Below are 230686 nucleotides of genomic sequence, written 5' to 3' on the forward strand. Positions count from 1 at the left end.
CAACCACGAAAGTACGATTATATTCTTGATAATTTTTTTCCTGGTCAAAGTGTTTTTGCAATTGATCCGAGAACAAATGAAGCAGATCCAAAACTGGAGTATGTTATATTAGATAGAATAGACCTAGAATATAAGAAAGATAGCAAAGAATTATTCGCCCCTTTTTATATCGTTTTTACGATTAAACCTAGAGAGGAATATAATAACTATTCAACCAGTATAGTCCATAATGCTCCTGTTCAAAATAACTATGCTGGTAATAACTATCAAGATAACAGATATAGCAATTACTATAATGAAATTATTTCAGTGTTGAATGAATACAAAACAGAATTGATTCGACATGGTATTAATGATAGCGAAATTGATAGTATCATTACTTCTCCGCAAGATAAACAAAAATTGGAATATTTCGTAGAAAAGTATGAACCAATTTTAAGAACTATTGAAGTTGCAAGTGCGGCTGCTACTCTTTTTGATTTATTGCTGAAATTTTTATAGATAGTAGGATATAGGAGTATTTTATGATTAAAATCTATGACACCATGTCTCGTGATTTGCGAGAATTTGTCCCAATCGAGGACGGTAAGGTTAAGATGTATGTCTGTGGGCCAACCGTCTACAACTATATCCACGTGGGGAATGCCCGATCGACGGTAGCCTTTGATACCATTCGTCGCTACTTTGAATACCGTGGGTATGAGGTTACCTATATTTCAAATTTCACGGATGTGGATGATAAGATTATCAATCGCGCCAAGGAAGAAGGCATCACGCCTCAGGAGGTTGCGGACAAGTACATTGCGGCCTTTCGTGAGGATGTGACGGACTTGGGCGTGAAACCTGCGACTTGCCATCCACGTGTAGTAGAGTTTATGGAGGACATCATTCGTTTTGTCGCTGACTTGATTGAAAAAGGCTTTGCTTACGAGAGCCAAGGGGATGTCTATTTCCGTGTGGAAAAATCTCACAACTATGCTAAGTTAGCCAATAAAACCTTGGAAGATTTGGAGCTGGGTGCTTCAGGTCGAACAGATGAAGAAACGGCTCGTAAGGAAAATCCTGTGGACTTTGCCCTCTGGAAAGCTGCCAAGCCAGGTGAGATTTCTTGGGACAGTCCTTGGGGACCTGGTCGTCCGGGCTGGCATATCGAGTGTTCGGTTATGTCAACAGAGATTTTGGGCGATACCATCGATATTCACGGTGGTGGAGCTGACCTAGAGTTTCCTCATCATACCAACGAAATAGCCCAATCAGAAGCTAAAACAGGTAAGACTTTTGCCAACTACTGGATGCACAATGGCTTTGTCAATATCGACAATGTCAAGATGTCTAAGTCTTTGGGGAACTTTATCACTGTTCATGATGCCCTCAAAACCATCGATGGTCAAGTCCTTCGTTTCTTCTTTGCGACTCAACATTACCGCAAGCCTATCAACTTTACGGAAAAAGCAGTTCGGGATGCCGAGACCAACCTTAAGTATCTGAAGAATACTTATGAGCAACCATTTACTGGAAATGTAGATGCTCAAGAATTGCAAGCATTTAAAGATAAGTTTGTGGCGGCTATGGATGAGGACTTTAACTCTGCTAACGGTATCACAGTTGTCTTTGAAATGGCCAAGTGGATTAACTCGGGTAACTATGATGCAGCTGTCAAGGAAGCTCTTGCGGCTATGTTAGAAGTCTTCGGAATTGTCTTTGTTGAGGAAGTTTTGGATGCAGATATCGAAGCCTTGATTCAAAAACGCCAAGAAGCGCGTGTCAATCGTGACTTTGCGACAGCAGACCAAATCCGTGATCAACTAGCTGCTCAAGGGATTAAGCTACTTGATACCAAGGATGGAGTGAGGTGGACACGTGATTGATGTCAATCTCATTAACGGGATTGCGCTAGCTTTTGAAGGGGATGCGGTTTATTCCATGTATATTCGCCGTCACCTCATCCTCAAAGGCATGACCAAGCCCAATAAACTCCACCAAGAAGCGACCAAGTATGTCTCGGCCAAGGCTCAGGCTCGCCTGATTTCCCTGATGTTGGAGGAGCAAGTCCTTACGGAAAAAGAAGAAGAAATCTATAAACGTGGTCGCAATACCAATAGTCACACAAAGGCTAAAAATGCTGATGTCGTGACTTATCGTATGTCTACTGGATTTGAAGCAGTCATGGGCTATCTCCATTTGACAGAAAATGTGGAGCGCTTAGAAACCTTAATCTCTTGGTGCATCCAAAAAGTGGAGGAGTAGAAATGCTTGCAAAAGAATTACTAGACTGGTTTCCTGAGGCTCAGATTTCAGATCAGCCGATAGAGAAGCCAGGATATCTTACTCTTCCTCTGTCTTCACAGCAGTGGATTTTACTGGAAGAGAATAATCTCACTGAGCGTGAAAAGCAGTTAATTTCCCTTTTGACCCAGCAGGAGCAGGCTCGTTCGCTCAATCCTTGGTATTCCTATCTGATTGAGGGGAAGGGGCAGGCGCCTCAAACTTTTAAAAAGCTTCAGCTGGTTTATTGCCATCTATCCTATTACCAACAGGAAAATCTAGCCTCTTGGCTGGATATGATGCAGACTCTCTTTCCTAACTGCCAGACAGTGTTGCAGGTCGGAGTTCAGGACTATGTTTTTGTTCTCCAGCAAGATAAATACAGCCCAGTTCGCTCAATCTTGTCCGATACGATTGAGGCAGTGGAGTACGACTTTGGTCTTCGTCTATCTATCATGTTGGGGCAGGTCTGGTCACAGACTGGATATCAGGCTCTGTCAGATTTAATCCAAGCAGAGCGGGACTTGTTTAAGACTTGGTGGCGTCAAGGACATCAAGGTGTTCATACTTTTTCCCAGCTCTATCTTTGGAGTATGGGAGAAAGACTTGTGGACCTGAGAGTCATTAAAGAATACCTACACCAGATGATTTTGGATCAGGATCAGATTCAGGAAATTATCCTTTCTCTCTGGGAAAATAGTGCTGTCCTAACTAAAACAGCCCAGCAACTCTATCTGCACCGCAATTCTCTCCAATACAAGATTGATAAATGGGAAGAATTGACTGGACTGCAGTTAAAAGAATTGACAGATTTGACCTTATGTTATCAATTGATTTTACCGGATATTCTCTAAAGTTTTGTGCAAGTTGCACAGAACTTTTTTATTTTTTTGGTCACCTTGCCATAGAAATGTAAAGCGTTTTCATTTATAATAAAACTATCAAAAAATAAAAGGAGTTCACCTTCCATGGTAGAATTAAATCTTAAAAACATTTACAAAAAATATCCAAACAGCGAACACTACTCTGTTGAAGACTTCAACTTGGACATCAAAGATAAAGAATTTATCGTTTTCGTAGGTCCTTCAGGATGTGGTAAATCAACAACTCTTCGTATGATCGCTGGTCTTGAAGACATTACAGAAGGTACTGCATCTATCGATGGCGTGGTTGTCAACGACGTAGCTCCAAAAGACCGTGACATTGCCATGGTATTCCAAAACTACGCTCTTTACCCACACATGACTGTTTATGACAACATGGCTTTCGGTTTAAAATTGCGTAAGTACAGCAAAGAAGACATCGACAAACGTGTACAAGAAGCTGCTGGGATTCTTGGCTTGAAAGAATTCTTGGATCGTAAACCAGCTGACCTCTCCGGTGGTCAACGTCAACGTGTTGCCATGGGTCGTGCCATCGTCCGTGATGCAAAGGTGTTCTTGATGGACGAACCTTTGTCAAACTTGGATGCCAAACTTCGTGTATCTATGCGTGCTGAAATTGCGAAAATCCACCGTCGTATCGGAGCTACAACTATCTACGTAACCCACGACCAAACAGAAGCGATGACACTTGCAGACCGTATCGTTATCATGTCAGCAACTAAGAACCCAGCTGGCACAGGTACTATCGGACGTGTGGAACAAATCGGTACTCCTCAAGAAGTTTACAAAAACCCAGTTAACAAGTTCGTTGCAGGATTCATCGGAAGCCCAGCTATGAACTTCATCAACGTGAAATTGGTTGGTAGCGAAATTGTTTCTGATGGTTTCCGCTTGAAAGTTCCAGAAGGTGCTTTGAAAGTGCTTCGTGACAAAGGCTACGAAGGAAAAGACTTGATCTTCGGTATTCGTCCAGAAGATGTGAATGCAGAACCTGCTTTCCTTGAAACATTCCCAGAATCAGTGGTTAAAGCAACCATCTCTGTATCAGAATTGCTTGGTTCAGAATCTCACCTTTACTGCCAAGTTGGTAAAGATGAGTTTGTTGCCAAAGTGGATGCTCGTGACTACTTGCAAACAGGTGCAACAGTTGAACTTGGATTTGACTTGAACAAAGCACACTTCTTTGATGTAGAAACTGAAAAAACAGTCTACTAAGATAAATAGAATAGCAAAGCACTGCAGAGTTTCTCTTGCAGTGTTTTTTCTTTTAAATGCACAGGCTCGGCATGAAAACAGGCTTTTCTAGTTTTAATATTCTTAAAAAAGTGATAAAATGGTAGGAAGAATTGGAGAGTATAGATGCCGAAAGAAGTGAATTTGACGGGCGATCAGGTAGTCGCTTTAACGAGAGAATATTTAACAAAGGAAGACGTTGCTTTTGTACAAAAAGCATTGATTTACGCAGTTGATTGTCATAGTGGTCAATACCGAAAATCAGGTGAGCCCTATATTATCCATCCTATCCAAGTGGCAGGAATTCTGGCTAAGCTCAAACTGGATGCCGTAACTGTTGCCTGTGGTTTTTTGCATGATGTAGTTGAGGACACAGATGCGACACTGGATGATTTGGAGCGTGAGTTTGGTCATGATGTTCGGATTATCGTTGATGGAGTGACCAAGCTTGGTAAGGTTGAGTACAAATCACTCGAGGAACAATTGGCTGAAAATCACCGCAAGATGCTCATGGCCATGTCTGAAGATATCCGTGTTATTTTGGTCAAACTATCGGACCGTTTGCACAATATGCGGACTCTCAAACACCTGCGAAAGGACAAGCAAGAACGTATCTCCAGAGAAACCATGGAAATTTACGCACCACTAGCTCATCGTCTAGGGATTTCCAGTGTCAAGTGGGAGTTGGAAGATTTATCTTTCCGTTACCTCAATCCAACTGAGTTTTACAAGATTACTCACATGATGAAGGAGAAACGCAGAGAACGTGAGGCTTTGGTCGATGAAGTCGTAACCAAGTTGGAGGACTATGCTACCGAACGCAATCTCAAAGGGAAAATCTATGGTCGTCCTAAGCATATCTATTCTATCTATCGCAAGATGCAGGATAAGAAGAAACGCTTTGAGGAGATTTATGACCTGATTGCCATTCGCTGTATCTTAGATACCCAGAGTGATGTCTATGCCATGCTGGGTTATGTGCATGAACTTTGGAAACCCATGCCAGGCCGCTTCAAAGACTATATCGCTAATCGTAAGGCCAATGGATACCAGTCTATCCATACGACCGTTTATGGACCAAAAGGGCCGATTGAATTCCAGATTCGGACCAAGGAAATGCACGAAGTGGCTGAGTACGGGGTAGCAGCTCACTGGGCCTATAAGAAAGGCATTAAAGGGCAGGTCAACAGCAAGGAATCTGCTATTGGGATGAACTGGATCAAGGAGATGATGGAGCTCCAAGACCAGGCTGATGATGCCAAGGAATTTGTGGACTCTGTTAAAGAAAACTATCTGGCGGAGGAGATTTACGTTTTTACCCCAGATGGTGCGGTCCGCTCCCTTCCAAAAGATTCAGGACCGATTGACTTTGCCTATGAAATTCATACCAAAGTCGGTGAAAAAGCGACCGGTGCTAAGGTCAATGGCCGTATGGTTCCACTAACAACCAAGCTCAAGACAGGGGATCAGGTTGAAATTATAACCAACCCCAACTCCTTTGGACCGAGTCGTGACTGGCTCAACATGGTCAAGACCAGCAAGGCGCGCAACAAGATTCGCCAGTTCTTTAAAAATCAAGACAAGGAATTATCTGTTAACAAGGGCCGTGAGATGCTGATGGCCCAGTTCCAAGAAAACGGTTATGTGGCCAATAAATTCATGGACAAGCGTCACATGGACGAGGTCCTTCAAAAGACCAGCTACAAGACAGAGGAGGCCCTCTATGCAGCTATTGGTTTTGGAGAAATTGGCGCTATTACCGTCTTTAACCGTTTGACCGAAAAGGAACGCCGTGAGGAAGAACGTGCCAAGGCCAAGGCGGAAGCAGAAGAGCTTGTCAAAGGTGGCGAAGTTAAGGTTGAGAATAAGGAGAAGCTCAAGGTTAAGCATGAGGGCGGTGTCATTATTGAGGGAGCCTCAGGTCTCTTGGTTCGGATTGCTAAGTGTTGTAATCCCGTGCCTGGTGACGATATTGTCGGCTACATTACCAAGGGGCGTGGTGTGGCCATTCACCGCGTGGACTGTATGAACCTTCGCGCCCAAGAAAACTACGAGCAACGTCTCCTTGATGTGGAATGGGAAGACCAATACTCAAGCAAGGAATATATTGCTCACATCGATATCTACGGCCTCAACCGTACAGGTCTCTTAAATGATGTTCTGCAAGTTCTTTCCAACACAACTAAGAATATCTCAACCGTTAACGCTCAACCAACTAAGGATATGAAATTTGCCAATATCCATGTGTCCTTTGGCATCTCAAATCTCTCAACTCTAACGACAGTAGTTGATAAGATTAAAAGTGTGCCAGAGGTCTACTCTGTCAAACGGACCAATGGCTAATACTCCCCTCAGTTGCTAGAAAGGCTATTATGAAAATCATCATTCAACGAGTTAAGAAAGCCCAAGTGAGTATCGAAGGTCAGGTTCAAGGAAAAGTCAATCAGGGACTCTTATTGCTGGTTGGAGTTGGACCAGAGGACCAAGAGGAAGATCTGGACTATGCTGTCCGAAAGCTTGTCAACATGCGGATTTTTTCAGATGCAGAAGGCAAGATGAATCTGTCTGTCAAGGATATTGGGGGGGAAATCCTTTCGATTTCTCAGTTTACCCTCTTTGCGGATACCAAGAAAGGCAATCGTCCAGCTTTTACAGGCGCAGCTAAGCCTGATATGGCAGCTGCCTTCTATGATGCTTTCAATCAAAAATTAGCTCAAGAAGTGCCCGTTCAGACAGGTATCTTTGGAGCGGATATGCAGGTGGAGCTGGTCAATGACGGACCAGTCACCATTATCCTTGATACAAAAAATAGATAGGAAAACCAAGCCCAGTCGGCTTGGTTTTTGTTTAGAGACAATCCCATGAAGAAATGTGTTTATCGTAAAAGTCTAGATAGTTTTCTCTTAGGTAGTTAGCTGTCATATAATAAAAAGTAGAATGGCAAGAAGTGACGATTGGCATAAGAGAGGAAAATCGCTGAAAACTAGAGAAGGTTAAAAGGACAAATAATAGAAAATCAATGGTGAAAACCCCTAAATAGTAGAAGCGAATCTTTTTGTTAATCTGAGGATAAATCTCAGCGAAGTGATGTTTGAGTCGGAAGACCAAGCGAGACAACAGTAGTCCCTGAGCGAGGAGGAAAATAAAACCAGAGAGCAGGAGCCAGTCCAAAGATGCCTTGGGTCTAGTGGTAAAAAATGTAAATAGCAGCAAATCGGAGACTGCAATGGCTGCGAAGTGTAGTCTAAAGAGCTTTTTCATAGGATGACCTCCCTCTTTTATCTACCTTCATTCTACACCAAACGAATGGGACTTACAACTAAAATAATAAAAAATCCCTGAAAGGAATTTCTTTCAGGAATCAGGGGCTAATTGATTTTTTCGACATAGAGTTGTTTGGCGATATCGATGCTAACTTGGAAATCTTCACCTTTGTTGACCAGTGTAAAGCTATTGGAAAAGCTATCAAACTGCTTAACTTGGAGTTGGTCACCGATATGAATTGCGTGCTTTTCTAAATATTTGAGTAGTTCAAAGCTATCATGAACGCGAGTCAGGAGATAGGTTCCAGCTTCCTGGACGGCTGCTAGTGGCAGATTATTGATTTCAACCAAAAGTTCTCCCTCAGCTGGTATGGTTCCACCGTGGGGGCAGGTTTTAGGGAATCTCAGTAGTTTATCCAGTCTCTCTACGAAGAGATCGGATACAGTGTGCTCTAGGACCTCAGCTTCTTCGTGGATCTGGTCACTGGTATAGTCGAGATGGTGAACTAGAAAGACTTCAATCAACCGGTGTTTGCGATAGAGTTCTGAGACCAGTTTGAGGCCAATATCTGTCAATAGATAGCCGTTCTCCTTATCCTTGAGGATGAGATTTTCACTTTTCATGCGTTTGATCATCTCTGTTACGGCAGGTGGAGAGACTTGCATACGGGCAGCAATTTCTTTATTGGTAATTTTTTGCATCTCCGTACCGATTTCATAAATACATTTTAGATAATCTTCTTTGTTTGGCGTCATTCGTTTCCTCTTGTCTTTTCTCTCCATCTAGTATATCAAAAAAAGCTAGATTTCTCTAGCCTTCTGCCCTAATGGATTTGATTTTAGTCCAGTTCTTTCACTGCAGCAATAGCAGCTTCAAAGTCTGGTTCCGTGTTGATGTTATCAACGTATTCTACGTAACGGATGACATTATCAGTGTCGAGAACAAAGACAGCACGTGCAAGGAGATGCCATTCGTTGATCAAGAGGGCATAATCGCGCCCGAAAGAATGGTCAAAGTAGTCTGAAAGCATGATGGCATTGTCAAGGCCTTCAGCCCCGCACCAGCGTCCTTGGGCAAATGGTAGGTCCATAGAAACAGTAAGAACGACGGTATCATCAAGGTTGGCAAGTTCTTGGTTGAATCGACGTGTTTGCGTTGAGCAGATACCAGTATCGATAGAAGGGACAACACTCAAAACTTTTTTCTTTCCATCAAAGTCAGATAGTGTTTTTTTAGAGAGATCGGTTGTAGTGAGGGAAAAGTCGAGCGCCTTGTCTCCGACTTGTAGTTGTTTACCTGTAAAGGTTACAGGATTTCCTAGAAAAGTGGTCATGAAACTACTCCATTCTTTTTTCTTTCATTTTACCTAGAATTGTCAGATTTTTCCAATGATTTGACCGGAAAGTGTAAAAAAACGCCAATTCCGTGAGAACGACGTTTTTTAATGGATTACTTAGACAAACCTTCAGCAATCTTGTCAAGGTTGTATTTCATCATGTTGTAGTAGCTGTCACCTTCTTTACCTTCTTCAGCGATTGAGTCAGTAAAGATTTGTGCGTAAATTGGGATATTTGTATCTTGTGAAACAGTCTTCATTGGACGGTCATCGACACTTGATTCAACAAAGAGTGATGGAACTTTTGTTTGGCGAAGTTTTTCAACCAAGGTCTTGATTTGTTCAGGTGTTCCTTCTTCTTCTGTGTTGATTTCCCAGATGTAGGCACTTGGGACTCCGTAAGCTTTAGAGAAGTATTTGAAGCATCCTTCGCTGGTTACGATGAGTTTCTTCTCAGCAGGGATATTGTTAAATTTCTCTTTGGCTTCTTTGTCCAGTTTGTCTAGTTTTTCAGTATAGTCTTTGAGATTTTTTTCGTAGAATTCCTTGTTGCTAGGGTCTTTTGCAATGAGCTGTTTAGCGATGTTTTTTGCATAAATCATCCCATTTTCAAGGTTGAGCCAAGCGTGTGGATCTTCTTTGCCTTTCTCGTTTTGGCCCTCAAGGTAGATAACATCAACGCCTTCGCTAACTGCAAAGTAGTCTTTGTTTTCAGTTTTCTTGGCATTTTCTACTAATTTGGTAAACCAAGCATTGCCACCTGTTTCAAGGTTGATACCGTTATAGAAAATCAAATCAGCTTGAGAAGTTTTCTTAACGTCTTCAGGAAGTGGTTCGTATTCGTGTGGGTCTTGACCAACAGGAACGATACTGTGAAGATCAATCTTGTCACCAGCGATATTCTTTGTAATATCAGCGATGATTGAGTTTGTAGCAACAACTTTTAGTTTTTGACCAGAAGCTGCATCTTTTTTCCCACTAGCACATGCTACAAGTGCAATGACGGAAAGAAAGAGTACAAGCAATGTACCTAATTTTTTCATTAGATTCCTCCAATTTATTGGGACTTTGCCCCTTATTTTAACAAATGTTTATTTTTTAGTTTCAAATATCGTTGTTTTGGAGCGATAAAGAAGCTAATGAGAAAGAAACTAGCAGCTGTGAGCACGATGCTGGATCCTGCTGCAAGATTTAAGCTATAGCCGATAAAGAGTCCCACAACAGAAGCAAGGGCTCCGAGACTTGATGAAAGGAAAATCATGCTCTTTAGGCTATTAGCATAGAGATAAGCCGTCGCAGCTGGGGTGATCAGCATGGCTACGATAAGAATAGTTCCAACACTTTGCATGGCGGTGACGGACACAAGAGTCAAGAGCACCATGAGCAGATAGTGGTAGAAATTGACGGGCATTCCCATGGCTTTAGCCAAAAGCTCGTCAAAGGATGTAATCAATAGTTGTTTAAAGAAAATCCCGATAATCAAAAGAATCAACGCCCCCATACCAATGGTAATCCACATGTCTGTATCTTGGACAGCGAGGATATTCCCAAAAAGGATATGGAAGAGGTCTGTCGAACTCTTGGCAACACTAATCAAGATGACACCTAAGGCTAAGAAAGATGAAAAGGTAATACCAATGGCAGTGTCACTCTTGATGATAGAGTTTCCCTTGATGTAGGTAATGATGATGGAAGCCATCAAACCAAAGATGATCGCTCCAATAAAGAAATCAATTCCCAGAATAAAGGAAAGGGCTACGCCAGGCAAAACTGCGTGAGAGATGGCATCTCCCATGAGAGACATTCCACGCAGGATGATAAAACATCCCACAGCTCCAGCAACGACTCCGATGACAATAGCTGTGATCAAGGCGTTTTGTAGGAAATGGAAATTTTGTAATCCATTGATAAATTCTGCTATCATAGGTCACCTCCATTGAAAAAGAGTTTGCTACCATAAGCCTTTTTGAGATTGGCCTCGGTAAAGGTTTCTTCGGTCGGACCAAGGTCTATTAATTCTCGATTGAGAAGCAAAACTTGGTCGAAATAATGGGGGACTTTACTGAGGTCATGATGGACGATGAGAACTGTTTTACCAGCTTTTTTAAGGTCTCTCAGCGTATTCATGATAATCTCTTCACTGATCGAGTCAATCCCGGCAAAAGGCTCATCTAAAAAGATGTAGTCAGCTTCCTGCACTAAGCAACGGGCAATCAAAACACGTTGGAATTGTCCTCCTGAGAGCTGGCTGATTTGGCGATTAGCATAGTCTGAGAGTCCAACGATTTCAAGTGCATCTGCCACTTTTTTCCAGTGGCTGGCTTTTAAGGTGTGAAAGAGCGGTATGGATGGATAGAGTCCTAGAGAGACACATTCCTTGACCTTGATAGGGAAATTGTAGTCGATATGGATTTTTTGCTCGACATAGGCAACTCGATGTAAAGATTTCTTGACTTCTTTGTCGTCGAGAAAGGCCTGACCTTCATGTGGGATAATTCCCAACATACCTTTTAATAAAGTTGATTTTCCAGCACCGTTTGGACCAATAATTCCGGTAATAGTTGGTCCGTGGAGCACTAGTGAAATATCCTTTAGTGCCAGCGTTTCTTTGTAGGAGACGCTGAGGTGTTCAATACGTATCATAACAAATTCCTCCCTCCCGTATTTAATATACATTAAAAAAAAAATTAAGTCAAGTTAATTTTTAAAAAATTTAATAAAATAACAATAAAATGAAACCGACAAGAAGTTCATTTTTGATTGCATTCCCTAGATTTTTTTGCTAAGCTAGGAATAAGTGAAAAATGAAAGCGAGAACAAGATGACACGTTATCAAGACGATTTTTATGATGCAATCAATGGCGAATGGGAAAAAACAGCTGTCATTCCAGCTGATAAATCTCGAACAGGTGGTTTTATCGACCTTGATGAGGAAATTGAAGAGTTGATGCTAGCAACTACGGACAAGTGGTTGGAAGGCGAAGATGTTCCAGAGGATGCTATCCTTGCAAACTTTGTTAAGTATCATCGAATGGTACGTGATTTTGATAAGAGGGAAGCAGAGGGGATCAAACCTGTCCTTCCTCTACTCAAGGAATACCAAGACTTAGAAAGTTTTGCAGATTTTACCAGCAAACTAGCAGAGTTTGAACTAGCTGGTAAACCAAACTTCCTTCCATTTGGTGTTTCACCAGACTTTATGGATGCCAGAATCAATGTTCTCTGGGCCAGTGCACCAGGGACGATTTTGCCAGATACAACCTACTATGCTGAAGACCATCCTCAACGTGAGGAGCTCTTGACTCTTTGGAAGGAAAGTAGCGCAAATCTTCTCAAAGCCTATGATTTTTCAGATGAGGAAATCGAAGACTTACTAGGGAAGAGATTAGAATTGGACAGTCGAGTTGCAGCTGTGGTGCTTTCAAACGAAGAAAGTTCGGAATATGCCAAACTCTATCATCCATACGCTTATGAAGATTTCAAGAAATTTGCCCCTGCCCTACCTCTGGATGATTTCTTCCAAGCAGTGATTGGACAAACTCCAGATAAGGTTATCGTAGACGAGGAACGTTTCTGGCAAGCAGCAGACCAATTCTATAGCGAAGAAGCGTGGCCTCTACTTAAAGCAACCTTGATTTTGGGCGTTGTCAATCTCTCAACAAGCTATCTCACAGACGAGATTCGTGTCTTGTCAGGTGCTTATGGTCGTGCTCTTTCAGGTGTTCCAGAAGCTCAGGACAAGGTCAAGGCAGCTTATCACTTGGCTCAAGGTCCTTTCAAGCAAGCCCTTGGTCTCTGGTACGCGCATGAAAAATTCTCTCCAGAAGCTAAGGCAGACGTAGAGAAAAAAGTAGCGACTATGATTGATGTTTATAAGGAACGCTTGGCTAAGAACGACTGGCTCACACCTGAAACGCGTGACAAGGCCATTGTCAAACTCAATGTCATCAAGCCTTATATCGGTTATCCAGAGGAATTGCCAGAACGCTACAAGGATAAGGTAGTGGACGAAACTGCCAGTCTCTTTGAGAATGCCTTAGCCTTTGCGCGTGTGGAAATCAAGCACAGCTGGAGCAAGTGGAACCAGCCGGTTGATTACAAGGAGTGGGGAATGCCAGCTCACATGGTCAATGCCTACTACAATCCTCAGAAGAACTTGATTGTCTTCCCAGCTGCTATTTTACAGGCTCCATTCTATGACTTGCATCAGTCGTCTTCAGCCAACTATGGTGGTATTGGTGCTGTTATTGCCCATGAGATTTCTCATGCCTTTGATACAAATGGTGCTTCCTTTGATGAAAATGGTAGCCTCAAGGATTGGTGGACTGAGAATGACTATGCTGCCTTCAAGGAAAAGACTCAGAAAGTTATCGACCAGTTTGATGGTCAAGAATCTTACGGAGCAAGAATCAACGGAAAACTAACCGTATCAGAAAATGTTGCCGACTTAGGAGGGATCGCTGCAGCCCTTGAAGCTGCCAAGAGAGAACCAGACTTCTCTGCTGAAGAATTCTTCCACAACTTTGCTCGTATCTGGCGTATGAAAGGCCGTCCGGAGTTGATGAAACTCATGGCCAGTGTCGATGTACACGCGCCAGCTAAGCTCCGTGTCAATGTCCAAGTGCCAAACTTTGATGACTTCTTTACAACCTATGATGTCAAAGAAGGCGATGGTATGTGGCGTTCACCAGAGGACCGTGTGATTATTTGGTAAAACAAAAACCAAGGATGCTATCCTTGGTTTTTTGCTTGCTAGAAAAAGGGATTAAAAGTCTTTTCGTGAGCGATAGTCGTAGCTGGACCATGCCCGGGATAGACATCGTAGTTAGGAAGAGTGAAGAGTTGCGTCTGAATGCTATGGAGAAGTTGTTCCGTACTACCTGTAGGAAGGTCTGTCCGTCCGATGGTTTCTCGGAATAGAGCATCTCCGGTCAAGACTAGATGAGCATCAGGAAAGACGATAGAAACGCCGCCGATAGAGTGCCCTGGGGTTGGTAGAACTGTAAAACGAAATTCCTTAAGCTGGTATTCTTCATGAAAGGCAAAGGTGTGTTCTGCTGGTTTTGCGACCACATCTGCCATATCGTCGTGACGAGGGAGACCAGAGAGATTATCTACAGGTGTATAAAGCCAGCTAGCTTCACTCTCTGCTACATAAACTGGAGGATTTCCAAAAGTCTCGCGAACTAAGTCCAGACTCATAATATGGTCGTAGTGGGTATGGGTCAGGAGAATCGCGCAGACTGGTTTGTTGATTTTCTCAATAGTCTTGCGAATAGATTCCCAATGACTACCTGGGTCAACCACAATTAGGTGTTGATCCCCTTCCAGGTAATAAGTGTTTTCATAGGCAACGGGATTCACAGTTTTATGGATTTTCATACTGGCTCCAATCTCAAAGAATGTACTAAACTAAGTATAGCATAGAAGAGGATACTTAGGGTATCAAAAAGTCTTTTTCGTGCTTTGACGATTTTTCCAAGCTTGATAGCGGGTGTCAATCAAGAGTTGGGTTAAGCGCCCCATGGTTTCTCTTTCTTCGGGAGTGAGGGATTGAGCTTGTACAAAGAGTTGATGAATGTGTTCAATGGCATTGAAGGAAGAAAGATCGTTGATAGAGGAGATGCCCGCATCGAGAATGATTCCAAAAAAGAGGTCAAAGTAGAGCTGCAGTTCTTCGTCAGGAACTGTTTCAACCCATTCCTTGAAGGTTGTATCGACTTGCTGACTATCACTATTGGTCTCGTCTAGTTGGACAAAGTGTTTGTCTTCAATCTGCCAACTAAAGGTGTCGTGCTGGGCAAGGCCACCTAAGGCGGTGCTTCGAACGACGATTTTTTTATCCGGAATTTCCAGCATCATCCCGATGATAGACCCTTGTGGGACAAATACTTTCGTTCGTTTCATCATATTTTGATAGCCAGGTGTTTCGGTTAGTTCCTTGTGAAGTCCAGGGGCATCAAAAGTGTAGACAGCGATAATGTTTTTCTGCAAGTTTGGATCGAGTTGACTGGCACCATAGACAGCTAGATTTCCCCCTTTTGAGTGTCCTGCTAGAATAACCTTTTGCTTAGGATGTTGAGCAAAAAAGTCCTCTAAATACTGAAGAGCATGTTTTTGAGCTGGGATTTCCTTCATATAGGTCATATGGAAATCTTCTTTCCAACCGATGATACTGTCATCAGTTCCGCGAAAAACAAGCAAATAGGTATCGAGACTGATACGATAAGTCATGGCTGCAAACTGTTTTTGCAATTCAGGATCGATATCGTTGATAAAGTTTGAGAGCTTGCAATTTTTAAAGCGTTTGTGTTGAGTGAGCTGATCCAACAACTGGAGGCGGTTTTTATTGGTCAGCATTGTCATGTCTCTAGGGATTTGAGGTGCTAGATCTATGAGACGCTTTGGTTCTTGAGTGACTACATCATCGAAAGCAAGATAGGTCAACTCAGTCAAGGCAAGAACATCTAACTCATTCACGGGGAGGTCATAAAAGGAATCGTATGCTACATCATTGAGGTAGTCAAAAATATTGGCCATAAAAGCTCCTTTCTCTATGTTTATCCTATCACATTTACCAAGAATTAGCTAGTGGGCTTACTAGATTTTGCTATACTGCTAGCGAGCTGGTTTAAATACAGGTTTGCATTTTATCCATGGGGAAAATCTGTTATAATAAGAGCAAAGGAGGAGCGCATGCACAAGATTTTACTAGTAGAAGATGACCAAGTTATTCGGCAACAAGTGGGAAAACTGCTCTCTGAGTGGGGCTTTGAGGTCATTTTGGTGGAGGACTTTATGGAAGTATTGAGCCTTTTTGTTCAGTCAGAGCCTCATTTGGTCCTCATGGATATTGGCCTGCCACTCTTTAATGGTTACCACTGGTGCCAGGAGATTCGTAAGATTTCTCAGGTACCTATCATGTTTCTGTCTTCGAGAGATCAGGCGATGGATATTGTCATGGCGATCAATATGGGTGCGGATGATTTTATAACCAAACCTTTTGACCAGCAGGTGCTCCTTGCCAAGGTTCAGGGATTGTTGCGCCGTTCCTATGAGTTTGGACGGGATGAAAGTCTGCTGGAGTATGCGGGTGTGATCCTCAATACCAAGTCTATGGACCTGCACTATCAGGGGGAAGTCCTGAGTTTGACCAAGAATGAATTTCAGATTTTGCGGATTTTGTTTGAACATGCGGGTAATATCGTGGCGCGTGATGACCTGATGCGGGAACTCTGGAACAGCGACTTTTTCATCGATGACAATACCTTGTCTGTCAACGTTGCTCGCTTGCGCAAAAAGTTGGAGGAGCAAGGCTTGGCAGGATTTATCGAAACCAAGAAGGGAATAGGGTACGGACTGAAACATGCTTGATTGGAAATTATTTTTTCTGGCCTATCTGCGTTCTCGCAGTCGTCTTTTTGTCTATATTTTTTCATTGGGTTTTCTTGTTTTTCTCTTTCAGTTTTTATTCGCTAGTATAGGATTTTATTTCTTCTATTTTTTCCTCCTCAGTAGCTTTTTAACCCTTTTATTTTTGGTTTGGGATATTTTTGCAGAAGCTCAGATTTACCGGCAGGAAGTACTGTATGCTGAAAGAGACCCAAAGTCTCCTTTGGAATGTGTGCTAGCGGAAAAACTCGAAGAGCGTGAGTCTGAATTGTATCAAAAGAAGTCAGAAGCCCAAAGTAAACTGACGGATTTGCTTGACTACTACACCTTGTGGGTTCATCAGATAAAGACTCCTATTGCAGCGAGCCGTCTCTTGGTAGCAGAGGTCTCTGATCGTGAGGTTAAGCAGCAACTGGAACAGGAAATCTTTAAGATTGACTCCTATACCAATCTGGTGTTGCAGTACCTGCGTTTGGAGAGTTTCCATGATGACTTGGTATTTGAAAAGGTTCAAGTGGAGGAACTGGTGAAGGAAGTTGTTCGTAAGTATGCTCTTTTCTTTATCCAAAAGGGACTGACGGTCAATCTACATGACCTTGACAAAATCATCGTGACCGATAAGAAGTGGCTGTTGGTCGTCATTGAACAAATCCTCTCAAACAGCCTCAAATACACCAAGAAAGGTGGACTCGAGATTTATATGGAGGGTCAGGAGCTCTGTATCAAGGATACGGGAATCGGGATAAAAAACAGTGATGTGCTCCGAGTCTTTGAACGTGGCTTTTCAGGATATAATGGTCGCCTAACCCAGCAGTCATCTGGACTTGGACTTTACCTATCTAAGAAAATTTCTGAAGAACTGGGTCACCAGATTCGTATCGAGTCTGAGGTCGGAAAAGGAACGATAGTGCGGATTCAGTTTGCTCAAGTGAACTTAGTCCTTGAGTGAGAAGAGTAGATAAGAGCCCAAGATAAGACAACTGGGCTTTTCTATCTTTAACTGTGTATCCTAGTAAATTATTTTATCTACTATAAACAAATCTCTGAGGGATATGAAGACCACGAACGAAAAGGTAGGTCTAGATCAAAAGCAGATTAAGCAAACCATTAACAAGCAAATCTTGACAGTTTTCTTCCTTCCTGTAATTTTTGCATTTCTCCATTGGCCTTTGCTTATCATATGCTTAGTTTAGTTCTCGAGATCATTGAAGTAGTCGATGATACCATGAGGTTGACGATAACTTTCTCTATCTGTTCAATTGATAGATTTCTTCAGATAAAGACTGTAAAATTTTTGATATAACGTTAAGGATGGACTGACGGATATTTAAAGGATAATTTTCAAAAAAATAACAGGTGAGAATTAAAAATATGTAAGATTGAACAGAAGTCTCTCTACCATCATCCAAGCAGAAACAAGATTATATGAAATAAAAGGAGTAACCAATGACCGGAAACTATTCAACACGTGAATACCGTGAGAAATTATATGATGATCTTCATGTTCGATTAAGAGATACAGTGATTTTGATGTGTGCGATTTTTATTGCCTCTATCGGACTAAATATGAATTCAACAGCTGTCATTATTGGAGCCATGCTGATTTCTCCCCTTATGACACCGATTGTTGGACTGGGATTCGGTTTAGCTATTTTTGATACGCGTTTAATCAAGCAATCTCTAGAGGTTTTATTTACTCAAGTATTGGTCAGCTTGCTTGTCTCGACTCTGTATTTCTGGATTTCTCCCTTATCTTATGCAAGTAGCGAATTGATTGCACGAACCTCTCCAACCATTTGGGATGTTCTCATTGCTATTGCTGGTGGGATAGCAGGTGTAATTGGGTCAAGGAAAAAAGAAGCAAACAATATCGTGCCAGGAGTAGCCATTGCAACAGCTCTGATGCCACCTATCTGTACTGCAGGCTATGGTTTAGCTAATGGAAATGTACGATTTTTATTTGGGGCTCTCTATCTTTTCTTGATCAACTGTGTCTTTATCATGCTAACCAACATTGTTGGAACAAGAATTTTGATGAGAAAATCTCCCTTAAGTTCATTTAAAGAGCTAAACATTAAAATGAAAATTGGGTTGATATCCTTGATTGTATTATTGATTCTTCCGGCCAGCTATTCAGCAGTTACTCTGACGATGGATCAAGCGCGAAAAGAAGGAATCAAACAGTTTGTAGGAAAAGAGTTCGCCAATTATACGGTCATTAATCAGGTCTACAAGTCAAGGAACAATGAATTGGTCTTGACGGTTGTTGGAGATCCGATTTCAGAAGAAGAATTAGAAACGATTCATCAAAAACAATCCTCTTACGGTATTCAATCTGTTCAATTGAAAGTCAATCAAGTCCATAATTCGACAAAATTAGACAGTGAGACGACCAAGGAATTTTATGAAAACATTAACAAGTATATCGATCAAAAACTCTCTGAAAAAGATTCACAAAAAGATCTTGTAAAAGAAAATGAAGCAGATAAGGATTGAGGATATTGACCTTATCTAACTCATGAAAGCAAATCTTGTGTGGTGGTTTGACCAATCACTACTAGCTCAGATTAAATAAAATATAAAAAGCAACAGCTGAAATAGTTGTTGCTTTTTCTGGCTCTGAAAAATGTTTCTCAGACTGTGATTGTTTTATTTCTCAACGCGTGATTTGTTGGCGATATCAGTTAGGATAGCTTGAACAAAGTCATCAACTGGGACAGTTTGTGTTTCTTTTTGTCCGTAGCGACGGACGTTGACAGTTCCGTCTTCCATTTCCTTGTCCCCAACGATCAATTGGTAAGGAATCTTGCTTGTTTGTGAAGCACGGATCTTGAACTGCATTTTTTCATTGCGCTCATCTACATCTGCACGGACACCACGGTCACGGAGTTTCTTGGCTACTTCCCAAGCGTAGTCCACATGTTTTTCGTTAGATACTGGGATAAGGGTCACTTGATGTGGTGCAAGCCATGTTGGGAAGGCACCCTTGTAATTCTCAATCAAGATAGCTGTGAAGCGTTCCATGGTTGAGATAACCCCACGATGAATCATGACTGGACGGTGTTCCTCACCATCTGCTCCAATATATTTGAGGTCGAAGCGTTCTGGAAGCAAGAAGTCAAGCTGGATAGTAGAAAGGGTTTCTTCTTTACCGAGGGCAGTTTTAACCTGGATATCCAATTTTGGTCCATAAAAGGCTGCTTCACCTTCAGCTTCGTAGTATTCAACACCCATGTCATCAACAGCTGCTTTCAACATGCGTTGTGCATTTTCCCACATCTCATCGTTGTCAAAGTATTTGTGTTTATCTTCTGGGTCACGATAAGACAAGCGGAAACGGTAATCTGTCAAATTAAAGTCTTCATACACGTCGATAATCAATTGAAGAATTTTCTTGAATTCTTCCTCAATTTGTTCTGGAGCTACAAAAGTATGACCATCATTGAGGGACATTTCACGTACACGTTGAAGACCTGTAAGGGCGCCAGATTTTTCATATCGGTGCATCATGCCAATCTCAGCGATACGGATTGGTAATTCACGGTATGAGTGTACATGGTGTTTATAAACTTCGATATGGTGAGGACAGTTCATTGGGCGGAGGACAAACTCTTCACCGTCTCCCATGTCCATAGTTGGGAACATATCTTCACGGTAGTGATCCCAGTGACCAGAAGTTTTATAGAGTTCCACTGAGGCAATTGGTGGAGTGTAAACATGTTGGTAGCCTGCAGCGATTTCCTTGTCGACAATGTAGCGTTCCAATTCACGACGGATAGTGGCTCCGTTTGGTAACCAGAATGGTAAACCTTGTCCGACTTCTTGTGAAATCATGAAGAGGTCAAGTTCTTTACCGAGTTTACGGTGGTCACGTTCCTTGGCTTCTTCACGCATTTGAAGGTAGTTCTTCAAGTCTTTCTTATCAAACCAAGCTGTACCGTAGATACGTTGCATCATCGCGTTGTCGCTATTTCCACGCCAGTAAGCACCAGCTACATGGAGAAGGTGGAAGATTTGGATGCGGCCTGTTGAAGGGACGTGTGGGCCACGGCAGAGGTCCACGTATTCACCCTGACGGTAGATAGTCAAACCACCTTCATCTTCAGAGTGTTCTTCGATCAATTCCAATTTATAAGGGTCGTTTTTGAAGATTTCACGCGCTTCATCTTTCGATACTTCTTCACGAATAGATGGGAAGTTTTCTTTAACGATTTTTTGCATTTCTTCTTCGATACGAGGTAGGTCTTCGTTAGAGATTTGACCAGCCGTATTGTCGGTATCGTAGTAGAAGCCATCTTCAATAGCAGGACCAACTCCCAAGTGAATGTCTGGGAAGAGGCGACGAGCTGCTTGGGCAAACAAGTGAGCAGCTGAGTGACGCAAGATTGGCAGAGCATCTTCGTGATCAGGTGTCACGATTTCGATGGTTCCATCTTCAGTGATAGCACGAGTCGTGTCGATGAGTTTACCGTTGAATTTACCAGCGAGAGCTTTTTTAGCTAGAGAATTGCTGATAGATTGGGCAATTTCAAAAGTAGTAACGCCAGATTCGAATTCACGAACAGCGCCATCTGGGAAAGTAATCTTAATCATGGTTTTCTCCTTAAATATTTATTCTATTTTTGTTGGACAATTTTAAGAGCCGAGCAACTTCTTCCGCAGTCTGATTCTCTGATTGACTACCATCTGTTACGAGACTAGAATAACCTAATCTCACCGCTTCCTTACAAACCATTTGAGCAAAAAGAATGTTTCGTTGCATCCAGTTTTCAAAAGCTTGTTCAGGGTTGGTTGTACTCTCTAAGACATAAGGAACCCATTCTCTCTGTATATAATGCTTTTTTTGAAAATCAGCTGTCGGAGTCAAGCATAGATAGGATGATGCTTGACATTCAAGCTCCTTTACCAAGTGAGGCAAAAGTCCTGCTCCCTCCACCAAGAGAGGCCTGTTTTGATTTTTTATCAAGTAAGATTTCACATAAGGAAAAATCTCTTCATAAAAGCGCCATTCTTCATCTGCCATCTCTTCTGGATTTCTCATCCAGATTTGTTCCGGATTTCTGTTCTGTCTCAGAAGGCAAATTGGCTGTGAGTCTGCACTTGCTTGACTCATCATCTCGTCTATCAAATCATCCAGCTTGATATGAAGCAGCTGATACTGTCTAGCAAGAAGTGAAGCAATTGTTGACTTTCCACTACAAGGCGATCCGCCAATCATATAAAGCATCATTCTTCCTCCTTCTGACAAAATAAAAACGACATCCTCGAAAGGACGTCGCAACGTGGTTCCACCTTCATTTATGTTCCTCAAAAAGAGGGACACCTCAGATTGGCTTTAACGTGGCCACCGTTTTATGTTTTCATAAAAGTAAGCAGAGTAGTATCAGTTTAGGCTCTCTATGCGTTTCCAGCAACCACGCACTCTCTAGTAGAAAGGGACTAAGTGACTTGTCTCTATGCATTATTATAGCATGATTGCGAGAATTTTCAAGGTTTTTGTATAATTTTTTTGTTTTTCTCTCTTTGGAAGACATGCTTGATACCCATGCCAGCAGCCAAGCCAAGTAGGGCAAAGAGTTCATAAGCTAGGAAATAAACGAGAATGAATTCATTAAAAGTGATGATGGTAAAGCAATAGAGCAATCCGACACCAAGCAGCCACCACAGTGAGAATTGGAAACGGTAGCTATAAAGAAGGGACACGATGAAGGTTGCCAAAGGTGAAAAGACGAGAATGTTGTAAATGTACAGTCCCTTCAGTGTATATGGGTCAGTGATGAGTAGTGAGAATAGCTCATAGAGGGGCCAGTAAAAGAAGAAAATGACAAGGTAGTATGGGAGATACTTAAGATAGTTACGCATGGCAATAGTCCTCCAATCTACAAAAATTGAGAGAGGTTGAATACCACATAATCCTAAATGAAGGGGAGCTCTCTACCTATATTATAGCACATCTTGGAAGCCTTTACAAGTTGATCAGGTAAGTAGTGATAGTGATTTTTTGCAGTATTTTCTGCTATAATACTAACAGAAGAAGTAAGAGGAAATGAGGAGAAAGGATGACGAAAATAGCAGTTCTTTCAGACATACATGGGAATACGACAGCCTTGGAAGCTGTACTGGCTGATGCTAAAAAGTCAAAGGTAGATGAGTACTGGCTTTTGGGGGATATTCTTATGCCGGGAACGGGACGTAGAAGGATATTGAATCTTTTAGCGGCTTTGCCTATTACTGTAAGAGTTCTTGGTAATTGGGAGAATAGTCTCTGGCGAGGTTTGCATCGTAAGCTAGATTTGACAAAAGCTAGTCATCGCTACCTCCTACGTCAATGCCAGTATATATTAGAAGAAATCAGCCCTGAAGAAATCGAAGACCTTCACAATCAACCCATGCAAGTTCATCGTCAGTTTGGTGATTTGATGGTGGGAATCACTCACCATCTCCCTGATAAAAACTGGGGTAGGGAGTTGATTCATACGGGAAAACAAGAAGATTTTGATAGATTAGTGACGGAACCGCATGCCTCCATCGCAGTATATGGCCATATCCACCAACAGTTGCTTCGTTATGGAAGTGATGGACAGTTGATTCTTAATCCAGGGTCCATTGGACAACCCTTCTTTTTAGATGCGGGATTACGTAAGGACCTACGGGCCCAGTATATGATTTTAGAGTTTGATGAAGCAGGTTTGTCTGATGTTGATTTTCGTCGAGTGGATTATGATGTAGAAGCCGAATTACAGCTGGCTAAGGATTTAAAGCTCCCCTATTTCCAGATTTACTATGAAAGCTTGGTAAATGGAATTCACCACACTCATAACCATGAATTGTTGGTGCAGATTAGCGAGCAAGAAGGTTATGATCAGGATGTTGAACTCTGGATGGAAAGAGAAAAGAAAGATTGGTTTTAAAAGGAGTTTTGACTAGAAATAGGATAGTCTAGTGACTGCTGTTTCGCGATAAGTCGAACTGGATATGAATTGACTACTTATAAAATTTATGCTAGAATATGGAAAAATATATAATTTGAACACCATACTAATTGATGTTCAAAATAATAGGGAGATAATTTATGAAGCCAGAAGAATTACAGGCAATTGCGTCGGGATTAGGCCTACAGTTTGATGAGGAGTCTGGAAGCATTTATGGCGTACAATCAGGCTACTTGCTATTGCTACATGAAACAGATGTAAAAAATCAGTTTCGACTTAGTGTCAGTGTGAGCTTGAATGGCAATCCTGCGGATTCAGAAGAAAACGAGTTGGTGTGGGATGACTTTAAGAGCGAATCACTTCCAAACTTGTCAACCTTATCTATTAATCAGTACACTGTATCTATTGTTGTCAAGGGTGCGATGCGCAAATCAAAGACAATTGAAAAGTTACAGACACTTATAAGAGACTTTGTAGATTTCCTTGAATCCCATCACTTCGTTCAGGTTTGTGACTACAGTGGTCAAGAGGGGCCAGTTAGTCTTTATCAATTAGGAGAGTCGGTTTTCATTATCAATGAAGAAAGCTATCAATTTTTGAAGAGCAATCTCCAAATTGAAATGGATTCTTATCATAGTCAGAAGGAAAATGTTCTTCTTGGAACCATTGGAGCCTTACTTGGAGCCTTGATTGGTGGGGCGGTTGCTCTTTTCATCGCACGTCTTGGTTATGTAGCTGTCGCAGCGGGGCTTGTTCTTGGAATTTGTACCATTAAAGGATATGAAATGTTTGCAAGAAAGTTATCACGAAAAGGGATTCTGATTTCTGTTGTTTTGATGGTAGTTACAGTCTTTTTAGTAAATCAAATCGATTTGGCAATGGAAGTCGTAGCTCAACTAGGGGTTGAGTTTGCCTATGCTTTCCGAGTGGTCAATGAACTAATTGCAAGCGGAGAATATCCAGATAATTATTTCTTTAATCTAGGGATGTTAGCTGTTTTTACCTTGGTCGGTGCGGGGATTTCTATCAGTTCAGTCTGGTCAAGTCACAAAACAAAGGGAACTGCTCGTAAAATTGGATAAAGGATAAGCTTTTGTATTCTCTATGTCATTGGACTTATTAGGGAATACAAGGCTTTTTTAGAGGACACTCTTTGTAGTAATAATTGACATTACAACATAAAAGGGTATAATGGGTATCAGATAGGATGTAAAAGGAGAAGAAGATGCAAATTTCAAGTCGATTTACGATTGCGACTCATATGTTAATCATTATTGCCATTAAGAGTCAAGAGAGTAAGGTAACTAGTGATTTTCTCGCAGCCAGTGTTGGAGTCAATCCAGTTATTATTCGCAAAACCTTGTCCCAACTCAAAAAAGCTGAACTGATATCAGTTGCGCGTGGGACGGGCGGTACCGAAATTATAAAGGACCTACGAGATATCAACCTTTTTGATGTGTATCAGGCTGTCGAATGTTTGGGAAAATCTGGTAAACTCTTTAGTTTCCATGATAATCCCAACCCCAACTGTCCAGTAGGGGCCAATATCCATAAAGTCTTGGATCAAAAATTGCTGGATATCCAACTAGCGATGGAAAACCAGCTTCGTCAGACGAGTCTGGCTCAGGTTGTGGCTGATACTCAGAATAAAATGACAAAGTAAGAGGGCTAGAGTCCTCTTTTTCTATTGCCATAATTATGGTACAATGTAGTCATCAAAGGAGAAGACTATGTACTTTATTACAGGATTTTTTGTCCTATTTTTTCTGATTTCATTTTTTAGGGACAATCGCAGTCTCTGGAATCCTGCTCTTTTGCTTTTGTCTCTGCTCTTTTCTTATATGTCCATTGCCAATCTTTTTTACGAAGCTGGACAGAAAGAAGTGCACATGGTTTTCTTTGCAGGGATTTTTCTCCTGCTGCCTCTTTTAGTTTTTCTAAGTGGTTTTTTCCTTATTTATAATGGATTTGTGTTATTGAAAAAAGAAGGAAAATCCAAGGCAAATTATTTGTCTCTAGGATTAGGTTGTGTGATTCTATTCTTTTTTGTGATCATGGCGATTCGAGTGAGCGATACCAAGGGCTTGTTTTACACCAATCATCTAGTGAATATTATCTTTTTCTTTTTGATTTATTCGTATTTGATTTTTGGTTTTGCCTTTGCAGGATTTCTGCTTTATTCTATCCTGTATCTTTTTATTCCTAAGAAAAAATATTATGATTTTATTATCATTCACGGAGCAGGCTTGTTGAATGGAGAAAAAGTGACTCCCTTACTGAAGAGTCGCATTGATAAGGCAGTAGAAGCTTATCACCAGTCTCTCAATCCCAATGTTAAAATCATCGCAAGTGGTGGTCGAGGTGGGGATGAGAAGATTTCCGAAGCTCAGGCAATTTGTAATTATTTGCTGGAAGAGACGGATGTTCCGAGAGAAGCAATTTTCCTAGAGGACGACTCAACGACAACCTATGAGAATCTTCTCTTCTCAAAAGAAATAGGAGAGAGGCTGGTGACCAGTCCACGTTTTCTCTTTGTGACCAATGATTACCATGTTTTTCGTACCAGTACCTATGCTCGCCGTATTGGGATGAAGGGAGATGGCCTTGGTTGCCGTACAGCTGCCTACTATATTCCATCGGCCTTTATTAGAGAATATATTGCTCTATGTGTGAAGATGAGATGGCTTTTTATCGCTTTCTATGTTTTGTTGATTTTAGCTCTGATTTTCTCTTATAGAGGTATTCTATGGTAATATGTAAAATTCATATTGTAATTCTTGTTAGAATCTCTAAAAAATCCTGTAGTAATCCTAAGGGAAAAAGTGTCACTAGTAATGAAAGAGCAGGGTAAGTGATTGTGAGTGCGGTTTTTGGAACGGCTTCATGATTGCTCGTCAATCAATTGAACAATTTCTAACCTAGTTACAGATTTTCAGAGAGAGCCAAAAATAGGCAACTGAATATGAGTAGACTAGAATTTTACAGTCAACGACAAATAAAAATGTGAACAACAACAGAGGTTCACATTTTCTTTTTGGTCTATGGCAAAATGGCTTTTAGTTCCTTCAGGATAGTTTGCAAGGTTACGATCGCTTGTTCTCCTTGTTGTGGTTGATAGAGTAGTTGGAAATACTTGCGAATAGTTTCTTCAAATTGTTTAGGGAGGAGGGTACAATTGGTCTTTGCGTACTCCAACATTCGTTTTTCACCAGGATGGGTTTGCTCATTGAGCGCAAATAACAAGTCAAAGTAGGAAGCAAAAAACTCACTCGTACGATGATTCATACTGAGAAGATCTTGGCGTTTGATAGCTTTTTCTATTTGGTGAGAGAAGGCAGGCATGGCTTGTTCTAGCAAAAGGAGTTGCCTTTCGATGATATGCTTTTTGAGTTCCTGTGGATAGGGAATCTGGTAAGTCTTTTGGAGAGAAGCATAGTGTCCATTTGGATCGTATAGAATCTTGCTTTGGAGTAGATTATGCCACATGCAAGTTGTATAAGCATTTTGAGCTTTGTGTTGAAAAACGGTTGAGTTCAATTCCTGTTCAAACGACTCCATCGAACGATAAATCAACTCGATTTCGATACTGTTGTTTAGTACACAGTCGTCCTCTAACTCCCAAAACTGGTTTCCAATTTCCATATAGGAGCAATAGTTGCTAAGAATGATTTGACGAGTTTTCTCGTCAATAGGTGAGTTAAGATAGACATAGACATCATAGTCAGAATTTTGATCGTAGTCTTGTCCTGCACGTGAACCACCAAGAGCGATAGCTTCTACTTGTTCCAGTTGAGAGAATTCTTTGTAAAGGTCTTGAATCATTGTTTTTCTCCTTGCGTTATGGTTTTAAAGTCATTTTACCAAAAAGTAAAACGTTTGCATAGCATTGAGTTGCCCTTTTTCATTTATAGCAAAAAATATGAACCCTTGTTTTGAGTTCACATTTTTTTTTATTCTGCGGCTTGTTGCCAACGTTTGGCTAGCATATGAGACAGGCTAGAAATGGCAAAGTTAAAGATAAAGTAAATCAAGGCAATCAGGATATAAAGACTGAAGACCTGCTCTGGTTCGAAATAACGTCCCATGAGAATTTGACTGGCGCCAAAGAGTTCTTGTAGAGCGATAACAGAGTAGAGCAGACTGGTATCCTTAATCACGGTCACAAACTGAGAAATGATGGCTGGCAGCATTTTACGGATCGCTTGTGGGAGAATGATGTAGTAGAGGATTTGGGCTGAAGTGAATCCTTGTGACATTCCTGCTTCGTACTGCCCCTTGTCCACAGCATTAAGACCACCTCGGATAATCTCAGCTAGGGCTGCTGAGGTAAAAAGGGTAAAGGCAGTGATTCCTGCTGGTGTGGACTTCATCTTAAACACCAAAAAGATGGTGAAAATCCAGAGAAGGTTGGGAACGTTACGTACAAACTCAATATAAATGCTAGAGATGATCCGCAAGACAGGATTTTTCCCATTTCTCATGACGGCTAGAACTGTACCGATGATGGTAGAGAGGACAATGGCAATCAGAGAAATATAGAGGGTCAAGCCAAATCCTTTAAAGATAAAGGCTAGGTTATCTGGGGTCAAAACTTCTAAAATAGATTCCATAGTAACCTCCTAAAGTGAATAGGCTTTTTTATTGGCTTGCTCCATCTTGCGACCAAACTGGGCAACAGGGAAGCATAGGGCAAAGTAGAGAAGAGCAGCACCTAAAAAGGCTGGGATATAATTTCCGTTGAGAGCTGACCAAGACTTGGTCACAAACATCAAGTCCACACCAGAGATGATGGCAACTGTAGAGGTGTTCTTGATGAGGTTAACGATTTGGTTGGTCAAAGGAGGGAGAATGATACGGAAGGCCTGAGGCAAGATAATCAAGCGCATGGCACTGATATAGGTGAAACCTTGCGACAAGGCGGCCTCCATCTGACCACTAGGAATAGACTGAATCCCTGAACGAATAACCTCAGCAATATAAGCTCCGTGATAAAGTCCGACGCAGAGAACAGCTGTCCAATAAATCGGAATCATGATGGTGTGTTCACTGATAAGAGGCAAACCATAAAAAACAATAACAAACTGTACCAAGAGGGGAGTATTTTGGTAAAATTCGACAAAGATACGAGCCAAAATTCTTAAAATTTGATGTTTGCTAGTTGATAGGACTCCAAAGATGATTCCTAAGACCATAGCTAGGATAAAGGATCCGATAGCTAGGGCAAGGGTGAAGAGGAAACCATTGAAAAATTGTCCAAAATCCTGAAAATAGGCTGTCCAAGATGATAAATCTGTCATGGGATGTCCTCCTTAATCTGCAGTATGGCTAGATGGTTTGAGCTTGTAACGGTCATAAAGCTTCTGCAAACTACCATCCTTGCTCCATTTAGTGACCAAGGTATCAAGATAGTCGTTTAGCTCGGTATTTGATTTCTTGGTGACGATACCGTAGTCAGATGGCTTGAAACTATCATCTAGTAGTTCTGTGCGTTTGCTGGTGTAGCCAGATAGGATAGAGCGGTCTACAGAAAAGGCATCAATACGGTGAGCGTGAAGGGAAGTAATCAATTCTGGGTAGGAACCAAGTTCGACGAATTTAAAGGTTAGACCTTTCTTTTTACCCAGTTCAGTAATCAGGCGTTGGGTGATGGAGCCTTGGGCAACCCCAATGGTTTTTCCGTTTAGGTCCTCAATGCTTTTGATGTTGGCAGATTTGTTGACCAAAAAACCAGAAGCATCTGTATAGTAGGGACTGGTGAAGTTGTATAATTTTTTACGTTCATCTGTGATGGTGAAGGTTGCGATATCCATGTCGACCTGTTCATTGTCTAGTAGTGGTCCGCGGGTTTGAGCGGTAACTGGAACGTAGCGAACCTTGACCTTGAGTTCATCTGCAATCATCTTGGCCAAATCCGTTTCGATACCAGAATAAGTACCGGTCTTGGGGTCCTTGTAGCCAAAATTGGGAACGTCTTGTTTGACACCGACAACTAGTTCGCCTCTTTTTTGAATGTCTGCCACACTGGTATCGGCTTGGACTGGTTTGGCAGCAGCAAGGCTGAAAAGACTGATCAATAATGCTGATAAAAAGAATTTCTTTTTCATAGGCGCCTCCTTATTTGACTTTGTCACTTTCGTGGTTGATAATTTTGCTGAGGAATTGTTTGGCACGAGGTTCGCTTGGATTGTCGAAAAAGTCATCGACATCTGTCGTATCCACCAAAACTTCTCCGTCAGCCATAAAGATGATGCGGTCAGCAACTTCACGGGCAAAGCCCATTTCGTGGGTAACGATGATCATGTTCATCCCATCATGCGCCAGTTTTTGCATAACTGCTAGAACATCTCCGATGGTTTCAGGGTCAAGAGCAGATGTTGGCTCATCAAAGAGGAGGAGCTCCGGATGCATGGCGAGGCCGCGCGCGATGGCGATCCGCTGTTTTTGTCCACCAGATAGCATAGCTGGATAGGAATCTTTCTTGTCCCACATATTTACAAATTCCAGATATTTTTGGGCGGTTTTTTCAGCTTCTTTTTTATCAATTCCTAGAACTTTAATGGGTGCAAGTGTTACGTTTTCTAACACTGTTTTGTGTGGATAAAGGTTAAAATGCTGGAAAACCATGCCGACTTCCTTACGAAGAGGCACCAAATCTTTCTGGCTAGCATTTGCTACTTGGTGTCCATTGACGAGGAGACTTCCTTTATCAATAGCCTCTAAACCATTAATCGTACGGATAAGAGTGGATTTTCCAGAACCAGAAGGTCCAAGCAGGACAACAACTTGTCCTTTTTCAAAACGGAGATTGATGTCGCGGAGTGCGTGATAGTCTCCGTAATATTTTTCGACGTTTTTAAATTCTACTAAAGCCATGAGAGATCTCCTTTGTGTTAGATTTTATAACATGATTCTACAACAAAAGAATGTTCTTGTCAAATCATATCTGAAAAAAATTCACTAAAATGTTATAAAAAAGCAATCTGGATAGAGAAAAAGCCTAAATCATGTTATAATGAAACGATAGAATTCTTAGAAAGAGTGGATGTTTTTTTGATAACTCCTACTTATGAATGGCAGTTTGCCCCGCAGGTTGAAGATGCGGATTTTACAAAGATAGCCAAGAAGGCAGGGCTGGGTCCTGAGGTGGCTCGCTTATTATTTGAGAGAGGGATTCAGGATGAAGAAAGTCTAAAGAAGTTTTTAGAACCTTCTTTAGAGGACTTACATGATCCCTATCTGCTCCATGATATGGATAAGGCAGTAGAACGGATTCGTCAGGCCATTGAAGAAGGGGAAAATATTCTCATCTATGGAGACTACGATGCGGATGGTATGACTTCAGCTTCTATTGTTAAGGAAAGTTTGGAACAGCTTGGCGCCGAGTGCCGTGTTTATTTGCCAAATCGCTTTACCGATGGCTATGGTCCCAATGCAAGTGTCTATAAATACTTTATCGAGCAAGAGGGAATTTCCTTGATTGTGACAGTGGATAATGGAGTTGCTGGTCACGAGGCCATTAAACTGGCCCAGTCTATGGGAGTGGATGTCATTGTGACTGACCACCATTCCATGCCGGAAACCCTTCCTGATGCCTATGCCATTGTCCACCCTGAGCATCCAGACGCGGACTATCCTTTCAAATATCTAGCTGGATGTGGAGTGGCTTTCAAGCTAGCTTGTGCCCTTTTAGAAGAAGTGCAAGTGGAACTACTGGATTTGGTTGCTATCGGAACTATTGCCGATATGGTGAGTCTGACGGATGAAAACCGTATCATGGTTCAATATGGTCTGGAAATGTTGGAGCATACTCAGCGCATCGGTCTGCAAGAAATGCTGGACATGGCTGGGATTGCTGCTAATGAAGTAACAGAAGAAACGGTTGGCTTTCAGATTGCCCCTCGTTTAAATGCCTTGGGGCGCTTGGATGATCCGAATCCAGCCATTGATTTGTTGACTGGATTTGACGATGAGGAAGCGCATGAGATTGCCCTCATGATTCACCAGAAAAACGAAGAACGTAAGGAAATCGTCCAATCTATCTATGAAGAAGCTAAGACCATGGTGGATCCTGAAAAGAAGGTCCAAGTTTTGGCCAAGGAAGGCTGGAATCCTGGCGTTCTGGGTATCGTTGCTGGTCGTTTGTTGGAAGAACTAGGGCAGACAGTCATCGTTCTTAATATAGAGGACGGTCGTGCCAAGGGCAGTGCTCGTAGCGTGGAAGCTGTCGATATTTTTGAGGCTCTGGATCCCCATCGAGACCTCTTTATCGCCTTTGGTGGCCATGCTGGTGCAGCAGGAATGACGCTGGAAGTTGAGAAACTCTCAGATTTATCTCAGGTTTTGGAAGACTATGTCTGTGAAAAAGGCGCAGATGCTAGCGGCAAGAATAAGTTAAATCTAGATGGAGAGCTAGACTTGGAGACGCTTAGCTTGGAAACGGTCAAAAGTTTTGAACGCTTGGCACCTTTTGGAATGGACAATCAGAAACCTGTCTTTTATATCAAGGATTTTCAGGTCGAAAGTGTTCGTACAATGGGAGCAGGCAATGCCTATCTCAAACTAAAGATCTCCAAGGGTGAGGCGAGTTTTGAAGTGGTAGCCTTCGGACAAGGTAGATGGGCGACAGAGTTTGCTCAAACAAAAAAACTTGAATTGGCAGTCACCTTGTCTGTCAATCAATGGAATGGTCAAACTGCCCTCCAGTTGATGATGGTAGATGCGCGTGTGGAAGGCGTTCAACTCTTTAACATTCGAGGGAAGAATGCTGTTTTGCCAGAAGGGGTTCCAGTCTTGGACTTCGCTGGAGAAGTGCCAAATTTGGCGAATAGTGAGGCGGTTGTCGTGAAGAATATTCCTGAGGATATTACCTTGCTGAAGACCATTTTTCAGGAGCAACATTTCTCTGCCGTCTATTTCAAAAATGACATTGACAAAGCCTATTATCTGACAGGTTATGGGACCAGAGAGCAGTTTGCCAAATTGTATAGGACCATTTACCAGTTCCCAGAGTTTGATATTCGCTACAAGTTGAAAGATTTGGCGGCTTATCTCAATATCCAACAAATCTTGCTGGTCAAGATGATCCAGGTCTTTGAAGAGCTAGGTTTTGTGACGATCAAAGATGGGGTCATGACAGTCAATAAAGAAGCGCCGAAAAGGGAGATTGCTGAAAGTCAGATTTACCAAAATCTCAAACAAACTGTCAAAGACCAAGAAATGCTGGCGCTGGGGACAGTGCAAGAAATGTATAACTTTTTGATGAGAAAAGAGTAGAAGTTAGGAAAGAGTTGGGCAACCAGCTCTTTTTTGAAAACAAATCTTCATTTTGAAAATCATCAAAAAAATGGTATAATGGTAGGAAAAGATTCGGCTGAGAGTTTGAGAACTTTTAGAATAAGAGGGTGAACCTACCCTATAATCAAGATAAACTAAGGTTTCGGAGGAAAAATGAGTAATATCAGTTTAACAACACTTGGTGGTGTACGAGAAAATGGGAAAAATATGTACATTGCTGAAATCGATGAATCTATCTTTGTTTTGGATGCAGGGCTTAAATACCCTGAAAATGAACAACTAGGGGTTGATGTCGTCATTCCAAACATGGACTACCTTTTTGAAAATAGCGACCGTATCGCAGGGGTCTTCTTGACTCACGGGCATGCGGATGCCATTGGTGCCCTGCCTTATCTCTTGGCAGAGGCTAAGGTGCCTGTGTTTGGTTCTGAGTTGACCATCGAGTTGGCAAAACTCTTTGTTAAAGGCAATGATGCTGTTAAGAAATTCAATGACTTCCATGTGATTGATGAGGATACGGAGATTGACTTTGGGGGAACGGTGGTTTCCTTCTTCCGTACGACTCACTCTATCCCAGAAAGTCTGGGAGTTGTGTTAAAAACACCAAAAGGGAACATTGTTTACACAGGCGACTTCAAATTTGACCAGACGGCTAGTGAATCCTATGCGACGGATTTTGCACGTTTAGCTGAAATCGGCCGTGACGGTGTCTTGGCACTTCTCAGTGATTCTGCGAATGCAGACAGCAATATTCAGGTGGCGAGCGAGAGTGAAGTTGGGGATGAAATTACCCAAACCATCGCTGACTGGGACGGTCGGATCATCGTTGCAGCAGTTGCCAGCAACCTTTCTCGTATCCAGCAGGTTTTTGATGCAGCTGCGGAGACTGGTCGCCGAGTCGTTTTGACTGGATTTGATGTTGAAAATATCGTCCGCACTGCGATTAGACTTAAAAAATTGTCTCTAGCTAATGAAAGCCTTTTGATTAAACCGAAAGAAATGTCTCGTTTTGAAGACCATGAGTTGATTATCCTAGAGACAGGTCGTATGGGTGAACCCATCAATGGACTTCGCAAGATGTCCGTTGGGCGCCACCGTTATGTAGAAATCAAGGATGGGGACTTGGTTTATATTGTAACAACTCCATCTACCGCCAAAGAAGCAGTTGTAGCTCGTGTTGAAAATATGATCTACCAAGCTGGTGGTGTGGTAAAACTCATTACCCAGAGTTTGCGAGTATCCGGACACGGAAATGCGCGTGATTTGCAGTTGATGATCAATCTTTTGCAACCGAAATATCTTTTCCCTGTCCAAGGGGAGTACCGTGAGTTGGATGCGCATGCCAAGGCTGCCATGGCAGTTGGAATGTTGCCAGAGCGCATTTTCATCCCTAAAAAGGGAACGACCATGTCCTATGAACATGGAGACTTCGTCCCAGCTGGAGCAGTTTCTGCAGGAGATGTCATGATTGATGGAAATGCCATTGGTGATGTTGGGAATGTCGTTCTTCGCGACCGTAAGGTCTTGTCAGAGGATGGAATCTTTATCGTGGCCATCACTGTTAACCGTCGTGAGAAGAAGATTGTGGCTAAGGCTCGTGTTCACACGCGTGGATTTATCTACCTTAAGAAGAGTCGCGACATTCTCCGTGAAAGTTCCGAATTGATTAACCAAACGGTAGAAGAGTATCTTCAAGGTGATGACTTTGATTGGGCAGATCTCAAAGGCAAGGTTCGTGACAATCTGACCAAGTACCTCTTTGATCAAACCAAGCGTCGCCCAGCAATCTTGCCAGTCGTGATGGAAGCAAAATAATAAGCAGAATACCTACAGAAAAAGTCGAAATTCGGCTTTTTCTTATAGAATAGTAAAAGGAGAAATTCATGGCAGTTATGAATATTGAGTATTACTCTGAAGTTTTGGATATGGAGTGGGGTGTTACTGTACTCTATCCAGATGCTAGTCGGGTGACTGAACCAGATTGCACAGATATTCCTGTTCTTTACCTTTTGCACGGAATGTCAGGAAATCAAAATAGCTGGCTCAAACGTACCAATGTCGAACGCTTGTTGCGCGGGACCAATCTCATTGTTATCATGCCCAATACAAATAATGGCTGGTACACAGATACTCAGTATGGCTATAACTACTATACAGCTTTAGCAGAAGAACTCCCCCAAGTCATGAAACGTTTCTTCCCCAATATGACCAGCAAGCGAGAAAAGACCTTCATAGCAGGTCTCTCCATGGGTGGCTACGGCTCCTTCAAACTCGCTTTATCGACAAATCGTTTTTCTCATGCGGCTAGTTTTTCTGGTGCGCTCAGTTTTCAAGAGTTTTCTCCTGAAAGTCAAGACCTGGGATCGCTTGCCTACTGGCGAGGAGTTTTTGGAGAAATCAAAGACTGGACAGCTAGTCCTCATTCGCTTGAAAGCATGGCTGCAAAGTCCGATCAAAAGACCAAACTATGGGCTTGGTGTGGGGAGCAAGACTATCTTTACTCTGCCAATAACCTCGCAGAGAAAAACCTCAAAAAACTAGGTTTTGAGGTGACCTATAGTCATAGTCCAGGTAAGCACGAGTGGTACTACTGGGAAAAACAATTGGAACGTTTTTTAGCTACACTACCAATTGACTTTGTCTTGGAAGAGCGCTTATCTTAGTTTTAGGTTTCTTTCAGCTTTCTTCAGTAAAATAGAGAATCTACCTTGATTAAGGAGAATGCGATTTCAAGATAGGTTCTTATTTTTATGAAAGGTGGAGCGTCATGTTCTGGATTATTCGATTATTGTTCCGATTTCTGTTGGGAATTTGGCGTCTCTTCTGGCGTCTGGTTTGGACTGTGGTCATTCTACTTCTCATTGCCTTTGGAGTGGTTTGGTATCTGTCTGGTGATTTTCATTCTGCGGTCAATCAGGTTGAAAAAATGAGCCAGATTGGTCAAGGTGGCTGGAATCAATGGCAGGAAACGGGGACTTTGGAAGTCTTGTCTCAGACAGACAGTCACCAACATGCAGAAGGCAAGTGGGCTCAGGCCTCAGCTCGCATCTATATTGAGCCTCAGATGGATGAGACCTTCCAAGCTGCCTATGCAGAAGCTATAAAGAACTGGAATCAAACGGGAGTTTTTACCTTTGAGGTGGTTGCGGATCCTAGCCAGGCAGATATTGTGGCAAGTGAGATGAATGATGGATCGACCGCTGTAGCTGGTCAAGCCGAGAGTCAAACCAATCTATTGACCAAACAATTTATATCTGTAACGGTTCGCCTGAATCACTATTATCTATCCAATCCAAACTATGGTTATTCTTATGAACGGATCGTGCACACGGCGGAGCACGAGCTGGGGCATGCTATCGGATTGGATCATACCAACGAAACTTCTGTCATGCAGCCGGCAGGTTCCTACTATGGAATTCAGCCTCGGGATGTGAAAGCTGTTCAAGAACTCTATACCAGTAGCGACTAGATGAAGTTGGTACAATCTAAAATAAAATCAAAATTCCTCCAACAAGTGATTGGTGGGGCTTTTTGTTCGTCCTGTCACAGGCTTTTTGCTATAATGGAACTATGAACAACTTGATCAAATCAAAACTAGAGCTCTTACCAACCAGCCCTGGTTGCTACATTCACAAGGATAAAAATGGTACTATTATCTATGTAGGAAAGGCTAAAAATCTGCGCAATCGCGTGCGGTCCTATTTCCGTGGCAGTCATGATACCAAGACGGAAGCTCTGGTATCTGAGATTGTGGATTTTGAATTTATCGTCACTGAGTCTAATATTGAGGCGCTTCTCCTAGAAATCAACCTGATCAAGGAGAATAAGCCTAAATACAATATCATGCTCAAGGATGACAAGTCCTATCCTTTCATCAAAATCACAAATGAGCGCTATCCTCGTTTGATTATCACCCGTCAGGTCAAGAAGGACGGCGGTCTTTACTTTGGTCCCTATCCAGATGTAGGGGCAGCCAATGAAATCAAGCGACTGCTGGATCGGATTTTTCCTTTTCGTAAGTGTACCAATCCGCCGTCTAAGGTCTGTTTTTATTACCATATCGGCCAATGTATGGCCCACACCATCTGTAAGAAAGATGAGGCCTATTTCCAGTCCATGGCTCAGGAGGTTTCTGATTTCCTAAAAGGACAGGATGACAAAATTATCGATGACCTCAAGGGGAAGATGGCAAAGGCAGCTCAAAGTATGGAGTTTGAACGTGCGGCGGAATATCGCGATTTGATTCAGGCCATTGGAACACTTCGGACCAAGCAAAGGGTCATGGCGAAAGATTTGCAAAATCGCGATGTCTTTGGTTACTATGTGGATAAGGGATGGATGTGTGTTCAGGTTTTCTTTGTCCGTCAAGGCAAGCTCATTGAGCGGGACGTCAATCTTTTCCCCTACTACAATGATCCGGATGAGGACTTCTTGACCTATGTGGGACAATTCTATCAAGAAAAATCCCACCTGGTTCCCAATGAGGTGCTGATTCCGCAGGATATCGATGAAGAAGCTGTCAAAGCCTTGGTGGATACCAAGATTCTCAAACCCCAGCGTGGAGAGAAAAAACAACTGGTTAATCTAGCCGTAAAAAATGCTCGTGTTAGTCTGGAGCAGAAGTTCAATCTGCTAGAAAAATCTGTTGAAAAGACCCAAGGAGCTATTGAAAATCTGGGACGCTTGCTTCAAATTCCGACTCCGGTTCGCATCGAGTCCTTCGATAACTCTAATATCATGGGAACCAGTCCTGTTTCAGCTATGGTGGTTTTTGTCAATGGCAAACCAAGTAAAAAAGACTACCGAAAGTACAAGATAAAAACGGTTGTCGGTCCAGATGACTATGCTAGTATGCGTGAGGTTATTCGCAGACGTTATGGTCGAGTACAACGTGAGGCTTTGACTCCACCAGATTTGATTGTCATCGATGGGGGACAAGGTCAGGTCAATATCGCCAAGCAAGTCATCCAAGAAGAGCTAGGTTTGGATATCCCAATTGCAGGTCTGCAAAAGAATGACAAGCACCAAACCCATGAGCTACTCTTTGGGGATCCGCTTGAGGTGGTGGAGTTATCACGAAATTCTCAGGAATTTTTCCTCCTCCAACGCATCCAAGATGAGGTGCACCGCTTTGCTATCACTTTCCACCGGCAACTGCGCTCCAAAAATTCCTTTTCATCACAACTGGATGGGATTGAAGGATTGGGATCTAAACGCAAGCAAAATCTCATGAAACATTTTAAGTCTCTCACTAAAATCAAGGAAGCCAGTTTGGATGAGATTGTCGAAGTTGGTGTGCCAAGGGTAGTCGCAGAAGCTGTTCAGAGAAAGTTGAACCCTCAGGAAGAAGTGGAATTGGCTCAAGTGGCGGAACCATTAAAAGAATTAGAATAAGTATCTGGATAGAAAGTAGAAGAAATGAATAGTATTGAGATTGACAGAGATATACTCCTTTTTTTACGATTTGCTTACTTTGGGAATTCAAAAGATTTATTTTTAGCTGCAACTACTCGAGCCTATCTTGATTTTAATCGAACCTTGCGATTTCATGGCATGCCAGATGAACAGCGCTTGGAGATGAGAAATCAAGCTTCTAAGTGTATCAAAGAAGCGATTTTAAATCTCTTGAATCGGGACAAGCTGTGTCAAACTGATTTTGATAGTTGGCATCATAGGACTTGTGATGTTTTGATAGATTGCTATCGCTCAAATGGGATTCGATTCACTTACGGTCATGCTCAAAAGTGGATTAATATGACTTTCAAGTATCTGTATATGCTTGAAGCTGTAACCCTAGACTTCGTTTTTCCTTTTTTACACGTACCGATAGATAACATCGTGTTAGAGAGGGCGAACAAACAGTTGTGTATCCCAAGACCTTCTCAAGTGTGGAGTAGTTGGGGAGATTACGCTTTCTATCTTCAATATCAAGGTTATTTGAGACAAAGAATAGGCAAGGAAAATCCTCTTCGTTGGGAGTTTCACAATTGGCTAGATGAAATAGAAAAAGGAAAACCATCATGAACCATAAAATCGCAATTTTATCAGATATTCATGGCAATGTGACAGCGCTAGAAGCGGTGATTGCAGATGCTAAAACTCAAGGAGCCAGTGAATATTGGCTTATGGGAGATATTTTTCTTCCTGGTCCAGGTGCAAATGACTTGGTCGCTCTGCTAAAGGACTTTCCTATCACAGCAAGTGTTCGAGGCAATTGGGATGATTGTGTCCTTGAGGCTTTAGATGGGCAATATGGCTTAGAAGACCCACAGGAAGTCCAGCTCATGCGATTGACCCAGTTTTTGATGGAGCGAATGGATTCTGAAACGATTGTCTGGCTACGAAGCTTGCCTTTGCTGGAAAAGAAAGAAATTGACGGATTGCGCTTTTCTATCTCTCATAATTTGCCAAATAAGAACTATGGTGGTGACTTGCTAGTTGAGAATGATACAGAGAAATTTGACCAACTCCTAGATGAGGAAACGGACGTGGCGGTCTATGGTCATGTTCACAAGCAGTTGCTTCGTTATGGTAGTCGAGGGCAACAAATCATCAATCCAGGTTCGATTGGCATGCCCTATTTTAACTGGGAGGCGTTAAAAAATCACCGTGCCCAGTATGCCGTGATAGAAGTGGAAGATGGGGAATTGGTCAATATACTATTTCGTAAAGTCGCTTATGACTATGAAGCGGAGTTAGAATTGGCCAAGTCCAAGGGCCTTCCCTTTATCGAAATGTATGAAGAACTACGTCGTGAAGATAACTATCAGGGGCACAATTTGGAACTTTTGGCTAGTTTAATCGAAAAGCACGGGTATGTAGAGGATGTAAAAGATTATTTTGATTTTCTGCAAAGTTAGAAATAAAGCGGGTAGCCCATATTTTGAAGTGAGGTTTGTAGTCGAATCGCTTAGAAAAGAGTCAGACGATGAGGAAGAAAAGATGCCTTAGCTAAAGTTTGACATTGAAATTATTTTGTTATACAATGAACTCAATTCTTAATAAAAAGGAGAACATTATGAAGAAAATTATTACAGCCAGTATGGCTCTTTTATCTGTTGTTGTTTTAGCAGCATGTTCAGGGAAAACAACGTCTGATTCTTCGACTAAGGCTTCAAGCTCTGTAGAACAAACTTCTTCTTCAGAGACTTCATCAACAACGTCTAGTTCTAAGACAGAAAATAATGAGGTTGTTTTGATCACCGATGAAGAAATTGACAATGCTAAAACTGTTGGAGATGTGAAGAAAGTCTTTGGCAAATTAGTCGACAATTATAAAAAGCATGCAGTTGAAATTGGGGAAAAAATTCCAGAGAGTGGAAAAGAAGCATATAACGCCCAAGTTGAACCAGCGCTTAAGTCTATGGAGACTGTAAGAGAGTCATTTAACGAAAGCCTTTCAAGTATTGGTTCTGATGATACAGTAGTGCCAGAACAAACGCGTACTCTATTTGTTCAACAGTTGAAAACTGGACGTGACACAATGAAGAAAGCACTGGAGTCAGCGTATAAAGCAATTGCTCCATACACATCTGGTCAATAATATAAGAAAGTAGGTGTTCGATCACCTGCTTTTTGATTGCTTCAAATCTAAAGCGATACCTACTTAAAGAGCTCCAAATTAATAGCAGAGAGTTTGAAAGAAGTACTAACTCTATGAAAAATCTCTGCAAGCTCTTTCAAAATATGGTAAAATGGAAGCAGTAGAATTAGAAAAGGAAATCGATCATGAAATTTCTTGAATTAAATAAAAAACGTCATGCAACCAAACATTTCACTGATAAGCCGGTGGATCCCAAAGATGTACGTACGGCTATTGAAATCGCAACCTTAGCTCCAAGTGCCCATAACAGCCAGCCATGGAAGTTTGTAGTCGTTCGTGAGAAAAATGCTGAATTGGCAAAATTGGCATACGGTTCGAACTTTGAGCAGGTGTCATCAGCACCTGTAACCATTGCCTTGTTTACAGATACGGACCTTGCTAAACGTGCTCGCAAGATTGCCCGTGTTGGTGGTGCAAAGAATTTCTCAGAAGAGCAACTTCAATACTTTATGAAAAATTTGCCTGCTGAATTTGCACGTTACAGTGAACAACAGGTCAGCGACTACCTAGCACTCAATGCAGGTTTGGTTGCCATGAATTTGGTTTTGGCTCTTACAGACCAAGGAATCGGTTCTAACATTATCCTTGGTTTTGATAAATCAAAAGCCAATGAGGTTTTGAACATCGAAGACCGTTTCCGCCCAGAACTCTTGATTACAGTGGGTTACACAGACGAAAAATTGGAACCAAGCTACCGCTTGCCAGTAGATGAAATCATCGAGAAAAGATAGAAGGAAGAAAAAAATGACAGCAATTGATTTTACAGCAGAAGTAGAAAAACGCAAAGAAGACCTCTTGGCTGACTTGTTTAGCCTTTTGGAAATTAACTCAGAACGTGATGACAGCAAGGCGGATGCTGATCATCCATTTGGACCTGGTCCAGTAAAAGCCTTGGAAAAATTCCTTGAAATTGCAGACCGCGATGGCTATCCGACTAAAAATGTTGATAACTATGCAGGACATTTTGAGTTTGGTGATGGAGAAGAAGTTCTTGGAATTTTTGCCCACATGGACGTGGTGCCTGCTGGCAGCGGTTGGGACACGGACCCTTATACACCAACTATCAAAGACGGTCGCCTTTATGCGCGTGGTGCTTCCGATGACAAGGGACCTACAACTGCTTGTTACTATGGTTTGAAAATCATTAAAGAACTTGGCCTTCCAACTTCTAAAAAGGTTCGCTTTATTGTCGGAACTGATGAAGAATCAGGCTGGGCTGACATGGACTACTATTTTGACCATGTAGGACTAGCAAAACCAGACTTTGGTTTCTCTCCAGATGCTGAATTCCCAATCATCAACGGTGAAAAAGGAAATATCACAGAATACCTCCACTTTGCAGGTGAAAATACAGGCGCTGCCCGTCTTCACAGCTTCACGGGTGGTTTGCGTGAAAACATGGTACCTGAATCAGCAACAGCAGTCGTTTCAGGAGACTTGGCTGACTTGCAAGCTAAATTAGATGCCTTTGTTGCAGAACACAGACTCAGAGGAGAAATCAAAGAAGAAGCTGGCAAATACAAGGTGACCATCATTGGTAAATCAGCTCATGGTGCTATGCCTGCATCAGGTGTCAATGGAGCTACTTACCTAGCACTCTTCCTCAGTCAATTTGACTTTGCTGGACCAGCCAAAGACTACCTCGACATCGCTGGTAAGATTCTCTTGAATGACCATGAGGGTGAAAATCTCGAGGTTGCTCATGTTGATGAAAAGATGGGTGCCCTTTCTATGAATGCGGGTGTTTTCCGCTTTGACGAAGCAAGTACTGATAATACCATTGCCCTCAACTTCCGTTATCCAAAAGGAACAAGTCCAGAGCAAATCAAATCAGTTCTTGAAAACTTGCCAGTTGCTTCTGTTAGTCTTTCTGAACACGGTCACACCCCTCACTATGTGCCAATGGAAGATCCACTCGTTCAAACCTTGTTGAATGTCTATGAAAAACAAACTGGTCTTAAAGGTCACGAGCAAGTCATTGGTGGTGGAACCTTCGGCCGTTTGCTAGAACGTGGTGTTGCCTACGGCGCTATGTTCCCAGATTCTATTGATACCATGCACCAAGCCAATGAATTCATCGCCTTGGATGATCTCTTCCGAGCAGCAGCAATCTATGCAGAAGCTATCTATGAATTAATCAAATAAAACGATAGAAGTCTAAGATTTTATGCTTAGACTTCTTTTTGGAGGGAAAACAGATGTCTCAAATCGAAAGAATCAAGCAAGCCATTATGGCGGATCCACAGAATACCAGCTACACAGAACGCGGAATCGAACCTCTCTTTGCAGCGCCAACAACTGCTCGTATCAATATTGTCGGTCAAGCTCCGGGCTTTAAAACGCAAGAAGCTGGAATTTATTGGAAGGATAAGAGCGGTGATCGTCTGCGTGAGTGGCTAGGTGTTGATGAAGACACCTTTTACAATTCGGGGTTGTTTGCAGTTATTCCCATGGACTTTTATTTCCCAGGACATGGAAAATCAGGCGACCTTCCACCCCGTAAAGGCTTTGCCGAAAAATGGCACCCACAACTCCTAAAGGAATGTCCAAATATTGAATTGACCCTTTTGATTGGACAATATGCTCAGGCCTATTATCTTCATGAGAAGGTTAGTGGCAAGGTAACAGAGCGGGTAAAACATTACCAGAACTACTTGCCTGAGTATTTCCCCCTAGTTCACCCTTCTCCTCGTAATCAAATCTGGATGGCTAAGAATCCTTGGTTTGAGTCAGAAGTGGTGCCAGAGTTGCAAAGAAGAATTAAAACGATTTTAGGAGAAAAAGAATGAAAGAAATTTCCTTCGATGAATTTTATCAGCTTTACCAAAATGGTCAGCTTTCTCTAGTGGACGTGAGAGAAATAGAAGAGTTCAAGATGCTTCATTTAGAAGGTGCACACAACTTACCGCTTAGTCAACTGGCTGATACTTATGAGCAGTTGGACAAGGAGCAGTTACATTATGTTATTTGTAAATCTGGGATGAGATCAGCTCGTGCTTGCCAGTTTTTAGAGGAGCATGGATATAAGGTCATCAATGTTCAAGGTGGTATGACGGCCTTTGAAAATCTTTAAAATTTTGCATTTCTCCTACTTGGTGTGTACTAGGTAGGAGGATTTTGTTTTTAGATAATTCTTATTTTTAAAAATATTGAAAACATTCAATATTTACTTCGTGATGCTTTTTTCATACTCTTATTCGTGATATACTAGGTCAGTATTTTAGAAATATGAAGGAGATTCTTTATGGCTAAAAAAGGTGCCCTAACAGGTTTGCTCCTGTTTGGAATATTTTTTGGTGCGGGGAACTTGATTTTTCCGCCTTCTCTAGGTGCCCTATCTGGAGAACATTTTCTTCCTGCCATTGCAGGTTTTGTCTTTTCAGGCGTCGGTATCGCCGTTTTGACTCTCATTATTGGAACTCTCAATCCTAAGGGATACATTTATGAGATTTCTAAGAAAATCTCACCTTGGTTTGCGACGCTTTATCTCGCAGTCCTCTATTTATCGATTGGTCCCTTCTTTGCCATTCCACGTACAGCCACAACAGCTTACGAAGTCGGGATTAGCCCCCTTTTATCAGATGCGAATAAAGGACTTGGATTGATTGTCTTTACCGTACTATATTTTGCAGCGGCTTATTTGATTTCACTCAATCCATCAAAGATTTTGGATCGGATCGGACGTATCTTGACACCAGTCTTTGCTTTGTTGATCGTTATCTTGGTTGTACTAGGTGCCTTCAAGTATGGTGGAACAAGTCCTCAAGCGGCCTCAGAAGCCTATCAATCCTCTGCTTTTGGGACAGGTTTCCTAGAAGGGTATAATACCTTGGATGCTCTTGCCTCAGTGGCTTTCAGTGTCATTGCTGTTCAAACCTTGAAACAACTTGGATTCTCAAGTAAGAAAGAGTACATTTCAACTATTTGGGTGGTTGGTATCGTTGTAGCTCTTGCCTTTAGCTCTCTTTACATCGGTTTAGGATTCCTTGGAAATCACTTCCCGGTACCAGCAGAAGCAATGAAGGGTGGAACACCAGGTGTTTATATCTTGTCGCAAGCTACTCAGGAAATCTTTGGTTCAACAGCTCAACTCTTCCTTGCTGTTATGGTAACTGTAACCTGCTTCACAACGACAGTTGGCTTGATTGTGTCGACAGCAGAGTTCTTTAATGGACGTTTCCCACAAATCAGCTACAAGGTCTATGCAACTGCCTTTACCTTGATTGGATTTGCTATTGCAAATCTTGGTCTTGATGCAATCATTAAGTATTCAGTTCCAGTACTGGTAATCTTGTACCCAATCACCATCGCCATTGTGATGATTGTGATTGTTAATAAGTTTGTCGCCCTATCAAAACCAGGTATGCAGTTAACTATTGGGCTTGTTACAGCGATTGCTCTTGCAAGCGTCCTTGGAAGTTCTTTTAAGATTGAGTTTCTAGCAAATCTCGTCAATGCTCTTCCATTTGCAGCTGCCTCTCTACCATGGCTAGTGCCAGCTATTATCGGAATCTTGCTTTCACTGGTTCTACCAAACAAGCAAGAGAGTGATGTTTTTGAGATGGAATAAAAAAATAGAAATCACTTTTGTAAGTCAACTTTACAGGAGTGATTTTTCTTTTTTCCTCTCTACTGAAATATGCTATAATAGGTAGCAAAAGAGGTGAAGAAATGAATCAGACTATAAACTATATCAAAGAACTAACCGCTATTACATCTCCGACGGGCTTTACTCGTGAGATTTCAGAATACCTAGTCCATACTTTAGAAGAGCTTGGTTACCAGCCGGTTCGTACAGCCAAGGGCGGTGTCAATGTGGCCATTAAAGGTCAAAATGATGAACAACATCGCTATGTGACTGCCCATGTGGATACACTCGGAGCTATTGTCCGTGCTGTCAAACCAGACGGTCGTCTCAAAATGGACCGTGTCGGTGGTTTCCCTTGGAACATGATTGAAGGGGAGAACTGTACGGTTCATGTGGCTAGCACAGGTAAAAAGGTATCTGGAACCATCCTCATCCACCAGACTTCTTGCCATGTCTACAAGGATGCAGGAACTGCAGAACGCACACAGGACAATATGGAAGTGCGTTTGGATGCAAAAGTGACCAATGAAAAAGAAACTCGTGCTCTTGGAATTGAGGTCGGTGATTTTATCAGCTTTGACCCGCGAACTGTCGTGACAGAGACTGGTTTTATCAAGTCCCGTCACTTGGATGATAAAGTCAGCGCAGCGATTTTGCTCAATCTTCTTCGTGTTTATAAGGAAGAGGGGATTGCATTGCCAGTAACAACTCATTTTGCTTTTTCAGTCTTTGAAGAGGTGGGCCACGGTGCCAACTCCAATATTCCAGCTCAGGTAGTAGAATATCTGGCTGTCGATATGGGAGCTATGGGCGATGACCAGCAGACGGATGAGTATACAGTGTCTATCTGTGTCAAGGATGCTTCGGGTCCCTATCACTACGACTTCCGTCAACATTTAGTGGCTTTGGCAAAGGAGCAAGATATTCCATTTAAGCTCGATATTTATCCATTTTACGGTTCGGATGCTTCCGCAGCTATGTCAGCAGGAGCAGAGGTCAAGCATGCCCTCCTTGGAGCTGGTATTGAGTCCAGTCACTCTTACGAACGAACACACATTGATTCGGTCGTGGCGACTGAGCGTATGGTAGACGCCTATCTCAAGAGTGCATTGGTAGACTAATATGTGCTTGATTTGTCAAAGAATTGAATGGATAAAGGTAGGGAAGAATCCCTACTTTGTAAAAGAACTAGAAACAGGCTATGTTGTTATTGGAGACCACCAATACTTTAGGGGTTATACCTTATTTCTAGCAAAGGAGCATGTCACAGAACTCTATCAGATGGAGAGTTCTGTGAAACTTCGTTTTCTAGAGGAAATGAGTTTGGTCCAAGAAGCTGTTGCCAAAGCGTTTAAAGCTGAAAAGATGAACATCGAACTTCTAGGAAATGGAGATGCCCACGCTCACTGGCACCTCTTTCCAAGACGATCAGGTGATATGAATGGTCATGGTCTTAATGGTCGTGGTCCAGTCTGGTGGGTGCCCTGGGAAGAAATGGCGGCAGAAGATTGCCAAGTGCAATCCCGTGAGTTGGAACAAATGATTAAAACCTTATCCGATGAATTAGAGAAGCATGTGATTTAAGAGAGGAAGAAAAAAATGAAAAAAAGATACATCGTTTTATCCGGTTTGCTAGCAGTAACCCTAGCAGCATGTTCTCAAGAAACACCTAAAAATGAAGAAAATACTCAAAAAACGGAACAAACTAGTCAACCTGAGGGTACTGTAGGGAGCAAATCTCAAGCTTCTAGTCAGAAGAAGGCAGAAGTTGTCAATAAGGGAGATCACTATAGTATACAAGGGAAATACGATGAAATCGTCGTAGCTAATAAGCACTATCCTTTGTCAAAAGACTACAATCCAGGAGAAAATCCAACAGCCAAGGCGGAGTTGCTGAAACTCATTGCAGCAATGCAAGCAGCTGGCTACCCAATCAGCGATCACTACAGTGGTTTTAGAAGTTATGAAACTCAAACCAAACTTTATCAAGACTATGTGAATCAAGATGGTAAGGAAGAGGCAGATCGCTACTCAGCCCGCCCTGGATACAGTGAACACCAAACAGGTCTTGCTTTTGATTTGATTGGGACTAATGGAGAATTGGTTACAGAGGAGAAGGCGGCCCAGTGGCTCTTAGATCATGCAGCTGACTATGGTTTTGTAGTTCGCTATCTCAAAGGCAAGGAAAAAGAGACTGGCTACATGGCGGAAGAATGGCATCTTCGCTACGTCGGAAAAGAAGCCAAAGAAATTGCTGCAAGTGGTCTCAGTTTGGAAGAGTACTATGGCTTTGAAGGCGGAGATTACGTCGATTAAAAAAGAAATTTTTCTCTTGCATTTTTAGATAAATAGTGTATAATGGATGGGTATGTGTAAAGCATACTTGTGGGAGGTAAAAATCTTACATTACCGCCAAAACCACAAAGGAGGATTTAAAAATGGCTAAAAAAGTCGAAAAACTTGTAAAATTGCAAATCCCTGCTGGTAAAGCTACACCAGCTCCACCGGTTGGACCTGCTCTTGGTCAAGCTGGTATCAACATCATGGGATTCACAAAAGAGTTCAACGCTCGTACAGCTGACCAAGCTGGTATGATCATTCCAGTTGTTATCTCAGTATACGAAGACAAATCATTTACTTTCGTTACAAAAACACCACCAGCTGCTGTTCTTTTGAAAAAAGCTGCAGGTGTTGAAAAAGGATCAGGTACACCTAACAAAACTAAAGTTGCTACAGTTACTCGTGCACAAGTACAAGAAATTGCAGAAACTAAGATGCCAGATTTGAACGCGGCAAACATTGAGTCTGCAATGCGTATGATCGAAGGTACTGCTCGTTCTATGGGATTCACTGTTGTTGACTAATCAATAACACAGTAGAAAATCTCACAGCAGTCTATTAGTTGCTTTTCATACTGGGCCAGTGGCTGATGCTTGTACTTGAGTACAGCAAAGGAACTGAACGAAGTAAAAAAAGGAAAATAATAGACTGAAAACCCGCAAGACTTCATCATTTCGAGAAGTGACGTGGGAGATGAAAATCGATTGAACCACTTACAAGGAGAATAGAAAATGGCTAAAAAAAGCAAACAACTTCGTGCTGCTCTTGAGAAAATCGACAGCACAAAAGCATACAGTGTAGAAGAAGCTGTAGCACTTGCAAAAGAAACTAACTTTGCAAAATTTGACGCAACTGTAGAAGTTGCTTACAACTTGAACATTGACGTTAAAAAAGCTGACCAACAAATCCGTGGCGCAATGGTATTGCCAAACGGTACTGGTAAAACTTCACGCGTTCTTGTTTTCGCACGTGGTGCAAAAGCTGAAGAAGCAAAAGCTGCTGGTGCAGACTTTGTTGGTGAAGATGACCTTGTTGCGAAAATCAACGACGGTTGGTTGGACTTCGACGTAGTTATCGCTACACCTGATATGATGGCTCTTGTTGGACGTCTTGGACGTGTCCTTGGACCACGTAACTTGATGCCAAACCCTAAAACTGGTACTGTAACAATGGATGTTGCTAAAGCAGTTGAAGAGTCTAAAGGTGGTAAAATCACATACCGTGCTGACCGTGCAGGTAACGTTCAAGCAATCATCGGTAAAGTATCATTTGAAGCTGAAAAATTGGTTGAAAACTTCAAAGCTTTCAACGAAACAATCCAAAAATCAAAACCAGCTACAGCTAAAGGAACTTACGTAACAAACTTGACAATCACAACTACTCAAGGTGTTGGTATCAAAGTTGACGTAAACTCACTTTAATCAGTAGTTTATAAAAGAGAAGACGAGTACGAAAGTGCTCGTTTTTTTTTGATGAGCATTACCTTTTAGAAAATCAGTTCATTGATCAGCTTTGTAGCAATAGTGCGTTTCCTCTTCTTCTTTCACAGAAAATATGGTATAATAGAGAGTAAAAAACTTTGAAAGAAAGAAAAAGATGAATTTAAAAGATTATATCGCAACGATTGAAAATTATCCTAAGGAAGGCATTACCTTCCGTGATATCAGCCCTTTGATGGCAGATGGAAATGCTTATAGCTACGCTGTTCGTGAAATTGTTCAGTATGCAACGGACAAGAAGATCGACATGATCGTGGGTCCAGAGGCTCGTGGATTTATTGTCGGATGCCCAGTTGCTTTTGAATTGGGAATTGGCTTTGCACCTGTTCGTAAACCAGGAAAATTGCCACGTGAAGTGATTTCTGCTGACTATGAGAAAGAGTACGGTATTGATACCTTGACTATGCATGCTGATGCAATCAAGCCAGGCCAACGCGTTCTCATCGTAGATGATCTCTTGGCAACAGGTGGAACTGTCAAGGCAACAATTGAGATGATTGAAAGACTTGGTGGAATTGTAGCAGGCTGTGCTTTCTTGATTGAACTGGATGAGCTTAAAGGCCGTGAAAAAATCGGAGATTACGATTACAAGGTACTTGTGCACTATTAATGAAAAACAGTCCTTGGGCTGTTTTCTCTTCATCCGCTATATAAATTAACTATAGCTAGTTAGAGAAAAACTATAATTGAAAACTATATCTTCATACAGTATAATATAGGGAAGAAGTATTTGGAGGTTTTTACTTTCAAACAGAACAACATCATTCCCGAAATAGAGAACTGTTAGGAGGGTATTATGCCGATTCGACTTGATAAAAAATTACCAGCTGTTGAGATTTTAAGGACAGAAAATATCTTTGTGATGGACGACCAACGGGCCGCTCATCAGGATATTCGCCCCTTGAGGATTTTGATTTTAAATCTCATGCCCCAAAAGATGGTAACAGAAACGCAACTTTTGCGGCATTTGGCTAATACACCGTTGCAATTAGATATTGATTTCTTATATATGGAAACGCATCATTCAAAGACAACCCGTGCCGAACATATGGAAACTTTCTATAAGACTTTTCCAGAGGTCAAGGATGACTTCTTTGATGGAATGATTATCACGGGAGCACCAGTGGAGCATTTGCCTTTTGAGGAGGTGGATTACTGGGAAGAATTCAAGCAGGTTATCGAATGGTCCAAGACGCATGTTTTTTCAACCCTGCATATCTGTTGGGGTGCACAAGCAGGTCTTTATGTTCGCTATGGCGTTGAAAAGCACCAGATGGATCGGAAACTATCAGGTATTTACCCACAGGATACTTTAAAAGAGGGGCACCTTCTTTTTAGAGGTTTTGATGATCGCTATGTAGCTCCTCATTCTCGTCATACTGAGATTTTAAAAGAAGAGATCTTAAACAAGACCAATCTTGAGATTCTATCAGAAGGTCCTGAGGTTGGAGTTTCTATCTTAGCTAGTCGAGATTTGCGTGAGATTTATAGTTTTGGTCATTTGGAGTATGATCGTGACACTTTGGCAAGAGAGTATTTTCGTGATTATGAGGCGGGACTCGATCCTCATATCCCAGAGAACTACTTTAAAAATGATGATGTAAATGAGACGCCCTGTCTTTGTTGGTCTTCATCAGCTGCCCTCTTTTTCAGCAATTGGGTAAACTATGCAGTTTATCAAGAAACCCCTTTTGACTGGAGAAAGGTAGAGGATGATGCGGCTGCATTTGGATATTTATAAGAGGAATTATGACATATTTTGACGCTTTCAAATCAGGGAACTTGGTTTTGCCAAGTGCCCTGCTCTTGCATTTTAAGGAACTCTTTCCTTCCAGCGAAGATTTTCTCGTCTGGCAATTTTTCTATCTACAAAACACCACAGCCTTAGGAGATGTTTCGCCTAGCCAGATTGCTGAAATTATTGGCAAAGAGGTAGCAGATGTCAACCAGTCTATTTCAAACTTAACTGAAAATGGGCTACTACAATATCGAACCATTGAACTAAATGGGGAGATTGAGCTTATTTTTGATGCTAGTTTAGCTTTTGAACGCTTGGATAGCTTGTTGGACAGCCAAACTCCAGTTGCAACTGCCCCAAATCCGCAAAATCAATTGAAGGATCTGGTTGAGACTTTTCAGCAGGAATTGGGGCGCTTGTTAACACCATTTGAAATCGAAGATCTTTCCAAGACTGTCAAAGAAGATGGAATCAGGGCGGATTTGATCAAGGAAGCTCTCCGAGAGGCGGTTTTTAATGGCAAACCAAACTGGAAGTACATTCAGGCAATCCTTCGTAACTGGCGCCATGAAGGTATCCAGTCTGTGGCTCAGGTGGAGGCTAAACGAGCAGAACGAGAAGTTAACAATCCCAAACAAGTTCAGGCTTCAGCTGATTTCCTCAATGCCATGAATTTGTGGCACGATTAGTCGCTTGAAAAATCTTGAAAATTAGAGTAAGGTTTGCAAGCTCCTTATAAATATGATAGAATAATAGTGAATAAAATGAAAAAGAGGTATGTGAAATGTCACGTAAACCATTTATCGCTGGTAACTGGAAAATGAACAAAAATCCAGAAGAAGCAAAAGCATTCGTTGAAGCCGTTGCATCAAAACTTCCTTCATCAGACCTTGTTGAAGCAGGTATCGCAGCTCCTGCAGTTGATTTGACAGCTGTTCTTGCTGCTGCTAAAGGTTCAAACCTTAAAGTTGCTGCTCAAAACTGCTACTTTGAAAATGCAGGTGCGTTCACTGGTGAAACTAGCCCACAAGTTTTGAAAGAAATCGGTACAGACTACGTTGTGATCGGTCACTCAGAACGTCGTGACTACTTCCATGAAACTGACGAAGATATCAACAAAAAAGCAAAAGCAATCTTTGCAAATGGTATGCTTCCAATCATTTGTTGTGGTGAGTCACTTGAAACTTACGAAGCTGGTAAAGCTGCTGAATTCGTAGGTGCTCAAGTATCTGCTGCATTGGCTGGCTTGACAGCTGAACAAGTTGCTTCAACAGTTATCGCTTACGAGCCAATCTGGGCTATTGGTACTGGTAAATCAGCTTCACAAGACGACGCACAAAAAATGTGTAAAGTTGTTCGTGACGTTGTAGCTGCTGACTTTGGTCAAGAAGTTGCTGACAAAGTTCGTGTTCAATACGGTGGTTCAGTTAAACCTGAAAACGTTGCTTCATACATGGCTTGCCCAGATGTTGACGGTGCCCTTGTTGGTGGTGCATCACTTGAAGCTGAAAGCTTCTTGGCATTGCTTGATTTTGTAAAATAATCTAGCTTATTCTAGACAGACAGTTAAAAGTACTAAGTGACTTTGACTGCCTGTCTTATTTTTACTTGGGGCATTCTTGTGAAAGAGGGATTTTTCTAGACTAGGAAAGTTCCTTAGGGAAGGAAAGGCGTGCGGATGCGCGCTCTTTTCTGTATAAAAGAGTTATGAAAGGAGGAGTTATGCTCTATATTTGGTCTTATTTGAAAAAATATCCCAAGTGGTTATTCTTGGATTTCTTTGGAGCGGTTTTCTTTGTTGTCGTCAATCTTGGACTGCCAACTGTTCTGGCTCGGATGATTGATGAAGGTGTGAATAAAGGGAATGAACAGCAATTGTATGTTTGGGCTGCAATTATGCTGGTGATTATCCTATGTGGAACCTTGGGGCGTATAGTCTTGGCCTATGCTGCTAGTAAGCTGACGACCAATATGGTCAAGGATATGAGGGATGATCTCTATGCCAAATTACAAGAGTATTCTCATCATGAATATGAAAAGATTGGAGTGTCTTCACTGGTTACTCGTATTACCAGTGATGCCTTTGTTCTCATGCAGTTTGCAGAACAGATCTTAAAACTGGGTGTCATCACTCCTATGATGATGCTGTCTAGTATCTTAATGATTTTCCTGACCAGTCCGTCATTAGCCTGGATAGTGGCCTTTGCAGTACCTTTCTTAGCCGTGGTGGTCATTTATGTAGCGGTCAAGACTCGACCATTATCAGAGAAACAGCAGGCCACCTTAGACAAAATCAATCAATACGCTAGAGAAAATCTGATGGGACTCCGTGTTATTCGTGCCTTTGCTCGTGAGGAGTTTCAAGAGGAACGTTTTGCAGGACAAAATGCAGTCTATGCAGCCAATTCCAATCGTCTGTTTAAACTAACCGGTTTGACGGAACCTTTGTTTGTTCAGATTATCATTGCCATGATTGTAGCTATTGTCTGGTTTGCTCTGGACCCTATCAAACAAGGAAGCTTGCAAATTGGGGATCTAGTAGCCTTTATCGAATATAGTTTTCACGCTCTCTTGTCCTTCCTTTTCCTATCCAATCTATTCACCATGTACCCCCGTACAGCTGTTTCGAGTGAACGCTTGAAAGAAGTCATGGAGATGCCGATTTCTATTGATCCAAATGAAGGAGGTATCAGAGAAACTGAAACTCACGGCTATTTGGAATTTGAAAATGTCACCTTTGCTTATCCAGGTGAGACGGAAAATCCTGTTTTGCACAATATTTCGTTCTGTGCCAAACCAGGCGAAACCATTGCTTTTATCGGTTCGACCGGATCGGGTAAGTCTTCTCTTGTGCAATTGATTCCTCGTTTTTACGATGTTACACTCGGGAAAATCAAGGTTGATGGTGTTGATGTGAGGGATTACCGCCTCAAGTCTCTCCGTCAAAAGATTGGTTTTATCCCGCAGAAGGCCTTGCTCTTTACAGGAACTATCGCTGAAAATATCCGCTATGGGAAGGAAGATGCTAGTCACAAAGACCTACATCAGGCAGCGGATGTGGCGCAAGCCAAAGATTTTATCGAAAGCCGAGACGAAGGATTTGCGACCCATCTAGCTGAAGGCGGAAGCAATCTTTCTGGTGGACAGAAACAGCGTCTTTCAATTGCCAGAGCTGTTATAAAGAATCCTGATATCTATATTTTTGACGATTCCTTTTCAGCCTTGGATTATCGCACAGATGCCATTCTACGCCGTCGTCTCAAGGAAGTCACTCAAAATGCTACAGTCTTAATCGTTGCCCAACGTGTTGGGACTATTATGGATGCGAACCAAATTATCGTTCTTGATAAGGGAGAAATCGTGGGTCGTGGTCGACATGAGGAATTGATGGAGACCAATGACATCTATCGTGAAATTGCTGAGTCGCAGTTGAAAAATGCATCTCTAACAGAAGAATAGGAGGAAATATGAAAACACAATCTAGTTTGGCTCGTTTGTGGAGCTATTTAAAAGCCTACCGTTTTTCTGTCTTCTTTGCAGTCTTTCTAAAAGTTTTGAGTGTGGTCATGAGTGTCTTAGAACCTTTTGTCTTGGGGCTAGCCATTACGGAGTTGACAAAGAATCTCTTAGATATGGCTAATGGACTGGCGGGTGCTGGTATCAATACTGGCTACATCGGAACTGTTTTAATCATTTACCTCTTTAGAGGTCTCTTGTATGAACTTGGTTCTTATTATTCCAACTATTTCATGACTAATGCGGTCCAGTCCATGACACAGGATCTGCGAAATGAAATGACTGAAAAGATCAATCGTATCCCTGTATCTTTCTTTGACAAACACCAGTTTGGTGATTTATTGGGACGCTTTACCAGTGATGTTGAGACGGTTTCCAATGCCCTTCAGCAGTCTTTTCTTCAAATTGTTAATGCCTTTTTGACGATTGTCCTCGTCATGGGAATGGTATTATACTTGAACTTTCAGCTGGCTATAGTGGTGATTCTATCCATTCCAGTGACCTATTTTGGTGCTAGAAGCATCCTGAAACGTTCTCAGCCTTATTTTAAAGAGCAGGCGGCTATTTTAGGAAGGATGAATGGTTATGTGCAGGAAAATCTCACAGGTTTTAATGTTTTGAAACTCTATGGTCGTGAGGAAACTTCGCATAAAGAATTTTCTGAGATTACGGACGACCTCCAACGTGTTGGCTTTAAAGCCAGCTTTATCTCTGGACTCATGATGCCAGCTCTTCATGCCGTATCAGACTTGACCTATCTGATCGTTGCAGTTCTTGGTGGTTTGCAGGTTATTGCAGGCCGTTTGACAGTGGGGAATATGCAGGCTTTTGTTCAGTATGTTTGGCAGGTTAGCCAGCCTATCCAAAACATCACACAACTTGCGGGTCAAATGCAAAGTGCCAAGTCTTCGCTCGATCGTATCTTCGAGATCTTGGATGAGACAGAGGAAGTCGAAGGAGAAGAACTCGAAATCCTTGAACCCTTAACAGGTCAGGTGAGCTTCCAACATGTTGACTTCCAGTATGTTGAAAACAAACCATTGATTCGAGACTTTAATCTGGAAGTTCAACCGGGAGAGATGGTGGCGATTGTTGGTCCTACTGGAGCTGGTAAGACGACCTTAATCAATCTGCTTATGCGCTTTTACGATGTCACAGCAGGCGCAATCTTGGTTGACGGGCAGAATATTCGCCAGTTGTCACGTCAAGACTATCGCAGTCAGTTTGGGATGGTCTTGCAGGATGCTTGGTTATATGAAGGTACGATCAAAGAAAACCTACGTTTTGGAAATCTTGACGCCAGTGACGAGGAAATAATAGAAGCTGCCAAAGCAGCAAATGTAGACCACTTTATCCGAACTCTTCCTGGTGGTTATAACATGGAGATGAACCAAGAGTCGAGCAATATTTCCCTAGGGCAAAAACAACTTTTGACCATCGCGCGTGCCCTCCTAGCCAATCCTAAAATTCTCATTCTGGATGAAGCAACTTCCTCTGTTGACACCCGTTTGGAACTCTTGATTCAAAAAGCCATGAAACGCTTGATGAAGGGAAGAACCAGCTTTGTTATCGCTCACCGTCTCTCTACCATTCAAGAAGCAGACAAGATTCTCGTTCTTAAGGATGGACAGATTATTGAGCAGGGAAATCATGAAAGCTTGCTCCAAGCAAAAGGTTTTTATTATGACCTGTATCAAAGCCAATTTTCAAGTAAATCCGAGCAAGTCGGCTAATTAAAACTGCCCAGACTATTCTTAAATTATCAGTCTATTGCAACTTTTCTCAGATAGTACATTTTCCTTGATATCATTTTCTGGTAGTAGTATACTTGTATTATAGCTACTGTGAAGTGGTTATAAAAAAATGAAAAGAGGTAAGAAATATGGTTGAATTGAAAAAAGAAGCAGTAAAAGACGTTACAACATTATCTAAAACAGCGCCAGTAGCATTGGCAAAAACAAAGGAAGTATTGAACCAAGCAGTAGCGGACTTGTATGTGGCTCACATTGCCCTTCACCAAGTTCACTGGTATATGCGTGGTCGTGGTTTCCTCGTATGGCATCCAAAAATGGATGAATACATGGATAGCCTTGATGGCTATCTTGACGAAATCAGTGAACGTTTGATCACCCTTGGTGGAAAACCTTATTCAACTTTGACAGAATTCCTTCAACACAGTGAAATCGAAGAAGAAGAAGGAGAATTCCGTAACGTTGAAGAAAGCTTGGAACGTGTTCTAGCGATTTATCGCTACCTCATCGCTCTTTTCCAAAATGCTTTGGATGTGACTGATGAAGAAGGCGATGATGTTACAAACGATATCTTTGTTGGTGCTAAGGCTGAACTTGAAAAAACAGTTTGGATGATTGCAGCAGAACTTGGACAAGCTCCTGGTTTGTAAGATATAGTTGCTACCCCTTTTATCATGAGGTGCTTGATAAGTGCCTATGATCAATCATCTTTTAAAAGTCATGTAACTGTAAAAAGTTGCATGATTTTTTGTCTGCTGGACTTAGGACACATTGTCAAAAGTAGGATTTTACGGTATAATAGTTGCTGTTCAATAACATATGAATTTTAAAGAATAATTGTTAGTTTAAGGAGGACTTATGAACAACTTACCAAATTGCCCAAAATGTAATTCAGAATATGTCTACGAAGACGGAAGCCTCTTGGTCTGCCCAGAGTGTGCCTATGAGTGGAATCCTGCAGAAGTTGCAGAAGTAGAAGAAGGTGTTGTTGCTATCGATGCCAATGGAAATAAATTGGCTGACGGCGATACTGTAACCCTTATCAAGGACTTGAAAGTAAAAGGTGCGCCAAAGGATTTGAAACAAGGAACTCGCGTTAAAAATATCCGTATCGTAGAAGGTGACCACAACATCGACTGTAAGATTGATGGTTTTGGAGCTATGAAACTTAAGTCAGAGTTTGTTAAGAAAATCTAGCCATGAAACTGAACTACAAATTTATCTTTTATAGCCGTGTACTTTTGTTCTTAGCGGCATTTACAGGAGTTTATTTAGAAATTACCAAGCACGGTGGTTTTGGTATGCTCCTTTACTACACGGTGCTGTCTAATCTCTTGGTAATGATTTTCACCGGCTATCTGCTCCGTGTGATGAGCCGTTCAGGTGAAAATTGGCAAAGTCCGACCTTGCTTCGTCTCAAGGGTGGTGTTACCATGAGTATCATGATTACCTGTGTGATTTACCATTTTATGCTTGCTCCGATTGCGACAGACTTTTACCGTGTGGAAAATTTCCTTTGCCACTATATCGTTCCACTCTGGTTTTTAGCCGACACCCTCTTCTTTGATAAACGGGGCCAATACAAAATCTGGGATCCAGTTTTGTGGACCATCTTGCCCTTGGTTTATATGATTTTTGCCTTGTTTAACGGACTGGTCTTAAAACTCAATATTCCGAATTCCAAGGACAATCCCTTCCCATATTTCTTTTTAAATGTGAACAAGGGTTGGGACGTGGTTATCAAATGGTGTTTGATCATTTTTGCGGCGTATATGGTTGCAGGCTTCATCTTCTATATGATCAAGCAAATCAAGCGAAAATAGTCTTCCTATGAGGAAAGTTAGGACGGAGTCTCTAGTTCAATTGGGCTCCTTCTTTTCTTGCCATCTTCCTTTTAAAAGGATCAACAGTGAGAAATATAGAAATATATAGAAAGAAAATCCATGAAACAATATCTAGAACGGGCTAGTATTTTGGCCCTCTCCCTCGTTTTGATTACCTCCTTTTCCATCTCAAGTGCTCTGCCAGCCATGTTTGACTACTATCAAGGCTACCCCAAAGAACAAATTGAGCTTCTCGTTAGCCTTCCTTCTTTTGGGATTATGATTATGCTGGTCTTAAATGGGGTTTTGGAGCGTTTGCTGCCTGAACGTCTTCAGATTAGTCTAGGGCTTCTCATCCTCTCTATCGGTGGAACAGCTCCCTTCTGGTATCAGGATTATAACTTTGTCTTTGCGATGCGGATTTTATTTGGCTTGGGTGTGGGGATGATAAATGCCAAGGCCATTTCCATCATCAGCGAACGCTATCATGGGAAGACACGGATTCAGATGCTGGGTCTCCGCGGATCAGCAGAAGTTGTCGGGGCGTCGATTTTGACTCTAGTGGTTGGTCAACTCTTATCCTTGGGATGGACAGTGACTTTCTTGGCTTATAGCGCTGGATTTTTAGTATTGCTCCTTTATTTGCTCTTTGTCCCTTATGGGAAGGAAAAGAGGGAAACAAGGAAAAAAGAGGCCGAAACGACTCGTTTGACAGGACAGATGAAAAGCTTAATTTTTCTATTGGCTGTCGAAGCAGCAGTTGTTGTCTGCACTAATACAGCTATCACCATTCGTATTCCTAGTCTGATGGTGGAAAGAGGTCTAGGGGACGCCCAGTTATCGAGTTTGGTTTTAAGTATCATGCAGTTGATTGGTATCTTGGCAGGTGTTAGTTTTTCTTTCTTTATCTCTCTGTTTAAAGAAAGGTTGCTCCTTTGGTCAGGTATCACCTTTGGATTGGGGCAGATTGTGATTGCCTTGTCTCCGTCATTGGGTGTGATGGTAGTTGGAAGTATTGTGGCAGGTTTTTCCTACAGTGTGACCTTGACCACTGTCTTTCAGCTTCTTTCCGAAAGAATCCCAGCGAAACTCCTTAACCAGGCAACGTCTTTTGCAGTGCTAGGATGCAGCTTTGGAGCCTTTACGACACCTTTCATTCTTGGGGCGATTGGCTTGGTGACTCAAAACGGTATGTTGGTCTTCACCATTCTAGGATGCTGGTTGATTGTCACTTCTATCTTTGTTATGTACGCACTTCAAAAGAGAGCTTAGGATTGGTTTCCTAAGTTTTTCTTTTCGGGAATTTTGTACCCAGACAATTTATATTCTTTGAACTTGTTTGCAGGATTATTTCTTGATAAAATAGAAGTTATGACAAGATATAAAGCAATCATTTCCTATGACGGGTATGCATTTGCTGGTTTTCAGCGCCAGCCTCATGCGCGGAGCGTTCAAGAGGAAATCGAAAAAACCTTAACGAGACTCAATAAGGGGCATGCCATCACTGTTCACGGTGCTGGTCGGACGGATAGTGGGGTTCATGCTCTGGGACAGGTTATTCATTTTGACCTGCTCTATCAGATGGATGAGGAAAAACTCCGTTTTGCTCTGGATACCCAGTCTCCTGAAGATATCGATGTGATTTCAATGGAGCTTGTGGCGGATGATTTTCATTGCCGTTATGCAAAACATAGCAAGACCTATGAGTTTATCGTGGATAGAGGGCGCCCCAAAAATCCTATGCGCCGTCACTATGCTACTCACTTTCCCTATCCGCTTGATGTGGAGCGGATGCAGATGGCAATCAAAAAGCTAGAGGGAACCCATGATTTCACTGGTTTTACAGCATCTGGAACCAGTGTAGAGGACAAGGTTCGGACCATTACAGAAGCTAACCTTACAGTTGATGAGACAGGGCAGTTTTTGACCTTTACCTTTTCAGGAAATGGTTTCTTGTATAAACAGATTCGCAATATGGTGGGGACGCTGCTCAAAATTGGAAATAATCGAATGCCAGTTGAGCAGATTGACCTAATTTTGGAGAAGAAGGACAGGCAACTTGCAGGTCCCACGGCGGCACCAAATGGCTTGTATTTAAAGGAGATTCGTTATGAAGAATAATCGTATTTTGGCACTTTCTGGGAATGATATTTTTAGTGGTGGAGGTTTGTCAGCTGATCTTGCCACCTATACCTTGAATGGCTTGCATGGTTTCGTAGCAGTGACTTGTTTGACGACCTTGACAGAAAAGGGGTTTGAAGTCTTTCCTACGGATGATACTATTTTCCAACATGAGTTGGATAGCTTGCGTGACGTGGACTTTGCAGGGATCAAGATTGGTCTTCTCCCTACTGTCAGTGTGGCTGAGAAGGCACTGGACTTTATCAAGCAACGTCCGGGGGTGCCTGTGGTATTGGACCCCGTCTTGGTCTGCAAGGAAACGCATGATGTGGCAGTCAGCCAACTCTGCCAAGAGTTGATTCGCTTTTTCCCTTATGTGAGTGTGATCACTCCTAATCTCCCAGAAGCAGAATTGCTAGCTGATCAAGAGATTAAAAACTTGGAAGACATGAAAACAGTAGCGCAGAAATTGCATGACTTGGGAGCGCCAGCAGTCATTATCAAGGGAGGCAATCGCCTTAGTCAGGACAAGGCTGTAGATGTCTTTTATGATGGGCAAAATTTTACAGTTCTAGAAAATCCGGTCATTCAAGGCCAAAATGCTGGTGCAGGTTGTACCTTTGCCTCAAGCATCGCCAGTCACTTAGTTAAAGGTGATGAACTTTTACCAGCAGTAGAAAGTTCTAAAGCTTTCGTTTACCGTGCTATTGCACAAGCAGATCAATATGGAGTAAGACAATATGAAGCAAACCAAAACAACTAAAATCGCTCTTGTATCTCTATTAACCGCCCTTTCTGTGGTTCTAGGTTATTTCTTAAAGATTCCAACACCAACAGGTATTCTAACTCTCTTAGATGCGGGTATCTTCTTTGCAGCCTTCTACTTTGGTAGTCGTGAAGGGGCTGTAGTCGGAGGTCTAGCAGGTTTCTTGATTGACCTCTTATCAGGCTATCCACAGTGGATGTTCTTTAGCCTGATCAACCATGGCTTGCAGGGATTTTTCGCAGGATTTAAAGGAAAATGGCAATGGCTAGGCCTTATCTTAGCAACGATTGTTATGGTGGGGGGTTACGCCTTGGGTTCAACTTTGATGAATGGCTGGGCAGCAGCCCTACCAGAAATCCTACCAAACTTCCTGCAAAATATCGTGGGAATGGTTGTAGGGTTTGTGCTTAGTCAAAGTATTAAGAAAATTAAGTAAAGCGGCTGGAGAAAAGTTCTAAAAATCAGAAAAACGCATAATATCAAGTGTTGAAAAACCTTGATACTATGCGTTTTATTGTGGGAAGATTTTATACTCTTCGAAAATCAAATTCAAACCGCGTCAACGTCGCCTTGCCGTACTCAAGTACAGCCTGCGGCTAGTTTCCTAGTTTGTTCTTTGATTTTCATTGAGTATTAGATGAATATTAATCAAAATAAAGCAAGTCTTTGCTGGTGCTTGTAAAGAGGTCAAAGCCATCCTTGGTAACAACACCACAGTCTTCGATACGAACGCCGACTTTACCAGGGATATAGATACCTGGTTCAACAGAGAAGCACATGCCTTCTTCGATGACCATGTCATTTCCTTCCATGATAGATGGGAATTCGTGGACATCCATACCGATACCGTGACCGAGACGGTGGTTAAAGTACTCACCGTAACCAGCTTTTTCGATGACTTCACGGGCAGCGCGGTCTACTTCATGAGCAGTCACACCAGGTTTGATAAAGTCAAGAGCAGCTTGTTGGGCTTCAAGGGTCAAGTTGTAAATATCTTTCTTGAATTGGTCTGGTTTGCCGACAGCGACTGTACGAGTCATATCTGATGCGTAGCCATTGACCATAACACCCAGGTCAAAGAGGAGAAGGGCGTCTTTTTCAACCTTGTTTGCACCAGGAATTCCGTGTGGATTTGCAGCATTGTCACCAGTCAAGACCATGGTATCAAAACTCATTTCATAGCCTTCACGTTTTAAGGCAAAGTCGATTTGGGCGATGATATCTGTCTCTGTTTTATCAAGAGAGATATTGTCAAAACCAACTTTTACAGCTTTATCAGCATAGAGACCTGCAACCATCATTTTTTGCACTTCGTCAGCTGATTTGATGAGGCGCATGCGTTGGATGAGAGGAGTGAGATTTTCAAACTCAGCAGTTTCAAAAACTGTTTTCAAGCCATGGTATTTGGTTAAGATGAGATTGTCAAACTCAACAGCAACACGTTTGAAGTCGTGCTGAGGCAAAGCGTTTTTGATTTTTTGCCATGGATTTTCAGAATCCACATAGCCCACTACTGGGAAGGAAACAGTGCTGGTTGCACGCTCCACTTCAAGGGCTGGGACAAAGAGGAGGGGTTCTTGATCCGCTAGGACAAAGAGGAACATTTGGCGTTCATGGGGATCACTGTAAAAGCCAGTGAGGTAATTGATAGTGACGGGGTCAGATACGACAGCGACGTCTAGTTTTTCTGATTCAAGATATGTTACGATTTGTTGTAATTTAGACATATGCTACCTTCTTTCTACCCCTCTATTTTGGCAAAAAAAGAGAGAAAATGCAAGAGAGAAGGGTAAAAGAACAGGCAAAAAGAACTCCGACAAGATAGTGGAGTTCTTTTATCTAATTTTCCTTAGTTTAAGAAAAGTCAGCCTTGCTTTTGACGTCGCTGTATTCTTCAGCGATTTCTTGACTGAGGATGTCCTCATAGGCAGGGAGTTGGATATCCTGACCGTATTTCTTTTTGAGGGCAGTAGTAACCAGGCGATAAGCTAGATTGGCATTGCGAGAGAGGATAGGTCCGTGGAAGTAGGAACCAAAGACATTCTTATAATGAACCCCTTCGCCGACCTTTTCCTCGTTGTTTCCATTTCCATAGATAACCTGTCCCAGAGGTTTTTGGTCATCTGAGAGGAAGGTACGGCCTTGGTGATTTTCAAATCCATAGTAGGTTTCGTCGAAGTCTTCATTGTGAATCTTGATGTCACCGATAAAACGGTTATTGGTCTGGTTGAGGGTGTAGTGGCCCATGACCCCTAGCCCTTCGATACGTTTACCGGAAGCTTCAACATAATATTGGCCCAATAGTTGGAAACCACCGCAGATGGCTAGGACCACACCGTCGTTTTGGATGTAGTTGTCAATGCTCTCTTTTTTAGCAGGAAGGTCGCTAGCGATAATACTTTGTTCAAAGTCTTGACCGCCGCCGAAAAAGGCGATATCATAGTGGTTTTCATCAAAATCATCATGAAGAGAAACGATGTCAACTGTCACATGTGCCCCCAGTTTTTCAGCCACATACTTGAGCATGAGGATGTTTCCATTGTCCCCGTAGGTATTCATGAGGTTTCCATAGAGGTGGGCGATGTTGAGCTGATAAGGGTAGTTGCCAGCTTTTGAGGAAAGTGAAGTATAAACCATTAGTTCATCTCCTTTCTAACAATCTGACGACTAGCCAGCAGTTCGCGGAATTCCAGCATAGCAGTATAGGTAGCCAGGATATAGGCATGTTTGCAGTCTTGGTTCTCAATGGTCTTGATAACTTGCTCCAGATTGCTTGTTTCAGTGATTTTCTCAGCTGGATAGCCAGTCACCCGAAGGCGACGTGCGATTTCAGAATGACGAACACCGCCAGCGTTGATTTCAGGAATGTCCATGTCAGTGATTTGTTCAAAGTCAGCATCCCAGATCCAGCTAGTATCTATTCCGTCAGCATAGTTGGCATTGAGAAGGACAGATAGGCTAAATGGATAAGGCGCTAGTTTGATCATCTCGATAGCTTGAGTTGCACCGACTGGATTTTTAATCAAGACAAGGGTGCATTCCTTATCACCGATTTGGAAGGTTTCTTGGCGTCCAAAGACAGCGCGACTCTTGTCAAATCCTTGTTTGATCCGTTGTGAATCTGCACCGAGGAATCGAGCAATGGCAACCGCAGCTAGCGCATTGTAGATGTTGTAAAGTCCACCGATTTGAATACTGTATTCTTGGCCGTCGATGACAAAGCGAGAGCGATTGTTGGTCAACTCAACCAAGTCTGTCAGACGGTAGTCCAAGTCAGGACGTTTGCAACCACAATTTTCACAGATATAGGCCCCCAAGTTGGCATAGGTATTGTGTTCATATTTGAGGATGCCTTGACAGTCGGGGCAGAGAATACCTTCGGTATTGTAGTGAGCCAGTTGGGCTGGACCTTTTTCCAAGTCAAAACCAAAATACTGTACAGGATTTGGAATAGCTGGCTTGTAGAAAAGCGGACTATCACCATTGAGGAGAACAGTAGCTGTAGGCACCTTACGGATGGCATCCAAAATCATGTTATAAGTTGTGTAAATCTCACCGTAGCGATCCATCTGGTCACGGAAAATATTAGTGATGACAAAAAGGCTAGGATGGATGTAGTCACAGATACGAGAAAGACTGGCTTCGTCGATTTCGAGGACGGCAATGTTTTTTCCAGTTTTAGAAGATTTGGCGGTCAAGAAGGTTGTCGTAATCCCAGTAATCATGTTGGCACCACTAGGATTGGTCAGAACCTGACCAAAGACCTCTTTTAAAATGCCGACAGTGAGGGCAGTTGTCAGGGTTTTTCCGTTGGTTCCAGTGACTACGACAATCTCGTAGTTCTTAGCTAGATTTTGTAAAATATCTTTATCAAATTGAAGGGCAAGTTTTCCTGGGAGCGTACTTCCACGACCAAGACGGCTCAAGATGAAGTGAGATGAACGCCCAGCTAGGAGACCCAAAGTAGTTTTTAATTTCATGTTTCTATTATATCATAAAAGAGGGAAAAGACAGATTTGAGATTTCGCAGAAACAAAAACAGCCCGATGAGGGCTGTGAGTGATTAGTTCTGAAACCAAGTTGCGATTGGGAAGTCGTTTTGTTTCAGTTCCAGTTTTGTTTTGGTTAGAAGTTGGCCATTTTCTAAAGAATACAATAACAAATGTTGATTGGTTACGACCAATACCTTGTTTGTCAAACTTGTATTGATGTGTATTATCTCTTCTGTTGAGTCAGGTAAATCTTTTCTAACATTGATTAGATAGCTAGATTCATCAGAGAGATTGACAATAGATAAGGAACAGCGATCATTTCCATCCGCCTCATGTTTAACAATCAATCGATCCTCTTTTGGAGTTTTATAGAGAAGATTGGGATTGTCCTCTGGTAGCGTGATGAAGTGCTTTTCCTTACTAGACAAGTTCATGACAAGTATGCGATTGTCTGGATCCTTGGAGAAAGTTTCTGTATTTCGAGTATAGGCAACGCTACTGTAATAATTGTCACCGATTAATTCAGAAGAAGTCAGCATTTCAACAATCTTGCATTCGCTTGTCAGAGGCGTACGAGACAATTCTTTTAGTTGATCATTTTCGTCTAATTCTACTAAATATCCATCAAACACTAAAGCGGGTCGTTGACGGGACTCATCATGAAACCCCAGACCGAGGTAGAGGCGATTCCCTCTTCCATGAAACTGGATCGGAAAGGAAGTGGATTCGGAGAATGTTTTCTGAGTAATCAGCTTTCCTGAGATGTCAAACATACTGAGCACACCATCCTCAGTTGTAGTTTGTCCTGTGTAGAAGAATTTGTCTGATACTCCAGCTCCCGAATAAGCATAGAAGGGAGTTGAAGTTTTCCGGATGTCCCCTGTCTGAAAGTCAAGGGATACAATGTTTTGAGTGGATGCTTTCCCTCTGGTATTTCCAGATGAGAAGACGAGATAGCGATTGTCAAACCGTCCCTGAGGAAACCAGAAATTGACATCTTCTGCAATGGAGACGTCCTCAGTCTTCGTGAGCTGAAACTGATCGTTTTGCAACTGATAACTTTGGATTGATTTCGAATTAACAAGGTAAAAATCAACAGTCTGATTGACTTTGAATTGCTGTTTTTGAGGTGAAATCAAGCGAAAAAGCATCCAACAAAGTAGGAGAAAAATGAAGACTGTACTAACACAGAAAACCAGTGTTTTCACAGCCGTACTTTTTTCTTTGGATAGGAAGGAAAAAGGAGTGTGTTTTTGTGATTTAACTTGCTTTCCCATTTGATTAGCCTCCTCTTTGAACAGAAAATGAAGACAACATCTTACACCTATATTATAAGCTTTTACAGCTAAAAGCACAAATAATCTTGTAAGGAAACTATGGACTGGATAGAAAAAGACAAGCACCAAAATGGATACTTGTCTTGTGTAGAATATTTGAAATCTTAAATCGCAAACAAGTCATTCAAGTTCTCAGCCAAGGTTGGGTGAGTGAAGATTTGTTTTGTGAAGTAAGTGTAAGGGATCTTGTTGTCCATCGCAACAGTGATGATGTTGATGATTTCTTGAGAACCTTCCGAGAAGATGCTTGCTCCAAGAATTTCTTTTGTTTCAGTATTGACAACAGCTTTGAAGGCTCCACGAAGGTCTCCATTTACGTGACCACGAGGCATGGCAGCAACAGGGATTTCTTTCACGGCGTATGGAAGTTTTAATTCAGCAGCTTGGCTTTCCGTCAAGCCAACTTGAGAAAGAGCTGGTGTGATGAACATGGTGTTTGGTACATTGAGACGGTCTTCGAGTGTGTAGCTGCCATCTCCAGCAAGGTAACTATAGACAACACGGAAGTCATCAAGTGAAATGTAGGTAAATTGAAGTCCACCGTTGACGTCCCCAACTGCAAAGACACCAGGAACGTTTGTTTGACAATGTTTGTCGACCTTGATAGCACCACGCTCTGTTAGTTCAATATCAGTATTCTCAAGTTGAAGTGGTTCTACGTTTGGCTTACGTCCAGTCGCGTAGAGAAGGGCATCGAAACGGTACGTTTCGTTTTCAGTTACAACAAGCACTTGGTCACCGTCGTTTTTGATTTCAGTAGTACGGATGTTTTGAAGCAATTCAATGCCGTCTTCTTCCATGTATTGTTTAGCAAGAGCTGCGATGGAAGGTTCTGCTCGAGGTAGGAAAGTATCCAAGGCATCTAGGACTGTGACTTTGCTTCCAAGTTTGTTGTAAAGGCCAGCAAATTCAAGACCGATATTTCCACCACCAAGGACACCAAGTTTTTCAGGCAATTTGTCCAAGTTTTGAATACCAGTCGAGTCAAAGACATTCTTACTTGTAGCAAGTCCAGGGATTGGCAAGACGTTTGAAACAGCACCAGTGTTGATAACGATAGTTTCAGCAGTCAGTTCTTGTTTTTCATCACCAGCTTGGATTTCGATGACTTTGTTTGAAAGGAAGTGAGCTTCCGCATCAAAGATATCCACACCTGTACCAGCAACAGTAGCATAGTTTTTACCGTTGAGGCGACTAGTGATAGTATTTTTGGTAGCAATGACTTCTTCAAAAGACAAGTCTTTCTCAGCAGCAACTAACAAGGTCTTAGTTGGGATACATCCGATGTTGATACAAGTGCCACCATACATAGCTTTACTACGTTCAATAAGAGCCACTTTCTTTCCAGCTGACGCTAATTTACCAGCTAGTGTTTTCCCAGCTTTACCAAATCCAATAACGATTAAATCATATGTTAACATTTATAGTCCTCCTATTCGATTTTCATTCTAGCACAAGAAAACACTTTTTGCACAAATCTGCTACGGGAAATGAAGTACGTTTGAAATGGTCCCTTCAAATCCTTTGATAAACAAGTTTCAGGCTACTTTACAGCTAGAAAATCGTTTACATAGTTTTCCTAAAGGATTCTACTATCTTTTGCTTTGGTCTTGTGTTATACTAGATAGGTTGCAAAGAAACCAGTACATTTCTTTCGTGGAAAAGAAGCAACACGGTATCTCGTTTTTGTAGAAGATACGTCATGAAAAGAAAAGTATGAACTAAAGCCCTATAGGATGGCTTCGCACCATCTTTAGAAAGAAGAAAAACGTGAAATTTAATGAATTTAACTTGTCTGCTGATTTGCTAGCAGAGATTGAAAAAGCTGGATTTGTAGAAGCAAGTCCTATTCAAGAACAGACCATTCCCTTGGCTCTTGAGGGGAAAGACGTTATCGGTCAAGCCCAGACTGGTACAGGGAAAACTGCAGCCTTTGGCTTGCCAACCCTTGAAAAAATCCGTATAGAAGAAGCGACCATCCAAGCCTTGGTCATCGCTCCAACTCGTGAACTCGCTGTTCAAAGCCAAGAAGAACTCTTCCGCTTTGGCCGTAGCAAGGGAGTGAAAGTTCGCTCAGTTTACGGTGGTTCAAGCATTGAAAAACAAATCAAAGCCCTTAAATCGGGTGCCCATATCGTTGTAGGAACACCAGGCCGTCTCTTGGACTTGATCAAACGTAAAGCCTTGAAATTGCACGATATTGAAACCCTCATCCTTGATGAAGCGGACGAAATGCTCAACATGGGCTTTCTTGAAGATATCGAAGCTATTATCTCTCGTGTTCCTGAAAGTCGTCAAACCTTACTCTTTTCAGCAACCATGCCAGATGCTATCAAACGTATCGGTGTTCAGTTTATGAAAGAACCTGAGCATGTGAAGATTGCTGCTAAGGAATTGACAACAGAACTGGTGGACCAATACTATATCCGTGTCAAAGAACAAGAAAAATTCGACACCATGACCCGTCTCATGGATGTGGAACAACCAGAACTCGCTATCGTGTTTGGTCGCACCAAACGCCGTGTGGATGAATTGACTCGTGGACTTAAAATCCGTGGCTTCCGTGCAGAAGGTATTCATGGTGATTTGGACCAAAACAAGCGTCTTCGTGTCCTACGTGATTTTAAAAATGGGAATCTCGATGTTTTGGTTGCGACAGACGTAGCAGCGCGTGGCTTGGATATTTCAGGTGTGACTCATGTCTATAACTACGATATTCCACAAGATCCTGAAAGCTATGTTCACCGTATCGGTCGTACAGGTCGTGCTGGTAAGTCAGGTCAGTCCATTACCTTTGTTTCTCCAAATGAAATGGGTTATCTCCAAATCATCGAAAACTTGACCAAGAAACGTATGAAAGGCTTGAAACCAGCGACAGCAGAAGAAGCCTTCCAAGCAAAAAAACACGTAGCTCTCAAGAAAATCGAACGTGATTTTGCGGATGAAACTATTCGTGAGAACTTTGAGAAATTTACTAAAGATGCTCGTAAGTTAGCTGCAGAATTTAGTCCAGAAGAATTGGCTATGTATATCTTGAGTCTGACAGTCCAAGATCCAGACAGCCTTCCTGAAGTGGAGATTGCGCGTGAAAAACCACTGCCATTTAAACCATCAGGTAATGGCTTTGGTGGCAAAGGTAAGGGAGGTCGAGGAGGTCGTCGTGGAGACGACCGTCGAGATCGTGATCGCCGTGGCAATGGTCGCCGTGATGACTTCAAGAAAGGCAACCGTGGAAACGATCGTTTTGATAAAGACAGACGTTACCGTAATAAAGACAATAAAAAACCTCGCAACACTTCAAGCGAAAAGAAAACCGGCTTTGTTATTCGTAACAAAGGAGACAAATAGAAAAAAGCGATTCACACTGTGAATCGCTTTTATATATAAGGAGACCGATAGTAAAAGAAGATGGTGATAGTAAAGGATAGGTGAAACGGAAAGGGATTTATCATGTCATCTTCTTATAATATTATAATATCAAAAATAAAATAGGATGTCAATAAAAAATCGCTTTTTTCTAAAATATTTTTGCTGTTCAAAATTGCAATTAAATAAGCAATTTTCAGATAATAATTGAAAATTCACGCTCTTTATGTTATAATGGTAGCGATTAAATGCGAGGTAAAAAATGGCACACTTATTAGAAAAAACAAGAAAAATTACTTCTATTTTGAAACGCTCAGAGGAGCAACTTCAAGATGAACTTCCTTACAATGCGATTACACGCCAGTTGGCAGATATTATTGATTGTAACGCTTGTATTGTGAATAGCAAGGGACGCCTTTTAGGCTACTTCATGCGTTATAAAACGAATACAGATCGTGTAGAGCAGTTTTTTCAAACTAAGATTTTTCCAGATGATTATATTCAAGGTGCAAACATGATCTATGATACGGAAGCCAACCTTCCTGTTGAACATGATTTGACCATTTTCCCTGTAGAGAGCCGTGCGGATTTTCCAGATGGTTTGACGACCATTGCTCCGATTCATGTGTCAGGGATTCGCCTAGGTTCGTTGATCATTTGGCGCAATGATAAGAAATTTGAAGATGAGGATTTGATTCTTGTTGAGATTGCGAGCACAGTGGTAGGGATTCAACTCTTGAACTTCCAACGTGAAGAAGATGAGAAAAATATCCGCCGCCGTACTGCTGTTACTATGGCGGTCAATACCCTTTCTTACTCAGAACTTCGTGCTGTTTCAGCTATTTTAGCTGAATTGGATGGAAATGAAGGACAGTTGACTGCATCTGTTATTGCAGACCGTATTGGAATCACGCGTTCTGTAATTGTCAATGCGCTTCGTAAACTGGAGTCAGCAGGAATTATTGAGAGCCGTTCACTCGGAATGAAGGGGACTTATCTCAAAGTTCTAATTGGTGATATTTTTGAGGAAGTGAAAAAGAGGGACTACTAATGACAAAGGCTTTAATCTCAATTGACTATACAGAGGATTTTGTAGCAGATCAGGGGAAATTGACAGCAGGTGCTCCTGCTCAAGCTATTTCTGAGGCGATTGCTCAGGTGACTAGACTGGCTTTTGAGCGTGGAGACTATATTTTCTTCACCATTGATGCTCATGAAGAGAAGGATACATTCCACCCAGAAAGCAAGCTCTTTCCACCGCACAACATCATCGGGACTAGTGGCCGTAACCTCTATGGTCCCCTAGCTGACTTTTATGCTGAACATGAGGGGGATAGCCGTGTCTTTTGGATGGACAAGCGTCACTATTCAGCATTTTCAGGAACGGACCTAGATATCCGTTTGCGGGAACGTCGTGTAGATACAGTCATCCTAACTGGAGTCCTGACTGATATTTGTGTTCTTCATACGGCTATTGATGCCTATAATTTAGGTTATCAAATCGAGATTGTCAAGCCTGCGGTTGCCTCTATTTGGTCAGAAAATCATCAGTTTGCTCTTGGTCATTTTAAGAACACTTTGGGAGCCAAGTTGCTGGATGAAAATCTGGCTGAAATCCAAGAATAATTCCCTTGGAAAAATGAAAAAAATCTGAAAAAAGTGTTGACAAAGATTTTGAAAGTTGATATACTAGTAAAGTAATCGACGCGGGGATGGCGGAATTGGCAGACGCGCAGGACTAAGGATCCTGTGACCGCTTTAGGTCGTGAGGGTTCAAGTCCCTCTCTCCGCATAGGGTAAGAGTTAGCTTTGGCTAGCTCTTTTTGTTATTCCAAAGAAGATTAGGGGCTGATTTTGAATGTCGAAAGATCGGTATCAAAAGCTGTTATTTTATCAGAATAGTTGAATCGAGTTTCTCCATTTTCCTTATCAAGAATTTCCTCAAACACAAGTCAGGAAATTAAAAGTCGAAGAAATTAAGCAATACTTAGCTGAAAGATGATACCCATCATTTATAGAATGGTGTGGATTTTAGATTAGTAAATTGTTTGTTTATATAGGAAGAAAAGTTAGCGTTTGCTAGCTTTTTGTTTTTTAAAAAAAAGATAAATCAAAAATTTTTTTCGATTTCATAAACATTTCATATTTGGATTTTATAATAGTCTTACAAATATGGAGGTGACAAATGAATCCAATCCAAAGAGCTTGGGCTTATGTCAGCAGAAAACGACTGAGAAGTTTTATTTTATTTCTGATTTTATTTATTCTTTTAGCAGGAATTTCAGCCTGTTTGACGCTGATGAAGTCCAACAAAACAGTAGAAACAAATCTTTACAAATCACTCAATACCTCTTTTTCTATTAAGAAGATAGAAAATGGACAGACCTTCAAGTTATCAGACCTAGCATCCGTGAGCAAGATTAAGGGGCTGGAAAATGTCTCTCCTGAACTCGAGACGGTCGCAAAACTAAAAGACAAGGAAGCGGTCAGTGGTGAGCAGAGCGTCGAACGTGATGATGTGTCAGCTGCGGACAAGAATTTAGTTAGCTTAACGGCTCTTGAGGATTCATCCAAGGATGTTACCTTTACTAGTTCGGCTTTCAACCTAAAAGAAGGCCGACACCTTCAAAAAGGGGATTCCAAGAAAATCCTGATCCACGAAGAGTTGGCTAAGAAGAACGGTCTTTCGCTTCATGACAAGATTCGCTTGGATGCTGGACAGTCAGAATCTGGAAAAGGACAAACAGTTGAGTTTGAGATTGTCGGAATCTTTTCTGGTAAAAAACAAGAAAAATTCACAGGCTTGTCTTCTGACTTCAGTGAAAACCAAGTCTTTACAGACTATGAAAGTAGCCAAAGCCTTCTGGGAAATAGTGAACCTCAAGTCAGTGCAGCGCGCTTCTATGTGGAAAATCCTAAGGAAATGGATGGACTCATGAAGCAGGTCGAAAACTTGGCTTTAGAAAGTCAAGGCTACCAAGTCGAGAAGGAAAACAAGGCCTTTGAACAAATCAAAGACTCAGTTGCAACCTTCCAAACCTTCCTCACCATCTTCCTTTATGGGATGTTGATAGCAGGAGCAGGAGCATTAATCTTGGTCTTGTCTCTCTGGTTGAGAGAAAGGGTCTACGAAGTGGGAATTCTTTTGGCACTTGGAAAAAGCAAGATTTCGATCTTCCTACAATTCTGTTTAGAGGTAGTGTTGGTATCTCTTGGAGCTTTGCTTCCATCCTTTATCGCTGGAAAGGCTATTACATCCTATCTGCTACAAACTGTTCTAGCAAGTGGAGATCAGGCAACCTTACAGGACACGCTGGCCAAAGCAAGTGGTCTATCAACCAGTCTCCTATCCTTTGCAGAATCCTATGTCTTTCTGCTCCTGATTGGTTGCTTAGCAGTAGCCCTTTGTTTCGTATTTCTATTTAGAAAATCGCCGAAAGAAATTTTATCATCTATTAGTTAAGAAGGAGAAATCATGACTTTATTACAATTGCAAGATGTTACCTACCGTTATAAGAACACTGCTGAGGCAGTTTTATATCAGATCAAGTATAATTTTGAACCCGGAAAATTTTATAGTATCATTGGTGAGTCAGGAGCAGGGAAATCCACTCTCTTGTCCCTACTGGCTGGTCTAGATAGCCCTGTTGAAGGTTCTATCCTTTTCCAAGGAGAGGACATTCGGAACAAGGGATACTCTTACCATCGTATGCACCATATTTCCCTGGTCTTTCAAAATTATAACTTGATAGATTATCTTTCTCCGCTGGAAAATATCCGCTTGGTCAACAAAAAGGCAAGCAAGGATACGCTTCTTGAGCTTGGTTTGGATGAAAGTCAGATCAAGCGGAATGTTCTCCAGTTATCAGGTGGTCAACAACAACGTGTGGCTATCGCTCGTAGTCTGGTATCAGAAGCTCCAGTTATTCTAGCTGATGAGCCAACAGGAAATCTGGACCCTAAAACTGCTGGAGATATTATCGAACTGCTCAAATCACTTGCCGAGAAAACAGGTAAATGTGTGATCGTCGTTACCCACAGTAAAGAAGTGGCGCAAGCGTCCGATATTACACTTGAGTTGAAGAACAAGAAACTGACTGAAACTCGCAATACTACTAAATAATATGAGCTTGTTTTGATAGAATTATAAAATCAAATCTAGAAAGGGAACCTATGTTACACAACGCATTTGCCTATGTTACAAGGAAGTTTTTCAAATCGATTGTTATCTTCCTGATCATTCTCCTCATGGCGAGCTTGAGTTTGGTCGGCTTGTCGATCAAGGGAGCTACTGCCAAGGCTTCTCAGGAGACCTTTAAAAATATCACCAATAGCTTCTCCATGCAAATCAATCGTCGCGTCAATCAAGGAACGCCACGTGGTGCTGGGAATATCAAGGGTGAGGATATCAAAAAAATCACCGAAAACAAGGCCATCGAGTCTTATGTTAAACGTATCAACGCTATCGGAGATTTAACTGGATATGACCTGATTGAAACGCCAGAAACCAAGAAAAATCTCACTGCAGATCGTGCCAAACGGTTTGGAAGCAGCTTGATGATTACAGGTGTCAATGACTCCTCTAAAGAAGATAAGTTTGTCTCTGGCTCATATAAGCTGGTTGAAGGTGAGCACCTAACCAACGACGACAAAGACAAGATCCTCATGCACAAGGACTTGGCAGCTAAACACGGCTGGAAAGTAGGTGATAAGGTCAAATTGGACTCCAATATCTACGATGCAGACAATGAAAAAGGTGCCAAGGAAACAGTCGAAGTGACAATCAAGGGACTCTTTGATGGTCACAATAAGTCGGCAGTAACCTACTCACAAGAGCTCTACGAAAACACAGCTATCACAGACATTCACACTGCTGCAAAACTTTATGGATACACAGAAGACACAGCTATTTATGGGGACGCAACCTTCTTTGTAACAGCAGACAAGAACTTGGATGACGTCATGAAAGAGTTGAATGGTATAAGTGGTATCAACTGGAAGAGCTACACACTTGTGAAGAGCTCCTCTAACTACCCAGCTCTAGAGCAATCCATCTCTGGTATGTACAAGATGGCCAATCTCCTCTTCTGGGGTAGCTTGAGCTTCTCAGTCCTTCTCCTTGCACTCTTGCTTAGTCTTTGGATCAACGCCCGTCGCAAGGAAGTGGGAATTCTCCTCTCTATCGGTCTCAAGCAGGCAAGTATCTTGGGACAATTCATCACCGAATCTATCCTGATTGCCATCCCTGCTCTTGTTTCTGCTTACTTCCTAGCCAACTATACAGCCCGTGCAATCGGAAATACTGTTCTTGCCAATGTCACTTCAGGTGTTGCCAAGCAAGCCAGCAAGGCTGCTCAAGCCTCTAATCTTGGTGGTGGTGCAGAAGTAGATGGCTTTAGCAAGACCTTGTCGAATCTAGACATTTCCATTCAGACATCAGACTTTATCATCGTCTTTGTCCTTGCCTTGGTTCTAGTCGTTCTTGTTATGGCGCTTGCTTCAAGCAATCTCCTTAGAAAACAACCAAAAGAGCTCTTGCTCGATAGTGAATAAAAAACTTGCTACCTATTCTCCCCTAAATGGGGTATAATATAGGTAGCATTTTTATCTATTTTGCCTTGATAGGAAGAGGTCTTATCAAGGCAAAATAGAAAGATTAACAAGAAATTTAAAGGAATGTGAAACGTTTTTTTCTATGAAAATTTTAATTGTAGAAGATGAGGAGATGATCCGTGAGGGGATCAGTGACTATTTGACGGATTGTGGTTATGAAACCATTGAAGCAGCAGATGGTCAGGAAGCTCTGGAAAAATTTTCCAGCTATGAGGTTGCTCTAGTACTGCTGGATATCCAGATGCCCAAGCTCAATGGCCTCGAAGTCCTAGCTGAGATTCGTAAAACCAGTCAGGTCCCTGTCCTGATGTTGACCGCCTTTCAGGATGAAGAATACAAGATGAGTGCTTTTGCTTCGCTAGCAGACGGCTATCTGGAAAAACCCTTCTCCCTCTCCCTTTTAAAAGTGAGAGTAGATGCGATTTTCAAGCGCTACTACGATACGGGACGAATCTTCTCCTATAAGGATACCAAGGTGGATTTTGAGAGCTACAGTGCAAGCCTAGCAGGTCAAGAAGTAGCCATTAATGCCAAGGAGTTGGAAATTCTGGACTATCTGGTAAAAAATGAAGGCCGGGCCTTGACTCGTTCTCAGATAATTGATGCCGTCTGGAAGGTGACAGATGAGGTTCCCTTTGACCGTGTCATTGATGTCTATATCAAGGAATTACGGAAAAAGCTAGACTTGGATTGTATCCTCACTGTGCGCAATGTTGGTTATAAATTGGAGCGAAAATGAAACGAACAGGTCTATTTACTAAAATATTTATCTATACCTTCTCGATTTTTAGTGTTCTGGTTATTTGTCTTCATTTAGCCATTTATTTTCTCTTTCCATCAACTTATCTAAGTCATCGTCAGGAAACCATTGGCCAGAAAGCGACATACATTGCCCAGTCCCTTGACGGAAAGGATAGGCAGAGTATCGAGCAAGTGTTAGACTTGTATTCCCAGACCAGTGATATCAAAGGGTCCGTTAAGGGTGAGATGACTGAGGATAAGTTAGAGGTTAAGGATAATTTTCCACTAGATACAGCTCGCCAGACAACTTCCCTCTTTATTGAAGAACGCGAGGTAAAAACGCAGGATGGTGGAACTATGACTCTTCAGTTTCTAGCTTCTATGGATTTGCAAAAAGAAGCAGAGCAGATTAGTCTTCAGTTTCTCCCCTATACCTTGTTGGCATCCTTTCTGATTTCCCTCTTGGTAGCCTATATCTATGCTAGGACCATTGTTGCCCCGATTTTGGAAATCAAGCGGGTGACCCGTCGGATGATGGATCTGGATGATCAAGTACGTTTGCGCGTGGATTCTAAGGATGAGATAGGTGATCTCAAGGAACAAATCAATAGCCTTTACCAGCATCTTTTGACTGTTATTGCGGACTTGCATGAGAAAAATGAAGCTATTCTCCAGCTGGAGAAGATGAAGGTCGAATTTCTACGAGGGGCTTCTCATGAATTGAAAACACCTCTGGCTAGTCTCAAAATCCTAATCGAAAATATGAAAGAAAATATCGGTCGTTATAAGGATAGAGACCACTATCTTGGAGTTGCCTTGGGGATTGTGGATGACCTCAGTCACCACGTTCTCCAGATATTGTCTCTTTCTTCTGTGCAGGAATTGCGAGACGAGAAAGAAGAGGTTGAGCTCCTTCAGATGACGCAAAGTCTGGTCACAGATTATGCTTTGCTCGCCAAGGAGAGAGAACTTCATGTAGACATTAGCCTAACTCATCAGCAGGCTTATATAAACCCATCTGTCATGAAATTAATCCTATCGAATCTCATCAGCAATGCTATCAAGCACTCTACTCCAGGTGGCCTGGTTCGTATCGGCGAGAGAGAAGGGGAACTCTTTATCGAGAATAGCTGTAGTCCTGAAGAACAAGAAAAACTGGCCCAGTCTTTTTCTGGCAATGCTAGTCGCAAGGCCAAGGGTTCAGGAATGGGACTCTTTGTGGTCAAAAGTTTATTAGAACACGAGAAATTATCTTATCATTTTGAGATGCAAGATGATCGTTTGACCTTCTTCATGTCTTATCCTAAAATAGCCCAAGATTAAGAGAAGAAAGGGTTTGCATATATTGAGCTATAAGAAATTCAATCTAAAGTATGGGAAAAACTAGCTTTTTTTGTCAAAAAGTGATAAAATGAACAATGTAAATGGGATGTCCCAAAAAATATATAGGAGGCCTGACAAATGGCAATCGTTTCAGCAGAAAAATTTGTCCAAGCAGCTCGTGACAACGGTTATGCAGTTGGTGGATTTAACACAAACAACCTTGAGTGGACTCAAGCTATCTTGCGTGCAGCAGAAGCTAAAAAAGCTCCAGTTTTGATCCAAACTTCTATGGGTGCTGCGAAATACATGGGCGGTTACAAAGTATGTAAACTTCTCATCGAAAACCTTGTAGAATCAATGGGAATTACTGTACCAGTTGCTATTCACCTTGACCATGGTCATTATGAAGATGCACTTGAATGTATTCGAGTTGGTTATACTTCAGTTATGTTTGACGGTTCACACCTTCCAGTTGAAGAAAACCTTGAAAAAGCTCGTAAAGTTGTAGAATTTGCTCATGCAAACGGCGTATCAGTAGAAGCTGAAGTTGGTACTATCGGTGGTGAAGAAGACGGAATCATTGGTGATGGCGAATTGGCTCCAATTGAAGATGCGAAAGCAATGGTTGCAACTGGTATTGACTTCTTGGCAGCTGGTATCGGTAATATCCACGGTCCTTACCCAGCAAACTGGAAAGGTCTTCACCTTGATCACTTGCAAAAATTGACAGAAGCAGTTCCAGGCTTCCCAATTGTATTGCATGGTGGTTCAGGTATTCCTGATGACCAAATCCAAGCAGCTATCAAACTTGGTGTTGCGAAAGTTAACGTTAATACTGAATGCCAAATCGCATTTGCTAACGCAACTCGTAAATTTGTTGCTGAATACGAAGCAAACGAAGCAGAATACGATAAGAAGAAACTCTTTGACCCACGTAAATTCTTGAAACCAGGTTTCGAAGCAATTACAGAAGCTGTTGAAGAACGTATCGACGTATTTGGTTCAGAAGGTAAAGCATAATCTAGCTGAACAATACAGAAAGAACCTGCCCATTAGGGTGGGTTTTTTTATGGTGGAAATAAATAATTTTTTACTTTAAGTGGTGGAATTTAATTTGATTCTAAGAAATTGTTTAATCTATGATAAAATAATAGTATGAGTATTATTAATTGAATTCAAGTTTTTATTTAGTTAGAATATAAAAATATTCTGGTATCATTGATTTTAATTACATAGTATAGAATATTCTATAATTCATTATTTTGAAAACTTTGTTTTATTCCAGTATAGTATGTAGGTGATATAAAATGAATAAATTGGCAAATAATATTAAAAGTTTAAGATTAAGCATGGGTGAAACACAAGAAAATTTAGCTTATGCACTAGATTTAAATAGTAAGAGTGCTGTTGCAAATTGGGAAAATGGTGATAATGTCCCTTCATCAGAAAATTTACATAGAATTTCGAATAGATATGGAGTTACAATTGATCAATTAATGAATGATGATTTAACCTCCGAGTTTTCTTTTATAAAATATTTTTGTAATGATGATAGTGACGATGAATTAACAAAATTATTTATGAATTTATTTCCTGTTATACTTTTAGAGTCTGAGAAATCAAATTTAAAGTTAGTTGAGGCAATTGAGTGTCAAAAAAATTTAAAAATCTGTATGATTAGAGGAGATAATCAAGAGGAACTTGATTTCTATTATGATAAAGCAAGTTATACTTATATGGAACTAATTGACAAGGAGGAATGGGTTTCAGCTAAAGCTAACCTTGTGAGTATGTTTCTTTTAAGTGCTTCTTACAATAGAATTGGAAAGGAATGGGATGGTATTCAAGATTGTTTTGAATTTACTAATAAAAGTTTAAGAAAAAAAGAATTAAAACGTTTTATTTCGGAAATATATTTAAGTAGAAATTTAAATAAACTCGATAATGATCAGTCAGAGTATCATCTTTTAAATGAAACTATTTTGGAATTAATAAAGGAACTAAAGTATCAAAAAGAATTAATTCAATTAAGTGATTATTTTATGTGTTTACGTTACTTTTTAGGTGTAGTCGATAATAATCTTAATAATGCTATTAATCAACAAATAGGGTTTGCTATCTTAAGTGATTTATCTTTAATGAAAAATAAATATGTGGGGCGTATATATAATTATTTAAATAAACTGAAGAAAGTTCAGTAAAAGTGAACGACAAATTTTGTTTGATACGATATAATTAAAAAATAAGAATTAAGGAGCTCAATAATGAATTTTATAATTATTTGTAATATGATATTGGTTTGTTTATTGTTAGTATCGATTCTAAAACTAGAATATCTTAAAAGACAGTTAGCTAGATATATTGTAGATAATAGAAGTAGTGAATTATCCTTTATAGCATCTGGTGACTTAAGTGTTTTAGAATGTGCAAAAATATTGAATAAAAAATATAAAATTGGATTAATTAATTCATATATTGTGGTTAATTCAATAAAAGTCAGATAAAATTAAAATAAAAAAGGGGAAAGGAATGAAAATTAATATGCAAAGAATCAAAGATCAAGCAAATAGTGCATTAAACATTACCATGAAAATATCAAAATCTGTTGGCAAAAGTATGTCAAAAGGTGGGAGTCAGTGTCTAAATTTTGTTGTAAACAATCCTGAATTTATATTAATTATTTTAAGTTTGATAACTAATAAGAATAGCCTTAATCAAAGACGGACTAATGAATTGGAAGATACAGAGCAAGACAGATTACTAGATGATTCAACCTTTTCTGAACTGCTACAAGAAGAACAAGCTATTAATCATATTTATCCTGATGAAAGAAAATCTCCTTGTGTACATTTATATCATTTAGGCGAAAATACTTTTGTAAGAGGAGGAACAGAACTAGAAAAAGAGGAATTCCGTAAAGAGAATAACTTGTAGTTTTACACTCTATATTTGATTGAAACATAATTTAAAAAGGACAAAGAGAGGTAATTATATGTCAAAATTATATACATGTGAAGAATGTGGTGGAGAGTTCACTAAGAGAGAGCTTAATTGGGATGGTAGCGATCATATTGATGGAGTTTACTATTGCAAAGACTGCTTTCGTTTTTTAGAACAATGTGGAATTGATGCGATGGATCCTGATGGATTTGGATATGATGAGTATGGCAATTGGGATCAAGAACGTTTAGGTTTTTAGATTTTTGTGAGTTTTACTTTACTGTATTAGATATATTTTTAATTAATTTAATCAACCAACCTGCCCCTAAGGGCAGGTTTTATGGTGTTTTAAGGAAACTACTAAACCAGAATCTTTGATTAAAAATATCATCTTAAGAGAGAAATCTCTAATTTCATAATCCATAGGCAAACGCTTGCATTCTATTTTTTATTGGACTATAATAGGTTGGTATAAAGCCTTCTGTAATAATAAAATGTAGAGGGTTTAGAAAGTAAGGATTTAGAATATTTGTAGTTAAAAATACAATGTTGCTATTCCTTGCGACAGGGAGATAGATATGGCAATGATAGAAGTGGAACATCTTCAGAAAAATTTTGTGAAGACTGTTAAGGAGCCAGGATTGAAGGGGGCTTTGCGCTCCTTTATTCATCCTGAAAAGCAGACCTTTGAAGCGGTCAAGGATTTGACCTTTGAGGTTCCCAAGGGGCAGATTCTAGGCTTTATCGGGGCCAATGGAGCTGGGAAGTCGACAACCATCAAAATGCTGACAGGGATTTTGAAACCGACATCTGGTTTTTGTCGGATTAACGGCAAGATTCCGCAAGATAATCGTCAAGATTATGTCAAGGATATTGGGGTTGTTTTTGGACAACGTACTCAGCTATGGTGGGACTTGGCTCTGCAAGAGACCTACACGGTCTTGAAGGAGATTTACGATGTGCCAGACTCGCTCTTCCATAAGCGCATGGACTTTTTGAATGAAGTCTTGGATTTGAAGGACTTTATCAAGGACCCCGTGCGGACTCTTTCACTGGGTCAACGGATGCGTGCGGATATTGCAGCTTCCTTGCTCCACAATCCCAAGGTTCTCTTTTTAGATGAGCCGACCATTGGTCTGGATGTTTCGGTTAAGGATAACATTCGTCGGGCCATCACCCAGATCAATCAAGAGGAAGAAACAACCATTCTCTTGACGACTCACGACCTTAGTGATATTGAGCAACTCTGTGATCGGATTTTTATGATTGACAAGGGGCAGGAGATTTTTGATGGAACGGTTAGCCAGCTCAAGGAAACCTTTGGTAAGATGAAGACACTCTCCTTTGAACTGGTGCCAGGTCAAAGTCATCTCCTTTCTCACCATGAAGGCCTGCCTGATATGACCATTGATAGACAAGGAAATAGCCTTAATATTGAATTCGATAGTTCCCGCTACCAGTCAGCTGATATTATCAAGCAAACCTTGTCTGATTTTGAGATCCGCGATTTGAAGATGGTGGATACGGATATTGAGGATATTATCCGTCGCTTCTACCGAAAGGAGCTCTAAGATGGTCAAATTGTGGAGACGTTATAAACCCTTTATCAATGCAGGGATTCAGGAGTTGATTACCTATCGAGTCAACTTTATTCTCTATCGGATTGGTGATGTCATGGGGGCTTTTGTGGCCTTTTATCTCTGGAAGGCTGTCTTTGATTCCTCGCAGGAGTCCTTGATTCAGGGCTTCAGTATGGCGGATATTACCCTCTACATCATCATGAGTTTTGTGACCAATCTCTTGACTAGGTCGGATAGCTCCTTTATGATTGGGGAGGAGGTCAAGGATGGTTCCATTATCATGCGCTTGCTGCGACCAGTGCATTTTGCGGCCTCTTACCTCTTCACCGAGCTTGGCTCCAAGTGGTTGATTTTTATCTCTGTTGGACTGCCATTTTTAAGTGTCATTGTCTTGATGAAAGTCTTATCGGGGCAAGGGATTGTAGAAGTGCTGGGCCTAACTGTCCTTTATCTTTTTAGCTTGACGCTGGCCTATCTGATTAACTTTTTCTTTAATATCTGCTTTGGATTTTCAGCCTTTGTGTTTAAAAATCTATGGGGGTCCAATCTACTTAAGACTTCCATAGTGGCCTTTATGTCTGGAAGTCTGATTCCCTTAGCTTTCTTTCCAAAGCTTGTTTCAGATATTCTCTCCTTCTTGCCTTTCTCATCCTTGATCTATACTCCGGTCATGATTATCGTTGGGAAATACGATGTTAGTCAGATTCTTCAGGCCATCTTGCTACAGTTTTTCTGGCTCTTAGTGATGGTGGGCTTGTCTCAGTTGATTTGGAAACGAGTCCAGTCCTTTATCACTATTCAGGGAGGTTAGTATGAAAAAATATCAACGTATGCATCTGATTTTTATCAGACAATACATCAAACAAATCATGGAATACAAGGTGGATTTTGTGGTTGGTGTGCTAGGAGTTTTTCTGACCCAAGGCTTGAATCTCTTGTTTCTCAATGTCATCTTTCAACACATTCCCTCGCTAGAAGGCTGGACTTTTCAAGAAATTGCCTTTATCTATGGTTTTTCTTTGATTCCAAAAGGACTGGACCATCTCTTTTTTGATAATCTTTGGGCACTGGGGCAGCGCTTGGTGCGAAAGGGAGAGTTTGACAAGTATCTGACTCGTCCTATCAATCCTCTCTTTCACATCCTCGTCGAGACCTTTCAGATTGATGCCTTGGGCGAACTATTGGTCGGTGGAATTTTACTAGCGACAACAGTATCAAGCATTGCTTGGACTCTTCCTAAATTCCTGCTTTTCCTAGTCTGTATTCCTTTTGCAACCTTGATTTATACCTCCTTGAAAATCGCGACAGCCAGTATCGCTTTTTGGACCAAGCAGTCAGGTGCTATGATTTACATTTTTTATATGTTTAATGACTTTGCTAAGTATCCGATTTCTATTTACAATTCGCTTCTTCGTTGGCTGATTAGCTTTATCATCCCTTTCGCCTTTACAGCCTACTATCCTGCCAGCTATTTCTTGCAGGACAAGGATGTCTTCTTTAATATCGGTGGTTTGATTCTGATTTCCCTTGTCTTCTTTATCATTTCTTTGAAACTGTGGGACAGGGGTTTGGACGCCTATGAAAGTGCGGGTTCGTAAAAGGAAGAATCTCAAAGCCTTGTCTCAGGACAGGCTTTTTCTAATGAAGATGAAAATTTCTTGACATCTATTCTCAGAGTGCTATACTAAAAGGGTAATCGCCGATTTAGCTCAGTTGGTAGAGCAACGCACTCGTAACGCGTAGGTCACAGGTTCAAGCCCTGCAATCGGCAAAATCAAGAAGTCCATTAGGGCTTCTTTTTCTTTTATTACGAATTTTCAACCACTTAGACCGAGATACAGACCAGATAGGCAAAGGGACTTGTTCTTGAAAAATTCCCCTGCTATAATGGTTCATGTAAGGGGCGTGAGGGGTCAGTATCAGACAACTCAAGAACCAAAAAAAGAAAATGGAGATAAAAAAATGAAAAAATTATTGGGACTTGTATTTTTAGTAGCAGCAGCGGTAGTATTGTATTTCGGTTCTGTTGGTTGGCCAAGTTTGGATGTCAACCTCTGGTCACTCATTCCAGTGGGATTGTTCCTCTATTTCACTCTAGAAAATCTTTTGAAAAAAGACTATAAGGCTAGTCTGATGTGCTTGATCATTGCCTTTATCATTGCAAATGCTATTTTGGACCTTTTGCCAATTTCGAGTGGTTTGGTGATTGGAGCCGGTGTGCTAGCTTGTGTAGGACTTGGCTACCTCTTTCCTGATAAAGATAAAAAAGAAGGCAAATAAAAAGTCTCGAGATTTCTCGAGACTTTGTTTTTATTTACCAGCGTAATATTTTTGGATGCCTTTCACAATGCCTGCGACTAGTCTATCTTGGTATCGATCATCACGAATCCGTTGATTCTCAGTGAAATTATCCATATAACCGAGTTCAAGGAGGACGGCTGGTTTGGCAGTTTCGCGTAGTACGGCAAAGCTACTTTCCAATAAGCCAGCATCCTTGGCTCCTGTTTCTGCTAGGAGAGAGGAGTGGATAGCAGCAGCGAGGCGTTTGCTTTCACTCATACGATCAGGGTGGTTGTGCCAGTATTGATTAATCTTACTTGGATAATCAGGTTCATCGCTATAGGAGTAGGTTTGAATACCGCTTGCTTTTGAGTGAATGTTTCCAGTAGCATTGAAATGGATACTGATAAAGATATCAGAGTTGGTTTTATTTACCATTCTTGAACGCTCAGTCTTAAAATCAACATCAATATCACTGTCACGTGATGTGAGGACAGTATAACCTAATTCTTCCAATTTCTTACGCAGTTTGCGATAGATTTGCATGTTGAGATCTTTTTCAGCTACATTGTAGTAAGAGGCACCTGAATCTCGACCACCATGCCCAGGATCTAGGAAAATGGTATTGCTGTATTGACCTTTTGTAAATCCACCTTCAGTTGAAACTTCAGAAATCCATTGGCCGTATTTTTGGAACAAGTGTTCCTTGCCGTCTATCTTGTAAGTTCCTGAAACATAATGTCCACTATCGTCCAGATAGTAACGAGCCTTGTAATAGTTGTCGTAAATCCACTCATTCTTGGCCATATAGCCACCAGACTTGAGATAGTAGGCTCCAATCCATTCACGAGCCGCATAGGTTCCATTCGCTTTTAGATAGAACCAACTGTTGTAGGCCTTGTCAAAGATCCACTCTTTTTCAGCCATGGCTCCACTAGATTTGAGGTAGTAGCTTCCTTTCCATTTATTGGAAAGCATAACTCCATTTTGTTCAAAGGCGTACCAAGTTCCTTTTATTTTCTCCCATTTATCTTGGCTGTATTTCCCATATTCATTAGCGTAATACCAATTTTGATCAATCTTCACCCAGGAGTTTTCCGCCATAGCCCCGCTACTGCCGAGCAGGTAAGCACCAACGGTCGTTTTGCTGAGCATCACGCCGCTTTTGTCAAAATAATACCAAGAACCGTTGATTTTCTCCCATTTGTCTTGCGAGATTCTGCCAGATGGTGTGACATAATACCAATTTTGGTCAAACTTCACCCAGCCATTCTCAGCCATGGCCCCGCTTTTGGTAAGGAGATAACCATCAACGATTGTCTGACTGAGCATGACACCATCTTTGTCAAAGTAGTACCAAATTCCTCCGATTTTTTTCCATGTTTGTTGGATGATTTTTCCAGATTCACTGGCGTAGTACCATTTACCCTCAAGAGCTACCCAGCCATTTTCTACCATGACCCCGTCTTTATTGAGAACATAGCCATCAAAGATGGTATCACTGAGTCGGTTTCCATCGTTGTCAAAATAGTACCACTTATCTTGAATTTTTTTCCATTTGAGGACAGGTTGATTGTTTTCATAGAAACGCCAGTGTTTGTTTTCCTCCTGCCATCCTTCTTTTTTAGGTGCTCCTTCTTTTGCCTTTTCTTTTGGAAGTGTTGCAACCTCCTCTTCAGTTTTAGTTGAAAGATCTTTCTTATCTTCCTTAGAGTTGCTTTGTTCGGTGGTAGCAGGAGGATTGGCATTACTTTCCTCTGCGTAGATAGGTGCTTGGGCAAATCCTGCGATTGAAAGGATTAAAGCACTAGTCAGTAGTATCTTTTTCACTTTCTATTTCCTAACTTTTTCTTTTTCCTATTAATTATCGAATTGAACTTCTTCTACTAAGTATTCGATAAAGCGTTCGCCCATCTTAGACAGGCTGGTTTTTTCATGCTGGATGTAGACTAGCTCGATAGGATCGTCTATGTCCAGTGGAATGGAAACGATATTGTCTCCGTTGAGGTTGCTGTTCAAAATCCCTGTTGCAATCGTGTATCCGTCCAAACCAATTAAGAGATTAAAGAGGGTGGCACGGTCGCTGACCACGATAGATTTTTTGTGGTATTCCTGCGAGAGAATCTCTTCAGAGAAGTAGAAGGAGTTGTGAGTCCCTTGGTCATAGCTGAGGTAAGGGAAGTTCTCCAAGTCTTCTAGTTTAACCTTATCTTTCTTTGCTAGAGGGTTGGTTTTGCTGACGAAGATATGGGGCTGGGCTGTAAAGAGATGGTGGGCCAAGAGGTGGTTGTCATCCAGCATTTTTGTTAAAACATCACGGTTGTAGCTGTTTAAGAAGAGGACACCGACTTCACTACGGAAGTTCTTGACATCGTCGATAATCTCCCAAGTCCGAGTTTCACGAAGAAAAAGCTCGTATTTTTCCATATCACTTTTCTTGAGCAGGGATACAAAGGCATTGACTACAAAGGCATAGTGCTGAGAGGAAACACTAAAGAGTTCGCGGTGGGCGACAGGATTTTTATAACGTTCCTCCAGAAGCTGAGTTTGCTCGACAACTTGACGAGCGTAGGAGAGAAACTCCATCCCATCACGGGTTAAGGTAATGCCCTTGGGATTGCGGATAAAGATTTCAATGCCCATTTCATTTTCCAAGTCTCGAACGGCATTTGAAAGACTGGGTTGGGTGATAAAGAGTTGCTTGGCTGCTTCATTCATAGAGCCAGTTTCGACGATTTTGATAATATAGTGTAGTTGTTGAATTCTCATGTTTTTATTGTACCACACTTGCGGAAGAATGGACAATGAAGACGAAGAAAATAGGGGGAAAGAGCCGGTCCAGTATTGAAAAAAAGTCTAAAATCTGTTAGAATGGAAGCTATGAAAACATTCTATGATGTGCAACAATTTCTCAAACAGTTTGGCATTATTGTTTACATGGGGAAGCGCTTGTATGATATTGAACTGATGAAGCTTGAACTCTCTCGGATCTATGATGCCGGTCTGATGGACAAGCTAGATTACCTAGAAGCGGAAGCTGTTCTCCGCAGGGAGCACAAGATAGAATTAGACTACATAGAGAAAAATGGAGATAAGAACTTATGACAATTTGGTTTTTGTGGGGAATCGTATTAGCGATGGCGGCATGGATGGGGTATAACTACCTTCGTATTCGTCGTGCGGCTAAGATTGTGGATAATGCAGAATTTGAAGCCTTGATTCGAAAAGGGCAGTTGATTGATGTCCGTGAACCAGCAGAATTTCACAGAAAACACATTCTTGGTGCGCGCAATATTCCTTCAAATCAGTTGAAGTCAAGCCTTGCAGCCCTTCGTAAGGATAAACCTATCCTTCTCTACGAAAACCAACGCGGACAACGAGTGACCAATGCAGCACTTTATCTGAAAAAACAAGGTTTTTCTGAGATTTATATCCTTTCTTATGGGTTGGATTCTTGGAAAGGGAAAGTCAAGACTAGCTAAGATTCTTTAAAAAACTGTCGAATGATAGATAAAGCTAGTATCTTAAGGTATCATCATTTATAATAAATTTAAGGAGATTTTATAATATGAATTCACAACAAAAGAAAAAACCTTCACTTATTTTAGGTATCTTATCTATCGTCCTTGGTTTGCTATTTCCAATAGTAGGTCTGATTTTGGGGATCATAGGATTGGTCTTGGCTTTTTCATACCAAAAAGAATCTGGACTAGACTATAAAACAGAAAAAATTCTCAACATCGTAGGACTTGTGGTTTCTGTACTTAACTGGATTGTAACTGTCGCAGTATTTTTTAGAATTGTAGCTGTCGCAGTATTTTTTAGATAAGCAATAAACAAAAAAGCTTTAAATTTAAAGCTTTTTTATTTTATCGACTCATCTCTAAGTAGTTTTTTATGATTTCCAATTCCTCTGGATTTAAGGGACGGTATTGCCCTTCTGATAGCTCTGAATTTAATGTAAAATCGCCGAACTGGACTCTTTTTAAGGCAGTCACCTTGACACCAACTGAGAGGAACATTTTTTTAACCTGATGAAATTTTCCTTCTGAGATGGTAATAGAGGCATGGCTCTCTGTTGGGCTTGCGGATAGAATTTCTAGTTTGGCTGGTTTGCAGAGTGTTCCATCTAAAAAGACGATTCCATCTTTGAACTTTTGGATATGGTCTGGGGTGATCAGTCCATTAACCTTGACTTGGTAAGTTTTATCCACATGATATTGAGGATGGAGGAGTTGAAAACCAAGAGGTCCATTGTCTGTCAAAAGGAGCAGTCCTGTCGTATCGCGGTCTAATCTGCCGACAGCATAGAGCTGGTCAGACTGGATGTCAGGTGGAAGGAGGTCCATGACGGTTGGAAGTTTCTTATCTTTGCTAGCTGTAACGACTCCGTTTGGCTTATGAAGCATGAGGTAGGTGTGCTCGTATCCTTGAATCTGCCGTCCTTGAAAGACTAATTTCTGTAATCTAGTGTCGACATTTTGAGCGAGGGAGCTGGCTGGACAATCGTCCACTAGGATTTCTTTTTTCAAAAGTGCCTGTTTCATAGCCTTGCGACTGACCTTTTCTTGGGCTAATAATCTATCTAAACGCATACCAGCTTATCTGATCATAAGTCTCTGACTTTGAAAAGAGTTGCCTTGACTAGAAAAGCGAAGTGAAAACATTTACACTTAGCTGAACTGTGATTTTTGAATGAGACTGTGGTATAATTGTTCAGTTAGAAATAAAAATTTAAATATTATAGAGGAAATCATGACAAAATTAAGAGAAGATATCCGTAACGTAGCCATTATTGCCCACGTTGACCACGGGAAAACAACCCTCGTTGATGAATTATTGAAACAATCAGAAACGCTTGATGCACGTACTGAATTGGCAGAGCGTGCTATGGACTCAAACGATATCGAAAAAGAGCGTGGAATTACCATCCTTGCTAAAAATACAGCCGTTGCCTACAACGGAACTCGTATCAATATCATGGACACACCAGGACACGCGGACTTCGGTGGAGAAGTTGAGCGTATCATGAAAATGGTTGACGGTGTTGTCTTGGTCGTAGATGCCTACGAAGGAACCATGCCACAGACTCGTTTCGTATTGAAAAAAGCCTTGGAACAAGACCTTGTCCCAATCGTGGTTGTCAACAAAATCGATAAACCATCAGCTCGTCCAGCAGAAGTAGTGGACGAAGTCTTGGAACTCTTCATCGAGCTTGGCGCAGATGATGACCAGCTTGATTTCCCAGTTGTTTATGCTTCAGCTATCAACGGAACATCCTCCTTGTCAGATGATCCAGCTGATCAAGAAAAAACAATGGCGCCAATCTTTGACACCATCATCGACCATATCCCGGCTCCAGTGGATAACTCAGATGAGCCTTTGCAGTTCCAAGTGTCACTTTTGGACTACAACGACTTCGTAGGTCGTATCGGTATCGGTCGTGTCTTCCGTGGTAGTGTGAAGGTTGGGGACCAAGTTACCCTTTCTAAGCTAGATGGTACAACGAAGAACTTCCGTGTAACAAAACTCTTCGGTTTCTTTGGTTTGGAACGTCGTGAAATCCAAGAAGCCAAAGCAGGTGACTTGATTGCCGTATCCGGTATGGAAGATATCTTTGTTGGTGAAACTATTACTCCGACGGATGCCATTGAACCTCTTCCAATCCTACATATCGATGAACCAACCCTTCAAATGACCTTCTTGGTAAATAATTCACCATTTGCAGGTCGTGAAGGGAAATGGGTGACTTCTCGTAAGGTAGAAGAACGCTTGCAAGCAGAATTGCAAACAGACGTTTCCCTTCGTGTTGACCCAACGGACTCACCAGATAAATGGACTGTTTCAGGACGTGGAGAATTGCACTTGTCAATCCTGATTGAAACCATGCGCCGTGAGGGTTATGAACTTCAAGTATCTCGTCCAGAAGTTATCGTAAAAGAAATTGACGGTGTTAAATGTGAACCATTTGAACGTGTTCAAATCGATACTCCAGAAGAATACCAAGGATCTGTTATCCAAAGCCTTTCTGAACGTAAGGGTGAAATGTTGGATATGATTTCAACTGGTAATGGTCAAACTCGCTTGGTCTTCCTTGTTCCAGCGCGTGGTTTGATCGGATACTCAACTGAGTTCTTGTCAATGACTCGTGGTTACGGTATCATGAACCATACCTTCGACCAATACTTGCCATTGATTCCGGGTGAAATTGGTGGACGTCACCGTGGTGCCCTCGTTTCCATCGATGCTGGTAAGGCAACGACTTACTCAATCATGTCTATCGAAGAACGTGGAACCATCTTTGTCAACCCAGGTACTGAGGTTTACGAAGGAATGATCATTGGTGAAAACTCTCGTGAAAACGACTTGACAGTTAACATCACTAAGGCCAAACAAATGACCAACGTCCGTTCAGCTACTAAGGACCAAACAGCGGTTATCAAGACACCTCGTATCTTGACCCTTGAAGAGTCTCTTGAATTCTTGAATGACGATGAGTACATGGAAGTAACGCCTGAGTCAATCCGTTTGCGTAAGCAAATCCTCAACAAGGCAGAGCGCGAGAAAGCCAACAAAAAGAAAAAATCAGCTGAATAAGAGCTAGAAAGAGATAAAGATGGTCTATTTAATCATAGGGATACTCTTATTACTACTCTATGTATTTGCGACACCTCAAAGTATCAAAGGAACAGTCAACATCGTTATCTTGGTCTTTGTAGTTGTTGCACTCTTGATTTTGCTGATGTTGTCCATCTTGCAAATCTTCCAATTACCGACAGAATTCTTTGTCACAATCGCCATGCTGGTCCTAGCCTACTTTAGCTTGAGAGACATTACGCTCATGTCTGAAAAAAAGAGCAAAAGAAGATAAATAGAAAGAGAGCTTCGGCTCTCTTTTTTAGACTTAGACAGATAAAATTGTTAAAATATTTTTGTAAAATTTATTGACAAACTATGATAAAAATGATACCATAAACACAAAAGAAAACGTTTTCAAAATTCAGATAGGAGGAGATTTTAAATTATCGTCTTGTCACTCTGGGTGTGCTTGAATCGAGAGGAAATAAAAATTAGAAACGAAAAAACACAAATTACTTACTCTCATTCTTGTTTCAAGTTTTGCACTGATGGGGGCTGTATCTGCCGCAGTGCAGTATCCTGATGGTGGTGTTTGGACCTATGGTGAGGGTTCTGGAGGAGGATGGGCTTTTTCAAATTACTACCATGGTAAAAAATACCATTATTCATCCATCGTGAGCAGATGGGATAGTCATTCTGATAAAGGAGAAGCTCCTGCTGGAAAAACCTCCTACGCATGGATCTGGACCGAATGGGGAGAACAAGTAGCATTTTACTATGATTATAAGTAATCGTTCATTGATTTAAATCGTTCCCCTTGTAGCTCGTACAAGGGGAATCATTTTTTTATAAGGAGTCTACTATGAAGAAACTATTTATTTGCTTGTCTACTATTTTTCTCAGTTGCTTCTTCATTTGGATTATTATCTTACGTGCCCCTCAGTATCTCTATACTAGTTATGACTCCGTTACCTTGCTACGTGTTAAAAATGAGGCACAAGAGCCGACTCGTGAGGAGTTTGAGCGAGAGTTGGAGAAGTTTGCAAGCTCGGAGCAAAGTTTGATTGCCAGACGGATAGTAGAGCCGAGTAAGGATGGAAGGACCAACTTCACCTATGCGACTTATGGTCAGGGAGGCTTGCCAAAAGAGTTTCAAGCGGCTAGCCAAGAAAGCCGAGAACGGAGCGATCCTCTCAATAGTTACCTTCTCTTGTCTGGTTCATTGACCAAGGAAAAATTAGCTGCAAAATTAGATGATTTAGGTTATAAAGCGATTGCAGACTGCAAAACTCCTCCGTATCTTTTAGCTTTTTGGATTGCTTTAAATCCGTTGTTATTGATTAGTTTAGCTATATTTGGATTAGCTTTCTTTGCTATGGTGATTATCACCCGAATTAAGGAGATGCGGGCTGCAGGGATTCAGCTCTTTTCAGGACAGACCCTCTTGTCCATCATAGGAAGCGCCTTATACGATGACGTCAAGTGGCTTTGCTTAGCTGGGGGGGATCCCTTATAGTGGGAGGTGCTGTCCTCCTCGGCCAAGGGCTCTTTTATCCCGTTCTTTTAGCAGCCTTTAGTATCGGAGTGGGGCTTTATCTTCTCTTTTTATTGGGAATTTCGCTAGTACTGAGCCTGCTCTACTTGATGAGCTTGAGCTACAAGGCTTTGGTTCCTGTGTTAAAAGGACGTTTGCCCCTCAAACGTTTGATGACCTTGACCTTACTATGTCAGTTGGTTGCTGTCTTTACAGTAGGTTATGCAGTCAAGACTGGCTTGACTTCTTACCAGCGTTTACAGGAACTCCAACTATCCAAGCAAGCTTGGGAAGACCGAGCAGATTATTACCAGATTTCCTTTGGGCTCGGTGATAGAGTAAAAAATGCGGAAAATCAGAGCAATTGGTATGCCTTTGCCAAGGAAGCAATCGAAGAAGAACAAGCCCTTTATGTAAAGGATAATCTGTTCCATTTTGCCAATCCACAAGGAAAAAATGAACAGGGAGAGACACTGGATACCTATAGTCCAGATGCTAATACGCTCTATGTTAGTCCTAGTTATTTGGAGAAGGAAAAGGTCGTGGTAGATGCTGAGACCAAACAGAAGTTAGCCCATCTCCAAAAAGGTGAGTTTGTCCTCTTGCTCCCAGAACATTTGCGCTCTCAAGAAGAAGAACTAAAAAAAATCTTTGAAGAAAGATTGAGTTATTATGGAAAATCTGGTGAGGAGGCAAGTGCTCCTTTGGATTATGAGATGAAAGCGCACGTTAGTTATCTTTCAATGGGAGAAAAGCGATTTGTTTATAATAACGGTGAGAACCCCGTATCCACTCAGTATTTGACGGATCCGATTTTAGTGGTATTCACGCCGACTTCTACAGGTGATAGTTTTACATCCTTATCTAGTTGGTCTATCAATGCTGGTAAGAATATCTTTGTCAAAGGATATGAAGATGGGATTAAACTCTTGAAAAATGCAGGAATTTATGATCAAGTATCCTACCTCAAGGAGGGACGAAGTGTTTACCTCGCACGTTACTATGAGGTTCAAACACAAACTCTAACCCTTATTTTAGGAGCTATTATTGGAATCGCGAGTTCTTTGCTTCTCTTTTATTCTGTGAATCTTCTTTATTTTGAACAATTCCGTCGTGAGATTTTGATTAAACGAATTTCTGGTTTGCGATTTTTTGAAACGCACGCTCAGTATATGATTAGTCAATTTGCTAGTTTTGTATTCGGTGCGAGTCTCTTTATTTGGCGTAGTCGGGATGTGGTGATTGGATTGGTAACTTTATCGATCTTCCTCGTTAGTGCTATACTGACTCTCTACCGTCAAGCACAGAAAGAATCTCGTGTTTCTATGACCATTATGAAAGGAAAATAGGATGATTGAACTAAAGAATATATCTAAAAAATTTGGAAGCCGTCAGCTATTTTCAGATACTAATCTTCAATTTGAAGGTGGGAAAATTTATGCCTTAATCGGTACAAGTGGCTGTGGTAAGACAACCCTCTTGAATATGATTGGACGATTAGAGCCATATGACAATGGAGAAATTATCTATGATGGCACTTCTCTTAAGGACATCAAGCCTTCTGTTTTCTTTAGAGATTACTTAGGATACTTATTTCAAGATTTTGGCTTAATTGAAAGTCAAACCGTCAAAGAGAATCTCAATCTAGGTTTAGTTGGTAATAAGTTGAAAGAAAAAGAGAAAATCTCTTTGATGAAACAAGCTCTAAACCGTGTTAACCTCTCTTATTTAGATTTAAAGCAACCTATCTTTGAATTATCAGGAGGAGAAGCACAACGTGTTGCACTAGCGAAGATAATTTTAAAGGATCCACCTTTGATTCTCGCAGATGAACCAACCGCTTCCTTAGACCCCAAAAACTCTGAAGAATTACTTTCTATTCTAGAATCTTTAAAAAATCCGAATCGAACTATTATTATTGCGACCCACAATCCTCTGATTTGGGAACAAGTGGACCAAGTTATTCGAGTTACCGATTTATCACATAGATGATAAGAGAACATTAAGTTAGAAGAAAGAGTCACAAATACACTTTGTGGCTTTTTTATTTCCATAAAAATGGTAAAATAGTAGGAGTAGAAATGGAGTTTGAGACATGAAAGTAATCGATCAATTTAAAAATAAGAAAGTACTTGTTTTAGGTTTGGCTAAGTCTGGTGAGTCTGCAGCCCGTTTATTGGACAAGCTAGGTGCCATTGTGACAGTAAATGACAGCAAACCTTTTGAGGAAAATCCTGCTGCTCAAAGCTTGCTAGAAGAGGGAATCAAGGTTGTCACTGGTGGGCATCCTTTGGAATTGTTGGATGAAGATTTCGCTCTGATGGTGAAAAATCCAGGTATTCCGTATAGCAATCCCATGATTGAAAAGGCATTGGCAAAGGGAATTCCAGTCTTGACTGAGGTGGAGTTGGCTTACTTGATCTCGGAAGCGTCAATTATCGGTATTACAGGCTCAAATGGGAAAACAACCACAACGACTATGATTGGGGAAGTTTTGACTGCTGCCGGTCAACATGGTCTCTTGTCAGGGAACATCGGCTATCCTGCCAGTCAAGTGGCTCAAACTGCAACAGCCAAGGACACACTTGTCATGGAACTTTCTTCTTTCCAACTGATGGGTGTTCAAGAATTTCATCCTGAGATTGCGGTTATTACCAACCTCATGCCCACTCATATCGACTACCATGGTTCTTTTGAGGCCTATGTGGCAGCTAAGTGGAATATCCAAAATAATATGACAGCAGCTGATTTCCTTGTCTTGAACTTTAACCAAGACTTGGCAAAAGAATTGGCTACCAAAACACAGGCTACTGTTGTACCATTTTCAACAAAGGAAAAGGTTGATGGGGCCTATTTGGAAAATGGTCAACTCTACTTCCGTGGGGAAGTGGTCATGACAGCTAGTGAAATCGGTGTTCCAGGTAGCCACAATGTGGAAAATGCCCTTGCGACCATTGCAGTAGCCAAGCTACGTGGTGTAGATAACCAAATCATCAAGGAAACTCTTTCAGCCTTTGGTGGTGTCAAGCACCGTCTCCAGTTTGTGGATGAAATCAAGGGGGTCAAATTCTATAACGATAGCAAGTCAACCAATATCTTGGCTACTCAAAAAGCCTTGTCAGGATTTGACAATAGTAAGGTCATCTTAATTGCAGGTGGTTTGGACCGTGGGAATGAGTTTGACGAATTGGTTCCAGATATTACTGGGCTCAAGAAGATGGTCATCCTCGGTCAGTCTGCAGAACGTATCAAACGGGCAGCAGAGAAGGCTGGTGTGGCTTATGTGGATGCGATAGATATTGCTGATGCGACCCGTAAGGCTTATGAGCTCGCGACAGAAGGAGATGTGGTTCTCCTAAGTCCTGCCAATGCTAGCTGGGATATGTATGCTAACTTTGAAGTACGTGGCGACCTCTTTATCGACACAGTAGCGGAGTTAAAGGAATAATATGAAAAAAATTGTCTTTACAGGTGGGGGGACGGTTGGACATGTCACCCTCAATCTTTTGTTAATGCCTAAGTTCATCGAAGACGGCTGGGAAGTTCACTATATTGGTGATAAACACGGAATAGAACACCAAGAAATCCTCAAGTCAGGTTTGGATGTTACCTTCCACTCCATTGCGACTGGGAAGTTGCGCCGCTATTTTTCTTGGCAAAATATGCTGGACGTGTTTAAAGTTGGTTGGGGAATTGTCCAATCGCTCTTTATCATGTTACGACTTCGTCCACAGGCTCTTTTTTCTAAGGGAGGATTTGTGTCTGTGCCACCGGTTATCGCAGCACGTGTGTCAGGAGTACCTGTTTTTATTCACGAATCGGACCTGTCTATGGGCTTGGCCAATAAAATTGCCTATAAATTTGCGACTAAGATGTATTCAACCTTTGAGCAGGCTGCTAGTCTTTCAAAAGTTGAGCATGTGGGAGCAGTAACAAAGGTTTCAGATCAAAAAACTTCAGAACCAGATGAATTGGTGGATATCCAAACCCACTTTGATCCTAAATTGCCAACTGTATTGTTTGTGGGTGGTTCTGCAGGAGCTCGTGTATTTAACCAATTAGTGACAGACCATAAAAAAGAGTTGACAGAGCGCTACAATATTATCAATTTAACTGGAGATTCAAGCCTCAATGAGTTGAGTCAAAATCTCTTTCGTGTTGATTATGTGACAGATCTCTATCAACCCTTGATGGAGATGGCAGATGTGGTGGTAACGCGTGGCGGTGCCAATACGATTTTTGAGCTCTTGGCCATGGCGAAACTCCATCTCATCGTACCATTGGGTCGTGAAGCAAGTCGAGGAGACCAGATTGAAAATGCAGCCTACTTTGTTAAGAAAGGCTATGCAGAAGAACTTCAAGAAAGTGACTTGACCTTGGAAAGCTTGGAGGAAAAACTCAGTCACTTGCTTAGTCACAAGTATCAGTACCAAGCTAGCATGAAGGCATCAACTGAATTGAAATCTCTTGCGGATTTTTACGATCTACTAAGAAAAGACCTAGCATAAGGAATATCAATGTCAAAGGATAAGAACAAAGAATCAAACCAGAAGCAAGAATTGTCTGAATGGCAGAAACGAAACCAGGAATACCTGAAAAAAAAGGCTGAGGAAGAAGCTGCCCTAGCTGAGGAGAAGGAAAAGGAAAAACAAGCTCGAATGGGGAAAAACTCTAAGTCGTTAGAGGAAAGTAAGAAGTCATCAAGTGATTCCGACCAGAACAAAACTGTTCCAGACGAAGAACCATCCGAAAAAGAAGAAAAATCTCAAAAGGATGCCCCTAAAGTCAAAGAGGAAAAAGAGAAGAAGAAAAAAGAAAAACCAGAGAAACCAGAAAAACCTGCCAAGCCTAAAATTGCGCCTGTTCATATTTGGCGAGCTGTGAGTATCTTGGTACCCAGTGTCCTGGTCCTCCTTCTTTCAGTCTATCTGTTGACTCCACTTTCGACCATCAAAAATATCGAGGTTAAGGGAAATAGTAACACGCAGGCGTATGACATCAAACAGGCTTCTGGAATTCAAGACAGCGACTATACCTTAGCTCTATTGTTGGATAAGGAAACATACGCTGAGCGAATCAAGTCGAATCATTGGATAGAATCGGCGAAGATTAACTATCAATTTCCGACTAACTTTACGATTGAGGTTAAGGAGTTTGATATTGTCGGTTATTATGTGTCTGGTGAAGAGTATTATCCAATTCTTTCTAGTGGTGCGGTTGAGTCAACTCCTGTAAATCGCTTAAACTTGCCTGAGACTTATCTGACAGTTACCTTTAATGATGAGCAGCAGGTGAAAGAGCTGATCACAGGATTATCTACTATCAGTGAGGATATCAAGAGTCAAATCCAGAAAATCGAATTAGCTCCGAGCAAGGCAACAGCAGATCTTTTAAAAATTACTATGCTGGACACAGATGAGATTTTGGTTCCCTTGTCAGAATTGAGTAAGAAATTGCCTTATTACAGCAAAATCAAGCCACAATTGACAGAACCGAGTGTAGTCGATATGGAGGCTGGAGCGTACAGCTATACCATAGCGGATAAATTGATAGAAGAGGCTGAGGAAAAAGCCAAACAAGAGGCCAAGGAAGCTGAGAAGAAAAAACAGGAAGAAGAAAAGAAAAAACAAGAAGAACAGGGAAGTCAAACGAGCCAGCAATCACAGAGTCGTTAGACTAACTTTTCCTCTTGATTTTGAATGGTATAGAAGTCCAGTTTCGAGTTTTTGCTTGACAAGTCCTACTATAAATAATAGAATAGAAAAAAACCTTTAAAGCAGTCCAGAGAGGCAGCTAAGGTTAGACGGTGAAAGGGTGGAGACTACCCATTTTTCGTGGAACCTTGCTGTTGGCAGGTTCCTTTTTTCGTGGTTTGTTTTTAACCATACTCTCTTGCTCGTAAAGGTAAAAGGAGAAAGGTATGCGTGAACATCGTCCAGTTATTGCTCTTGATTTTCCTAGTTTTGAGGCAGTCAAGGAATTTTTATCTCTTTTCCCAGTAGAAGAAAGTCTTTATCTAAAAGTGGGAATGGAGCTTTATTATGCGGAGGGTCCAGAAGTTGTCCGCTATTTGAAATCATTGGGACATAGTGTCTTTCTGGATCTCAAGCTACATGACATTCCAAATACAGTAAAATCTGCCATGAAGGTCTTATCTCAGCTTGGTGTAGACATGACCAATGTTCATGCTGCTGGTGGTGTAGAGATGATGAAGGCTGCGCGTGAAGGTCTGGGGACACAAGCCAAATTGATCGCTGTGACCCAGCTTACATCAACGTCGGAAAGCCAGATGCAGGATTTTCAAAATATTCAAACCAGTCTGCAAGAGTCTGTGATTCACTATGCCAAGAAGACAGCTGGAGCAGGCTTGGATGGTGTCGTTTGCTCGGCCCAGGAAGTGCAACTCATCAAGCAGGCCACCAATCCAGATTTTATCTGTCTGACACCTGGTATTCGTCCAGCGGGAGCTGCGGCTGGAGACCAAAAACGCGTCATGACACCTGCTGACGCCTATCAAATCGGTAGTGACTATATCGTAGTGGGACGTCCCATTATCCAAGCTGAGGATCCTGTTGTAGCTTATCATGCTATCAAGGATGAATGGAACCAAGACAGAAATTAAAGAAATAGATTATAAAAACAAAAGGAGAATACTATGACACTTGCTAAAGATATCGCTAGCCACCTCTTGAAAATCCAAGCCGTTTACCTCAAACCAGAGGAGCCTTTCACTTGGGCATCTGGTATCAAGTCACCGATTTATACTGACAACCGTGTGACGCTTGCCTATCCAGAAACTCGTAGCTTGATTGAAAATGGTTTTGTGGAAGCTATTAAAGCAGAATTTCCAGAAGTAGAAGTGATTGCAGGAACTGCGACAGCAGGAATTCCACACGGAGCTATCATCGCTGACAAGATGAACTTGCCTTTTGCCTACATCCGCAGCAAACCAAAAGACCACGGAGCTGGTAACCAAATCGAAGGCCGTGTAGCTCAGGGGCAAAAGATGATTGTTGTTGAAGACCTCATTTCAACGGGTGGTTCAGTTCTTGAAGCCGTAGCAGCCGCTAAACGTGAAGGAGCCGATGTTCTTGGTGTCGTAGCGATTTTCAGCTATCAATTGCCAAAAGCAGATAAGAATTTTGCGGAAGCTGGTGTGAAATTGGTGACACTTTCAAACTACAGTGAGCTGATCCACCTAGCCCAAGAAGAAGGTTATATCACGCCAGAAGGACTCGCTCTCCTAAAACGCTTTAAAGAAGACCAAGAAAATTGGCAAAACGCTTAAAAGTAGAAAATCAGGTAGTCACCAGGCTTATCTGATTTTTTGCATATAGGCAATAAAACTATGATTCCTAAAGGTAAAGATGAATATAGGATAATGGTAGAATGAGAGTCCTCTCTTTTTTGAGGGCATATTCAGATAATCAGTTTGAAATTTCCAGACAAATTTTTTGAAAGGAACCTGAAAAAGAGTTAAGATAGTTTATGTAAGAAAAAGTAAACGCTTACTTAACAAGGAGGACACTTTATGTCATACAAAACAAGCAATGCAGAAGGACCTGTAGATTTTATTAATACTTATGATTTGGAGCCAATGGCGCAGCAAGTTATTCCTAAAGCAGCATTTGGCTATATCGCTAGTGGGGCGGAAGATACTTTCACTTTACGTGAGAATATTCGTGCCTTTAACCACAAACTCATCGTTCCGCATACTCTTTGTGATGTTGAAAATCCAAGTACAGAGATTGAATTTGCAGGTGAAAAATTATCTTCACCCATCATTATGGCGCCTGTTGCGGCTCATAAATTAGCAAATGAACAGGGTGAAGTGGCGACTGCGCGTGGTGTGCATGAGTTTGGTTCTCTTTACACAACTAGCTCTTACTCTACTGTAGATCTTCCAGAAATTACAGAAGCCCTTCAAGGGACACCTCACTGGTTCCAATTTTATTTTAGTAAGGATGACGGGATCAACCGCCATATCATGGACCGTGTGAAGGCTGAAGGCTACAAAGCGATTGTCTTGACGGCGGATGCAACTGTAGGGGGCAATCGTGAGGTCGACAAGCGCAATGGTTTTGTCTTCCCCGTTGGTATGCCAATTGTTGAGGAATACCTGCCAGAAGGTGCTGGTAAATCAATGGACTTTGTTTACAAATCAGCCAAACAACGCTTGTCTCCACGCGATGTAGAATTTATCGCTGCATACTCAGGACTTCCTGTGTATGTCAAGGGGCCACAATGCCGTGAGGACGTTGAACGCTCTCTTGCCGCAGGTGCTTCTGGTATCTGGGTAACCAACCACGGTGGCCGCCAAATCGACGGTGGGCCAGCGGCCTTTGACTCACTTCAAGAAGTCGCTGAAGCAGTTGATAAACGAGTACCAATTGTCTTTGACTCTGGTGTTCGTCGCGGTCAGCACGTCTTTAAAGCTTTGGCTTCAGGTGCAGACCTAGTGGCTATTGGGCGCCCTGTTATCTATGGCTTGGCCCTTGGTGGTAGTGTTGGTGTGCGTCAAGTCTTTGAACACTTGAATGCAGAATTGAAGACAGTCATGCAGTTATCTGGAACTCAGACTATTGAAGATGTCAAACACTTCAAACTTCGTCACAACCCATACAACCCAACCTTCCCAGTTGACCCACGTGACTTGAAATTGTATTGATAAGTAAGACGGCCTCCACCTGATGTGGGGGTTTTTCTTCGTGTATAGAAAGATTAAATCGTTATCAGAAACTATATAAATATATTTTCCAGTCAAATATCTTGCTAGGGCTTTCAAATTCTGTTATACTGGTCCAGTAATAAAATAATAAAGACATTTGGGGTGCTTTAGGCTGAGATGATACCCATTGAACCTGATACAGTTAAGACTGGCGAAGGGAAATGTGAAAAGGTTTTTTTCGTATGTTGAAGGAAACTGTCTAATCTTGTAAGGTAAACTCTAATTCTTAATTGTAATTGGGGTTTTTTTGTCTATATAAACTGGATAGGCTTGTTTAGGTAGCTCTCTGTAAATGCCCTCAATTTTCTTTAAAAGGATCAAGTGAAACTAGGATTTTGCTTGGTATCTCTTGGTGTTTTATTAATTACTAAGGAGTAAAGATAGGAGAAGTAAATATGGAAACACAAGACTATGCATTTCAGCCAGGTTTGATTGTTGGAGAATTATTAAAAAGCAGTCAGAAGGATTGGCAGGCTGCAATCAATCATCGTTTTGTCAAGGAACTTTTTGCAGGAACAATTGAGAATAATGTCTTAAAAGAATACCTAATTCAAGATTATCACTTCTTTGATGCCTTCTTATCCATGCTGGGTGCCTGCGTAGCCCACGCAGACCAGCTTGAATCCAAGCTTCGTTTTGCCAAGCAACTAGGTTTTCTTGAAGCAGATGAAGACGGCTATTTCCAAAAGGCTTTCAAAGAGTTAAAAGTAGCAGAGAATGAATATATAGAAGTGACTTTGCACCCTATAACAAAAGCCTTTCAGGAGCTAATGTATTCTGCTGTGTCTTCATCAGACTATGCCCATCTTTTGGTCATGCTGGTCATTGCAGAAGGTCTCTATTTAGACTGGGGTTCTAAAGATTTGGCACTACCTGAAGCCTATATTCATTTGGAATGGATCAATCTCCACAGAGGTCCTTTCTTTACAGAGTGGGTTCAATTTCTGGTTGACGAACTCAATCGTGTCGGGAAAGGTAGAGAAGATTTGACAGAATTTCAGCAACGCTGGAATCAAGCAGTTGCTTTAGAATTAGCCTTTTTTGATATTGGTTATGAATTATAGGACAGATTCAATACTTTTATGTAGATTAAAAGAATTAACAAACAAACTATATAAATATATTTTCCGGTCAAATATCTTGCTAGGGCTTTCAAATTCTGTTATACTGGTCCAGTAATAAAATAATAAAGACATTTGGGGTGCTTTAGGCTGAGATGATACCCATTGAACCTGATACAGTTAATACTGGCGAAGGGAAATGTGAAAAGGTTTTTTCGTATGTCGAAAAGAACTGTCTAATCTTGTAAGGTAAACTCTAATTCTCGTTTGTAATTGGAGTTTTTTTGTTTATCAAAAGAGGATAGGCTTGACGGCAAGCCTTTTGGTAGCTCTACTTGAATGCCCCACTTTTCTTTTAAAAAGGAGTTTTTTATGTTGAAAAAATGGCAGTTAAAAGATGTTATCTTGCTTGCTTTCTTATCTATCTTTTTTGGTGGCGTTTTTGTGGGTTCAGGTTATCTGTTTGATATTCTCACACTAATCTTAGCCCCTCTTGGTTTGCAGGCCTTTGCCAATGAAATCCTCTTTGGTCTCTGGTGTATGGCTGCGCCCATTGCGGCCATCTTTGTTCCAAGAGTCGGAAGTGCGACGATTGGAGAAGTGCTTGCTGCGCTTGCTGAAGTCCTTTATGGTAGCCAATTCGGTCTAGGCGCTCTGTTGTCTGGCTTGGTTCAAGGTTTGGGAAGTGAATTTGGCTTTCTTGTGACCAAGAATCGTTATGAAAGTTGGCTCTCTCTAACTGCTAATAGTATTGGGATTACCCTTTTTAGCTTTGTCTATGAATACTTTAAATTAGGTTACTATGCCTTCTCCCTTCCTTTTGTCCTTTCCTTGCTGGTGGTGCGTTTTATTTCCGTCTTTTTCTTCTGTACCATCTTGGTTCGTGCCATTGTCAAACTCTACCATCAGTTTGCAGCTGGAGGAAAGGCATAGATGGGCCTGGAATTAAGAGGGATTCAATCCCCAATCTTTTCGGAACCGATTGATTTTACTTTTCATGAGCAAGCCTTTACCTTGTTAGTTGGGAGCAGTGGTTCAGGAAAATCCAGCCTCTTTCAAGTCATTGCCCAAGTCAGTTCTCTTCCCTATAGTGGTCAAGTCCTGATAGATGGGACCCAGGTCAGTCAGCTTTCTATCGTCAAACGTGTCCAGACGGTTGGCATTCTCTTTCAAAATCCCAATCATCAATTTACCATGGAGAACTTGTTTGAGGAGCTGATTTTTACCCTGGAGAATATCGGCCATCCCGTTCAGGAAATTGATTCTAAAATAGCAGAGGTTGTCCAGCAATGTCGCTGCAAGGCGATTTTGCACCGTCCAATTCATCACTTATCAGGTGGGGAAAAGCAAAAGGCTGCTTTGGCTGTTCTCTTTGCTATGAATCCTAGGGTCTATCTCTTGGATGAGCCCTTCGCTTCCATTGACCGCAAGAGTAGGATAGAGATATTGGAGATTCTAAAAGAGTTGGTCTCTGATGGGAAGACAGTTATCCTGTGCGACCATGATTTAACGGACTATGAAGTCTATATCGACCATATGGTGGAGCTAAGAGATGGCCAACTAAGGGAAGTGTTTCAAATCCCTACCTCTGAGATGACAAAGGTTGCTTCAAAGGAAGTTGCTTCTAGTCCAGAACTATTCCATATGGATAGAACGACTTGTGAGCTGGATAAGCGCTCCCTCTTTTCAATTGCGGATTTTACATTCTACCAAGGAATTTCCTGTATCTTGGGTGACAATGGTGTCGGGAAATCAACCCTCTTTCGCTCTATTCTTCAATTTCAAAAGTATAAAGGGTGCATTACTTGGAAGGGGAAAGTCCTGAAAAAGAAAAAAAGTCTGTATCGTGATCTGACAGGTGTTGTTCAGGAAGCTGAGAAGCAGTTTATCCGAGTTAGTCTGAGAGAGGAACTGCAATTAGATAGTCCAGACTCTGAAAGAAATCAACGGATTCTCCAAGCTTTACGATATTTTAATCTGGAGCAGGCGCTTGATAGGAGTCCCTATCAATTAAGTGGTGGCCAGCAAAAGATTCTTCAGCTGCTGACCATCTTGACTAGTAAGGCCTCTGTGATCTTGCTAGATGAACCTTTTGCAGGTTTGGATGATAGAGCTTGCCATTATTTTTGTCAGTGGATTGTGGAGGAGAGAAATCAAGGAAGAAGTTTTCTGATCATTAGCCATCGTTTAGATCCCTTGATCTCTGTGGTTGATTATTGGATTGAGATGACTAGTCAGGGTCTCAGTCATGTGAAAGAAGTGACAATTACCAAACCACTCACATCTCAGAGTAGCAATATTCAAGGGGAGGTGAGATAGTATGATCAAAGTAGCAACCCAGACACCGATTATCAGTCTCTTCTTGCTGATTTTATCCTTGGAAACATCTTTCATTCCTTCGATTGCTCTGAATCTTTCGGTAGTCGCATTTTGTATTCTCTTTATGCTCTATTACCGTCGATTTAAAATGCTGGCTTGGATGCTTGTGCTCGCCCTTTTACCATCTTTTGCCAACTATTGGGCAATTCAGTTACATGGGGATGCTTCGCAGGCAGTGATGCTTGGAACGAGGGCCTTTGTGACCGTTTGTATTGGTCTTGTCTTTGTTTCCTCTATTTCCCTAAAAGAGCTTCTTTTGTACTTAGCTCAAAAGGGGTTATCACGGTCTTGGGCTTATGCCTTGATTGTGGTATTTAATTCCTTTCCCCTTATTCAGAAAGAAATCAAGTCCCTCAAAGAAGCTTGCCTATTACGTGGTCAAAAACTGCATGTTTGGTCGCCCTTGATTTACAGCAAGGTTCTGATGACGGTCTTTAGATGGCGCCATCTTTACCTGAGAGCTCTATCGGCGCATGGATATGACGAACATGCACAGGTGGAGAATAGTTATCGGACTTTTTATATTTCTAAAAAAACAAAATTAATCTACCTACTTTTCTTTTTATTGATTCAAACCGGTTTATTTTTATAAAGGAGTTATTATGGAATTTACAGATATTGCGATGGAATTATCCAGGGAAGTTTGGCAGGCTTCCTTTCATCACCCATTTGTATTACAGTTACAAGAGGGAACGTTAGAACCTTCTATTTTCCGCTATTACCTGATTCAGGATGCCTACTATCTGAAGTCTTTTTCAGAAGCCTATCACCTCTTGGCTGATAAGACTTCAAACGAGGAAATGAAAAAACTCTTGAAACAAAATGCCCAGAGTCTAGTGGATGGTGAGTTGTTTATCCGCCAACAATTTTTCAAGGAATTAGGAATCAGCGACCAGGAAATGGACGAGCAACCGATCGCTCCAACCTGTTATCATTACATTTCGCATATTTATCGACAGTTTGCAGAGTCAAACTTGGGCATTGCTTTTGCTAGTTTGCTTCCATGTCCTTGGTTATACCATGATTTGGGCAAGGCACTTAATCGCAAACCATCCCCAAATCCTCTTTATCAACAGTGGATTGAAACCTATATCACCGATGAGTTAGAACAACAGATTAAAGAGGAAGAAGAGCTGGTTAATCAACTCTATCGAGAAAGCAATGAGACGGACAAACAAAAAATGCTAGAGGCCTTCCATCGAAGTGTCCATATGGAAGCCAAGTTTTGGGAGATGGCTTACCAACATCAAACCTGGACAAGTGATTTGCAGTCCTTAGAAAAAGAGAAGAAATAGAAAATGAGAAACCACCAACTACAAGTTCACAAATTAACCATTTTATCCATGATGATTGCTCTTGACGTAGTTCTTACACCCATCTTTCGAATTGAAGGGATGGCACCGATGTCCAGTGTAGTCAACATTCTTGCAGGAATTTTGATGGGACCTGTTTATGCCTTGGTCATGGCTACAGTCACAGCCTTTATCCGTATGTCTACTCAAGGCATTCCGCCTTTGGCCCTAACAGGAGCTACCTTTGGAGCCCTCCTTGCAGGTCTCTTTTATAAGTACGGTAGAAAATTTTACTTTTCTGCCCTAGGAGAAATCTTGGGAACGGGGATAATCGGTTCCATTGTTTCCTATCCTGTCATGGTTCTCTTTACCGGATCTGCGGCCAAGCTCAGCTGGTTTATCTACACCCCTCGATTTTTCGGAGCAACCTTGATCGGTACAGCCATAGCTTTCCTCGCCTTTCGATTTTTGATCAAGCAGGAATTCTTTAAAAAAGTGCAGGGATATTTCTTTGGAGAAAGGATAGAATGATGCAGAAATTGACAAATCCTTTCCCTCTGGCAACCAGTTCCTTGATTCACTGTATTACCAATGAGATTTCTTGTGAGATGCTGGCCAACGGCATTTTGGCTCTGGGATCTAAACCAGTCATGGCAGATGACCCTCGTGAGGTTCTTGATTTTACTAAGCAAAGTCAGGCTCTCTTCATCAATTTGGGGCATTTGTCAGCTGAGAAGGAAAAAGCAATCCGTATGGCAGCTACTTATGCAAACCAAGCTTCTCTCCCAATGGTAGTAGATGCGGTTGGCGTTGCGGCTTCCCCCATTCGTAAGGGACTAGTCAGAGATCTTTTTGAATACAAGCCCACGGTCCTTAAAGGAAATATGTCAGAAATCCGAAGCCTTGTTGGTTTAAAGCACCACGGAGTTGGGGTTGATGCTAGTGCTAAAGATCAAGAAACTGAGGATCTGCTTCAAGTCTTGAAAGACTGGTGTCAGACCTATCCTGGTATGTCGTTCCTAGTCACTGGCCCCAAGGATCTCATCGTTTCGGAGAACCAGGTTGCTGTATTGAGGAATGGCTGTGCAGAATTGGACTGGATAACAGGGACAGGAGACCTGGTCGGAGCCTTGACAGCCGTTTTTCTCAGCCAAGGAAAGACTGCTTTTGAAGCTTCTTGCCTAGCAGTTTCTTATCTCAATATCGCTGCTGAGAGAATAGTTGTTCAAGGAATGGGATTGGAAGATTTTCGATATCAAGTTCTCAATCAACTCTCTCTCCTAAAAAGAGACGAAAATTGGCTAGAAGCCATCAAAGGAGACTTTTATGAATAGAGAAGCACTTAGACTGTATCTAGTAACCAATCGCTACCAAGATTCCTTGGAAAGCTTTCTTGAAAAAGTCGAGACGGCCTGCCGTTCAGGTGTTACCATCATCCAATTACGAGAAAAAAATCTCACCACCAATCAATACTATCAACTGGCAAAACAAGTCAAGGAAATAACAGATGCCTACCAAGTACCCTTAATTATCGATGATCGGTTGGATATCTGTCTTGCAGTCGATGCTGCAGGTTTGCATATTGGCGACGATGAACTACCAGTTTCGGTTGCCCGCAAAGTCTTGGGTCCTGAAAAAATCCTCGGTGTCACTGCTAAAACGGTTAAAAGAGCTCTCGAAGCAGAAACATCGGGTGCGGATTACTTGGGAACAGGAGCCATTTTCCCGACTACGACCAAGGAAAATGCGCCTATCACCCTGATTTCAACCTTGAAAACAATTTGCCAAACGGTCGCCATTCCAGTAGTTGCTATCGGAGGCCTGACGTCAGAGAATATTGACCAACTTATCGGCACGGGTATAGCTGGAGTAGCTGTCGTACGTGATTTGATGCAGGCAGAAGATATTGAGGCGAAAACACAAGCCTTTTTAACAAAGCTAGATGACATTGTTTCCTAATCAAAAACTCTCTAATTCCCTTAAAGTAGGAGCTAGAGAGTTTTTTTCTTAATCTTTAAAAGTTGTATGATTGACTGGTCCAGAACCATGTCCGAGTTGAGGAGCGTCTTGGATGGCTTTTGTGATAAAGGCCTTGGCCTTATCAACTGCCTGGTAAAGACTTCTGCCCTTGGCTAGTTCAGCTGTAATCACTGCAGCAAAGGTACATCCAGTACCATGGGTGTGACAGGTTTGAATTCTTGGGCTTTCCCAGACAAATTGCTCCTCCTTGGTAAAGAGGAAATCCTTTGCACCACCTTCAAGATGGCCACCTTTGATAACAACAGACTGAGGACCAAATTCTTTTAAAATCAGGCGACCAGCACGCTGCATGTCTTCTGGATCATGAATCGAAAAACCAACAATCTCTTCTGCCTCAGGAAGATTGGGAGTGATAATGGTTGCAAGGGGAAGCAGGTTTGTTTTTAGGAAGCTTCTCGCACTGGTATCAATCAGGGTATCACCGCTTGTTGCGACCATAACAGGGTCAAGGACATAGGGGCAGTCCATTTTTTTAAGGTAGGGTTGGATGATCTCCATGATCTCAGTAGTTGCCAACATACCAGTTTTTACAGCCTGAGGTTTGATATCCGAAAAGACACTCTCCAATTGAGCTTCCAGCATTTGGTTGGAGACGTGCTCGATTAGCTGAACGCCTCTGGTATTTTGAGCGACAAGGCTGGTGACAACGGCCATTCCATAGACATCTCTAGCTTGGAATGACTTTAAATCAGCCATAATGCCAGCACCGCCACTAGGGTCAGTCCCTGCAATGGTTAGAGCAACGGGTAAATAAGTCATCTAAAACCTCCCAACCAACTGAAGTTTGTATTCTTAAGAACAAGCTAGTCTGTTTGAGGAAAGTAATAGAAGACCAGCTAGTCCTCATCATCATTTCCACTTCCATCAGCTAGCATTACCTAGATTGAGTCAAAGGGATCTAACAGTTGTTAATCTCAGCTTTACGCACCCCTAGTGGTTGTTTTCTTTTTTCTACAGTATAGCATATTTTTATAGTTTATATAGTGAAATTTGACTGCAAATCTCTCATCAAATGCTTAAAATTCTATTTTTCAAAGAAAAGATTAATTTTATAATTGACAAATGTAGATTTTCGGAGTATACTAATAACTGTAATCGACAAATGTAGATTTAGGAGGTGTGATTATGCAGATTTCAGATGCAGAATGGCAGGTTATGAAGATTGTTTGGATGCAGGGAGAACAGACCAGCACGGATTTGATCAGGGTTCTGGCAGAGCGGTTTGACTGGTCCAAGTCTACAGTTCAAACCCTTTTGGCTCGCCTGGTTGAGAAAGAGTGCTTGACCAGGAAAAAAGAGGGCAAGTCCTTTATTTATTCAGCCCTTTTAACTCTGGATCAAAGTCGAGACTTGCTTGTCCAAGATATCAAAGACAAGGTTTGTTCTCGTAGGATGAAACAGTTAGTGGCTGATTTGATTATGGAATGTGATTTTACTCAGGCTGATTTGGCAGACTTGGAAACTGTGATTTCTGAGAAAAAAGCCAGCGCAGTTGCTGAAGTCAAATGTAATTGTATGTAAAGGAGATGTCATGTTAAATAGTATTGTAACCATTATTTGTATTGCCCTTATCGCGTTTATCTTGTTTTGGTTTTTCAAAAAGCCTGAAAAATCTGAACAAAAGGCCCAGCAAAAAAAGGGTTACCAAGAGATTCGAGTGGAGGTCAAAGGGGGCTATACGCCTGAGTTGATTATTCTCAAGAAATCAGTGCCAGCACGCATTATCTTTGACCGTAAGGACCCTTCACCCTGTCTGGATCAGATTGTTTTTCCGGACTTTGGTGTACATGCGGACCTGCCTATGGGTGAAGAGTATGTAGTGGAAATCACACCTGAAGAATCAGGAGAGTATGGTTTCTCTTGTGGTATGAATATGATGCACGGTAAGATGATTGTAGAATAGGAGAATGAGATGACTGAAATTGTAAAAGCAAGTCTTGAAAATGGTGTTCAAAAAATCCGTATCACGGCAGACAAAGGCTACCATCCAGCCCATATTCAGCTTCAAAAAGGAATTCCCGCTGAAATTACCTTTCATCGTACAACTCCTTCAAACTGTTATAAGGAAATTCTGTTTGAAGAAGAAGGCATCTTGGAACCAATCGGCGTAGATGAAGAGAAGACAATTCGTTTTACACCTCAAGAATTGGGTGAGCATGAATTCTCATGTGGTATGAAGATGCAAAAGGGAAGTTATACAGTCGTTGAGAAGACTCGAAAATCTTTGTCACTTTTGCAACGTTTTTGGATTACTAGCATCTTTACCCTGCCTCTTGTTTTCCTCATGATTGGGATGTTGACAGGGACTATCAGTCATCCAGTTATGCATTGGGGCACCTTTTTAGCCACAACACCTATCATGCTAGTGGCTGGTGGTCCTTATATTCAGAGTGCTTGGGCCAGCTTTAAAAAGCACAATGCAAATATGGATACCTTGGTGGCACTTGGAACTCTAGTAGCCTATCTCTATAGCCTAGTTGCTCTCTTTGCTGGTCTCCCTGTTTACTTTGAAAGTGCTGGATTTATCCTCTTCTTCGTTCTTTTGGGAGCCGTTTTTGAGGAAAAAATGCGGAAAAATACTTCCCAAGCTGTAGAGAAACTACTGGACTTGCAAGCTAAAACAGCAGAAGTCTTGCGTGATGACCGCTATGTTCAAGTCCCCTTGGAGCAAGTCAAGGTAGGTGATCTGATTCGAGTGCGTCCCGGTGAAAAGATTGCGGTTGATGGTGTTGTAGTCGAAGGTGTGTCCAGTATTGACGAATCCATGGTGACAGGTGAAAGCCTGCCGGTAGACAAAACAGTTGGAGATACCGTCATTGGCTCCACCATCAATAATAGTGGAACACTGGTTTTCAAAGCAGAAAAAGTTGGTTCAGAGACTGTTTTGGCACAGATTGTAGACTTTGTGAAGAAAGCCCAGACCAGCCGCGCACCGATTCAGGACTTGACGGATAAGATTTCAGGGATTTTTGTCCCAGCAGTTGTCATTTTAGCGATTTTAACTTTTTGGATTTGGTTTGTCTGGCTTGGGGCTAGCTTTGTGGCCTCTCTTCTTTATGGGGTAGCAGTTCTGATTATCGCCTGCCCTTGTGCCTTGGGACTTGCAACACCAACAGCCCTCATGGTGGGGACTGGTCGTAGTGCCAAAATGGGTGTTCTCCTCAAGAATGGAACCGTCTTACAGGAAATCCAGAAAGTCCAAACTCTCGTCTTTGATAAGACAGGAACTTTGACGGAAGGAAAACCAGTAGTCACTGATATCATTGGCGACGAGACAGAAGTACTTGGCTTAGCTGCCTCTTTAGAAGAAGCCTCTCAACACCCATTGGCTCAAGCTATTGTCAAGCGAGCGAGTGAAGCAGAACTTGAGCTTCATACTGTAGAAAATTTCCAAGCCTTGCACGGGAAAGGTGTTTCAGGGCAAATCAATGGGAAACAAGTCTTGCTTGGAAATGCTAAAATGCTAAATGGTATGGATATTTCGACCACTTATCAGGAGAAACTAGAAGAGCTGGAAAAAGAAGCTAAGACAGTTGTGTACTTGGCTGTTGACAATGAAATCAAAGGCTTGCTTGCCTTGCAAGATATTCCCAAGGAAAATGCCAAACTCGCCATCAATCAGCTGAAAAAACGTGGTCTCCGAACAGTTATGCTGACAGGAGATAATGCAGGTGTGGCGCGTGCCATTGCAGATCAGATCGGCATTGAAGAGGTCATTGCTGGTGTCTTGCCAGAAGAAAAAGCGCATGAAATCCATCAACTGCAAGAGGCTGGTAAAGTGGCCTTTATCGGAGATGGCATCAATGATGCGCCAGCCCTCAGTGTGGCGGATGTGGGGATTGCCATGGGTGCAGGAACCGATATTGCCATTGAGTCGGCAGGGATTGTTCTTACTCACAATGATTTGACAGGAGTTGTTCGTGCCTTTGATATGAGTAAGAAAACCTTTAATCGAATTCTGCTCAACCTCTTCTGGGCCTTTATCTACAATGTTATCGGAATTCCGATTGCAGCAGGAGTCTTTTCAGGAATTGGTCTCGTTCTCAATCCAGAACTGGCTGGTCTAGCCATGGCCTTTAGTTCTGTATCTGTATTAACCAGTTCACTCATGCTAAACTTTAGTAAAATAGACTAAAAGCGAGCTTGCTCGCTTTTTATACTCTTCGAAAATCTCTTCAAACCACGTCAGCTTTATCCACAACCTCAAAATAGTGTTTTGAGCAACCTGCGGCTAGCTTCCTAGTTTGCTCTTTGATTTTCATTGAGTATTATTATAAAACAGATATTAAAAACGTTTTCAAACTGTACTGTAATAGAGAATAAAAACTTCTGAGCACATTCTTAGGAGACCCAAAACAAATGTGGTAAAGTAGTAGAGTAAAAATTTGCTGAAACGTTTCCAATTAGTATATGAAAACGGATGAATCAAGTTTTAAAAATATTTGAAGGAGAGTTATCATTATGACTCAAGGGAAAATTACTGCATCTGCAGCAATGCTCAACGTATTGAAAACATGGGGCGTAGACACAATCTACGGTATCCCATCAGGAACACTCAGCTCACTCATGGACGCTTTGGCTGAAGACAAAGATATCCGCTTCTTGCAAGTTCGCCACGAAGAAACAGGTGCTCTTGCAGCGGTCATGCAAGCTAAATTCGGTGGCTCAATCGGGGTTGCAGTAGGTTCAGGTGGTCCAGGTGCGACTCACTTGATTAACGGTGTTTACGATGCAGCTATGGATAACACTCCATTCCTTGCTATCCTTGGATCACGTCCAGTTAACGAACTCAACATGGATGCCTTCCAAGAATTGAACCAAAACCCAATGTACAACGGTATCGCTGTCTACAACAAACGTGTAGCTTACGCTGAGCAATTGCCAAAAGTAATCGACGAAGCTTGCCGCGCTGCAGTTTCTAAAAAAGGTCCAGCTGTTGTTGAAATCCCAGTAAACTTCGGTTTCCAAGAAATCGACGAAAACTCTTACTACGGTTCAGGTTCATACGAACGTTCATTCATCGCTCCTGCTTTGAACGAAGTTGAAATCGACAAAGCTGTTGAAATCTTGAACAATGCTGAACGTCCAGTTATCTACGCTGGTTACGGTGGTGTCAAAGCTGGTGAAGTGATTACTGAATTGTCACGTAAAATCAAAGCACCAATCATCACAACTGGTAAAAACTTTGAAGCTTTTGAATGGAACTATGAAGGGTTGACAGGTTCTGCTTACCGTGTTGGTTGGAAACCAGCCAACGAAGTGGTCTTTGAAGCAGACACAGTTCTTTTCCTTGGTTCAAACTTCCCATTTGCTGAAGTTTACGAAGCCTTCAAGAACACTGAAAAATTCATCCAAGTTGACATCGATCCATACAAACTTGGTAAACGTCATGCCCTTGATGCTTCTATCCTTGGTGATGCAGGTCAAGCAGCGAAAGCAATCCTTGACAAAGTGAACCCAGTTGAATCTACTCCATGGTGGCGTGCAAACGTGAAGAACAACCAAAACTGGCGTGATTACATGAACAAACTCGAAGGTAAAACTGAGGGTGAGTTGCAATTGTACCAAGTTTACAATGCTATCAATAAACATGCTGATCAAGATGCTATCTACTCAATCGACGTAGGTGACACTACTCAAACATCTACTCGTCACCTTCATATGACACCTAAGAACATGTGGCGTACATCTCCACTCTTTGCGACAATGGGTATTGCCCTTCCTGGTGGTATCGCTGCTAAGAAAGACAATCCAGATCGCCAAGTATGGAACATCATGGGTGATGGTGCATTCAACATGTGCTACCCAGACGTTATCACAAACGTTCAATACGACCTTCCAGTTATCAACGTTGTCTTCTCAAATGGTAAATATGCCTTCATCAAGGACAAATACGAAGACACAAACAAACACTTGTTTGGTTGTGACTTCCCTAATGCTGACTATGCAAAAATCGCTGAAGCTCAAGGAGCTGTTGGATTTACAGTTGACCGTATCGAAGACATCGATGCAGTTGTTGCAGAAGCTGTTAAATTGAACAAAGAAGGTAAAACTGTTGTGATCGATGCTCACATCACTCAACACCGTCCACTTCCAGTAGAAGTACTTGAATTGGATCCAAAACTTCACTCAGAAGAAGCAATCAAAGCCTTCAAGGAAAAATACGAAGCAGAAGAACTCGTACCATTCCGTCTCTTCTTGGAAGAAGAAGGTTTGCAATCACGCGCAATTAAATAATTTCTCTCGTCGAAAATCAAATGTAAACTGTGTTATCTTCACCTTGCCGTACTTCAGTACTGCCTGCGGTTCGATGCCTTGTTTATTCTTTGATTTTCATAGAGTGGAACTTGAAAAGATCGGAGCAATCCGGTCTTTTTCTGGAGGATAATCAATGAATTTAAATCAATTAGATATTATCGTTTCAAATGTTCCCCAAGTCTGTGCTGACTTGGAGCGTCTTTTGGATAAAAAGGCTGATTATGCTGATGATGCTTTTGCTCAGTTTACGATTGGCAGTCATTGTCTCATGTTATCACAAAATCACCTGATTCCTTTGGACAATTTTCAGTCAGGAATCATTCTTCACATCGAGGTTGAGGATGTAGACCAGAACTATCAACGGTTGAAAGATCTTGGTATCACAGTTTTAAACGGCCCAGCTGTAACCGATTGGGGGACAGAATCCTTGCTTGTAAAAGGCCCTGCTGGCCTAGTGATTGATTTTTATCGTATGAAATAGGGCGCTTAATCATTTGAAGCTAACCATAATTATTCTTAATACAGAATGTGAGAATAGGAACTATTGAAAGATCGGAGCAATCCGGTCTTTTTCTGTTTCCTCTTTCTTATCACAAGATTGTGATAGTTTACATCTTCATAACAAAAGCTTCAAAGTCTTGATTGTTTTGAAGAAAGATTATAAAATATGATTCATAAAAATGAAAGAGGTTTTGAAAATGTCTGAAAAACAAATGAAAATTTTGGGCTGGGTAGCGACCTTCATGTCCGTTATGATGTATGTGTCTTACTTCCCACAAATCATGAACAACCTGGCTGGTCAAAAAGGAAACTTCATCCAACCCTTGGTCGCAGCCATCAACTGTAGCCTATGGGTTTACTACGGTCTTTTCAAGAAAGAAAGAGATATTCCCCTTGCGGCTGCTAATGCACCGGGTATCGTTTTTGGCCTAGTAACGGCTATCACGGCATTGATTTAAAAATAAGACTGGTCTCAGTCTTTTTTTGTACATAAAAATAGATTCTCAAGTAAAGGAAGTCTAATGAGAGTTGAGGAAAAAAGCCGTTGACAGCGAGCTTTCTGAGTGCTGCTTTAGAGGTTCCTCCATAAAGTAAAAGATTATTTCGTTACTATTTTTATAAAATCTTCTCCCTACTTTATAAGATGTGAAAAAGAGTTCAATTAGCGCTAGCTTTTTGCTATAATGAAGTGAGAAAAACAGACAGGAGAATAAGATGTCAGAACCATTATTTTTACAATCAGTTATGCAAGAAAAAATCTGGGGTGGAACCAAGCTACGTGATGAGTTTGGTTACGACATTCCAAGTGAAAAAATCGGAGAATACTGGGCTATCTCAGCCCACCCAAATGGTGTTTCTAAAGTTGCCAATGGTCGTTTTGAGGGAACAGACCTAGCTACTTTATATGCGGAACACCGTGAGTTGTTTGGCAATCGTCCAGAACCTGTATTTCCACTGTTGACTAAGATTCTAGATGCCAACGACTGGCTCAGTGTTCAAGTTCACCCAGACGATGCCTATGGACTAGAGCATGAAGGCGAGCTCGGAAAAACAGAGTGCTGGTACATCATCGCTGCGGATGAAGGTTCAGAGATTATCTACGGTCACAATGCCAAATCAAAAGAAGAACTCCGCCAGCAAATCGAGGACAAAAACTGGGATGCGCTGTTGACAAAAGTACCAGTTAAAGCTGGAGATTTCTTCTATGTACCAAGTGGTACCATGCACGCTATCGGGGCGGGTATCTTGATTCTTGAAACCCAGCAGTCTAGTGACACTACCTACCGTGTCTATGACTTTGACCGCAAGGACGACAAGGGCAACTTGCGTGAACTTCACCTTGAAAAATCCATTGATGTTCTAAATATTGGGGAGCCTGCTAATAGCCGACCTGTGACTGTCAAAGCTGATGACCTGCGTTCTACACTCCTCGTTTCCAGCGAGTTCTTCGCAGTTTACAAGTGGGAAATCACTGGCAAAGTTGACTTTGAAAAGACAGCTGACTACAGCCTGTTCAGTGTCTTAGCTGGTCAAGGCCAACTAACTGTTGACGGGAAAAACTATCCAATCCAAAAAGGCAGCCACTTTATCCTACCAAGTGATGTCGAAGCTTGGACCTTGGAAGGTCAAGGTTTGGAATTGATTGTTAGTCATCCATAAAAAAGAAAGGGCCTGAGTTTACTACTCAAGTCCTTTTTAATTACATAAATTGGGCGATGAAAACCACAATGATGATGATTGGAATGATGAAACGAAGAAGGAAGAGCCAGACTTGGAAAAGTCCCTGTTTCCATGCTCTTTCATCGAGATGGAGTTCCTCCATAGCAAGAGCCTTTTTAAAGATATAGCCAGTAAAAAGTGACAGACAGAGGGCTCCAAATGGCATGAGGAGATTGGAAACCAAGAAGTCCATAGCGTCAAAGAAGGTCTTCCCAAAGATGTGGACATCCGCCATAACACCGTAAGAAAGGGCTGAAGGAATACCAAAGATAAAGGTCAAGATCCCTAAAATAGCACTCCATTTAGCGCGCTTACTGTTGTCCTGATTGGTGATATTGCCCACATTGATTTCCAGCATCACGACAGAAGAAGTAACCGTCGCAAAGAGGAAGAGCAAGAGGAAGAGGATGTAGAAAATGGTTCCCAAAGGCATCTTGTCAAAGAGTTGAGGCAAGACGATGAAAAGGAGGCTTGGTCCCCCTTCAGACTGGATATTGAAGGCTGACATGGCTGGGAAAATGGCTAGTCCAGCCATGATGGATACTGAGATATTCATGGCTACGATGGAAATCCCTGACTGGACCAGATTGGTTTTCTTGTCCAAGTAGGAAGCATAGGTCAGCATGGCTGTAACCCCTAGTGAGAGGGCAAAGAAAGATTGTCCCAGAGCATAAAGGAGACCAGCGCTAGTTAGTTTTGAAAAGTCTGGTTTGAGGAAGTAGAGAACCCCTTCCATGGCGTTTGGCAAGCTGAGAGAGCGCCCGATGATGATAACAAAGATGATAAAGAGTAGCGGCATCATGACTTTTGAGGCTCTTTCAATCCCTTTTTGAACCCCACGTGATACAATAAAGATATTCAACAAGATAAAGGCAGCTTGTGCGCCAAGGGCAATGGCTGGATTTGAAATGATTGAAGTAAACAACTGAGCATAATCACTCGTCCCAGCAAGCTGGAACAATTTTCCAAACTCAATACCTAGATAGACTAAAATCCATCCTCCGATAACACTGTAAAAGGAGAGGAGGATAAAGAGGGCAAAGGCACCAATCCAACCGATAAAGTTGTACTTGTTATTGTTGCCTAGTTTTCCAAAGGTTTTGATAGCGGAAACGCCAGCACTACGACCTAGGGCAAATTCAGCCAGCAGGAGCGGGAAACCGATTAAAATAGTGGAAATGAGAAAGACTAGTAAAAAGCCTCCCCCACCATTAGCAGCAGTCATGTAGGGAAATTTCCAAACGGCTCCAAGTCCGATAGCTGAACCAGCAGATGCTAGGATAAAGCCTAGTTTCGAGCCCCATTGCGATTTTTCTGACATAGTTGAAACTCCAATCTCTTTTTTAAAATAAGAAAAGGCTACTTGAGTTGTCAAATAGCCCTCTCTCAATGGCTCTCTATGAGCCTTCTGTTTGATTGATAGACTTGACTATCCTATCATGTTTTCTAAGGTCTGTCAAGAAAACCATTTTCAAGTTTTCACACCTTTCTCAAAAAGTTAAAAATTTTTCTCAAAAACACTTGACTCTGACCTAAGGGGAGGAGTTATACTATTTCTTGTAAGGAGGAAATCATGTACCATATAAAAGAAGCTGCGCAGCTTTCAGGTGTCTCTGTCAAGACCCTGCACCACTACGATAAGATAGGACTTCTGGTTCCCTTAAAGTCGGAAAATGGCTATCGAACCTACAATCAAGAGGATTTGGAACGACTTCAGGTCATTCTGTACTACAAATATCTAGGTTTTTCTTTAGAAAAAATAGCAGAGCTGTTAAAGGAAGAAAGGACAGATTTATTGCCCCATTTGACCAGACAGTTGGACTATTTGACCCAAGAAAGGCAACATCTGGATACCTTGATTTCCACCTTGCAAAAAACCATTCAAGAACAAAAAGGAGAAAGAAAAATGACGATTGAGGAAAAATTCACTGGATTCAGCTATCAAGACAATCAAAAATACCACCAAGAGGCGGTAGAGAAATATGGTCAAGAAGTCATGGATCAGGCCCTCGAGCGCCAAAAAGGCCGTGAAGACGAGGCTACGGCTGCCTTTAACCAAGTCTTTCAAGCCTTGGCTCAAAATCTTCAAGCTGGTCTGCCTGCAACAGCAGCTGAAAACCAAGAGCAAGCAGCTAAGCTCTTGCAAGCCCTTCGTACTTATGGATTTGACTGCTCTATTGAGGTATTCGGTCATATCGGTAAAGGCTACGTCTACAACCCAGAGTTTAAGGAAAACATTGACAAATTTGGTTCTGGAACAGCTCAATACACATCAGATGTTATTGCAACTTACGTTCAGACAAATGCAGAATAAATAGGCTAGGAATTTCCTAGCCTATTTTTTACTTCAAATCATAAAGCCAGTCGTCACCGTCTTTGTAGTAAAAGAATTCACTGAGATTCTCTTCTAAAAAAACACGAAGCATATCAGACATATCCTCAGTAGCTAGTTTAAGATGAGATAGATTTTCAAAATCCTCCCACCAAACTTTCCCTTCGTCTGAAGACTGGAGTTCACCAGTAAAGTGTTCCGTCTTGTAAAAAAGGACGACATAACGATAATCCTTGTCATCGTACCAGTTTTTGATACCACAGAGTTGGGGTTTGGAAATGGTCAGACCAGTTTCTTCTTTCACTTCACGAATGACAGCATCGACAAAGGATTCGCCACGTTCAACATGACCACCAGGAAAAGTAATACCAGGCCAGTCAGGGCTAACTCTGTCTTGGACCAGAACCTTGTCTCCGTTTTGAATCATGCACATGTTGACAAATTCAACTGATTCTCTTCTATTCATTTTTTACAACCTTTGATATTTAATCATAATGCAGACTTCCTGCTACCCAGCCAGTACAGAGGGCAGAAGTGATGTTAAAGCCACCCGTGTGGGCATTGATATCCAGTACCTCACCAGCAAAGTGGAGCCCAGGAACGAGTTTACTTTCCAGAGTTTTGGGATTGATTTCCTTGAGACTGACACCGCCTTTAGTTACAAAGGATTTGGCAAGAGACATTTTGCCAGTCACAGGAATTTTGAGAGCCTTGATAGATTGGACAAGTTGCTCGCGTTCTTTTTCAGTTAGCTGTTTAACTTTGTCAGGATAGCCTTGCACAAAGAACTCTGCTAAACGTTCTGGAAGCAAAGTTTTCAAAGCATTTTTCAAGGATTTTTCCCGATTTTCCTCTAGAAATGCTACCAAGTCGCTCTCAGAAAGTTGAGGCAAAACATCCAGTGAAAGAACTTCTCCACCCTTGACAAAGCTGGACATACGCAGAGCAGCAGGGCCCGACAAACCAAAGTGGGTAAAGAGCAGATCGTGAGTGATGACATGCTTACCATAGCTTAAGGTCACATCGTCTAGTGAAATCCCCTGAAGCGCTTTGTGTGGAAAATCAGTCAACAAAGGACTCTCAGCAGCCTCAAGCTCAGTAATGGTATGCTTAAAATGACGGGCAATCTCATGTCCAAAACCAGTCGAACCAGTGGAAGGATAGGATTTTCCGCCAGTTGTGACAATGAGTTTATCACAAGTGAAGGTTTGGTCTGCGGACTTAAGGACAAACTGGTCGTCTATCTTTTTAACCGAAACAATTTCTGTTTGAGTAGCAACTTGACCACCGAGTTCAGTGATTTTCTTTTCTAGTGTCTCGATAATAGTCCGAGACTTATCACTAGCAGGAAAGACGCGTCCGTGGTCCTCGACCTTAAGTTTAACACCATTCTCCGTAAAAAAGTTGATGATATCGTGGTTATCAAACTGGGAAAAGACACTGTACAGAAAGCGTCCATTTCCAGGAATTCCAGCCAGAAGGTCATCTAAGCTTCCGTTGTTAGTCACATTACAACGACCACCACCCGTTCCAGCTAATTTTTTTCCGAGTTTGCGATTTTTTTCGATGAGAAGAGTTTTCTGACCATAAAAACTACTGGAAATCGTAGCCATCATGCCTGCAGGTCCACCACCGATAACAATAGTATCAAAATGTTTCATAGCTCTATTGTACCACAAAAAACAAGAGATGCTTGGCATCTCTTGTTGCTCATAATCTTAGTTGATTTCATATCCCATCAACAAACCGCCATCTTCTGCATAGAAACTGCAGAGACCAGACGTCGGGATGATTTTGATATTGGCTTGTGGGAAGGTTTCCAGCAAGCGTTCCGACAATTGCTGACAGAATTTTTCATTGCTGCGATGAGCCATGACAATTCGACCACCAGCATAGCCAGCCTTGATGAGCTCTTCATAGGCTGCTTGAAGGGATTTTTTTGGTCCACGTGCTTTCTGGAGCAGTTCTAAGGTTCCAGTTTCACTTGCTTCCCCAACCATACGAATGTTGAGAAGGCCAACGACTGTACCAATCAGCTTACTCAAACGGCCATTTTTTACCAAGTTATCGACCTTAGCGAGGACAAAGAGCAACTTTGTTTTTTCTTGGTAGGCCGTAATAGCTTCAACAATTTCTTCAAAAGAAAGTCCTTGATCAATCAATTCATTGATTTTTTCAACAATCAAGTCAACCTCACCACCTGCAGACAATGTATCGATCACATGAATCTGAGTGTCAGGATGTTCTTCAAGATAGATATTCTTAGCGAGCTGTGCACTATTATGGCTACCTGAAAGAGTACCAGTGATAGTAACGACAAAGATATGCTTAGCACCTTCAAATGCTCGCAAGTAATCATCAGGGCTAGGACAAGCTGATTTTGAAGCCTCAGAAGTCGCATACATGGTTTCCATCATGTGGTCAATGTTAAGATTGGCATCATCGATAAAGACCTGATCAGCTACTTGAATGGTTAAAGGAACACTAACAAATTCAGTATCAATAGCAGGAGTTGCCAGTTGACGATAATCACAACCAGAGTCAGCCACAATCTTCCAAGTCATAGAAATTCTCCATCTTTGTCACTTATACATTGACAAAGGTTCTGTCTTTTTTTACAATTATATCATGAAAGCCCTTGAAACAAAAGTACCACCTCTCTGTTGTCACAAGTAGAAAGAAATTGTTATGTCTGAACGTAGAATATCTGAAAAATCTCTTGAAAATCTCAGAAAATCAAATCAAGAATCCAATTTTTTAACCAGAGAAGCAATCGAGACGGCTCTTTTGCAACTTCTAGAGAAAAAGGACTTGGCAAAGATCAGTATTTCAGAATTAGTCAAGCGGGCGGGCGTTTCTCGTGCTGCCTTCTATCGTAACTATGACTCCAAAGAAGAGATTTTGGAAAGCGTCTTTAAACGCAGTGTCCATAACATTATGGAACAGTTGAGCCATTACGATGTTAAAACAGACCTTTATCTAGTCTGGGTACACCTTTTCCGCGCAGCCAAGAAAGAAGCCAAGGTTATCCAACTTGCTCTGGACTACCACTTAGAAAAGATTTTTGTCCAAGCCATGCAGGAATTTCTGGAAAAATACCACGGAAAGTCAAAAGACGTTAGCAGCTACCTTCATTCCTTTTGGAGTTCTGCCATCGTATCAGTCCTGCTCAAATGGATCAAGGATGGCATGAAGGTTCCAGCTGAAAAGATTGCCGATTTACGCTTGCCATTTTTCAAAAAATAGAGGAAAAGGAGAAGATTTATGACAGAAAAAAGACTGGCTTGGGATGAGTACTTTGCAGCCCAGGCTTTACTGATTGCCAATCGTTCGACCTGTAAACGTGCCAAGGTGGGAGCTGTCCTAGTCAAGGACAATAAAGTCATTTCAACTGGCTATAATGGTTCCGTATCGGGAACGGAGCACTGTATTGACCACGAATGTTTAGTCATTGAAGGTCACTGTGTCCGAACCCTTCACGCCGAGGTTAATGCCATCTTGCAAGGAGCCGAACGAGGGGTTCCCAGAGGTTTTACAGCCTATGTGACCCATTTCCCTTGTCTGAACTGCACCAAACAACTGCTACAGGTTGGTTGTAAGCGCGTGGTTTATATCAACCAGTACCGAATGGATGACTATGCCCAGTACCTTTATCATGAAAAAGGCACCGAGTTAACCCATTTACCATTAGAGACTGTTCAGACAGCTCTTCAAGAGGCAGATTTGATTTAAAAATTAATTAAAATAAATGGTTTAGAAAGCTTTTTAAACCGTTTTTTGATATAATAAGAAGAATAAATTGAAAGAAGGAACTCAGAAAATGGGAAAAATTGAAGTCATTAATCATCCACTTATTCAACACAAATTGTCAATCTTGCGTCGTACAGATACTTCCACAAAGGCTTTTCGTGAACTAGTAGACGAGATTGCAATGTTGATGGGATATGAAGTACTTCGTGATCTTCCACTTGAAGACGTGGAAATCGAAACACCTATCACAAAGACCGTTCAAAAACAATTGGCTGGTAAAAAATTGGCGATTGTCCCAATCTTGCGTGCAGGTATCGGGATGGTAGATGGGCTCTTGAATCTGGTTCCAGCAGCAAAAGTTGGACACATCGGTATGTACCGTGATGAAGAAACCCTTCAACCAGTTGAATACTTGGTGAAATTGCCTGAAGATATTGACCAACGTCAAATCTTTGTTGTTGACCCAATGCTTGCAACAGGTGGCTCAGCAATCTTGGCAGTAGATTCACTTAAAAAACGTGGCGCATCCAATATCAAGTTTGTCTGCCTGGTATCTGCTCCAGAAGGTGTAAAAGCCCTTCAAGAAGCACACCCAGATGTAGAAATCTTTACTGCGGCTTTGGATGAACGCTTGAACGAACACGGTTATATCGTTCCAGGTCTTGGAGATGCTGGAGACCGCTTGTTCGGTACTAAATAAAATCCCAAAGTAAATATTGAAACTAGAAGTTCGTTTTTAACTTGAAAGGAGGTTGAGTTTTTGTTTCTGTTTAGAGAATAGAGCAAAAATTTGACCTTTTTTGACCAAAAAGATATAATAGTTCTGTATTGAGTCGTAAGACTAAGAAAATTCAACATTAAAAGGAGAAATGAATGATTCCTGTAGTTATTGAACAAACAAGCCGTGGAGAACGTTCCTATGATATTTACTCACGTCTACTAAAAGATCGTATCATCATGTTGACTGGACCAGTTGAAGACAACATGGCCAACTCCGTTATTGCCCAATTGCTCTTCTTGGATGCCCAAGACAGTACAAAAGATATTTACCTTTATGTAAATACTCCGGGTGGTTCTGTTTCAGCTGGTTTGGCAATCGTTGATACCATGAACTTTATCAAGGCAGATGTCCAAACCATCGTTATGGGGATGGCAGCCTCAATGGGGACTATCATTGCATCAAGTGGAGCAAAAGGCAAACGTTTCATGCTTCCAAATGCAGAGTACATGATTCACCAACCAATGGGTGGTACAGGTGGTGGTACCCAACAAACCGATATGGCAATCGCTGCAGAGCACTTGCTTAAAACTCGTAAGACTTTGGAGCAAATTCTTGCAGATAACTCTGGTAAAACAGTCGAGCAAATTCATGTAGACGCAGAACGTGATTACTGGATGAGCGCCCAAGAAACACTTGAGTATGGTTTTATTGATGAAATCATGGCCAACAATTCTTTGAGCTAACCAAGCTAAAAAGCAAACTCGACGGGGTTTGCTTTTTTTGATATAATAGGAGAAGATTTCTTAGAAAGAGGATTTATCATGTTTGAAAAGGTCAATCGATCAGGATTAATCATCTATCTTTACTATAATCGGGATGCAAAGAAACTTCAGGAATACGGTGACATCTGTTACCATTCTAAGAAGCATCGCTACTTGCAGCTCTATGTTCCAACTGAGGAGCTAGATGACTTAGTTGAGAGGTTAGGTAAGGAAAGATTTATCAAGAAAATTAGGCGGTGTCACATTCAAGAGTTAGAAACTCCCTTTGTTGGGAATCTCTATCGAAATGAAGAAAACGTTATCATTTAAAAAAGTGAATAAAAAGGTTGACAATTTTCTGATAATTCGGTATATTCTTAACATACTATTTTTGAAACAACTATAAGGAGATTAAAAATGAAGAAAAAATTTGCCCTATCTTTTGTGGCCCTTGCTAGCGTAGCCCTTCTCGCTGCTTGTGGAGAAGTCAAATCAGGAGCCTCAAACGCTGCTGGTAACTCAGTCGATGAAAAGACAATTAAAATCGGATTTAACTTTGAAGAAACAGGTGCCGTAGCAGCCTACGGAACATCTGAACAAAAAGGAGCTCAACTTGCCGTTGATGAAATCAATGCAGCAGGTGGTATCGATGGAAAACAAATCGAAGTTGTAGACAAAGACAACAAGTCAGAGACTGCCGAAGCAGCTTCTGTTACAACGAACCTTGTTACCCAATCAAAAGTAGCAGCTATTGTAGGGCCTGCGACATCTGGTGCAACTGCTGCAGCGGTAGCTAACGCTACCAAAGCTGGAGTGCCATTGATTTCACCAAGTGCTACTCAAGACGGTTTGACTAAAGGTCAAGATTACCTATTTATCGGAACATTCCAAGATAGCTTCCAAGGGAAGATTATTTCAAACTATGTGACAAACAAATTGAATGCTAAGAAGGTTGTTCTTTATACTGACAATGCTAGTGACTATGCTAAAGGTATTGCTAAATCTTTCCGTGAAACCTACAAGGGTGAGATTGTAGCAGATGAAACGTTTGTAGCAGGTGATACAGACTTCCAAGCAGCCCTTACTAAAATGAAAGGGAAAGAGTTTGACGCTATCGTTGTCCCAGGCTACTACACAGAAGCAGGTAAAATCGTAAACCAAGCGCGTGGTATGGGAATTGATAAACCAATCGTTGGTGGTGATGGATTTAACGGTGAAGAATTTGTTCAACAAGCAACAGCTGAAAAAGCATCAAACATTTACTTCATCTCAGGATTCTCAACTACAGTTGATGTTTCTGAAAAAGCTAAAGCCTTCCTTGAAGCATACCGTGCTAAATACAATGAAGAGCCTTCAACCTTCTCAGCCTTGGCCTATGACTCAGTTTACCTAGTAGCAAATGCTGCAAAAGGTGCTAAAAACTCAGGTGAAATCAAGGACAACCTTGCTAAAACCAAAGATTTTGATGGTGTAACTGGTCAAACAAGCTTTGATGCTGACCACAATACAGTGAAAACTGCTTACATGATGACTATGAACAATGGTAAAGTAGAAGCAGCAGAAGTTGTAAAACCATAACATTAGAATAGTAGTTGAAATAGGGAATGAGCCTTTGACTCACTCCCTGTTTCGGTGTTTATGAACTTGTGAAAATGATGAAAATTTTCTAAAAAATAACGATAGAAAAGAGTGAATGCTATGCTCCAACAACTTGTGAATGGTTTAATTCTGGGTAGTGTTTATGCACTTTTGGCCTTGGGTTATACCATGGTTTATGGAATTATCAAACTCATCAACTTCGCCCACGGTGATATTTATATGATAGGTGCCTTTATTGGTTACTTTTTGATTAATTCCTTCCAAATGGATTTCTTTTTAGCTTTGATTATTTCAATGGCAGGAACTGCACTACTTGGTGTTGTGATTGAATTTCTTGCCTACCGTCCTTTGCGACACTCTACACGCATTGCTGTATTGATTACTGCCATCGGGGTGTCTTTCCTACTGGAATACGGAATGGTTTATCTCGTGGGCGCCAATACTCGTGCCTTCCCTCAAGCAATTGAAACCGTCCGTTTTGATTTCGGGCCAATTAGCTTGACAAATGTTCAATTGATGATTTTAGCAGTTTCTGTACTCTTGATGGTTTTATTGCAATTGATCGTTCAAAAAACAAAAATGGGGAAAGCCATGCGTGCGGTATCAGTTGATAGTGATGCTGCTCAATTGATGGGAATTAATGTAAATCGTACAATCAGCTTTACCTTTGCTTTGGGTTCAGCCCTTGCTGGTGCAGCAGGTGTCCTCATTGCCCTTTACTACAACTCTCTTGAACCTTTGATGGGCGTGACTCCAGGTCTGAAATCATTCGTTGCGGCCGTACTGGGTGGTATCGGGATTATTCCTGGTGCAGCTCTAGGGGGATTTGTGATTGGCTTGTTGGAAACATTTGCTACTGCCTTTGGTATGTCTGATTTCCGTGATGCTATCGTATATGGAATCTTGCTTTTGATTCTGATTGTTCGACCTGCAGGTATCCTTGGTAAGAATGTGAAAGAGAAGGTGTAAATAATGAAGACAAATCTTAAAGTAAATATTCTCTGGTTATTCCTTCTGTTAGCGGGTTATGGATTGATTAGTGTACTGGTTTCTGCTGGTGTTCTCAATCTATTCCATGTACAAATTTTAGAACAAATTGGGATTAATATCATCCTTGCAGTAGGTTTGAACTTAATCGTTGGTTTTTCAGGACAATTCTCACTTGGTCATGCAGGTTTTATGGCAATTGGGGCTTATGCAGCAGCGATTATTGGCTCAAAATCACCAACCTATGGCGCCTTCTTTGGAGCAATGGTCTTGGGCGCCTTGATTTCTGGTGCAGTTGCTTTGCTCGTTGGGATTCCAACACTCCGTTTGAAGGGTGACTACCTGGCTGTTGCGACACTAGGTGTTTCAGAAATCATTCGTATCTTTATCATTAATGGTGGAAGTTTGACCAACGGTGCTGCTGGTATCTTGGGTATTCCAAACTTTACCAATTGGCAAATGGTTTATCTTTTTGTGGTGGTCACAACTATTGCAACTCTCAACTTCCTACGTAGTCCAATCGGACGCTCTACTCTATCTGTTCGTGAGGATGAGATTGCTGCAGAATCCGTTGGGGTAAACACTACAAAGATCAAGATTATCGCTTTTGTCTTTGGTGCCATTACAGCAAGTATTGCTGGTTCACTTCAGGCTGGTTTTATCGGATCTGTTGTGCCAAAAGATTACACCTTTATTAATTCCATCAACGTGTTGATTATCGTTGTATTTGGTGGACTTGGATCTATTACTGGTACCATCGTTTCAGCGATTGTTTTAGGAATTTTAAATATGCTCCTTCAGGATGTTGCTAGCGTACGTATGATCATCTACGCCTTGGCTCTTGTATTGGTGATGATTTTCAGACCAGGTGGACTTCTTGGGACATGGGAATTAAGTCTATCACGTTTCTTTAAAAAATCTAAGAAGGAGGGACAAAACTAATGGCACTACTTGAAGTTAAACAATTAACCAAACATTTTGGCGGTCTAACAGCTGTTGGAGATGTCACTCTTGAATTGAACGAGGGAGAATTGGTTGGTCTGATTGGACCGAACGGGGCTGGTAAAACAACCCTTTTCAATCTCTTGACTGGTGTTTATGAACCAAGCGAAGGTACTGTGACATTAGATGGTCACCTCCTCAATGGGAAAACTCCCTATAAGATTGCTTCACTTGGACTCAGCCGTACTTTCCAAAATATTCGTTTGTTCAAGGACTTGACAGTTTTGGAAAATGTTTTGATTGCATTTAGTAATCATCATAAACAACATGTCCTTGCGAGCTTTCTACGTCTACCAGCTTTTTATAAGAATGAGGAAGAATTAAAAAGCAAAGCTTTGGACTTGCTGAAGATTTTTGATTTGGATAGTGACGCAGATACTCTTGCTAAGAATCTGGCCTATGGTCAACAACGCCGATTAGAAATCGTTCGTGCTCTGGCAACTGAACCTAAGATCCTCTTTTTGGATGAACCTGCAGCTGGGATGAATCCTCAAGAAACAGCTGAATTGACAGAATTGATTCGCCGCATCAAAGATGAATTTAAAATTACCATCATGCTTATCGAACATGACATGAATTTGGTTATGGAAGTCACTGAGCGTATCTATGTTCTTGAATATGGTCGCTTGATTGCTCAGGGAACTCCTGACGAAATTAAGACGAATAAACGTGTTATCGAAGCTTATCTAGGAGGTGAAGCCTAATGTCTATGTTAAAAGTTGAAAACCTCTCTGTGCATTACGGTATGATCCAAGCAGTTCGTGATGTAAGTTTCGAGGTTAATGAAGGTGAAGTTGTTTCCTTGATTGGTGCCAATGGTGCTGGTAAAACAACCATTCTTCGTACCCTTTCAGGTTTGGTTCGTCCAAGTGCTGGTAAAATTCAGTTTTTAGGAAAAGAAATTCAAAAGTTACCAGCTCAAAAAATCGTGGCAGGTGGCCTTTCACAAGTTCCTGAGGGACGCCATGTTTTCCCAGGCTTGACTGTTATGGAAAATCTAGAAATGGGAGCCTTTCTAAAGAAAAATCGTGAAGAAAATCAAGCTAACTTGAAAAAAGTTTTCTCACGCTTCCCTCGTCTGGAAGAACGTAAAAACCAAGATGCAGCAACTCTTTCAGGCGGTGAACAGCAGATGCTGGCTATGGGACGCGCTCTCATGTCTACACCTAAGCTCCTCCTCTTGGATGAGCCGTCAATGGGACTTGCCCCTATCTTTATACAAGAAATTTTTGATATCATTCAAGATATTCAGAAGCAAGGAACAACAGTTCTTCTAATTGAACAGAACGCTAACAAGGCCCTCGCTATCTCTGACCGTGGTTATGTCCTTGAAACAGGAAAGATTGTCCTATCAGGAACGGGAAAAGAACTCGCCTCATCAGAAGAAGTCAGAAAAGCATATCTAGGTGGCTAAAACAATCCAGTGGATTGTTTTAGTCGGCAGATAAGGATTGCGTAAGCAATTCTCCTCTAGTCTGGGAGACTAGTTTAGGTTGCGGATGGAGATTGCATAAGCAATTTCCCTATAGTCCGGGGGCGTTTCAATCGTTAGATGAAGATGGTCAAACAATCATCATATAACAGGGACTTACTTTCCTAATCATCAGATGATAAAATGTTCTGGAGCTCCAACTTAGGAGCTTTTTCGTTTATATTTGGATTTTGGAAATAAATGAAATGGTGTCTTAATTTTAACTAGATGATTTCGTGTTTGAATTGACAGTCCTTTTTGTTCATATTATAATATGGGTAAGTGGAAATTGAACAGGAGAACTGAGAAATGGTAACAGAAAAACAATTTAAACTTTTGCGTTTTATGTTGACACATAAAGAAAAGACCTTTACTCAGAGACAGTTAGCTGAAGAGCTAGATTTATCTTTAGGGACAGTTAACACATTGTTGAAAAAACTGAAAGAAGAGAAGTGGGTTGATGAGGAGCTTCACTTAACAGAACTAGGCCAGAAAGTTTTAGAGCCCTATCGAGTAGAAAATGCTATTATAATGGCTGCTGGAATGAGTAGTCGTTTTGCTCCTTTGTCTTATGAGATTCCTAAAGGATTGCTTCAAGTTAAGGGGGAACGCTTGATAGAGAGGGAAATCAGACAACTGCAAGAAGCAGGAATAGAAGATATAACCGTTATCGTAGGCTATCTTCAAGAAAAAATGTTCTATCTTGCTGAGAAATTTGGTGTAAAAATTGTAGTGAATAATGACTACTACAAATACAATAACTGTTCATCTCTCATGTTGGTTAAAAATCAACTTTCCAACACTTATATTTGTTCATCGGATAATTATTTTGTGGAAAATCCGTTTGAGCAATATATTTATAGAGGTTATTACTCGACCATATTTGCAGAAGGTCAAACGGACGAATATTGTGCTATAGAGGATTCGAATCACACGATCATTGATATCCAGATTGGTGGAGAAAATACTTGGGCCATGGTGGGGCACGTTTATTTCGACCGTGCATTTAGCGAGAAATTCAAGGAAGTTTTAGAAACCGAGTTTAAGCACGAACCTTATCGGGAACAGCTTTGGGAGGATTATTATAGTCGGCATGTCAAGGAACTCCTTTTAGAAGCTCGTCACTATTCAGCGGATATTGTTAAAGAATTTGATTCACTAGATGAACTTCGTCAATTTGATGAACGTTATTTGGTAAATGCAGATTCGGCCATTATTGATAATATCTGCAAGACATTAAAGTGTGTGGCTTCAGATATTGTCAATATTAAACCCCTAAAAGACGGTTTGACCAACACTTCGTTTTCATTTGACTGTCTAGGGAAAAAATATGTTTACCGACATCCGGGCAGGGGAACTGAAAATTATATCGATCGAGCTAGTGAAGCAGCTTCTATGGAAATTGCCGCAAAATTAAAGATTGACCGTACCTTTGTAGCTATGAACAAGGATGAGGGCTGGAAAATTTCAGAATTTATTCCCAATGCTAAGCAACTTGACTATGAAAATTGGGATGATGTGACAAAAGCAATGGACCTCTTGAGACGGTTGCACCAATCTGGAGAAAAAACGGGACATTCCTTTGACCAATTTGAGGGAATTGATGATTTTAGAGAAAAATTGAAGGCTAGAAATCGATTTGAGTTTGATGGTCTCGAGGAATTGGATGAAACTGTTTCAATTCTCAAAAACTATTTACAGAATGATCCGAAACAGGTTGTCCTTTGTCATGGAGATTCCTATAGTCCTAATTTTTTGTTAAATGAAGCAGGTGAAATGAGCTTGATTGATTGGGAATATTCTGGAATGGGAGAGCCAGCAGGAGATTTAGGAACCTTTATCGCTTGTTCCAATTATTCCGTAGAGGATGCTGAAAAAGTACTGGAATTGTATCTACAAGAAGTACCAGATAGGAAAACCAAACGTCACTACTTGGCTTATGTAGCAGTGACCTCATATTATTGGTTCTTGTGGGCTTTGTTCCAGGAGAGTGTCGGAAAACCAGTCGGTGAGTTTCTCTACATCTGGTATCGCTATACCAAACAATATGGACAACTGGCCCTTGACTTGTATTTGGAGGAAAACTAAGATGAAAACGACATCCGAAATTGAAGAATTAGTAGCAGCTGAAACAAAGAGAAGATTGGAAGAAATGGAGTCACCAAACTACGAGTTTGTTCAACCCTTCCTAAAAAGTGATTTCATTTTAATCATCTCCATAGTCCTAATCAACCTTGTTTTGATTATCTTAGCAATGACGGGAGGAATTCAATAACATGTCTAAAATGAATGACTATATCCAACAAGAAACCATAACAGGAATTGTCCCCATGACCAATAAGGATCGTCAGTATTCTTTTTGGGATCTATTTCTATCGACAAGTGGTTTTGCCATTGCTACTTGGTGTTACACCCAAGGGGCTTATGTAGCTCAATATTTGACCTTTAATCAAATGTTGATAAATATTTTTAGCTTTAACATTATCTGGGTCTTTATTGAATGTCTTCCTATTTTGTTTGCAGTTAAATATGGAATTGATTTGTGGATTTGGTTAAGAGCTGTTCTAGGAAAAAGAGGTGTAGCCCTGTTATCAACCATTATTAGCTTGGCTAACTTTGGATGGTATGCTGTTGCGGCCAATCTTTTTGCCAGTTCCATGATCCATTTGGCAAACAATTTTGGCCTTGGTTTGGACAAGGGAGTATGGGCACCTATTCTTGGTACCCTCTGTGTTCTGCTTGGAACGCTCATTGCTCTTGGAGGCCCGGAAGTGATTAAATGGACCAATCGCTTCTTGGTTATCGCCTTGTTGATTGTCGGTCTGATCATCGTTGGAATCTGCTTTGTCGCCGTTCCTATAACTGATATTATGAATATCCAACCAGCCACTCAAGGAGATTTGACGCCATTAGAACGCTTCATGCTCTCCGGAGAAGGAAATGTTGCCTTCGCTTTTTCTTGGTCTACACAGGCATTGGTTTTACCGCGTTTGGCAAAATCAGAACGCAGTGGTTATTGGGCTACAGCCTTATCATACGGAGTTGTGGCTCCATTCTTCGTTGCGACAGGTGGAGTCATGGCTCTAGCCATGTTTGTCAAAACAGGTGTTTATGAAAGTGATCCAACAACCATGCTATCAACTCTAAGCACCCCGGCCTTTGCTCTCTTAAGTCTACTACTAGTAGCCTTTGCCAATATTGGAACCCAGGGGACAGGATCGTATGTGAACTGTATGATTGTCAAAAGCGGGATGCCTAAAGTAAGTTATAAGCTAATGGTTTGGATTGCCATGGTTTACGTGAGTCTACTCACCATCTGGGGAGGAGTGGAAGAGTATTTCGGATCCTTCATCTCCCTAGCCGCTTATATTCAGGGACCAATTATTGGTATGATTGTTGTCGATTACTTTATCTTAAGAAAACGAAAACTCGACTTGCGTTCAGCCTATTTCCTTGAAGGTCATGACGCCTACGAGTTTACTAAAGGATTTAACGTGGTTGGCTTGTCTTGTGTATTTATCTCCTTATTGGTAGCAGTACTATTTGTTTACAACCCTGTAACAGCACAAATTCAAAGTCCAATCTTTTTAGTCACAACGGGTAGTGGTTTTACTGCGCTATTCGGTGGCCTACTATACTGGCTAGCTAGTCTTAGCCCATTGAAACGTTATATGATAAAAGATCGAGACACAATTACGATTTAAGAAGAGAGGGGACTAAGGTTCCCTCTTATTTTATACTGGCATTTTATGCAAACTTATCAGATTATTCAAAATCTTGAAAAAGAGATGAAAGCGTTTGATAGATTTTCTAAGAAAGTGTATAATAAAAGTAGCAATATAGAAGGAGAAGTGTCCCATGGCAGTTAAAGATTTCATGACCCGTAAGGTAGTTTATATCAGTCCAGATACGACTGTAGCACACGCAGCAGATTTGATGCGCGAGCAAGGTTTGCACCGTTTACCTGTTATCGAAAACGATCAATTAGTCGGATTGGTAACAGAAGGAACCATCGCGGAAGCCAGCCCATCTAAAGCAACCAGTCTCTCTATCTATGAGATGAATTATCTTTTGAATAAAACCAAAGTAAAAGATGTGATGATTCGAGATGTCGTGACTGTTTCTGGATATGCTAGTCTAGAAGATGCGACCTATCTGATGCTGAAAAATAAAATTGGGATATTACCAGTCGTAGATAACCATCAAGTTTATGGAGTAATTACAGATCGCGATGTCTTTCGGGCATTCTTGGAAATTGCCGGATACGGAGAAGAGGGAATTCGTGTTCGTTTTATTACAGAAAATGAAGTCGGTGTACTGGGGAAAATTGTAGCTCTAATCGTAGAAGAAAATCTAAATATCTCGCACACAGTTAACATTCCACGTAAGGATGGGAAGGTCGTCATCGAAGTTCAAATTGATGGAAAAATCGATTTGACTTCATTAAAGGATAAGTTTGAAAAAGAAGGAATTCAAGTGGAGGAAATCACTCAGACCTCTGCCAAAGTCCTTTAAACCAGAGGCTTTCGGGCCTCTTTTCTTCTGCCACAAAAGCGATGAAAAGCAAAATATGGAAAGAAATAAGAGATTATGGTATAATAAAACGATATGAAAAGGAGTATCTATGGACATTTCAGAAATTCGTCAAAAAATTGACGCAAATCGTGAAAAATTAGCTTCTTTCAGGGGGTCTCTTTGACCTCGAAGGCTTAGAGGAAGAGATTGCCATCTTGGAGAACAAGATGACAGAACCTGATTTTTGGAACGATAATATCGCGGCCCAAAAAACGTCGCAAGAATTAAATGAATTAAAAAACACCTACAACACCTTCCGTAAAATGGAAGAGTTGCAGGATGAAGTTGAGATTTTATTGGACTTTTTAGCAGAAGACGAGTCAGTCCATGATGAACTGGTCGAGCAGCTAACCGAGTTGGATAAGATGATGACCAACTACGAGATGACCCTTCTCTTGTCAGAACCTTATGACCATAATAATGCCATCTTGGAAATTCATCCAGGATCTGGTGGTACTGAGGCTCAGGACTGGGGTGATATGTTGCTTCGCATGTACACTCGTTATGGAAATGCAAAAGGCTTTAAAGTAGAAGTCTTGGATTACCAGGCAGGTGATGAAGCAGGTATCAAGTCTGTGACCTTGTCTTTTGAAGGTCCCAATGCATACGGACTACTTAAATCAGAAATGGGTGTTCACCGTTTGGTCCGTATTTCACCATTTGACTCTGCCAAACGTCGCCATACTTCATTTACATCCGTAGAGGTTATGCCTGAGCTGGATGATACCATCGAAGTGGAAATTCGTGAAGATGATATCAAAATGGATACCTTCCGTTCAGGTGGTGCTGGTGGACAAAACGTCAATAAAGTTTCAACAGGTGTGCGTTTGACACATATTCCTACAGGAACTGTCGTCCAATCAACGGTCGATCGTACCCAGTATGGAAATAGAGATCGTGCCATGAAGATGTTGCAGGCTAAGCTCTATCAGATGGAGCAAGAAAAGAAAGCTGCGGAAGTTGATTCCCTCAAAGGTGAGAAAAAAGAAATCACATGGGGAAGCCAAATCCGTTCATATGTTTTCACACCTTATACTATGGTAAAAGATCACCGTACAAGCTTTGAAGTTTCCCAAGTAGATAAGGTCATGGATGGAGACCTTGATGGTTTCATCGATGCCTACCTCAAGTGGCGAATTAGCTAAGAAAGAAAGGAACTCATATGTCAATCATTGAAATGAGAGATGTTGTCAAAAAGTATGACAATGGAACGACTGCCCTGCGAGGTGTCTCTGTCACCATTGAACCAGGAGAGTTTGCCTATATCGTAGGACCTTCTGGGGCAGGTAAGTCAACCTTTATTCGAGCTTTATACCGAGAAGTAAAGATCGAAAAAGGAAGCCTAACAGTTGCAGGCTTTAATTTAGTCAAAATTAAGAAGAAAGATATCCCGCTTCTACGTCGTAGTGTTGGGGTGGTCTTTCAAGATTACAAACTCTTGCCAAAGAAAACGGTTTATGAGAATATTGCCTACGCAATGGAGGTTATCGGAGAGAATCGCCGTAACATCAAAAAACGTGTTATGGAAGTGTTGGATCTAGTAGGTTTAAAACACAAGGTTCGTTCTTTCCCGAATGAACTCTCAGGTGGAGAACAGCAACGGATTGCGATTGCCCGTGCGATTGTCAACAATCCTAAAGTATTGATTGCGGATGAACCAACAGGAAACTTGGACCCAGATAATTCGTGGGAAATTATGAATCTGTTGGAACGCATCAATCTTCAAGGTACAACTGTTTTGATGGCGACCCACAACAGCCAAATCGTAAATACCTTGCGCCACCGTGTCATTGCCATTGAAAACGGCCGTGTCGTTCGTGACGAAGCTAAAGGAGAATATGGATACGATGATTAGTAGATTTTTTCGCCATTTATTTGAATCATTAAAGAGTTTAAAACGAAATGGCTGGATGACAGTAGCAGCAGTAAGTTCGGTTATGATTACCTTGACGCTCGTTGCCTTATTTGCATCCGTAATTTTTAATACAGCAAAACTGGCTACCGATATTGAAAACAACGTTCGTGTTATGGTCTACATTCGTAAGGATGTAGCGGATAACAGTGAGACGATTGAAAAAGAAGGTCAGACAGTTACCAATAATGACTACCACAAGGTATATGATGCTTTGAAAGCTATGCCTGCTGTTAAGAGTGTTACCTTCTCAAGTAAAGAAGAGCAGTACGAAAAATTGACGGAAACAATGGGTGACGATTGGAAGGTCTTTGAAGGAGATGCAAATCCTCTCTATGACGCCTATATCGTTGATACAAATTCTCCGAGTGATGTTAAAACGGTAGCTGAAGAAGCGAAGAAAATTGAGGGAGTATCAGAAGTTCAAGATGGTGGAGCCAACACTCAACGACTTTTTGAACTAGCTTCCTTTATCCGTGTTTGGGGATTGGTTATTGCAGGGCTCTTGATTTTTATCGCAGTCTTCCTCATCTCCAATACCATTCGTATCACTATTATTTCACGTAGTCGTGAGATTCAGATCATGCGTCTTGTAGGAGCGAGAAATGGCTATATCCGTGGCCCATTCTTGCTAGAAGGTGCTTTTATTGGCTTGCTTGGCGCAGCAATTCCTTCAGTTCTTGTATTCTTTGTTTACAATATCGTTTATCAATCGGTCAATAAATCCTTGGTAGGTCAAAACTTATCGATGATTACACCAGATGTGTTTGTCCCTTTGATGACAGTTCTACTATTTGTAATCGGAATTTTCATTGGTTCAATTGGTTCAGGAATTTCGATGCGTCGATTCTTGAAAATCTAATTGGATATAAATGCAAATTGAGATAAAAACAGAAAAATGATACATTTTTAAAAGAGAAGTTTTCGTAAACTTCTCTTTTTTCTTCTAAAAATTAAAAAAAGTAGACAATTTTTTTATAAAAGCCTTTACAAAAAAAAATAAAGTGGTATAATTGAATTATAAATAAGTGCAAACGTTTTCGTAAAACGTTTGCCTAAAAAATATAAAGGAGATTTGAATGATGAAAGATACATTCAAAAATGTCTTGTCTTTCGAATTTTGGCAAAAATTCGGTAAGGCATTGATGGTGGTTATCGCTGTTATGCCAGCGGCTGGATTGATGATTTCAATCGGTAAGTCGCTTGCATTGATTGACCCAAATCTTGCCCCACTTGTTATTACAGGTGGAATTCTTGAGCAAATCGGTTGGGGAGTTATCGGTAACCTTCATATTTTGTTTGCTCTTGCTATCGGTGGTAGCTGGGCTAAAGAACGTGCAGGCGGTGCATTTGCAGCAGGACTTGCCTTTATCTTAATCAACCGTATCACTGGTACTATCTTTGGAGTTACAAGTGATATGCTGAAAAACCCTGAGGCTATGGTCACTACCCTCTTTGGAGGCTCAATCAAAGTTTCTGATTACTTCATCAGTGTTCTTGAAGCACCAGCATTGAACATGGGTGTTTTTGTAGGGATTATCTCTGGTTTTGTAGGGGCAACTGCCTTTAACAAATACTACAACTACCGTAAACTTCCTGATGCGCTTTCATTCTTCAATGGGAAACGCTTCGTACCATTCGTTGTCATCCTTCGTTCAGCTATTGCAGCAATTGTACTTGCAGCTTTCTGGCCAGTTGTTCAAACAGGTATCAACAACTTTGGTATCTGGATTGCCAATTCACAAGAAACAGCACCTGTTCTTGCACCATTCTTGTATGGTACTTTGGAACGTTTGCTCTTGCCATTTGGTCTTCACCACATGTTGACTATCCCAATGAACTATACAGCTCTTGGTGGTACTTATGACATTTTAACTGGTGCAGCTAAAGGTACTCAAGTATTCGGTCAAGACCCACTATGGCTTGCATGGGTAACAGACCTTGTAAACCTTAAAGGTACTGATGCTAGTCAATACCAACACTTGTTAGATACTGTTCACCCAGCTCGTTTCAAAGTTGGTCAAATGATCGGTTCATTCGGTATCTTGATGGGTGTCATCGTTGCTATCTACCGCAATGTTGAAGCAGACAAGAAACACCAATACAAAGGAATGATGATTGCAACAGCTCTTGCAACTTTCTTGACAGGGGTTACTGAACCAATCGAATACATGTTCATGTTTGTTGCAACACCTCTTTATCTTGTATATTCTGTTGTTCAAGGTGCTGCCTTCGCTATGGCTGATATTGTTCACCTTCGTGTGCACTCATTCGGTTCAATTGAATTCTTGACTCGTACTCCGCTAGCTATCAACGCTGGTCTTGGTATGGATATCATTAACTTTATCTGGGTAACTGTCCTCTTTGCAGTCATCATGTACTTCATTGCCAACTTCATGATTAAGAAATTCAACTATGCAACTCCAGGACGTAACGGAAACTATGAAACTGCTGAAGGAGCATCAGAAGATGCAACTCCAGGAGAAACAAAAGTTGCAGCAGCTTCTCAAGCTGTAAATATCATTAACCTTCTTGGTGGTCGTGCAAACATCGTAGATGTAGATGCATGTATGACTCGTCTTCGTGTAACTGTTAAGGATGCAGATCGTGTTGGTACTGAGGAACAATGGAAAGCAGAAGGCGCTATGGGTCTTGTCATGAAAGGACAAGGTGTCCAAGCTATCTACGGACCAAAAGCTGACGTATTGAAATCTGATATCCAAGACATCCTTGACTCAGGTGAAGTAATTCCTGAAACTCTTCCAAGCCAAATGACAGAAGCTCAAAAAAATACTGTACATTTTAAAGGTGTAACTGAGGAAGTTTACTCAGTAGCTGACGGTCAAGTTATTGCCTTGGAACAAGTGAAAGATCCAGTCTTTGCTCAAAAAATGATGGGTGATGGTTTTGCAGTAGAACCAGCAAATGGAAACATTGTATCTCCAGTTACAGGTACTGTATCAAGTATCTTCCCAACAAAACATGCACTTGGACTTGTTACTGAATCAGGTCTTGAAGTACTTGTTCATATTGGTTTGGATACTGTAAGCCTTGAAGGAAAACCATTTACTGTTCACGTTTCTGAAGGACAAAAGGTTGCAGCAGGTGATCTTCTTGTTACAGCTGACTTGGATGCTATCCGTGCAGCAGGTCGTGAAACATCAACAGTGGTTGTCTTTACAAATGGTGATGCTATCAAATCAGTTAAATTAGAACAAACAGGTTCTCTTGCAGCTAAAACAGCAGTTGCTAAAGTAGAATTGTAATATACTCGAGGTTGGAAGCTGTTTTCCAACCTCTTGTTTTAGGAGAAAAGCATGAAATTTTTAACACTCAATACTCATAGTTGGATGGAAAAAGAAGCAGAGGAAAAATTCCAGCTCTTGCTCCAAGATATTCTTGACAAAGATTATGATTTGATCTGTTTTCAAGAAATTAATCAAGAAATGACTTCGCCGGAGGTAGAGGTTAACAATCACTATCAAGCTTTGCCATCAGCAGAACCTATTCATCAGGATCACTATGTACGACTTCTGGTTGAAAAATTGGCTGAGAAAGGGAAAAACTACTACTGGACTTGGGCTTATAATCATATTGGCTATGACCGCTACCATGAAGGTGTAGCTATCTTATCCAAAACACCTATTAAGGCGCGTGAGATTTTAGTATCAGATGTAGATGATCCAACGGACTACCATACTCGCCGTGTTGTCTTAACTGAGACAGAGGTTGAAGGCAAGGAACTTGCTCTTGCAAGTGTCCATCTCTCTTGGTGGGATAAAGGTTTCCAAGAAGAATGGGCACGATTTGAGGCTGTATTAAAAGAGTTGAACAAACCTCTGATTTTAGCTGGAGATTTCAACAACCCAGCTGGTCAGGAAGGCTATCAAGCGATTTTAGCTAGCCCATTAGGATTACAAGACGCGTTTGAAGTTGCGAAAGAAAGAAGTGGTAGCTATACCGTTCCACCAGAAATTGATGGCTGGAAAGGCAATACCGAATCACTACGAATCGACTATGTCTTTACGACAAAAGACTTAGAAGTGGAAAGTTTGCATGTAGTTTTTGATGGCCAAAATGGTCCACAAGTCAGTGACCACTATGGTTTGAATGCTGTATTGACCTGGAAATAATGAAAGAGGTTGGAATCAGAGGTTCCAACCTTTTAAGCTACTTGAATCTTTAATACAGGACTGAGATTCAAATGAAGCTACTGAAATAGGACAAAATATGGTATAATTGAAAGGATAGAATCGAGGATAGTATGTCATTTAAGAAATTTCAATTTAAAAATTATATAGCAGAAGCCTTGGAGGAGTTGAAGTTTACGACTCCTACCGAAGTTCAGGAAAAGTTGATTCCTATTGTCTTGGCAGGTCGTGACTTGGTGGGCGAGTCAAAAACAGGTTCAGGAAAGACCCACACTTTCTTACTACCCATTTTTCAGCAATTAGATGAAACTAGCGATAGTGTGCAGGCGGTCATTACTGCACCAAGTCGTGAGTTGGCTACTCAAATTTACCAAGCAGCTCGTCAGATTGCAGCTCACTCAGATGTCGAAGTTCGTGTGGTTAATTATGTGGGTGGTACGGATAAGGCGCGTCAGATTGAAAAACTGGCCAGCAACCAACCACATATCGTTATCGGAACGCCAGGTCGCATCTATGACTTGGTCAAATCTGGTGATTTGGCTATTCACAAGGCTAAGACATTTGTAGTTGATGAAGCCGATATGACCTTGGATATGGGATTCTTGGAGACAGTCGATAAGATTGCAGGGAGCCTTCCAAAAGACTTGCAATTCATGGTCTTTTCAGCGACCATTCCACAAAAATTGCAACCGTTCTTGAAAAAATACTTGTCAAATCCTGTCATGGAAAAAATCAAGACCAAGACAGTCATCTCAGATACGATTGATAACTGGTTGATTTCGACCAAGGGTCGCGACAAGAATGCTCAAATTTATCAGTTGACTCAGTTGATGCAACCGTATTTGGCAATGATTTTTGTTAACACTAAAACGCGTGCTGATGAATTGCATGCATATTTGACTGCTCAAGGATTGAAGGTAGCAAAGATTCATGGAGATATTGCCCCTCGTGAACGCAAGCGGATTATGAATCAGGTGAAAAATCTAGATTTTGAGTATATTGTCGCAACGGACTTGGCAGCGCGTGGAATTGACATTGAAGGTGTCAGCCATGTTATCAATGACGCCATTCCGCAAGACTTGTCCTTCTTTGTTCACCGTGTTGGACGAACTGGGCGCAACGGACTGTCTGGTACGGCTATTACCCTTTACCAGCCTAGTGATGACTCGGATATCCGTGAGTTGGAAAAATTAGGTATCAAGTTTACTCCTAAGATGGTCAAAGACGGAGAGTTTCAAGATACCTATGACCGTGATCGTCGTGCCAATCGTGAAAAGAAGCAGGATAAGCTTGATATCGAAATGATTGGCTTGGTCAAGAAGAAAAAGAAAAAAGTCAAACCAGGCTACAAGAAGAAGATTCAATGGGCGGTGGATGAAAAACGTCGCAAAACCAAGCGTGCTGAAAATCGTGCTCGTGGCCGTGCCGAGCGTAAAGCCAAACGCCAAACATTTTAAGGACAAAATTGGAGCTGCATAGCTCCTTTTTTAACTTCTTTTAATGAATTTTCAAAAACACTGCAAAAAAAAGTAAAAAGTGGTATAATGATAAGGTTATATAGTCCCGATAAGATGGTAGAAATATCTATCAGTACTTTGTAACTCGCAAAGAATGATGGCTCCAAAGTCGCTCGTCATTCTACGGTTGCCGCTATCATGCGGTCACCCTATGCGCCTTACTAGCTTCAGAAATAAAAAAGTATCGTTTTTATTTCTTTCGCGTCGTAACTCTTAGACAATAGAAAATTTCTATCAGTACTTTGTAACTCTATAACAATATTTTTTAAGGGGGGACATTTTTATGTCAGAACGTAAATTATTCACGTCTGAATCTGTATCTGAGGGGCATCCGGATAAGATTGCAGACCAAATTTCAGATGCGATTTTGGATGCTATTTTAGCAAAGGATCCAGAGGCGCACGTTGCTGCTGAGACAGCTGTATACACTGGTTCTGTCCATGTTTTTGGTGAAATTTCTACAAATGCTTATGTGGATATCAACCGTGTGGTTCGTGATACCATTGCAGAGATTGGTTATACGAATGCAGAATATGGTTTTTCTGCGGAAACAGTTGGAGTTCATCCATCGCTTGTTGAGCAGTCGCCGGATATCGCCCAAGGTGTTAACGAAGCCTTGGAAGTCCGTGGAAGTGCAGATCAAGATCCGCTTGACTTGATTGGTGCTGGTGACCAAGGTCTCATGTTTGGATTTGCAGTGGATGAGACAGAAGAACTCATGCCATTGCCAATCTCACTCAGCCACAAGTTGGTTCGTCGTTTGGCAGAACTTCGTAAGTCTGGTGAAATCAGTTATCTTCGTCCAGATGCCAAATCACAAGTTACAGTTGAGTACGATGAAAATGATCGTCCAGTACGTGTGGACACAGTCGTTATTTCAACTCAGCACGATCCAGAAGCTACTAATGAACAAATCCATCAAGATGTGATTAACAAGGTTATCAAAGAAGTTATTCCAGCTTCTTACTTGGATGAGCAAACAAAATTCTTCATCAATCCGACTGGCCGCTTTGTAATCGGTGGACCTCAAGGAGACTCAGGTTTGACTGGTCGTAAGATCATCGTGGATACCTATGGTGGCTATTCTCGTCATGGTGGCGGTGCCTTCTCTGGTAAGGATGCGACTAAGGTGGATCGTTCTGCGTCATATGCAGCTCGCTACATTGCCAAGAATATCGTGGCAGCAGGTCTTGCTAAGAAAGTAGAAGTGCAATTGGCCTATGCCATCGGTGTGGCACAGCCTGTTTCTGTTCGTATCGATACTTTCGGTACAGGAACAGTAGCTGAAAGCAAACTTGAAAAAGCAGCGCGTCAAACCTTTGATCTTCGCCCTGCAGGAATTATCCAAATGCTGGATCTTAAACGTCCAATTTACCGTCAAACAGCGGCTTATGGACACATGGGACGTACAGATATTGACCTTCCATGGGAACGTTTGGACAAGGTAGAGGCTTTGAAAGAAGCTGTGAAATAAAATAAAAAAGATTGGTAGTACACAACTACCAATCTTTTTTGCAAGTGAAAACCAGCTTAAAAGCTGGTCTTCTTATTTTATAGGGATTGAGATCTCAATCAATTTATCCGAATAGAGGGTTTTGATATTTGCTTCATCGATACTTTCTTTGTCGATTTTACGTTTCAAGAAGAAGTCTTGGATGGTTTCAATTTCGGGTTCACGAATAGCACGGTGTTTGTTCGAAATGAGGATTTCATAGTGAAGCGGGGCTTGTGTGAAAACCACATCTGTATTTCCGGCCGAATAGACCTCAACAAGAGTTGCGTCAGTACTTTCTAATTGGCTTTTAACAAGTTGCGAGTGTGAATTAGTCGTGTTGATAAGCTTCATAACAGTTCCTCCGATTTTCTAACTCTATTATAGCACTTTTTGGATAAAATCGTGCAATTTAGTCAATTCCATGTTGGATTTTCCAAGCTTCAATTCCCCATTTATGGCTACCACGTTTGAGTTTTTCAATTGCTTCATCAATAGGAAACCAAGCAATATGATTAAAATCTTCCAATGGTTTTTGTACTTCTTGGAAAGAAGTAGCTTCATAGAGATAAGCTGGGTTGTAGTAGTAGGTATCACGGTGGCGAGAGTAGAAATACTCATCAGCTTGCCCATAATAGGTTCCAATCTCAGCTGTAAAGCCTAGTTCTTCGATTAGTTCTCTCTTCAGTGCTTCTTGATGATCTTCGCCTGCTTCAATTTCTCCACCTGGCAAGAACCAAGCACCATTGGGAGCTTGAACTAGGACAATTTGTTTTTTTTCTGCATCCGGAATAACTGCGTACACACCATAGCGGGGCTGGTAGGTTACATTCTCTTTTTTTTCACCAAAAGTGGGGTTTTCCATTGCTTTTTCCTCATTCTCTAGTGTCTTTATTATTATCATAATGGACGAGGGGCTAGCTGTCAAGAATTTACAGTTATTTTAGTAAAAAAAGGTGCAGAAAATGATAGACTTCCTGCACCTGTTAGGTCGTTTTATTCTTCTTTTTCAGAAGTAACCTCTTCTGTTTTTTCAGTTTTTTTGGCAGATTTGATTTGAATCTTACCATTGCTTGTCATGACTGCCTTGAGGTCTTTTTCGCTTGGATTTTCAAGGTAGTAGTCTGTAATAGCATCCTCGATATGGTCTTGAATGGTACGACGGAGTGGGCGTGCTCCCATTTTGGGATCATAACCTAGGTCAACCAACTTTTCCTTGACCTTGTCTGTCACATCGAGGTGGATGTTGTTGCTAGAGAGGCGTTTGTTGACATCCGCTAGCATGAGTTCGACGATTTGGAGAAGGTTGTCCTTGCTGAGAGGTTTAAATTCGATGATGCCGTCAAAACGGTTCATAAACTCAGGACTAAAGAAGTTGCCGAGTTCACCGAGAACAGAGTTGGTTCGACCTTCACGAGCAGCTCCAAAACCAACACTGGCTTCGGCCTTACCGGTACCGGCATTTGAGGTCATGATAATGATAGCATCCTTAAAGCTAACTGTTCGTCCTTGTCCGTCTGTCAAACGGCCATCGTCTAAGACTTGAAGGAACATGTGCATCACATCTGGATGGGCTTTTTCGACTTCATCGAGAAGGATGAGTGAGTAAGGATTACGACGAACTTTTTCCGTTAACTGACCCGCTTCATCGTAGCCAACATAACCTGGAGGGGCTCCGACCAATTTAGCCACACTGTGTTTTTCCATGTATTCACTCATATCAAAGCGAATCATGCTGTCAGCAGAACCAAAGAGTTCAATGGCTAGTTGTTTAGAGAGTTCTGTCTTACCGACACCAGTTGGTCCGACAAAGAGGAAGCTTCCGATTGGGCGGTTAGGAGTTCCAAGTCCAACACGATTACGACGGATGGCTTTGGCAATCTTATCGACAGCTTCATCTTGCCCAATGACATGAGCTTTGAGGTCGTCTGCTAGATGGATAAGCTGAGACTGTTCTTTTTCTTTGAGTTCCCCAACAGGAATATTGGTTTTCTGCTCAATGATATGTTCGATGGTTTTCTCGCTGATGATTGGAGTATCCTGATCGGTCACCTTGTTCTTTTGCATTTCCTTGTACTTGGCAATCTGATCGCGGAAATAAGCAGCCTTTTCAAAATCTTCCTCTCGTGTAGCTTGAGCCTTGAGATTTTCAGCCTCAATCAAGCGCTGATCAATCACTTTAGGGTCAACAAAGTTCAGTGTCAGATTCATCTTAGAACCAGCTTCGTCCAACAGGTCAATAGCCTTGTCTGGCAAGAAGCGGTCTTGGATATAGCGGTTGGAAAGATTTGCAGCAGCTTCGATAGCAGCATCGGTATACTTGACGTGATGGTAGTCTTCGTATTTCTTTTGAACCCCTTTAAGGATGATAATGGTTTCTTCGACAGTTGGTTCATCTACCTTGACAGGTTGCATACGGCGCTCTAGGGCAGCATCTTTTTCAATGATGCGGTATTCATTGAGAGTAGTGGCTCCGACCAATTGCAATTCACCACGGGCAAGGGCTGGTTTCAGGATATTGCCTGCATCCATATTGCCATCACCTGCTGACCCTGCACCAACAATTTCATGGATTTCGTCGATAAAGAGGATGATGTCCTCGCGTTTGCGAATTTCTTCCATGAGCTTTTGCATGCGTTCTTCAAATTGGCCTCGAATCCCTGTTCCTTGAACTAGACTGACCACATCCAGACGGATGACCTGCTTGCCTTGGAGTTTATGGGGAACATCGCCATCGACGATCTTCTGAGCTAAACCTTCGACAACAGCTGTTTTACCAACACCTGGTTCTCCGATAAGGACAGGATTGTTTTTGGTTCGACGGTTGAGAATTTCGATAACGCGGATAATCTCCTCGTCTCGGCCGATAACAGGGTCAATATCTCCTTGACGAGCTATTTCAGTCACGTTGATACCATATTCCTCTAGGAGCCCTCTTTCTTGGCTAGGAGGAGGTGTTTGAACAGGTCCGCGGTTTTGAGGTCCGTATCCCCCATTGCCTCCGTATCCCCCACCGGATTGAGTTGGAGGGACGTTATTTGAAGAAGCCCTGAAATTGTTCAAATCATTGAAAAAGTCTCCGAAAGGATCAAAGTCATGATTGTTTAAATCAGTCATTCCTTTAAAGAGGGTATTATTTGGATCTGTTTTGATAATTTTATAGCAATTTTGACAGAGATCAATTTGTTTTTGCTGTCCATTGATATTGGTATACAGATGAATTGTTGAGTCGTTAATTTTACAGTTTTGACAGAGCATACATCTACCTCATTTCATTCGTATTCTTGGCCTAAGAAAAAGGTCAAGAATAGTCAAATTTTTATACTCTCATTATAGCATGATTAAGGTGTAAAGCAAGTAAAAAGATTGGGAAGTGGTCGTTTTTAAAAGAAGGATTTATGGAGAATCCAGCGACATTGAAGGTAAGAAAAAATCCCATTTGTGGTGACAAAAAGGATTCTCATTCATCGGGCCTTACTGCCCGTTGTTTTTATATTAGTAAAGGAGTTCGTAGATCTCCATTGCAATCAAATCAATGCTATCAAAAGTATAAGTTTCACGAGCCTCTACATCGCGAAGGGTGAAGAGTGATCCGTTTTCTTCGTCGTGGCTGTATGCAACTTCTGCGACAACAACACCTTCACGTTCAAAATTACGTTTTAGATTTCCACCATCTTTTGTCATTGCTTCTAGGCGGTTAATGATTCTAACCAAATGTGATTCCATTTTGATTCTCCTCCATTTCTTATCGTTTCTATTTTACCATAAACAAGAGGTAGTTGACTAGAAAAAAACTGTGATTTCTCTCTATTTCTCCATTCTATCAAGTTAATTGTTAAAATTAGAGAAAAAGGATTGAATTTTAATTCAATTCATGTTATAATCATACAATCTAATACATAGAAAGTTGATTGAATATGAATTTTTCTTTTTTACCAAAGTATTTACCTTATTTTAATTATGGTGCTCTGATTACCGTGTTAATTTCCATCTTTGTTGTCTGCTTAGGAACTATTATAGGTGTATTATTGGCCTTTGCTCAGCGATCACGCTTTAAACCGCTCGTTTGGTTTGCAAATGTGTATGTTTGGATCTTCCGTGGAACTCCGATGATGGTTCAGATTATGATTGCCTTTGCTCTTATGCATATCAATGCTCCGACTATTCAAGTGGGAATTTTAGGAGTTGATCTTTCTCGTCTGATTCCTGGTATTCTGATTATTTCTATGAATAGTGGAGCTTACGTTTCAGAAACTGTTCGTGCGGGGATCAATGCGGTTCCTAAAGGGCAGTTAGAGGCCGCTTACTCTCTTGGTATTCGTCCGAAAAATGCCATGCGTTATGTCATTTTGCCACAAGCTATCAAGAATATTCTTCCAGCGCTGGGAAATGAGTTCATTACCATTATCAAGGATAGTTCCCTCTTGTCGGCAATTGGAGTGATGGAGTTGTGGAATGGTGCAACGACAGTAGCAACAACAACTTATTTACCGTTGACTCCCCTTTTATTTGCAGCCTTTTACTATTTGATTATGACCTCTGTTTTGACAGTAGCGTTGAAAGCATTTGAAAAACATATTGGACAAGGAGACAAAAAATAATGACAGAAACCTTGATTAAAATTGAAGAATTACATAAGTCTTTTGGGAAAAATGAAGTTTTAAAAGGCATCAATCTTGAGATTAAACGAGGAGAAGTTGTGGTCATTATCGGTCCGTCAGGGAGCGGGAAATCAACTCTCCTTCGTTCGATGAATCTCCTTGAAGAAGCAAGTAAAGGTAAGGTTATCTTTGAAGGAGTTGATATCACTGATAAGAAAAATGACCTTTTTGCTATGCGTGAAAAGATGGGCATGGTATTCCAACAATTCAACCTCTTTCCCAATATGACAGTGATGGAAAATATCACTTTGTCACCAATTAAAACCAAAGGTGAAAGCAACGAAGTTGCGGAGAAAAGAGCACAGGAACTGTTAGAAAAAGTTGGTTTGCCAGATAAGGCAACGGCCTATCCTCAGAGTTTGTCTGGTGGTCAGCAACAACGGATTGCCATTGCACGTGGACTTGCTATGGAGCCAGACGTTTTGCTCTTTGATGAGCCGACTTCAGCCCTAGACCCTGAGATGGTTGGGGAAGTTCTAGCTGTGATGCAAGACCTTGCCAAGTCGGGGATGACTATGGTGATTGTAACGCATGAAATGGGCTTTGCGCGTGAGGTGGCAGACCGTGTTATCTTTATGGCTGATGGAGTTGTTGTCGAAGATGGAACTCCAGAAGAGGTTTTCAATCAAACAAAAGAACAACGGACCAAGGAATTTTTGAGTAAGGTTTTGTAATACCTCATTTTTAGAAGAAATGGAGTAGGCATCATGGCTTCCAGTAAAGAATATTTAGATTTTATTCTCGAACAGCTATCAGAGCTAGAGGAGATGAGTTATCGTCCAATGATGGGAGAGTACATCCTTTATTATCGTGGGAAGATTATTGGGGGAATCTATGATAATCGTTTGTTACTGAAGCCTGTGAAGGTGGTCATGGATCAACTGAGACAGACTAGGCTTGAACGTCCTTATGAAGGAGCTAAGGAGATGATTTTGATAGAAGACATTGAAGATAAGTCATTTCTAACGAGATTAATTAAGGATATGTATGAAGTCTTACCGGCTCCAAAAGTTAAAAAGAAAGCATGACAGATTTACCCAGTATAAATAGGCATAAAAGCTCGATAAGGGCTTTTTCTTATAGTTTTTGACTATAAGGTCCATTAGTCAAGAAATGTTAGAATGACAAGGTATTTTTTGTTATAATAGAAGATATCTGATAGAAAAGGGAAGAGATATGGCACAGATTATTGATGGGAAGGCTCTTGCGGCTAAGTTACAAGGGCAGTTGACTGAAAAGACGGCCAAACTAAAAGAAGAAACAGGTTTAGTTCCAGGCTTGGTGGTGATTTTGGTTGGAGATAATCCAGCCAGCCAAGTCTACGTTCGCAACAAGGAACGCTCAGCTCTCGCTGCTGGCTTCCGTAGTGAAGTAGTGCGAGTTCCAGAGACCATTACCCAAGCGGAATTGTTAGACTTGATTACCAAATACAATCAAGATCCAGCTTGGCATGGGATTTTGGTCCAGTTACCTTTACCAAAACATATTGATGAAGAGGCAGTTTTATTAGCCATTGACCCCGAAAAAGACGTGGATGGTTTCCATCCGCTAAACATGGGACGCTTATGGTCTGGGCATCCAGTTATGATTCCTTCGACACCTGCAGGAATTATGGAAATGTTTCATGAGTATGGGATTGATCTAGAAGGTAAAAATGCGGTTGTTATCGGTCGTTCCAATATTGTCGGAAAGCCAATGGCTCAGCTTCTTTTGGCTAAGAATGCAACAGTGACCTTGACCCACTCACGTACCCATCATCTTGCCAAGGTGGCTGCTAAGGCAGATATTCTGGTGGTTGCAATCGGTCGCGCTAAGTTTGTGACTGCTGACTTTGTCAAACCAGGAGCGGTTGTCATTGACGTTGGGATGAACCGAGATGAAAACGGCAAGCTTTGTGGAGATGTTGATTATGATGCCGTTGCACCACTTGCTAGTCACATCACACCTGTACCGGGTGGAGTTGGTCCTATGACCATTACCATGCTGATGGAGCAAACCTATCAGGCAGCGCTTCGAACACTAAACAAGGACTAGGAAGATGAAATTCGTATTTGACCTGGATGGAACGCTATCTTTTGACTACATGACCATAGATGAGGAGATTAAGCAGGTTCTTTTAAAGGCTGAAGATTATGGGCATGAGCTTGTATTTGCCTCAGCTCGCTCTTATCGGGATTGTTTGGGTTTATTAGGTTCTGAACTCAGTCAGCGCTTGGTCATAGGTTTGAATGGTGGTGTAGCCTATCATTTGGGGAAGGCTGTTTTCGAAAGGAATCTCGATGCTAGAGTTTATCAGGCGCTAGTGGATTATTGCCAGACCTATAATCTCCCTTTCTTTGTAGATGATTGCTTTGACTATAGTGGTCAGATTGTGGAGAAGATTCCATTTATTTCCAGTGTGGATCCCCTAAAGGTGGCTCGTTATCAGAAACTCGAGGACTTAGGGACTCCGATTAAGGTAGTCGTTTATATGGGAGACCATGAGGATTTGATTGATGACCTGCTTGGTCAGTTAGAAAGACTAGGGCAGGCTCATCTGTCCTATCATGCCCATGAAAAGTGCCTTTATGTTAATCCCTTGGATACTCATAAGGCGACAACTGTTGAAAAGTTATGTGGGGAGAACTTCATTGCTTTTGGAAATGACCAAAACGATATTGAACTGTTTAAAACGTCTCTCTATTCAGTTCAGATAGGCGATTTTGCTGGCCTTAGTCCATATACAGATGAAACGTTAGAGCTAAAAGGAGAACCTTCTCCAGCAGTGGCAGCTAAAATCTTACAGACTTTTGCGGAATTTAAGGGAAAATAGATTGAAGGAGGTTTGCCCCTCCTTTTGTAGTATAATGAAGTGAGAGGGAAAAAACGATGAAAGTGATTGATCAAGCTTTATTAGAAAAAGTCATTATTGAACGTTCTCGTCACAGTCATAAGGGAGATTACGGTCGTCTGCTCTTGCTGGGAGGGACCTATCCTTATGGAGGAGCTATCATCATGTCAGCCATTGCAGCTGTCAAAAGTGGGGCAGGGTTGGTGACTGTTGGCACGGATAAGGAGAACATTCCGGCTCTGCACAGTCATTTACCTGAGGCCATGGCATTTTCTCTTCAAGACCAGCAATTGTTAAAAGAACAGTTAGAAAAGGCAGAGGTTGTCTTGTTAGGTCCGGGTTTGCGAGAGGATGCATTCGGAGAAGAACTCGTAAAATGGGTTTTTAACAACCTCAGAAGTGACCAGATTTTGATTGTAGATGGTGGTGCTTTGGGCATCTTAGCAAAAGGCCAGTTACCACTTCCTTCCAGTCAGCTCATCCTAACTCCCCACCAAAAGGAATGGGAAAGACTGTCTGGTATAGTTCTTGACCATCAAAATACAGAGGCGACTGCCAGAGCTCTTTCTGCTTTTCCTCAAGGAACGATTCTTGTCGAGAAAGGTCCAGCGACTCGTATCTGGCAAGCTGGTCAGTCTGAATATTATCAGTTACAGGTTGGAGGACCCTATCAAGCAACTGGTGGGATGGGAGATACTCTGGCTGGGATGATTGCAGGTTTTGCAGGTCAGTTTGACCAAGTCAGTCTCTATGAGAGAGTGGTGGTAGCGGCTCACCTTCATTCAGCTATCGCGCAAGAACTAGCTCAAGAAAATTACCTTGTCTTGCCTACCGAAATTAGTAAAGCTCTTCCGAAAACAATGAAAAAAATATCTCAAAAAGGTAGTTAATACCTTGGTTGTCTTTTTATGTTGATGTAGGTTTGTTGATAAGGTTTTCAAATACCTCAGAACCAGCAATCAACTGCTGAACTTACGAGGAATTCTCACTTTTAAGGTCTTGATTTTTACTCAAACTCAAAAGAAAAGCGAGGTTGTTATCAAAGTTGAGGGGTGTCAAATCATGCTTTTTTTGATATAATTTTTAATGATGAATGCAAGAAATGATCGGTATGTGGTCGTTGATTTAGAGGCGACCAGCACCGGAAGCAAGGCAAAAATTATTCAAGTAGGCATTGTGGTGATTGAGAATGGTGAAATCATCAATCAGTATGCGACTGATGTCAATCCCCACGAACCCTTGGATTCTCATATCAAAGAATTAACGGGTCTGACCGATCGGCGTTTGGCTGCGGCACCAGAGTTTTCTCAGGTGGCCGGAAAAATTTTTGAATTGGTTAAGGACGGTATTTTTGTTGCGCACAATGTACAGTTTGATGCCAACCTTCTTGCGGAATTCCTCTTTTTTGAAGGATATGAATTGCGCACACCGCGGGTGGATACAGTTGAGCTTGCTCAAGTTCTGTATCCTCAGTTTGAAAAGTATAACTTAGGTATCCTTTGTCAAGAGTTGGGCATTGAGCTGGAACATGCCCATACTGCCCTGTCAGATGCTCAGGCAACAGCTGAACTCTTGCTTTACATGCGTCAAAAACTATTTGAGTTACCAAAAGGGCTCTTAGAAAGCTTGTTAAACCTTGCAGACAACCTTCTCTATGAAAGTTATTTGGTGATTGAGGAGGTCTATCAGCAACAATCGCTCTTATCTTCGCCAGACTTGATGGAGCTTCATGGGCTTTTTCTCAGAAAGGAAAGCAAAGCCTTAGTCCCACGAAAGTTATCCAAAGATTTTGCTAAAAATATTTCTTTATTGGGGCTGGAGGAGCGTCCGCAACAGTTGGAATTTGCGGAGAAGGTTGAGCAATTATTGGAAGAACACCAGACTTCCTTTATCCAAGCTCAAACGGGACTCGGCAAGACATACGGCTATATCCTCCCAGCTTTGAACTCGGAGAGTCAAGCAGGGATTCTAGTGAGTGTTCCGACCAAAATTCTTCAAAATCAAATCATGCAAGAAGAAGGTCAGCGCTTAAAAGAGGTCTTCCATCTGGAAATTCATAGTCTCAAGGGGCCTCAAAATTATTTAAAACTGGATGCCTTTCACCGAGTTCTCCATCGACCGGAGTCCAATCGCCTTTTCACACGCTTTAAAATGCAACTGCTCATCTGGCTAACAGAGACAGAGACTGGTGATTTGGATGAAATTGGGCAACTTTACCGCTACCAGCATTTTCTGCCAGAACTAGTCCACGATGGCAAGCTTTCAAAGAAAAGTTTATTTGCTACAGAGGATTTTTGGAAACGAGGGCAGGAAAAGGCCAAGACCAGTCGTGTTCTTCTGACCAATCATGCCTATCTGGTCACTCGTTTGGAAGACAATCCAGAGTTTGTCGACAACCGTTTGGTGATCTTGGATGAGGCTCAAAAAATGCTGCTAGCTCTCGAAAATCTAGCCCAGCAGGCTTATCACCTTGAGGAACTTGTAACCCAGTTTGATAGGTCCTTGGAGATAGAGGAAGATTTGGTTCAGAAGCGTTTGCTTGAGAGTATTGGCTTTGAATGTCGTTACTTGATGGAGCACTATCAGTCGGGCCTTAGGAATGGAAAGTGGTTGGATTCTCTTGAACAGTTGCGCCAGCATTTTTCGGAGCTAGCTCTCCCAGAGTATAGAGAGCTTGCAAACTTTTTCACCTCGGACCGTGAATTTTGGCTTGCTACAGCAGAGAAATCTAGCAAGGATGTCTTGATTTGTTCAAGCAAAAAAGGTCGCTTTATACTAGCAGACTTATTGCCAGAAGATTGTAGGCTCCTAGGAGTATCAGCTACTCTTGAAATCAGCAATCGAGTTTCCCTAGCAGATTTATTGGGCTTTCCAGATGCTCCGCTTGTTAGGCTTGATGTAGCAAAACAGGAGCAACAAGAAGTCTTTCTAATTGATGACTTTCCTCTTGTGACGGAAGTTTCACCTTTTGACTATGCTAGTGAAGTGGCTTCTGTTATCCGAGGTTTACAAGCCTTCCAAGAACCTTTATTGGTTTTGTTTACCTCAAAAGAAATGTTGCTGGCAGTTTCGGACCTGCTCGACCAACCGCATCTAGCTCAGTATAAAAATGGGGAACCAAGTCAACTGAAAAAACGTTTTGAAAAGGGTGAACGCCAGATCTTGCTTGGAACAGGCAGTTTCTGGGAAGGAGTTGATTTTTCAACCCATCCTTGCGTGATTCAAGTGATTCCGAGATTGCCTTTCCAAAATCCCCAAGAGCCGTTAACCAAAAAGTTAAACCAAGAACTGCGTCAAGAAGGGAAAAATCCTTTCTATGATTATCAGTTACCGATGGCGATCATTCGGCTAAAACAAGCCCTTGGTCGTACTGTTAGACGGCCCAACCAAGGTTCGGTTGCTGTAATCTTAGACAGTCGTGTTGTCAGCAAGCGTTATGGTAAACAAATCGCCCAGACCTTGTCAAAAGAAAGGGCTGTTCAAGTTCTTTCTAGAGAACAGCTAGAGCCTGCTGTAGCTGATTTTCTCCAATCTCGTCGCAATAGAATGAAAGAAAAATCCAAGAAAGAGAAAAGGTAAAAAATATGAAACGTTCCTTCGACTCTCGAGTCGATTATAGCCTCCTTCTACCAGTGTTTTGTTTACTGGTGATTGGAATAGTGGCCATTTATATAGCAGTTAGTCATGACTATCCAAATAATGTGTTACCAATACTAGGCCAGCAAATCGCTTGGATTTCCTTGGGCCTTGTCATTGGTTTTGTGGTCATGTTCTTCAATACTGAGTTTTTATGGAAGGTGACTCCTTATCTCTATGGTTTAGGCCTAGCCTTGATGGTCCTCCCTCTTGTTTTCTACAATCCAAATCTTGTAGCGTCAACAGGTGCCAAGAACTGGGTATCGATTGGTGGAACGACACTCTTTCAGCCATCTGAGTTCATGAAGATTTCCTATATCTTGATGCTAGCTCGAGTCATCGTACAATTCACTCAAAAACACAAGGAATGGCGACGGACTATTCCTTTGGATTTCCTATTGATTGGTTGGATGATTGCCTTTACAATCCCAGTTTTGCTCCTTCTAGCCCTACAAAGTGACTTAGGAACTGCCTTGGTCTTTGTAGCTATTTTTGCAGGTATGGTTCTCCTTTCAGGTGTTTCGTGGAAGATTATCATTCCTGTTTTTGCGACAGGAGTGACTGCTGTTGCAGGCTTCATGGCCATCTTTATAAGCAAGGATGGACGTGCCTTCTTGCATCAGATCGGGATGCCAACCTACCAGATCAACCGTATTTTGGCTTGGCTCAATCCCTTTGACTTTGCGCAAACAACGACTTACCAACAGGCGCAGGGGCAAATTGCGATTGGAAGTGGTGGCTTGTTTGGACAGGGTTTCAATGTGTCCAATCTCCTCATTCCAGTACGTGAAAGTGATATGATTTTCACCGTAATTGCTGAAGACTTTGGCTTCATTGGTTCAGTCTTTGTGGTTGCCCTGTACTTGCTTCTTATTTACCGGATGTTGAAGATTACGATCAGGTCAAATAACCAGTTCTACACCTACATTTCGACTGGGTTTATCATGATGTTGCTCTTCCATATCTTTGAAAATATCGGTGCCGTGACAGGCTTACTTCCTTTGACAGGGATTCCTCTGCCTTTCATTTCTCAAGGGGGCTCCGCAATTATTAGTAACCTCATCGGTGTCGGTCTCCTCTTATCTATGAGTTACCAGACCAACCTAGCGGAGGAGAAAAGTGGAAAAGTTCCATTTAAACGAAAGAAAGTCGTCCTAAAACAAATCAAATAAGGAGGCCACTATGGCAAAAGTAGCAGTTATCTTAGCCCAGGGTTTTGAAGAAATTGAAGCCTTGACAGTAGTTGATGTCTTGCGTCGAGCAAACATTTCATGCGATATGGTAGGATTTGAAGAGCAGGTGACAGGATCACATGGCATTCAGGTAAAAGCCGACCGTATCTTTGATGGCGATTTGTCCGACTATGACTTGGTAGTTCTTCCAGGTGGTATGCCAGGCTCAGCTCACCTACGGGATAATCAAGCCCTCATTTCACAGATTAAAGCCTTTGACCAAGCTGGAAAGAAAATTGCTGCCATCTGTGCAGCCCCAATCGCCCTCCATCAAGCAGGTGTCCTGAAAGACAAGCACTTTACCTGTTATGACGGTGTTCAGGAAAACATCAGTGACGGAATTTACCGAAAGGAAACAGTAGTTGTGGATGGCAATCTAATAACTAGCCGAGGACCGTCAACTGCCCTTGCCTTTGCCTATGAGCTGGTAGAGCAGTTGGAAGGAGATGCAGAAAGTTTACGAGTCGGCATGCTCTATCAAGATGTTTTTGGAAATTAACAGTAAGACGAGAGTTCGGCTCTCGTTTTTGCTTGGAAAAATCTAGGAAATCATCGCTTTTTTCGTAAAAAAATGGTATAATAAAGGGTATGAAATATCGTGACTATATATGGGATTTAGGTGGTACCCTATTGGATAATTATGAGACTTCTACAGCGGCCTTTGTAGAGACCTTAGCCCAATACGGAATAGAGCAAGAACACGACCGTGTTTACGAAGCCTTGAAGGTTTCGACAGCTTTTGCCATTGAGAAGTTTGCCCCAGCCATCGAGAATTTTTTAGAAAACTACAAAGAGAATGAAGCGCGTGAGCTAGAGTACCCAGTTTTGTTTGAGGGAATTCCAGAGTTACTAAAAGACATCTCTGACAAGGGTGGCCGTCATTTCTTAGTCTCTCATCGAAATGACCAAGTGCTAGAACTTCTTGCAAAGACTCAGATAGCTGACTATTTCACAGAAGTCGTTACTGCCAGTTCTGGTTTCAAACGGAAACCAGATCCAGAGTCTATGATTTATTTACGTGATAAATATCATATCTCATCCGGTTTGGTCATTGGAGACAGAAATATTGATGTAGAAGCAGGTAAAGCTGCCGGCTTAGATGCCTATCTTTTTAAAAACGTTGCGACACTGAGACAAGCAATAGACATGTAAGAAAAGGGAAAAAATGACAGAAGAAATCAAAAATCAACAGGCACAGGATTATGATGCCAGTCAAATTCAAGTTTTGGAGGGGCTGGAAGCTGTTCGTATGCGTCCAGGTATGTATATTGGATCGACCTCAAAAGAAGGCCTTCACCATCTAGTATGGGAAATCGTTGATAATTCAATTGATGAAGCCTTAGCAGGATTTGCCAGTCATATCCAAGTCCTTATTGAGCCAGATAATTCCATCACCGTTGTGGATGATGGACGTGGTATCCCTGTTGACATTCAGGAAAAGACAGGACGTCCTGCTGTTGAGACCGTCTTTACTGTTCTTCACGCTGGAGGAAAGTTCGGCGGTGGCGGATATAAGGTATCAGGTGGATTGCACGGTGTGGGTTCATCAGTAGTAAATGCCCTCTCAACTCAACTAGATGTTCGGGTTCATAAAAACGGAAAAATTTATTATCAAGAATACCACCGTGGGAATGTCGTTGCTGATCTTGAAGTGGTTGGAGATACGGATAGAACCGGAACAACAGTTCACTTCACACCGGATCCAGAGATTTTTACAGAAACAACGACCTTTGATTTTGACAAATTGAATAAACGTATTCAAGAACTAGCCTTTTTGAACCGAGGTCTTCGAATCTCCATCACAGATAAGCGTGAAGGTCTCGAACAGACTAAACATTACCATTATGAGGGCGGGATTGCTAGCTATGTTGAATACATCAACGAGAACAAGGATGTTATCTTTGACACACCAATCTACACAGACGGTGAGATGGATGATATTACTGTTGAAGTAGCCATGCAGTACACAACCGGTTACCACGAAAATGTCATGAGTTTCGCCAATAACATTCACACCCATGAAGGTGGAACGCATGAGCAAGGTTTCCGTACAGCACTGACGCGTGTTATCAACGATTATGCTCGTAAAAATAAATTACTAAAAGACAATGAAGACAATCTAACAGGGGAAGATGTCCGTGAAGGTTTGACTGCTGTGATCTCTGTCAAGCATCCAAATCCGCAGTTTGAAGGGCAAACCAAGACAAAGCTGGGCAATAGTGAAGTAGTTAAGATTACCAATCGTCTCTTCAGCGATGCCTTCTCTGATTTTCTCATGGAAAATCCACAGATTGCCAAGCGTATCGTGGAAAAAGGAATTTTGGCTGCCAAGGCTCGTGTGGCTGCCAAGCGTGCGCGTGAAGTCACTCGCAAGAAATCTGGTTTGGAAATTTCCAATCTTCCAGGAAAACTAGCAGACTGTTCTTCAAATAATCCTGCTGAAACCGAACTCTTCATCGTCGAAGGAGACTCGGCTGGTGGATCAGCTAAATCTGGTCGTAACCGTGAGTTCCAAGCTATCTTACCAATTCGTGGTAAAATCTTGAACGTTGAAAAGGCTAGCATGGATAAAATTCTTGCTAACGAAGAAATTCGGAGTCTCTTCACAGCCATGGGGACAGGATTTGGCGCAGAATTTGATGTTACTAAGGCTCGTTACCAAAAACTCGTTTTGATGACCGATGCCGATGTCGATGGTGCCCACATTCGAACTCTCTTGCTAACCTTGATTTACCGCTACATGAAACCAATCCTAGAAGCTGGTTATGTTTATATTGCCCAACCACCGATTTATGGGGTCAAAGTTGGAAGTGAGATCAAAGAATACATTCAGCCAGGTACAGATCAAGAAATTAAACTCCAAGAAGCCTTAGCACGTCATAGTGAAGGGCGCTCAAAGCCCACCATCCAACGTTATAAAGGTCTGGGAGAAATGGATGATCACCAATTGTGGGAAACAACCATGGATCCAGAACATCGCTTGATGGCACGTGTTTCAGTAGATGATGCTGCTGAAGCAGATAGAATCTTTGATATGTTAATGGGCGATCGGGTAGAGCCTCGTCGCGAATTTATCGAAGAAAACGCTGTTTACAGTACACTTGACGTTTAAAAAATGTGGGAAATAGTTCCCTTGGTTTAAAAAATATGATATAATCATTACGATTGTTTCTAGTATAAAAGGAGTTTGATATGTCTAATGGACAACTAATTTATCTAATGGTTGCGATTGCGATCATTTTGATTTTAGCTTATGTAACAGCCATTTTTCTACGTAAGCGTAATGTAAGCAGATTAACGGCGCTTGAAGAAAGAAAAGAAGAACTCTACAATCTTCCTGTAAATGATGAGGTTGAAGCCGTTAAAAATATGCACTTGATTGGTCAAAGTCAGGTAACCTTTCGTGAATGGAATCAAAAATGGGTTGATTTATCTCTGAACTCATTTGCAGACATCGAAAATCACCTCTTTGAAGCTGAAAACTACAATAATTCTTTCCGTTTCTTTAAAGCAGCTCACAAGATTGATCAAATTGAAAGCCAGATTAGTTTGATTGAGGAGGATATTGCAGCTATTCGCAATGCCCTTTCTGAACTCGAAAAGCAAGAGTCTAAGAACAGTGGTCGCGTCCTACATGCTTTGGACTTGTTTGAAACCCTTCAACATACGGTTGCAGAGGACTCAGAGAAATATGGGAAAGCTCTTCCTGAGATTGAGAAACAATTGGAAAATATCCAATCGGAATTCTCTCAATTCGTTACCCTTAACTCATCAGGTGACCCAGTTGAAGCTGCAGCAATCTTAGATGATACTGAAAATCATATTCTTGCTCTAACGCATATTGTTGATCGTATTCCAGCTCTTGTTGAAACCTTGACAAAGGAATTACCAGACCAATTAGCAGATTTGGAAGAGGGCTATCGTAAGCTGTTGGATGCCAAATACCACTTTATTGAAACAGATATTGAGTCACGTTTCCAACTCTTGCATGAATCTTTGAAGAATAATCAAGAAAACATTCGTCAGTTGGAGTTGGACAATGCAGAGTATGAAAATAATCGCATTCAAGAAGAAATCAATGCACTTTATGATATTTTCACTCATGAAATTGAGGCTCAAAAAGTCGTTGAGAATCTCCTCTCAACACTTCCAACCTATCTCAACCACTTGAAGGAAAATAACCAGGTGCTTGTTCAGGATCTTGAACGCCTAAATAAAACTTATCTTCTTCCAGAAAGTGATGGGAATCATGTCCGCCGTCTTCAAAAAGAATTAGCTGCACTTGATACCGCTATTTTAGAAGTAACAGAGGACCAAAGAGAATCTGCTCAAGCCTATTCTGTTCTTGAAGAACAGTTGGAAATGCTTCAAAGCAATCTCAAAGATATTGAAGATGAGCAAATTTCTGTGAGCGAACGACTTGCGCAAATTGAAAAAGATGACCTCAATGCTCGCCAAAAAGCAAATGTCTATGTGAATCGTTTGCACACTATCAAACGTTACATGGAGAAGCGAAACTTACCAGGAATCCCTCAAAGTTTCTTGAAACTCTTCTTTACTGCAAGTCATAACACTGAAGATTTGATGGCGGAGCTAGAACAACCGCAGGTTAATATTGAATCTGTTAAGCGAATTCTTGAAATTGCAACGAATGATATGGCAGTACTTGAGACAGAAACATATGACATTGTTCAGTATGCAACTTTGACAGAGCAACTTCTCCAATACTCAAATCGCTACCGTTCATTTGATGAACGTATCCAAGAGGCTTTCAACGAAGCACTTGAAATTTTTGAGAAAGAGTTTGACTATCGGGCATCATTTGAGAAGATTTCTCAAGCCTTGGAAGTTGCAGAACCAGGAGTTACAAATCGTTTTGTGACTTCATATGAAAAAACACGTGAAGCAATTCGCTTTTAAATTAAAATAGAAGCTTAGAGAATTCTAAGCTTTTTCTTTATTTTTTGAAATGGAGCTAGATTATCTGTTTATCATTGAAATAATAGCTTTGATTTGATATGATGGAAATATGAAGAAAAATATGAACCGTGTTTCTCACGATAAAAAGAGAAGTATATTGCTTTCCTTTGTTGGAATCTTAGGAATCGCTATGATTCTTTTGGGAAGTGCCATTGGCTACAAGGTTCTACAAAAGCAATCTTATGAACAAAAAATTGAAGCGTTAAAAAGCGAAAAGGACCAGCAATTCAACTCAGGTAGTCAGAAGGACCATTTCCGAAAAGGGCAAGCTGAGGTGATTGCCTACTACCCTTTGAAAGGAGAGGAGGTCATTGCGTCTATTAGAGAAAAAATCAACCAAGATATCAAAGAAAATCTAGAAGATAAAGAGGATCTGGTCTTTTATTATACAGAGCAGCTGGATCCTGTCCTTGAGGGAGTTGTTGCTCGTAATATCAGTAGGCAAGTCTATGATTTGTCTGCAGCAAAGGTTGAAGAAAAAGAAAAGACTTCCTTAGGGAAAATTTTCTTGACTGAAGATGGGAAAGCTTTTGACCTCAGTAAACTCTTCAAAGATGCAAGCAAGGCTAAGGAACTCTTACTGAGTCAAATCAAATCAACTCTAGAAGATAAGAAACTTGACCAGGCAAAAATTGATCAAGTTATAAAGAGCTTCACAGATCAGGATTTGGCATCTTGGAGTTTTGATTATAAAGATAGTCAAATCATCCTTTATCCTGCTAATTCTGGAGAGGCTGTTGAGGAAATTGCTTTACCAATATCCAGTTTCTTTGATGTCATTGAGTCCTCTTATCTGTTAGAAAAGGATGCGGAACTCTACCAATCTTACTTTGCTAAGAAAAATAAAAAGGTTGTAGCCTTGACCTTTGATGATGGTCCAAATCCGACTACAACTCCACAAGCTTTGGATACCTTGGCTAAGTACGGTGTAAAGGCAACCTTCTTTGTACTTGGAAAAAACATAGCAGGAAATGAAGATCTTCTGAAACGAATGAAATCGGAAGGTCATGTTGTGGGAAATCATAGCTGGGATCATCCTGTCCTTTCTAAATTATCTCTCGAAGATGCTAAAAAGCAAATCACTGATACAGAAGATTTGTTAACTCAAGTTTTAGGATCAAGCTCTAAACTGATGCGCCCACCTTATGGTGCCATCACTGATGATATTCGAAATAGTCTTGACTTGAGTTTTATCATGTGGGATGTGGATAGTTTAGACTGGAAGAGTAAGAATGAAGCTGCTATTTTGACAGAAATTCAACACCAAGTTCGTAATGGTTCTATCATTCTCATGCATGATATCCATGGTCCTTCTGTCAATTCTCTACCAAGTGTCATTGAGTATCTAAAGGGTGAAGGGTATACATTTGTGACCGTTCCTGAATTGCTCAATTCTCGTTTGAAAGCTCACGAGATCTATTACGATCGTGATCAATAATTGTTAAAATCTAAAGGAGCAAGCGTACTGGTAATCAGGATTTTGTTTCTTTAGATTTTCTTCACATAGAAAGGAAAAACGATGAAATCTTACACCCTTAATAATGGAGTTTCAATTCCTGTTCTAGGATTTGGAACATGGAAAGCTGAAAATGGAGAGGTGGCCTACCAAGCTGTTTTAGAAGCTTTAAAGGCTGGTTATCGTCATATCGATACTGCAGCTATCTATAAAAATGAGGAAAGTGTTGGTCGTGCTATACGAGATAGCGGTATTCCACGACAAGAAATCTTTGTAACGACTAAACTTTGGAATACCATTCACAGCTATGATGAAACTCGCCATGCATTTGAAGAATCAATGGAAAAACTGGGATTGGATTATCTAGATTTGTACCTTATTCATTGGCCAAATCCAAAACCACTAAGAGAAAATGACGAATGGAAAACTCGCAATGCTGAAGTCTGGCGAGCGATGGAGGATCTTTACAAAGAAGGCAAAATCCGTGCTATCGGCGTTAGTAATTTCCTTCCCCATCATTTGGATGCTTTGCTTGAGACAGTAAGAGTCATTCCGGCGGTCAATCAGGTACGCTTGGCACCAGGAGTTTATCAAGAGGAAGTGGTTGACTACTGTAGAGAGAAAGGAATTCTCCTAGAGGCTTGGGGGCCTTTTGGGCAAGGGGAGTTGTTTGAACAGAAAGAAGTCCAAGAAATTGCTGCTAAGTATGGGAAATCAGTGGCTCAAATTGCCTTGGCTTGGAGTTTGGCAGAAGGTTTTTTACCTCTACCTAAGTCAGTAACAGCCTCTCGTATCCAGAGCAATCTTGATTGTTTTGGAATTGAACTCAGCAAAGACGAGCGAGAAGTCTTAAAGACAATTTCAGTGACTTCTGGTGCACCACGTGTGGATGAGATGGATTTTTAGTTTGTGAAATCTATTTATATCGAAATGATGAAGACTAGGAATTTTTAATCCTAGTCTTTTTGTGTATAAAAGTCTAGATTGTTTGTATAATAAAATAGTTTTATAAATTGAAATAAATGAATAAATCTAAAAGATGTTGCTTTGATAGAGCAAATAACACGAACAATAAAACTAAATAAGAACATTACATACGCAAATATTACATTTTTGTGACAATTCAGATTTTTATGAAAATTTTTGATTATTTGCGTTATAATGGGTATACTTTAAAGAAAAAGGAGATTATTTATGGATAGACGACAACGTTTTTCATTACGGAAATACAAATTTGGTCTTGCTTCAGTTTTGCTGGGGACTGCTTTGGTTTTTGGAGCAAGTCAAGTTAATGCCAATGAGCAGAGTACAGGTGAAAATCAAGCTCAAACTCAGGAAATCAAGACAGAGTTAAAAGATGATAAACACTCAAACTCTGCGACTGACTTAACTACCGCTAATGGGATAGCTCCAGTAGTTGGAGAGAAACAAGAAGCTGAAACTTCTAAAGAGGATGCTAGTAAACAAGATGCTAAGGTAGAAGCTCCAGTTGATAAAACTGCTGAAGCCCAGGAATCAGGAAAAGATAGCGCAGTTGCAAAAGAAGAAAATCAAGGTATCGTTCAGAAAGAAACAACAGTAGATACCAGTCCAGCGCCTGCTACTGAGAAGGCTTCTGACTTGGAGGAAAAAGAGGCTCAAGTAACGACAGCTCCGAAAACTACTGGCGAGACAGCAACTACTGAAAAGGAAAAACAAAATGCTGAATCTGCAAAACCCAATAGTCTTTCAAGCAATGATATCATCACGGTACCAAAAACTTGGAAGGCTGGTTACAAGGGGACAGGGACCGTTGTTGCCATAATTGACTCTGGGCTTGATTTGAATCATGAGGTTCTTCGAATTTCGGATCCGTCAAAAGCAAAATTTAAAAACAAGGAAGCCATCGAAGCAGCTAAAAAGGCTGCTGGAATCGACTACGGTAAATGGTATAGTGATAAGGTTGTCTATGCCTATGACTACTTTGACGGAACAGATAAGATCAAAGAAGCAGAAAGAACTTCTCATGGGATGCACGTAACAGGGATTGCAGCTGGAAACCCTGATAAAGAAGCACCGAATGGTGAAAAGGTCTATGGTGTAGCACCAGAAGCCCAAGTCATGTTTATGCGTGTCTTTTCAGATCGTCAAAAAACGACCAGTTCTGCCCTTTATGTAAAGGCGATTGATGATGCAGTCGCCTTGGGAGCAGATGCTATTAATATGAGTTTGGGATCTAGCACTGGTTCTATGGTGGATGCTGGTTCTGATATCGTGGATGCTATCAAACGTGCCCGTGCCAAGGGAGTTTCTGTTCTTATCTCAGCAGGAAATAGCAATACATTCGGAAATGGTTATTCAAAACCACTAGCTGAAAACCCAGACTATGGCTTGGTTGGAAATCCATCCACTGTTGAGGATTCGATTTCAGTTGCTTCTGTCAACAATAAAACATTGACGACAGCGGTTTTTGAAGTCAAAGGTCTAGAGGGAAATGCCAGTCTTCATAACGGAAAATTTGATTATAGTCAACCTGAAGCAGATAAGGACTTTGAAAAAGGAAAAGAGTACGAATACGTCGAAGCAGGGTTAGGTCGTGAAGAAGACTTTGCGAAGTTGGATTTAACTGGAAAACTTGCCCTCATTCAGCGTGGAGCTATGAACTTTTCAGAGAAAATCAAAAATGCACGAAAACATGGTGCAGTTGGTGCCTTGATCTACAATAATGTAGAAGGAGCGAACATCAATATGGCTATTGATGATGAAGCAAAGAAAATTCCTTCTGTATTTATTTCTAAACAGTATGGTGAAGCCTTAAAATCAGGAAAATACAAGATTGTTTTTAATGACAAGATGGATAATCGCCCTTCTGATGTAGCCAATCAGTTATCTGACTTTTCAAGTTGGGGAGTGACTACTGATGGACAATTGAAACCAGACGTGACAGCTCCTGGCGGCAATATCTACTCATCCTTTAATGACAATACCTACGGTAGTATCAGCGGAACCAGTATGGCGGCTCCTCACGTTACGGGTGTTGCAGTTCTGGTTAAGGAATACCTTCAAAAACACCATCCAGAATTGACTCCTGAGCAAGTATCAGAGACTGTCAAGGCCTTGATCATGTCAACTGCAAAACCACACGTTAATAAGGATACAGGCACTTATACCTCTCCTCGTCAGCAAGGTTCTGGTATTGTGGATACAGCTGCTGCAGTGTCAACAGATCTCTATGTAACGGGTGAAAATGGTTATCCAAGTGTGACATTAGGAAATGTTGGAGATCAATTTACTTTCAAGGTCACTGTACACAATATTTCAGATACTGATCGTACTCTCAAGATGGTAGTGAATACCAATACAGACGAAGTCCAAGATGGGAAATTCACCCTTCGACCTCGAAAACTAACGGAGACAGTCTGGCCTGAAGTGACGGTCAAAGCCCACAGCAGTCAAACAGTCACTGTTAAAGTGGATGCTCGAAAATTTGCTGCTGAACTCAGCAAACAAATGCCAAATGGCTATTTCCTTGAAGGTTTTGTTCGCTTTGTAGATCCAGCAGATGATGGAGATATTGTGAGTCTTGCATTTATGGGCTTCCGAGGTGAATTCCAAAATCTTCCTGCTGTCGAAAAACCAATTTACAATCTTGTCCGAGAAGGAAAAAATGGATTTTACACGGAAGTAGACAAGGAAAATCCTGCAGTTAACTACTCTAATGATGCGACCTATCTAGCAAGCTTGCAAAATGATCTTCTTGTTTCTCAAGGTCAACGCCAAGGACGCAGAATTACCGTTCTTGGGATTGAACAAAATGCTGAAGGTAAGCATGTTCTTCAGTTGGACGAAAAAGGGAATGTCCGTATTGCTATTTCTCCAAACGATGATGGAAACAAAGATCTGGTTGAATACAAAACGGTTGCTTTGAGAAATCTTGTAAATCTTCGGGCAACAGTTTATGCGGCTACAGATACCAAGCATGAACATCCTATTTGGGAGGGCGATGCAAAGGATCTTCGTAAGAATTATTTTGATTTTGACAGTAGAAATCTGAAGAGTTATATTCTAGATAATACTGCTTGGAGAGGTCAGGATTTTGATGGTAATACCGTAGCGGATGGTTTATATGACTATGTTATCAGTTATACACCAGATGTTCCAGGAGCAAAAGAACAATACACGACCTTTAAAATTCAAATTGATACTCAAAAACCTGTCATCACGAGTGGTTATATTCGCTTTAAAGATGGAAACCAAGAATTCGTAGCTCGCAAACCAAAAGATGTGGGTCAAGGCGGTATCCTTTCAGAAAAAGTCTTCTATATCACACCATTTGATCAGAAAGGGACCATGGTTCTAACTGGAAAGGACGAGTCTGGAACTCGTGCGCTTGAGAACACCCATCTGATTAAGGCCAATGCTGATGGTAGTTATACACTTCCTAAGGATGTTGACAAGGCTAATATTTACTATCTTGTAGAGGACTATGCAGGAAATGTAGACTATATCTCGCTTGCAGAACTTGTGCGCGATCAAAATAGTGGTCGAGTGAAAATCGCCTTGAAGGATGCGAAAACAAACCAAGATATTGATACCCTCTACGTCTATCGAATTAAAAATAGCGAGGGGCAATATGTTGATGTCGACAAGTCAAAAGCGATTCATTTCTTACAGTTTGGTCATTATACGGCAGAAATTTTCAGTTATGACCGAACAGAATTGAAATTTATCAGTGCCTTGTCCCAAGAGTTTGACCTGACGGAAGAAAATAGTTTCCAAACCATTACCTTCCTAGCAAAACTCCTAGAGTATGCACCAGTATCTGTTTCCTTCAATCAAGCAGTTCCAAAGACAACTACAGTAGTTCTGAAAGGAGAAGATGGGACAAGTATCACTCTTCCTGCTGAAAAATACGGTCAATACGCCTTCGGTAAGAAAGTTGCTATAGGTCGTTATACTGTAGAGATTGGCTTACCGACTGGATATGAACTCCTTGAAAATCTCGTTTCCTTGCTCGTTCATCCAGGTCGAAATAATGCTTTGCGCCTATCTGTTGTGTCTAAGTTGGCCTTGATTGCTGCGGTAAATCAACAAAAAGAACTGGTAGAAACGTCTCGTTACTTTAATAGTAGTGCAGATAAGAGAAAAGCTTATGACCAAGCTTTCCAAGTGGCGCGGTCAGCCTTGTCAAGTAAGTTGAAGCAAGAATTGATTGATGGAGTTCTCGCTAGTCTTGAAGCTGCTGGTAAGGCTTTGGATGGAAAAGATTCGAACGTGGCAGCCTTGAAAGAAGCCATGAAAGCTTACTATGCAACGACTAAAACTGGACGATATGCTAATTCCAAGGAAAAAGTACGTCGAGCTTATGATCGTGCCTTCCAAGAAATCGCCTTACTTGCTGTGGATCCTAAAGTCAAACAGGATCAAATTGACCAATCTCTCATTGCCCTTGCAACAGCTAAAAGTAAACTGAATGGCAAAGCTACTGACTTCTCTAGTCTGAAGAAACTGGTCAAGGATGAACGTCTTTTCCAAGAAAAGAATGCGAGATTTATCTATGCAGACAAGAAAGAAAAAGCAGCTTATCTTTTAGCCTTTAAAGAAGCTCAGGAACTCCTTAATGATCCAGGAGCGAGCCAAGAAGATGTCAAAGATGCCATTACAGTCTTGAAACAAGCCAAGAGAAATCTGCATGGCAAAAAACCAAAAGCAAGAAGACATCCTTAAACAGGAGTTTCTGAAGCTTTACTGATAAATGAGTCTGAAACTTTGTTTTCAGACTCATTTTTGGTTTACACTAGCTAGGAAATCTGCTATAATACTAGCTAGGAAAGAAAGTCTTATGGCGTTCTTCAAGCGAGCTTGGGATAGTGGGAGCCAAGTAGGACAAGGTAAGAAACTGGCGCTTTCTGTCGTATTTTAAAAAACAATGAAGTAATAAATTAGGGTGGAACCGCGTTTCTGACGCCCCTAGGTCACAGACTTAGGAGTAAAGACACGGTTCTTTTTGTATCCAAAGTCACAAGAATTTATAAAAAGGAGTAAATAATGTCTAAAAAATTGACTTTCCAGGAAATCATCCTTACTTTGCAGCAATTTTGGAATGACCAAGGTTGTATGCTTATGCAGGCTTATGATAATGAAAAAGGTGCGGGAACCATGAGTCCGTACACTTTCCTTCGTGCTATCGGACCTGAGCCATGGAATGCGGCTTATGTAGAGCCATCACGTCGTCCTGCTGACGGTCGTTATGGAGAAAATCCTAACCGTCTTTACCAACACCACCAATTCCAAGTGGTCATGAAGCCTTCTCCATCAAATATCCAAGAACTTTACCTTCAATCTTTGGAAAAATTGGGAATCAATCCTTTGGAACACGATATTCGTTTCGTTGAAGACAACTGGGAAAATCCATCGACTGGATCTGCAGGTCTCGGTTGGGAAGTTTGGCTTGATGGGATGGAAATCACTCAGTTCACTTATTTCCAACAAGTTGGTGGATTGGCAACAGGTCCTGTGACTGCGGAAGTTACCTATGGTTTGGAGCGTTTGGCTTCTTACATCCAAGAAGTGGACTCTGTCTATGATATCGAGTGGGCTGATGGTGTAAAATACGGAGAAATCTTTATTCAGCCTGAGTATGAGCACTCAAAATATTCATTTGAAATTTCGGATCAAGAAATGTTGCTTGAAAACTTTGATAAGTTTGAAAAGGAAGCTGGTCGTGCCTTGGAAGAGGGCTTGGTTCATCCTGCCTATGACTATGTTCTCAAATGTTCACACACTTTTAACCTGCTTGACGCGCGTGGTGCCGTATCTGTAACCGAGCGTGCGGGCTATATCGCTCGTATCCGTAACCTAGCCCGTGTCGTAGCCAAAACCTTTGTCGCAGAACGCAAACGCCTAGGCTACCCACTTTTGGATGAGGCGACACGAGCTAAACTCTTAGCAGAAGACGCAGAATAAAGAGAGTGACAGTTTACGAAAATGGGCGAACAGAGTGAGCCTTGAGCCAGTTGCCGTAGTGATGAAGGTATCCTTAGTGAAGCTAAGGATACTAGGCAAAATTGGAGACTTTCGGCTCCAATTTTAGCAATGAAACAACAAAGTTGGTTGCTTGCGTGCCAATCACATAAGGCAAACTGGAAAATAAAAAGATACTTTTCGGAGAAAAAACATGACAAAAAACTTATTAGTAGAACTCGGTCTTGAAGAGTTACCAGCCTACGTAGTAACTCCAAGTGAAAAACAACTAGGTGAAAAAATGGCAGCCTTCCTCAAGGAAAACCGGCTGTCTTTTGAAGCCATTCAAACCTTCTCCACACCACGCCGTTTGGCTGTTCGTGTCACTGGTCTTGCAGACAAACAGTCTGATTTGACAGAAGATTTCAAGGGACCAGCAAAGAAAATTGCCTTGGATGGTGATGGAAACTTCACCAAAGCAGCTCAAGGATTTGTCCGTGGGAAAGGCTTGACAGTTGAAGATATTGAATTCCGTGAAATCAAGGGTGAAGAGTATGTCTATGTTACCAAGGAAGAAGTGGGCCAACCAGTTGAGAACATTGTTCCAGGTGTAGTAGACGTCTTGAAGTCATTGACTTTCCCTGTCAGCATGCACTGGGCTAACAACACTTTTGAGTATATCCGCCCTGTACACACTTTGACAGTTCTCTTGGACGAGCAAGAGTTTGATTTGGATTTCCTTGATATCAAGGGGGGTCGTGTGAGCCGTGGTCATCGTTTCTTGGGACAAGAAACTAAGATTCAGTCAGCATTGAGCTATGAAGAAGACCTTCGTGCACAGTTTGTAATCGCGGATCCTCGTGAACGTGAGCAAATGATTGTTGATCAAATCAAGGAAATCGAGGCAAAACATGGTGTACGTATCGAAATTGATGCTGACTTGCTGAACGAAGTCTTGAACTTGGTTGAATACCCAACTGCCTTCATGGGAAGTTTTGATGCCAAATACCTTGAAGTTCCAGAAGAAGTTTTGGTGACTTCGATGAAGGAACACCAACGTTACTTTGTTGTTCGTGATCAGGATGGTAAACTCTTGCCAAACTTCATTTCTGTTCGTAATGGAAACGCAGAGTATTTGGAAAATGTCATCAAGGGTAATGAAAAAGTCTTGGTTGCCCGTTTGGAAGACGGTGAATTCTTCTGGCGTGAAGACCAAAAATTGGTTATTTCTGACCTTGTTGAAAAATTAAACAACGTCACCTTCCACGAAAAGATTGGTTCCCTTCGTGAACACATGATTCGTACAGGTCAGATTGCCGTCCTTTTGGCGGAAAAAGCTGGTTTATCAGTGGATGAAACGATTGATCTTGCCCGCGCAGCATCCATTTATAAGTTTGACTTGTTGACAGGGATGGTTGGTGAGTTTGATGAACTCCAAGGAATTATGGGTGAGAAATATGCCCTTCTTGCTGGTGAAACTCCAGCAGTTGCGGCTGCCATTCGTGAACACTACATGCCTACATCAGCGGATGGAGCTCTCCCAGAGAGCAAGATCGGAGCCATTCTAGCCATTGCAGACAAATTGGATACGATTTTGAGTTTCTTCTCAGTGGGCTTGATTCCATCAGGTTCTAATGACCCTTATGCCCTTCGTCGTGCAACGCAAGGTGTAGTTCGTATTTTGGATGCTTTTGGTTGGCACATTGCTATGGATGAGTTGATTGATAGCCTTTACACTTTGAAATTTGACAGCTTGACTTATGGAAATAAAGCAGAGGTCATGGACTTTATCAAGGTTCGTGTTGATAAGATGATGGGTTCAACTCCAAAAGACATTAAGGAAGCGGTTCTTGCAAGCTCGAACTTTGTCGTGGCGGATATGTTGGAAGCAGTAAGTGCTCTTGTAGAAGCAAGCAAAGAAGAAAACTTCAAATCATCTGTCGAATCTCTCTCACGTGCTTTCAACTTGTCTGAGAAATCTGAAGGATCTGAAACAGTTGATTCTGCTCTTTTTGAAAATGAAGAAGAGAAAGCCTTGGCGGAAGCAGTAGAGTCACTCGTTTTATCAGGGACTGCAAGTCAGCAATTAGAACAACTCTTTGCGCTTAGCCCAATTATTGATGCTTTCTTTGAAAATACCATGGTAATGACCGATGATCAAGATATTCGTCAAAATCGATTGTCCATCTTATCGCAATTGACCAAGAAAGCAGCTAAGCTTGCACGCTTTAACCAAATCAATACCAAGTAGACTCTCTATTAAACGAACTGTATCTTTTTACAAAGGAGATAAACATGGATTCAAAAAAAATCGCTCGTATCAACGAGCTCGCTAAAAAGAAAAAAACAGAAGGCTTAACTTCTGCTGAAAAAGTGGAACAAGCTAAACTTCGTGAGGAATATATCGAAGGCTATCGTCGCGCTGTTCGTCACCATATTGAAGGAATTAAAATTGTGGATGAGGAAGGAAATGACGTAACGCCAGAAAAACTACGCCAAGTACAACGTGAAAAAGGTTTGCACGGCCGTAGTCTTGATGATCCAAATTCATAACATTCAAGGGTTTTGTAAATCATCTACAAAACCCTTTTTTGCTAATAACAAAAAAAGGAGCCACTTGGCTCCTTTTTGATTTCTTAGTTGCTCGCACCAGAAGTAGCGTCAGCGCCACCTCCATGACCTCCACCATCAGGAGTATCAGAAGCACCAGAAGTAGCATCAGCGCCTCCATGACCTCCAGCAGCAGGAGCGAATGGCCCACTACCACCTACCAAACGTTGACCAGTTTCTTGTAGGTACCAGTCAAGCCATGGTTGGAAGTTAAAGACGATTTCATTGATACCAGCGTATGATCCGTCAGGATAGTACATAGCTTGGTAGTTGTGGGTGTTGATGACACCTGCAGGTGAACCTGGAACGATAGTACGGACGTATTCTTGGTTTCCGTTACGAAGTGTTCCGATAACCCACTCTACATTCTTCATACGTGCTGGTGGAAGAGATCCATGAACGGTCGACATACGGCAACCTGATTGAGGTGGTACACGTTTAGCAAACATGGTGTCTGGATCTTGGTGAGCGTTGTTGTAGTAGAGGAATTGGTTGTTGTCGTCAGCGTATGTCAATTCAAATGGCATAGCTTTCAAGAACATATCAATTTGGTTAACTGTCAGGATACCGTGGTCCAATTTGACATAGGTATCACCAGAAACAGCACCAGTGATTGCTGCAACTTTTTCTACCCATTCTGGATCATCAGGGTCAACTTCTGTGATGGTTGTAGCAATTGGTTTTCCACAATCCAAGTCTTCTGGTTCGATTGGTTTTGGTTTTTTCAATTTAGAAACGACTCCTACATATTTAACAAAGTTATCTAAGCAAGTTTCAAGGAATTTAACAGTTCCTTCGTTGGTGATATTTCCGTCGTTATCAAAAGCTTCTTTGGCTTTACCAAGAAGGAATTCATTTCCTGGAAGTGTGTAGGCATTGACACCAGGAGCGTCAAGGATCTTACGGAGGTGAACCTGAGCACGTGAAGTTCCTTGGTCGTAGTATGATGCTCCCACAATCATAACAGGCTTGTTTTCAAATGGATGAACTTCGTATGAAAGCCATTCAAGTACAGATTTGAGAGAAGCTGAGATAGTGTGGTTGTGCTCAGGAGTCGCGATAATGACACCATCAGCACGTGTAATCTTGTTATACAAGAAGCGCAATTGGAAACTTTCGTCCCATTTTTCGTCTTGGTTAAACATTGGAACTTCGTCGATTTCAAGAACTTCTAATTCAAATTTGAATTTGAAATTGCGACGGATAAATTCCAAGAGTTTGCGGTTATATGATTGATCGTAGTTTGATCCAACAAGTCCAACAAATTTCATTCTTTCGGTCTCCTATCTTACAAATTTTCCCAGTCGAATTCTTCAGCATCTTTGCGAAGCAATTCTTGTGCATTGCGCAATTTCTCAGTAATCTTCACAAAGATACGGAAGTCATCAAAGATGGCATCCAATTTCTTGATAACATCAAGGTCAACCAAGTCCCCACTTGGGTTAAATGCTTGAAGAGAGTGAGAAAGCAAGAATTCATCTGGTAGAACATTTGCCTTGATTTCAGGAGCGTTCAAGATTTGACGAAGTTGCAATTGGGCACGAGATGAACCAAGAGTACCGTAAGAAGCACCAGTGATCATGATTGGTTTGTTCAAAAGTGGGTAGATACCATAGGATAGCCAAGCAAGAGCGCTCATCAAAACTGCAGGGATTGAGTGGTCGTACTCAGGGGTACCGATAATGACACCATCAGACGCTTCAATTTTAGCAGCAATTTCAAGAATTTCAGCAGGAAGAAGTTTGTCTGCTGGTTTGTTGAAAACAGGAATGTCCTTGATTTCAACGAGTTCAATCTCAGCCTTGTCGGCGAAGTGTTTTTGCATGTATTGGAGCAATTGGCGGTTTGTAGAACGTTTAGAGTTCGTTCCAACAATGGCAATAAGTTTTAGCATGAGATTTCCTTTCTCTTTTTACATAATACAAATTTAAAGGCCTGAAGAACATGCAAGGCGTCCCTCTTTGTCGATGAGGATGGCTTCGATACCATCTAAACTTTCGACTTGCCAGAGGATAGAAGCGCTTCGCTCTCCGAAAAGGCGGGTTGTCCATATCTCACCATCAACGGATTTATCTGAGATAATCGTTAGGCTAGCGAGGTCTGTTTCGACAGGGAATCCTGTTTCGCTATCAAAAATATGGTGATAGTCTTCTCCGTCTATTGTCAGGTGGCGTTCATAGATACCAGAAGTGACGACGGATTTGTTAGAAACAGGAATGGTTAGGAGATGATTGCCACGAGGATTTCGTGGATCTTGAATACCGATTTGCCAGTCTTTCCCTTCTTTAGCTTGATTATTCCCGATGGTGAGGATATTTCCTCCGAGATTAATCAAGGCAGAAGTGACTCCGCGTGCTTTTAAATACTGAGCAACCTTATCTGCACTATAGCCTTTAGCTAAGCAACCTAAATCAAGTTTCATTCCCTTTTTCTCTAAATAGACAGTAGAGTTAGCGGGATCTAACTTGATAAAATGCGGGTCAACCAGAGGCAAGACAGCTTCGATTTCGTTTAGCTCTGGGAGTCGGGCATCTGAAAAGCCGATTCGCCAGGTTTGAATCAAGGGCCCAATACTGATATTGAGATGGCTAGAGGGAGCTAAGCTATGCTCTAGTCCAAGAGCAATCAGTTCAAATAGGTCAGGATGAACCTTAACAGGTGCGATTCCAGCCTGGTAGTTGATTTCCATCAGTTCGGATTCTTGACTGTTGGCGTTGAAGCGGTACTCGAGCTCTTTGAGCAAATCAAAGGCTCCTTGAAGCAGGCAATCGGCCTGTTCATCTACTAATGAAATCGTGATAGTTGTTCCCATTAGCCGTTCAGAACGTGAATGAAGAGGCAAGCTACCAGCTCCTTTCTCTTTATAGGAAATCATTCAATATAAGTTGGTTAAAGAAAAAGTAAACCCCTTACATTTTATTTCCATGTAACTAGCATACCATAAAGTCAGCGTTTTCACAAATGTATTTTGACAAAAAGTCAAGAAATATGCTCAAAATTAGAATGAAAACGATAGAAAAATAAGGTTTGTTAATATTAAGTGTATTTTTTTCTGAAAAAAAGAGAATTCTGAGCAAATGTCTTGTAAACGCTAACAGTAAATGATATACTAGAAAAGTAAATCAAAAATTAAAGGTAGGAATTTTTCTATGAGTAAAATCGTTGTAGTTGGTGCTAACCACGCTGGTACAGCTTGTATTAATACGATGTTGGATAACTTTGGTCATGAGAACGAAATCGTAGTATTTGACCAAAACTCAAATATTTCATTCCTTGGTTGTGGAATGGCGCTTTGGATCGGAGAACAAATTGATGGCCCAGAAGGTCTCTTCTACTCTGATAAAGAAAAATTGGAAGCAAAAGGTGCTAAAATTTACATGAACTCACCAGTTCTTTCAATTGACTACGATAACAAAGTTGTGACTGCTGAAGTTGAAGGTAAAGAACACAAAGAGTCTTATGATAAATTAATCTTTGCAACTGGTTCAACTCCAATCTTGCCTCCAATCGAAGGTGTTGAAATCGTTAAGGGTAACCGCGAATTCAAAGCAACACTTGAAAATGTTCAATTTGTTAAGTTGTACCAAAACGCAGAAGAAGTTATCGAAAAACTTGCTGACAAGAGCAAACACCTTGAGCGCATTGCCGTTGTTGGTGGTGGTTACATCGGTGTTGAGCTGGCTGAAGCTTTCGAACGTCTTGGAAAAGAAGTGGTGCTTGTTGATATCGTAGACACTGTTTTGAACGGCTACTATGACAAAGACTTTACCCAAATGATGGCGAAAAACTTGGAAGACCATAACATCCGCTTGGCACTTGGTCAAACAGTTAAAGCCATCCAAGGTGATGGTAAAGTTGAACGCTTGGTAACAGACAAAGAAACATTTGATGTGGATATGGTGGTTCTTGCTGTTGGTTTCCGTCCAAACACAGCTCTTGCAGATGGTAAGATTGAACTTTTCCGCAACGGTGCCTTCCTTGTAGACAAGAAACAAGAAACATCTATCCCAGGTGTATACGCTGTTGGTGACTGTGCGACTGTTTATGACAATGCTCGTAAAGATACAAGCTACATCGCTCTTGCATCTAACGCTGTACGTACTGGTATCGTTGGTGCTTATAACGCTTGTGGACATGAATTGGAAGGAATCGGTGTGCAAGGATCAAACGGTATTTCAATCTATGGTCTTCACATGGTTTCAACTGGTCTGACTCTTGAAAAAGCAAAAGCAGCAGGTTACAATGCAACTGAAACTGGCTTTAACGATCTTCAAAAACCAGAATTTATGAAGCATGACAACCACGAGGTTGCCATCAAGATTGTCTTTGACAAAGACAGTCGCGAAATCCTTGGTGCACAAATGGTTTCACATGATGCTGCTATCAGTATGGGAATCCACATGTTCTCACTTGCTATCCAAGAGCATGTAACGATTGATAAATTGGCATTGACAGACCTATTCTTCTTGCCACATTTCAACAAACCATACAACTACATTACAATGGCTGCACTTACAGCTGAAAAATAACAATAGCTGAGCTATCTGGCCTTATATTAAGGTCAGATAGTTTTTTATGTTACTGTACCCAGACAATTATTGTTTTTCTATCTTGTACTTCATTCTAATCTGGCTTAAAATGAAATGGTAGCTACCAATACAAATGATGAGGATTGAGAAATGACTGAAAATCGTTATGAACTGAATAAAAATTTGGCGCAGATGCTCAAAGGTGGGGTTATCATGGATGTTCAGAACCCTGAACAGGCTTGTATTGCAGAGGCTGCTGGTGCGGCAGCTGTTATGGCCTTGGAGCGGATTCCAGCTGATATTCGTGCAGCTGGTGGAGTTTCCCGTATGAGCGACCCAAAGATGATTAAGGAAATCCAAGAAGCGGTCAGTATTCCAGTGATGGCCAAGGTCAGAATCGGGCATTTTGTTGAAGCTCAGATTTTGCAGGCTATTGAGATTGACTATATCGATGAGAGTGAAGTACTTTCTCCAGCTGACGACCGTTTCCATGTGGATAAGAAGGAATTCCAAGTTCCTTTTGTCTGTGGAGCTAAGGACTTGGGTGAAGCCTTGCGTCGTATCGCTGAAGGAGCTTCTATGATTCGGACAAAAGGAGAACCGGGTACAGGAGACATTGTTCAAGCCGTTCGTCATATGCGTATGATGAATCAGGAAATTCGCCGTATTCAAAATCTACGCGAAGATGAGCTATATGTAGCTGCCAAGGACTTGCAAGTCCCTGTAGAATTGGTTCAATACGTCCATGAACATGGGAAGTTGCCAGTTGTCAACTTTGCAGCTGGAGGCGTTGCAACACCAGCAGATGCTGCGCTGATGATGCAATTGGGTGCAGAGGGTGTCTTTGTCGGTTCAGGTATTTTCAAGTCAGGAGACCCAGTTAAACGGGCGAGTGCTATTGTCAAAGCCGTAACCAACTACCAAAATCCTCAAATTCTGGCTCAAATCTCTGAGGACCTAGGGGAAGCCATGGTTGGTATCAATGAGAATGAAATCCAGATTCTCATGGCAGAGCGAGGAAAATAGATGAAAATCGGAATATTAGCCTTGCAGGGTGCCTTTGCAGAACATGCAAAAGTGCTAGAAAAGTTAGGTGTTGTTAGTGTCGAAATCAGAAATTTAGATGATTTTCAACAAGTTCAGAGTGACTTGGCGGGTTTGATATTACCTGGCGGTGAGTCTACAACCATGGGCAAACTCTTGCGTGACCAACAGATGTTGATTCCCATCCGAGAAGCCATTCTATCTGGATTACCCGTTTTTGGGACCTGTGCGGGTTTAATCTTGCTAGCTAAGGAAATTATTTCTCAGGAAGAAAGTCATCTAGCGACTATGGACATAGTAGTTGAGCGCAATGCCTATGGGCGTCAACTAGGAAGTTTTTATACAGAGGCAGAATGTAAGGGAGTCGGTCAGATTCCCATGACCTTTATTCGCGGTCCGATTATCAGTAGTCTTGGAGAGGGTGTGGAAATCCTAGCAACTGTAGATGACCAAATCGTTGCTGCGCAAGAACAGAATATGCTGGTAACCTCTTTTCATCCGGAATTGACTGATAATGTGCGCTTGCACCAGTATTTTATCAATATGTGTAAAGAAAAAAGTTGAGAAAAGATTCTCAACTTTTTTACATGTAATAAACAATCGCGATATATTGGAGTGCAGATGCCGCTAGGATAAAGAGATGCCAAATCATGTGGAAATAAGGTTTTTTCTTAGCGTAAAATCCAGCTCCAACTGTATAACAGAGTCCGCCAGTTACCATGAGACTCCAGAAAATTGGCGTTGTTTGACTGATAATGGCAGGAATGATAGCTAGAACCAACCAGCCCATAATCAGGTAAAGGGCAAGGCTGAATTTCTCATTAACCTTTTTAGCAAAGATTTTATAGAGGATGCCAAAGATGGTTGTTCCCCACTGAATGGCAATGATCAGATAGCCAAACCAGTTATTCATCAAGGTCAAGACGACGGGCGTATAAGAGCCTGCGATAGCCACATAAATCATAGAATGGTCAATGATTCGCAAGACGTATTTGTGAGTCGAACCATAGGCCATAGAGTGGTAAATGGTTGACGAGAGGAACATGAGAAATAGACTGATAACAAAGATAGAAACGCCAAAAGACGATAAAAATCCATGTACTTCATAACTATAGGTGGATGAAATAGGGAGTAAGATGAGCATGATGACGGCACCGACAGCATGGGTCACGCTATTAGCAATTTCCTCTCCAAAACTGAGTTTTTTACTGAGTTTTAGGCTAGTATTCATTGGGATACCTCCTCTTCTTTGTTAAGGATTAAGTCTAGAGTTTGATGATAGAGTTTAACCGTTTGACAGCTAGTTTGGATAATAGGATTTTCTGGATCAATCCCATGGTTCATGTAGTTCACAAAAGCATCGTAGAGCTGGTCTGAGCTCACTTGAGTTTGCAGACTATTAAGTGTCTGGGCGATTTCTTGGATCGAAAAGACAGACTTGAGAGTAGTGATGGCAATCAAACGGGCAATCTGTTTGCGTTGGTATTTTTTCTTGTCAGGCTTTGTCAGGTAACCATGTTTGACATAGTTATTGACCATAGATGCTGTTAACCCCTTGTCCTTATCTGGAGAGATAGGGGCACAGACTTGATTGACATAAAGTAAAACCTGATCCAGATAGAGGTCAATGTTTGGAATGTCTTCCCATTTTGGGTAGGAAAAGATAGAATTCATTTCCAACTCCTTTTTATCTAGTTTCAATAACTAGATTATAAAATAATAAAAAATAAAAGTCAAGTTTCAACTGCTTGTAGAAAGCTTTAAATTATGCTATGATGAGAGAAATTAGTTAGAAATGAGGGGAAGAGATGGAGATTCGTTTAGCTTTTCCAAACGAAGTAGAGGCGATTATGCAGGTGATGGAGGATGCCAAAAAGTGTTTAGCTAAGTCTGGTAGTGGCCAGTGGCAAAATGGCTATCCAAATGCTGACATCATTATTGATGATATTATCTCAGGCCAAGCTTATGTGGCCTTGGAAGAGGGAGAACTGCTAGCCTATGCTGCTGTGACCAAGAGCCCAGAGGAAGCCTATGAAGCCATTTATGAAGGAAGTTGGCAGGGGAAAGAATCAGAATATCTGGTCTTTCACCGTATCGCTGTGGCAGCAGATGTACAAGGACAAGGTGTTGCTCAGACTTTCCTAGAAGGCTTGATTGAAGGTTTTGATTATCTAGATTTTCGTTCAGATACGCATGCACAAAACAAGGCCATGCAGCATATCTTTGAAAAGCTAGGTTTCCAACAGGTCGGTAAAGTTCCAGTTGATGGGGAACGCTTGGCCTATCAGAAATTAAAAAAATGATGGGAAAAAGGTACGCAAAAATGCTCTACCCGTCGCCAATTGGAACCTTATCCTTAGTTGCTGACGAGCAATATCTGTATGGAATTTGGGTACAGGACCAAACTCATTTTGAGAGAGGTTTGACAGCTGAACAGATAGAAGAGGTTGCCAGTCATCCGATATTGGATCAAATTGTTTCCCATTTAGATGTTTACTTTGATGGGCAATCCCAGGATTTGTCAAAACTACCCTTGGCTCCCATTGGGACGGATTTTGAAAAGTGGGTCTGGGCCTACTTACAGAGCATTCCTTATGGTCAAACAGTGACTTACGGTCAAATAGCGAAAGATTTGCAGGTGGATTCTGCCCAAGCTATTGGCGGAGCAGTGGGGCGTAATCCTTGGTCCATCCTCGTACCCTGTCACCGTGTGCTGGGATCAGGCAATCGTCTGACAGGCTATGCATCGGGAGTCGAAAAGAAAGCCTGGCTCTTGCAACATGAAGGTGCAGCATTTCAAGAAAATAAAAAATAGAAAGAAAAGAAGATGTTAGAATTTATCGAATACCCAAAATGTTCAACTTGTAAGAAAGCAAAAAATGAACTAGACCAACTCGGACTTGACTATCAAGATATCCATATTGTAGAAGAAACACCAAGTGAAGAAGTGATTTTGAACTGGTTAGAAACTTCCGGTTTTGAAGTGAAACAATTTTTCAATACTAGCGGGATCAAATACCGCGAACTAGGCCTAAAAGATAAGGTAGGAAGTTTGTCAAAACAAGAAGCAGCCAAGCTTCTAGCCAGTGATGGTATGTTATTGAAACGTCCAATTTTGGTGGAGAATGGTGCTGTTAAACAAATCGGCTATAGAAAAACCTATGAGAATTTAGATTTGAGATAGTTTTTATTTATCTCCTTGATAGGTAAAATATATAGCCTCCCTGTTTTAAAGTGTGATAAACTAGAAGATAGACAAAGTCTGAGTAGCCCGTAGCAAATAATTTGCTTGCGAACAGAAGTATGATAGAATGAATCATTATCAGGAGAGGATGTTTTTATGATTGTTACAACATTTTTAGCATCAGATTGGTACCAAAGTTTGATGCAACTCATTCCGGATGGTAAGCTCTTTAGTTTGCGTTCGGTCTTTGATGGAATTCCAAGGATTGTCCAACAACTGCCTACAACCTTGATGTTGACGCTTGGAGGTGCACTCTTTGGTTTGCTACTTGCTTTGATTTTTGCCATTGTTAAGATCAATCGTGTTAAGATTTTATATCCCTTGCAGGCCTTTTTCGTCAGCTTCTTAAAAGGCACCCCAATCCTAGTCCAACTTATGTTGACCTACTACGGAATTCCTTTGGCACTGAAAGCTATTAACCAGCAATGGGGCACTGGTTTCAATATCAATGCGATTCCAGCAGCGCTTTTTGCGATTGTGGCCTTTGCTTTTAATGAGGCGGCTTATGCAAGTGAAACGATTCGTGCAGCCATCCTTTCTGTTAATCCAGGCGAAATTGAGGCGGCGCGTAGTTTGGGTATGACTCGTGCGCAAGTTTACCGTCGTGTAATTATTCCAAATGCGGCGGTGGTAGCGACGCCGACTTTGATTAACTCCCTTATCGGTTTGACCAAGGGAACTTCTCTAGCCTTTAGTGCAGGTGTTGTGGAGGTCTTCGCCCAAGCTCAGATTTTGGGTGGAGCCGATTATCGCTATTTTGAACGTTTCATCTCCGTAGCTCTTGTTTATTGGGTAGTCAATATCGGAATTGAGAGCCTCGGTCGTTTCATCGAGAGAAAAATGGCTATCTCAGCGCCGGATGCAGTATCTACAGATGTGAAAGGAGACCTTCGTTAATGATTAAGATTTCGAATTTAAGCAAATCCTTTTCAGGACAGACTGTCTTGGATCATCTGGACTTGGATATCCAAAAGGGAGAAGTAGTAGCCTTGATTGGTTCATCTGGAGCAGGGAAATCAACCTTTCTTCGTAGTTTGAACTACCTTGAAACTCCAGATAGTGGAACGATTCAGATTGACAATTTTAAAGTTGATTTTTCTCAGATTAGCCAAGAAGAGATCCTAACCCTTCGTCGCAAGTTATCTATGGTTTTCCAACAGTTTAATTTGTTTGAACGCCGAACTGCTCTTGACAATGTCAAGGAAGGTTTGGTTGTCGTTAAGAAATTATCGGACGAGGAAGCAACAAAAATCGCTAAGGAAGAGTTGGCCAAGGTTGGTCTTTCTGACCGTGAAAACCATTATCCTCGCCATTTATCAGGTGGACAAAAGCAACGGGTTGCCCTCGCGCGTGCGCTTGCTATGAAACCAGATGTCTTGCTCTTGGACGAACCCACTTCAGCCCTTGACCCAGAGTTGGTCGGTGAAGTAGAAAAGTCTATTGCAGATGCTGCCAAGTCAGGTCAGACCATGATTTTGGTCAGTCACGATATGTCTTTTGTAGCCCAAGTGGCAGACAAGGTTCTATTCCTAGATAAAGGGAAAATCATCGAGTCTGGCACACCAGATGAAATCATCAATCATCCGAAAGAAGAACGAACAAAAGAATTCTTTGCTAGTTACAAACGGACTTATATTTGATATAATAGAAAAAGGAAAACTCAGTTAGTTGGACTAGCTGAGTTTACTCTTTAAAAAAGATAGAAACGAGAGAGATCATGCTACTGCAACTGTTTTCTTTATATTTCGAGAGTTTGATCTTAACGACCATCCTTGTCGTGATTTTTCTGGGGATTTGGATTGGATTGAGAGCCATGTCTGGTGTGGACAAGACAGCCAAGGCTCGTCAAGCTCATCTCTATGATATGATTATGATTGGAGTTTTGGTTGTTCCGGTGTTATCCTTTGCCGTCATGAGTTTGCTCTTGGTTTTCAAGGCATAATCCTTGCGTGACTAGCAAGAATGAGTTAGAATAAAGATAGTTACAACAAGAAAGAAGGAATTGAAATGTACGATACGATTATTATCGGTGCTGGACCTGCGGGAATGACCGCTGCCTTATATGCTGCTCGAAGCAATCTGAAAGTAGGCTTGATTGAAGGTGGTCTGCCAGGCGGGCAAATGAATAACACATCTGATATCGAAAACTATCCAGGTTATGCCAATATCAGTGGACCTGAATTGGCTGAAAAGATGTTTGAACCACTTGAAAACCTTGGAGTAGAGCATCTTTATGGCTATGTTGAAAATATTGAAGACAAGGGTGACTATAAGAAGGTAATCACTGATGATCAAGTTTACGAAACCCGTACTGTCATCGTGGCAACTGGGTCAAAACACCGTCTTTTGGGAGTTCCCGGAGAAGAAGAACTGAACAGTCGTGGTGTTTCTTACTGTGCAGTCTGTGATGGAGCTTTCTTCCGTGACCAAGACTTGCTCGTAGTCGGTGGTGGAGATTCAGCGGTAGAAGAAGCCCTCTTCTTGACTCGCTTTGCCAAGACTGTTACCATTGTTCACCGTCGCGACCAACTTCGTGCCCAAAAGGTGTTGCAAGACCGTGCCTTTGCTAATGAGAAAGTCAACTTTATCTGGGACTCTGTCGTCAAGGAAATCAAAGGTGAAAACCGAGTAGAATCTGTCGTATTTGAAAATGTAAAAACAGGTCAAATAACAGAGCAAGCCTTTGGTGGTGTCTTTATCTATGTTGGTTTGGATCCCGTTAGCGATTTTGTCAAAGATTTGAATATTCAAGATCAGGCTGGCTGGATTGTGACAGATAACCACATGAAAACTGCCGTTGACGGTATCTTTGCGGTTGGAGATGTTCGCCAGAAAGACCTTCGCCAAGTAACAACAGCAGTTGGAGATGGGGCTATCGCTGGTCAAGAAGCTTACAAATTTATTACAGAACATAGTTAATACACTTCGAAAATCTCTTCAAACCACGTCAGCTTCGCCTTGCCGTAGGTATGGGTACTGACTTCGTCAGTTCTATCCACAACCTCAAAGCAGTGCTTTGAGCTGTCTTAAGCTAGCTTCCTAGTTTGCTCTTTGATTTTCATTGAGTATAATCATAAAAAAGTTTCCAATCAGATGACTGGAAACTTTTTTTATAGTCTATTTCGGAAAACTTCGTACATGAGAATGGCTGCAGCAACACTGGCATTGAGGCTTTGAACATGTCCATTCATGGGAATGGTAATCATCTCATCAACCTGTTTTTTGATGTTGCTAGAGATGCCTTTTCCTTCATTTCCGATGATGAGGGCGATTTTTCCTTTTGTATTCCACTTGTGGCAAGGAGTACCGTTCATATCCGTTCCAAAGGTCCAGAAGCCTTCATCCTTGAGTTTGTCTAGAGTTTGACTGAGGTTGGTCACTCGCGCAATCGGTACATGCTCAATAGCACCTGTGGCCGTTTTGGCAACGACAGGAGTCACTCCGACGGCACGGTGCTTGGGAATGATGACACCTGAAACATTGGTCGCATCAGCAGTCCTTAAGATAGAACCTAAGTTGTGAGGGTCAGTTAGACCATCCAGAATCAACAGAAGTGGATTTTCTTCTTGGCGTGTTTTGGCAAGGATGTGATCCAGCTCGCTATAGGCAAATTCGGACACTCGTAGAACAAAACCTTGGTGGACAGCGCCTTCGGTCATTTCAGAGAGGGATTTTTTTGAAGTCCAAGAGATGGATACCTTTTTCTCAGCAGCCAGTTCCTTGACTTTCTTAACATTCTTACCTCGGAGATCTTCTTGGAGGTAAAGTTTGTTTCCAGTGTTTGCAAGGAGGGCTTCAGTAACGGCATGGACGCCATAGACAATATCATTTGTTTTCATGCCTCTATTATAACACAAAACCCCGTCTTGCAACGGGATTTTCTTTATTCGAGGATGAGGAGTCCATCTTTGATAGCAAATGGGTCTTTCTCATTGATACGATCGTAGAACATGATTCCGTTGATGTGGTCAATTTCATGTTGGACAACGATAGAGTTGTATCCTTTAAGCTTGATGCGGTGTTTTTCTCCGTCCTTGTCAAAGTAATCAACAGTGACGCGGGCATGACGAACAACATAGCCTGGAACTACACGGTCGACAGATAGGCACCCTTCTCCTTCACCGAGGGCGGCGTCCTGAACAGAGTGGGATACGATTTTTGGATTGTACATAACAGCTTGCAGGTCGTAGGCTTCCTGAGGAGTTTCACCTTCTTCCACAATATTTGGCACTAAAACAGCGATAATGCGTTTTGAGATATCTAACTGAGGAGCGGCCAATCCAACCCCACCGCGGAGTCCCATCTTTTCAGCCATAACAGGATCCTGAGAATTTTTGAGGAATTGCATCATCTTTTCTCCAAGGATGATTTCCTGGTCAGACAGTGGGAAAGTGACCTCCTCAGCAACCGCGCGTAAAGTTGGGTTCCCCTCACGGATAATATCGTTCATATTAATTAAATGAGCAGCTTTTGTAATACGTTCTATAGCAGACATTTTCTCTCCTTTCATTACCTCTACATGATAACACAAAATAGGCGAGAAAGAAAGTCACAGAAGTTCCTAAAAAATAATATAATAAACGGTATTCCTCTTTTGTCTGTGGTATAATAAAAGAAAAGACTTGCAGTAAAAGCAAGGGGGAAATAAAGATGGAAAAGCGACAAGATAGATGGTCTCATGGTCCTATTTTTGGATTGTTGAAGAGTAGTATTGGTTTCTTTAGGAATTATAAATCTTGGACAAATGCCCAGTTTATTACGGTGCTGTTGCTTGCAGTTTCCTTGTCTATGGGGCTGAACTTGTTGACCCAAGCAGTACAAGGGAACAAGGGAACAAGTCCGAGTGGTCAAACAGTTGATTCTGCTCAGACGTCTAGTCAGTCTAAGGAAAATCAGTCTGCCGAAACGACAGCTCGTATCATGGCAAATGGTGACCTTCTCTACCATATTCCTATCTACCGAACAGCTCTGAAAGAAGATGGAACCTATGATTTCCATGAAAATTTTGAGTATGTAAAACCCTGGCTCAAACAAGCGGATTTAGTGCTTGGTGACTTTGAAGGAACGGTGAACAAGGATCACTATTTGGCAGGTTATCCTCTCTTTAATGCACCTGGAGAAGTCATGGATGCGATCAAGGATGCAGGCTACCAAGTTCTAGACTTGGCTCACAATCACATCTTGGATTCTCAGATAGAGGGAGTGGTTTCGACAGCAGAAGCTATCGAAAAGGCAGGGATGACACCCATAGGAGTCTACACACATGAATCCCGTGACCAAGCTCCACTAGTTATCAAGGAAGTCAATGGTATCAAGGTAGCTCTTTTGGCCTATTCTTACGGTTTTAATGGCATTGAGCAGTATATCTCACAAGAGGACTATAATCGCTATCTTTCTGACCTGAATGAAGATAAGATGAAGGCGGAAATCGAACGAGCTGAGCAAGAGGCGGATATCACTGTCATCATGCCTCAGATGGGAATTGAGTACCAGCTAGAACCGACGGAAGAACAGAAAACACTGTACCACAAGATGATTGACTGGGGAGCTGATATTATCTTTGGAGGGCACCCTCACGTCGTTGAACCTGCTGAGACAGTTGAAAAAGATGGTGACAAAAAATTGATCATCTATTCCATGGGAAATTTCCTCTCAAATCAACGCATTGAAACCATGCAAGATGAGGAAAATGCCAAGTGGACGGAGCGCGGTGTCCTCATGGATGTGACCATTAAGAAAAAAGATGGCAAGACAAGGATTGAAACTGCCAAAGCACATCCTACTTGGGTCAATCGGACACCCAAAGGAACTTATTCTCCAGAAGGCTATCCGCTCTTCCTCTATCAGACCTATATCCTAGAGGACTTCATCGAGGGAGGCAGTTACCGTGACAAGTTGGATGAGGCGACCAAGGAACGCATTGACACGGCCTATAAAGAAATGAATGAGCATGTGGGATTGAAGTGGTAGGTGCTCACTCTAAAGGAGATATGATGACGATTAAATTAATTGCAACAGACATGGATGGGACCTTGCTAGACTCGAGAGGTCAGCTAGATCTACCCCGCTTGGAAAAGATTTTAGATCAGCTAGATCAAAAGAATATCCGTTTTGTCATTGCGACGGGGAATGAAGTTCATCGTATGAGAGAACTATTGGGACACTTGGCTGAACGCGTGATCCTAGTAGTTGCCAATGGGGCGCGTATTTTTGAAAACAATAAACTGATTCAAGCTCAGACCTGGGATGATGCTATGGTTGACAAGGCTTTAGTTCATTTTAAAGGGAGAGAGTGCCGAGATCAGTTCGTCGTAACTAGTATGAATGGGAGTTTTGTCAAGGAAGGAACTGTTTTTACAGACCTAGAAAAATTTATGACTCCAGAGATGATTGAAAAACTTTACCAAAGGACCAATTTTGTGTATGAGCTAAACTCAGACCTCTTTGGAGGAGTTCTAAAGATGAGCATGGTCGTTGGTGAAGAACGTTCTAGTTCAGTTTTGCAGGAAATCAATGACCTCTTTGATGGTCGTGTAAGAGCTGTTTCTAGCGGTTATGGCTGTATTGATATCCTGCAAGCTGGTGTTCACAAGGCTTGGGGATTGGAAGAATTACTCAAGCGCTGGGATTTGACATCAGAACAAATTATGGCTTTTGGTGACAGTGAAAATGATGTCGAGATGTTGGAGATGGCTGGTATTGCTTATGCGATGGAAAATGCAGATGATGAGGCCAAGGCAGTTGCGACTGCCCTAGCACCAGCTAACAGCCAAGCGGGTGTTTATCAGGTCCTAGAAAATTGGTTAGAGAAAGAGGGATAAGGTGGCAGTACAGTTATTAGAAAATTGGCTCCTAAAAGAGCAGGAGAAGATTCAAACCAAGTATCGTGAATTGAATCAAGTTTCTGTTCTAGAGCCAGATGTAATTTTTATCGGCGATTCGATTGTAGAATACTACCCATTGCAAGAGTTGTTTGGGACTGCAAAGACGATTGTCAATCGTGGCATCCGAGGCTACCAGACGAAACTGTTATTAGAGAATCTAGATGCCCATCTTTATGGTGATGCTGTGGATCAAATTGTTCTCCTAATTGGGACAAATGATATCGGAAAAGATATTCCTATAAATGAAGCCTTGGATAATCTTGAGCGAGTGATCCAATCAATTGCCCGAGATTATCCGTTGTCACAAATAAAGCTCCTATCCATTTTGCCAGTCAATGAGGGAGAGAAATACAAGCAGACTGTTTATATCCGAACCAATGAAAAGATTAGAGAATGGAATCAAGCCTATGAGGCTCTAGTATCCGCCTATATGCAGGTAGATTTTGTGCCGATTTATGATAGTTTGACAGATTCAGAAGGGCAACTTCAATCAGCCTATACAACGGATGGCCTCCATCTAAGTGTAGCCGGTTATCAAGCCTTATCGGAAGCCTTAAAAGAGTATCTTTTCTAAAGAGGTGGCTTGATTTTGCATTTTTTATGAAGATAGGTTATAATGGTTCTATTGTCTTTTGGGGTCGTTACGGATTCGACAGGCATTATGAGGCATATTTTGCAACCCGTGTGGCGACGTAAACGCTCAGTTAAATATAACTGCAAAAAATAACACTTCTTACGCTTTAGCTGCCTAAAAACCAGCAGGCGTGACCTGATTTGGATTGCTCGTGTTCAATGACAGGTCTTATGATTAGCGAGATACGATCAAGCCTTGTCTAGTGGTTTGATAAGAGATTAATAGACTCGCAGTTCCTAGGCTTGAGTTATGTGTCGAGGGACTGTTAAAACAATACATAACCTATGGTTGTAGACAAATATGTTGGCAGATGTTTGGACGTGGGTTCGACTCCCACCGGCTCCATTCTTCTTTCACCAACCTTGGAAAAACGTTGTTAAATCAACGTTTTTTATTTTTTCCTTTGGTATTCCTTGGTATTCTTTTTTTAAAAAGGGATACAAAAAAAGATACAACATTTGTTGTATCTAAAAAAATAATTTTTCTTTTCTACGGAAGACATGGGATTCGAACCCACGCACGCTGTTATACGCCTACCGCGTTTCCAACACGGCCTCTTAAGCCTCTTGAGTAATCTTCCAATACTTACTCAAATAGTCTACCATAATGCCACTTATCTTGCAATAAAAATTTTGGAAATAAGAAAAATGATAGATTTTGAAAGAAAATGATAAAAAATGCTTGACTTTGATAGAAAATGTGTTAGAATGAATAGTGTAAACGATAACAGGAGGTGATTTGGTGTTAAAAACAGAGAGAAAACAACTGATTTTAGAGGAGTTAAATCAACATCATGTAGTTTCTCTAGAAAAATTAGTTAGTTTGCTAGAAACGTCAGAATCAACGGTTCGAAGAGACTTGGATGAGTTGGAAGCGGAAAACAAGCTTCGTCGCGTGCATGGTGGAGCAGAATTGCCCCATTCCTTGCAGGAAGAAGAAACCATTCAAGAAAAATCTGTCAAAAACCTTCAAGAAAAGAAGTTGCTGGCTCAGAAAGCAGCCTCTCTCATCAAGGAACAAGATGTCATCTTTATCGATGCTGGAACAACAACTGCTTTTTTGATTCATGAATTGATCAATAAGAATATTACAGTTGTGACCAACTCCATTCACCATGCGGTTCAGTTGGTTGAAAAACAGATTCCAACTGTCATGGTTGGAGGAAGTGTCAAGATGGCAACAGACGCATGTATCGGTGGAGTTGCTCTTAACCAAATCAATCAATTGCACTTTGACCGTGCCTTTATCGGGATGAATGGTGTAGACGATGGTTATTATACGACTCCTGATATGGAGGAGGGAGCCGTTAAGCGTGCTATTTTAGAGAATGCCAAACAAACCTATGTCTTGGTCGATTCGTCAAAGATTGGTCAAACTTGCTTTGCCAAGGTAGCACCACTTAAACGCGCTATTGTCATCACAAGTCAAGGGCATGAGCTCTTGCAGGCCATTAAGAAGAAAACGGAGGTAATCGAAGTATGATTTATACAGTCACACTCAATCCATCCATTGACTATATCGTTCGCTTGGACCAAGTCCAAGTCGGTAGTGTCAATCGTATGGACAGTGATGATAAGTTTGCTGGTGGAAAAGGAATCAATGTCAGTCGTGTTTTGAAACGCTTGGGTATTCCAAATACAGCGACTGGATTTATCGGAGGCTTTACTGGTAAATTTATCACAGATACTCTGCTAGAGGAAGAAATCGAAACTCGATTTGTTCAAGTGGCAGAAGATACTCGCATCAATGTCAAGATTAAAGCAGACCAAGAAACAGAAATTAACGGAACGGGTCCAACCGTCGAACCAGCTCAGCTAGAAGAATTGAAAGCTATTTTATCTAGTCTGACAGCAGATGATACGGTTGTGTTTGCGGGTTCGAGTGCTAAGAACCTGGGCAATGTTATCTATAAGGATCTGATTGCTTTGACACGCCAGACGGGTGCGCAAGTCGTTTGTGATTTTGAAGGACAGACCTTGATTGATAGTTTGGACTACCAGCCACTTTTGGTCAAACCAAACAATCATGAACTAGGAGCTATCTTTGGAGTGAAACTCGAAAGTTTAGATGAAATCGAGAACTATGCTCGAGAATTGTTGGCTAAAGGTGCTCAAAACGTTATCATCTCTATGGCTGGGGACGGTGCACTTCTTGTCACATCTGAGGGAGCTTACTTCGCAAAACCTATCAAGGGAACAGTCAAAAATTCAGTTGGTGCTGGTGACTCTATGGTTGCTGGATTTACAGGTGAGTTTGTAAAATCTAAAGACGCAGTAGAAGCCTTCAAATGGGGAGTGGCTTGTGGAACGGCAACTACCTTCTCGGATGATTTGGCAACAGCGGAATTTATTAAAGAAACATATGAAAAAGTTGAGGTAGAAAAACGATGAAAATTCAAGACCTATTGAGAAAAGATGTCATGTTGCTGGATTTGCAGGCAACTGAAAAAACAGCTGTCATCGAAGAGATGATTAAAAACTTGGTGGATCACGGTTATGTGACGGATTTTGAAATTTTTAAAGAAGGAATCTTAGCACGTGAAGCTCTCACTTCCACTGGTTTAGGTGACGGAATCGCTATGCCTCACAGCAAGAACTCTGCTGTAAAAGAAGCAACGGTTCTTTTTGCCAAGTCAAACAAGGGTGTTGACTACGAAAGCTTGGATGGGCAACCAACTGACCTCTTCTTCATGATTGCAGCTCCAGAAGGTGCTAATGACACTCACTTGGCAGCCTTGGCAGAATTGTCTCAATACTTGATGAAAGATGGTTTCGCTGACAAACTTCGCCAAGTAACATCTGCAGATCAAGTTATCGAACTATTTAACCAAGCTTCAGAAAAAGCTGAGGAGCCTGTTCAAGCACCTGCTAATGACTCTGGCGACTTTATCGTAGCTGTTACAGCTTGTACGACAGGTATTGCCCACACATACATGGCTCAAGAAGCCCTTCAAAAAGTGGCTGCTGAAATGGGTGTTGGGATCAAGGTTGAAACCAATGGTGCTAGCGGTGTTGGGAACCAATTGACTGCGGAAGACATCCGCAAGGCTAAAGCTGTTATCATCGCAGCAGACAAGGCAGTAGAAATGGATCGTTTTGATGGTAAACCATTGATCAACCGCCCGGTTGCAGACGGTATTCGTAAGACAGAAGAATTGATCAACTTGGCTCTTTCAGGAGATGCTGAAGTTTATCGTGCTGCTAATGGAGCAAAAGCTGCAACGGCATCTAATGAAAAACAAAGCCTCGGTGGTGCTTTCTACAAACACTTGATGAGTGGTGTATCCCAAATGTTGCCATTCGTTATCGGTGGTGGTATCATGATTGCCCTCGCCTTCTTAATCGACGGAGCTTTTGGTGTACCACAAGATAGTCTTGGTAATCTCGGATCCTACCATGAGCTAGCTTCCATGTTCATGAAAATCGGTGGCGCTGCCTTTGGCTTGATGCTCCCAGTCTTTGCAGGATATGTTGCCTACTCTATCGCTGAAAAACCTGGTTTGGTCGCTGGTTTTGTGGCTGGTGCTATTGCCAAAGAAGGTTTTGCCTTTGGTAAAATTCCTTATGCTGCAGGTGGTGAAGCAACTTCAACTCTTGCAGGTGTCTCATCTGGTTTCCTAGGTGCCCTTGTTGGTGGATTTATCGCAGGTGCTTTAGTTCTTGCCACTTCTTGGAACTATTTTGACAGGATTTGTCATGCTGGCTGTCAACATTCCAATGGCAGCAATCAACACTGCTATGAATGACTTCCTTGGCGGACTTGGAGGAGGCTCAGCGGTCCTTCTCGGTATCGTTCTTGGTGGTATGATGGCTGTCGACATGGGTGGACCTGTCAATAAAGCAGCCTATGTCTTTGGTACAGGTACGCTTGCAGCGACTGTTTCTTCAGGCGGTTCTGTAGCCATGGCAGCAGTTATGGCTGGAGGAATGGTGCCTCCACTTGCAATCTTTGTCGCAACTCTTCTTTTCAAAGACAAATTTAGCAAAGAAGAACGCAACTCTGGTTTGACAAACATCATCATGGGCTTGTCATTCATCACTGAGGGAGCGATTCCTTTTGGTGCCGCTGACCCAGCTCGTGCGATTCCAAGCTTCATCCTTGGTTCTGCAGTAGCAGGAGGACTTGTTGGTCTTGCAGGAATCAAACTCATGGCGCCACACGGAGGAATCTTCGTTATCGCCCTAACTTCAAATGCCCTTCTTTACCTTGCCTCTGTCTTGGTAGGCGCAATTGTAAGTGGTGTGGTTTATGGTTACCTTCGTAAACCATTAGAAAAATAATCACAAATACTCAAATGACTGAACACGAAAGTGGGCAGTCATTTTTTGATGATGGAGTTAGGGAGAACGGTCTTCAAAGTGATATAATAGAGGTAAATCTTAGAGAATTTAAATGATAGAATGCTGAAGTTCTACAAATATCTTAGAGGAGATAAGTGTCATGAGTGATTCTAGAAAAGAAGGAATCGACAAACTAGAAAAGGAACAGTTCGGTCGCAAAAGTCTTACAAAAGAAGCGTTACAAGGAACCTATGCCAGCTTGGTGGAGGAAGATTTTCCTGATTCTAAACGAATTCATTTTATAGCTGATTTAGGTAGGAGCCCAGAAATTGCCTTTCATTTTGAACTCATTTGCAACGATTGGGAGGAAGGAACTGACCTAAATTTTGAAGCAAGTTTTGACCAGCATGGGCAGGAGGGAATAGACTATCTTTTGGAAACTCTCAATCAAGAGGAAGATGAGAGTCAACGCATTTTGATTGTTTATTTCCTAGCGAAAATCCTTTCCAAAGTAAGACATAGAGATTTTTATGCATCTTCTTGCAAGCAAGTACTTCCTGTTCTAATCTCTCTTTTACCTAGTTCAGAAGCTTCGAATCGTAGAAAGCTAATCATTGCCCTAGGTTGGATTGGTTCAATAAGTGAGATAGAAATCTTAGGGCAACATCTCTTGACTGACCAAGATGCACTTTGTCGTGCCTGGTCTGCCAGTAGTTTGATGCAATTATCTTTTCATCAAGTTGAAAAAGAAGTCTTGATGGAGAAAACGAAGGATTTGTTTCGAGAGGCGATTCCAGAAGAAAAGGACTTTCGGGCTTGTGCTCTGATGATAGAAGCAGCTCAAGTTTTATTTGGGAAAAAATGGATTCCTACATCTGCTGTAGAGAAGTTGGAAATCGAGAAGATTGAGAAGGCAAGAAAATCAGCAATTAGATTTTTGAAGAAGTAGTGAGACAAGGTTGTTGAAAAATCATATAGAATAGAAAATTCAGAAATATCAACGAAAGATGATTGTGTCTAGTAGATGCAGTCATTTTTTTGATTTCTCTAGATGTTTCTGAAATATGGTATAATAGAAGCATGGCAAACAAAAATACAAGTAAAACAAGACGGAGACCGTCTAAAGCAGAACTCGAAAGAAAACAGGCTATCCAGAGGATGTTGATTTCCTTAGGAATTGCCTTATTGTTGATTATTGCAGCTTTCAAGCTTGGTGCTGCGGGTATCACCCTTTATAATCTCATTCGACTGTTAGTCGGAAGTTTAGCTTATGTGGCTATAGGTGCCCTCCTCATTTACCTTTTTCTATTTAAATGGATCCGTAAGCAAGAAGGACTTCTGTCAGGATTTCTCTGTATCTTCGCTGGCTTACTCTTAATTTTTGAGGCTTATCTTGTCTGGAAATTTGGTTTAGAGCAGGCAGTTCTAAAAGGGACCTTGTCTCAAGTTATGACGGACCTGACTGGCATGCGGGTGACTAGTTTTGCTGGTGGAGGCCTGCTTGGTGTCGGACTTTATATCCCCATTGCCTTTCTTTTCTCCAATATCGGATCGTACTTTATTGGGGTTCTCTTTATTTTAGTTGGGATTCTCCTGATTAGTCCTTGGTCTATTTATGATGTTGCAGCCTTTATTGGAGCGCAGTTCAGATCATTCATGGAAAAACAGGAACAGAGAAAACAAGAACGTTTCATCAAGAGAGAAGAAGAGAAGGCACGTCAAGAAGCTGAAGAAGCAGCAAGAATTCAGAGAGAACAAGAAGAACAGGATGCGCTACCACTTCCTCCTGTAGATCCTGAAACTGGAGAAATCTTATCAGAAGTACCAGTCTACGATCTCCCCCCAATTCCTGAGGAAGAATGGATTGAACCGGAGATTATCCTTCCTCAAGCTGATTTTGAAGTTCCAGATGTGGAAGAAGACTTTGAGGATGAAGAGGTGCAGGTTGATTTTTCTGCCAAAGAAGCCCTTGAATACAAACTGCCAAGCTTGCAACTCTTTGCGCCAGATAAACCCAAAGATCAGTCCAAGGAAAAGAAGATTGTTCGAGAAAATATCAAAATCCTAGAAGAAACCTTTGCTAGCTTTGGTATCAAGGTGACGGTAGAACGGGCTGAAATTGGACCATCAGTTACCAAGTATGAAGTCAAACCAGCAGTCGGTGTACGGGTTAACCGCATTTCTAATCTAGCAGACGACTTAGCGCTGGCTCTGGCAGCCAAGGATGTTCGGATTGAGGCTCCTATCCCTGGTAAATCCTTAGTCGGAATTGAAGTACCTAACTCTGAAATTGCGACTGTATCTTTCCGCGAACTCTGGGAACAGTCTCAGACTAAACCAGAAAATCTCCTCGAAATCCCTCTGGGTAAGGCTGTCAATGGAACGGCTCGAACCTTTGATCTTTCCAAGATGCCCCACCTACTTGTTGCAGGTTCAACGGGATCAGGGAAGTCAGTCGCAGTTAATGGTATTATCGCTAGCATTCTTATGAAAGCAAGACCCGACCAGGTCAAGTTTATGATGGTCGATCCTAAGATGGTTGAGTTATCGGTTTACAATGACATTCCTCACCTCTTGATTCCAGTTGTGACTAATCCACGCAAGGCCAGCAAGGCTCTGCAAAAGGTTGTGGATGAGATGGAAAACCGTTATGAACTCTTCGCTAAGGTTGGTGTACGAAATATCGCTGGTTACAATGCCAAGGTCGAGGAATTCAATGTCCAGTCTGAGTACAAACAAGTACCACTGCCTTTGATTGTTGTCATTGTGGATGAGTTGGCAGACCTCATGATGGTGGCTAGCAAGGAAGTAGAAGACGCCATCATTCGTCTCGGACAGAAGGCGCGTGCCGCAGGAATTCACATGATTCTCGCAACGCAACGTCCATCAGTCGATGTCATTTCTGGTCTCATCAAGGCCAATGTCCCATCTCGTGTGGCTTTTGCAGTTTCATCGGGCACAGATTCACGAACCATCTTGGATGAGAATGGAGCAGAAAAACTGCTTGGTCGAGGAGACATGCTCTTTAAACCAATCGATGAAAATCACCCAGTCCGTCTGCAAGGATCCTTTATCTCGGATGATGATGTTGAACGCATCGTAAACTTCATCAAGGCTCAGGCGGATGCGGACTACGATGAGAGTTTTGACCCAGGTGAGGTTTCTGAAAATGAAGGAGAATTTTCAGATGGTGAAGCTGGTGGCGATCCGCTTTTTGAAGAAGCTAAGGCTCTGGTTATCGAGACGCAGAAAGCCAGTGCTTCGATGATTCAGCGTCGTTTGTCGGTTGGATTTAACCGTGCGACCCGCCTTATGGAAGAACTCGAAATGGCGGGTGTTATCGGTCCAGCTGAAGGAACCAAACCACGAAAAGTATTGCAACAATAAAAAAATAGCTTCTTTCCAAAGCTGGAAGGAAGCTATTTTAGTGGTTATTGATTGCTTTTGTTTTCGGAACTAGTCGTTTTGGACGAGTTTCCACTATCAGTTGTTTCTTTTGTTGAGGAAGGTGTTGAAGAATCCTGAGTTGTTGTTTTCTTCTCTTCTTTTTGCTCTTCCTTCTTATTGGATTGAGGAGTTTCTTCCTGCGGGGTATTTTCTTTAGTAGAAGTGTTGTCCTTGTTAGGTGTAGTATTTTCCTGAGGGGATTCCTTTTGAATCTCCTTGACAACAGTTGTTTGAGTTGTCGTTGGTTCTTTTTTGTTGTTTTTGTTATTATCCATAGCGTTCATGATGGTAATAGTAGCGGTAATTAGGCCAAGGATACTACCGATGGTAGCAATCGTTTTTTGAAAGACAGTAAATCCCTTTTTGATGTGTTCTGTTTTTGGTTTTGAAGTTCTATGATAGTTAGACATGATACTCTCCTTTTATTATGATTTATTATACCTCATTTCTTTAAAAAAATCTTAAAAAAAGAGGAATTGCCCTTTCTTGTCGCAAGCTTCGTTTCATGATACAATAGAAGAAGTGATTTTAGAAAGCGTGAGAAAACATGATCTACTTTGATAATTCGGCAACGACCAAGCCTTATCCTGAAGCTCTAGAAACCTATATGCAGGTCGCTTCAAAAATTGTAGGAAATCCATCCAGTCTCCATCGTTTGGGAGACCAGGCGACACGAATTTTAGATGCTTCCCGTCAGCAAATTGCAGATTTGATTGGTAAGAAGGGTGATGAAATCTTCTTTACCTCTGGTGGAACAGAAGGAGATAACTGGGTCATCAAAGGTGTGGCCTTTGAAAAAGCCCAGTTTGGCAAGCACATCATCGTATCAGCCATTGAACATCCAGCAGTTAAGGAATCAGCCCTCTGGCTGAAAAGTCAAGGTTTTGAGGTGGATTTTGCTCCAGTTGATGAGAAAGGGTTTGTGGATGTTGAGGCTCTAGGAGCTTTGATACGACCTGACACGACCCTCGTCTCCATTATGGCAGTAAACAATGAAATTGGGTCTGTTCAGCCTATTGAGGCTATCTCAGAACTGTTGGCAGACAAGCCAACTATTTCCTTCCACGTTGATGCAGTTCAGGCACTCGCTAAGATTCCGACTGAAAAATATCTGACAGATCGAGTGGATTTTGCGACCTTTTCGAGTCATAAGTTTCATGGTGTCAGAGGTGTTGGCTTTGTCTATATCAAGTCTGGTAAGAAAATTACGCCTCTGTTGACTGGTGGTGGTCAGGAGCGAGACTATCGTTCGACAACTGAAAATGTGGCAGGGATTGCAGCGACAGCCAAGGCCCTCCGTTTGTCTATGGAAAAGTTAGATATCTTTACTAATAAGACAGGGCAGATGAAATCAGTCATTCGCCAAGCGCTTTTGGACTATCCAGATATTTTTATCTTTTCAGCTGAGAAAGACTTCGCCCCTCATATCCTGACTTTTGGAATCAAAGGTGTTCGTGGTGAAGTCAGCGTTCACGCATTTGAAGACTATGATATTTTCATCTCCACAACCTCGGCTTGTTCATCCAAGGCTGGAAAACCTGCGGGGACCTTGATTGCCATGGGAGTGGACAAAGATAAGGCCCAGTCAGCTGTGCGTCTTAGTCTAGACCTTGAAAATGATATGAGTCAGGTCGAACAGTTTTTGACCAAGTTAAAATTAATTTACAATCAAACTAGAAAAGTAAGATAGGAGCATTCATGCAATATTCAGAAATTATGATTCGCTACGGAGAATTGTCAACTAAGGGTAAAAACCGTATGCGTTTTATCAATAAACTTCGCAATAATATTTCAGACGTTTTGTCTATCTATCCCCAAGTTAAGGTAACGGCAGATCGCGACCGTGCTCATGCTTACCTCAATGGAGCTGATTACACAGCAGTAGCAGAATCACTCAAACAAGTTTTTGGGATTCAAAATTTCTCCCCTGTATACAAGGTCGAAAAATCTGTAGAAGTTCTGAAGTCTTCTGTTCAAGAGATTATTAAAGATATCTACAAGGAAGGCATGACTTTCAAAATCTCTAGCAAGCGTAGCGACCACAACTTTGAACTCGACAGTCGTGAACTCAACCAAACACTTGGTGGAGCAGTATTCGAAGCTATTCCAAATGTCCAAGCTCAAATGAAAAATCCGGACATCAATCTTCAGGTGGAGATTCGTGAGGAAGCAGCTTATCTTTCCTATGAGACTATTCGAGGAGCAGGTGGTTTGCCAGTGGGTACTTCTGGTAAGGGTGTGCTCATGTTGTCAGGAGGGATTGACTCGCCTGTAGCAGGTTATCTATCCCTTAAACGTGGAGTAGATATTGAGGCCGTTCACTTTGCCAGCCCACCTTACACGAGTCCAGGTGCTCTCAAAAAAGCCCAAGATTTGACCCGTAAATTGACCAAGTTTGGTGGCAATATCCAGTTTATCGAAGTGCCTTTCACAGAGATTCAAGAGGAAATCAAGGCAAAGGCGCCAGAAGCCTATCTTATGACCTTGACACGTCGTTTTATGATGCGCATTACTGACCGTATCCGTGAGGTACGAAATGGTTTAATTATCATTAATGGGGAAAGTCTTGGCCAAGTAGCTAGCCAAACTTTGGAAAGCATGCAGACTATCAACGCTGTGACCAGCACTCCAATTATTCGTCCCGTGGTTACGATGGACAAGTTGGAAATCATTGACATTGCGCAGGAAATCGATACCTTTGAAATTTCAATCCAGCCGTTTGAGGACTGCTGTACTATTTTTGCGCCTGACCGTCCTAAGACAAATCCTAAGATAGAGAATGCAGAGCAGTATGAAAAACGGATGGATGTCGAAGGTTTGGTTGAGCGAGCAGTGGCAGGGATTATGATTACTGAAATCACTCCCCAGGTTGAAAAAGATGCTGTCGATGAGTTAATTGACAATCTCCTCTAATCAGAAAATCCAGAAGAATTTAGAATATTAAATGAAAAAAGTTAGTTATTTATCCTTAAAATGGACAATTACTGACTTTTTTTCTATTTTTATGGTATAATGAGATAAAATTTTGAATATAGAGAGTTTTCTGACAATGAATCATTCCTACTTTTACTTAAAAATGAAAGAACACAAACTCAAGGTTCCTTATACAGGAAAAGAGCGTCGTGTGCGTGTTCTCCTGCCAAAGGATTATGAGAAAGATACAGACCGTTTTTACCCTGTTGTTTACTTTCATGATGGGCAAAATGTCTTTTACAGCAAGGAATCTTATATCGGGCACTCTTGGAAGATTATTCCGGCTATTAAGAGAAATCCTGACATCAGTCGCATGATTGTTGTAGCCATCGACAATGATGGTATGGGACGGATGAATGAGTACGCAGCTTGGAAGTTTCAAGAATCTCCTATTCCGGGCCAGCAGTTTGGCGGTAAGGGTGTGGAGTATGCTGAGTTTGTCATGGAAGTGGTCAAGCCTTTTATCGATGAAACCTATCGTACCAAAGCTGATCGCCAGCATACTGCTATGATTGGTTCGTCTCTAGGAGGCAATATTACCCAGTTTATCGGACTGGAATACCAAGACCGAATTGGTTGTCTAGGAGTCTTTTCATCTGCCAACTGGCTCCACCAAGAAGCCTTTAACCGCTACATCGAGCGTAAGAAATTGTCGCCTGAACAGCGCATTTTCATTTATGTAGGAACAGAAGAAGCAGACGATACGGACAAGACCTTGATGGCTGGCAATATCAAGCAAGCCTATATCGACTCGTCGCTTCGCTATTACCATGATTTAATTGCAGGTGGAGTACACTTGGGTAATCTTGTCTTGAAAGTTCAGTCTGGTGCCATCCATAGTGAGATTCCATGGTCGGAAAATTTACCAGACTGTCTCCGATTTTTTGCAGAGAAATGGTAAGTTAAGAAAGGAGAAAGCCAATGCATATTGAAAACCTCAGCCACTGGAGTGGTCACCTCAACCGTGAAATGTACCTCAACCGTTATGGACACGCTGGGATTCCAGTTGTTGTCTTTGCTTCATCGGGTGGGAGCCATAATGAATACTATGATTTTGGCATGATTGATGCCTGTGCTTCCTTTATCGAAGAAGGCCGTGTTCAGTTCTTTACTCTCTCCAGCGTTGATAGTGAGAGCTGGTTGGCTACTTGGAAAAATGGTCATGACCAGGCGGAGATGCATCGCGCTTACGAACGCTATGTGATTGAGGAAGCCATTCCTTTTATCAAGCACAAGACAGGTTGGTTTGACGGTATGATGACGACGGGTTGCTCGATGGGGGCCTACCATGCACTCAATTTCTTCCTCCAGCATCCAGATGTCTTTACCAAGGTGATTGCTCTCAGCGGTGTTTACGACGCGCGTTTCTTTGTCGGCGATTACTACAATGACGATGCCATCTATCAAAACTCGCCTGTAGACTATATCTGGAATCAGAATGACGGATGGTTTATCGATCGTTACCGTCAGGCGGAGATTGTCGTCTGTACGGGCCTCGGTGCCTGGGAACAAGACGGTCTACCATCTTTCTACAAGCTCAAAGAAGCCTTTGACAAGAAACAAATCCCTGCCTGGTTTGCTGAGTGGGGACATGATGTTGCCCATGACTGGGATTGGTGGCGTAAACAAATGCCTTATTTCCTTGGTCACATGAATCTATAAAAGGAGTTGCCTATGAATTATCTTGTTATTTCACCCTACTATCCACAAAACTTTCAACAGTTTACCATCGAGCTAGCTAATAAAGGCATCACCGTTTTGGGAATTGGTCAGGAGCCTTACGAACAATTAGATGAACCTTTGCGCAATAGCCTAACCGAGTATTTCCGTGTGGACAATCTTGAGAACATAGACGAAGTCAAACGTGCAGTTGCCTTTCTTTTCTACAAGCACGGTCCTATCGACCGCATCGAGTCCCACAATGAATACTGGCTTGAGCTGGACGCAACACTCAGAGAACAATTCAATGTCTTTGGTGTCAAACCAGAGGATCTCAAAAAGACTAAGTTTAAGTCTGAAATGAAAAAACATTTCCAAAAGGCAGGAGTACCTGTTGTTCCGGGAGCAGTGATTAAAACAGAGACCGATGTAGCTCAGGCTGTGGAGGAGATCGGTTTACCATTGATTGCCAAACCAGACAACGGTGTGGGAGCAGCAGCAACCTTTAAGCTTGAGACAGAAGAAGATGTAAATCACTTCAAGGCTGAATGGGACCATTCAACCGTTTATTTCTTTGAAAAATTTGTCACTTCTAGCGAAATCTGTACCTTTGACGGACTAGTGGACAAGGACGGTAAGATTGTCTTTTCAACGACTTTTGACTACGCCCATACACCACTGGATCTCATGCTTTACAAGATGGATAATGCCTATTATGTTCTCAAGGATATGGATCCAAAATTGCGTAAGTATGGTGAAGCCATTGTCAAGGAATTTGGCATGAAGGAGCGTTTTTTCCATATCGAATTCTTCCGTGAGGGAGATGACTATATCGCTATTGAGTATAATAACCGTCCGGCAGGTGGTTTTACCATTGATGTTTACAATTATGCCCACTCTTTTGACCTCTACCGAGGTTATGCGGCTATCGTAGCAGGAGAGCCATTCCCTGGTTCATATTTTGAACCCCTCTATTGCTTGGCGACTGCTCGGCGTTTAAGTTCTCATTATGTATACTCAGAAGAGGAGTTACTAGCTAAATACCAAGGAGGTTTTAAGGCTAAGAAAATCATGCCAGCAGCCTTTGCAGAGTTACAAGGAGATATCCTCTATATGTTGACAACTCCAAGTCGTGAGGAGCTGGATCAGATGTTAGCAGACTTTGGTCAACGTCAAGAGTAAGGAATAGGATGAAAGGAGTTTGACTTCTTTTGTCCTTTTCTTAAAGATAAGTTAAATAAAGCGTTTTCCAGAGATTCTTTTAGAAAATCGGTTGCTAAAAGGCCTAAAAATTGATAGAATAAGGATTGTCTAAAAAAATTAAGGAGAATCTATCAAATGGATTTTACATGGGCTATTAAATATGCCACTGAATTTTTGGGAACTGCCATTCTGATCATTCTTGGTAATGGTGCAGTTGCTAACGTTGAACTTAAAGGTACGAAAGGTCACCAAAGTGGCTGGCTCGTTATCGCGGTTGGTTACGGTATGGGGGTTATGATCCCAGCCTTGATGTTCGGTAATGTATCTGGGAACCACATCAACCCAGCCTTCACACTTGGACTTGCTGTGAGTGGACTTTTCCCTTGGGGACAAGTACCATATTATATCCTTGCGCAAGTTTTAGGAGCGATTTTTGGTCAAGCTATGGTTGTTGCAACTCACCGTCCTTACTACTTGAAAACAGAGAATTCTAATAACATTTTGGGTACTTTCTCAACGATTTCAAATGTTGATCACGGTACAAAAGAATCACGTTTCGCAGCAAGTGTAAATGGTTTTATCAATGAGTTTGTCGGTTCGTTTGTTCTGTTCTTTGCAGCCCTAGGAATGACTAAAAACTTTTTTGGTGCGGAAGTAATGCAATACATGAAGCAAATGGCAACGCAGGCTAATCAAACAGTTGACTTTTCTGAATTAGCTATTAAGGCTCAAATAGCACCACACACAGCAGCAGGTCTTTCAGTTGCTCATTTAGGACTTGGTTTCCTAGTAATGGCCTTGGTAACTTCACTCGGTGGACCTACTGGTCCTGGTTTGAACCCAGCTCGTGACTTTGGACCACGTCTTCTTCACGAACTCCTTCCAAAATCAGTTCTTGGTCAACACAAGGGTGATTCAAAATGGTGGTATGCATGGGTTCCAGTTGTAGCTCCAATTGCAGCGGGTATTGCAGCAGTAGCACTATTCAAACTACTTTACCTATAAGAAACGAAACTGGGGTATCCCAGTTTTTTTGTTATAAAATTTTTAAATAAAATAGATATGGCTTGTAAAATATTCGAAAATCCTTTAAAATAAAAGAGTTGGAGGAATTTATGAATGTGAATGAGATTGTTCGGATCGTTCCGACTTTGAAAGTTAATAATCGAAAATTAAATGAAAAATTTTACATTGAAACCCTGGGGATGAAACCTTTGCTGGAAGAGTCTGCCTTTATTTCTCTAGGTGATCAGACAGCTACGGAGAGATTGATTTTAGAAGAGTCTCCAAGCATGCGAACACGCAGAGTTGAAGGACTTAAGAAGCTAGCTAGACTCTTGATAAAGGTTGAAAATCCTTCTGAAATCGAGGCCCTTCTTTCTCAAATGAAGTCTCTTCCTCGTCTATTTAAAGGAAAACGTGGGTATGCTTTTGAGATTGTTTCTCCTGAAGAGGATGTGATCCTTGTTCATGCAGAAAATGATATAAGAGATCTGGTACCACTGGAAACCGCTCCTGAATTTTATTCAAATACAAGTATAAAATACGTGAGCCAATTTGAGGTTTCTATGGAGTTGCGTTTGCCTGAGGGGACAGAGAGTTTACTTGATCCCGAAGGAGTAGCGCCAGCAATCACCTTTACTAAAGGGCAAGGAGCAGATTTGGCTGTTGAAAACAATGTCACTTGGGATTTGACGATGTTGAAATTTTTAGTAAGAAATTTTGATTTAACCAGTCTTCGTCAGAAATTTGAAAAGACAGGCTACTTTGTCCCTAAGTCTGAAAAATTCTTCCTTGGTAAAGATACCAATAACATTGAATTGTGGTTTGAAGAAGCATGAAGTGGGAAAAAATTCTAAGAAAAATAGAAAATCAAATCGAGGCAGGGATTTATCCCGGGGCCTCTTTTGCGTATTATAAGGATGGTGAATGGAAAGAGTCTTATCTGGGATTGAGTGATCCAGAACGGGGCTTGAAGACAGAGGCCGGCTTGGTTTATGATCTGGCTAGTGTGAGTAAGGTCGTGGGAGTGGGGACGGTTTTGACCTTCTTGTGGCAGCAGGGCACATTCGATATTGAGCGACCGGTAACGGATTTTTTACCGGAGTGTGATTATCCTGATATCACTATACGGCAGCTTCTGACCCATGCCACAGACTTGGACCCCTTTATTCCCAATCGAGACAAGTTAAGGGCAGAGGAATTAAGAGAAGCCATGTTTCACCTCAACAGACGAAATCAGCCAGCCTTCCTATACTCGGACGTTCACTTTTTACTCTTGGGCTTTCTTTTGGAAAAAATCTTTAACCAAGACTTGGATCAGATTATAGAAGAACAAGTTTTGGAACCATGGGGAATGACGGGAACCAAGTTTGGCCCCGTTGAGCAAGCTGTCCCAACAGTGAGAGGGGTGGAGGCCGGAATCATTCATGATCCCAAAGCTCGTCTATTAGGGAAACACGCTGGAAGTGCTGGTTTGTTTTCGACTGTTAAGGATTTGCAGATCTTTCTGGAACATTACTTGAAAGATGATTTTGCTGCAGAATTGAGCCGAAATTTTTCTCCTTTAGATGATAAGGAGCGGTCTCTATCATGGAATCTGGAAGGAGCTTGGCTCGACCATACGGGTTATACAGGTACCTTCATTATGTGGAATCGGGAGAAGCAGGAAGCGGCTATCTTTCTATCCAATCGAACGTATGAGAAGGATGAGCGTGCCCAGTGGATAGTCGATCGAAACCAAGTGATGGAAATGATTCGTCAAGAGGAGTAGGAAGAAGTATGTCAAAAACCGTAAAAGGAACTCTGTATACAGTAGTGGCAGGGATTGCTTGGGGCTTGTCTGGAACCAGTGGCCAATACCTAATGGCACACGGGATTTCGGCTCTGGTCTTGACCGACTTGCGTCTTTTAATCGCCGGGGGGGTACTCATGGTCTTGGCTTATTCTACTGGAAAGGATAAAACGCTGGCCTTTTTAAAGGATAGAAAGAGTCTGCTGTCTCTTCTTATTTTTGCTCTGATTGGTCTTTTTCTCAACCAATTTGCCTATCTGTCTGCTATTCAGGAGACCAATGCAGGAACGGCGACGGTGCTTCAGTATGTTTGTCCTGTCGGGGTTTTGATTTATAGCTGCATCAAGGATAAGGTGGCGCCGACTCTGGCAGAGATTATTTCAATTGGTTTAGCAATTGGAGGAACTTTTCTTATTGCAACGCATGGGGAACTTGACCAGTTGTCGGTCACACCTGCTGGTCTTTTCTGGGGCCTCTTTTCAGCCTTGACCTATGCCCTCTATATTATCCTCCCTATTGCTTTGATTAAGAAGTGGGGAAGCATGTTGGTGATTGGTGCGGGAATGGTCATAGCAGGTTTGGTCGCCCTTCCTTTTACAGGTGTTCTACAGACTGCTATCCCAACAAGTTTGGATTTCCTCCTTGCGTTTGCGGGCATTATCCTTATTGGGACAGTCTTTTCCTATACAGCCTTCTTAAAAGGAGCTAGTCTATTAGGGCCAGTTAAGTCCAGTTTATTGGCTTCCATAGAGCCCATATCAGCTGTTTTCTTTGCCTTTCTAATTATGAAGGAGCAATTCTATGCGATTGATTTTGTCGGTATGGCCATGATTTTGCTTGCAGTGACTATCATTTCTTTGAAAGATTTACTGCTGGAAAGTAAGCATAAATAAAAAATCCACTCAACTGAGTGGATTTTATGTATCTAAATGATTAGTCTTTATTTTCGTGTGGCAAAATCAAGTTCAAGATGATTCCTGTCATGGCTGATAGAGCAGTACCTGAAAGTGTAACTGGGCCAAGTTTGAGGATAGCCCCACCAAGTCCAAGTACCAACATGGCACTTGCGATGATGAGGTTACGCATTTGACTGAAGTCAACGCGTTCTTTAATCAAAACTTTTAGACCGTTGCTGGCGATAACTCCGTAGAGAAGGATGGACATGCCACCAAGCACAGCATTTGGAATGGTTGAAATCAAGGCAGTGAATTTACCTAGGAAGCTAAGAGCAATCGCGATGAAGGCTGCGTTACGGATAACAGAGACAGAAGCGATACGAGTCATCCCGATAACTCCAGTATTTTCTCCGTAGGTCGTATTAGCTGGTCCACCTAGGAAGGCAGAAACAGAGGTTGCGATACCGTCACCAAGAAGAGTACGGTGAAGACCTGGTTCTTTCAAGAATTGACGGCCACAGATTTGGCTCAAGACTGTGTGGTCTCCAATGTGTTCAGAGATGGTTACGATAGCGATTGGCAAGATAGCGATTGTTTCAGGTCCAAAGTACAAGTTGTACTCTTTAAAGGCACCACCCGTGCTAAATGGCAAGTAGAAACCAGGAATTTCAAACCAATTGGCTTGAAGGACTGGGGTAAAGTCAACCAAACCAAGCATCATAGCGAAGATGTACCCACCGATGATGGCAAAGAGGAAAGGAATGATACGAAGGAAACCTTTTCCTTTTGTATTGATAAAGGCCGCAATCAAGAACGTAACAACGGCTACAAGGGCGTTTTTCCAGTTTCCGTCTGCTACAAGTCCAGCATTCGTTACAGCAGAACCAGCAAGACCAAGACCGATAACGATAATCATAGGTCCGATAATGATTGGGGGCAAGAGTTTATCAATCCATTTCGTACCTGCAAAACGAACACTTGCTGCTACAAGGACATAGACCAAACCAGTCAAGATTACCCCCGTTTGAGCAGCAGATACATCGCCCCCCATTTCTTTCATGGCTAAAGACATAGCCGTGATAAAGGCGAATGAAGAACCTAGGTAAACTGGAACCTTAAAGCCAGTAGAAATCATGTAGATAAGTGTTCCAATACCGGACGCAAAGAGAGCAACCGATACGGGCATTCCCAAAATTAAGGGAACGAGAATGGTTGCGCCAAACATGGCAAATACGTGCTGGAAGCTTAGAAGAATACCTTTACCAGCAGAAGGACGTTGATCAACGTCTAGTAACAAGTCAACAGTTGATTCCTGTTTCATAAAAACCTCACTTTTGGGCACCAAAAAAGAGCCCATTATTTTGCAGCAATAGGCCCTCAGAGTAAGACTTTTTAAAAAATAGCTATCTTTTAAAAATTTATATAAATCTGCGCCTTCGTCACCTCACAGGATGACATTAAAAACCTTTGCTTGTGATAGTATAGCAGAAAAAAATGATTTTGTAAATCATTTTTTCCCGAGCCCGGAAATGCGAGAGCGAGGTTGATTTTGTAAATTCTTTAAAGTGGGCGTTTGTTGGGCATGCCAGCCTTTCTTGGGTACTTGTTAGGTGTTTCCTTTTTCTTTTCGACGACAGTGATGTAGCGCGGATCTCCATTTGGTAGGGCGTAGCTGAGATTGTCTTCGACCTTGCTGAAGAGGAGGTTGAGGGCATTCTTGGCTTCTAGCAATTCCTCAGGAGCATTGCTGGCCTTGAGTGCCAATAGTTTGCCGCCAACTTTAAGATAGGGAATGGTCAGCTCAGACAAAACCTGCATACGGGCAACCGCACGAGCCGTCACCACATCAAACTGGGCACGGAAGTTCTTATCTTGGGCAAAGTTTTCTGCCCGTCCATGGTAGAAGTGAACACCGTCCAAATCCAGCTCCTGAGCCAATAGTTGGAGGAAGTTGATGCGCTTATTTAGCGAATCAATGATGGTTACATCTAACTGAGGATAGAGGATTTTCATAGGAAGGCTGGGAAATCCTGCCCCTGCTCCGATATCAAGAAGTTTGATAGTTTCATTTGAAATCAAGCCTTGTAGGATGGGTGCAATCGAATCATAAAAGTGTTTGAGATAAACTTCTTCTTTGTCTGTAATAGCGGTCAGGTTAATCTTTTCATTCCACTCGACCAAGAGCTCAAAATACCGTTCAAATTGGTTCTTTTGCTGGTCCGAAAGTGGAAGATTTTGCTCAGCTAGTAGGCTGTAAAATGTTTCTGGTTTCATAGTAGTTTCCTTCTCTAGTATCATCTTATTTTACCATATTCGTTAAAATTTTGATATACTGGTAGTAATCTAAAAGCAGAAAGGAATAAGATTATGACTTGGATTATTCTTGGAGTTTTGGCTCTGATTGTTATTTTTGTGATTGTTAGCTATAACGGTTTGGTTAAAAATCGTATGCAGACCAAGGAGGCTTGGAGCCAGATCGATGTTCAGTTGAAGCGTCGTAATGATCTCCTCCCAAACTTGATTGAAACAGTCAAAGGCTATGCGAAATATGAAGGTTCTACCTTGGAAAAAGTGACAGAACTTCGTAGACAAGTAGCCGCAGCAACTTCACCGGCAGAAGCTATGAAGGCCAGTGATGCCCTTACCCGCCAGATTTCTGGTATCTTTGCAGTAGCAGAGAATTACCCAGACTTGAAAGCTAGTGCTAATTTTATCAAATTGCAAGAAGAGTTGACCAATACAGAAAATAAAATTTCATATTCACGCCAACTCTACAACAGTGTTGTCAGCAACTACAATGTAAAACTTGAAAGCTTCCCAAGTAACATCATCGCAGGGCTATTTGGCTTTAAAGCTGCAGACTTCCTTCAAACACCTGAAGAGGAAAAGGCAGTTCCTAAAGTTGACTTTAGCGGTTTAGGTGACTAAGATGTTGTTTGATCAAATTGCGAGCAATAAACGAAAAACTTGGATTTTGTTGCTGGTTTTCTTCCTACTCTTAGCCTTGGTTGGTTATGCGGTTGGCTATCTCTTCATGCGCTCAGGTCTTGGGGGCATGATTATTGCCTTGATTATTGGTCTTATCTACGCTCTGACCATGATCTTTCAATCGACAGAGATTGTCATGTCTATGAATGGGGCGCGTGAGGTTGATGAGCAAACAGCCCCAGACCTCTACCATGTAGTAGAAGATATGGCCATGGTCGCTCAGATTCCCATGCCACGTGTTTTCATCATTGAGGATTCTTCTTTAAATGCCTTTGCAACAGGTTCGAATCCGCAGAATGCAGCTGTCGCAGCCACTTCGGGCCTTCTGGCTATCATGAATCGCGAGGAACTGGAAGCTGTTATGGGGCATGAGGTCAGTCATATCCGAAACTACGATATCCGCATTTCGACCATTGCTGTTGCCCTTGCCAGTGCTATTACCCTTCTGTCTAGTATGGCAGGACGGATGATGTGGTGGGGTGGCGCAGGTCGCAGACGGAGTGATAATGATCGCGATGGAAATGGTTTGGAGATTATCATGCTTGTTATCTCTCTCTTAGCCATTGTTCTAGCACCTCTCGCGGCAACTTTGGTGCAACTTGCAATTTCCCGTCAGAGGGAATTTCTGGCGGATGCATCCAGTGTGGAGCTGACTCGCAATCCTCAAGGGATGATCAATGCACTGCGCAAGTTGGAGAATAGCGAGCCAATGCATCACCATGTTGATGATGCCAGCAGCGCTCTTTATATCAATGATCCCAAGAAAGGTGGGGGACTTCAAAAACTCTTTTATACCCACCCACCTATCTCAGAACGAATCGAACGCTTGAAACACATGTAAAAAAAATCCAGAGAGATTTCTCTGGATTTTTGCTATGTTCAAAAATTATAAATCTTGTAAAGCGACGACTTCCAAACCATTTTCTGTCAAACGATAGATACTCGTACAGACCTCTTTTAAGAAGCGTCTGTCATGCGAAACAGTGATCAGACCGCCTAGATAGGAGGCAAATAGTTTTCTGATTTCGGGTTGAGAAGTGGGAGAAAAATTACGTGTAGGCTCATCCAGAAGGAGAAAGTTTGGTTTGCGCAACACTAAATCCAAAAGTAGGAGTTTACCTTGTTGCCCGCCAGATAGGGAGCGGATTTGGTGGTGCATCTCTGGATAGTTGAAATTGAGACTGGCTAGGTGAGATTGGATTTTCTGTAGTTCCTCTTTTTGTCCAGTTTGGCTGAGATAGGCTACTGGAGATAGATCCAATTGTAGTTTTTTATGGTAATCTTGTGGCATAAAACTAAGTGAAATCTCTCTTTTGGCGCTGAGCAGTTGTTGCAACTTGGCTAACAGAGTTGATTTCCCAACACCATTTGGCCCGATGATACCGATTTTATCTTGGCCACGGACTGTTAGTCGTAACTCCTGAGCTAAAATGCGCTTGCCAATGGACAAATTTTCTTTTTCCAGTTGGACTAAGACTTTAGAAGCCGCTAATGGTTGGATGCCTGAAAAGAAAAGTTGGATTTGTTCCTCTCCAAGTGGCTTTTGGATCATGGACTGAGCTTCCTTTTCAAAGCGTTTTTCTTGAGAGAGAACAGTTTTCATCTTTTTAGCCAATAGGCGACCGGCAGTACTGTCTTTGGTTGATCGAAGTGCAGTTTCTACATTTTGCTTAACTCGGCGATGTTTTTCCATGGTTTTGTCATAGGCTCTCTGGTCGTTAGCAGCTTGCTGACTTTGTCTGGCAAAATTAGCCTTTCTCTGCTCACTATAGCGATCATAGTCTAAATGCTCGACTAGCGTTTCCGCTTCTTTCCGATGCTTGACCAGTCGCAAGTGGACGATAGTATCAGCCGTTTGAGAAAGAAAGTCTTCATCATGGGAAATGAAAATAACTGTTTGCTTCATCTTCTGTATCTTCCTTTTTAGCCAATCAACCGTCTCAAGGTCTAGGTCATTTGAAGGTTCATCTAAAAATAGAATCTCAAAGGGTTTGGCTAACTCGTGGATGAGCTGAATTTTCAAAGCTTCGCCCCCCGAGAGGCTACCAATTTCTTGGTCGCTAGCAAAACGGTCGCTATCAAAGTGCAACTCATCCGCCAAACGATAAAGAATACTGTAGTCTAAATCAGCAGAATCCAAAAAGAAGTAGTCGTGTAGAGTCCTATTTTTCAGGATTTCAGGGAGTTTTTGAGGAATGTAGGCCAGTGATTGAAGATCAGACTGAATGTCGCCCTTGATAGTAAAATCAGGTAATGCTTCCCCCATTAAAGCTCGTAGTAAAGTCGATTTGCCATTTCCTTCTTCACCAATAATAGCAACCTTTTCCCCGTCTTGGATAGTCATGGTTAGGTCAGATACAAGATCTCGTAGATCTTTGTTTTGCGTGATGGTTAGATGATTGATTTTTATCATATTGTTACCCTTTCTAGAATGTCGATAGTGCATAACAAAAAGCTCTACTTTACCTAGTAGAGCCCAAAGTCACTGTCAAAACTCTATTATCCTCGTTGAAAAACTCGTCAAACTAGCTTGGAGTTGCCTAACCCAACCCAAGAGGAGAATAGCTTTCTAGTTTTTTGAATTTCAATGAGGACAAGATACTAGAAAATCTAGTATAAAAAGAGCACACAAAAAGAGACAAAAACAAGATCTACTAAATAAAGATTCTTTATTTGATAGACTTAGCTGTTCATGTCTCCCTTACCTCCGAGTATTAGTACCTCTATCCTATACTTTTCAGGAAATTTTGTCAATAGAAAACAGGAAATTCTAGTTTTTATACTCAATGAAAATCAAAGGGCAAACTAGGAAGCGATCCGAAGGCTATACTTGAGTACGGCAAGGCGAAGATGACGTGGTTTGAAGAGATTTTCGAAGAGTATCAGAATCCAAAAACAGGTCCATAGAGAGTCAGTACGTGTTTGACATGCTGGTAATGGAACTTGTCATAGTTGCGCCAAGCAGCACGAGCTTGATCGTTTAGTTTTAGGTTCCCTAGTCCAATCAGAAGACTGGTACGTTGGTAAAATTTCTCGAGGTCGATTAAGATACTGTTGTCCAGCTTTTCTGCTTTTTTTAGTTCCTTAAGAGTAGTGTTCAGTAGCTCTTGCAGTCGAAGATCATCGGCTGTTCCTTGTTTACAGCTTTGGTAGCTTTTATTTAACTCGGAAAGGAGTTGGTAAGCTTCAGTGATGAGTGCTTTGTCTTCCATATGAGCATCCTCCTTGCTCTGATGTATTCTTGCCTATAGTATAGCACTAAATAGAAAATATGTCATAGTAAATATGTTAAAAAATGAGGTTTTAATATCAAAGTTTGGAAAGCTGATTTATAGCCTTTTCATGGTATAATCAAGTGAGTACATCTTTATGGAGGAAATATGAAGTTAAATATTCAAGAAATTCGTAAGCAACCTGAAGGCCTGCATTTTGAACAAGCTTTAGACCTTGCCGCAGAGCTGCGTGCACGTAATCAAGAAATTTTAGATGTCAAAGATATCCTTGCTGTTGGGAAGGTGCAGTACGAAGACCGTCTGTATTTCTTAGACTATCAGTTGTCTTATACTATTGTTCTAGCTTCAAGTCGCAGTATGGAGCCAGTTGAGTTAGTTGAATCTTATCCAGTAACGGAAGTTTTCATGGAAGGAGCGACCAACCAACTGGACCAGGAAGTTCTAGACGATGACTTAGTTTTGCCTATCGAAAATGGGGAAATCGACCTTGCTGAGAGCGTAGCAGATAATATCTTGCTCAATATTCCAATCAAGGTCTTGACGGCAGAAGAAGAGGCTGGCCAAGGTTTTGTGTCAGGGAATGACTGGCAAATCATGACTGAGGAAGAATACCAGGCCCAACAAGCAGTCAAGAAAGAAGAAAATAGTCCTTTTGCAGGTTTACAAGGACTATTTAATGGAGACGAGTAGATGGTTTTATCCAAGAAACGTGCTCGTCATGTCATAGAGGAAATTATTGCCCTTTTTCCAGATGCTAAGCCTAGTCTTGATTTTACCAATCATTTTGAACTCTTGGTTGCAGTGATGTTGTCAGCCCAGACCACAGATGCCGCAGTAAATAAGGCCACACCAGGCCTCTTTGCAGCCTTTCCAACGCCTCAAGCCATGTCTGTCGCGACTGAAAGTGAAATTGCCTCACATATTTCCCGTCTAGGACTGTATCGAAATAAGGCTAAATTTCTTAAAAAATGTGCCCAACAGTTACTAGACGATTTTGATGGTCAAGTGCCTCAGACTAGAGAGGAATTAGAAAGTCTAGCTGGTGTTGGTCGTAAAACAGCAAATGTAGTACTGAGTGTGGGGTTTGGAATTCCTGCTTTTGCAGTGGACACCCATGTGGAGCGTATCTGTAAGCATCACGATATCGTTAAAAAATCAGCAACGCCACTTGAAGTAGAAAAACGTGTCATGGACGTCCTGCCACCAGAAGAGTGGTTAGCAGCCCACCAGGCCATGATTTACTTTGGACGAGCTATCTGTCATCCCAAAAATCCAGAATGTGACCACTATCCCCAATTATATGATTTTAGTAATGTTTAAGGGGGGCTCTGAAAAAGTTTTTGCTTGATTTTAAGGGTGCTTTGTGCTATAGTAAATGATAACTAAATAGTCCTTTAAACCTGTCCCGTGAGGCAGGCAAGGAGCGCGATAAAGTAGAAGGGTGAAGTCTATACTGTTTACAGTTGGGCTCGCTTGACTATACATTTCAAGTCTCCTTGCAGAAGGAGACTTTTCTTTTTGGAGGTTTGTCATGAAGACAAAAGAAGTTGTAGACGAATTGACTGTCAAACGAGCGATTACGCGAATTACTTATGAAATTATCGAGCGCAATAAAGATTTGAATAAGATTATCCTAGCTGGGATAAAAACGCGTGGTGTTTTCATCGCTCATCGTATCAAAGAACGCTTGGAGCAGTTGGAAAATATCACTGTTCCTGTTGTGGAATTGGACACCAAACCTTTCCGTGATGATGTTAAAAGCGGAGAAGATACTTCTTTGATTTCTGTTGATGTGACAGACCGTGAAGTTATCTTGGTGGATGATGTGCTTTATACAGGTCGTACCATCCGTGCTGCTATCGATAACATTGTCGGACATGGTCGTCCTGCGCGCGTGAGTCTTGCGGTGCTAGTAGATCGTGGACATAGAGAATTGCCAATCCGTCCAGATTACGTTGGGAAAAATATCCCAACCAGTCGTTCTGAAGAAATCATCGTAGAGATGACAGAACTTGATGGCCAAGACAGAGTTCTGATTACTGAAGAAGCTTAGAAAGCTGAAGGAGTAGCCATGTCAGAAAATCAACAAGCATTGAACCATGTGGTTTCCATGGAAGACCTCACTGTTGATCAAGTGATGAAATTGATCAAACGAGGGATTGAGTTTAAAAACGGAGCCCAGCTTCCTTATGAAGACCATCCGATTGTTTCCAATCTTTTCTTTGAGGATTCTACACGGACGCATAAATCCTTTGAAGTGGCAGAGATTAAGCTAGGGCTGGAGCGACTGGACTTTGATGTGAAGACCAGCTCAGTAAACAAGGGTGAGACACTGTATGACACAATCCTAACCTTGTCTGCGCTTGGTGTAGATGTCTGCGTGATTCGCCACCCAGAGGTCGATTATTACAAAGAATTGATTGCAAGTCCAACCATTACGACTTCCATTATCAATGGTGGAGATGGTTCAGGTCAACACCCTAGTCAGAGCCTGCTTGATTTGATGACCATTTATGAGGAATTTGGTCACTTTGAGGGTCTCAAGGTTGCTATTGCAGGTGACTTGGATCATTCACGTGTTGCCAAATCCAATATGCAAATTTTGAAACGCTTGGGTGCTGAACTTTTCTTTGCAGGACCTGAGGAATGGAGAAGTCAAGAGTTTGCGGACTATGGACAGTTTGTAACTATTGATGAGATTGTTGATCAGGTGGATGTTTTGATGTTACTCCGCGTTCAACATGAACGCCATGATAGTGGTGCAGTCTTTTCAAAAGAAGACTACCATGCCCAACATGGTTTGACTCAAGAACGTTATGATCGTTTGAAAGAAACAGCAATCATTATGCATCCGGCTCCAGTCAATCGGGATGTGGAAATTGCTGACCACTTGGTTGAAGCACCAAAATCACGGATTGTCCAACAAATGACCAATGGAGTCTTTGTTCGAATGGCAATCTTAGAATCCGTACTGGCGAGTAGAAACGCCAACTAAAACACAGGACGTTAAAAGACGCCAGTGAGCGTCCACGAGAGGTGAAAATATGACAAAAAGACTTCTAGTATTAGAAGATGGCACAGTTTTTGAAGGCAAGGCCTTCGGAGCAGATATTGATGTAACAGGCGAAATCGTCTTTAACACAGGTATGACCGGCTACCAAGAGTCCATTACAGACCAGTCTTATAATGGACAAATCTTGACCTTTACTTATCCTTTGGTGGGAAATTATGGAATTAATCGTGATGATTACGAGTCCATTATTCCGACTTGTAAGGGAGTTGTCGTTTTTGAAGAAGCACGTCGAGCTAGCAACTGGCGCAACCAAATGACCTTGGATGAATTTTTGAAAGCCAAGAAAATTCCAGGGATTTCAGGAATTGATACGCGTGCACTTACCAAGATTATTCGTAAGCACGGTACTATGCGTGCAACCTTGACTCATGTTGGAGACAGTATGGACCATGTGACTGACCAGCTTCAAGCAACAGTCCTGCCGACAGACAATATCAAGCAGGTTTCTACTAAAACATCATATCCAGCTCCTGGAGTTGGTTTGAGCGTGGTGCTAGTGGATTTTGGTCTTAAGCACTCAATCCTACGTGAACTTTCCAAACGCAACTGTAACGTGACGGTTGTTCCTTATTCAACAACGGCAGAAGAAATTCTCCACCTAAATCCTGATGGAGTTATGTTGTCAAATGGTCCAGGTAACCCAGAAGATGTTCCAGAAGCACTGGACATGATTCGTGGTGTGCAAGGGAAAATTCCAATTTTCGGTATTTGTATGGGGCACCAACTTTTTGCTATGGCAAACGGGGCTAAGACTTACAAGATGAAATTTGGTCACCGCGGATTTAACCACGCGGTACGTGAGATTGCTACAGGACGCGTAGACTTTACCAGCCAAAACCATGGTTATGCAGTTAGCCGTGAGGACTTGCCAGAGCACTTGATTATTACTCACGAAGAAATCAATGATAAGTCAGTTGAAGGTGTACGTCACAGATACCAACCAGGTTTTTCTGTACAATTCCACCCAGATGCTGCTCCTGGTCCACACGACGCAAGCTACCTATTTGACGAATTTATCGAGATGATGGAAGCCTTTAAACAATCAAACTAAGAACGAGTAAAATCTCGTCGGAGAATTTATTTAATGGCAACCAGAGAGTTGCCGAATAGAAAGGAGAAGGGTGGTCCGTATTTGCTGAACTGAATACGGGCTACGGACGGCGCTAAAAAGATAGTTATTCCTAGAACTGATAGTTCTTCGTCATAACTCCTATTTTAGCTTTGTCCGCTTGACGCCCTTAATATCTTAAAAATGCCTAAACGTACTGATATTCAAAAAATTATGGTGATTGGTTCTGGTCCGATTATTATTGGTCAGGCTGCTGAGTTTGACTACGCTGGGACCCAGGCCTGCTTGTCTTTGAAAGAAGAAGGTTATGAAGTTGTCTTGGTAAACTCAAACCCTGCAACCATCATGACGGACAAGGAGATTGCGGACAAGGTCTACATCGAACCGATTACACTGGAGTTTGTGACACGTATTCTCCGTAAGGAACGCCCAGATGCTTTGCTTCCAACTCTTGGTGGTCAAACAGGGCTCAATATGGCCATGGAATTATCTAAAAACGGTATTCTAGATGAGCTTGGTGTCGAACTTCTGGGTACTAAATTATCGGCCATCGACCAAGCTGAGGACCGTGACCTCTTTAAACAATTGATGGAAGAGCTTGAGCAACCCATCCCTGAATCTGAAATTGTCAACACAGTAGAAGAAGCAGTTGCCTTTGCAGCGACAATTGGATACCCAGTCATTGTCCGTCCAGCCTTTACCCTAGGTGGTACTGGTGGTGGTATGTGTGCCAACGAGGAAGAACTACGTGAAATCGCTGAAAATGGGTTGAAATTGTCACCTGTTACCCAATGTTTGATTGAACGTTCAATCGCAGGTTTCAAAGAAATCGAGTACGAAGTCATGCGCGATTCAGCTGACAATGCCCTCGTTGTTTGTAACATGGAAAACTTTGACCCAGTGGGGATTCACACAGGGGATTCCATCGTATTCGCCCCTGCGCAAACCATGTCAGACTATGAAAACCAAATGCTACGTGACGCGAGCTTGAGCATTATCCGCGCTCTCAAGATTGAAGGTGGGTGTAACGTTCAGCTGGCCCTTGACCCCCATAGCTTCAAGTACTATGTTATCGAAGTAAACCCTCGTGTATCGCGTTCGTCAGCCCTTGCTTCTAAGGCGACGGGTTACCCAATCGCCAAATTGGCTGCCAAGATTGCGGTAGGGTTGACCTTGGATGAAGTGATTAACCCAGTTACAGGTTCAACCTATGCCATGTTTGAACCAGCCCTTGACTACGTAGTTGCCAAGATTCCACGTTTCCCATTCGACAAATTTGAAAAGGGTGAACGTCGTCTTGGTACCCAGATGAAGGCAACTGGGGAAGTTATGGCAATTGGTCGTAACATCGAGGAATCACTTCTTAAAGCTTGTCGTTCCCTTGAAATTGGGGTGCACCACAATGAAATGCCAGAGCTTTCATCTGTATCAGATGATGCCTTGATTGAAAAAGTTGTTAAGGCTCAAGATGACCGTCTCTTCTACGTATCAGAAGCTATTCGCCGTGGTTACACACCAGAAGAAATTGCTGAATTGACCAAGATTGATATCTTCTATTTGGATAAACTCTTGCATATCTTTGAAATCGAGCAAGAATTGGGTGCCCATCCACAAGATCTAGAAGTTTTGAAAACAGCTAAACTAAATGGCTTCTCAGATCGTAAGATTGCTGAACTATGGAAAACAACAGCTGACCAAGTTCGTCAACTTCGCTTGGAAAACAAGATTGTCCCAGTCTACAAGATGGTCGATACCTGTGCGGCAGAGTTCGACTCTGAAACACCATACTTCTATTCAACCTATGGCTGGGAAAATGAGTCTATCAAGTCTGATAAGGAATCTGTACTTGTCCTAGGTTCAGGTCCAATCCGGATCGGACAAGGGGTTGAGTTTGACTACGCAACAGTTCACTCTGTTAAGGCGATTCAGGCTGCTGGTTATGAAGCCATCATCATGAACTCAAACCCAGAGACCGTTTCTACGGACTTCTCTGTATCTGATAAGCTCTACTTTGAACCATTAACATTCGAAGATGTTATGAATGTCATTGATCTTGAGCAACCAAAAGGCGTTATCGTTCAGTTCGGTGGTCAAACAGCCATCAACCTTGCGGAGCCTTTGGCAAAAGCAGGTGTAACAATTCTGGGAACGCAAGTCGCTGACTTGGACCGAGCTGAAGACCGTGACCTCTTTGAACAAGCCCTTAAAGACTTGGATATTCCACAACCACCAGGACAAACAGCAACCAATGAAGAAGAAGCAGTACTTGCAGCTCGCAAGATTGGCTTCCCAGTCCTCGTTCGTCCATCTTATGTCTTGGGTGGACGCGCCATGGAAATCGTGGAAAACGAAGAAGATCTTCGTTCTTATATGCGTACAGCGGTTAAGGCTAGTCCTGACCATCCTGTCCTTGTAGATTCTTATATCGTTGGGCAAGAGTGTGAAGTTGATGCCATTTCAGACGGTGAAAATGTCCTTATTCCTGGTATCATGGAGCATATCGAACGTGCCGGTGTCCACTCAGGTGACTCAATGGCCGTTTACCCACCACAAACCTTGTCTCAAAAGGTGCAGGAAACCATCGCAGACTATACCAAACGCCTAGCAATCGGTCTTAATTGTCTTGGGATGATGAACATCCAGTTTGTTATCAAGGACGAAAAAGTCTATGTTATTGAGGTCAATCCACGTGCCAGCCGTACGGTGCCATTCCTTTCTAAGGTAACTAATATTCCTATGGCTCAGGTAGCGACTAAGCTCATTCTTGGTCAAAGTCTTGAAGAACTTGGCTACCAAGATGGCCTTTATCCAGAAAGCACTCGCGTTCATATCAAGGCGCCTGTCTTCTCTTTTACGAAACTAGCTAAGGTAGACAGCTTACTAGGTCCTGAAATGAAGTCAACAGGTGAAGTTATGGGTTCTGATACGACTCTTGAAAAAGCTTTGTACAAGGCTTTTGAAGCTTCTTATCTTCACTTGCCAACCTTTGGAAATGTGGTCTTTACCATCGCTGATGATGCCAAAGAAGAGGCCTTGGACTTGGCTCGTCGTTTCCAAAATATCGGTTATGGTATCCTCGCAACAGAGGGGACAGCAACCTTCTTTGCCAGTCATGGACTCGAAGCCCAACCTGTTGGTAAGATTGGTGACGATGAACAGGATATCCCAAGCTATGTCCGTAAAGGAAAAATCCAAGCGATCATCAATACTGTCGGAACCAAACGAACTGCTGACGAAGATGGTGAGCAAATCCGCCGTTCAGCCATTGAACACGGTGTGCCACTCTTTACAGCCCTAGATACTGCTAATGCCATGCTTAAGGTGCTAGAAAGTCGTAGTTTTGTCACAGAAGCGATCTAGTTGAGAAAGAATTTTCACAGTTTTAAAGCCAGCGTCAAAAAACGCTGGCTTTTACAATACTGATATTGCCTATTTCAACTATCATTTCTTTTATTAGGAATCATTCTAAAATGTGATATAATAAGGGTGAATTGGAAATAGGTAAACTATTTTCATCATTCTTTCAAAAAATATTCTATTAAGAAATATGTAAAGACAGATTAGAAAGTGGGAAATCCCTATGTCCTCTTATGAAAAAGTCTCTCTTTCTGAGATCAATCAATCTATTGAGACTCCAAATAACAATCATTTTTGGCAAAATCTAAAAGCATTCTTAGGACCTGGTGCACTTGTGGCAGTTGGCTACATGGATCCTGGAAATTGGATCACCAGTGTGGTTGGTGGTGCCTCCTACAAGTACAGCCTTTTATTTGTTATTTTAATTTCATCCATCATTGCTATGCAGCTACAACAGATGGCTGGAAAGCTCGGTATCGTGACTAAGATGGACCTAGCGCAGGCCACAGCTCATCATGCTCCCAAGTGGCTTCGCTATAGTTTGTGGGTGATTTTAGAATTAGCTTTAATGGCGACAGACTTGGCTGAGGTTCTAGGTTCAGCGATTGCCTTAAATCTTTTGTTTAAAATACCGATTATGATTGCTATCCTCTTAACCGTTTTAGATGTGTTTCTTTTGTTGTTGTTGATGAAATTTGGTTTCAAAAAAATTGAATCTATTGTTACGACCCTTATTTTAACCATATTAGCCATCTTTACCTATCTTGTGGCCTTATCCAATCCAAGTATCCAGGGGATCATTGGTGGTTATTTGCCAACTTCAACTTTATTTGAAACACCGTTACCGGGTCATGAAAGTCAATTGACCTTGGCTCTAGGGATTGTAGGAGCGACAGTCATGCCCCATAATCTCTATCTCCATTCCTCTCTATCCCAAACAAGGAAAATCAATCACAAAGATAAGAAGGATGTTCGAAAAGCAGTTCGCTTTATGACCTGGGATTCAAATCTTCAGTTGTCCCTAGCCTTTATTGTCAATTCCTTACTTCTCATTTTAGGTGCCTCCCTCTTTTTTGGTCATGCATCTGAAATTTCAGCTTTCTCCCAAATGTACAATGCTTTACAGGATTCGACAATAGCAGGAGCGATAGCCAGCTCAACCTTGTCAACTTTATTTGCTCTAGCCCTCTTAGCAAGTGGTCAAAATTCGACCATTACAGGCACTTTGACAGGACAGATTGTCATGGAAGGTTTCTTACATCTAAGATTGCCTCAGTGGCTTATCCGTATCGGTACCCGTATTTTTGCCTTGCTACCTGTGATTATAGTCGCCGTTTTATTTGGGTATCAAGAAAAAACCTTGGATCAGTTATTGGTCTATTCACAGGTCTTTCTTTCAATCGCTCTTCCGTTTTCAATTTTCCCCTTGATTTATCTAACCTCTAAAAAGTCACTGATGGGAGAATTCACCAATGCCAAGTGGAACACAATCCTAGGTTACGCAGTTTCCATTATCTTAACCATTCTCAATATCAAACTTCTTTTTGATATTTTTTAAACTTGTTCAAATTAGTTTTCGGTACTAGCTTGAAGCTTGATATTGAGATAATAGCAGTGGTTGGTTCATAAAAACATAAAAAGAAGTAAAAAAAAGAACAGTAGTAACTGTTCTTTTTATGATTATTTGAGACCGTATTTTTTGTTGAAACGATCCACGCGTCCATCTGCTTGAGTGAACTTTTGACGTCCAGTGTAGAATGGGTGTGAGTCTGATGAAATTTCCACACGGATCAATGGGTAAGTTTCGCCTTCAAACTCAACAGTTTCGTTAGAGCGTTTAGTTGAACCGCTAAGGAATTTGTAACCAGTAGTTGTGTCCATGAAGACAACTGGGCGATATTCTGGATGGATATCTTTTTTCATTTTGCAATATTTCCTTTCTGCCATGGTCTCTTTGCGAGCCATAGATTGTTACCTTACTAGTCTATCAGATTCTGATAAGTTTGGCAAGTATTTTATCAGTTTTTAAGCAAGTTTTTTAATTTTTGGTAGATGATTTCGTTTTCTTCTAGACTATAGGAATTGGCGCCACTAGCTAATGGATGTCCTCCTCCGTCGTGTTCTTTGGCAATTTCATTGATAGGGGTAATTTTACTGCGCATACGCACGCGGAAGTGGCCATCAGCTTGTTCAACAAAAATAGCCCAAGCCTTAACGGTATCAATTCGACCAGGTGATCCAACAATCGCTGCTGTTTCAGCATCCGTAATCTTATATTTTTCCAAGATGTCTTGAGTAAGCAGAACGCGTGCAGCCCCGTTTTCATCAACTTCTAAATGATCATAGACAAAGCCTTGCAGTTTTGCAATCTTGAAGCTCATGGTATCCATTTGACGAGACAATCCAGCAAAGTCAAAATCAATTTCTCGGAGCTGGCCAGCTATTCTAAAGGTACGGGCACTAGTTGACGGGTAGAGAAAACGCCCTGTGTCCCCGACAATTCCTGCATAGAGAAGTCGTGCTGCTTCGCTAGACAAAGCCAACTGATTTTCTTGAGCAAATAGGGCAATCATCTCACTGGCACTGCTTGAACTTGTATCCACCCAAGATAGGTCACCATAAATATCATCATTTGGATGGTGATCGATTTTGATGGTGAAAGCAGCTTGTTCGTATCGTTTATCATCGATACGAGGACGATTCGCTGTATCACAAATAATAGCAAGAGCTCCTTTGTAGTCACTGTCTTGAACAGTATCCATTTCCGCCATCCAAGTTAGAGTGGGTTCGTTAAAACCGACTGCTTTGATGGTCTTTTCTGGAAAATGGTGAGTGAGAAGAGCTTTCAAACCTACCTGACTCCCTAAGGCATCAGGATCTGGTTTCATATGACGATGAATGATAATGGTATCGTATTCTTTGATTTTCTCTAATATTTGCTGGCAAATTTCCATAAATAACCTCAATTCTTTCTCATTTCATTGTAGCACAAGAATTTTTATTTTTAAAATGAAAAAGATATGATATAATGGAGAAAGATAAATTGAGGAGGACGTTATGGCATTAGCAAAAATTGTATTTGCCAGTATGACCGGTAATACCGAAGAAATTGCAGATATTGTAGCAGACAAATTACGTGACTTGGGCTTGGATGTCGATGTGGATGAATGTACGACTGTTGACGCTTCAGACTTCTTGGAAGCGGATATCGCAATCGTTGCGACTTACACTTACGGAGATGGAGAATTGCCAGATGAGATGATGGACTTCTACGAAGACCTAGCTGATCTCAACTTGAATGGCAAAATCTACGGAGTCGTTGGTTCAGGTGACACCTTCTATGACGAATTCTGTAAGGCTGTCGATGATTTTGATCGCGTTTTTGTAGCGACAGGAGCGGAAAAAGGTTCAGAGTGTGTTAAAGTGGACCTCTCTGCCGAAGAAGAAGACATCGAACGCTTGGAACAATTCGCAGAAGAATTGGCTGCAAAAGTAGGATAAGAAGCAAACTGCGCTGGCTGGAAGAAGTCAGTGTAGTTTTTTTATTAGTTATTTTGGGATTTTACTAGCCTATTTGGTGGCTTTTTGATACAATAATTCAAATAAAGGAGGAGACACTATGGATTTAGATAGTATTCGGCAAGAAATTGATCAAATCGATGACCAAATTGTTAAGCTCTTGGAAAAACGCATGCAGTTGGTTGAGGGTGTAGTTGCCTATAAGAAAGCATCAGGAAAACCTATTTTAGACACCAAGCGAGAAGAAGTCATTTTTGAAAAGGTAAGAGGTCGTGTAACCAATAAGAATTACCAAGAAACCATTGTTGCGACTTTTTCAGATATTCTCAAACGTTCGCGTGATTATCAGGAACAAAATATCAAATGAAAAAAGAACAATTCTATCCGCTATGGATTTTTTTAGCTGCTATGTTGGGTGGCCTTGTCCGCTATTTTCTATCTAGTCACTTGCCAGCCAGTCCTGACTTTCCATGGGGAACCCTCCTTGTCAATTATCTGGGAATTTTCTGTTTGGTCTATCTGGTAAAAGGCTATCTGGTCTATAAGGGAAGCAGTAAAGGTTTGGTTTTGGCGCTGGGTACAGGCTTTTGCGGTGGTTTAACAACCTTTTCTAGTCTGCTCTTGGATGCTGTGAAATTGCTCGATACCGAGCGTTATCTTAGTTTAGGCATCTACCTACTTTTGAGTATTGGCGGAGGCCTGCTCTTGGCTTATTATCTAGGGAGGAAGAAATGGTAATCGTCTATCTTGCAATCGCCTGCGGCTTCGGAGCCCTAGTGCGGTATTTCTTTTCTCGATACAATCAAGCTTCTAAATTTCCCCTAGGAACTCTCATAGCCAATCTTCTCGGCTGTTTTTTGATTGGCTTTCTCTACAACCATGTGGAGTCCAAGGAAGTCTATGCTATCCTAGCGACAGGTTTCTGTGGTGGGTTAACGACCTTTTCAACTCTGAATGACGAGCTACAAAGACTGTTAACTGACAAGAAGGTACTTTATAGCTATTTACTCTTAACTTACATAGGCGGTTTTCTAGCGATTTTTTTAGGAATTCTGCTATAAATTTCTTTACTTTTAGGTGGAAATTTGGTAAACTGTATCTTGTGTGTAATGGACGCACGAAAATACAGTTTATCCGCTGAGGAAGGTTCCTCAAGATTGACAAAGATAGGAGAATAAAATGAATCCATTAATCCAAAGCTTGACTGAAGGTCAACTTCGTACAGATATCCCATCATTCCGTCCTGGTGACACTGTTCGTGTACACGCGAAAGTTGTCGAAGGTAACCGTGAACGTATCCAGATTTTTGAAGGTGTTGTTATCGCACGTAAAGGTGCTGGCATCTCAGAAAACTACACAGTTCGTAAAATCTCTAACGGTGTAGGTGTTGAGCGTATCTTCCCAATCCACACTCCACGTGTTGAAAAAATCGAAGTTGTTCGTTACGGTAAAGTACGTCGTGCGAAATTGTACTACTTGCGTGCACTTCAAGGTAAGGCAGCTCGTATCAAAGAAATCCGTCGTTAATTCGACTAAAAAACTCTGCTTACCCAGCAGGGTTTTTATCTAGCTCCCTTAGTTCAATGGATATAACAACTCCCTCCTAAGGAGTAGTTGCAGGTTCGATTCCTGCAGGGGGCATAGAAACTATTGATTTTACTGGGCATTTGCGGTGTTTCACCCCAAATTCGCCCCTAAATTTGCGAATATCTCTCTTACTTCCGAGTTACTTGCCTCTTCTAGTTCTTTTAATTGATGAGCATAGACTTCGATAGTGATGTTCATATTCTCATGACCAAGAATTTTCGAAATAGAAAGCAATTCGACACGTTGAGAAATTAGAAAAGAAGCATAAGTATGTCTAAGAGAATGAGCATGGATATTTCTACCAACAATTCTTCTTAGTGTTTTGTTGACTGCATTGTTTGATATGTTAGAGAAGATACGATTTTCTTTGTTATGGATCCAATGTTCTTTCTGGTAGATTTTTAGTAATTTAAGTGTTTCATCGTCAAGTGGTATCTTTCGGATACTGCTTTTTGTTTTTGTAGCACTAAAATCAAGATTAGTCTTATAATTCCATGTTTTATCTACGGCAAGTAGTTTGTTGTCATGATCTACATTATCCCAGGTAAGTCCCAGACACTCAGCAAAACGCATGCCAGTGACTGCAATGAGGTATATTACTGCATATGATTGAACGTCCATCTTATTCTTTGATACGGCTATAACATTTTTGTATTCATCCACTTCTAGGAGTTTTGTTTCTTTCTCTACGCCTCTGTGTTGAGAAACAGCTTTAGCAAAGGTGGTGAAATCCTTTTGAATGACTTCTTCGTGAACTGCCATAGCGATGCATTGCTTGATATGAATATTCAATCTTTCAACTGTTGCTTGAGAATGCGTTTCAGCAAATGTATTTAAGGCTTTCTGGTAGATTAAATTGGTTATGTTTTTAAGTTTCGCCCCAGGTAACAATTTTTCAATGTTGCGACTAGTGACTTGATAAACTTGCCAAGTCACGGGAGAAATATTAGGTTTCTTATGAACGGTTGCCCATTGTTTAAAGTAGTCGTAAAGAGTAATGTCGTCTGAAACATGAGAGGAGAGTAGTAGTTCTTTCTCTCGCTCAGCTTCTGCAATCTGGGTAGCTTTTTTGTTAGGAAGCCTCCCTTCTCAGCTTTTTTATATTTTCCATTTTCTCTTTTTCTGTATGATGCCATTTGATTTTTACCTCATTTCTTGTTAAAATGGGTATAGTAAAGAGGGCCATTTAATGCCTTTTACTATAGAGGATATCCTCACACTCAAAATTTGGTGATGGCGAGTGTGGGGATTTTTAATAAACTAAAAGCCCTACTCATAAGAGCAGGGCTAGAATTGTCCTCTTGGGACAGTATCATATATTTTGTCGTCAAGCGACCTTATGACCCTATTCTAACCCTAATTTTAAGAAAAGTCAATAAAAATACTCGAATTTTAAAAAATATTTTTCAGCGCCTCATCTATTTTGTTCATAGTATCATCAGAAAGCACAATACCATTCAAAATTGAATTGTTATTTTTGGGATCATAGAGCCTCATTTTACTAATTGTCGTAACCTGATTCAATAGAACGATGCTATCTTTGTTCATATTTTGTGTTTTTAGAATAAATTTATTAGCATACTCCAGTTTCTCCTTGAGTTCTGCAAGTAAAATTGCATTTTCTTTTGCTTCCTGTCGTATTTTATCTGCCTGTTCACTTGCGAAGTTTATATTTTTATTGATAGTTAGTATTTGCTCAATAGAAGAATCGTCTATATCAGAACTCGGTATATTTTTAAGTATTTCAAAAGTTTTTTTATTATCTTCGATTAACGATTCAACCATTGCAACTTTTTCTTGCAATTCATCATCTTTTTTTGAAAAACGATCATACAATTCAGTTAATTCTGTAATTTTTCGATTTGCCTCATTTTTCAATAGCTGAAACACTTCGTCGCCAATTAGAAATTGAAAATATTTCAAATTAGATATATCAGTTGTTTCTTTTACAGATGTTAAAGGTAATACATGAAGAAGATGGTTTGAACGTGCATCTGTTTTATTCAGAACTATCGCATAATGAAGGCCTCCATATTCTCTACCAACATTAAAACCAAAATCAGCATAAACGATACTTCCTCTTTTTAAAGCCTGAATACTTCGCGAATTAAAACCTTGTTCTATCTTTAAGTATTTTACCCAATTCTCTATCCACTGCGCTATTTTATCAGATCGTTTATTCCCTTCATCGTCCATTCTATGAAGGAGATGAAGATAATCCTCTAGTTCTTGTATTATCGTGGCAGTGTAGACAGCTATTTCTTCGTTTGTTCTATTACTTCCCATAATTTTTTCCTTCCTCATTAACTACCAGTTAGTCGATAAAACTCTTTCTGAATCATATCTTCGCCCCAGGTTGTTGAGATTTTGTGTCTTTCGGCAAATTGGAGCCAGTTAAAGTCGGACACTTCATACTGTGCGAGTTCTTCAGAGATGAGATGGCGAATCATGAAGCGGTCTGCTTCGTTCTCATATTTGTATAGCAGCCGTTTGTAATTGGCTGGGTCGTGGTTTATGTGTCCTAATTCGTGCAGGATGACCTTTTCTCTTTCTTCTAGGGTAAATCTCCATTGACATAAATAACGCGCTCATCGGGGAAATAGAAGCCTCTACGCTCCCACATGGTTTCTGGGAAGAGGTAGAGTGTGACCTGGTATTCGTCTAAGAGTTCATTTATTTTCAATATCCGACACCCCCAGAGAGAGTTTAATGATCTTCGCAATCTTGTCTACATCCTCGTCTGATAGTGGTTTTCCATCAAAGAGAACTACACGTTCGCGAAGATTTGACAAATCAACTACACGGCCGTCTGCGGTAGTGACAAGATCGCTTGAGATGGCAGGATTATCCGTCCGACCGAGTAGATAATCAGTGGACACGTTGAAGTAGTCGGCTATTTGTTGCAATCTGTCTGATTTTGGATTTGCTTTCTTGATTCCATACAAAGAATTTCTACTAATACCAAGTTTATCTTCTAAGTCATTTAAAGAAATTCGATGCTTATCTGCTAAATCTTTAATTCTTTCAAATGCTGTAGTCATTGATTTAATAACCTTTCTAAGCATTACGAAAAAAATATTTTAAGGTTAATCGTATAATTGGCAATTTTTAAGACTAGTATTAAAATGGTATTCGTAAGCTAAAGAGTTAGCGAAACAGACAACTAAAAAAATAAAGACCTAAAAAACCGATTGCCGTCCGTTTTGAATAGGTAAACCTTACTTTTTAGTAGGTCTTTTCTCTATATTTTTATTTTAAGACTAGTTTTAAATAAAGTCAAGAGATTAGCTAACTTTTTAGATAATATTTTAAAAAGGAGGTCAGAGATGGATGTATTAGTATGGTTTTATTTCACTATCATTATCAACGTAGTCATAGGTTTTGCTACATACTATGCCAGCAAAAGAGATAGAAAAAAGCGCATCAACGAGTATAAAAAAACACAAGATGATGAGCTTGAAAAAACTAGAAATAAATTTAATTTATGATTTCTTAGATGTCTTTTGAACAAATTTCTGCTTTAGGTTTTGATTGTGACTACTTGCTTTATCAGCTATTTTTAAAGCCTTGTCCAAATCAACCTCGCCTGCTAAAACTTTGTAGGCAAGATCATTCAGCTTCATAGCCTTGTCGGTTTCGGCATCGAGTTGAGACACTTTCTCAAGTTCTTGCAACCGTAATTCATGAGCTTGCTTGACTTTTTCAAGCTCCAAGGCATGTTGTTGTTTGAGAGTATCTATCTGATAATGAAATTCTTTTTCAAGTTTTTCTACGATATGTGAATGTTCTTTAGCTTGTTTTTCAATCTCAGCTTTATTGTTAGCTTTTGATGCGATATATGACCATAACCCTGAAATTATTGCAAGAATGACACTAATTACAGGTTGAATAATAACTTGATATTCCATAAGATTTCTCCAATCATTTTATTATTTTTATTATACCAAATTTAGAAAGGAATAAATATGATACATCATTACATAACTCATTATGCAAGCAATGGGAAAGATTACGCTGAAGCATGGATTCAAATCAATATTTTTGGAATGTGCTTTTGTCTATGGAAAAAGCGTACAACCATTGAACGATTGTACGCAAACGAAGACTAGACTTTTTTCCAGCCATTGCCTTTAGCTGATGTCGGAGGGAGCCGATCACCTTTTCCGATAGTTGCGGTATGACCATTAGTGACTTTTCCACCTCGAGGCCCTACCTCTACATAGTAACCAGGCTTCTGATTATCTGTTCCAGGTTTTATTGGAGTCTTTGACATAAGACTGCTCCTTTCTATTGAAATTTTGACTAAAACGGTGAGAGATCTTAGTCAAGATATATTATATACTAAAAAACGATGTTTGTCAATATATTGTGTAAATAACAGGAAGAGACCCAAAACAAACACAATATATAGTGTAATTGTATATATGGGCATAAAAAGTAAAAAAATAAAGCTAGATAAGGAGGAAACGGCTAAGCTTTTGGAAAAAATATCTGAAAAACTTTCAGAACGAAATTGGACAGTTTATAAACTTTGCTTAAAAGCAGGTATCGGACCTGCTGGAATCTATCGTTTAAGAGATGGAGAGGTGAAAGATTTATATTTTGACACGGTAATAGAAGTAGACATGTTAGATTTAGACGAATTGAAAAAGGTCAGAGCCCTCATTCATGAGTTGAGTGCCATTGGGACTATGGTTACGATGAGAGATTCGACTGGTATTATCACCTTAGAATTTTTAAATAATATTATTTCTACCTTCGAAGAGATTGCGGCTGAAAGAGAAGAATTAGATGCTCTGATGTTTGAGGGGGAAGAGTGATTTGTTTTGCAAGTTTCTAAAGGTAACTCGTTTGTGACGAATTCAATATTCAAAAAGAACACCCCATAAGTTAGAGTTTTATCTCTAACTTATGGGGTGTGGTTCATTTTTTAAGCTTAAGCATTTTACAATACCCATGCACGGATAGCATGGGCTACGCCAGATTCGTCATTCGATTTGGTGATGTATTTGGCGATTTTTTTGAGTTCTGGATTTCCATTTTCCATGACAACAGGATTACCAACGACTTCCAGCATGGCACGATCATTTTCCTCGTCACCAATCGCCATGGTTTCATTTGTGGTCAATCCGAGTTTTTCAGCTAGGTGAGTGATTGCTGAACCCTTGTCTACATTCTTTTTAAGGAGTTCAAGGTAGAAAGGAGCAGATTTGTTGATGGAGTAGCGTTCGTAAAATTCTGCTGGTATCTTTTCAATCGCAGCATCGAGAATTTCTGGTTCATCGATAAACATACATTTGACAATTTCCTTGCCAGCCATTTCTTCAGGAGTACGGTAGAAGATGGGCATGCTGACGAGGGTTGATTCGTGCACCGTGTATTTTCCGATATTACGATTGGCTGTGTAGATACCGTCCTTGGTAATAGCGTGCATGTGGACACCGAGCTTGCGACTGAGAAATTCCATATCCAGATAATCCTCATAAGTCAAGGATTCGCTGATAATCTCATGTCCAGTAGCAGTTTCTTGGACAAGGCCACCGTTGAAGGTTACTACATAGTCACCCTCGTCTCTCAACTTTAAGTCGTCCAGAAGTTTGGCAACACCTGCAATGGGACGACCCGTTGCAATCACGACTTTGACACCAGCTTCTTTGGCGCCTTGGATGGCAGAAAAGACTTCAGGAGTGATTTCCTTTTTACTGTTGACTAAGGTACCATCAATATCGACGGCGATTAGTTTAATACTCATATAGTTCCTCTATTCGTTCTTATTTGGGGTAAAATGATCGTTCTCAATCAAGTGTAAAAATTGCTGGGTGATACTTGCGAAGATGCTGTTTTGATCTAACATTTCTTTTGGGAAATAGAAACGATTATCTCCGTGGCGGCTGCCAGCAAGGGATTGGACGATAGGAGATAGGCTAGAGAGTTCTGCCAGTTCCCCATTTTTTTGTAAAATTTCAATCTGAGTCCGTGGATTTTCAGATTCGGGACGATAGATATCATAAGGGAGGTCAAAGTTCTTATGAATAGCAGTGTAGTAGTCTGGATCAAAGCCGATGTCTTCAACTAGTTGTCTCATGCTTGCGAGTTGGTCTTGGTCTTCTTGTGAAAAGGTGATGGATTTAAAGACCTTGCGGTTGACAAAGCGTTGTGACAAGTCAGCGAGAATCTTGTCAGGACAGGTCATCCAGAGCTGGAAGTAGGTATTCATCACGCCATCATCAAGAGCAAGATAGTCAGCGAGAGTGACTTTCTTCTCGAAAAAAGGGAGGAGATGTGGAGAAGTTCGTGAAAAGAAGTCCTTGTCCTCAGGATAGAGTTCTTTGGCGCGCTTGAGAAGATTCTGTAGGAGAACTTCCATAGCCCGAGTTGCTGGGTGGAAATAAACCTGCATATACATCTGATAGCGACTGAGGACATAGTCTTCGATAGCGTGCATGCCGTTGCGCTGAAAGGCGATGCCATTTTCGACAGGACGAATGACTCGGAGGATCCGTGTCAGGTCAAATTCCCCATAAGATGCTCCTGTAAAATAGGAATCGCGCAAGAGATAGTCCATGCGGTCTGCATCAATCTGACTGGAAATGAGCTGTACGACCTGCTTGTTAGGATAGGTATGGTCGATGACACTGGCTACTTTTTCTGGAAAATCTGGCGCTACTTGAAGCAGGACTTGGTGAATCTCTGTCTCAGGACTTTGGATAATTTCCTGAGTAATGGCCTCATGATCTGTATCAAAGAGATGTTCAAAGGTATGTGAATAGGCACCGTGCCCGAGGTCATGTAGGAGAGCAGCGGTCATGGTCAAGAGAGACTCAGCAGGATCCCATTCTTCAGGATATTTTTCTTCAAAAATCTCCGTGATACGACGTGCAATCTCATAGACCCCCAAACAGTGGGAAAAGCGGCTGTGCTCCCCACCGTGGAAGGTATAACTGGAAGTTCCCAGTTGCTTGATACGGCGCAAACGCTGAAATTCTTTTGTATTAATCAAGTCATAGATGATTTGATTATTGACATGGATATAGTTGTGAACTGGGTCACGGAATACTTTTTCGTTCATATGACCATTATAGCAAAATCCTGCTCTTTTTGGTAAAATAGTAGGACAAGAGACAGAAAGAGGATTTGATGTGAAGATTCGGATGCGAAATACGATTCAGTTCGATGAACAGTTGGAAGTCATTGATCAACTCTATGACGTGGAAGTGCGTGAAAAAGGAGATTATGGCTATTTACTCTTTTATAATGAGGAAAAGGAGAAAGTGGTTCTCAAGTTTCATCAAGAAGAACTGGTGATGACCCGTTTCTCGAGTCCCAAGACCATCATGCGTTTTCTAAAGGATAGTGATAGTTTGGCCTATATTCCTACTCCAATGGGGATGCAGGAGTTTATCATTCAAACGAATCGTTATCAAGTGGATGGACAAAAGATTTATTTAGACTATCAACTACAGAATCAAGAGGGATACCCCTTTGCCAGCTATCAATTAGAAATTACTTGGGGATAAGAAAAAGGTTGGCGAATGCCAACCTTATTTGATATAGAGTTCTTGATTTTTTAGGACAATTTCTCGTACACTTGCAAACTTCTTGAGTTTTTTAAGTTCTTCAGGATGGGTTACGAGAGTGATAACATAGCCCTCTTTGCCCATGCGACCCGTACGGCCAGAGCGGTGAGTGTAAGTTTCGATATCTCTAGGAATATCAAAGTTTACGACACATTCTAGACTATCGATATCAATTCCACGAGCTAGAAGGTCAGTTGCAAGGAGCAGGGTTAGTTGCTTATCTTTAAACTTTTCTAAGATGACTTTTCGAAATTTAACATTGACATCGCTAGCGAGGGAAACGGCCAAGACATCGCGATACTGTAGTTTTTCCTCTGCACTTCCAAGATCTGATAGGCTATTAAAGAAAACTAGTCCGCGGAAATCCTCTACATGAGCCAATTTTCGAAGCATGTCCACTCGGTGACGTTGGTCTACCTGCATGTAGAAGTGTTGAATGTTGTCCAACTTTTGGTCAGAAAGGTCGATGGT

General features: G+C 41.5%; 228 protein-coding genes, 4 tRNA genes, 1 other RNA gene, 4 pseudogenes and 3 riboswitches (2 of these 240 only partly in view). Of the genes and pseudogenes, 180 read left to right on the forward strand and 57 right to left on the reverse strand.

What is annotated here, in order from left to right:
* The 7 genes from HMPREF9188_RS03040 to dtd form a co-directional block, all read left to right on the forward strand.
* Positions 1–501, forward strand: partial view of a hypothetical protein gene (locus HMPREF9188_RS03040; RefSeq protein WP_009729870.1) — the 3' portion only. It extends 168 nt beyond the left edge of the window; only the last 501 of its 669 coding nucleotides appear in the window; its start codon lies off the left edge, out of view; its stop codon occupies positions 499–501.
* A gap of 23 nt (positions 502–524) precedes the next feature.
* A complete protein-coding gene (gene cysS, locus HMPREF9188_RS03045) occupies positions 525–1868 on the forward strand; it encodes a cysteine--tRNA ligase (RefSeq protein WP_009729871.1) in 1344 nt (447 codons plus the stop codon).
* On the forward strand, positions 1861–2247 hold the full coding sequence (locus tag HMPREF9188_RS03050; RefSeq protein ID WP_009729872.1) for a Mini-ribonuclease 3: 387 nt from the start codon (positions 1861–1863) through the stop codon (positions 2245–2247). The genes cysS and HMPREF9188_RS03050 overlap by 8 nt, the downstream gene beginning before the upstream one ends.
* Positions 2248–2249: 2 nt before the next feature.
* Positions 2250–3119 carry a helix-turn-helix domain-containing protein gene (locus HMPREF9188_RS03055; protein WP_009729873.1) on the forward strand — a complete coding sequence of 290 codons (870 nt, stop codon included), beginning with the start codon at positions 2250–2252 and terminating at the stop codon, positions 3117–3119.
* Positions 3120–3233: 114 nt separating this feature from the next.
* Positions 3234–4364, forward strand: coding sequence for an ABC transporter ATP-binding protein (locus tag HMPREF9188_RS03060; RefSeq protein WP_009729874.1), 1131 nt, complete (start codon positions 3234–3236; stop codon positions 4362–4364).
* Positions 4365–4508: 144 nt separating this feature from the next.
* Positions 4509–6725: a RelA/SpoT family protein gene (locus HMPREF9188_RS03065; RefSeq protein ID WP_009729875.1), complete on the forward strand. Its 2217-nt coding sequence runs from the start codon at positions 4509–4511 to the stop codon at positions 6723–6725.
* Positions 6726–6754: 29 nt separating this feature from the next.
* Positions 6755–7198 (forward strand): D-aminoacyl-tRNA deacylase, encoded by a 444-nt coding sequence (dtd, locus tag HMPREF9188_RS03070; RefSeq protein WP_009729876.1) that lies wholly within the window; start codon positions 6755–6757, stop codon positions 7196–7198.
* Between the two features lie 31 nt (positions 7199–7229).
* Here the strand turns inward: dtd and HMPREF9188_RS03075 are convergent, their stop codons facing one another.
* The 6 genes from HMPREF9188_RS03075 to HMPREF9188_RS03100 form a co-directional block, all read right to left on the reverse strand.
* Positions 7230–7643, reverse strand: a complete 414-nt coding sequence (locus tag HMPREF9188_RS03075) for a hypothetical protein (protein WP_009729877.1) — start codon at positions 7641–7643, stop codon at positions 7230–7232.
* A gap of 107 nt (positions 7644–7750) precedes the next feature.
* The gene (locus HMPREF9188_RS03080) at positions 7751–8401 is read right to left on the reverse strand and encodes a metal-dependent transcriptional regulator (RefSeq protein WP_009729878.1); all 651 of its coding nucleotides are present in this window, start codon (positions 8399–8401) and stop codon (positions 7751–7753) included.
* Between the two features lie 83 nt (positions 8402–8484).
* Positions 8485–8979, reverse strand: a complete 495-nt coding sequence (gene tpx, locus HMPREF9188_RS03085) for a thiol peroxidase (protein WP_009729879.1) — start codon at positions 8977–8979, stop codon at positions 8485–8487.
* Positions 8980–9095: 116 nt separating this feature from the next.
* Positions 9096–10025 (reverse strand): metal ABC transporter substrate-binding protein, encoded by a 930-nt coding sequence (locus HMPREF9188_RS03090; RefSeq protein ID WP_000733079.1) that lies wholly within the window; start codon positions 10023–10025, stop codon positions 9096–9098.
* 32 nt (positions 10026–10057) lie between these two features.
* Positions 10058–10906: a metal ABC transporter permease gene (locus tag HMPREF9188_RS03095; RefSeq protein ID WP_000559797.1), complete on the reverse strand. Its 849-nt coding sequence runs from the start codon at positions 10904–10906 to the stop codon at positions 10058–10060.
* Positions 10903–11625, reverse strand: a complete 723-nt coding sequence (locus HMPREF9188_RS03100; RefSeq protein WP_009729880.1) for a metal ABC transporter ATP-binding protein — start codon at positions 11623–11625, stop codon at positions 10903–10905. Before HMPREF9188_RS03100 ends, HMPREF9188_RS03095 begins: the two co-directional genes overlap by 4 nt.
* A 178-nt stretch (positions 11626–11803) precedes the next feature.
* Between HMPREF9188_RS03100 and HMPREF9188_RS03105 the strand changes: the two genes are divergently transcribed.
* Complete coding sequence (locus HMPREF9188_RS03105; RefSeq protein ID WP_009729881.1) at positions 11804–13696, forward strand: M13 family metallopeptidase; 1893 nt, start codon at positions 11804–11806, stop codon at positions 13694–13696.
* A 38-nt stretch (positions 13697–13734) separates the two neighbouring features.
* Here the strand turns inward: HMPREF9188_RS03105 and HMPREF9188_RS03110 are convergent, their stop codons facing one another.
* Positions 13735–14364, reverse strand: coding sequence for an MBL fold metallo-hydrolase (locus HMPREF9188_RS03110; RefSeq protein ID WP_000690839.1), 630 nt, complete (start codon positions 14362–14364; stop codon positions 13735–13737).
* Between the two features lie 63 nt (positions 14365–14427).
* Positions 14428–15522, reverse strand: a complete 1095-nt coding sequence (locus HMPREF9188_RS03115; protein WP_009729882.1) for a DUF2974 domain-containing protein — start codon at positions 15520–15522, stop codon at positions 14428–14430.
* A gap of 156 nt (positions 15523–15678) precedes the next feature.
* On the opposite strand from HMPREF9188_RS03115, the gene HMPREF9188_RS03120 reads away from it, so the two are divergent.
* The 4 genes and pseudogenes from HMPREF9188_RS03120 (at position 15679) to HMPREF9188_RS03130 (ending at position 18870) form a co-directional block, all read left to right on the forward strand.
* Positions 15679–16356: a response regulator transcription factor gene (locus tag HMPREF9188_RS03120; RefSeq protein WP_009729883.1), complete on the forward strand. Its 678-nt coding sequence runs from the start codon at positions 15679–15681 to the stop codon at positions 16354–16356.
* Positions 16349–17323, forward strand: coding sequence for a sensor histidine kinase (locus HMPREF9188_RS03125; RefSeq protein ID WP_000887934.1), 975 nt, complete (start codon positions 16349–16351; stop codon positions 17321–17323). The genes HMPREF9188_RS03120 and HMPREF9188_RS03125 overlap by 8 nt, the downstream gene beginning before the upstream one ends.
* 75 nt (positions 17324–17398) lie before the next feature.
* Positions 17399–17677: pseudogene (locus HMPREF9188_RS10135) on the forward strand (ABC transporter permease); the annotation flags it as partial.
* Positions 17678–17820: 143 nt separating this feature from the next.
* Positions 17821–18870: a DUF389 domain-containing protein gene (locus HMPREF9188_RS03130; protein WP_009729884.1), complete on the forward strand. Its 1050-nt coding sequence runs from the start codon at positions 17821–17823 to the stop codon at positions 18868–18870.
* Positions 18871–19023: 153 nt separating this feature from the next.
* On the opposite strand, the gene thrS is transcribed toward HMPREF9188_RS03130, so the two are convergent.
* The 3 genes from thrS to HMPREF9188_RS03145 all read right to left on the reverse strand — a co-directional run bounded on the left by thrS (position 19024) and on the right by HMPREF9188_RS03145 (position 22236).
* On the reverse strand, positions 19024–20967 hold the full coding sequence (gene thrS, locus HMPREF9188_RS03135) for a threonine--tRNA ligase (RefSeq protein ID WP_009729885.1): 1944 nt from the start codon (positions 20965–20967) through the stop codon (positions 19024–19026).
* Between the two features lie 10 nt (positions 20968–20977).
* A complete protein-coding gene (locus HMPREF9188_RS03140) occupies positions 20978–21601 on the reverse strand; it encodes an AAA family ATPase (protein ID WP_083888881.1) in 624 nt (207 codons plus the stop codon).
* Between the two features lie 260 nt (positions 21602–21861).
* A complete protein-coding gene (locus HMPREF9188_RS03145) occupies positions 21862–22236 on the reverse strand; it encodes a hypothetical protein (RefSeq protein ID WP_001246990.1) in 375 nt (124 codons plus the stop codon).
* A gap of 197 nt (positions 22237–22433) precedes the next feature.
* Between HMPREF9188_RS03145 and HMPREF9188_RS03150 the strand changes: the two genes are divergently transcribed.
* From HMPREF9188_RS03150 to HMPREF9188_RS03165, 4 genes are all read left to right on the forward strand, one after another.
* Positions 22434–23285, forward strand: a complete 852-nt coding sequence (locus tag HMPREF9188_RS03150; RefSeq protein ID WP_009729887.1) for a metallophosphoesterase family protein — start codon at positions 22434–22436, stop codon at positions 23283–23285.
* Between the two features lie 161 nt (positions 23286–23446).
* Positions 23447–24388 (forward strand): hypothetical protein, encoded by a 942-nt coding sequence (locus HMPREF9188_RS03155; RefSeq protein ID WP_000801530.1) that lies wholly within the window; start codon positions 23447–23449, stop codon positions 24386–24388.
* A 143-nt stretch (positions 24389–24531) separates the two neighbouring features.
* The gene (locus tag HMPREF9188_RS03160) at positions 24532–24969 is read left to right on the forward strand and encodes an Rrf2 family transcriptional regulator (protein ID WP_001167384.1); all 438 of its coding nucleotides are present in this window, start codon (positions 24532–24534) and stop codon (positions 24967–24969) included.
* 67 nt (positions 24970–25036) lie between these two features.
* The gene (locus HMPREF9188_RS03165; RefSeq protein WP_000273626.1) at positions 25037–26059 is read left to right on the forward strand and encodes a YdcF family protein; all 1023 of its coding nucleotides are present in this window, start codon (positions 25037–25039) and stop codon (positions 26057–26059) included.
* Between the two features lie 286 nt (positions 26060–26345).
* Here HMPREF9188_RS03165 and HMPREF9188_RS03170 read toward each other — a convergent pair whose 3' ends face one another.
* The 5 genes from HMPREF9188_RS03170 to HMPREF9188_RS03190 all read right to left on the reverse strand — a co-directional run bounded on the left by HMPREF9188_RS03170 (position 26346) and on the right by HMPREF9188_RS03190 (position 30179).
* A complete protein-coding gene (locus tag HMPREF9188_RS03170) occupies positions 26346–27128 on the reverse strand; it encodes a DUF4037 domain-containing protein (RefSeq protein WP_009729888.1) in 783 nt (260 codons plus the stop codon).
* 128 nt (positions 27129–27256) lie between these two features.
* Positions 27257–27916, reverse strand: coding sequence for an amino acid ABC transporter permease (locus HMPREF9188_RS03175; protein WP_009729889.1), 660 nt, complete (start codon positions 27914–27916; stop codon positions 27257–27259).
* A 9-nt stretch (positions 27917–27925) separates the two neighbouring features.
* Positions 27926–28603, reverse strand: coding sequence for an amino acid ABC transporter permease (locus HMPREF9188_RS03180; protein WP_000131152.1), 678 nt, complete (start codon positions 28601–28603; stop codon positions 27926–27928).
* A gap of 12 nt (positions 28604–28615) precedes the next feature.
* On the reverse strand, positions 28616–29410 hold the full coding sequence (locus tag HMPREF9188_RS03185) for a transporter substrate-binding domain-containing protein (RefSeq protein ID WP_009729890.1): 795 nt from the start codon (positions 29408–29410) through the stop codon (positions 28616–28618).
* 10 nt (positions 29411–29420) lie between these two features.
* Positions 29421–30179 (reverse strand): amino acid ABC transporter ATP-binding protein, encoded by a 759-nt coding sequence (locus HMPREF9188_RS03190; RefSeq protein WP_009729891.1) that lies wholly within the window; start codon positions 30177–30179, stop codon positions 29421–29423.
* A 177-nt stretch (positions 30180–30356) separates the two neighbouring features.
* Here HMPREF9188_RS03190 and recJ point away from each other — a divergent pair, with 177 nt between their 5' ends.
* From recJ to HMPREF9188_RS03345, 31 genes are all read left to right on the forward strand, one after another.
* Complete coding sequence (recJ, locus tag HMPREF9188_RS03195; protein ID WP_009729892.1) at positions 30357–32579, forward strand: single-stranded-DNA-specific exonuclease RecJ; 2223 nt, start codon at positions 30357–30359, stop codon at positions 32577–32579.
* Positions 32580–32753: 174 nt separating this feature from the next.
* A complete protein-coding gene (locus tag HMPREF9188_RS03200) occupies positions 32754–34415 on the forward strand; it encodes a ribonuclease J (protein WP_009729893.1) in 1662 nt (553 codons plus the stop codon).
* A 68-nt stretch (positions 34416–34483) separates the two neighbouring features.
* The gene (locus HMPREF9188_RS03205) at positions 34484–35263 is read left to right on the forward strand and encodes an alpha/beta hydrolase (RefSeq protein ID WP_009729894.1); all 780 of its coding nucleotides are present in this window, start codon (positions 34484–34486) and stop codon (positions 35261–35263) included.
* Between the two features lie 104 nt (positions 35264–35367).
* Positions 35368–36069, forward strand: coding sequence for a M57 family metalloprotease (locus HMPREF9188_RS03210; RefSeq protein ID WP_009729895.1), 702 nt, complete (start codon positions 35368–35370; stop codon positions 36067–36069).
* Between the two features lie 101 nt (positions 36070–36170).
* The gene (gene uvrC / locus HMPREF9188_RS03215) at positions 36171–37994 is read left to right on the forward strand and encodes an excinuclease ABC subunit UvrC (protein ID WP_009729896.1); all 1824 of its coding nucleotides are present in this window, start codon (positions 36171–36173) and stop codon (positions 37992–37994) included.
* Between the two features lie 24 nt (positions 37995–38018).
* A complete protein-coding gene (locus HMPREF9188_RS03220; RefSeq protein WP_009729897.1) occupies positions 38019–38624 on the forward strand; it encodes a hypothetical protein in 606 nt (201 codons plus the stop codon).
* Positions 38621–39460, forward strand: a complete 840-nt coding sequence (locus HMPREF9188_RS03225; protein WP_009729898.1) for a metallophosphoesterase family protein — start codon at positions 38621–38623, stop codon at positions 39458–39460. The genes HMPREF9188_RS03220 and HMPREF9188_RS03225 overlap by 4 nt, the downstream gene beginning before the upstream one ends.
* Positions 39461–39618: 158 nt before the next feature.
* Positions 39619–40143 (forward strand): hypothetical protein, encoded by a 525-nt coding sequence (locus HMPREF9188_RS03230; RefSeq protein ID WP_009729899.1) that lies wholly within the window; start codon positions 39619–39621, stop codon positions 40141–40143.
* 185 nt (positions 40144–40328) lie between these two features.
* Positions 40329–40934 (forward strand): nitroreductase family protein, encoded by a 606-nt coding sequence (locus HMPREF9188_RS03235; protein ID WP_000670154.1) that lies wholly within the window; start codon positions 40329–40331, stop codon positions 40932–40934.
* Between the two features lie 13 nt (positions 40935–40947).
* On the forward strand, positions 40948–42348 hold the full coding sequence (gene pepV, locus HMPREF9188_RS03240) for a dipeptidase PepV (protein ID WP_009729900.1): 1401 nt from the start codon (positions 40948–40950) through the stop codon (positions 42346–42348).
* Positions 42349–42401: 53 nt separating this feature from the next.
* The gene (locus HMPREF9188_RS03245; protein WP_000078138.1) at positions 42402–42992 is read left to right on the forward strand and encodes a uracil-DNA glycosylase family protein; all 591 of its coding nucleotides are present in this window, start codon (positions 42402–42404) and stop codon (positions 42990–42992) included.
* The gene (locus tag HMPREF9188_RS03250; protein WP_000659136.1) at positions 42989–43276 is read left to right on the forward strand and encodes a rhodanese-like domain-containing protein; all 288 of its coding nucleotides are present in this window, start codon (positions 42989–42991) and stop codon (positions 43274–43276) included. The genes HMPREF9188_RS03245 and HMPREF9188_RS03250 overlap by 4 nt, the downstream gene beginning before the upstream one ends.
* Positions 43277–43447: 171 nt before the next feature.
* Complete coding sequence (gene brnQ, locus HMPREF9188_RS03255) at positions 43448–44773, forward strand: branched-chain amino acid transport system II carrier protein (protein WP_001074570.1); 1326 nt, start codon at positions 43448–43450, stop codon at positions 44771–44773.
* 101 nt (positions 44774–44874) lie between these two features.
* Positions 44875–45912: a M42 family metallopeptidase gene (locus HMPREF9188_RS03260; RefSeq protein WP_001076934.1), complete on the forward strand. Its 1038-nt coding sequence runs from the start codon at positions 44875–44877 to the stop codon at positions 45910–45912.
* A 1-nt stretch (position 45913) separates the two neighbouring features.
* The gene (locus tag HMPREF9188_RS03265; protein WP_000335644.1) at positions 45914–46375 is read left to right on the forward strand and encodes an HIT family protein; all 462 of its coding nucleotides are present in this window, start codon (positions 45914–45916) and stop codon (positions 46373–46375) included.
* Between the two features lie 15 nt (positions 46376–46390).
* Positions 46391–47107 (forward strand): LD-carboxypeptidase LdcB/DacB, encoded by a 717-nt coding sequence (gene ldcB / locus HMPREF9188_RS03270; protein WP_000747747.1) that lies wholly within the window; start codon positions 46391–46393, stop codon positions 47105–47107.
* 122 nt (positions 47108–47229) lie between these two features.
* Positions 47230–47655, forward strand: coding sequence for a 50S ribosomal protein L11 (gene rplK, locus HMPREF9188_RS03275; protein ID WP_001085808.1), 426 nt, complete (start codon positions 47230–47232; stop codon positions 47653–47655).
* Positions 47656–47862: 207 nt separating this feature from the next.
* Complete coding sequence (gene rplA, locus HMPREF9188_RS03280) at positions 47863–48552, forward strand: 50S ribosomal protein L1 (RefSeq protein WP_001085676.1); 690 nt, start codon at positions 47863–47865, stop codon at positions 48550–48552.
* 175 nt (positions 48553–48727) lie between these two features.
* Entirely contained in the window at positions 48728–49240 is a 513-nt protein-coding gene (locus tag HMPREF9188_RS03285) for an adenine phosphoribosyltransferase (protein ID WP_009729901.1), read from the forward strand.
* A 186-nt stretch (positions 49241–49426) separates the two neighbouring features.
* A complete protein-coding gene (gene metA, locus HMPREF9188_RS03290) occupies positions 49427–50371 on the forward strand; it encodes a homoserine O-acetyltransferase MetA (RefSeq protein WP_009729902.1) in 945 nt (314 codons plus the stop codon).
* Positions 50372–50379: 8 nt separating this feature from the next.
* Positions 50380–51057 (forward strand): DnaD domain-containing protein, encoded by a 678-nt coding sequence (locus HMPREF9188_RS03295; RefSeq protein WP_009729903.1) that lies wholly within the window; start codon positions 50380–50382, stop codon positions 51055–51057.
* 95 nt (positions 51058–51152) lie between these two features.
* Complete coding sequence (gene tpiA, locus HMPREF9188_RS03300) at positions 51153–51911, forward strand: triose-phosphate isomerase (RefSeq protein ID WP_000087900.1); 759 nt, start codon at positions 51153–51155, stop codon at positions 51909–51911.
* A gap of 179 nt (positions 51912–52090) precedes the next feature.
* On the forward strand, positions 52091–53827 hold the full coding sequence (locus tag HMPREF9188_RS03305) for an ABC transporter ATP-binding protein (RefSeq protein WP_009729904.1): 1737 nt from the start codon (positions 52091–52093) through the stop codon (positions 53825–53827).
* An 8-nt stretch (positions 53828–53835) separates the two neighbouring features.
* Positions 53836–55617, forward strand: a complete 1782-nt coding sequence (locus HMPREF9188_RS03310) for an ABC transporter ATP-binding protein (protein ID WP_009729905.1) — start codon at positions 53836–53838, stop codon at positions 55615–55617.
* A 149-nt stretch (positions 55618–55766) separates the two neighbouring features.
* Positions 55767–56285 carry a Dps family protein gene (locus tag HMPREF9188_RS03315; RefSeq protein WP_000229891.1) on the forward strand — a complete coding sequence of 173 codons (519 nt, stop codon included), beginning with the start codon at positions 55767–55769 and terminating at the stop codon, positions 56283–56285.
* 208 nt (positions 56286–56493) lie between these two features.
* Positions 56494–56832, forward strand: a complete 339-nt coding sequence (locus tag HMPREF9188_RS03320) for a zinc ribbon domain-containing protein YjdM (protein WP_001061600.1) — start codon at positions 56494–56496, stop codon at positions 56830–56832.
* Between the two features lie 2 nt (positions 56833–56834).
* On the forward strand, positions 56835–57458 hold the full coding sequence (locus tag HMPREF9188_RS03325) for a Pr6Pr family membrane protein (protein WP_000775198.1): 624 nt from the start codon (positions 56835–56837) through the stop codon (positions 57456–57458).
* 120 nt (positions 57459–57578) lie between these two features.
* On the forward strand, positions 57579–58730 hold the full coding sequence (locus HMPREF9188_RS03330; protein WP_000816266.1) for an MFS transporter: 1152 nt from the start codon (positions 57579–57581) through the stop codon (positions 58728–58730).
* Between the two features lie 99 nt (positions 58731–58829).
* Positions 58830–59579 (forward strand): tRNA pseudouridine(38-40) synthase TruA, encoded by a 750-nt coding sequence (truA, locus tag HMPREF9188_RS03335; protein ID WP_000199149.1) that lies wholly within the window; start codon positions 58830–58832, stop codon positions 59577–59579.
* A complete protein-coding gene (locus HMPREF9188_RS03340; protein ID WP_009729906.1) occupies positions 59569–60342 on the forward strand; it encodes a bifunctional hydroxymethylpyrimidine kinase/phosphomethylpyrimidine kinase in 774 nt (257 codons plus the stop codon). Before truA ends, HMPREF9188_RS03340 begins: the two co-directional genes overlap by 11 nt.
* Entirely contained in the window at positions 60320–60781 is a 462-nt protein-coding gene (locus HMPREF9188_RS03345) for an ECF transporter S component (protein ID WP_009729907.1), read from the forward strand. The genes HMPREF9188_RS03340 and HMPREF9188_RS03345 overlap by 23 nt, the downstream gene beginning before the upstream one ends.
* A gap of 208 nt (positions 60782–60989) precedes the next feature.
* Here HMPREF9188_RS03345 and HMPREF9188_RS03355 read toward each other — a convergent pair whose 3' ends face one another.
* The 5 genes from HMPREF9188_RS03355 to HMPREF9188_RS03375 form a co-directional block, all read right to left on the reverse strand.
* Positions 60990–62072, reverse strand: coding sequence for a M24 family metallopeptidase (locus HMPREF9188_RS03355; protein ID WP_009729908.1), 1083 nt, complete (start codon positions 62070–62072; stop codon positions 60990–60992).
* Positions 62073–62199: 127 nt separating this feature from the next.
* Positions 62200–62982 (reverse strand): lipid II isoglutaminyl synthase subunit GatD, encoded by a 783-nt coding sequence (gene gatD, locus HMPREF9188_RS03360; protein ID WP_009729909.1) that lies wholly within the window; start codon positions 62980–62982, stop codon positions 62200–62202.
* A complete protein-coding gene (murT, locus tag HMPREF9188_RS03365) occupies positions 62982–64325 on the reverse strand; it encodes a lipid II isoglutaminyl synthase subunit MurT (protein ID WP_009729910.1) in 1344 nt (447 codons plus the stop codon). Before murT ends, gatD begins: the two co-directional genes overlap by 1 nt.
* An 83-nt stretch (positions 64326–64408) precedes the next feature.
* Positions 64409–65614, reverse strand: coding sequence for a hypothetical protein (locus HMPREF9188_RS03370; RefSeq protein WP_009729911.1), 1206 nt, complete (start codon positions 65612–65614; stop codon positions 64409–64411).
* Between the two features lie 164 nt (positions 65615–65778).
* Positions 65779–67095 (reverse strand): FAD-containing oxidoreductase, encoded by a 1317-nt coding sequence (locus HMPREF9188_RS03375; RefSeq protein WP_000958914.1) that lies wholly within the window; start codon positions 67093–67095, stop codon positions 65779–65781.
* 349 nt (positions 67096–67444) lie between these two features.
* Between HMPREF9188_RS03375 and HMPREF9188_RS03380 the strand changes: the two genes are divergently transcribed.
* The 18 genes from HMPREF9188_RS03380 to HMPREF9188_RS03470 all read left to right on the forward strand — a co-directional run bounded on the left by HMPREF9188_RS03380 (position 67445) and on the right by HMPREF9188_RS03470 (position 83517).
* A complete protein-coding gene (locus HMPREF9188_RS03380) occupies positions 67445–69022 on the forward strand; it encodes a DEAD/DEAH box helicase (protein ID WP_009729912.1) in 1578 nt (525 codons plus the stop codon).
* Between the two features lie 280 nt (positions 69023–69302).
* Positions 69303–70091 (forward strand): GTP-sensing pleiotropic transcriptional regulator CodY, encoded by a 789-nt coding sequence (gene codY, locus HMPREF9188_RS03385; RefSeq protein ID WP_000940727.1) that lies wholly within the window; start codon positions 69303–69305, stop codon positions 70089–70091.
* Entirely contained in the window at positions 70091–70666 is a 576-nt protein-coding gene (locus HMPREF9188_RS03390) for a cysteine hydrolase family protein (protein WP_009729913.1), read from the forward strand. Before codY ends, HMPREF9188_RS03390 begins: the two co-directional genes overlap by 1 nt.
* 80 nt (positions 70667–70746) lie before the next feature.
* Positions 70747–70832: transfer RNA gene (locus HMPREF9188_RS03395), tRNA-Leu, on the forward strand.
* 393 nt (positions 70833–71225) lie between these two features.
* Entirely contained in the window at positions 71226–72503 is a 1278-nt protein-coding gene (locus HMPREF9188_RS03400) for an ABC transporter permease (protein WP_009729914.1), read from the forward strand.
* Positions 72504–72515: 12 nt separating this feature from the next.
* Entirely contained in the window at positions 72516–73163 is a 648-nt protein-coding gene (gene vex2 / locus HMPREF9188_RS03405) for an ABC transporter ATP-binding subunit Vex2 (RefSeq protein ID WP_000173736.1), read from the forward strand.
* Positions 73164–73213: 50 nt separating this feature from the next.
* Positions 73214–74593: an ABC transporter permease subunit Vex3 gene (vex3, locus tag HMPREF9188_RS03410; protein ID WP_009729915.1), complete on the forward strand. Its 1380-nt coding sequence runs from the start codon at positions 73214–73216 to the stop codon at positions 74591–74593.
* A 142-nt stretch (positions 74594–74735) separates the two neighbouring features.
* Positions 74736–75392, forward strand: a complete 657-nt coding sequence (gene vncR, locus HMPREF9188_RS03415) for a response regulator transcription factor VncR (protein ID WP_009729916.1) — start codon at positions 74736–74738, stop codon at positions 75390–75392.
* On the forward strand, positions 75389–76717 hold the full coding sequence (gene vncS / locus HMPREF9188_RS03420) for a sensor histidine kinase VncS (RefSeq protein WP_009729917.1): 1329 nt from the start codon (positions 75389–75391) through the stop codon (positions 76715–76717). The genes vncR and vncS overlap by 4 nt, the downstream gene beginning before the upstream one ends.
* A 138-nt stretch (positions 76718–76855) precedes the next feature.
* A complete protein-coding gene (locus HMPREF9188_RS03425; protein WP_001019007.1) occupies positions 76856–77737 on the forward strand; it encodes a class II fructose-bisphosphate aldolase in 882 nt (293 codons plus the stop codon).
* Between the two features lie 287 nt (positions 77738–78024).
* The gene (locus HMPREF9188_RS09960) at positions 78025–78918 is read left to right on the forward strand and encodes a helix-turn-helix domain-containing protein (protein WP_009729918.1); all 894 of its coding nucleotides are present in this window, start codon (positions 78025–78027) and stop codon (positions 78916–78918) included.
* Positions 78919–79246: 328 nt separating this feature from the next.
* Positions 79247–79651 carry a hypothetical protein gene (locus HMPREF9188_RS03440; protein WP_009729920.1) on the forward strand — a complete coding sequence of 135 codons (405 nt, stop codon included), beginning with the start codon at positions 79247–79249 and terminating at the stop codon, positions 79649–79651.
* Between the two features lie 58 nt (positions 79652–79709).
* Positions 79710–79916 carry a hypothetical protein gene (locus tag HMPREF9188_RS03445; protein WP_000041334.1) on the forward strand — a complete coding sequence of 69 codons (207 nt, stop codon included), beginning with the start codon at positions 79710–79712 and terminating at the stop codon, positions 79914–79916.
* A 319-nt stretch (positions 79917–80235) separates the two neighbouring features.
* On the forward strand, positions 80236–81228 hold the full coding sequence (locus tag HMPREF9188_RS03450) for an ABC transporter ATP-binding protein (protein WP_009729921.1): 993 nt from the start codon (positions 80236–80238) through the stop codon (positions 81226–81228).
* A 1-nt stretch (position 81229) separates the two neighbouring features.
* Positions 81230–82048 (forward strand): ABC transporter permease, encoded by an 819-nt coding sequence (locus HMPREF9188_RS03455; RefSeq protein WP_009729922.1) that lies wholly within the window; start codon positions 81230–81232, stop codon positions 82046–82048.
* Between the two features lies 1 nt (position 82049).
* Complete coding sequence (locus tag HMPREF9188_RS03460; protein ID WP_000760728.1) at positions 82050–82835, forward strand: ABC transporter permease; 786 nt, start codon at positions 82050–82052, stop codon at positions 82833–82835.
* Between the two features lie 100 nt (positions 82836–82935).
* A tRNA-Thr gene (locus HMPREF9188_RS03465) sits at positions 82936–83008 on the forward strand.
* A 191-nt stretch (positions 83009–83199) separates the two neighbouring features.
* Positions 83200–83517: a LiaF transmembrane domain-containing protein gene (locus tag HMPREF9188_RS03470; RefSeq protein ID WP_009729923.1), complete on the forward strand. Its 318-nt coding sequence runs from the start codon at positions 83200–83202 to the stop codon at positions 83515–83517.
* A gap of 30 nt (positions 83518–83547) precedes the next feature.
* On the opposite strand, the gene HMPREF9188_RS03475 is transcribed toward HMPREF9188_RS03470, so the two are convergent.
* Together HMPREF9188_RS03475 and HMPREF9188_RS03480 are read right to left on the reverse strand one after the other, a co-directional pair.
* A complete protein-coding gene (locus HMPREF9188_RS03475) occupies positions 83548–85347 on the reverse strand; it encodes an N-acetylmuramoyl-L-alanine amidase (protein WP_009729924.1) in 1800 nt (599 codons plus the stop codon).
* A gap of 30 nt (positions 85348–85377) precedes the next feature.
* Positions 85378–86286 carry a LysR family transcriptional regulator gene (locus HMPREF9188_RS03480; RefSeq protein ID WP_009729925.1) on the reverse strand — a complete coding sequence of 303 codons (909 nt, stop codon included), beginning with the start codon at positions 86284–86286 and terminating at the stop codon, positions 85378–85380.
* 102 nt (positions 86287–86388) lie between these two features.
* Between HMPREF9188_RS03480 and HMPREF9188_RS03485 the strand changes: the two genes are divergently transcribed.
* The 3 genes from HMPREF9188_RS03485 (at position 86389) to HMPREF9188_RS03495 (ending at position 87346) form a co-directional block, all read left to right on the forward strand.
* Positions 86389–86622, forward strand: coding sequence for a YqgQ family protein (locus HMPREF9188_RS03485; protein WP_044135604.1), 234 nt, complete (start codon positions 86389–86391; stop codon positions 86620–86622).
* On the forward strand, positions 86619–86999 hold the full coding sequence (locus HMPREF9188_RS03490; RefSeq protein ID WP_009729927.1) for a rhodanese-like domain-containing protein: 381 nt from the start codon (positions 86619–86621) through the stop codon (positions 86997–86999). Before HMPREF9188_RS03485 ends, HMPREF9188_RS03490 begins: the two co-directional genes overlap by 4 nt.
* 86 nt (positions 87000–87085) lie before the next feature.
* Positions 87086–87346: a hypothetical protein gene (locus HMPREF9188_RS03495; RefSeq protein ID WP_001088136.1), complete on the forward strand. Its 261-nt coding sequence runs from the start codon at positions 87086–87088 to the stop codon at positions 87344–87346.
* 40 nt (positions 87347–87386) lie between these two features.
* Here HMPREF9188_RS03495 and HMPREF9188_RS03500 read toward each other — a convergent pair whose 3' ends face one another.
* Positions 87387–88112 carry a pseudouridine synthase gene (locus HMPREF9188_RS03500; RefSeq protein ID WP_009729928.1) on the reverse strand — a complete coding sequence of 242 codons (726 nt, stop codon included), beginning with the start codon at positions 88110–88112 and terminating at the stop codon, positions 87387–87389.
* Positions 88113–88272: 160 nt separating this feature from the next.
* Between HMPREF9188_RS03500 and typA the strand changes: the two genes are divergently transcribed.
* The 19 genes and pseudogenes from typA to thiE all read left to right on the forward strand — a co-directional run bounded on the left by typA (position 88273) and on the right by thiE (position 107049).
* Positions 88273–90114: a translational GTPase TypA gene (gene typA, locus HMPREF9188_RS03505; protein ID WP_000164126.1), complete on the forward strand. Its 1842-nt coding sequence runs from the start codon at positions 88273–88275 to the stop codon at positions 90112–90114.
* 19 nt (positions 90115–90133) lie between these two features.
* Positions 90134–90388, forward strand: coding sequence for a DUF3165 family protein (locus HMPREF9188_RS03510; RefSeq protein ID WP_000262668.1), 255 nt, complete (start codon positions 90134–90136; stop codon positions 90386–90388).
* A 232-nt stretch (positions 90389–90620) separates the two neighbouring features.
* Positions 90621–90887, forward strand: coding sequence for a lactococcin 972 family bacteriocin (locus HMPREF9188_RS03515; protein ID WP_029745966.1), 267 nt, complete (start codon positions 90621–90623; stop codon positions 90885–90887).
* Positions 90888–90958: 71 nt separating this feature from the next.
* Positions 90959–92979: pseudogene (locus HMPREF9188_RS03520) on the forward strand (bacteriocin-associated integral membrane family protein).
* Position 92980: 1 nt separating this feature from the next.
* Complete coding sequence (locus HMPREF9188_RS03525) at positions 92981–93622, forward strand: ABC transporter ATP-binding protein (RefSeq protein ID WP_000571298.1); 642 nt, start codon at positions 92981–92983, stop codon at positions 93620–93622.
* A gap of 103 nt (positions 93623–93725) precedes the next feature.
* The gene (gene murD / locus HMPREF9188_RS03530) at positions 93726–95078 is read left to right on the forward strand and encodes a UDP-N-acetylmuramoyl-L-alanine--D-glutamate ligase (RefSeq protein WP_009729931.1); all 1353 of its coding nucleotides are present in this window, start codon (positions 93726–93728) and stop codon (positions 95076–95078) included.
* A 1-nt stretch (position 95079) separates the two neighbouring features.
* Positions 95080–96138: a UDP-N-acetylglucosamine--N-acetylmuramyl-(pentapeptide) pyrophosphoryl-undecaprenol N-acetylglucosamine transferase gene (locus HMPREF9188_RS03535; RefSeq protein WP_009729932.1), complete on the forward strand. Its 1059-nt coding sequence runs from the start codon at positions 95080–95082 to the stop codon at positions 96136–96138.
* Between the two features lie 9 nt (positions 96139–96147).
* A complete protein-coding gene (locus HMPREF9188_RS03540) occupies positions 96148–97305 on the forward strand; it encodes a cell division protein FtsQ/DivIB (RefSeq protein WP_009729933.1) in 1158 nt (385 codons plus the stop codon).
* A 245-nt stretch (positions 97306–97550) separates the two neighbouring features.
* Entirely contained in the window at positions 97551–98252 is a 702-nt protein-coding gene (gene pyrF, locus HMPREF9188_RS03545; RefSeq protein ID WP_009729934.1) for an orotidine-5'-phosphate decarboxylase, read from the forward strand.
* Between the two features lie 33 nt (positions 98253–98285).
* On the forward strand, positions 98286–98918 hold the full coding sequence (gene pyrE / locus HMPREF9188_RS03550) for an orotate phosphoribosyltransferase (protein ID WP_009729935.1): 633 nt from the start codon (positions 98286–98288) through the stop codon (positions 98916–98918).
* A gap of 243 nt (positions 98919–99161) precedes the next feature.
* The gene (lctO, locus tag HMPREF9188_RS03555) at positions 99162–100298 is read left to right on the forward strand and encodes an L-lactate oxidase (RefSeq protein WP_000120736.1); all 1137 of its coding nucleotides are present in this window, start codon (positions 99162–99164) and stop codon (positions 100296–100298) included.
* Between the two features lie 148 nt (positions 100299–100446).
* Positions 100447–100535, forward strand: a riboswitch (TPP riboswitch).
* Positions 100536–100753: 218 nt separating this feature from the next.
* Complete coding sequence (locus HMPREF9188_RS03560) at positions 100754–101422, forward strand: TenA family protein (RefSeq protein WP_009729936.1); 669 nt, start codon at positions 100754–100756, stop codon at positions 101420–101422.
* 123 nt (positions 101423–101545) lie between these two features.
* Positions 101546–101634: riboswitch (TPP riboswitch) on the forward strand.
* A gap of 157 nt (positions 101635–101791) precedes the next feature.
* Positions 101792–102352, forward strand: a complete 561-nt coding sequence (locus tag HMPREF9188_RS03565; protein WP_009729937.1) for an ECF transporter S component — start codon at positions 101792–101794, stop codon at positions 102350–102352.
* Positions 102353–103738, forward strand: a complete 1386-nt coding sequence (locus HMPREF9188_RS03570; RefSeq protein WP_009729938.1) for an ATP-binding cassette domain-containing protein — start codon at positions 102353–102355, stop codon at positions 103736–103738.
* Position 103739: 1 nt separating this feature from the next.
* Positions 103740–104390 carry an energy-coupling factor transporter transmembrane component T gene (locus tag HMPREF9188_RS03575; RefSeq protein WP_009729939.1) on the forward strand — a complete coding sequence of 217 codons (651 nt, stop codon included), beginning with the start codon at positions 103740–103742 and terminating at the stop codon, positions 104388–104390.
* A 10-nt stretch (positions 104391–104400) separates the two neighbouring features.
* The gene (tenA, locus tag HMPREF9188_RS03580) at positions 104401–105093 is read left to right on the forward strand and encodes a thiaminase II (RefSeq protein ID WP_000397225.1); all 693 of its coding nucleotides are present in this window, start codon (positions 104401–104403) and stop codon (positions 105091–105093) included.
* A 3-nt stretch (positions 105094–105096) separates the two neighbouring features.
* The gene (gene thiW / locus HMPREF9188_RS03585) at positions 105097–105621 is read left to right on the forward strand and encodes an energy coupling factor transporter S component ThiW (protein ID WP_001244057.1); all 525 of its coding nucleotides are present in this window, start codon (positions 105097–105099) and stop codon (positions 105619–105621) included.
* Complete coding sequence (locus tag HMPREF9188_RS03590; RefSeq protein WP_033588965.1) at positions 105621–106424, forward strand: hydroxyethylthiazole kinase; 804 nt, start codon at positions 105621–105623, stop codon at positions 106422–106424. The genes thiW and HMPREF9188_RS03590 overlap by 1 nt, the downstream gene beginning before the upstream one ends.
* Positions 106417–107049 (forward strand): thiamine phosphate synthase, encoded by a 633-nt coding sequence (thiE, locus tag HMPREF9188_RS03595; RefSeq protein WP_009729941.1) that lies wholly within the window; start codon positions 106417–106419, stop codon positions 107047–107049. Before HMPREF9188_RS03590 ends, thiE begins: the two co-directional genes overlap by 8 nt.
* Before the next feature lie 48 nt (positions 107050–107097).
* Here thiE and thiD read toward each other — a convergent pair whose 3' ends face one another.
* Positions 107098–107889, reverse strand: coding sequence for a bifunctional hydroxymethylpyrimidine kinase/phosphomethylpyrimidine kinase (gene thiD / locus HMPREF9188_RS03600; protein WP_009729942.1), 792 nt, complete (start codon positions 107887–107889; stop codon positions 107098–107100).
* Between the two features lie 84 nt (positions 107890–107973).
* Positions 107974–108072: riboswitch (TPP riboswitch) on the reverse strand.
* Between the two features lie 183 nt (positions 108073–108255).
* On the opposite strand from thiD, the gene HMPREF9188_RS03605 reads away from it, so the two are divergent.
* The 7 genes from HMPREF9188_RS03605 to manA all read left to right on the forward strand — a co-directional run bounded on the left by HMPREF9188_RS03605 (position 108256) and on the right by manA (position 115548).
* The gene (locus HMPREF9188_RS03605) at positions 108256–108651 is read left to right on the forward strand and encodes a CopY/TcrY family copper transport repressor (RefSeq protein ID WP_009729943.1); all 396 of its coding nucleotides are present in this window, start codon (positions 108256–108258) and stop codon (positions 108649–108651) included.
* A 10-nt stretch (positions 108652–108661) separates the two neighbouring features.
* A complete protein-coding gene (locus HMPREF9188_RS03610) occupies positions 108662–109033 on the forward strand; it encodes a cupredoxin domain-containing protein (RefSeq protein WP_009729944.1) in 372 nt (123 codons plus the stop codon).
* Positions 109034–109042: 9 nt separating this feature from the next.
* Complete coding sequence (locus HMPREF9188_RS03615; RefSeq protein WP_009729945.1) at positions 109043–111265, forward strand: heavy metal translocating P-type ATPase; 2223 nt, start codon at positions 109043–109045, stop codon at positions 111263–111265.
* Positions 111266–111591: 326 nt separating this feature from the next.
* A complete protein-coding gene (gene spxB, locus HMPREF9188_RS03625; RefSeq protein WP_000191806.1) occupies positions 111592–113367 on the forward strand; it encodes a pyruvate oxidase in 1776 nt (591 codons plus the stop codon).
* 154 nt (positions 113368–113521) lie between these two features.
* A complete protein-coding gene (locus HMPREF9188_RS03630; protein WP_001052665.1) occupies positions 113522–113869 on the forward strand; it encodes a VOC family protein in 348 nt (115 codons plus the stop codon).
* A 217-nt stretch (positions 113870–114086) separates the two neighbouring features.
* Positions 114087–114347: a SemiSWEET family transporter gene (locus HMPREF9188_RS03635; protein ID WP_001291473.1), complete on the forward strand. Its 261-nt coding sequence runs from the start codon at positions 114087–114089 to the stop codon at positions 114345–114347.
* Positions 114348–114603: 256 nt separating this feature from the next.
* Positions 114604–115548 carry a mannose-6-phosphate isomerase, class I gene (gene manA / locus HMPREF9188_RS03640; protein ID WP_009729946.1) on the forward strand — a complete coding sequence of 315 codons (945 nt, stop codon included), beginning with the start codon at positions 114604–114606 and terminating at the stop codon, positions 115546–115548.
* Between the two features lie 40 nt (positions 115549–115588).
* Here manA and HMPREF9188_RS03645 read toward each other — a convergent pair whose 3' ends face one another.
* Positions 115589–116929, reverse strand: coding sequence for a sodium-dependent transporter (locus HMPREF9188_RS03645; RefSeq protein WP_009729947.1), 1341 nt, complete (start codon positions 116927–116929; stop codon positions 115589–115591).
* 252 nt (positions 116930–117181) lie between these two features.
* On the opposite strand from HMPREF9188_RS03645, the gene HMPREF9188_RS03650 reads away from it, so the two are divergent.
* Positions 117182–117922, forward strand: coding sequence for a MerR family transcriptional regulator (locus HMPREF9188_RS03650; RefSeq protein ID WP_009729948.1), 741 nt, complete (start codon positions 117182–117184; stop codon positions 117920–117922).
* Positions 117923–117950: 28 nt separating this feature from the next.
* On the opposite strand, the gene HMPREF9188_RS03655 is transcribed toward HMPREF9188_RS03650, so the two are convergent.
* Genes HMPREF9188_RS03655 through HMPREF9188_RS03665 form a run of 3 tightly spaced genes read right to left on the reverse strand, consistent with a single transcriptional unit; the run spans position 117951 to position 120504 of the window.
* Positions 117951–118406, reverse strand: a complete 456-nt coding sequence (locus HMPREF9188_RS03655; protein ID WP_009729949.1) for an 8-oxo-dGTP diphosphatase — start codon at positions 118404–118406, stop codon at positions 117951–117953.
* A gap of 19 nt (positions 118407–118425) precedes the next feature.
* A complete protein-coding gene (locus tag HMPREF9188_RS03660; RefSeq protein ID WP_033588896.1) occupies positions 118426–119601 on the reverse strand; it encodes an NAD(P)/FAD-dependent oxidoreductase in 1176 nt (391 codons plus the stop codon).
* Positions 119602–119658: 57 nt separating this feature from the next.
* Positions 119659–120504 carry a DegV family protein gene (locus HMPREF9188_RS03665; RefSeq protein WP_009729951.1) on the reverse strand — a complete coding sequence of 282 codons (846 nt, stop codon included), beginning with the start codon at positions 120502–120504 and terminating at the stop codon, positions 119659–119661.
* Positions 120505–120628: 124 nt separating this feature from the next.
* Here HMPREF9188_RS03665 and HMPREF9188_RS03670 point away from each other — a divergent pair, with 124 nt between their 5' ends.
* From HMPREF9188_RS03670 to metK, 21 genes are all read left to right on the forward strand, one after another.
* The gene (locus HMPREF9188_RS03670; RefSeq protein ID WP_009729952.1) at positions 120629–121186 is read left to right on the forward strand and encodes a TetR/AcrR family transcriptional regulator; all 558 of its coding nucleotides are present in this window, start codon (positions 120629–120631) and stop codon (positions 121184–121186) included.
* A gap of 18 nt (positions 121187–121204) precedes the next feature.
* Entirely contained in the window at positions 121205–121672 is a 468-nt protein-coding gene (locus HMPREF9188_RS03675; protein ID WP_000136990.1) for a deoxycytidylate deaminase, read from the forward strand.
* An 88-nt stretch (positions 121673–121760) separates the two neighbouring features.
* Entirely contained in the window at positions 121761–122390 is a 630-nt protein-coding gene (upp, locus tag HMPREF9188_RS03680) for a uracil phosphoribosyltransferase (protein ID WP_000515972.1), read from the forward strand.
* A gap of 173 nt (positions 122391–122563) precedes the next feature.
* The gene (locus HMPREF9188_RS03685; protein WP_000613462.1) at positions 122564–123154 is read left to right on the forward strand and encodes an ATP-dependent Clp protease proteolytic subunit; all 591 of its coding nucleotides are present in this window, start codon (positions 122564–122566) and stop codon (positions 123152–123154) included.
* 78 nt (positions 123155–123232) lie between these two features.
* On the forward strand, positions 123233–123502 hold the full coding sequence (locus HMPREF9188_RS03690; protein ID WP_000462130.1) for a YlbG family protein: 270 nt from the start codon (positions 123233–123235) through the stop codon (positions 123500–123502).
* An 87-nt stretch (positions 123503–123589) separates the two neighbouring features.
* Entirely contained in the window at positions 123590–124750 is a 1161-nt protein-coding gene (locus HMPREF9188_RS03695) for an ABC transporter substrate-binding protein (protein ID WP_000726111.1), read from the forward strand.
* Between the two features lie 120 nt (positions 124751–124870).
* Complete coding sequence (locus HMPREF9188_RS03700) at positions 124871–125740, forward strand: branched-chain amino acid ABC transporter permease (RefSeq protein ID WP_000941407.1); 870 nt, start codon at positions 124871–124873, stop codon at positions 125738–125740.
* 3 nt (positions 125741–125743) lie between these two features.
* The gene (locus HMPREF9188_RS03705) at positions 125744–126700 is read left to right on the forward strand and encodes a branched-chain amino acid ABC transporter permease (protein WP_009729953.1); all 957 of its coding nucleotides are present in this window, start codon (positions 125744–125746) and stop codon (positions 126698–126700) included.
* Positions 126700–127464, forward strand: coding sequence for an ABC transporter ATP-binding protein (locus HMPREF9188_RS03710; protein ID WP_001186017.1), 765 nt, complete (start codon positions 126700–126702; stop codon positions 127462–127464). Before HMPREF9188_RS03705 ends, HMPREF9188_RS03710 begins: the two co-directional genes overlap by 1 nt.
* Positions 127464–128174, forward strand: coding sequence for an ABC transporter ATP-binding protein (locus HMPREF9188_RS03715; RefSeq protein ID WP_000062209.1), 711 nt, complete (start codon positions 127464–127466; stop codon positions 128172–128174). The genes HMPREF9188_RS03710 and HMPREF9188_RS03715 overlap by 1 nt, the downstream gene beginning before the upstream one ends.
* Positions 128175–128540: 366 nt before the next feature.
* Entirely contained in the window at positions 128541–130319 is a 1779-nt protein-coding gene (locus HMPREF9188_RS03720) for a phosphotransferase (protein ID WP_000255711.1), read from the forward strand.
* Position 130320: 1 nt separating this feature from the next.
* Positions 130321–130506, forward strand: coding sequence for a hypothetical protein (locus HMPREF9188_RS03725; protein WP_000859101.1), 186 nt, complete (start codon positions 130321–130323; stop codon positions 130504–130506).
* Position 130507: 1 nt separating this feature from the next.
* Positions 130508–131935 (forward strand): cytosine permease, encoded by a 1428-nt coding sequence (locus HMPREF9188_RS03730; protein ID WP_009729954.1) that lies wholly within the window; start codon positions 130508–130510, stop codon positions 131933–131935.
* Between the two features lie 154 nt (positions 131936–132089).
* The gene (locus tag HMPREF9188_RS03735) at positions 132090–132746 is read left to right on the forward strand and encodes a CBS domain-containing protein (RefSeq protein ID WP_000268650.1); all 657 of its coding nucleotides are present in this window, start codon (positions 132090–132092) and stop codon (positions 132744–132746) included.
* 109 nt (positions 132747–132855) lie between these two features.
* Positions 132856–133951 (forward strand): peptide chain release factor 2 gene (prfB, locus tag HMPREF9188_RS03740; protein WP_096421901.1). Its coding sequence is split into 2 segments (ribosomal slippage): positions 132856–132927 and positions 132929–133951, totalling 1095 coding nucleotides; the frame shifts between segments, so codons are not numbered across the junction.
* 17 nt (positions 133952–133968) lie between these two features.
* The gene (gene ftsE / locus HMPREF9188_RS03745) at positions 133969–134661 is read left to right on the forward strand and encodes a cell division ATP-binding protein FtsE (RefSeq protein WP_000022273.1); all 693 of its coding nucleotides are present in this window, start codon (positions 133969–133971) and stop codon (positions 134659–134661) included.
* Positions 134654–135580, forward strand: a complete 927-nt coding sequence (ftsX, locus tag HMPREF9188_RS03750) for a permease-like cell division protein FtsX (protein ID WP_000625557.1) — start codon at positions 134654–134656, stop codon at positions 135578–135580. Before ftsE ends, ftsX begins: the two co-directional genes overlap by 8 nt.
* Before the next feature lie 217 nt (positions 135581–135797).
* Positions 135798–137984 (forward strand): PTS transporter subunit IIBC, encoded by a 2187-nt coding sequence (locus tag HMPREF9188_RS03755; protein ID WP_000974084.1) that lies wholly within the window; start codon positions 135798–135800, stop codon positions 137982–137984.
* A gap of 51 nt (positions 137985–138035) precedes the next feature.
* The gene (locus HMPREF9188_RS03760; RefSeq protein ID WP_000670866.1) at positions 138036–138851 is read left to right on the forward strand and encodes an endonuclease/exonuclease/phosphatase family protein; all 816 of its coding nucleotides are present in this window, start codon (positions 138036–138038) and stop codon (positions 138849–138851) included.
* A 131-nt stretch (positions 138852–138982) separates the two neighbouring features.
* On the forward strand, positions 138983–140326 hold the full coding sequence (locus tag HMPREF9188_RS03765) for a DEAD/DEAH box helicase (RefSeq protein ID WP_002875957.1): 1344 nt from the start codon (positions 138983–138985) through the stop codon (positions 140324–140326).
* A 343-nt stretch (positions 140327–140669) separates the two neighbouring features.
* Positions 140670–141860 carry a methionine adenosyltransferase gene (gene metK / locus HMPREF9188_RS03770; protein WP_000003926.1) on the forward strand — a complete coding sequence of 397 codons (1191 nt, stop codon included), beginning with the start codon at positions 140670–140672 and terminating at the stop codon, positions 141858–141860.
* Positions 141861–141932: 72 nt separating this feature from the next.
* On the opposite strand, the gene HMPREF9188_RS03775 is transcribed toward metK, so the two are convergent.
* The 4 genes from HMPREF9188_RS03775 to HMPREF9188_RS03790 all read right to left on the reverse strand — a co-directional run bounded on the left by HMPREF9188_RS03775 (position 141933) and on the right by HMPREF9188_RS03790 (position 145604).
* Positions 141933–142232 (reverse strand): DUF1827 family protein, encoded by a 300-nt coding sequence (locus HMPREF9188_RS03775; protein ID WP_000767203.1) that lies wholly within the window; start codon positions 142230–142232, stop codon positions 141933–141935.
* Between the two features lie 58 nt (positions 142233–142290).
* On the reverse strand, positions 142291–142743 hold the full coding sequence (locus HMPREF9188_RS03780; protein WP_000431190.1) for an NUDIX hydrolase: 453 nt from the start codon (positions 142741–142743) through the stop codon (positions 142291–142293).
* A gap of 131 nt (positions 142744–142874) precedes the next feature.
* On the reverse strand, positions 142875–145136 hold the full coding sequence (locus HMPREF9188_RS03785; RefSeq protein WP_009729955.1) for an ATP-dependent Clp protease ATP-binding subunit: 2262 nt from the start codon (positions 145134–145136) through the stop codon (positions 142875–142877).
* A 237-nt stretch (positions 145137–145373) separates the two neighbouring features.
* Positions 145374–145604 carry a DUF1797 family protein gene (locus HMPREF9188_RS03790; RefSeq protein WP_000443577.1) on the reverse strand — a complete coding sequence of 77 codons (231 nt, stop codon included), beginning with the start codon at positions 145602–145604 and terminating at the stop codon, positions 145374–145376.
* A 191-nt stretch (positions 145605–145795) separates the two neighbouring features.
* Between HMPREF9188_RS03790 and HMPREF9188_RS03795 the strand changes: the two genes are divergently transcribed.
* From HMPREF9188_RS03795 to HMPREF9188_RS03880, 18 genes are all read left to right on the forward strand, one after another.
* On the forward strand, positions 145796–146479 hold the full coding sequence (locus HMPREF9188_RS03795; RefSeq protein ID WP_002875953.1) for an amino acid ABC transporter permease: 684 nt from the start codon (positions 145796–145798) through the stop codon (positions 146477–146479).
* Entirely contained in the window at positions 146479–147213 is a 735-nt protein-coding gene (locus HMPREF9188_RS03800) for an amino acid ABC transporter ATP-binding protein (RefSeq protein ID WP_009729956.1), read from the forward strand. Before HMPREF9188_RS03795 ends, HMPREF9188_RS03800 begins: the two co-directional genes overlap by 1 nt.
* A 33-nt stretch (positions 147214–147246) precedes the next feature.
* The gene (locus HMPREF9188_RS03805; RefSeq protein ID WP_009729957.1) at positions 147247–147567 is read left to right on the forward strand and encodes a TfoX/Sxy family protein; all 321 of its coding nucleotides are present in this window, start codon (positions 147247–147249) and stop codon (positions 147565–147567) included.
* 148 nt (positions 147568–147715) lie between these two features.
* Positions 147716–148573: a bifunctional methylenetetrahydrofolate dehydrogenase/methenyltetrahydrofolate cyclohydrolase gene (locus HMPREF9188_RS03810; protein WP_009729958.1), complete on the forward strand. Its 858-nt coding sequence runs from the start codon at positions 147716–147718 to the stop codon at positions 148571–148573.
* A gap of 4 nt (positions 148574–148577) precedes the next feature.
* Entirely contained in the window at positions 148578–149351 is a 774-nt protein-coding gene (locus tag HMPREF9188_RS03815) for an HAD hydrolase family protein (RefSeq protein ID WP_009729959.1), read from the forward strand.
* A gap of 56 nt (positions 149352–149407) precedes the next feature.
* On the forward strand, positions 149408–150259 hold the full coding sequence (locus tag HMPREF9188_RS03820) for an NAD(P)H-hydrate dehydratase (RefSeq protein WP_000862999.1): 852 nt from the start codon (positions 149408–149410) through the stop codon (positions 150257–150259).
* A gap of 199 nt (positions 150260–150458) precedes the next feature.
* Complete coding sequence (locus HMPREF9188_RS03825) at positions 150459–152948, forward strand: bifunctional DnaQ family exonuclease/ATP-dependent helicase (protein ID WP_009729960.1); 2490 nt, start codon at positions 150459–150461, stop codon at positions 152946–152948.
* A gap of 5 nt (positions 152949–152953) precedes the next feature.
* A complete protein-coding gene (locus HMPREF9188_RS03830) occupies positions 152954–154177 on the forward strand; it encodes an FtsW/RodA/SpoVE family cell cycle protein (protein ID WP_000830407.1) in 1224 nt (407 codons plus the stop codon).
* Positions 154178–154187: 10 nt separating this feature from the next.
* Complete coding sequence (locus HMPREF9188_RS03835) at positions 154188–154736, forward strand: DJ-1 family glyoxalase III (RefSeq protein ID WP_001140926.1); 549 nt, start codon at positions 154188–154190, stop codon at positions 154734–154736.
* A gap of 89 nt (positions 154737–154825) precedes the next feature.
* Positions 154826–155389: an HAD-IA family hydrolase gene (locus HMPREF9188_RS03840; protein ID WP_007520338.1), complete on the forward strand. Its 564-nt coding sequence runs from the start codon at positions 154826–154828 to the stop codon at positions 155387–155389.
* A 13-nt stretch (positions 155390–155402) separates the two neighbouring features.
* Positions 155403–157349, forward strand: coding sequence for a DNA topoisomerase (ATP-hydrolyzing) subunit B (gyrB, locus tag HMPREF9188_RS03845; RefSeq protein WP_007520336.1), 1947 nt, complete (start codon positions 155403–155405; stop codon positions 157347–157349).
* 80 nt (positions 157350–157429) lie between these two features.
* Positions 157430–159157 (forward strand): septation ring formation regulator EzrA, encoded by a 1728-nt coding sequence (ezrA, locus tag HMPREF9188_RS03850; protein ID WP_000064792.1) that lies wholly within the window; start codon positions 157430–157432, stop codon positions 159155–159157.
* Between the two features lie 109 nt (positions 159158–159266).
* A complete protein-coding gene (pgdA, locus tag HMPREF9188_RS03855) occupies positions 159267–160655 on the forward strand; it encodes a peptidoglycan-N-acetylglucosamine deacetylase PgdA (RefSeq protein WP_009729961.1) in 1389 nt (462 codons plus the stop codon).
* Between the two features lie 81 nt (positions 160656–160736).
* The gene (locus HMPREF9188_RS03860) at positions 160737–161579 is read left to right on the forward strand and encodes an aldo/keto reductase (protein ID WP_009729962.1); all 843 of its coding nucleotides are present in this window, start codon (positions 160737–160739) and stop codon (positions 161577–161579) included.
* A 288-nt stretch (positions 161580–161867) separates the two neighbouring features.
* On the forward strand, positions 161868–166379 hold the full coding sequence (locus tag HMPREF9188_RS03865; RefSeq protein ID WP_009729963.1) for a S8 family serine peptidase: 4512 nt from the start codon (positions 161868–161870) through the stop codon (positions 166377–166379).
* 321 nt (positions 166380–166700) lie between these two features.
* On the forward strand, positions 166701–167618 hold the full coding sequence (gene glyQ, locus HMPREF9188_RS03870) for a glycine--tRNA ligase subunit alpha (RefSeq protein WP_009729964.1): 918 nt from the start codon (positions 166701–166703) through the stop codon (positions 167616–167618).
* Between the two features lie 211 nt (positions 167619–167829).
* The gene (gene glyS / locus HMPREF9188_RS03875) at positions 167830–169866 is read left to right on the forward strand and encodes a glycine--tRNA ligase subunit beta (RefSeq protein ID WP_009729965.1); all 2037 of its coding nucleotides are present in this window, start codon (positions 167830–167832) and stop codon (positions 169864–169866) included.
* 44 nt (positions 169867–169910) lie between these two features.
* Positions 169911–170168 (forward strand): DUF896 family protein, encoded by a 258-nt coding sequence (locus tag HMPREF9188_RS03880; protein WP_000377481.1) that lies wholly within the window; start codon positions 169911–169913, stop codon positions 170166–170168.
* Between the two features lie 83 nt (positions 170169–170251).
* Here HMPREF9188_RS03880 and HMPREF9188_RS03885 read toward each other — a convergent pair whose 3' ends face one another.
* Genes HMPREF9188_RS03885 through HMPREF9188_RS03895 form a run of 3 tightly spaced genes read right to left on the reverse strand, consistent with a single transcriptional unit; the run spans position 170252 to position 173067 of the window.
* Positions 170252–171496, reverse strand: coding sequence for an NAD(P)H-dependent oxidoreductase (locus HMPREF9188_RS03885; protein ID WP_009729966.1), 1245 nt, complete (start codon positions 171494–171496; stop codon positions 170252–170254).
* Between the two features lie 17 nt (positions 171497–171513).
* Positions 171514–172119 (reverse strand): NADPH-dependent FMN reductase, encoded by a 606-nt coding sequence (locus HMPREF9188_RS03890; RefSeq protein WP_000915929.1) that lies wholly within the window; start codon positions 172117–172119, stop codon positions 171514–171516.
* 33 nt (positions 172120–172152) lie between these two features.
* A complete protein-coding gene (locus HMPREF9188_RS03895; protein ID WP_033588968.1) occupies positions 172153–173067 on the reverse strand; it encodes an FAD:protein FMN transferase in 915 nt (304 codons plus the stop codon).
* 307 nt (positions 173068–173374) lie between these two features.
* On the opposite strand from HMPREF9188_RS03895, the gene nox reads away from it, so the two are divergent.
* From nox to pdxT, 3 genes are all read left to right on the forward strand, one after another.
* Entirely contained in the window at positions 173375–174754 is a 1380-nt protein-coding gene (nox, locus tag HMPREF9188_RS03900) for a H2O-forming NADH oxidase (protein ID WP_000036760.1), read from the forward strand.
* A 150-nt stretch (positions 174755–174904) separates the two neighbouring features.
* Positions 174905–175780 carry a pyridoxal 5'-phosphate synthase lyase subunit PdxS gene (gene pdxS / locus HMPREF9188_RS03905; protein ID WP_009729968.1) on the forward strand — a complete coding sequence of 292 codons (876 nt, stop codon included), beginning with the start codon at positions 174905–174907 and terminating at the stop codon, positions 175778–175780.
* Positions 175781–176362 carry a pyridoxal 5'-phosphate synthase glutaminase subunit PdxT gene (gene pdxT, locus HMPREF9188_RS03910; protein WP_009729969.1) on the forward strand — a complete coding sequence of 194 codons (582 nt, stop codon included), beginning with the start codon at positions 175781–175783 and terminating at the stop codon, positions 176360–176362.
* A gap of 19 nt (positions 176363–176381) precedes the next feature.
* Here the strand turns inward: pdxT and trhA are convergent, their stop codons facing one another.
* Both trhA and HMPREF9188_RS03920 read right to left on the reverse strand, forming a co-directional pair.
* On the reverse strand, positions 176382–177029 hold the full coding sequence (gene trhA / locus HMPREF9188_RS03915) for a PAQR family membrane homeostasis protein TrhA (protein WP_001097976.1): 648 nt from the start codon (positions 177027–177029) through the stop codon (positions 176382–176384).
* Entirely contained in the window at positions 177026–177472 is a 447-nt protein-coding gene (locus HMPREF9188_RS03920) for a DUF1836 domain-containing protein (protein ID WP_009729970.1), read from the reverse strand. Before HMPREF9188_RS03920 ends, trhA begins: the two co-directional genes overlap by 4 nt.
* A gap of 134 nt (positions 177473–177606) precedes the next feature.
* Between HMPREF9188_RS03920 and HMPREF9188_RS03925 the strand changes: the two genes are divergently transcribed.
* The 7 genes from HMPREF9188_RS03925 (at position 177607) to trxB (ending at position 181961) form a co-directional block, all read left to right on the forward strand.
* Positions 177607–178101 (forward strand): GNAT family N-acetyltransferase, encoded by a 495-nt coding sequence (locus HMPREF9188_RS03925; RefSeq protein ID WP_000405858.1) that lies wholly within the window; start codon positions 177607–177609, stop codon positions 178099–178101.
* Positions 178098–178613, forward strand: coding sequence for a methylated-DNA--[protein]-cysteine S-methyltransferase (locus HMPREF9188_RS03930; RefSeq protein ID WP_198006243.1), 516 nt, complete (start codon positions 178098–178100; stop codon positions 178611–178613). Before HMPREF9188_RS03925 ends, HMPREF9188_RS03930 begins: the two co-directional genes overlap by 4 nt.
* Positions 178614–178625: 12 nt before the next feature.
* Positions 178626–178982, forward strand: a complete 357-nt coding sequence (locus HMPREF9188_RS03935; RefSeq protein ID WP_000889069.1) for an arsenate reductase family protein — start codon at positions 178626–178628, stop codon at positions 178980–178982.
* 156 nt (positions 178983–179138) lie between these two features.
* On the forward strand, positions 179139–179939 hold the full coding sequence (locus HMPREF9188_RS03940; RefSeq protein WP_000637477.1) for an amino acid ABC transporter permease: 801 nt from the start codon (positions 179139–179141) through the stop codon (positions 179937–179939).
* Positions 179939–180682 (forward strand): amino acid ABC transporter ATP-binding protein, encoded by a 744-nt coding sequence (locus HMPREF9188_RS03945; RefSeq protein ID WP_009729972.1) that lies wholly within the window; start codon positions 179939–179941, stop codon positions 180680–180682. The genes HMPREF9188_RS03940 and HMPREF9188_RS03945 overlap by 1 nt, the downstream gene beginning before the upstream one ends.
* A 77-nt stretch (positions 180683–180759) precedes the next feature.
* On the forward strand, positions 180760–180984 hold the full coding sequence (locus HMPREF9188_RS03950; RefSeq protein WP_000926603.1) for a DUF4059 family protein: 225 nt from the start codon (positions 180760–180762) through the stop codon (positions 180982–180984).
* 65 nt (positions 180985–181049) lie between these two features.
* Entirely contained in the window at positions 181050–181961 is a 912-nt protein-coding gene (gene trxB, locus HMPREF9188_RS03955) for a thioredoxin-disulfide reductase (RefSeq protein ID WP_000272337.1), read from the forward strand.
* Between the two features lie 191 nt (positions 181962–182152).
* Here the strand turns inward: trxB and rlmB are convergent, their stop codons facing one another.
* Both rlmB and def read right to left on the reverse strand, forming a co-directional pair.
* Positions 182153–182881 (reverse strand): 23S rRNA (guanosine(2251)-2'-O)-methyltransferase RlmB, encoded by a 729-nt coding sequence (gene rlmB / locus HMPREF9188_RS03960; RefSeq protein ID WP_009729973.1) that lies wholly within the window; start codon positions 182879–182881, stop codon positions 182153–182155.
* Between the two features lie 44 nt (positions 182882–182925).
* Positions 182926–183537 (reverse strand): peptide deformylase, encoded by a 612-nt coding sequence (gene def / locus HMPREF9188_RS03965; RefSeq protein WP_001272963.1) that lies wholly within the window; start codon positions 183535–183537, stop codon positions 182926–182928.
* Between the two features lie 155 nt (positions 183538–183692).
* Here def and HMPREF9188_RS10180 point away from each other — a divergent pair, with 155 nt between their 5' ends.
* From HMPREF9188_RS10180 to ssrA, 4 genes are all read left to right on the forward strand, one after another.
* A complete protein-coding gene (locus HMPREF9188_RS10180; RefSeq protein WP_009729974.1) occupies positions 183693–185012 on the forward strand; it encodes a CapA family protein in 1320 nt (439 codons plus the stop codon).
* Positions 185013–185035: 23 nt separating this feature from the next.
* Complete coding sequence (locus HMPREF9188_RS03980) at positions 185036–185863, forward strand: Cof-type HAD-IIB family hydrolase (RefSeq protein WP_009729975.1); 828 nt, start codon at positions 185036–185038, stop codon at positions 185861–185863.
* Between the two features lies 1 nt (position 185864).
* Complete coding sequence (locus HMPREF9188_RS03985) at positions 185865–186500, forward strand: SGNH/GDSL hydrolase family protein (RefSeq protein WP_009729976.1); 636 nt, start codon at positions 185865–185867, stop codon at positions 186498–186500.
* 60 nt (positions 186501–186560) lie between these two features.
* Positions 186561–186908: a transfer-messenger RNA gene (gene ssrA, locus HMPREF9188_RS10015) on the forward strand.
* A 144-nt stretch (positions 186909–187052) separates the two neighbouring features.
* On the opposite strand, the gene HMPREF9188_RS03990 is transcribed toward ssrA, so the two are convergent.
* A tRNA-Ser gene (locus HMPREF9188_RS03990) sits at positions 187053–187140 on the reverse strand.
* A 161-nt stretch (positions 187141–187301) separates the two neighbouring features.
* Between HMPREF9188_RS03990 and HMPREF9188_RS03995 the strand changes: the two genes are divergently transcribed.
* The 5 genes and pseudogenes from HMPREF9188_RS03995 to HMPREF9188_RS04015 all read left to right on the forward strand — a co-directional run bounded on the left by HMPREF9188_RS03995 (position 187302) and on the right by HMPREF9188_RS04015 (position 194227).
* On the forward strand, positions 187302–188042 hold the full coding sequence (locus tag HMPREF9188_RS03995) for a DeoR/GlpR family DNA-binding transcription regulator (protein ID WP_009729977.1): 741 nt from the start codon (positions 187302–187304) through the stop codon (positions 188040–188042).
* On the forward strand, positions 188039–188950 hold the full coding sequence (gene pfkB / locus HMPREF9188_RS04000; RefSeq protein WP_009729978.1) for a 1-phosphofructokinase: 912 nt from the start codon (positions 188039–188041) through the stop codon (positions 188948–188950). The genes HMPREF9188_RS03995 and pfkB overlap by 4 nt, the downstream gene beginning before the upstream one ends.
* Positions 188947–190840 (forward strand): annotated as a pseudogene (locus tag HMPREF9188_RS04005) (fructose-specific PTS transporter subunit EIIC). The gene pfkB and the pseudogene HMPREF9188_RS04005 overlap by 4 nt, the downstream one beginning before the upstream one ends.
* A 160-nt stretch (positions 190841–191000) precedes the next feature.
* A complete protein-coding gene (locus HMPREF9188_RS04010; protein ID WP_001285303.1) occupies positions 191001–191789 on the forward strand; it encodes a HEAT repeat domain-containing protein in 789 nt (262 codons plus the stop codon).
* 131 nt (positions 191790–191920) lie between these two features.
* Positions 191921–194227 (forward strand): DNA translocase FtsK, encoded by a 2307-nt coding sequence (locus tag HMPREF9188_RS04015; RefSeq protein WP_009729981.1) that lies wholly within the window; start codon positions 191921–191923, stop codon positions 194225–194227.
* A 44-nt stretch (positions 194228–194271) separates the two neighbouring features.
* On the opposite strand, the gene HMPREF9188_RS04020 is transcribed toward HMPREF9188_RS04015, so the two are convergent.
* A complete protein-coding gene (locus HMPREF9188_RS04020; protein WP_000073837.1) occupies positions 194272–194697 on the reverse strand; it encodes a DUF6556 family protein in 426 nt (141 codons plus the stop codon).
* Positions 194698–194834: 137 nt separating this feature from the next.
* On the opposite strand from HMPREF9188_RS04020, the gene HMPREF9188_RS04025 reads away from it, so the two are divergent.
* The 9 genes from HMPREF9188_RS04025 (at position 194835) to HMPREF9188_RS04065 (ending at position 203809) form a co-directional block, all read left to right on the forward strand.
* Positions 194835–195977 (forward strand): cysteine desulfurase family protein, encoded by a 1143-nt coding sequence (locus tag HMPREF9188_RS04025; RefSeq protein ID WP_000638928.1) that lies wholly within the window; start codon positions 194835–194837, stop codon positions 195975–195977.
* Between the two features lie 8 nt (positions 195978–195985).
* On the forward strand, positions 195986–197200 hold the full coding sequence (gene thiI, locus HMPREF9188_RS04030) for a tRNA uracil 4-sulfurtransferase ThiI (RefSeq protein WP_001200069.1): 1215 nt from the start codon (positions 195986–195988) through the stop codon (positions 197198–197200).
* A 136-nt stretch (positions 197201–197336) separates the two neighbouring features.
* Positions 197337–198161 carry an alpha/beta hydrolase gene (locus HMPREF9188_RS04035; protein WP_001016815.1) on the forward strand — a complete coding sequence of 275 codons (825 nt, stop codon included), beginning with the start codon at positions 197337–197339 and terminating at the stop codon, positions 198159–198161.
* 20 nt (positions 198162–198181) lie between these two features.
* Entirely contained in the window at positions 198182–198922 is a 741-nt protein-coding gene (locus tag HMPREF9188_RS04040; RefSeq protein WP_000546801.1) for an esterase family protein, read from the forward strand.
* Between the two features lie 12 nt (positions 198923–198934).
* Positions 198935–200101 carry an ATP-grasp domain-containing protein gene (locus HMPREF9188_RS04045; protein ID WP_001108621.1) on the forward strand — a complete coding sequence of 389 codons (1167 nt, stop codon included), beginning with the start codon at positions 198935–198937 and terminating at the stop codon, positions 200099–200101.
* A 156-nt stretch (positions 200102–200257) separates the two neighbouring features.
* Entirely contained in the window at positions 200258–201127 is an 870-nt protein-coding gene (gene gla, locus HMPREF9188_RS04050; protein WP_000348106.1) for an aquaglyceroporin Gla, read from the forward strand.
* 110 nt (positions 201128–201237) lie between these two features.
* Positions 201238–201963: a CppA N-terminal domain-containing protein gene (locus HMPREF9188_RS04055; RefSeq protein WP_009729982.1), complete on the forward strand. Its 726-nt coding sequence runs from the start codon at positions 201238–201240 to the stop codon at positions 201961–201963.
* Positions 201960–202895: a serine hydrolase domain-containing protein gene (locus HMPREF9188_RS04060; protein WP_009729983.1), complete on the forward strand. Its 936-nt coding sequence runs from the start codon at positions 201960–201962 to the stop codon at positions 202893–202895. The genes HMPREF9188_RS04055 and HMPREF9188_RS04060 overlap by 4 nt, the downstream gene beginning before the upstream one ends.
* A gap of 8 nt (positions 202896–202903) precedes the next feature.
* Positions 202904–203809, forward strand: a complete 906-nt coding sequence (locus HMPREF9188_RS04065) for a DMT family transporter (RefSeq protein WP_009729984.1) — start codon at positions 202904–202906, stop codon at positions 203807–203809.
* A 40-nt stretch (positions 203810–203849) separates the two neighbouring features.
* Here the strand turns inward: HMPREF9188_RS04065 and HMPREF9188_RS04070 are convergent, their stop codons facing one another.
* Positions 203850–205133, reverse strand: a complete 1284-nt coding sequence (locus HMPREF9188_RS04070) for a uracil-xanthine permease family protein (protein WP_000808282.1) — start codon at positions 205131–205133, stop codon at positions 203850–203852.
* A 239-nt stretch (positions 205134–205372) separates the two neighbouring features.
* Entirely contained in the window at positions 205373–206086 is a 714-nt protein-coding gene (gene rsmG / locus HMPREF9188_RS04075; RefSeq protein ID WP_000801955.1) for a 16S rRNA (guanine(527)-N(7))-methyltransferase RsmG, read from the reverse strand.
* A gap of 93 nt (positions 206087–206179) precedes the next feature.
* Between rsmG and HMPREF9188_RS04080 the strand changes: the two genes are divergently transcribed.
* Positions 206180–206740, forward strand: coding sequence for a LemA family protein (locus HMPREF9188_RS04080; RefSeq protein ID WP_000219838.1), 561 nt, complete (start codon positions 206180–206182; stop codon positions 206738–206740).
* 1 nt (position 206741) lies between these two features.
* On the forward strand, positions 206742–207641 hold the full coding sequence (gene htpX, locus HMPREF9188_RS04085) for a zinc metalloprotease HtpX (RefSeq protein WP_000895755.1): 900 nt from the start codon (positions 206742–206744) through the stop codon (positions 207639–207641).
* Between the two features lie 45 nt (positions 207642–207686).
* Here the strand turns inward: htpX and HMPREF9188_RS04090 are convergent, their stop codons facing one another.
* Positions 207687–209246 (reverse strand): ATP-binding cassette domain-containing protein, encoded by a 1560-nt coding sequence (locus HMPREF9188_RS04090; RefSeq protein WP_009729985.1) that lies wholly within the window; start codon positions 209244–209246, stop codon positions 207687–207689.
* Between the two features lie 436 nt (positions 209247–209682).
* Positions 209683–210012: a hypothetical protein gene (locus tag HMPREF9188_RS04095; RefSeq protein ID WP_000389550.1), complete on the reverse strand. Its 330-nt coding sequence runs from the start codon at positions 210010–210012 to the stop codon at positions 209683–209685.
* A gap of 168 nt (positions 210013–210180) precedes the next feature.
* On the opposite strand from HMPREF9188_RS04095, the gene HMPREF9188_RS04100 reads away from it, so the two are divergent.
* From HMPREF9188_RS04100 to HMPREF9188_RS04130, 7 genes are all read left to right on the forward strand, one after another.
* The gene (locus HMPREF9188_RS04100) at positions 210181–210723 is read left to right on the forward strand and encodes a YceD family protein (protein WP_000773196.1); all 543 of its coding nucleotides are present in this window, start codon (positions 210181–210183) and stop codon (positions 210721–210723) included.
* Positions 210724–211353 (forward strand): endonuclease III, encoded by a 630-nt coding sequence (gene nth / locus HMPREF9188_RS04105; protein WP_000244435.1) that lies wholly within the window; start codon positions 210724–210726, stop codon positions 211351–211353.
* A gap of 211 nt (positions 211354–211564) precedes the next feature.
* Positions 211565–212086: a bifunctional pyr operon transcriptional regulator/uracil phosphoribosyltransferase PyrR gene (pyrR, locus tag HMPREF9188_RS04110; RefSeq protein ID WP_000850018.1), complete on the forward strand. Its 522-nt coding sequence runs from the start codon at positions 211565–211567 to the stop codon at positions 212084–212086.
* Positions 212087–212104: 18 nt separating this feature from the next.
* The gene (locus HMPREF9188_RS04115) at positions 212105–213028 is read left to right on the forward strand and encodes an aspartate carbamoyltransferase catalytic subunit (protein WP_009729987.1); all 924 of its coding nucleotides are present in this window, start codon (positions 212105–212107) and stop codon (positions 213026–213028) included.
* A 49-nt stretch (positions 213029–213077) separates the two neighbouring features.
* Complete coding sequence (locus tag HMPREF9188_RS04120) at positions 213078–214157, forward strand: carbamoyl phosphate synthase small subunit (protein ID WP_000166848.1); 1080 nt, start codon at positions 213078–213080, stop codon at positions 214155–214157.
* Positions 214158–214358: 201 nt separating this feature from the next.
* Positions 214359–217535, forward strand: coding sequence for a carbamoyl-phosphate synthase large subunit (carB, locus tag HMPREF9188_RS04125; protein ID WP_001126422.1), 3177 nt, complete (start codon positions 214359–214361; stop codon positions 217533–217535).
* A 220-nt stretch (positions 217536–217755) separates the two neighbouring features.
* Positions 217756–219090 carry an Nramp family divalent metal transporter gene (locus HMPREF9188_RS04130; protein WP_000100447.1) on the forward strand — a complete coding sequence of 445 codons (1335 nt, stop codon included), beginning with the start codon at positions 217756–217758 and terminating at the stop codon, positions 219088–219090.
* A 122-nt stretch (positions 219091–219212) separates the two neighbouring features.
* On the opposite strand, the gene HMPREF9188_RS04135 is transcribed toward HMPREF9188_RS04130, so the two are convergent.
* Both HMPREF9188_RS04135 and HMPREF9188_RS04140 read right to left on the reverse strand, forming a co-directional pair.
* Positions 219213–219455 carry a type B 50S ribosomal protein L31 gene (locus tag HMPREF9188_RS04135; protein ID WP_000710762.1) on the reverse strand — a complete coding sequence of 81 codons (243 nt, stop codon included), beginning with the start codon at positions 219453–219455 and terminating at the stop codon, positions 219213–219215.
* A 95-nt stretch (positions 219456–219550) separates the two neighbouring features.
* Positions 219551–220486 (reverse strand): DHH family phosphoesterase, encoded by a 936-nt coding sequence (locus HMPREF9188_RS04140; protein WP_009729988.1) that lies wholly within the window; start codon positions 220484–220486, stop codon positions 219551–219553.
* Between the two features lie 103 nt (positions 220487–220589).
* Between HMPREF9188_RS04140 and HMPREF9188_RS04145 the strand changes: the two genes are divergently transcribed.
* From HMPREF9188_RS04145 to HMPREF9188_RS04170, 6 genes are all read left to right on the forward strand, one after another.
* A complete protein-coding gene (locus tag HMPREF9188_RS04145) occupies positions 220590–221033 on the forward strand; it encodes a flavodoxin (RefSeq protein WP_001162125.1) in 444 nt (147 codons plus the stop codon).
* 118 nt (positions 221034–221151) lie between these two features.
* Positions 221152–221418, forward strand: a complete 267-nt coding sequence (locus HMPREF9188_RS04150; protein WP_009729989.1) for a chorismate mutase — start codon at positions 221152–221154, stop codon at positions 221416–221418.
* The gene (gene crcB, locus HMPREF9188_RS04155; protein ID WP_009729990.1) at positions 221415–221789 is read left to right on the forward strand and encodes a fluoride efflux transporter CrcB; all 375 of its coding nucleotides are present in this window, start codon (positions 221415–221417) and stop codon (positions 221787–221789) included. Before HMPREF9188_RS04150 ends, crcB (HMPREF9188_RS04155) begins: the two co-directional genes overlap by 4 nt.
* Positions 221783–222112, forward strand: coding sequence for a fluoride efflux transporter CrcB (crcB, locus tag HMPREF9188_RS04160; RefSeq protein ID WP_009729991.1), 330 nt, complete (start codon positions 221783–221785; stop codon positions 222110–222112). Before crcB (HMPREF9188_RS04155) ends, crcB (HMPREF9188_RS04160) begins: the two co-directional genes overlap by 7 nt.
* 118 nt (positions 222113–222230) lie before the next feature.
* The gene (gene rplS / locus HMPREF9188_RS04165) at positions 222231–222578 is read left to right on the forward strand and encodes a 50S ribosomal protein L19 (protein ID WP_001068669.1); all 348 of its coding nucleotides are present in this window, start codon (positions 222231–222233) and stop codon (positions 222576–222578) included.
* A gap of 42 nt (positions 222579–222620) precedes the next feature.
* Positions 222621–222692 (forward strand) — tRNA-Arg (locus HMPREF9188_RS04170).
* A gap of 36 nt (positions 222693–222728) precedes the next feature.
* Here HMPREF9188_RS04170 and HMPREF9188_RS04175 read toward each other — a convergent pair.
* The 4 genes and pseudogenes from HMPREF9188_RS04175 to HMPREF9188_RS04195 all read right to left on the reverse strand — a co-directional run bounded on the left by HMPREF9188_RS04175 (position 222729) and on the right by HMPREF9188_RS04195 (position 225679).
* Complete coding sequence (locus HMPREF9188_RS04175; RefSeq protein ID WP_009729992.1) at positions 222729–223574, reverse strand: site-specific integrase; 846 nt, start codon at positions 223572–223574, stop codon at positions 222729–222731.
* Between the two features lie 456 nt (positions 223575–224030).
* Positions 224031–224924: a type II toxin-antitoxin system PemK/MazF family toxin gene (locus tag HMPREF9188_RS04185; RefSeq protein ID WP_009729993.1), complete on the reverse strand. Its 894-nt coding sequence runs from the start codon at positions 224922–224924 to the stop codon at positions 224031–224033.
* 17 nt (positions 224925–224941) lie between these two features.
* Positions 224942–225324 (reverse strand): annotated as a pseudogene (locus HMPREF9188_RS04190) (ImmA/IrrE family metallo-endopeptidase).
* The gene (locus HMPREF9188_RS04195) at positions 225308–225679 is read right to left on the reverse strand and encodes a helix-turn-helix domain-containing protein (protein ID WP_033588899.1); all 372 of its coding nucleotides are present in this window, start codon (positions 225677–225679) and stop codon (positions 225308–225310) included. Before HMPREF9188_RS04195 ends, HMPREF9188_RS04190 begins: the two are co-directional and overlap by 17 nt.
* Positions 225680–225964: 285 nt before the next feature.
* Here HMPREF9188_RS04195 and HMPREF9188_RS10480 point away from each other — a divergent pair, with 285 nt between their 5' ends.
* Positions 225965–226126, forward strand: coding sequence for a hypothetical protein (locus HMPREF9188_RS10480; protein WP_009729996.1), 162 nt, complete (start codon positions 225965–225967; stop codon positions 226124–226126).
* Here the strand turns inward: HMPREF9188_RS10480 and HMPREF9188_RS04200 are convergent.
* Together HMPREF9188_RS04200 and HMPREF9188_RS10020 are read right to left on the reverse strand one after the other, a co-directional pair.
* Positions 226121–226546: a hypothetical protein gene (locus HMPREF9188_RS04200; protein ID WP_009729997.1), complete on the reverse strand. Its 426-nt coding sequence runs from the start codon at positions 226544–226546 to the stop codon at positions 226121–226123. The genes HMPREF9188_RS10480 and HMPREF9188_RS04200 overlap by 6 nt on opposite strands.
* A 197-nt stretch (positions 226547–226743) precedes the next feature.
* Positions 226744–226911 (reverse strand): YjzC family protein, encoded by a 168-nt coding sequence (locus HMPREF9188_RS10020; RefSeq protein ID WP_009729999.1) that lies wholly within the window; start codon positions 226909–226911, stop codon positions 226744–226746.
* Between the two features lie 151 nt (positions 226912–227062).
* On the opposite strand from HMPREF9188_RS10020, the gene HMPREF9188_RS10580 reads away from it, so the two are divergent.
* Positions 227063–227458 (forward strand): helix-turn-helix domain-containing protein, encoded by a 396-nt coding sequence (locus HMPREF9188_RS10580; RefSeq protein ID WP_009730000.1) that lies wholly within the window; start codon positions 227063–227065, stop codon positions 227456–227458.
* Positions 227459–227583: 125 nt separating this feature from the next.
* On the opposite strand, the gene yidA is transcribed toward HMPREF9188_RS10580, so the two are convergent.
* Together yidA and HMPREF9188_RS04220 are read right to left on the reverse strand one after the other, a co-directional pair.
* Positions 227584–228390, reverse strand: coding sequence for a sugar-phosphatase (gene yidA / locus HMPREF9188_RS04215; protein ID WP_009730001.1), 807 nt, complete (start codon positions 228388–228390; stop codon positions 227584–227586).
* Between the two features lie 9 nt (positions 228391–228399).
* A complete protein-coding gene (locus HMPREF9188_RS04220; protein WP_009730002.1) occupies positions 228400–229707 on the reverse strand; it encodes an HD domain-containing protein in 1308 nt (435 codons plus the stop codon).
* Positions 229708–229777: 70 nt separating this feature from the next.
* Between HMPREF9188_RS04220 and HMPREF9188_RS04225 the strand changes: the two genes are divergently transcribed.
* Positions 229778–230155, forward strand: a complete 378-nt coding sequence (locus tag HMPREF9188_RS04225) for a DUF1934 domain-containing protein (RefSeq protein ID WP_009730003.1) — start codon at positions 229778–229780, stop codon at positions 230153–230155.
* Positions 230156–230179: 24 nt separating this feature from the next.
* On the opposite strand, the gene HMPREF9188_RS04230 is transcribed toward HMPREF9188_RS04225, so the two are convergent.
* Positions 230180–230686, reverse strand: the 3' end of a protein-coding gene (locus HMPREF9188_RS04230) for a DEAD/DEAH box helicase (protein ID WP_009730004.1). 576 nt of this gene lie beyond the right edge of the window; the window shows 507 of its 1083 coding nt (coding positions 577–1083); its start codon lies off the right edge, out of view — the gene reads right to left on this strand; the stop codon is at positions 230180–230182.

The sequence above is a fragment of the Streptococcus sp. F0441 genome, assembly GCF_000314775.2.
In the GTDB taxonomy this organism is placed as follows: Bacteria; Bacillota; Bacilli; order Lactobacillales; family Streptococcaceae; genus Streptococcus.

Coding starts and splice junctions, on each gene's coding strand:
- HMPREF9188_RS03765 (WP_002875957.1), top strand. CDS start 138,983: ATGTCATTTAAGAAATTTCAATTTAAAAATTATATAGCAGAAGCCTTG.
- HMPREF9188_RS04010 (WP_001285303.1), top strand. CDS start 191,001: ATGAGTGATTCTAGAAAAGAAGGAATCGACAAACTAGAAAAGGAACAG.
- HMPREF9188_RS04130 (WP_000100447.1), top strand. CDS start 217,756: ATGTCCTCTTATGAAAAAGTCTCTCTTTCTGAGATCAATCAATCTATT.
- HMPREF9188_RS03075 (WP_009729877.1), bottom strand. CDS start 7,643: ATGAAAAAGCTCTTTAGACTACACTTCGCAGCCATTGCAGTCTCCGAT.
- ldcB (WP_000747747.1), top strand. CDS start 46,391: ATGAAAAAAAGATACATCGTTTTATCCGGTTTGCTAGCAGTAACCCTA.
- tpiA (WP_000087900.1), top strand. CDS start 51,153: ATGTCACGTAAACCATTTATCGCTGGTAACTGGAAAATGAACAAAAAT.
- HMPREF9188_RS03110 (WP_000690839.1), bottom strand. CDS start 14,364: ATGAAAATCCATAAAACTGTGAATCCCGTTGCCTATGAAAACACTTAT.
- HMPREF9188_RS03815 (WP_009729959.1), top strand. CDS start 148,578: ATGAAATTCGTATTTGACCTGGATGGAACGCTATCTTTTGACTACATG.
- HMPREF9188_RS03725 (WP_000859101.1), top strand. CDS start 130,321: ATGAAAACGACATCCGAAATTGAAGAATTAGTAGCAGCTGAAACAAAG.
- cysS (WP_009729871.1), top strand. CDS start 525: ATGATTAAAATCTATGACACCATGTCTCGTGATTTGCGAGAATTTGTC.
- htpX (WP_000895755.1), top strand. CDS start 206,742: ATGTTGTTTGATCAAATTGCGAGCAATAAACGAAAAACTTGGATTTTG.
- HMPREF9188_RS03560 (WP_009729936.1), top strand. CDS start 100,754: ATGGAAACACAAGACTATGCATTTCAGCCAGGTTTGATTGTTGGAGAA.
- HMPREF9188_RS04200 (WP_009729997.1), bottom strand. CDS start 226,546: ATGGAATATCAAGTTATTATTCAACCTGTAATTAGTGTCATTCTTGCA.
- glyQ (WP_009729964.1), top strand. CDS start 166,701: ATGTCTAAAAAATTGACTTTCCAGGAAATCATCCTTACTTTGCAGCAA.
- HMPREF9188_RS03160 (WP_001167384.1), top strand. CDS start 24,532: ATGCAAATTTCAAGTCGATTTACGATTGCGACTCATATGTTAATCATT.
- HMPREF9188_RS03840 (WP_007520338.1), top strand. CDS start 154,826: ATGAAATATCGTGACTATATATGGGATTTAGGTGGTACCCTATTGGAT.
- vncR (WP_009729916.1), top strand. CDS start 74,736: ATGAAAATTTTAATTGTAGAAGATGAGGAGATGATCCGTGAGGGGATC.
- ftsX (WP_000625557.1), top strand. CDS start 134,654: ATGATTAGTAGATTTTTTCGCCATTTATTTGAATCATTAAAGAGTTTA.
- HMPREF9188_RS04135 (WP_000710762.1), bottom strand. CDS start 219,455: ATGAAAAAAGATATCCATCCAGAATATCGCCCAGTTGTCTTCATGGAC.
- HMPREF9188_RS03185 (WP_009729890.1), bottom strand. CDS start 29,410: ATGAAAAAGAAATTCTTTTTATCAGCATTATTGATCAGTCTTTTCAGC.
- HMPREF9188_RS04195 (WP_033588899.1), bottom strand. CDS start 225,679: ATGACTACAGCATTTGAAAGAATTAAAGATTTAGCAGATAAGCATCGA.
- rplK (WP_001085808.1), top strand. CDS start 47,230: ATGGCTAAAAAAGTCGAAAAACTTGTAAAATTGCAAATCCCTGCTGGT.
- HMPREF9188_RS03820 (WP_000862999.1), top strand. CDS start 149,408: ATGAAAGTGATTGATCAAGCTTTATTAGAAAAAGTCATTATTGAACGT.
- HMPREF9188_RS03615 (WP_009729945.1), top strand. CDS start 109,043: ATGACTGAAATTGTAAAAGCAAGTCTTGAAAATGGTGTTCAAAAAATC.
- HMPREF9188_RS03700 (WP_000941407.1), top strand. CDS start 124,871: ATGCTCCAACAACTTGTGAATGGTTTAATTCTGGGTAGTGTTTATGCA.
- trxB (WP_000272337.1), top strand. CDS start 181,050: ATGTACGATACGATTATTATCGGTGCTGGACCTGCGGGAATGACCGCT.
- HMPREF9188_RS03635 (WP_001291473.1), top strand. CDS start 114,087: ATGTCTGAAAAACAAATGAAAATTTTGGGCTGGGTAGCGACCTTCATG.
- HMPREF9188_RS04115 (WP_009729987.1), top strand. CDS start 212,105: ATGTCAGAAAATCAACAAGCATTGAACCATGTGGTTTCCATGGAAGAC.
- def (WP_001272963.1), bottom strand. CDS start 183,537: ATGTCTGCTATAGAACGTATTACAAAAGCTGCTCATTTAATTAATATG.
- HMPREF9188_RS03525 (WP_000571298.1), top strand. CDS start 92,981: ATGATTGAACTAAAGAATATATCTAAAAAATTTGGAAGCCGTCAGCTA.
- HMPREF9188_RS03220 (WP_009729897.1), top strand. CDS start 38,019: ATGAATAGTATTGAGATTGACAGAGATATACTCCTTTTTTTACGATTT.
- HMPREF9188_RS03295 (WP_009729903.1), top strand. CDS start 50,380: ATGACATATTTTGACGCTTTCAAATCAGGGAACTTGGTTTTGCCAAGT.
- HMPREF9188_RS04100 (WP_000773196.1), top strand. CDS start 210,181: ATGAAGTTAAATATTCAAGAAATTCGTAAGCAACCTGAAGGCCTGCAT.
- HMPREF9188_RS03665 (WP_009729951.1), bottom strand. CDS start 120,504: ATGACTTGGAAGATTGTGGCTGACTCTGGTTGTGATTATCGTCAACTG.
- HMPREF9188_RS03095 (WP_000559797.1), bottom strand. CDS start 10,906: ATGATAGCAGAATTTATCAATGGATTACAAAATTTCCATTTCCTACAA.
- HMPREF9188_RS10180 (WP_009729974.1), top strand. CDS start 183,693: ATGGAAAAGCGACAAGATAGATGGTCTCATGGTCCTATTTTTGGATTG.
- rlmB (WP_009729973.1), bottom strand. CDS start 182,881: ATGAAAACAAATGATATTGTCTATGGCGTCCATGCCGTTACTGAAGCC.
- HMPREF9188_RS03460 (WP_000760728.1), top strand. CDS start 82,050: ATGAAAAAATATCAACGTATGCATCTGATTTTTATCAGACAATACATC.
- HMPREF9188_RS10580 (WP_009730000.1), top strand. CDS start 227,063: ATGGGCATAAAAAGTAAAAAAATAAAGCTAGATAAGGAGGAAACGGCT.
- HMPREF9188_RS03315 (WP_000229891.1), top strand. CDS start 55,767: ATGGTTGAATTGAAAAAAGAAGCAGTAAAAGACGTTACAACATTATCT.
- HMPREF9188_RS03605 (WP_009729943.1), top strand. CDS start 108,256: ATGCAGATTTCAGATGCAGAATGGCAGGTTATGAAGATTGTTTGGATG.
- HMPREF9188_RS03125 (WP_000887934.1), top strand. CDS start 16,349: ATGCTTGATTGGAAATTATTTTTTCTGGCCTATCTGCGTTCTCGCAGT.
- HMPREF9188_RS03320 (WP_001061600.1), top strand. CDS start 56,494: ATGAACAACTTACCAAATTGCCCAAAATGTAATTCAGAATATGTCTAC.
- HMPREF9188_RS03390 (WP_009729913.1), top strand. CDS start 70,091: ATGACAAAGGCTTTAATCTCAATTGACTATACAGAGGATTTTGTAGCA.
- HMPREF9188_RS03795 (WP_002875953.1), top strand. CDS start 145,796: ATGAATTTTTCTTTTTTACCAAAGTATTTACCTTATTTTAATTATGGT.
- pyrF (WP_009729934.1), top strand. CDS start 97,551: ATGCGTGAACATCGTCCAGTTATTGCTCTTGATTTTCCTAGTTTTGAG.
- HMPREF9188_RS03080 (WP_009729878.1), bottom strand. CDS start 8,401: ATGACGCCAAACAAAGAAGATTATCTAAAATGTATTTATGAAATCGGT.
- HMPREF9188_RS03710 (WP_001186017.1), top strand. CDS start 126,700: ATGGCACTACTTGAAGTTAAACAATTAACCAAACATTTTGGCGGTCTA.
- HMPREF9188_RS03500 (WP_009729928.1), bottom strand. CDS start 88,112: ATGCGTTTAGATAGATTATTAGCCCAAGAAAAGGTCAGTCGCAAGGCT.
- HMPREF9188_RS03655 (WP_009729949.1), bottom strand. CDS start 118,406: ATGAATAGAAGAGAATCAGTTGAATTTGTCAACATGTGCATGATTCAA.
- carB (WP_001126422.1), top strand. CDS start 214,359: ATGCCTAAACGTACTGATATTCAAAAAATTATGGTGATTGGTTCTGGT.
- crcB (WP_009729990.1), top strand. CDS start 221,415: ATGAAAAAAGAACAATTCTATCCGCTATGGATTTTTTTAGCTGCTATG.
- HMPREF9188_RS03565 (WP_009729937.1), top strand. CDS start 101,792: ATGTTGAAAAAATGGCAGTTAAAAGATGTTATCTTGCTTGCTTTCTTA.
- HMPREF9188_RS03150 (WP_009729887.1), top strand. CDS start 22,434: ATGACGAAAATAGCAGTTCTTTCAGACATACATGGGAATACGACAGCC.
- pyrE (WP_009729935.1), top strand. CDS start 98,286: ATGACACTTGCTAAAGATATCGCTAGCCACCTCTTGAAAATCCAAGCC.
- HMPREF9188_RS04150 (WP_009729989.1), top strand. CDS start 221,152: ATGGATTTAGATAGTATTCGGCAAGAAATTGATCAAATCGATGACCAA.
- HMPREF9188_RS03865 (WP_009729963.1), top strand. CDS start 161,868: ATGGATAGACGACAACGTTTTTCATTACGGAAATACAAATTTGGTCTT.
- gatD (WP_009729909.1), bottom strand. CDS start 62,982: ATGGTTTATACTTCACTTTCCTCAAAAGCTGGCAACTACCCTTATCAG.
- HMPREF9188_RS03780 (WP_000431190.1), bottom strand. CDS start 142,743: ATGGAAAACCCCACTTTTGGTGAAAAAAAAGAGAATGTAACCTACCAG.
- HMPREF9188_RS03140 (WP_083888881.1), bottom strand. CDS start 21,601: ATGCTTTATATGATTGGCGGATCGCCTTGTAGTGGAAAGTCAACAATT.
- HMPREF9188_RS03225 (WP_009729898.1), top strand. CDS start 38,621: ATGAACCATAAAATCGCAATTTTATCAGATATTCATGGCAATGTGACA.
- thiW (WP_001244057.1), top strand. CDS start 105,097: ATGAGAAACCACCAACTACAAGTTCACAAATTAACCATTTTATCCATG.
- HMPREF9188_RS03630 (WP_001052665.1), top strand. CDS start 113,522: ATGAATTTAAATCAATTAGATATTATCGTTTCAAATGTTCCCCAAGTC.
- HMPREF9188_RS03100 (WP_009729880.1), bottom strand. CDS start 11,625: ATGATACGTATTGAACACCTCAGCGTCTCCTACAAAGAAACGCTGGCA.
- HMPREF9188_RS03645 (WP_009729947.1), bottom strand. CDS start 116,929: ATGTCAGAAAAATCGCAATGGGGCTCGAAACTAGGCTTTATCCTAGCA.
- HMPREF9188_RS03055 (WP_009729873.1), top strand. CDS start 2,250: ATGCTTGCAAAAGAATTACTAGACTGGTTTCCTGAGGCTCAGATTTCA.
- crcB (WP_009729991.1), top strand. CDS start 221,783: ATGGTAATCGTCTATCTTGCAATCGCCTGCGGCTTCGGAGCCCTAGTG.
- HMPREF9188_RS03570 (WP_009729938.1), top strand. CDS start 102,353: ATGGGCCTGGAATTAAGAGGGATTCAATCCCCAATCTTTTCGGAACCG.
- thiD (WP_009729942.1), bottom strand. CDS start 107,889: ATGACTTATTTACCCGTTGCTCTAACCATTGCAGGGACTGACCCTAGT.
- codY (WP_000940727.1), top strand. CDS start 69,303: ATGGCACACTTATTAGAAAAAACAAGAAAAATTACTTCTATTTTGAAA.
- HMPREF9188_RS04040 (WP_000546801.1), top strand. CDS start 198,182: ATGCATATTGAAAACCTCAGCCACTGGAGTGGTCACCTCAACCGTGAA.
- thiE (WP_009729941.1), top strand. CDS start 106,417: ATGAATAGAGAAGCACTTAGACTGTATCTAGTAACCAATCGCTACCAA.
- rplS (WP_001068669.1), top strand. CDS start 222,231: ATGAATCCATTAATCCAAAGCTTGACTGAAGGTCAACTTCGTACAGAT.
- glyS (WP_009729965.1), top strand. CDS start 167,830: ATGACAAAAAACTTATTAGTAGAACTCGGTCTTGAAGAGTTACCAGCC.
- HMPREF9188_RS03210 (WP_009729895.1), top strand. CDS start 35,368: ATGTTCTGGATTATTCGATTATTGTTCCGATTTCTGTTGGGAATTTGG.
- HMPREF9188_RS03480 (WP_009729925.1), bottom strand. CDS start 86,286: ATGAGAATTCAACAACTACACTATATTATCAAAATCGTCGAAACTGGC.
- HMPREF9188_RS04070 (WP_000808282.1), bottom strand. CDS start 205,133: ATGAAACAGGAATCAACTGTTGACTTGTTACTAGACGTTGATCAACGT.
- HMPREF9188_RS04015 (WP_009729981.1), top strand. CDS start 191,921: ATGGCAAACAAAAATACAAGTAAAACAAGACGGAGACCGTCTAAAGCA.
- yidA (WP_009730001.1), bottom strand. CDS start 228,390: ATGAGTATTAAACTAATCGCCGTCGATATTGATGGTACCTTAGTCAAC.
- HMPREF9188_RS03260 (WP_001076934.1), top strand. CDS start 44,875: ATGAATCAGACTATAAACTATATCAAAGAACTAACCGCTATTACATCT.
- HMPREF9188_RS03130 (WP_009729884.1), top strand. CDS start 17,821: ATGACCGGAAACTATTCAACACGTGAATACCGTGAGAAATTATATGAT.
- thrS (WP_009729885.1), bottom strand. CDS start 20,967: ATGATTAAGATTACTTTCCCAGATGGCGCTGTTCGTGAATTCGAATCT.
- HMPREF9188_RS03400 (WP_009729914.1), top strand. CDS start 71,226: ATGAATCCAATCCAAAGAGCTTGGGCTTATGTCAGCAGAAAACGACTG.
- pdxT (WP_009729969.1), top strand. CDS start 175,781: ATGAAAATCGGAATATTAGCCTTGCAGGGTGCCTTTGCAGAACATGCA.
- murD (WP_009729931.1), top strand. CDS start 93,726: ATGAAAGTAATCGATCAATTTAAAAATAAGAAAGTACTTGTTTTAGGT.
- ezrA (WP_000064792.1), top strand. CDS start 157,430: ATGTCTAATGGACAACTAATTTATCTAATGGTTGCGATTGCGATCATT.
- HMPREF9188_RS03490 (WP_009729927.1), top strand. CDS start 86,619: ATGACAATTTGGTTTTTGTGGGGAATCGTATTAGCGATGGCGGCATGG.
- HMPREF9188_RS03535 (WP_009729932.1), top strand. CDS start 95,080: ATGAAAAAAATTGTCTTTACAGGTGGGGGGACGGTTGGACATGTCACC.
- HMPREF9188_RS03340 (WP_009729906.1), top strand. CDS start 59,569: ATGAAGAATAATCGTATTTTGGCACTTTCTGGGAATGATATTTTTAGT.
- HMPREF9188_RS03935 (WP_000889069.1), top strand. CDS start 178,626: ATGTTAGAATTTATCGAATACCCAAAATGTTCAACTTGTAAGAAAGCA.
- vex2 (WP_000173736.1), top strand. CDS start 72,516: ATGACTTTATTACAATTGCAAGATGTTACCTACCGTTATAAGAACACT.
- HMPREF9188_RS03495 (WP_001088136.1), top strand. CDS start 87,086: ATGAATTCACAACAAAAGAAAAAACCTTCACTTATTTTAGGTATCTTA.
- rsmG (WP_000801955.1), bottom strand. CDS start 206,086: ATGAAACCAGAAACATTTTACAGCCTACTAGCTGAGCAAAATCTTCCA.
- HMPREF9188_RS04095 (WP_000389550.1), bottom strand. CDS start 210,012: ATGGAAGACAAAGCACTCATCACTGAAGCTTACCAACTCCTTTCCGAG.
- HMPREF9188_RS04120 (WP_000166848.1), top strand. CDS start 213,078: ATGACAAAAAGACTTCTAGTATTAGAAGATGGCACAGTTTTTGAAGGC.
- HMPREF9188_RS03610 (WP_009729944.1), top strand. CDS start 108,662: ATGTTAAATAGTATTGTAACCATTATTTGTATTGCCCTTATCGCGTTT.
- HMPREF9188_RS03115 (WP_009729882.1), bottom strand. CDS start 15,522: ATGGCCAATATTTTTGACTACCTCAATGATGTAGCATACGATTCCTTT.
- pgdA (WP_009729961.1), top strand. CDS start 159,267: ATGAAGAAAAATATGAACCGTGTTTCTCACGATAAAAAGAGAAGTATA.
- HMPREF9188_RS03325 (WP_000775198.1), top strand. CDS start 56,835: ATGAAACTGAACTACAAATTTATCTTTTATAGCCGTGTACTTTTGTTC.
- HMPREF9188_RS03825 (WP_009729960.1), top strand. CDS start 150,459: ATGAATGCAAGAAATGATCGGTATGTGGTCGTTGATTTAGAGGCGACC.
- HMPREF9188_RS03205 (WP_009729894.1), top strand. CDS start 34,484: ATGGCAGTTATGAATATTGAGTATTACTCTGAAGTTTTGGATATGGAG.
- HMPREF9188_RS04060 (WP_009729983.1), top strand. CDS start 201,960: ATGAAGTGGGAAAAAATTCTAAGAAAAATAGAAAATCAAATCGAGGCA.
- HMPREF9188_RS03590 (WP_033588965.1), top strand. CDS start 105,621: ATGCAGAAATTGACAAATCCTTTCCCTCTGGCAACCAGTTCCTTGATT.
- HMPREF9188_RS03735 (WP_000268650.1), top strand. CDS start 132,090: ATGGCAGTTAAAGATTTCATGACCCGTAAGGTAGTTTATATCAGTCCA.
- HMPREF9188_RS03945 (WP_009729972.1), top strand. CDS start 179,939: ATGATTAAGATTTCGAATTTAAGCAAATCCTTTTCAGGACAGACTGTC.
- HMPREF9188_RS03060 (WP_009729874.1), top strand. CDS start 3,234: ATGGTAGAATTAAATCTTAAAAACATTTACAAAAAATATCCAAACAGC.
- upp (WP_000515972.1), top strand. CDS start 121,761: ATGGGAAAAATTGAAGTCATTAATCATCCACTTATTCAACACAAATTG.
- HMPREF9188_RS03165 (WP_000273626.1), top strand. CDS start 25,037: ATGTACTTTATTACAGGATTTTTTGTCCTATTTTTTCTGATTTCATTT.
- HMPREF9188_RS03690 (WP_000462130.1), top strand. CDS start 123,233: ATGTTTGAAAAGGTCAATCGATCAGGATTAATCATCTATCTTTACTAT.
- HMPREF9188_RS03250 (WP_000659136.1), top strand. CDS start 42,989: ATGAAAGAAATTTCCTTCGATGAATTTTATCAGCTTTACCAAAATGGT.
- HMPREF9188_RS03650 (WP_009729948.1), top strand. CDS start 117,182: ATGTACCATATAAAAGAAGCTGCGCAGCTTTCAGGTGTCTCTGTCAAG.
- HMPREF9188_RS03090 (WP_000733079.1), bottom strand. CDS start 10,025: ATGAAAAAATTAGGTACATTGCTTGTACTCTTTCTTTCCGTCATTGCA.
- HMPREF9188_RS03265 (WP_000335644.1), top strand. CDS start 45,914: ATGTGCTTGATTTGTCAAAGAATTGAATGGATAAAGGTAGGGAAGAAT.
- HMPREF9188_RS03170 (WP_009729888.1), bottom strand. CDS start 27,128: ATGATTCAAGACCTTTACAAAGAATTCTCTCAACTGGAACAAGTAGAA.
- HMPREF9188_RS03370 (WP_009729911.1), bottom strand. CDS start 65,614: ATGGGAAAGCAAGTTAAATCACAAAAACACACTCCTTTTTCCTTCCTA.
- HMPREF9188_RS03790 (WP_000443577.1), bottom strand. CDS start 145,604: ATGGAATCACATTTGGTTAGAATCATTAACCGCCTAGAAGCAATGACA.
- HMPREF9188_RS03065 (WP_009729875.1), top strand. CDS start 4,509: ATGCCGAAAGAAGTGAATTTGACGGGCGATCAGGTAGTCGCTTTAACG.
- murT (WP_009729910.1), bottom strand. CDS start 64,325: ATGAAATTAAAAACTACTTTGGGTCTCCTAGCTGGGCGTTCATCTCAC.
- HMPREF9188_RS03800 (WP_009729956.1), top strand. CDS start 146,479: ATGACAGAAACCTTGATTAAAATTGAAGAATTACATAAGTCTTTTGGG.
- HMPREF9188_RS04045 (WP_001108621.1), top strand. CDS start 198,935: ATGAATTATCTTGTTATTTCACCCTACTATCCACAAAACTTTCAACAG.
- HMPREF9188_RS03980 (WP_009729975.1), top strand. CDS start 185,036: ATGACGATTAAATTAATTGCAACAGACATGGATGGGACCTTGCTAGAC.
- pfkB (WP_009729978.1), top strand. CDS start 188,039: ATGATTTATACAGTCACACTCAATCCATCCATTGACTATATCGTTCGC.
- HMPREF9188_RS04025 (WP_000638928.1), top strand. CDS start 194,835: ATGATCTACTTTGATAATTCGGCAACGACCAAGCCTTATCCTGAAGCT.
- vex3 (WP_009729915.1), top strand. CDS start 73,214: ATGTTACACAACGCATTTGCCTATGTTACAAGGAAGTTTTTCAAATCG.
- HMPREF9188_RS03285 (WP_009729901.1), top strand. CDS start 48,728: ATGAATTTAAAAGATTATATCGCAACGATTGAAAATTATCCTAAGGAA.
- HMPREF9188_RS04080 (WP_000219838.1), top strand. CDS start 206,180: ATGACTTGGATTATTCTTGGAGTTTTGGCTCTGATTGTTATTTTTGTG.
- tenA (WP_000397225.1), top strand. CDS start 104,401: ATGGAATTTACAGATATTGCGATGGAATTATCCAGGGAAGTTTGGCAG.
- HMPREF9188_RS03925 (WP_000405858.1), top strand. CDS start 177,607: ATGGAGATTCGTTTAGCTTTTCCAAACGAAGTAGAGGCGATTATGCAG.
- HMPREF9188_RS09960 (WP_009729918.1), top strand. CDS start 78,025: ATGAATAAATTGGCAAATAATATTAAAAGTTTAAGATTAAGCATGGGT.
- HMPREF9188_RS03785 (WP_009729955.1), bottom strand. CDS start 145,136: ATGCTCTGTCAAAACTGTAAAATTAACGACTCAACAATTCATCTGTAT.
- HMPREF9188_RS03345 (WP_009729907.1), top strand. CDS start 60,320: ATGAAGCAAACCAAAACAACTAAAATCGCTCTTGTATCTCTATTAACC.
- HMPREF9188_RS03105 (WP_009729881.1), top strand. CDS start 11,804: ATGACACGTTATCAAGACGATTTTTATGATGCAATCAATGGCGAATGG.
- metA (WP_009729902.1), top strand. CDS start 49,427: ATGCCGATTCGACTTGATAAAAAATTACCAGCTGTTGAGATTTTAAGG.
- uvrC (WP_009729896.1), top strand. CDS start 36,171: ATGAACAACTTGATCAAATCAAAACTAGAGCTCTTACCAACCAGCCCT.
- HMPREF9188_RS03775 (WP_000767203.1), bottom strand. CDS start 142,232: ATGAAGCTTATCAACACGACTAATTCACACTCGCAACTTGTTAAAAGC.
- HMPREF9188_RS10480 (WP_009729996.1), top strand. CDS start 225,965: ATGGATGTATTAGTATGGTTTTATTTCACTATCATTATCAACGTAGTC.
- typA (WP_000164126.1), top strand. CDS start 88,273: ATGACAAAATTAAGAGAAGATATCCGTAACGTAGCCATTATTGCCCAC.
- HMPREF9188_RS03245 (WP_000078138.1), top strand. CDS start 42,402: ATGTCTCAAATCGAAAGAATCAAGCAAGCCATTATGGCGGATCCACAG.
- HMPREF9188_RS03425 (WP_001019007.1), top strand. CDS start 76,856: ATGGCAATCGTTTCAGCAGAAAAATTTGTCCAAGCAGCTCGTGACAAC.
- metK (WP_000003926.1), top strand. CDS start 140,670: ATGTCAGAACGTAAATTATTCACGTCTGAATCTGTATCTGAGGGGCAT.
- HMPREF9188_RS03310 (WP_009729905.1), top strand. CDS start 53,836: ATGAAAACACAATCTAGTTTGGCTCGTTTGTGGAGCTATTTAAAAGCC.
- HMPREF9188_RS03715 (WP_000062209.1), top strand. CDS start 127,464: ATGTCTATGTTAAAAGTTGAAAACCTCTCTGTGCATTACGGTATGATC.
- HMPREF9188_RS03455 (WP_009729922.1), top strand. CDS start 81,230: ATGGTCAAATTGTGGAGACGTTATAAACCCTTTATCAATGCAGGGATT.
- nth (WP_000244435.1), top strand. CDS start 210,724: ATGGTTTTATCCAAGAAACGTGCTCGTCATGTCATAGAGGAAATTATT.
- manA (WP_009729946.1), top strand. CDS start 114,604: ATGTCAGAACCATTATTTTTACAATCAGTTATGCAAGAAAAAATCTGG.
- HMPREF9188_RS04090 (WP_009729985.1), bottom strand. CDS start 209,246: ATGCACTATCGACATTCTAGAAAGGGTAACAATATGATAAAAATCAAT.
- HMPREF9188_RS03830 (WP_000830407.1), top strand. CDS start 152,954: ATGAAACGTTCCTTCGACTCTCGAGTCGATTATAGCCTCCTTCTACCA.
- lctO (WP_000120736.1), top strand. CDS start 99,162: ATGTCATACAAAACAAGCAATGCAGAAGGACCTGTAGATTTTATTAAT.
- HMPREF9188_RS03305 (WP_009729904.1), top strand. CDS start 52,091: ATGCTCTATATTTGGTCTTATTTGAAAAAATATCCCAAGTGGTTATTC.
- pepV (WP_009729900.1), top strand. CDS start 40,948: ATGACAGCAATTGATTTTACAGCAGAAGTAGAAAAACGCAAAGAAGAC.
- HMPREF9188_RS03200 (WP_009729893.1), top strand. CDS start 32,754: ATGAGTAATATCAGTTTAACAACACTTGGTGGTGTACGAGAAAATGGG.
- HMPREF9188_RS04065 (WP_009729984.1), top strand. CDS start 202,904: ATGTCAAAAACCGTAAAAGGAACTCTGTATACAGTAGTGGCAGGGATT.
- trhA (WP_001097976.1), bottom strand. CDS start 177,029: ATGAATACTAGCCTAAAACTCAGTAAAAAACTCAGTTTTGGAGAGGAA.
- HMPREF9188_RS03720 (WP_000255711.1), top strand. CDS start 128,541: ATGGTAACAGAAAAACAATTTAAACTTTTGCGTTTTATGTTGACACAT.
- rplA (WP_001085676.1), top strand. CDS start 47,863: ATGGCTAAAAAAAGCAAACAACTTCGTGCTGCTCTTGAGAAAATCGAC.
- HMPREF9188_RS03540 (WP_009729933.1), top strand. CDS start 96,148: ATGTCAAAGGATAAGAACAAAGAATCAAACCAGAAGCAAGAATTGTCT.
- thiI (WP_001200069.1), top strand. CDS start 195,986: ATGCAATATTCAGAAATTATGATTCGCTACGGAGAATTGTCAACTAAG.
- gyrB (WP_007520336.1), top strand. CDS start 155,403: ATGACAGAAGAAATCAAAAATCAACAGGCACAGGATTATGATGCCAGT.
- HMPREF9188_RS03485 (WP_044135604.1), top strand. CDS start 86,389: ATGGAAGCTATGAAAACATTCTATGATGTGCAACAATTTCTCAAACAG.
- truA (WP_000199149.1), top strand. CDS start 58,830: ATGACAAGATATAAAGCAATCATTTCCTATGACGGGTATGCATTTGCT.
- HMPREF9188_RS04185 (WP_009729993.1), bottom strand. CDS start 224,924: ATGGGAAGTAATAGAACAAACGAAGAAATAGCTGTCTACACTGCCACG.
- brnQ (WP_001074570.1), top strand. CDS start 43,448: ATGGCTAAAAAAGGTGCCCTAACAGGTTTGCTCCTGTTTGGAATATTT.
- HMPREF9188_RS10020 (WP_009729999.1), bottom strand. CDS start 226,911: ATGTCAAAGACTCCAATAAAACCTGGAACAGATAATCAGAAGCCTGGT.
- HMPREF9188_RS03760 (WP_000670866.1), top strand. CDS start 138,036: ATGAAATTTTTAACACTCAATACTCATAGTTGGATGGAAAAAGAAGCA.
- tpx (WP_009729879.1), bottom strand. CDS start 8,979: ATGACCACTTTTCTAGGAAATCCTGTAACCTTTACAGGTAAACAACTA.
- HMPREF9188_RS03175 (WP_009729889.1), bottom strand. CDS start 27,916: ATGGAATCTATTTTAGAAGTTTTGACCCCAGATAACCTAGCCTTTATC.
- HMPREF9188_RS03440 (WP_009729920.1), top strand. CDS start 79,247: ATGAAAATTAATATGCAAAGAATCAAAGATCAAGCAAATAGTGCATTA.
- HMPREF9188_RS03755 (WP_000974084.1), top strand. CDS start 135,798: ATGATGAAAGATACATTCAAAAATGTCTTGTCTTTCGAATTTTGGCAA.
- HMPREF9188_RS03940 (WP_000637477.1), top strand. CDS start 179,139: ATGATTGTTACAACATTTTTAGCATCAGATTGGTACCAAAGTTTGATG.
- HMPREF9188_RS04020 (WP_000073837.1), bottom strand. CDS start 194,697: ATGTCTAACTATCATAGAACTTCAAAACCAAAAACAGAACACATCAAA.
- HMPREF9188_RS03660 (WP_033588896.1), bottom strand. CDS start 119,601: ATGAAACATTTTGATACTATTGTTATCGGTGGTGGACCTGCAGGCATG.
- HMPREF9188_RS03445 (WP_000041334.1), top strand. CDS start 79,710: ATGTCAAAATTATATACATGTGAAGAATGTGGTGGAGAGTTCACTAAG.
- nox (WP_000036760.1), top strand. CDS start 173,375: ATGAGTAAAATCGTTGTAGTTGGTGCTAACCACGCTGGTACAGCTTGT.
- HMPREF9188_RS03810 (WP_009729958.1), top strand. CDS start 147,716: ATGGCACAGATTATTGATGGGAAGGCTCTTGCGGCTAAGTTACAAGGG.
- HMPREF9188_RS03885 (WP_009729966.1), bottom strand. CDS start 171,496: ATGAAATTTGTTGGACTTGTTGGATCAAACTACGATCAATCATATAAC.
- HMPREF9188_RS03705 (WP_009729953.1), top strand. CDS start 125,744: ATGAAGACAAATCTTAAAGTAAATATTCTCTGGTTATTCCTTCTGTTA.
- HMPREF9188_RS03510 (WP_000262668.1), top strand. CDS start 90,134: ATGGTCTATTTAATCATAGGGATACTCTTATTACTACTCTATGTATTT.
- ftsE (WP_000022273.1), top strand. CDS start 133,969: ATGTCAATCATTGAAATGAGAGATGTTGTCAAAAAGTATGACAATGGA.
- HMPREF9188_RS03470 (WP_009729923.1), top strand. CDS start 83,200: ATGAAAAAATTATTGGGACTTGTATTTTTAGTAGCAGCAGCGGTAGTA.
- HMPREF9188_RS04220 (WP_009730002.1), bottom strand. CDS start 229,707: ATGAACGAAAAAGTATTCCGTGACCCAGTTCACAACTATATCCATGTC.
- HMPREF9188_RS03835 (WP_001140926.1), top strand. CDS start 154,188: ATGGCAAAAGTAGCAGTTATCTTAGCCCAGGGTTTTGAAGAAATTGAA.
- HMPREF9188_RS03675 (WP_000136990.1), top strand. CDS start 121,205: ATGACAGAAAAAAGACTGGCTTGGGATGAGTACTTTGCAGCCCAGGCT.
- dtd (WP_009729876.1), top strand. CDS start 6,755: ATGAAAATCATCATTCAACGAGTTAAGAAAGCCCAAGTGAGTATCGAA.
- HMPREF9188_RS03180 (WP_000131152.1), bottom strand. CDS start 28,603: ATGACAGATTTATCATCTTGGACAGCCTATTTTCAGGATTTTGGACAA.
- HMPREF9188_RS03330 (WP_000816266.1), top strand. CDS start 57,579: ATGAAACAATATCTAGAACGGGCTAGTATTTTGGCCCTCTCCCTCGTT.
- HMPREF9188_RS04035 (WP_001016815.1), top strand. CDS start 197,337: ATGAATCATTCCTACTTTTACTTAAAAATGAAAGAACACAAACTCAAG.
- pyrR (WP_000850018.1), top strand. CDS start 211,565: ATGAAGACAAAAGAAGTTGTAGACGAATTGACTGTCAAACGAGCGATT.
- HMPREF9188_RS03880 (WP_000377481.1), top strand. CDS start 169,911: ATGGATTCAAAAAAAATCGCTCGTATCAACGAGCTCGCTAAAAAGAAA.
- HMPREF9188_RS03355 (WP_009729908.1), bottom strand. CDS start 62,072: ATGTCTAAATTACAACAAATCGTAACATATCTTGAATCAGAAAAACTA.
- HMPREF9188_RS03860 (WP_009729962.1), top strand. CDS start 160,737: ATGAAATCTTACACCCTTAATAATGGAGTTTCAATTCCTGTTCTAGGA.
- HMPREF9188_RS03805 (WP_009729957.1), top strand. CDS start 147,247: ATGGCTTCCAGTAAAGAATATTTAGATTTTATTCTCGAACAGCTATCA.
- HMPREF9188_RS03450 (WP_009729921.1), top strand. CDS start 80,236: ATGGCAATGATAGAAGTGGAACATCTTCAGAAAAATTTTGTGAAGACT.
- HMPREF9188_RS04140 (WP_009729988.1), bottom strand. CDS start 220,486: ATGGAAATTTGCCAGCAAATATTAGAGAAAATCAAAGAATACGATACC.
- HMPREF9188_RS03235 (WP_000670154.1), top strand. CDS start 40,329: ATGAAATTTCTTGAATTAAATAAAAAACGTCATGCAACCAAACATTTC.
- HMPREF9188_RS03920 (WP_009729970.1), bottom strand. CDS start 177,472: ATGAATTCTATCTTTTCCTACCCAAAATGGGAAGACATTCCAAACATT.
- HMPREF9188_RS04145 (WP_001162125.1), top strand. CDS start 220,590: ATGGCATTAGCAAAAATTGTATTTGCCAGTATGACCGGTAATACCGAA.
- pdxS (WP_009729968.1), top strand. CDS start 174,905: ATGACTGAAAATCGTTATGAACTGAATAAAAATTTGGCGCAGATGCTC.
- HMPREF9188_RS03730 (WP_009729954.1), top strand. CDS start 130,508: ATGTCTAAAATGAATGACTATATCCAACAAGAAACCATAACAGGAATT.
- HMPREF9188_RS03930 (WP_198006243.1), top strand. CDS start 178,098: ATGATGGGAAAAAGGTACGCAAAAATGCTCTACCCGTCGCCAATTGGA.
- spxB (WP_000191806.1), top strand. CDS start 111,592: ATGACTCAAGGGAAAATTACTGCATCTGCAGCAATGCTCAACGTATTG.
- HMPREF9188_RS03685 (WP_000613462.1), top strand. CDS start 122,564: ATGATTCCTGTAGTTATTGAACAAACAAGCCGTGGAGAACGTTCCTAT.
- HMPREF9188_RS03670 (WP_009729952.1), top strand. CDS start 120,629: ATGTCTGAACGTAGAATATCTGAAAAATCTCTTGAAAATCTCAGAAAA.
- HMPREF9188_RS03190 (WP_009729891.1), bottom strand. CDS start 30,179: ATGGCTTTAGTAGAATTTAAAAACGTCGAAAAATATTACGGAGACTAT.
- HMPREF9188_RS03950 (WP_000926603.1), top strand. CDS start 180,760: ATGCTACTGCAACTGTTTTCTTTATATTTCGAGAGTTTGATCTTAACG.
- HMPREF9188_RS03890 (WP_000915929.1), bottom strand. CDS start 172,119: ATGCTAAAACTTATTGCCATTGTTGGAACGAACTCTAAACGTTCTACA.
- gla (WP_000348106.1), top strand. CDS start 200,258: ATGGATTTTACATGGGCTATTAAATATGCCACTGAATTTTTGGGAACT.
- HMPREF9188_RS03120 (WP_009729883.1), top strand. CDS start 15,679: ATGCACAAGATTTTACTAGTAGAAGATGACCAAGTTATTCGGCAACAA.
- vncS (WP_009729917.1), top strand. CDS start 75,389: ATGAAACGAACAGGTCTATTTACTAAAATATTTATCTATACCTTCTCG.
- HMPREF9188_RS03155 (WP_000801530.1), top strand. CDS start 23,447: ATGAAGCCAGAAGAATTACAGGCAATTGCGTCGGGATTAGGCCTACAG.
- HMPREF9188_RS03230 (WP_009729899.1), top strand. CDS start 39,619: ATGAAGAAAATTATTACAGCCAGTATGGCTCTTTTATCTGTTGTTGTT.
- HMPREF9188_RS03145 (WP_001246990.1), bottom strand. CDS start 22,236: ATGCGTAACTATCTTAAGTATCTCCCATACTACCTTGTCATTTTCTTC.
- HMPREF9188_RS03375 (WP_000958914.1), bottom strand. CDS start 67,095: ATGTTAACATATGATTTAATCGTTATTGGATTTGGTAAAGCTGGGAAA.
- HMPREF9188_RS03575 (WP_009729939.1), top strand. CDS start 103,740: ATGATCAAAGTAGCAACCCAGACACCGATTATCAGTCTCTTCTTGCTG.
- HMPREF9188_RS04055 (WP_009729982.1), top strand. CDS start 201,238: ATGAATGTGAATGAGATTGTTCGGATCGTTCCGACTTTGAAAGTTAAT.
- HMPREF9188_RS03695 (WP_000726111.1), top strand. CDS start 123,590: ATGAAGAAAAAATTTGCCCTATCTTTTGTGGCCCTTGCTAGCGTAGCC.